The following is a 175,137-nucleotide window of genomic DNA, read 5'->3' on the forward strand; positions in this document are numbered from 1 at the left end:
TCTCCCATTTTAAATCGGAAATGTTGTATTTGAATCATTTTAAAACAGAAGCTGCTTTAATACAAGCAATTGAAGAGTATATCTATTTTTATAACTATAAACGATTCCAAAAACGACTCAACCACCGAGCTCCGATAGAATATCGAATCTTGATGGCTGCTTAGTCTTTTTTATAGCTGTCTACTTGACAGGGCTAACACCACTTACGCATCATCACGCAAGCCGGTCTTTTTTGTCTTATAAAAAATCCCGCCCCATTATAAGTAGGGGATTCATAGAAGAAGATAAAGGAGTCTAAAATGACCATCGACCTCTCTCGCTATCATTGGTTATTGGTAACAAGATTACATTGGAAAAAGAAGGGTAAGTCCAAAACCAACAAGAATGACACCACCAAGCACCTCACCATACATACCAAGCAAACGCTTTGCATGTCTTCCAATTAGTAAACCACCCCATGCTAGTACCATACTAACCAACCCAAATAACAAGATTGTTACAATCATTTGCGCTCCGTAAATCCCTAGGCTGAGCCCAACTGAAAAACTATCAATACTCACACCAAATGCAAATACCAATAAACTTATTCCTACAGGAGCAGATCTTGTCTCTTCCCCTTCTAAAATTGCAGAATACACAATATAAAAACCTAATCCAATTAACAAAATAGCCCCAGCAACAGTCGCAATATGACCAAACTTCTCTGATAAAAAACGACCTAGTATCATACCAAGAAACGGCATAACAATATGAAACAGCCCTATTGTCATACCGATATAAATGATTTGTCGCATTCTTAACGTTACCATCCCCATGCCGAGGCTTACAGAAAATGCATCCATTCCTAAGGCAACTGCCATTATAATTAAAGGTACTAGCTGTTCAACCGTCATTTTGTCCCTCCTCGGACGTGCTACTTCACAATATGCTCATCCGAGGAAAAATAGAATCTATGCAAGTTGTCTATATAAAGTGAAACTTTCATCAGCCCTCACCAATTGGTCTTTTACAGGCCGTTCATCTCTCGCCTAACTTCTTTGCTTTCGCTGAACTTTGAGGTGGGAGTGTTACTGTCCTAAAATAGCGGGATAAAGTGAAAATTCTCCTTCAAATTACAGGCTATGAAAACAAAAAGTAACCCCGCGCTCATTTCCTCATTCTGTTCTTAACTTGGGAGGGGGTAGAAAAACTTCTACGCATGGCTAGATCCTCTCTTCCACGTTAAAAATTGGGTGGGATCTCATTTTTCTATTTGTATTTACATAAACGAAAACTTCCAGCAAAGCTTTTACCGCATACATCCATTTTAATTATCCGGCACTCACATTACGGGCTATGAAAATAAAAGATAGCCCACACTCATTCGCTCCTTCTGGTTTCACTCGACAGGGAGCCAAAAAAGGCACTGACCGCTTCTATCCATGAGCGGATCCCCTCTTCCAACTAAAAAGTCGCTTTTCTCTCGCCTACTCCTCAATAATAATATGATGCCCTGCCGCTTTCGTTAAACGGTTCATAATCGCATTTCCAATTCCTTCATTCGGAAATGACTCACTAAAAATTACATCTACTTTACTTGCATCAAACGTACGCAACACATCATATAATTTCGTCGCAACACTTGCTAAATCACTTCGCACACCACAAGATAGCACAACATCCGCTTTATACACATGTTGATACTCTTCTGTTGTTAATACACCCACCGTATATCCTTCTTCTTTCTTTTTATCCACAAGTTGTTGAATGAACTCACGAGATCCTTCAACGATACTAAGTGGTGCTTTCGGTGCATAATGCGTATATTTCATTCCTGGCGCCTTCGGTTTCTCTTTTTCATCTTTTAGTGCAGGATCTAAAGAAACGGTTCCGATTACTTCTTCTAATTGTTCCTTTGTAATACCGCCTGGACGTAAAATCGTTGGCACTTCACTTGTGCAATCTACTACGGTTGATTCAACACCAACACCAGTTGCACCGCCATCAACAATACCAGCAATTTTCCCATTTAAATCCTCATATACGTGATGCGCAAGTGTCGGACTTGGACGTCCAGAACGATTGGCACTTGGTGCTGCAACTGGCACATTCGCTGCTTCAATAAGGGCAAGCGCTACTGGATGATCAGGCATTCTCACTCCAACCGTATCTAATCCTGCTGTAACCTTCTCTGAAATCCCGTCTTTTTTAGGCAAAATAATCGTTAATGGTCCCGGCCAAAAATGCTTCATTAATACTTCTGCAACTGGCGTAATCTCTCTAACAATTTCCCCTAATTGCGATTTTGCACCAATGTGGACAATAAGTGGATTATCACTCGGTCTACCTTTTGCTTCAAAAATTTTCGCAATCGCTTCATCATTCATCGCATTTGCGCCTAGCCCATACACCGTTTCAGTTGGAAAGGCAATCGCTTCATTTTCTCTTAATAATCTTGCTGCTTCTTGTAATTGTGGATAATCTTTTTTTATTTCCACAACATTATCCACAACCCACATATTTGTATGCATTTTTTTACACGTCCTTTTCTTCCATGAAATACTTGTCTATTGTTAGTTTACTATGACATTTATCCAAAAGACAAACAAGGTTTATCCACAAAATGTGGATAAACCTAATTAATCCGTGGATAACTTTGTTAATAGCTGACAATTTAGTATTATTACGTTCTGCTGTTTTATATTTTCACAAAAATGTTCTAGTTGCTGAATATCATCTGGAACTTGATCTTTTTCCACAGCTGTAAAGTGAAAAAACTGAAATATCGTCACAGATTGTGGATGATTTGTGAGTAAATATACTTGCCAGATACTCTTCTCTTTCATATACTGCAAAAACATTTCAAAAAAATATAAGAAAGTCCCGTTATCCACAGCGGGTGTGAACAAACAAGAACGAATGAGTGCATTCTCTCCTTTTTGTTCATAACCAATCACAGCTTGGATTTCTCCGTTATCTTCCAAAATCATAAATTGTTCATATAACTCATTTATTTTATCATCTTTCTTATTAGCTTGTCCGAAAAAAGAATGCAACCTCTCAACATCACCTTTTGTAGCAAAATAAGTCTTTTTCACAGCAAATCCCTCCTCGTTTCTATATATGAGAAGGGATTAAAAATTAGTACTTATTTAGAAAATAACGAAGAGAAGGCTTCTACAATAAACAATTTAACTTCTGGTTCCTCCTGCTCTTCTTCTTCTACTTCTACTGTTTCAATCTTTTGCTTCTTTTCCACTGGTTGTTCTGTTTTATCCACAAGTTGTTTTTCCTCTTGTTTTACGCTTTTTTCTTGTACAACTTTTTCGTTCGTTTTTTTCACAGTAGTCTCTACTTTTGAAGCGACTTCTTTTTTCGATGACTCTTGTTCTGATTTTTGTTTCTCTACAACTTCTTTATCTTGTTTCTTCGATACCTCTTCTTTTTCTTCCTCTGTTTCTTCTACTAGCTGTTCTTCCTCATCAATCGATTCCGCTTTTACAACATGCTCTTCCTTTTTGACAGCTGATCCGCTAGAGAAATCTAGGAAACACATTGGCGGGAATAGCACGCACCACCAATTTGCACCTTCACCTTTACCAATTGAAATAAGTACTGCTTCATATTCCCCTGCGGGATAAATAAAATTCCCATAGACCTTTGTAGGAAATTTAATGTTTTTTCCAAATGTAACTTGAAACGATTCTTTACTTCCTTCTTGTTTTAATGTTTTCGCAACCGTTTTTTCGATTTCCGGGATGTGGCTTTGAATGACACGACGTGCATCTTCAAACGATTTCAAATCTGCTACCCAGCCATCAATTTGCGCCTTTACTTCATCACGAACTTTACGCTTTAACGCTTGATCTTTATCTGAATCACTATTTGCTAAAATACGTAATCGAACAGCTTCTTTCGGAATAACTGTAGGCCCCTTCGCATCAGCTTTCATATATCCAAACTGCACAAGTAGCTGTGCACCAATTAATAATAAAAGAAAATAGGCAATCGCTTGTTTTTTCATGTCTTTGCACCGTCCCTTCTGGTAAACAGTGTAGACATACTTGTCTCTTTCTAAACTATTAAATTCTAAATCTATAGAAAAAAATATTTAAAGCCTTTCTTTTCGTGTGGGAGAGAGCAGCTAGCCATGCGTAGATGCGGTCAGATTCTTTTTCTACCCCATTCCATGTAAAAACAGGAACGAGCATGCTCTTGTTTTTTTCGTTATTTGTCGGTTGGTCGATATCCTTTGTCGAATCGCTGATATATTTGAATTTGCGCCGATATATTGTGAGAAATGGTCGATATATTCGAATTTGCGCCGATAAAATTTCATTCACTAATTCCCCACTACGCAAATCTCAGCATTTCACCATATTTCTTCTTGTAGTTTTGCAATATCCTCTTTCTCAATAACCTCAAAAAAGGAGTAAGGTTCTACCTTACTCCATTTCTGCAAAGACCATACGATCTTTTCCGTTAATATCAAAAACAACTTCTACATGCGCATGTGGAAATGTTTGCTGCAATAATCCTTTCACATCTTCCCCTTGCCCTATACCTACTTCAAAAGCAACAATCGCTTTTCTTTGCAAGACATTTGGCAATTCTTCCATAAAACGGCGATAAAAATCAAGGCCATCTTCTCCGCCAACAAGGGCACGCTTTGGTTCATGCTCTTTTACAACTGGAGAAAGCCCTCTCCAGTCTTCCTCTGGGATATACGGCGGATTGGAAACAACAACGTCTAACTTTTGTCCCGTTTCATAAAATGGTGACAATAAATCGCCATGATAAAACGTTACATTCGCACCTAGTGCATTCGCATTTTCTTTCGCAACTTCAATCGATTCTTGTGCAATATCTACTGTATACACATGAAGATTTTGATTTTCTAAAGCAAGTGTAATTGAAATAGCCCCACTTCCTGTGCCAATATCAGCTACATAAAGTTCCTGCTTCCCAAACATACGCTGAATTCTATCTAACACACCTACGATAAGCTCTTCTGTTTCTGGCCTTGGTATTAACACTTCTTCATTTACAAAAAAAGAACGACCATAAAACATTTCATATCCCATCATATATTGAACAGGAATTCCATCAACGTGTTTGTGGATAAATTCCGTAAAATTCTTCTCTTGTTCCTCAGATATTTCTTCACGCATATTCATCATTAAACCTGTTCGGTTCGTCTTTAATACATGACAAAGGACGATTTCTCCCGCATTTTCATCTCGTCCATTTTCCTGTAAAAAAGAAGAAGCCCATTTCAGGGCTTCATAGACACGCATTACTCAGCTGCCTCCATCTTTTGGGCTTGATCTTCCATCACTAAGGCGTTGATGAAATCATCTAACTTACCTTGTAAGATTTGATCTAGCTTTTGAATCGTTAAACCGATTCGATGGTCTGTAACACGGTTTTGCGGGAAGTTATACGTACGGATACGCTCTGAACGGTCTCCCGTACCAACAGCTTGCTTACGATTTTGATCGTACTCAGCCTGAGCTTCTTGTTGGAACTTATCATAAACACGCGCACGTAATACTTTCATTGCTTTTTCTTTGTTCTTAATTTGCGACTTTTCATCCTGACATGAAACAACTACACCAGTCGGTAAATGCGTTAAACGTACCGCTGACATCGTTGTATTAACACTTTGTCCACCAGGACCACTAGAAGCAAATGTATCAACACGAACATCTTTTTCATGAATCTCGATTTCTACTTCTTCTGCTTCCGGTAATACAGCTACAGTTGCTGTAGAAGTATGGATACGTCCTCCAGATTCTGTTTCTGGAACACGTTGCACACGGTGTGCACCATTTTCAAATTTCAATTTTGCGAAAGCGCCTTTACCGTTAATCATAAAGATGATTTCTTTATATCCACCTAATTCTGTATAGCTTGCTTCGATAATTTCAGTTTTCCAACCTTGTACCTCAGCATAACGGCTATACATACGGTATAAATCACCAGCAAATAAAGCTGCTTCATCGCCACCAGCAGCACCACGTACCTCCACGATAACGTTTTTATCATCGTTCGGGTCTTTTGGAACAAGTAAAATTTTCAAACGCTCTGATAATTCCTTCTCTTGTCCTTCTAGTTCAGAAACTTCTTCCTTTACCATCTCACGCATGTCAGCATCTAACTTATCTTCTAACATTGCCTTTGCATCTCGTAATTGCTCACGAACATCTTTATACTCACGGTACACCTCTACCGTTTCTTGAATATCAGATTGTTCTTTTGAATATTCACGAAGCTTATTCGAATCACTAATAATCTCTGGATCACTTAACAACTCGTTTAACTTCTCATAACGATCTTCTACAGCTTGCAAACGATCTAACACATCATTCACCTCAACATCCTAGTATCTAATACAAATAGTATATGGTACTTAATCAAAAAAACGCAAATTATATTTAAAAGCGGAGCCGACTGCTTAGGTCCGGTGGCTAAGGTTCTTTCCCACAGAAGGTGTTTTTTACCTTCTCGTGGGGAAGGTTCTTAAATGCGAAGAGCTTGCCACCGGAACTAGATATCATTTAAAAGCGCAGGCGGCTCGCTCAGAATGGGGGGGATGGAGCTTCTGACGTAGAAGCGCCTTTTGCCTCGCAGGAAGAAGCGAAGCCACCAACCATTCTTGCCGCCGGAGCTAGATATACTTAAAAGCGCAAGCGGCTCACCTTCATCTATTTTCGAAAAAAACCCGCTCTATGTAGCGAGTTTTACTTATCTTTGTTTTGTAGGTACAGCATGACAATGACGACAGCGCGGTTCATATGACTCTGAAGCTCCAACTAAAATAATTGGATCATCAAAAGAAGCTGGCTCATCATTAATTAAACGCTGTGTACGACTTGCTGGAGATCCGCATACAGAGCAAACTGCTTGCAGCTTCGTTACATGCTCGGCAATCGCCATCAGCTGAGGAACTTGTCCAAATGGTAGACCACGGAAATCTTGGTCTAAACCGGCTACAATGACACGATAGCCACGATTTGCCAATACTTGCACCACTTCCACAATGTCCCCATCAAAGAATTGCACCTCATCAATTGCAATAACGTCCATTTCCTCTGTTATATGATCAAATATATCTTTTGAAGCTGAAACAGGAACTGCTTTTACCTTTAATCCATTATGTGATACAACATCTTCTTCACTATAACGGTTATCAATACATGGTTTAAATACGATTGCATTTTGCTTTGCAAATTGTGTACGGCGTATGCGGCGGATGAGCTCTTCTGATTTTCCAGAAAACATACTCCCGCAAATCACTTCAATCCAACCGTTTTGATTTATTAAGTACATTGAGCTCTCCTTTCATCTACTTTTTTTATCCAAAGTAGGTAAAGGTTTAATATTTTCGCAAAAAAAACAGACAAGCGAATAGATACACTTGCCTGTTTTATGTTTTTATTACTTAAGACCGTATTTCTTGTTGAAGCGGTCAACACGTCCGTCTGCAGTAGCAAACTTCTGACGTCCAGTGTAGAATGGGTGAGAATCAGAACTGATCTCAACTTTTAGTAATGGATAAGTGTTTCCATCTTCCCACTCAACCGTTTCGCTAGATCCTTTAGTAGATCCGCTTAAGAATTTGAAGCCTGTGTTTGTGTCCATGAATACAACTTTCTTGTAATCCGGATGAATTCCTGCTTTCATTCTTTTCATCTCCTTCCGCCCTGAATCATTTTCGAAACAGAGTTTTTCATCTTTAGCTGCAATCACAACTATATTGATGAAACACATATGATGAAATTATAACAAGGCTAACTTCATTTTGCAACTACCTGTTTTTAGCATTGTTAAAATAAAAGTGGAAGCGGCTCGCTCAGAATGAGAGGGGGATGGAGCTTCTGACGTAGAGGCGCTTTTTGCCTCGCAGGAAGACTCGAAGCCACCGACCATTCTTGCCGCTGGAACTGGATATCTTTAAAAGTGGAGACGGCTCGCTCAGCTCTGACCGGCTAAGATTCTCTCACAAAAAGACATGAAAAAACTCGCTTAGCATAAAAATAAGCGAGTCTCACCGTTTCCCTTTACTTCGTTGTTACATATCTTTTGGAATCTGCAACAATGTTTTGTAAAAATTCTTCATTTGTTTTCGTTTGACGAAGTTTACGTAAGAAACTTTCAACAAAGTCTGGTGTATCACGCATTGTTTTGCGAATACCCCATAGCTTGTCTAAATGTTCTTTTGGAATTAATAAATCTTCTTTACGCGTACCAGAACGGCGAATATCAATCGCTGGGAAGATACGACGCTCAGCTAACGAGCGATCTAAATGAAGCTCCATATTTCCTGTTCCTTTAAATTCTTCGTAAATGACATCGTCCATACGAGATCCTGTATCAACAAGTGCCGTCGCTAAAATTGTTAAGCTACCGCCCTCTTCGATATTACGAGCTGCTCCAAAGAATCGTTTTGGTCTATGGAATGCAGCCGGATCAATACCACCTGACAATGTACGCCCACTTGGTGGAATAACAAGGTTGTAAGCACGCGCTAAACGGGTAATACTATCCATTAAAATGATAACGTCTTTCTTATGTTCTACAAGACGCATCGCACGTTCCAATACAAGTTCAGCTACTTTAATATGATTTTCTGGCACTTCATCGAAAGTAGAACTTACAACATCACCTTTAACAGAACGTTCGATATCCGTTACTTCCTCTGGACGTTCGTCGATTAAAAGTACGATTAATTCTGCTTCTGGATGGTTCGTTGTGACACTATGAGCGATTTCTTTTAATAGTATCGTTTTACCAGCCTTTGGAGGCGCAACAATTAAACCACGTTGTCCAAATCCAACTGGTGCGATTAAATCCATGATGCGTGTTGACAGCTTCTTTGGCTCCGTCTCCAATTTCATTTGACGATCTGGATATAACGGTGTTAATGCAGGGAAATGCACTCGCTCTTTTGCAGATTCTGGGTCATCACCATTTACTGCTTCAACCTGTAGTAACCCAAAATAGCGTTCATTTTCTTTCGGCGGACGCACTTTACCAGAAACCTTATCTCCATTACGCAAATCAAAGCGACGAATTTGCGAAGCTGAAATATAAATATCTTCTGAGCTTGGAGAATAGTTAATTGGACGTAGGAACCCAAAACCTTCTGATTGAATAATTTCGAGTACACCTTCCATAAAGAAGAAACCTTCTTTTTCTGCGCGAGCTTTTAATATAGCAAAAATTAACTCTTTCTTTGTTAATTTGCTGTAATACGAAATCTTAAATTCTTTCGCAAGCTCATATAACTCTTTTAATTTCATGTTTTCTAATGCTGCAATTGACAAATTCATTCAGACACCACACTTTAATATTATTCTCTTTTCAAATGGGTAAAGGGAAAATATACGGAAGGCAAATACATAATAATGAAAGGCAATAAGTTCAAGTAGGGTAATATTCACTATTGTAACCCTTTTGTCTAGTTTTAATCAATACGTTGTAACACAAATACAAGAAGCGAAGACAAGAAAAATTGTCTCCGCTTTTATACCGCTTCCGTTTTTCTCTATTTATAGCATTTGGATAGGGCTAGATCAGCAGCTAGAATAGTCGGTGGCTTCGTCTCTTCGTCAGAAGCTCCATCCCCCTCCCATTCTAAGCGAGCTACTTCCGCTTTTTATTGTAATCCAGTTCCAATGGCTAGCTCTTCGTGTCTAAGAACCTTCCGCACAAAAGGCAAAAAGCGCCTTGTGTACGAAAGAACCTTAGCCAGTCAGAGCTGATCGAGCCATTTCCACTTTTTATTTAATAACCAAATTTGGTTTTTTGTTTAGGCTGTGACGTCCGTCAACGAAACGAACTGTTCCGGATTTCGCACGCATAACAAGGGATTGTGTTGTACCGACGCTTCCTTTAAATTGAACGCCGCGTAGTAACTCTCCATCTGTTACACCTGTTGCTGCAAAGATTGCATCGTCACCTTTTACTAAGTCTTCCATACGAAGAATACGATTAGTATCTTCAATACCCATCTTCTTGCAACGCGCTAATTCTGCTTCATTTTGAGGAAGAAGCTTCCCGTGAATTTCTCCACCTAAACATTTTAATGCAACTGCTGCAAGAACGCCTTCCGGTGCGCCACCAGAACCGAATAAAATATCAACACCTGTACGATCAAATGCTGTATTAATTGCTCCAGCTACATCGCCATCATTAATTAATTTAATACGAGCGCCAGCTTTACGAATTTCTTCAATAATTGCTTGGTGACGTGGACGGTTTAGAACTGTTGCCACAACATCTTCAATATCTTTATTTTTTGCCTTTGCAACAGCACGTAAGTTATCGATAATAGGTGCGTCAATATCAACTGCACCAACCGCTTCTGGTCCAACCGCAATTTTATCCATGTACATGTCAGGAGCATGTAACAAATTACCATGATCCGCAATCGCAATAACAGCAAGTGCATTCCAGCCCCCAGCTGCCACAATATTTGTTCCTTCTAACGGATCAACTGCAACATCGACACGTGGTCCATAACCTGTACCCAATTTTTCCCCGATGTATAGCATTGGCGCTTCATCCATTTCTCCTTCGCCAATTACAACTGTTCCTTTCATCGGAATTGTATCGAACACATCGCGCATTGCTGATGTTGCTGCACCGTCTGCTTCATCTTTTTTCCCGCGTCCCATCCAACGCGCTGATGATAATGCTGCAGCCTCTGTTACACGTACTAACTCCATAGATAAACTTCTTTCCACAATAATCCCTCTCCTTTAAGCCTTATATTTATGCCATATTTTGTGAACTGTTTTCTTTCTATAAAGTGAAACTTCCGTCAGTGATGGTGATTCTTCGTCCCCCATTAACGGAAGCATCACCACTTTATTCGCACGCTTTACCAACTAGTAAAACATACAATATTATGCATTTTTCATTTCTTCAATCTCTTGCTGCGTCATTTGTTCTCGCCAAATATTTGCACCAAGACCTTTAATCTTGTCTACTATATTTTCATAGCCTCGATCAATATGTTCAAGCCCTGTTACTTCTGTAATTCCTTCAGCCATTAATCCTGCAATTACAAGTGCAGCACCTGCTCGTAAGTCACTCGCTTTTACCTTTGCTCCCTGCAATGAAACAGGTCCTGTTACAATCGCAGAACGACCTTCTACTTTAATTTGCGCATTCATCCGGCGCAATTCATCAATATGTTTAAAACGAGCACCGTAAATCGTATCTGTTACAACTCCTGTTCCACATGCCTTTGTTAAAAGGGTCGTAAAAGGTTGCTGCAGGTCTGTCGGGAAACCTGGATACACAAGTGTCTTTATATCAACTGTCTTTAACTTACGATTCCCATTTATTATAATTTGATCATCGTTCGTCTCCACTTGTACACCAGCTTCTCGTAACTTTGCAGTGACTGACTCTAAATGTTGCGGGATTACATTATCAACTGTTACTTCCCCACCAGACGCTGCACCTAAAATCATGTACGTACCCGCTTCAATTCGGTCTGGAATAATAGAGTGGTGACATCCATGCAGGGAGTCCACCCCATCAATACGAATCACATCTGTACCCGCACCTTTAATTCGCGCTCCCATACTTGTTAATAATGTCGCTACATCAATAATTTCTGGTTCTTTCGCAGCATTTTCAATCACTGTTCTACCTTTTGCACGCACAGCTGCTAGCATAATATTAATTGTTGCTCCTACACTAACAACATCTAAATAAATACGAGCTCCTCGTAATTCATCTGCTCTTAAATAGATTGCACCTTGCTCATTTGTGACATGTGCACCTAATGCTTCAAAACCTTTGATGTGCTGATCGATTGGTCTTGGTCCTAAGTGACATCCACCAGGAAGCCCAATTACAGCTTTTTTAAAACGGCCAAGCATAGCGCCCATCAAGTAATAAGAAGCACGTAATTTTTTTACTTTCCCATTTGGCAAGGGCATAGCAACCATTTTGGAAGGATCAACCGTCATCTCTTCCTCCTGACCATACGTTACAACCCCTCCAATTTCCTCTAATAGGTCTCCTAACATCTTCACATCTGAAATATTAGGTACACCACCGATGGTCACTGGAGTATCAGCTAAAATGGTCGCTGGAATTAAAGCAACAGCACTATTCTTCGCACCGCTCACGCGAATTGATCCGTTTAAAGGTCGTCCACCTTCAATCAGCAACTTTTCCATGTTGAGCTCCCTTCTTGTGAATGTATTTACTTTCAGTTTCCCCTTTTCATAAAGAAAACAGAAAACCTTTCCTTAAGAATCTCATTCGTTCAGCAAACTATTAAACAAAATATTGTATTCTCTCTTCCCTGGCCTAAACTTAACAAGCAGTAGGACCCCACCTAAAAATAGCTATACCTTAAGTGAGCAGATGAAGACTAACTGCTTGTCAAGATTTGTTTATCGATTGCTCTAGATACGTTATTACATTTATTAATAGGACTATGCACATTATGTTCCATTTTTATATTGAAAAGGAGAAGAAAACCCCCTTCACACATAGGTAATACGAAGAAATGCAGAAATTTAATTAATCTTAAGACATGTTCACGCTTTCATTATACAACGAAAGGAAACCGTCTAAAAGAGTAGACGGTTTCCAAAACGGAATTTTATTCTTACGCTTTACCGTTAGAACCGAATTCACGAATTTTACCAATAACAGTTGCTTTGATAGCTTCGCGGCCAGGCCCGATAAATTTACGAGGATCGTAAACTTCTTGGTCTTTATTTAATACTTCACGAACAGCTTTTGTAAACTCAATTTGGTTTTCAGTGTTTACGTTGATTTTTGAAGTACCTAAAGAAATAGCTTTTACGATATCAGCAGTTGGGATACCAGTACCACCGTGAAGTACTAAAGGTACACCAGTGAAGTCACGAACTTGTTCCATTTCTTTAAATCCTAAGTTAGGCTCACCTTTGTAAGGACCGTGTACAGAACCTAAAGCTGGAGCTAGGCAATCGATACCTGTTGCTTCAACAAGGTGTTTACACTCTTCAGGATCAGCGTAGATAACGCCTTCAGCGATTACATCGTCTTCTTGTCCGCCAACTGTACCAAGCTCAGCTTCTACAGATACGTTACGAGCGTGTGCGTATTCTACTACCTTTTTAGTAGTTTCTACGTTTTCTTCGAATGGGTGGTGAGAAGCGTCGATCATTACAGATGTGAAACCTGCATCGATTGCTTCTTTACATTTTTCGAAACTTGAACCATGGTCAAGGTGAATCGCTACAGGAACAGTGATGTTCATTTCTTCGATTAAAGCTTTAACCATAGCTACAACTGTTTTGAAACCAGTCATATGACGAGCTGCACCCTCAGATACACCTAAGATTACAGGAGATTTTTCTTCTTCCGCAGCAGCTAAGATAGCTTGAGTCCACTCTAAGTTGTTCATGTTGAATTGACCAACTGCGTATTTTCCTTCTAGTGCTTCGTTTAGCATTTCTTTCATGGAAACTAAAGGCATGGTGAATCCTCCTAAAAAACGTTTTTTGTATCCGATAAGTTCTTATCGCTGGTAGTATGACCAGAATAAGGTAAAACATGTATATTTACATACCGGACTTTTTTCTACACTCAATAGGATAACAACTTGTACTCAAAAACTCAACTGTATTCACCTGCTCATCAGCCCATGTAAACGCTTTTTTCCATATTTTTTATAAAAATTTCATTTTTTAAGCCTCTACAGTAATTTCATTTCGTACCGCTTGACGAATTTCATCAATATCAAACGGCTTCGCAAAATGCATTAAAGCTCCTAAATCCTTTGCTTCTTGAATCATATCAAGCTCCCCATAAGCAGTCATTAAAATAACTTTAATATCTTCATTAATTTCTTTTACATGTTTTAAAATCTCTATACCATCCATACCTGGAATTTTCATATCTAAAATAACTAAATCTGGATTATCCTTTTTCACAATATCTAAAGCTTGAAATCCATTTGCTGCTTGGAACGTTTGATAACCTTCTTTTTGGAACACTTCATGCAGTAACACACGAATGCCGTATTGATCATCAACGATTAAAATTTTCCCTTCCATAATCCCCAACCTTTCTGTAGTAAATACAAGATTAAACGCTTCTTATATCTATATCGATTTTATTTTCGCTATCGATTACCAAATTCCTTCCTATTTCTTTCTTATTTTACCGCCTTCAATTTGGTTATGCCACCCTATTACTTCGCCTTTCTGAAAAAATAGGCTATAATAAAAGCCGCCCTAACACGTTAGAAAGGAGTATCACGATGTTAAAAATTTTTTCTACTCAACTGAGCGGCTATTTTACAAGAATTTCTCAAAAAGAAGAGATGAACATAGAAGATAGTGCCCGTCTACTTGCCCAAGCGTTAGTTGGTGATGGCATCGTCTATTTACACGGTACACAAGAAATGGAAGGCGTGGTTTCAGAAGCATTGCACGGTGCGGAGCCACTAAAACAAGCAAAACGCTTAATAGAAAATGGTAACCAAGCAGAGGTTACATCCGCAGACCGCGTACTTCTTATCAGTCGTTTTTCAACAGATGAAAATATCATTTCATTGGCGAAAGGGCTGCAAGAAGAAGGACACTCCATTGTTGGTATTTCAGCCATCCAAAATGGCGAAGTTTCACTAGAGCAATTCACGGATGTACATATTGATATAAAATTGCTAAAAGGATTAATCCCTGATGATGAAGGTAACCGTTATGGTTTCCCAAGTTCAATCTTAGCTCTGTTTGCTTATCACGGATTAAAATTTACAATTGATGAAATGTTAAACGAATATTAAAAAAAGCGCCCTATTTCAGGCGCTTTTTTTATTACTTGCTCTCTTTATTCGTAATAGAAGCTCTTACGAAATCATGGAACAATGGTTGCGGACGATTTGGACGAGATACAAGTTCTGGGTGGAACTGTGCTGCCACGAACCAAGGATGATCTTGTAATTCAATGATTTCTACTAAACGACCGTCTGGGCTTGTACCAGAGAAGATGAATCCAGCGCCTTCCATGTCTTTACGGAATTCATTGTTGAACTCATAACGATGACGATGACGCTCGTATACAACCGGTTCGTTATATGCATTGTAAGCATTTGTTTCTGGAGTAAGCTTACATGGGTATAGACCAAGACGAAGTGTACCACCTAAGTCTTCTACATCTTTTTGTTCTGGTAATAGATCGATAATTGCGTAAGGCGTGTCAGGATTAATTTCAGAAGAGTTAGCGCCTTCTAATCCTAATACGTTACGTGCAAATTCGATTGATGCAAGCTGCATACCTAGGCAAATTCCTAAGAATGGAACTTTATTTTCACGTGCGTATTGAATTGCAGCGATTTTCCCTTCTACACCGCGATCGCCGAAGCCACCTGGTACAAGGATACCGTCTGTGTCGCCCACTAATTCTTTTACATTTTCTGCTGTTACGTGCTCAGCGTTTACCCATTTCACTTCTACATCTGTATCGAATGAGTAACCTGCATGACGAAGTGCTTCTACAACAGAGATGTATGCATCTTGAAGCTCTACGTATTTACCAACAAGAGCAATTTTTGTTTTCTTAGAAAGATTACGTACTTTTTCAACTAACGCAGTCCACTCTGTCATATCTGCAGCTGGATTGTCTAGTTTTAAGTGATCGCAAACGATTTGGTCCATATTTTGCTCTTGAAGAGATAATGGAACTGCATATAATGTATCTGCATCGCGCGCTTCAATAACTGCTTTTGTATCAATGTCACAGAATAATGCAAGCTTATCTTTCATATCTTGAGAAACAGGCATTTCTGTACGAACAACGATAATATTTGGCTGAATACCTAAGCTACGAAGTTCTTTAACGCTATGTTGCGTTGGTTTTGTTTTCATTTCACCCGCTGCTTTTAAGTATGGGATTAATGTACAGTGAATGTACATTACGTTGTCACGACCAATATCGCTCTTAATTTGGCGAATTGCTTCTAGGAATGGTAGAGACTCAATGTCACCAACAGTTCCCCCGATTTCTGTAATAACAACGTCCGCATTTGTTTCGCGGCCTGAACGATATACACGTTCTTTAATTTCATTTGTAATGTGAGGAATAACCTGAACTGTTCCTCCTAAATATTCACCACGACGCTCTTTTTGAAGAACTGAAGAGTAAATTTTACCTGTTGTTACGTTGCTGTATTTATTTAAGTTAATGTCAATGAAACGCTCATAGTGACCAAGGTCTAAGTCTGTTTCTGCGCCATCATCTGTTACGAATACCTCACCGTGTTGGTATGGGCTCATTGTCCCTGGGTCTACGTTAATGTATGGGTCAAACTTTTGAATTGTTACGTTTAAACCACGATTTTTTAAAAGTCTTCCAAGAGATGCTGCTGTAATCCCTTTCCCTAAAGAAGATACTACACCGCCTGTTACGAAAATATACTTAGTCATGAAAGTACTCCCTTCTACTTTGTTGTTATATAATCACCGTTGCAAAGCGCAACGTATGTAGATAACACCGTATCTATCTTATTGTTAGACTCTTTTTATTTTCTAAACAAAAAACAAAAAAGAAAATTGCTCCCCTCATCACGAAAAGTAATAAGTAGGGAGCAATTTTCTTTTATATTTACACTTTAAAAGTATTATCGTCCTGTTTTAAAGAGCCCAAAAATGATTCTACATGGACGATAATGAAAAGTCAAGAACTACAGTTCTTCCTCTTCTTCTGTTTCATCATACTCGAGTTCTTCGTCAGCGAATTCCTCTTCATCTTCATCATCTAAATCATCGAGATCATCATCTTCATCGAGAACCTCGTCCAAATCTTCTACATCATCATCGTCGCTATCATCGTCAAAGTCTTCTTCGTCTTCTTCAATGTAGTCATCAAAGTCTTCTTCGTCTTCAACTTTACGCTTTTTCTTAGGCTTTGGCTGAGGTAAGATTTCTTCATCAATTTGCTCGTATGGGTACCAACTGCGTATCCCCCAACGATTTTCTCCTAAATTAATGAAACGTCCATCGATATTTAAATCTGTATAAAATTGCGCGATTTTCGCAGCAACTTGCTCTTGAGTTAGTCCCAGCACTTGAGCGATTTCTTGAACTAAATCATTGAATGATGTTGCTTGTCTTTTATCCTCTAAAACACTATGTACAACTTCAATCATGGATAATTCTTTTAGCTCTTCTGGTGAATATGTCTTAAAATCCACTTATGCGGCACTTCCTTTCTTAAAATATAATCCTATATATAACGGCCTGTTTAAAAAAATCCATACTATTCATTATAAACAAAACTCCAACAAATATGCTACAAAAAAAAACGGGAAACTTTTACGAGGAATCAATAAAAGTGATTACAGACTATTATTTACGAGATTAACCTGTAGAGACTATATAAATCACGGCTATGAATACAAAAGCTGCTTTCCTCTCATGTTTCCCTTCTGGTTTCACTCGGCATGGGGCGAAAAAGGGTACTGACCGCTTCTATGGATATAAAAAAGCTACTTTCCTCTCATTTTCTCTTTCTGGTCTCACTCGGCATGGGGACAAAAAAGGCTCTGACCGCTTCTATGCATGGCCGGATGCTCTCTTCCATCTAAAAAAGTTCGTTTTTATATTTTTGGAACCATATGTGCTCCATTCAATACATACCTAATCTGCATCTCTGTATATTCCTCTAAAGTATAAAGCTTTTGCAATGCCCAGCGTCTAAATCCCCACATTTGTCCTTGAATGAAAATGTTATGAGCCAGCAATTGTATTTCCTTTTTCGTTAATGTAAATGTACCATTTTCCGTGCACTGTTCTAAAATGTTTTCAAACATCCCCACCATTTGAAACTCTTTTTCTAGCACATACGGCAGAGACTCTTTCGGTAAAAAGCGCACTTCTTGATACATAATTAACACTTCTTCTTGCAACTCATCCATTACTTTAAAATAATTCGTAATAGCTATTCTTAAACTTTCAATACTTCCCTTTTCTGTGTAGACTACTTCTTCTAATCGCTCTTTTACATGTTCATAAATACTATCACACACTAAATACAACACGTCATCTTTCGTACGAATATACTCGTAAAGTGTCCCAATACTAAATCCGGCTGCTTTTGCAATTTCTCTCGTCGTTGTACGAGGAAATCCCTTTTGCTTAAAAAGCTGCACCGCTCCTTTAATCATCTGCTCGCGTCTTAGTGCAACCAACTTCTCATCCTTTACAGACGCATGCACATTGTGCTTAACCATCCCCTTCACCTCTCTCTACTATTTGGAAGGAAAAAGCGTAGGAAAATCCCTACGCTTTTTCTCTTATTTCGTTAACATGCGAGAAATTACAAGTCTTTGAATCTCTTGTGTTCCCTCATAAATTTGCGTAATCTTTGCATCACGCATGAATCGTTCTACCGGATAATCTTTCGTATAACCGTAACCACCAAATACTTGCACCGCTTCCGTCGTTACTTTCATTGCTGTATCGCCAGCAAATACTTTCGACATCGCTGATTCTTTTCCATATGGAAGTCCTTCTGATTCTAACCAAGCAGCTTGATATGTTAATAGGCGTGCAGCCTCTACATTTGTTGCCATATCCGCTAATTTAAAACCAATTCCTTGCTGCGCGGCAATCGGCTTCCCAAACTGATGGCGTTCTCTCGCATACTCCACGGAAGCATCTAAAGCTCCTTGTGCGATACCAACAGCCTGAGCTGCAATCCCATTACGTCCACCATCCAATGTCTGCATTGCAATTTTGAACCCTTGTCCTTCTTCGCCAAGTAAATTCTCAGCAGGGATGCGGCAATCTTCAAACATAATTTCTGTTGTTGGGGAAGAGCGAATCCCAAGCTTGCTCTCTTTCTTACCAACTGAAAATCCTGGTGCATCACTTTCTACAATGAATGCACTTGTACCACGCTGTTTTGATTCTGGATCAGTCAATGCAAAGACAACATAAATATCCGCTATACCACCGTTTGTAATAAAAATCTTAGAACCATTTAAAATATAATGATCTCCATCACGCTTCGCCGTCGTTTTCATTCCGCCCGCATCAGAGCCAGACCCTGGCTCTGTTAAGCCGTATGCACCAATTTTCTTTCCTTCTGCCATTGGGCGTAAAAACTTTTGTTTTTGCTCTTCTGTTCCAAATTTAAAAATAGGCCAGCCAGCAAGTGAAGTATGAGCAGATAACGTAACACCCGTAGAAGCGCAAACACGGGATAATTCTTCTACAGCAATCACATACGCTAAGTAATCGCTTCCAATTCCGCCGTATTCTTCAGGCCAGGGAATCCCTGTTAAACCAAGGTCTGCCATTTGATCAAATAAAGCGCGGTCAAAGCGTTCTTCTTCATCGCGCTCCGCTGCTGTCGGTGCCACTTCATTTCTCGCAAAGTCCCGAACCATTTTTCTTATCATTTCGTGTTCTTCTGATAATTTTAAATGCATGTTTCTTCCTCCCTGCTCTCGTCCCTTTATAGCGCCCGGCTAATAACAAGTCTTTGTATTTCACTCGTTCCTTCATAAATCTCACAAATTTTTGCATCACGGAAAAATCGCTCAACTGGATAATCTTTCGTATAACCGTAACCGCCAAATACTTGCACCGCTTCAATTGCGACATCTACCGCTGTTTTCGAAGCAAATAACTTTGCAATAGATGCTTCCTTCCCGCATGGAAGTCCTTGTGCTCTAAGCGATGCCGCTCTATATACAAGTAACCTTGCAGCTTCTACGCTCGTAGCCATATCCGCTAATTTAAAGCCTAGACCTTGCTGCGCGGCAATTGGCTTCCCAAATTGCTGACGCTCCTTCGCATAATCCACTGCACACGCTAGCGCCGCCTCAGCGATTCCAAGTGCCTGCGCTCCAATACCTATGCGACCGACATCTAAATTCGCCATCGCGACTTTAAACCCTTGTCCTTCTTCACCAAGCAAGTTTTCTGCCGGTACCTTCATATCTTCAAATGTTAGTTGCACTGTACGAGAGCCAAGCAATCCCATCTTATGTTCATCTTTGCCAACGATTAAACCTGGCGTATCCTTCTCTACAATAAACGCGGAAATCCCGCTTTTCCCTGCATCTGGATTCGTAGATGCAAATACAATATATGTATCCGCCTCACCACCGTTTGTAATAAATACTTTTGATCCGTTAATGACATAATGGTCACCCTGCTTGACGGCCCTTGATTTTAGGCTACCCGCATCTGACCCCGCATTCGGCTCTGTTAAAGCAAACGCTCCTAAATATTCACCCGTTGCTAGTTTGGAAACATATTTTTGCTTTTGTTCTTCTGTTCCAAAATATAAGATAGGGTTTGTTCCAACGGATGTATGCACCGCCAAAATAACACCAATTGTCGCACTCACCTTTGATAATTCTTCAATAGCTAAAATGTAAGAAATAAAATCCATTTCCGCACCGCCATATTTCGCTGGTGCTGGAATACCCATAAGTCCAAGTTCACCCATCTTCGTCAAAATCTCTCTAGGAAACACCCCTTGTTCCATCTCTGGTACAAAGGGAGCAATTTCCTTCTGTGCAAAATCTCGAACCATTTTCCTCATCATCTGCTGCTCTTCTGTAAAATGAAAATTCATGTGCCCCGCCTCCATTTTGCTATATTTCTTCTTTCGAATTCCTGGTAAGACCACTACTTTATACAAAGAGGGAGACCTACCTATCCTTACTTTCTACTCGTACACATAGAAGCCACGGCCTGTTTTTCTTCCGAGCCAGCCAGCATTTACATACTTACGTAGTAATGGACATGGGCGATACTTACTATCCCCTAACCCTTCATGCAGAACTTCCATAATGTATAAACATGTATCTAAACCGATAAAATCTGCTAATGTTAATGGTCCCATTGGATGATTCATCCCAAGTTTCATTACTTCATCGATTGCTTCTTTCGTTGCTACGCCTTCATATAACGTATAAATCGCTTCATTGATCATTGGTAATAAAATACGGTTAGAAACAAATCCAGGGAAATCATTCACTTCAACAGGTACTTTTCCAATTTTCTTTGTAATATCTTCAATGGTTTCGTATACCACATCATCTGTTGCAAGTCCGCGGATGATTTCTACAAGCTTCATAACCGGAACTGGATTCATAAAGTGCATCCCAATTACTTTCTCTGGACGCTTTGTAACCGCTGCAATTTCCGTAATTGGTAAAGAAGATGTATTTGTTGCTAAAATCGCATGTTCTGGTGCAATTTCATCTAAATTCGCGAAAATTTTCTTTTTAATCTCCATTTTTTCAACAGCTGCTTCAATGACAAGATCCGCTTCCTTTACACAATCTAATTCAAGCGTTGCTGTAAGGCGATTTAAAGTCGATTCTTTAACTTCTTCATCCATGCGCCCTTTTTCTACTTGTCTAGCTAAATTTTTTGTAATAATAGCTAATCCTCGATCTAATTGCTCTTGTTTTAAGTCTTGCATATACACGTTATATCCTACCATCGCACACACCTGCGCAATACCCGAACCCATTTGCCCCGCACCAATTACAACTATTTTTTGTACACTCATTTTTTCTCCCCCTTTTTATTAATGAACTTCAATCATAATCGCGTCGCCTTGGCCACCACCGCTACAAATCGATGCGATTCCAATTCCACCGCCGCGCTGCTTCAGTGCATGAATAAGCGTTACAATAATACGCGCCCCGCTTGCTCCAATTGGATGCCCCATCGCAACTGCTCCGCCGTTTACGTTAATTTTTTCTGGATCAATTCCTGCAATATTAGCACTTGCAATCGCAACTGCTGCGAACGCTTCGTTGATTTCGAATAAATCAATCTCATCCACCGTCTTACCTGTTTTCTTCAAAAGCTCATTAATCGCATAACCTGGCGTTCTTGGAAAATCTTTCGATTCCACGGCAATTGCTGTATGCGCTAAAATTGTTGCTAATGGCTTTCTTCCTTCTTGCTGCGCTCTGTCCTCGCTCATTAATACAAGCGCTGCTCCGCCATCGTTTAACCCTGGTGCATTCCCAGCTGTTACTGCCGCCGACGGGTCAAATACAGGTTTTAATTTTGCTAACTTTTCAACCGTTGTATCTTCACGCGGCGCTTCATCTTTTGTCACAACAATCGGATCTCCTTTTCGCTGCGGTACTGAAACAGGAACGATTTCTTCTTCAAGTCTTCCTTCTTTTTGCGCCGCAACTGCGCGCTGATGGCTACGGTATGCCCATTCATCTTGCGCTTCGCGAGAGATTCCGTCCTCCTTCGCCACTTCCCCGCCATACACGCCCATATGTATACCAGAAAATGCACATGTTAAGCCGTCTACTACATTTAAATCAGCAACTTGATTATGTCCCATCCGGTATCCCCAGCGTGCGCCTTGTAAAATATAAGGACTATTGCTCATAGATTCCATTCCGCCTGCTACAATAAGCGTTTGATCTCCAGTGCGAATAATTTGGTCCGCTAACGTCACAGAGCGAAGGCCAGATGCACAAACTTTATTCACCGTTTCCGTACGCGTTTCCCAAGGAATCCCTGCTTCCCTCGCTGCTTGACGAGAAGGAATTTGCCCCTGTCCTCCTTGAATTACCGCTCCAAATATAACCTCTTCAACATCATTTGCAGAAACGTCCGCTCTCTCAAGCGCAGCTTTAATCGCGATTCCTCCAAGTTCCGTTGCTTTTACATCCTTTAAAGATCCTCCAAACTTTCCAACCGGTGTTCTTGCAGCACTTAAAATAACTGTTCTTACCACTTTTATTTCCCCCATTTCTTTTTTTCGGCGCTGAGCGCCCGCTCGGTACTCTTACGCTGAGAAGAGGTGCAAATCTTGCACCTCTTTCTAAAGTTGTATGGATTCTTACGTATTAAATAACTTCTTTCTTAGGCCCAATTACAGAGCGTTCTAAAATCTCTGTTATATCAAGCGTTTGAACTTGTTCCTCTACCTCTTTTGCTTTCGTACCATCACTAATCATCGTTAAACAATACGGACACCCCGTACCAATGATTGATGGTGACGTTGCAAGTGCTTGCTCTGTGCGCGCAACGTTAATGCGTGAGCCTGTCGTTTCTTCCATCCACATAAGCCCGCCACCTGCGCCGCAGCACATGCCTGTTTCACGATTACGCTCCATCTCAACAACATTTACACCTGGAATTGCTTTTAAAATATTGCGCGGTGCTTCATATACTTCGTTATATCTTCCTAAATAACAGGAATCATGATACGTAATCGTTTCTTCAATACGGTGAACTGGCTCTAATCGTCCTTCTTTCACCCACTGTGCTAACAATTCTGTATGGTGATAGACTTCTGCTTGTAAGCCAAAGTCTGGATACTCATTTTTAAATGTGTTATAGGCATGCGGATCAATCGTAACGATTTTCTTCACACCTGCTTTTTCAAACTCCTCAATATTTTTAGTTGCCATCTCCTGGAACACGAATTCATTTCCAAGGCGGCGCGGCGTATCTCCAGAGTTCTTTTCTTTGTTACCAAGAATCGCAAATGATATGCCTGCTTGATTCATCAGCTTCGCAAACGATATCGCAATTTTCTGACTGCGGTTATCATACGATCCCATAGAACCAACCCAGAATAAGTATTCAAACTCTTCGCCAGCTTTTGTTTTCTCTTTCACAGTCGGAACTGTTATTTCATCATCGCCTTGGCGCCATGTTTCACGCTCTTTACGATTCAGCCCCCACGGATTCCCTTGGCGCTCAATATTTGTCATTGCACGCTGCGCTTCCGCATCCATCTTTCCTTCTGTTAAAACAAGATAACGGCGTAAATCAATAATTTTGTCGACATGCTCATTCATAACTGGACACTGATCTTCACAGTTACGGCATGTTGTACATGCCCAAATTTCTTCTTCTGTAATGACGTCCCCAATTAAGCTCGGATCATAGGCAAGTGCCGCTGCTGATTCTTGTTGTCCTTGTCCGGCCGCCATCGCTAACTGATTTCCTTGTGTCTTGTTAAACGCAACTGCCGGAACCCACGGTACCTTTGAGGTCACCGCTGCCCCCTTATCTGTCAGATGGTCTCGAAGTTTTACAATTAAATCCATTGGCGACAATATTTTTCCTGTCCCTGTTGCCGGACACATATTTGTACAGCGCCCACACTCTACGCAAGCGTATAAATCAATGAGCTGATTCTGTCTAAAGTCTTCAATTTTTCCAACACCAAATGTTTCTTGTGTCTCATCTTCAAAATCAATTTTTTCAAGCTTTCCTGGATTAGAAAGACGGCTAAAAAATACATTGGCCGGTCCAGCAATTAAATGTGCGTGTTTCGATTGTGGTACATAAACTAAAAACGTTAACAAAATAAGTAGATGCACCCACCAAGAGAAATAGAACACTGAAATGGCTACGGTTTCATTTATCCCCGAAAAAACGTAAGCGATTCCAGAAGCAATTGGTTCGCTCCATGAAAGTTCCTCTCCGTGCCATATAATGCCCATACCGTTACCAAGTAGTACAGAAAGCATCAAGCCGCCAATAAAGATAAGAACAAGGCCCGATTTAAAATTACGTTTTAGACGAACAAGCTTTTCAACGTATCTTCTATGAAAAGCCCAAAAAACTGCGATTAAAATCATTAGTGTGACAATTTCCTGGAAGAATGTAAATGCAGGGTATAGTGGTCCAAGTGGAAGATGTGATCCTGGTGCGAGTCCTTTCCAAATGAAGTCAATTGCTCCAAACTGGACAAGAATAAATCCGTAAAAAAACATAACGTGCATAATGCCGCTTTTTTTGTCTTTCAGCAATTTTTTTTGGCCAAAAACGTTGACCTTTAGAAGATCCCATCGTTCTTTAAAGCGGCGATCAAATTCTACTTTTTTTCCTAATTGTATGTAGGCCATCCTCGTTCGTATAAGATATACAAACAAATATCCCGCATAAACAATAACAGCAATGGAAGCCAGCCAATTAATAATCAGTAAGCTATTCATTTTTATGCTACCCCTCTCTTTGTAAGCCCTCTCTCTTTTAGAATCTTCGAAAATAAACAATTTTCTGAATTATATCCCCTATCCCCATTATATAATGAGTGAGCATTCAGTCAACAGTTTTTTGTTATACAACACAATATTTTTTCATAAAGCTATTTATTTAGGCAAAACTATAAAGTGAACTTTTAAGTAATAGTGGTCTTATTTCTTGCAAACAGCAAAGTAAAAATGAATGCAAAGGGAGGCGATTGGTAATGATCCTCTTATCTCTCTTACTAGCATGTTTTGCGATATGGGTCACCCTAGACCTTTCATATGGAAGAAAGCTTCATTTAAAAAGAGTAAGACCTCGCTCGTTCCCTTTACGACAGAGCAACTTCAAACTTTATACATATGGGACGGTCTTATACGATGATTTATTTACTGATATTAAAGAAGCTCAGCACCATATCCATGTTTTATTTTTTATTGTTCAAAATGATAAAGTGAGTCACGAATTTTTACAATTACTTATCAACAAAGCAAAACAAGGAATCCAAGTGCGACTCCTTCTTGATCGCCTAGGAAGCCATCAATTACCTAGAGAATCCATCAATTTATTACAAAAACATGGTGTTTCTTTTTCATTTTGTCACAAGTTTAAGTTTCCTTTTCTCTTTTTTTCTGCAAATCAAAGAAACCATCGTAAAATTACGATTATCGACGGGAAAATTGGCTATATCGGCGGGTTCAACATTGGAGAAGAGTATTTAGGACATGACCCTAAATTAGGTTTATGGCGCGATTATCATTTGCGTCTAACCGGAGAAGGGGTACAAGATTTACAAAAACAATTTTTGCACGATTGGCGTGATGATACGAATGAAGATTTACTAGAAGAAACGTCATTTTTTCCTAATCAACCAGCAGGCCCTATTTTACATCGCTTTATTCCAACAGACGGGGCCTATTTGCAAGAAACCTTTGTATCACTTATTGAAAGTGCGAAAGAAGAATTATATATTGGCACACCTTATTTTATTCCTGGCAAAAAAATTATGGATGCCTTATTACAAGCAAAAAAACGAGGCGTTCGTATTACCATTCTCGTTCCAAAAAAAGCAGATCACCCACTCGTTCGAGAAGCTAAATTACCATACTGCCGGAAATTAATGAAAGCAGGTTGCAATATTTACGAATTTCAGCAAGGGTTTTTTCATGCGAAAATTATTATGGTAGACGATCATACCTGTGATATTGGAACAGCTAATGTTGACATGAGAAGTTTATATACCAATCACGAAATAAATTGTCTCTTATATGATTCAGCTTTTATACAAGAAATTAAAGCGAAAATTAATGAAGATATAGAAGGATCTGTGCGACTTTCTTGGAAAGATGTTTCCTCCCTATCTTTTATTGATAAAGGCAAAGAATGGATTGGGACATTGCTGGCATTCTTCTTATAGCATAACTTACCAAGTAACGGGGTGTTTCATATATGATCATACGCTTTGGATATGTCTCACATGCAGTCGCATTGTGGGACTGTTCTCCTGCAAAAACAATGACGTTTACAACGTGGAAAAAGTTAGGGAAACAAGAACGAGAAGAGAAACTATATAATGTTACAAAACAAAACCTTATGCATACATTACGTATCCTGCATTACAATATCGCACATGAAATTCCATTATATCGATTATCTTCTTCTATCGTCCCACTCGCAACCCATCCTGAAGTTGATTTTGATTATATCGATATATTTACACCATTTTGGCATCAGATGGGTGAATTAATTCGAAGTCATAACTTACGGGTTAGCTTTCACCCAAATCAGTTCACATTATTTACAAGTGACAAACCTCACATTACCGAAAATGCTGTTCTAGATATGACATATCACTATAACGTATTAGACGCAATGGGATTAGCCGATTCTTCTTATATTAACATTCATGTAGGGGGTGCATATGGCAATAAAGAAAAAGCAGTTCGGCGCTTTCATGAGAATATAAAAGCGCTCCCTTCCCATATAAAACAACAAATGACACTTGAAAATGATGATAAAACATATACAGCCTCTGAAACATTAGCTATTTGTCAAAAGGAAAAAATTCCCTTCGTCTTTGATTATCATCATCACATGGCAAATTTTTGTGATGAACCGTTAACTGAGCTACTGTCAGCGATTTTCAAAACATGGAATCATACAAGTATAGTTCCTAAAGTTCATATCTCTTCACCAAGATCAGAAAAAGAATTCAGGGCTCATGCTGATTATATTAACACTACATTTATAAAACCTTTTTTATACATCGCAAAAGAAATAAATCAGGATTTTGATATCATGCTTGAAAGCAAACAAAAAGATTTAGCACTTTTTCAATTAGTAGATGAACTCGCTTCTATTAGAGGAATAAAAAGAACAAGTAGTGCAACGTTACAATGGTAATTGTAACGTTTTTTCATGATTCTACTTTCTCTAATGTGATATTATTACGATATAGTATTTTATTGGAGGCATTGAAACGCATAAAAAATTGTTATTTTGGTACCACCAAAACTACTGCCATTGAAATATTAAATTTATTACAAAAACAGCTACCAATTCAGTTTTCTTAACATGACCCTTTACTAAATAAACAAAAAATAAAGAACCCATATCATGAGTTCTTTATCTTCATATTAATATTCAAATGGTAAATCAGAAGCCAACTGTACTTCTTGATCGTTATGAATGACTCCATAACTTTCATCTACTAATTTATCTCCAAGAGAAATACCCCACATCATCGCTAACGTCAACATACTACCGATAAGTAGCTTTTTCATATTCCATCACCCACATGTTTTTCTTTCAATATATCATGAAAATTTATCCATTCTATATGCAATTATGCATATCCATTAATATCCACACCTTAATTCTATCTACTTTTATAAAAACTCGTTTTTATCCTATTAATAAGCTCCTTACCAAGAAAAGCATCACTTTAATTTTTTTAAAAGTGTATCTTTATACTCATGCAGTTCTAATAAATCAAAGAAGAACAACGCTTTTTCATAAGCTTCTTGAATGTCTTCTTTTGCATTTCCTAGCTTTTCAAGACATTCACCTTTTTGATATTGTAATTGTCCAATTAATGACATGCTATTAATACGACAAGAGATTTCAATTGCCTTTATAACTTGATAAAGCGCCTCTTCATATCGATCATCTAAATACAGTGCTTTGGCATGGTTATATCTAACCTTTACAGCAAATTCTTCATTGCTATGGAGAGATTCCAATTGTTTTAAAATATCTTCAAACAACTCAATACTTTTTTTGAAATATCCATTTTCTGCATAAATGTTTGCTATAGCATTTTCTATATATAAATTTTGAAATACATCAATTCCTGCTAATTCTTGGTTGAGTAATTTTTTTAGTTCTAAAATACAATATTCATAACTTATCTTTTTTAACATATACGCTGCCAAATAATACTGCCATTGAAGAAATTGTTGAAATTCTGGATGATACTCATCTTTTTTGAGTTCCTCCCAGACTTTATTATAAATTTCTTTATATTTCTTTTGCTTACAGAGTAATAGAATATGATCTTTAAACTGTTTCTTTCTTTCAATATCAGAATAAATGAGTACCTCATAAAAATGAATGATGGGAACTCTTAGCTTTGCTGCAATTCCTTGGAGTATATCCATACTTGGATATACTGAGCCTGATTCAATTCTGCTCACTTCTGATTGATGACATATATTATCAGATAACTGTTTTTGTGTTAAACCTCTTAACATTCTAATTTTCTTTATTTCCGCTCCCAGCTTTTCTGCGTGCATAATTGTTCACCATCCCATTACAGAAATCTAACTTCCGAAGTTGTCATACCACTACAATACTGGTTTTCGACAATTTTTTACATGAAATATTGCATAACATGTATAAATTTAGCAAACTTTTCTTATAAATCATCTTATACAAATACAATACTCGTAGTGTTAGAAATGAATGATAGAAAAGTCGCTAGTGTATTCCTTACTTTTGGTCTACTCTATCCTTTATCAATGGAAGCCATTCTCGTGCCCCAGAAATTGATAAAAGTGAAGCGAACGTTGAAGTCGCTCAACCTAGTTTCAATAATTCGTACATAAACTGAACCACAAAACATCACAGTAGGAAATATTGCTAAAAATACTTAAAGGGTGAAGTACAAGAGGTTAACGCGTAACAAAAACAAGTTACCACTGAAAAAATGTTGATTTTCAACCTACAAACAAAAAGGCAAAAGAAAATCAAGCCGAAGTTCGTCTTTCCCAAACATATAAAAGTGACAAAATATATGGTCAAGACATCATTGTTAAAGTAGATAAGCATGAGGCAATTAAGACTGTTAGTGGTAAAGTTGCCCAAAACCTAGAACAGCAATCTCATCTTACTATAACAAATATTTTGTCGAAAAATGAAGTAAAATCTAAATTCTATAACTCCTTACAAATTGTAAGAGATGCAAAAAAAGATGTTTACCACTATAAACGGTAAACATCTTTTTTCATATCCATCCTTTTTCTTCTGCAATTGTGATGGCTTCAATTCTATTTTTAGCATCTAACTTTGTTAATACTTCTGAAATGTAATTTCGCACCGTACCCGGAGAAAGATAAAGTGCCTTCGCGATTTCACTTGCTGTTTTTCCTTCTTTCGCTAACAAAAGTACTTCTTTCTCACGGTCTGATAGCGGATTTTGTTCTTGCCACAATCCAAACATTAATTCAGGAGAAATCTCCCGTTTCCCTTTCATCACATTGCGAATCGCTGCCGCTAGATCTTCACTTGGGCTATCCTTTAATAAATATCCATGAACACCAGCCTTCATCGCTCTTTCAAAATAACCCGGACGTGCAAATGTTGTTAACATCATTACCTTGCATGATGATTTCTGTTTCTGCAATGCTTCTGCAACATCCAATCCACTTTGAATTGGCATTTCAATATCCATAATACTTACATCTGGATGCAGTTTTTCAATTAGTTTTAAAGCTTCTTCGCCGTTCTCAGCCTGCCCCACCACTTCAATATCGTCTTCTAAATCAAGAAGGGCTCCTAGTGCTCCTCTAAGCATTCGTTGATCCTCTGCAATAATAATTCGAATCATGCCCTCACCTCACCTTTTCCCGTTCTAATTACAATTGGAACCTTCACAATTAACATCGTCCCTGGATGCAGTTCCTCTAGTTCAAGCACTCCATCAATAAGTGCGAGCCGTTCTTTCATACCTAATATGCCATTCCCATCATGACTTTGCTTTTGCAATCCCACTCCATTATCCTTAACTTGCAAAATGAGTTCTCCTTGTGCTTCAAATAAAGAAACCGTACACGCTGTTGCCTTACTATGCTTTACAACATTTGTTACCGCTTCTCGTAAACACATCCCTAAAATATTTTGCTCAAGTGGTGATAACGCATTAGAACTTGCCCTCTGCTCTATCTCTAGTGAAATATTAGCTGCTTGCAAAATAGCTTTTATTTGTTCCAGTTCTTCTTCTACAGTAATCATCCGCATATCCGAAATTAATTCTCTCAGCTGCTTTAAAGCTGTGCGCGATGTTTGCGTAATTTCCTTCGCTTCTACACTTGCCCGCTCTGGGTTTTTCACAATCAATTTCTCAACGAGCTGACTTTTTAAAGTAATAAGAGATAATGTATGCCCTAACGTATCGTGTAAATCTCTTGCAATCCGCTGACGTTCTTCACGTTTTACTAGGCCTTTAATTTGTTCATTCGCTTCACTTAACTGATGTCTTAATATCTTTTTTTGGTTGAAATTCCGCATAGCAAAAGGCGTAATAAGCATTAAAATAAACATCGGTAAAGATCCGAATATAGATGTTAATGTGAAGTTCTTGCTATACACCAGCACAAAAGTAACAAGCATTGTACCTAAAGAAAGTACTAGTAGACGAAAGGCTTTTTTCGTTGGTGTAAATCCTATTGCATTTGCTGTAAAAAATCCTAAATAGATAAAATACGGATTGTAAAAAACTCCAAATAAAAATACAATCATCATCTGAATACATGCCCATAAAATAAATGTCTTTTCTACAAAATAAAGCTGACGGTATGCAATGACAAAAATCACTAACATACCGCTTCCTAATATTAATTTCCATCCTGATTCATTAGATAAACCGTATATTGGAAATGCCAAGTATACAAACCACATATACGGGAAGAACCCCATATGTTTTGGGAAAAATTCAAACTGCTTCTTTTCTGTCATTTATACCGCTTCCTGTCGCTTTCTTATATATATTGATATTACAACAAATATAAGGAAATAACCTCCTAAAATCGCGATATTTTCCCATCCTATCGATTTTCCAGCGACAATATCCCATGCTCCCCTTCCGAAGTGATATGTCGGTGTCCACTCTCCTATTGCTCTTAATACTTTCGGAAAAACTTCAATTGGCATCCATAAACCGCCTAACACTGCTAAACTCATATTTAAAATGTTAGCAAGCCCCGCAGCTGCATCCGCTTTCTTAATGGAACCAATAACCGTTCCTAATGCTAAAAATGGTGTAACACCTAGTAATAGCCACACCCCTGCACCAATCCATTGTCCAACCGTTAACGATACGTCATTAATTAATATCCCTGCGATAAAGATCACAAGTATTGAAAAAGCATTTACTACCGTTTGCGAAATAATTTTAGCCGTTATATATGCACCCTCTGGAAGTGGGGTGATTTTCAAAAGATGTGTCCATCCTTGCCCTTTTTCTTGTGAAATTCTGACACCAAAACTAAAAAGTGCTGTTCCTACAATACTGAAAGTTGCCATCGAAATTAAATAATGTGCTTGCCATGCCGCACCATTTTGCGGTACTTGAATTACGTTTGTAAAAATGTAATAAAACAAAACTGGCATTAATAATGAGAAAAAGATAAATAACTTATTGCGAAACGTACGTAAAATCTCTATTTTGCATTGCATCCATAATGCTTTCATGCGATAACCTCCTTCTGATTTGCGACAAACTGTTCAAATGCTTCATCCAGACTTCCACGTTCAACCGAAATATCTGTAACAGGCAAGCCCTTTTGATAAATTGCTTGTAACGTAGCATCCGTGTCATCTGTCGTGAGAATAACACGCTGTTCATGAAACTGTACTGTCGTTACATGTGGTAGGCTCTTCAACAAACCTGTAGGAATTTTTTCTTTTGTATAAAATGAAATCGTTTTTCGAGAGATTGTTGCTTTCATTTCTTCTGGAGTCCCATCTGCAATGATTTTCCCATTCGCAAATAATAAAATCCGATCTGCTAGTGCATCAGCTTCTTCTAAATAATGCGTTGTTAAAAGGATTGTTTTCCCTTCGTTTGCTAGCTTTCGAATCGTTTCCCAAAAAGTCTTTCTAGACGTAATATCCATCCCGACAGTCGGTTCATCTAAAAATAATAAATCCGGGTTTCCAGCAAGTGCGAGTGCAAAATTTAAACGTCGTTTCTGACCACCTGATAATTTTTCACATCTCTGCTTTCTTTCAGACTCTAAATTTGATAACTGAAGCAATGTTTCTTTTGCAACCGGATTTGTATAATAACTACGAAACAAATCAATTGCTTCCTCCACTGATATACTATCAATCACACTTACCTCTTGCAGCATTGCACCAAGGCGATTGCGAACATCCCGATGCTTTGGACTCTTCCCAAATATGGACACGCTTCCTTCTGATGGATCCCTTAACCCAAGCATCATTGAAATTGCTGTTGTTTTCCCTGCGCCATTTGGCCCAAGAATTGCAACAATTTGCCCCTTCTCCACATGAAATGAAACGTTATTTACAGCCCTTTTATGTTTAAATGTTTTTGAAACACCATTTACTTCAATAATCTTTTCCATCTCTCCACCTCCGCTGTTCCTTATATTTACATTATATAAATTGGAAGAGATGGAAAACAGTAAGATACGTCATGATATGCATATGACAATTGTCATAAAGTTCCTATGAGATCCGTCATGGCGTTCAAAAAAAGCCCTGGCCTCACGCAAGTAGCAAGACAAAAATAAACATGATACAATCGTATAAGATTTACAATCGAGGAAGGACAGTGGTTTTTTATGATTATTCGTAATGAACAAGACTTGGAAGGTTTACGAAAAATCGGCCGTGTTGTTGCGCTTGCACGTGAAGAAATGAAAAAACAAGCAAAGCCAGGTATGACAACGAAAGAGCTTGATTTAATCGGTAAGAAAATATTAGATGAGCACGGCGCTATTTCTGCACCTGAAAAAGAATATGATTTCCCGGGCTTCACTTGTATTAGTGTAAATGAAGAAGTTGCTCACGGTATTCCAAAAGATCAAGTATTAAAAGAGGGCGACTTAGTAAATGTTGATGTATCTGCAGCACTTGACGGTTATTATGCAGATACAGGTATTTCTTTTGTTCTTGGGCAAGATGAAGAAAAAGAAAAACTTTGCCAAGCTGCAGTAAACGCATTTTGGGCAGCAATGAAAAAAGTAAAAGCTGGTTCAAAACAAAACCAAATCGGTCGCGCGGTTTCTAACTTTGCACATAAAAACGGCTATTCTGTTATTCAAAACTTAACAGGACATGGTATTGGTCTTAGCCTACACGAAGCACCAAACCATATTTTAAGCTACTACGATCCAATGGATAATGCGCTTTTGAAAGACGGACTTGTTATCGCTGTAGAGCCTTTCATTTCTATGAAAGCTGATCACATTATTGAGCGTGGCGATGATGGTTGGACATTTGTAACACCAGATAAGAGTCTTGTTGCACAATGTGAACATACAGTTGTCGTAACACGCGGTGAACCAATTATTTTAACTGAACTATAAAAAGAAAAGGAATGCAGATGGCATTCCTTTTTCCATACAAAAAAAGAAGAGAAATCAGCATTGATTTCTCCTCTTCGCATATGGATGCCTTACATATTTACTGATGGCAATCATGAAATCTGGGAACATGATTACCATAGTTAAAAGGTTCAAGCATGAGAAACAGAAATCCCACCCTGAATTTCTGTTTCTCTACACAATCTAAAGTTTGGGTACACTAGACATGCATTTTAGGGGCTTTCAAACAAGAAAGCGAACCTTCTTTTCAAATAATAGCATATATACCACCTCTAGAAATATGTAAATATGCATATACAAATTATCCTTACTTTTATTTCTCAACTTAAATTGATTGAAAATACAAAAAATAACAGGTAGAATATAGTCGTTATCCGTCTTCTTTTGTCAGTCAGATAGAATAGAAGAATGGGAGAGGAATATATGAAGAAAACATGGAAACAAAAAATAGTAAGCTCTTTGCTTGCTGCAACACTCGCTGTCAGCTTAGCTCCAATCGGACAAGTAAAGGCTGATTCCCCTCAAACAACGATTGAGACTCCACCTATCACAAAGCAAGTTGATGCGAACCGCGCCATTGAACATGTACGTTTTTTATCAGAAACAATCGGACCACGCCCTGGTGGGACACAATCAGAAAAATGGGCTTCCCGCTATGTTGGTATGCAATTAAAATCAATGGGATATGAGGTAGAGTATCAACCATTTGCTGTACCCGATCAATATGTAGGGTTCATTGAATCACCGTTATCCAAATCGCGGAATTGGCAAGCCGGCGCTGCTCCAAATTCCCTTATTTCAGCTGAAGCTGTTACGGCTCCTCTCATTTTTGTACCAAACGGAACAAAATTAGACGAAATTCCAAATGAAGTTAATGGGAAAATTGTCTTATTTGAACGAGGTGAAACAGTAGCAGATTACAACAAACAAGTAGAAAATGCGGTAGCAAAAGGCGCAAAAGGCGTTCTTTTATATAGTTTAATTGGTGGTCGCGGTAACTATGGACAAACATTCAATCCAAGATTAACGAAAAAACAGTCAATCCCTGTATTTGGCCTTGCTTATGCACAAGGAAATGCCTTCAAGGAAGAATTAGCAAAAAAAGGGGACACAATCCTTTCTTTAAAAGCACGACATGAATCAAACTTACAGTCACTAAATGTTATTGCGAAAAAGAAACCGAAAAACAGCACTGGAAATGAAAAAGCTGTTATCGTAAGTTCCCACTATGACAGCGTTGCTGGAGCACCTGGAGCAAATGATAACGCCTCTGGAACGGGGTTAGTATTAGAATTAGCTCGCGCATTTCAAAATGTAGAAACTGACAAAGAAATTCGCTTTATTGCTTTTGGATCAGAAGAAATGGGACTGATTGGCTCTGAGCACTATGTTGATAACTTATCACAAAAAGAACGCGATCGTATTTTAGGTGTGTTCAATGCTGATATGGTTGCGACAAACTATGATAAAGCGAAAAACTTATATGCAATGACACCAGATGGTTCTACGAATCTTGTAACGGATGCTACATTAAATGCGGCTAAACAATTAAATAATGATCTTGTTCTTCATGGTAAATTCGGCTCTAGTGACCATGGTCCATTTGCTTATGCAGGCATTCCTGCAGCTCTGTTCATTTGGATGGGAGTAGATAGCTGGAATCCACTTATCTATCATATTGAAAAGGTATACCATACACCACAAGATAACATTCGAGAAAACATTTCACCAGAACGTATGAAAATGGCATTAGATGTTATTGGTACTGGTGTTTATGATGTTCTTCAAAAACCAGCTGTACAAAGTGGGCAAAAGGCCGCTTAATTATAGCTAAAGCCCCCATTTTTTGAAATGGGGGGCTTTTTCATGATTCCAAACTATTAAAAAAGTGGCTTTCCCTGTTAGGGAAAACCACCGGCTTTGCTTTTCTTTATGTCCAGTTCCAACAGCTAGAATACTCGGTGGCTTCGCGCCTTCCTCCGAGGCAAACTGCACCTCTCTGTCAGGAGCTCCATCCCCTCCTATTTTGAACGAGCTGCTTCTACTTTTCGTTATTACATTTTCTCCGGCGCAGATACACCTACTAATGCTAATGCATTTTGAAGTGTGATGCGTACTGCACGCATTAAGTCGTAACGAGCTTTACTTAACTCTAAGTTATCTTGGTTTAATACTTTTTCTGCATTGTAGAAGCTGTGAAGTGCTGCTGCTAATTCAAATGCATAGCTTGTAATGCGGTGTGGCAAACGTTTTTGCGCTGCGTCTGCAACTACTGCTGGGAATTCACCAAGTTTTTTCAGTAAGTCCACTTCTTTTTCAGAAGCAACCAGTTTGTAGTTTACATCTCCACCTGCAGTTAATCCAAGCTCTTCGCCTTGACGAAGAATACTGCATACGCGCGCATGAGCGTATTGTGCATAGTATACAGGATTTTCGTTCGATTTTGATACCGCTAAGTCCATATCAAAGTCTAAGTGAGAGTCACCGCTACGCATTGCAAAGAAGTAACGCATTGCGTCCACGCCTACTTCTTCCATTAGCTCACGAAGTGTAACAGCTTTCCCTGTACGCTTACTCATTTTTACTTTTTCACCGTTTTGGTATAGTTGTACCATTTGAATGATTTCTACTTCTAACGTCTCTTTATCATAACCAAGCGCTTGAATTGCTGCTTTCATACGAGGAATGTAACCGTGATGGTCAGCGCCCCAAATGTTGATTAATTTATCAAATCCGCGCTCTAGTTTATCACGGTGATATGCGATATCTGGCGTTAAGTACGTGTAAGAACCGTCGTTTTTAATTAATACACGGTTTTTATCATCGCCATAAGTCATTGAACGGAACCAAGTTGCGCCTTCTTCTTCAAAAATTTCGTCGCGCTCCTTTAATACTGCAAGAGCTGCGTCAATTTTACCGTTTTTGTATAATGATGTTTCAGAGAACCAAACATCAAATTTAACACGGAAGCTTTCTAAGTCTTTTTGAAGTTTTGCTAGCTCATATTTTAAACCGTATTCACGGTAGAACTCGTAGCTTTCTTTTTCATCAGCTTTTGCATAACGATCGCCAAACTCTTCTGCTAAGCGTTGGCCAATTCCAATGATATCTGCACCATGGTAGCCGTCTTCTGGCATTTCTTTTTCTAGCCCTAATGCTTGCATGTAACGAGCTTCAACAGAAAGCGCTAAGTTATGAATTTGGTTACCAGCGTCATTAATGTAGTATTCACGAGATACATCATATCCCGCTTTTGCTAATACGTTACATAATGTGTCACCTACTGCTGCACCTCGTGCATGTCCTAAGTGAAGGTCGCCTGTTGGGTTTGCAGATACGAACTCAACTTGTACTTTTTCACCTTTACCAGTGTTTGTTTCACCATAAGCCTCACCAGCTTTAACAATTGCCGGTATTAAATCTGTTAAGTAGCTGTTATCCATATAGAAGTTAATAAAACCAGGACCAGCAATTTCAATTTTTTCTATAGAAGCTTTCGCTTTATCAAAGTTTGCAATTAATTCTTCTGCAATCATACGAGGTGCTTTTTTCGCAACGCGCGCAAGCTGCATCGCCATGTTTGTAGAGAAGTCACCATGTGTTTTATCTTTCGGAGATTCTAATACAACGTTTGGAATTTGTTCTTCTGTTGCTAATTCAGCTTTTACTACCGCAGCTTTAATTTCGTCTTTAATCAATTCTTTTACTTGTTCTAAAGAGTTCATTATTTTGCCTCCTTCAAATTAATCGTAATTGTATATCGGCCAGCCTCTTGTTCACTTAGAAGCAGTGCGTACGTTAAAAAGAGTTGTCCTTTTTTCTTCTCGTCCGACCATTTAAAAAGAACATTATCGGTTTTCGTTTGCAATGCAAACGTACCAAGCTCACTCGTATACGTACCAGTTGTCCATTCACCTTTCACATGCGTCTGACGCATAGAAACAGCACCTGAACGCATAATGAGAACTTGTTCACCTTGAATTTTGATAATTGTCTTCACTTCGCCTTGTTCGTTCGGCTCTTGAAATGTTACATATGTACTTTGACCTTTTACATAGTATTGACCATTTGCTTCAAAAGCAACGGTCTCCTTTCGTGCCCCTTCACGGATTTCTGTTACGAAATGAACGTGCATTGGCAAGCCTGCAAGTTGTTTCTCCACGTCTTGCACACCTTTCAACATGTTATAGATATTAAATAAACTTTATAATAAATCACTTTTCCTATCATATCAAAAAAAGCCTCTGTCTGTCTGCTGAAAAATCAGGAAAACCCTGTTTCGAAAAAACAATTTATAAAGATCTATCTCCAATGATAAAATATCTTTTAAATCTAAATTTTCTTTCATTAAAAGGGGATGTTGCAAATGATACCACCAAAATTAAAAAGGGGAGATGAGATCCGAGTTATTTCACCGTCTTCTAGTTTAAGTATTGTTTCAGATTACAATCGAGATCTTGCTATAAAACGACTAACAGATCTAGGATTTCATGTTACCTTTTCAAAAAATGCGGAAGAAATCGATCGTTTTGCTTCTTCCTCTGTTTCTTCTCGTATTCATGATCTTCATGAAGCTTTCGCTGATCCAAGCGTAAAAGCAATCTTAACAACACTTGGAGGATATAATTCCAATGGGCTACTAAACCATATAAATTATGACTTAATTGGCAGCAATCCAAAAATTTTATGTGGTTATTCTGATATTACAGCTCTAGGCAATGCAATTTATGCAAAGACTGGGCTTATTACATATTCGGGTCCTCACTTTTCTTCTTTTGGAATGGAAAAAGGGCTTGATTATACGATAGATTACTTTTTAAAATGCATGACTTCTGAAGAGCCGATAGAAATACAACCTGCTGAAACGTGGAGCGATGACTCTTGGTATATGGACCAAGAAAATCGAACTTTCTTTCAAAATGAAGGGTATATTTCCTTACATGAAGGTGAAGCAGTTGGCGAAATTGTTGGCGGTAATATGAGTACCTTTAATTTACTACAAGGCACAACATATATGCCGAGCTTACGAGATAAAATATTATTTTTAGAGGAAGATGCTTTAACGGGAAACGCAACTGTACAGACATTCGATCGTTACTTACACTCCCTTATGCAACAACCTGAATTTGAATATGTAAAAGGTATTGTCATTGGAAAACTGCAAAAAGCGTCTGAAGCTGTTATAGAAGATATACAAGAAATGATTTACTCAAAACAAGAGCTTTCCCACATTCCTGTCATTTCAAATGCTAACTTTGGCCATACGACACCAATATTCACTTTCCCTATTGGTGGGCGTGTACAGATTATGTCGAACAAAACAAAAACATCCATCACACTTTTAACGCATTAAAAAAGGAGCGAATCATTTAATTTGCTCCTTTTACTCTTTTTGTAATTGTTGTAATGCCTTTTCAGGAATCGCTTCTTTTGGAATTTCAGCAAAGCTTTTTCCTTGCATACCTTTAGCATAAATCTTAACAAAAACACCTGACGGAAGTTGGCGGTTCACCATTTTTTTGATTACTTGTTTCTTTCCATCTTCTGTGTAGCCCTTTAATGTATATAAATATTCGTCATCTTTTTTCTCACCTTTATTTATAACCGCGTAATAATCTTGTATTTCTTTATTTGAAAAGAAGTTATCGACAAATGCCCCTACACCTTCTGTTTTTGATTGTAAATAATATGCCGTTCCACCTAAAAGAATGGCAAAAACGACTAAAACTCTCATTACCAATTTCATATATGTGCCTCCTGCTTGTATATCTTTCTTACCATTCCTATACTCATATTTGTATTATACGGAAAAGGACATACTATACTCTATCGAAACGCCTTACACTTTCCTTACAATCGTGTAAGAAAAATTGTTTGTAGTATTTTCCGAATAAAAAAATTTTCCGTTTAAGCAATTTTTGTATTATTATTGAATAATACAAATTTTTATAACAAATATCAAAAAGGAGACAGTTATCAAATGGCTATCTTGCAAGGTTTAGCACTACTACTTGTTGTACTTTTTCTTTTCACACTGTTTAGCTACCGTGCTCCTTACGGAATGAAAGCAATGGGTGCTTTGGCCAACGCTGCAATCGCAAGTTTTCTTATTGAAGCATTTCATCGTTATATTGGTGGAGAAATGTTTCATAATGACTTTCTGCAATCGGTTGGGCAAGCCTCTGGTGGCATGAGCGGTGTAGCAGCTGCAATTTTAGTGGCACTCGCAATAGGTGTATCTCCTGTATATGCTGTTTTAATTGGGATTGCCACAAGTGGATTTGGTATTTTACCAGGATTTTTTGCTGGCTATGTTTGCGCATTTGTCGTGAAATTTCTCGAAAAGAAATTACCTGCTGGCGTAGAATTTTTAGCAATCTTGTTCATCGCTGCCCCTCTTTCACGCGGAATGGCTATGCTTATGGATCCAGTTGTAAATGCAACACTTGGAAAAATCGGTTCTATTATTTCAATTGCAACTACAGAAAGCCCGGTTATTATGGGGATTATGCTTGGCGGGCTCATCACAGTTATCTCTACATCACCATTAAGCTCCATGGCTCTAACTGCTATGCTTGGTTTAACGGGCTTACCAATGGCCATTGGTAGTCTCGCAGTAGCAGCCTCTGCTCCAATGAATTTTATTTTCTTTAAGCGTTTAAAGATTTGTTCAAAGAAAGATACAATTGCTGTAGCAATTGAACCATTAACACAAGCTGACATTGTCGCAGCAAATCCAATTCCAATTTATGCGACAAACTTTGTCGGCGGTGCACTTGCCGGCATTATTACATCCTTATTCCAACTTGTGAATAACGCACCTGGTACAGCATCACCAATTCCAGGGATTCTTGTTCTATTCGGATTCAACGATGTAATAAAGGTAACAATTGCAGCTATATTATGTGGAATTGTTACCACAATTATTGGTTATATCGGAACAATTATTTTCCGTAAGTACCCAATTCGTACCGCTGATGAAATTCGCGGAATCACTTCGAAAGAAAAAGTTGCATAAGAAAAGGAGCGAGTTCCATGGATGGAACTCGCTCCTTTTTCTTTTTATCCAGCTGCGATTCTAAACAGTCGGCTTCGCTTTTATTTTACCCAACCAAGAAGCATTTCCCGCACGAATTTGCTTGCTGCGATTGGTGTTTGGTCACTATGATCGTATACTGGGGCTACTTCTACTAAGTCTGCTCCAACTACTTTTATATTTGAATTTGCAATTGCTACGATGGAATCTAATAGTTCTTTAGATGTGATACCACCAGCTTCTAATGTTCCTGTTCCAGGAGCATGTGCTGGATCTAATACGTCGATATCAATTGTGACATAGACTGGGCGTCCTGCAAGCTTTGGCAATACTTCTTTTAACGGTTCTAATACGTCAAATTTGTATAGATTCATGCCCACTTCTTTTGCCCATTCGAATTCTTCTTTCATTCCAGAACGAATTCCGAAAGAATATACGTTTTCCGGACCAATTAAATCGCACACTTTACGAATCGGTGTAGAGTGAGATAACGGCTCCCCTTCATACGACTCACGTAAATCAGTATGAGCATCCATATGAATAATTGCTAAATCCGGATATTTTTTTGCCATTGCCTTAAAAATTGGCCAAGACACTAGGTGCTCACCGCCGAGACCTAATGGAAACTTACCAGCATCTAATAGTTTTGCTACATATTCTTCAATCATGTCTATGCTGCGCTGTGGGTTTCCGAATGGTAACGGAATATCACCAGCATCAAAATATTTCACTTCTTCTAGTTCACGATCTAAATATGGACTATATTCTTCTAGTCCAAGTGATACTTCACGAATACGTGCAGGGCCAAAACGGGAACCTGGACGGTAGCTTACTGTCCAATCCATTGGCATCCCGTAAATAACAGCCTCTGACTCTTCAAAACTTGGATGACTTTTAATAAATACTTTACCTGAATAAGCTTCATCAAAACGCATATTCTTTTCCTCCTTATGTGGAACTTAAGGTATCCCAACCTTTCATTATTTCTCAAATTTGGAGCACTATACTCCTCTTTCTCGATTTACCTCAATCTTCTTTTAACGATAAGAAGATTATTTCATTTATAGTAGCGAAAGCAGCTAGCATGTCCGTTCTATTGCACACCTTGAATGAGCCACTTCCGCTTTTCTTTTGTCTAGCTACAGCCGCTAGAATATTCGGTGGCTTCCCTTCTTCCTGCGAGGCAAAAAGTGCCTCTACGTCTGAAGCTCCATCCCTATTCTAAACGAGCTGCTTCTGCTTTTATTACTTCACTAAATCTCCAACAAACTTTGGTAACACAAATGCTGCTTTATGCAATTCTTTTGTGTAATATTTCGTTTCGATTTCGTGGAAACGCTCTTCGCTTACTTTTAATGGATCGTATTCTTTAGATCCGATTGTGAATGTCCACATTCCACTTGGATATGTTGGGATATTCGCTGTGTATAGACGTGTAATTGGGAAGATTTCTTTTACGTCTTTAAATACAGTTGAAATTAATTCTGGTGTGAACCATGGGTTGTCCGTTTGCGCAACGAAAATACCGTCTGCTTTTAACGCTTTTGAGATTCCAGCGTAGAATCCTTTTGTAAATAAGTTTACTGCTGGACCTACTGGTTCCGTAGAGTCAACCATGATTACATCATATTCATTCTCACTTTCTGCGATGTGTAGGAAACCGTCTCCTACTTTTACTTCAACGCGCTCGTTATCTAATGCACCTGCAATTGATGGTAAGTACTGTTTAGAGTACTCGATTACTTTACCGTCGATTTCAACAAGTGTTGCTTTCTTTACGCTTGGGTGCTTTAATACTTCACGGATTACACCACCGTCACCACCGCCAACAACTAATACGTTCTCAGGGTTTGGATGTGTAAATAAAGGTACGTGTGCTACCATTTCATGATATACGAACTCGTCCTTCTCTGTTGTCATAACCATACCATCTAAAATAAGCATGTTTCCGAATTCTTCAGTTTCAACCATATCAAGCTTTTGAAATTCTGTTTGCTCCGTATGTAATGTGCGGTTAATACGCGCCGTAATTCCAAAATGTTTTGTTTGTTTTTCAGTGAACCATAGTTCCATCGTACAATCACGCCTTTCGCTGCAAATTTATAATAGGGACATCATTAATGTCCCCTAACAAAAATAAAACAAAACATACAAAATGTATAGTTAAAAGTACAAAAATACCGAAAATATATTTTAATTAAAGTATTTTTATTCATATATTACTTAAACACTATATTTAACAATAAAGAAAACCCTTTCTTAAGAAAGGGTTTCTTTTTGTCACTATTTGTTGAATGGCCGATATATGGTGAGAAATGGTCGATATATTTGAAAAATCGCCGATAAAATTTCACTTATCAATGACTGCTTTCAGACCCTAATTTAGAATCTTCTCGAACAGGAATTAAAATCATGATACAACCAACTAATACAACGATTCCCCCAACTAAAAATGGACTTTGTGGTGAAATTGTATGGCCAATAATTCCTGATAAAATTGGTGCAATCGCCCCGCCAAGCCAGCGGACGAAATTGTATACACCAGACGTAATAGATCTTTCATAAGGTGAAATATCCATGACATAGCTTGTATATAAAGCGTTATTTAATCCAGATGCTAATCCAGATAAGACGATAAGAACGATTTGCAACCACATCACTTTAACAAAGAATAACGCAATTAACAGAATCGCGAATACAAATAAACTAAATCTTAACAATGCTTTTGGTTCATATTTCCCTTCTAACTTGTGTGCTAATATTGCAGACCCGTATGCTAGCGCAAGTCCCCAGCCGCAAAATACGAAACCGAGCTGAATTGCAGATAAGTGCATAATAAGTGGTGAATATGCTAATACAACGAAAAATCCGTAATAATATAACATGCCTGAAATAGCACCTTGCATAAATGGTTTATATTTAATTAGGTTAAGTAATTCCCCTACTCCAGCGGCTTTACGCTGCACTTTGCGCTCTGGTTCTTTTACAAAAAAGAAAACAAGAATAAATGCTAATAAAATTAAAAGGCTTGTCGCGAAAAATGGATAACGCCAAGAATATCCGCCAAGTAATCCCCCTAATAATGGACCACCTGCCATCCCTAAACCAATCGCAGCTTCGTATAAGCCAACCGCTTCATGTACTTCTTTACTTAAAGCAATTAATAATGTCATCGCTGTTGCGAAAAACATCGCATTTCCTAGCCCCCAGCCAGCGCGGAAAAGAGACAACTGTGCAATCGTTTGTGATATACCGCATATAAAAGCAAATACAGTTACAATCGATAAACCAATTGTCATCATTCTCTTATCGCCAAATCGTGCTGCAAATAAACCAGCGGGCAACATCATAATTGCCATCGTTAAAATATATGCTGTAAATAACATTTCCACTTGCCAATGTGTGGCACCAATTTTCTCAGCAATAATCGGCAAAATAGGATCGACTACTCCGATGCCTGAAAAGGCAAGGAAAGTAGCCAGTACTGTAATCAATCTCCCCATTTTTTGTTTACTCTCCATATTTATTACTCTCCTTTTGTTTCCTCCAAGAATCTAGTTGCGCGCTCTAAACTAGTCTCTAATTCTGCTTTCACGCGCTCTATTTGTTTCATTTTTGTATCAAGAGTTTGTACTTGGTTCTCAAGCATATCCTTAATTTCTTGAATCACTGCACGATCACGTGGATTTTCGCTATTTCTTCTTTGCTCCATGCGCTCTTTTAATGATAAGAAATGATGCATTTCTTGAAGTGTAATTCCTAATACTTCTTTTGCTTCTACAATCCTCTTAATACGTGTAATATCTTCATCTGTATAAAGACGAATATTTCCTTCACTACGCTCCGGCGGATGAATCAGGCCAATTTCCTCATAATAACGAAGTGTACGCTTTGTTAATCCAACTTGCTTTGTTACTTCATCAATCTTATACATGTATATTCCTCCTTCCATCACACTATTACATTTTACGTTAACGTTAACTTTTATGCAACTGTTATACTTTTGTAAATATTTAGCATATGAATTGTATTTTTTTCCCCGTAGTTTCATAATGAAAGAAATGAACTCATAAGGAGATTTTCAGATGAAAAAACCACTTATTTTTGCCCATCGCGGAGTGAAAGGCACACATCCAGAAAATACAATGATCGCTTTCCAAGAAGCAGAGCGCGTTGGTGCTCACGGCATTGAACTTGACGTTCACCTTGCGAAAGATGGTGAGCTTGTTGTAATTCACGATGAGACTGTTGACCGTACGACAAATGGGATTGGACTTGTTTCTGAGAAAACAGTAGCGGAATTACAAGCGCTTGATGCAGGAAGTCATAAAGACCCCTCTTTTCACCAAGCAAAAATCCTAACCTTACGAGAAGTGCTCATTTGGTTATCTACGACAAATTTAGAGCTTAATATTGAATTAAAAACAGACGTAATCCACTATCCAGGTATCGAAGAGAGAGTTGTTGATCTTGTTCGGGAATATCACCTTTCAAACCAAATTATATTCTCATCGTTTAACCATGATTCTGTTTCTTTGCTTGCAGAACTTGCTCCTGGAATCCCGAGAGCTATCTTATATGATGAACCAATTGCTGATCCAATTGCTGAAGCAAAGAAAAGAGAAGCGACCGGATTACACCCTAATTTTCAGCTATTAACAAAAGAATTTGTCCAAACTGCACAGCAGCAAGGATATGTATTCCGGCCCTATACAATCAATGAATATAAAGATTTACAAACTATGATTGATTACGGCGTAGATGTTATTATTACAGATTGGCCGATGCGTGCTTTTGAGCTCCTTTCTTAAATAAGGGAGCTCTTTTTTGTTTTGTGTTTAAAATACGAAAAAACCCTCAATACTATTAAAGTGAAACTTTAATCAGTGAGGGGTTCCTCATCCCCCACTGATTATTAGCCTTCACCAATCGGGCTTTTACGGGCAGTTTATCCCTCCACCTCACTTCTTTTCCTTTGCTAAGGTTTGAGGTAGGGGATTACTGCCCTCGAATAGCGGGATAAAAGTATATGATGAGGAGATGAAAAAGATGGATCAAACTATAAATCCAAAACTTAAAAAATATAAACGTCTTTTCTTCACCGCACTTTTTTCATGCGTTCTTTTTTTCGTTTTTTCTTTTTTTATTATCATTATTGTTGCAAAGATTATGGGACCACCTCCCATTGCTGTTCCACAAACAAGCACCTTTTATGCGAATGATGATACTGTAATGGGACAAAGTAATGGAATGCAAAAGCGCTATAACGTGTCCCTCGACCAAATTTCTCCTTATGTAAGAGAAGCGACGCTTTCTATTGAAGACCAACGATTTTATAATCATCATGGTTTTGATATGAAACGAATTGCTGGCGCAATCGTTGCAGATATAAAAGCAATGGCAAAGGTTCAAGGTGCTAGCACGATTACGCAGCAGTATGCCCGTAATCTATATTTAGATCATGATAAAACTTGGAAACGAAAAGCGTTAGAAGCACTCTATACGATTCGCCTTGAGGTCAATTACAATAAGAATCATATTTTAGAAGGATATTTAAATACAATTTATTACGGGCACGGCGCTTATGGTATTGAAGCTGCTTCTCGTCTTTACTTTAATAAATCAGCTAGTGACTTAACATTAGCAGAGGCAAGTATGTTAGCTGGCATTCCAAAAGGTCCTAGCGTATACTCTCCCTATGTAAAAGAAGAACGGGCAAAAACAAGGCAGTCTATTATTTTAGATGAAATGGTAGAACAAGGATATATTACAAAAAATCAAGCAAACTCTGCGAAACAAGAAAAGCTTGCGTTTGCTTCGTTAGAAACAAAAAAGGTTACAGAAATTGCACCTTATTTTCAGGATACTGTACAATCATCTCTCCTCCATGACATTGGACTCGATGAGCAAACTTTGCAGCGCGGTGGACTCCGTATCTATACAACACTAGACCCAAAACTACAAACAATAGCTGAGCAAGCTGTAAAAGATACAATTCCAGAAACAACTAGTATACAAACAGCTCTTGTCTCAATGAATCCAAAAACAGGAGAAGTAGCAGCTCTTGTTGGTGGAAAAGATTATAAAGAGAGTCAATTTAACAGAGCGATTCAAGCGGCTCGCCAACCAGGGTCCACCTTTAAGCCGTTTTTATATTACGCGGCACTCGAAAAAGGATTTACACCAGCGACTCGCTTAAAAAGTGAATATACGGTATTTACGTTAGGTGATGGTGTTTCTAAATATAAACCGAAAAATTATAAAGACTATTATGCCGATGATTTTGTAACGATGGCGCAAGCTCTTGCAGTATCAGATAACGTATATGCTGTGAAAACACATTTATTTTTAGGCGAAGATTCTCTTGCGAAAACTGCGAAACAATTCGGTATTACAAGTTCATTAAAAGACGTACCGTCCCTTGCCCTTGGTACTTCTCCTGTCAAACCAATTGAAATGGTGGGCGCATACAGCATGTTTGCAAATGGAGGAAAGCAAGTAAAGCCAACCTTTATCCGTCGCGTTGTCGATAACGAAGGAAACATTTTATATGATGCACATTTAGAAAGTAAACAAATTCTCGATAAAAACAATACGTTTGTAATGGAAGAGATGATGACAGGAATGTTCAATGACAAGCTAAGTGGTTATGCATCTGTTACAGGACATACCCTTCTTCCGAAACTATCGCGTACGTATGCAGGGAAGTCTGGCTCCACAGAAACGGATAGCTGGATGATTGGCTTCACGCCGCAAATTGTAACTGGTGTTTGGGTAGGATACGACAGGCCTAAATCTATTTCCAATCCAGCTGAACAAGGCTACGCCAAAAAGATTTGGGCCATTGCGATGGAAAAGGGACTAGAAGGTCAGCCTAAAAAGGATTTCAAACAACCAAGTGACGTTGTTGCTGTAAATATCAATCCCGAAAATGGGAAAATCGCAACGAAAAGCTGTCCTGTCTCTGTAAAAATGTATTTTACAAAAGGAACAGAACCGACCGAATACTGCATAGATCATGTGGATGACAAGGAAGAATTCGAGAAGGCTAGCAAAGAAAAGAAAAAAGAAGGCTGGTGGAAAAGGTATTTTCCATGGTAATCCCAATATATTGACCTTTTCACATCACATATCAGTACTTGCCACATAATAGCAAAGGCTACCAAGATTTCTCCTGGTAGCCTTAAAATTATTCTCCTAATAATACTTGACGCAATTCTTCACTAGACTCGTTCCAAATTGCTTCATTATGCTCTTTCAAGAATGTGCCAAGCACCTTCTTAGATGACTCATCCATATGGTCAACCATGATGTGACGTTTTAATGATTTATCCATCTTGTTTACGTGCTCTGGAAGTGATTTATAACCACGGCGAATTTCACGGTCAACTGTCATTTCACAAGCTGTTACACCTGCATAATAAGCACCTTTTGCTGTTCTCTCAATCGTTACCCATACGAGCCAATACGGCTTTCCATTTGGAACTTCGTCTTTATTCGTTAAAAATTTAATTCCCTTTTCAACAGTACTACGTGCATGCATCGCCCCGATATCAACGAACGCAGTTTGCTCAATTACGTCTACGAAAACAGGTGAAATATTTTCTAAACTTAGTGCTCCAACACCAAAACCACCATGTCCATCTGTTGAATCGTTTTTCACAATATTAAAACCGATTTTTTTCTTTTTCTCTGTCATATGTAAACTCCTCCTCACTCATGTATTACATTAATCCAAATATAGGTGCAATAACGCTTTGCAAAATACCTAATACATACGGAATAACCACCTGGAAGATTGGTTGAATTGTATAACGATCCAGCGGTGTAATAACAAGAATCAATAAAGCGATCGCTCCATATTTCTCATACTGCGTCATTTTCGCACGAATATTTGCTGGTGCTAAATCTTCAATCACACGATATCCATCAAGTGGTGGAATCGGTAATAGGTTGAACACAAATAAAACAATATTAAGAGTAATAAAAATTTGAAAGAATTGAATTAGCGTATCTGCTACTGCAAATGGAACTGCATTTAATACACCAAGTGTATCTAAACTATATAAAATAATTAACCCAATCGCACTCAAAATGAGGTTACTAATTGGCCCTGCAATCGAAACAAGTACACCAGCAAGGCGTGGCTTTTTAAAATTATACGGGTTAACAGGAACTGGGCGCGCCCAACCAAACCCAATGATTAATATAGCAATCATCCCTATCGGATCCAAATGAGACATTGGTGATAACGTTAAACGCCCTTGTCTTTTCGCTGTGTCATCACCAAACTTATATGCAACATATGCATGTGCAAATTCATGCACAGACAATGCAATAACAATAGCCATTGCGACCAACGGTATTTGGTGCAGTGGATATACAAAAAAGTTCTCCATACTCCATCTCCTCTTCGTTATGTCGAAAAAAAATATTTTTTTTCGATTGTTCTTCTTCATAATCCGTTATAATAAGATTGTAACTTACATAAAAGGAGCGATTGTACATGCCATACGTAACAGTGAAAATGCTAGAAGGACGCACAGAAGAACAAAAGAAAGCCCTTGCTGAGAAAGTAACTGCAGCAGTAAGCGAAACAACTGGTGCTCCAGAAGAAAACATCGTTGTTTTCATCGAAGAAATGTCTAAAAATCATTATGCAGTTGGCGGAAAACGCTTAAGCGACAAATAATTTCAAGTTTCTTTAATAAGAAGCAGTCCATGGGGTTGCTTCTTATTTCTTTCCTTCTAATAACTCAATAATTTTCTCTTTATATTTTCCTTTTCTTCCATCTTCATAAATTAAATCATGCGGATAGAAAAGTTTCTGATCCCTTCTCTTCTTACCAGTAATCGCCTCTACAATATCCGATTCACGCGAAAGCTCCCTGAGGTCTCCGTTTGGCATAAGAAGTAAGATTGGCAATCTCTCTTCTTCTTCTCCAGCACGATAAAAGTCATACGGTAAATCTGATGTTGAATCCACAACTAAATAGTACTCTGGATCGAGCCCAATCTTTTTAAATAAACTACTTAATTCCATCCAATTATCTAAACCATGATTCTCTGTAAATTCTACATATTTAAAGAGATTTCGGTTCATAAAACGACGACTTAAATCACTTAGAATTTGATCATCTTCATCTTGCCATACCTGGAAATAGTAATACATTACATTCTCATCTAGCTTTAAATAATCCTCTACTGTTACTTCCTCTTCAAATAAAGAATAGAAATGAACCGGATGATACTTAAATGTATAATACTGCTCATGTAATGTTTTTGCACGGTGTAAAATCTTTGTTAAAATCACTTCTGCGCTGCGCGTTACTGGATGGAAGTATACTTGCCAGTACATTTGATAGCGGCTCATAATATAATGCTCTACAGCGTGCATACCACTATTTTTAATCACGACTTGATTGCCGTATGGACGCATGACACGAAGTATACGTTCCATATCAAAATTCCCATACTTTACACCAGTAAAATATGCATCTCTTAATAAATAATCCATACGATCTGCATCAATTTGACTAGAGATCATACTAATCGCTAATTTATTATCAGACGTTTTTGCAATCACATCTGCTACTTTTTGTGGAAATTCTCGGTCTACACGGCTAAGTACATCATTGATTTCCGTATCACCGACAATAACTTTTTGCGTGAACTTCTCATGATCTAATGAAAAAACTTTTTCAAAGGAATGGGAGAACGGACCGTGTCCCACATCGTGCAAGAGAGCTGCACATAAACATAACAATCTATCTTCTGCATTCCAATTTGGTCTGCCATCAAACACATCATCAATCATACGACGAATAATCTCATATACACCTAATGAATGAGTAAAGCGACTATGTTCTGCACCATGAAATGTAAAAAACGTCGTTCCTAGCTGCTTAATACGGCGCAAACGTTGAAATTCCTTCGTTCCGATTAAATCCCAAATGACACGATCACGCACGTGTACATATTTATGTACTGGGTCTTTAAACACTTTTGTTTCGCTGAGTTTGTCGTTTAAATATACCATATCGACATCCTCCTTCCTTACTGCATTCTTACTTTATATTATAAACGAAATAGGAAAGAGAAAGAAACGAAAGACTATATATAAATCCAAATTAAAAAACTAACATCAAACCATTCTTTTTAGATGGACGAGAGCACCCGGCCATGCATAGAAGCGGTCAGTACCTTTTTTAGCCCCATGCCACGTAAAAACAAAAGGAGAAAATGAGTAAAAGTCTCTATTTGTTCTCCATAGTCATAATTCATCTATTAGAAACTCAAATTGGATTTATATAGAAATGCAGAAAATCACTTCCGTTATAACGAAAGTGATTTTCTTTGTATATTATTTTCCTAAAACGAACTCAGCAATTTCGTCTAAGATCATTTCTTTACCAAGTGGGAAGTATCCTTTATTTAGGTCTTCGTTCTTGATTGTAAATACGTGGTTGTTCTTAACAGCGTTCATGTTTTTCCAAATTGTTTCTTCTTGGAATTCTTTTAAGCGCTGAGAACCGTCACCCGTTGTAAATACGAATAAGTAATCTGGGTTGTAATCAATTAACGCTTCTTTTTGTACTTGTACTAATGGTTTATCCATTGGTGTACCTGGAACTGCTGGTAATTTTAAGTCTTTGAAGATTACGCTACCGTAACCGTAGTCACCATATACGCGGAATGCATTTGGATATGCAGCCATTTTCATGAATTTCGCATCGCCAGTTTTTGCAACGATTTTATCGTGTAACTTGCTTGCTTTTTCATCATATTTCTTGAACCATGCAGTTGTTTCTTTTTCTTTATCAAAGATTTTACCTAACTCTTCAAACTTTGGACGCCATTGATCTAATGGAGTTTTTAACATAACAGTTGGTGCAATTTTAGATAATTGATCATAGATTTTTTCTTGACGGTTGTTCACAAGAATTAAATCTGGTTTTGCAGCAGCTACTGCTTCGATGTTAATTTTGTCGCCCCAAGCAGAGCCAACTGGTTTTACATCTTTTAATTTATCCGCAATATGAGCATCAATTTTTTCTTGAGACGTATTTGCAGTAATGATTGGTTTCATTCCAAAGATTAATAATTCTTCTGTTGAACCACTAAGGTCAGCAATTTTCTTTGGATTTGCAGGAATTTTAATTTCACCTTTTGCATGTTGTACAGTACGCTCTTCCACTTTTGCGTCTGCTTTCTTTTCTTCTTTCTTGTCAGAAGAACAAGCTGCAAATAGTACAGAAGTAACGACTAGTACCATCGCTAATAATACCGCTTTAAATTTCTTCATATTCCCACTCCTTCTGGATATATTTCTCTTATAAGTTGTATGTAACTATAAGAAACTCCACACTAACATTAATATATATTAATTAAATGTTGTATGTAGCCCGTTCTAACGGGCGTTCAACTTCCCATGTTGAATGAGAAGCTCAACGTCCATTAGAATCCCTCTCCCTATCTAAATACGGATAGGAAGAGGGTTTCTCTTATGCTTGCTTGCGTACTTGTTTATTTATCATTGTTAAATCATAAGTTAAGCAAATCGGTTTACAGTTTACAGGACATGGAACAATTTGCGCTTCAATTTCAAATACATTGCGAAGCGTTTCGCACGTCATAACCTCATCTGGCGTCCCTTGTTTCATTAACTTACCTGCTCTTAACGCAATCATATGATCTGAAAAACGAGAAGCATGGTTTAAATCATGAATAACCATAACGATTGTGCGGCCTTCTTCTTGATTTAACTTTTTCAATAAATTTAATACTTCCAATTGATGGGCCATGTCTAAGTATGTTGTTGGCTCATCTAGCACAAGCAAATCCGTTCCTTGCGCAAGAGCCATTGCAATCCAGACACGTTGGCGTTGACCACCTGATAAAGCTTCTGCTGGACGGTTTGCAAACTCTGTCATCCCTGTTACTTCAAGCGCCCAGTGAATATAACGGTAATCTTCTTCTTTCAGAGTCCCAAATCCCTTTTGGTGGGGGAAACGCCCATATGAAACAAGTTCAAACACAGTAAGACCTGTTGGCACTTCTGCAGTTTGTGGTAAAATCGCCATTTTCTTTGCGATTTCTTTTGTCGGCTGCTTCTCAATCGCTTTCCCATCAAGATATACAGTACCTCGTTTTGCTTTTAAAATACGAGAAGCTGTTTTTAACAATGTGGATTTTCCGCATCCATTTGGTCCAATAATTGTTGTAATTTTCCCTTCTGGAATTTCCACTGATAACCCATCAATAATTAAACCTTCATTATAGCCAACAGATACCGAATCAACCGCTAAAGTTGCCATACAAAAAGCCTCCCTTTATTTTGTCCTCATAAGTAAATAAATGAAATATGGTGCACCGATTACAGAAATAACAAGACCGACCGGTATTTCAGATGTCGTTAGTACACTTCTTGAAATCAAATCTGCAAATAGTAGTAGGAATGTTCCAATTAATGCTGCTGTCGGTAACATAATTTGATGTTTCCCGCCGACAAGTCGCCTCGCCAAATGCGGCGCCATTAAACCAATAAAGCCAATTCCGCCAGCGACTGCAACAGAAGCCCCTGCTAAACAAACAGCAATAAATAATAATTTTCGTCTTTCTTTCTCTACGTTTACACCAAGTCCAACTGCCGCAGCATCTCCTAAATTCATTACATTTAGCACATGTGCTTTACGAATCGCAATTGGTAAAAAGATGAGCATCCATGGAAGTACGCTTAATACGAATTTCCAGTCTGTCCCCCATAAACTTCCCGCTAACCAAATCGTTGCAAAACGGAAGTCATTCGATGTCATTTTCATTGAAAAAATTAAACTAACAGCACCAAATCCTGCTGCGACTGCGATACCAACAAGTATTAAACGAGTTGATGAAACGCCGTCCTTCCATGCCAGTACATAAATAATGACTGCTGCTAGTATTGCACCGACTAATGCAAAGAATGGAAGAATGAATACGGACAGAAGAGTACCAGTCCCTACTTTTCCAAAAAAGAAGTAAACGAAAACAACAACAGTTAATCCTGCACCGGCATTAATACCGATAATTCCAGGATCAGCAAGTGGGTTTCGTGATAATCCTTGCATAATAGCACCGGACATTGCTAATGCTGAACCAACTAATATAGCAATTACCATACGTGGCATACGAAATTCAAATAAAATAACTGACTGATCTTCTGCCCCTAACCCTACCAATGACTTTAATACATCCATTGGGGGGATTTTAAATGTTCCTGTATTTAAACTAATAAGAAATACTGAAACAATTAAACAAGCTAAAATTGTTATGACTGAAATGTTCTTTTTTGTTAAGACGGTTGCCTTCACATTTTCCCTCTCCCTTCATTACGTGCTAAGTAGAGGAAGAATGGAACGCCAATTAGTGCTGTAATGGCCCCAATTGGTGTTTCAAACGGCGGATTAATAATTCGTGATAGCATATCCGCACATTCAATTAACAATCCACCTAATACAGCAGAACATGGAATCACCCATCTATAATCTGAACCGACAAGAAAACGTGTCATATGCGGGATGACAAGCCCAACAAACCCAACGGATCCTGCCATAGATACTGCTGAACCTGTTAACACAAGCACAAGTACAGTTCCGATAAATTTAATTAATGTTGTATTTTGACCAAGACCAATTGCAATTTCTTCACCGAAACTTAAAATGGTAATGTATCTCGACATCATAATCGCTATAACAAGACAAACAAGTCCAATCGGCAAGAGCATGTCAATACTCTGCCATTTCACACCAGCAACGCCACCTGCATTCCACATACTCACCTCTTGTGCAAGATTGAAATAGAGTGCGATACCAGATGAAATAGCCCCTAGTAGAGCGCTAATTGCTGCTCCAGCTAACGCTAATTTAACAGGTGTTAATCCGCCCGGTGAAGATGCCCCAATGCCGTATACAATACTTGCTCCAAATGCTGCTCCAATAAAAGAAGCGATAACAAACATTAAATACGGTGAATTGGGGAAAAACGCATACATAATTGCAATCCCAAATACCGCTCCATCAGTAATCCCCATTAATGATGGAGATGCAAGCGGATTCCGTGTCATCCCTTGCATAATCGCACCGGATACCGCTAAAAAGGCACCAGCAACAACTCCGCCAATTGCCCTAGGCATACGTAGCTCCCAAATTACATTATGATGCGTCAAAGAACCATCAAAATGAAAGACAGCTTGCCATACAGTTTTCAAACTAATATCCGCTGCACCAAATGAGATTGAAGTTGCCATACTTAAAGCTAACAAAATTGTTCCCGCTATTAAAATAATAGAAGCAATAAGCGGTCTACTCTTAATCTCTTTCACATTTACTTCCTGTTGCTCAATATTCCTCGCGCTTGCTTCCATCCCTCAACCATCCTAACCAACAACATATATTTAATAAAATGAGATTTATTCTCAAGAAACAGCAAAAGAAAATCGGGTGTATCCACCTTTTTGATAATGATTCTCAGAATCATAATTCTATTCTACCTACCGGTACAAAAGGCTGTCAACCATTATTTTGCAATATCAAACTAATGTAATTGATATAAAACCAATATCATAATATGTAATTTATCCATTCATACATGTTCGTCGTATATCAGTATTTAAAAATAATTTTTAATTTCCGCAATAAAAAAAGAAGAGTAAAATATTCACTCTTCTTACTTATTTAATTTCGCTTCGATTTTCTTAATCAGTTCATCTTCAGTCGGCGCTGCAACTGGACGATTATTCACAAAAGCGAATGATTTTTTACGACCTGGTCCACAATAAGATTGACAACCAACCTCAATATTTGCACATGAATCTACTTTTTTGAGCTTTGGTATCAAGGTCTTAATGTTCGTCGCCTGACAATCATCACACACACGGAATTCATTTCCCATTCTATATAACACTTCCTCTATTTTTAACTTTTCACAAGTACATTTAACAGTAAACGCTAAATGGTATTTTACCGCTCTTTGAGGCTTGATGCAAGTTTCCCTCTATGGGTCCTACGCAATAGAAAACCTCACTTTCCCCTTCATTTTTCCCTTTATAAACTCCCTTCATTCGTGCAACAATTTCTTACTTCCATCAAAATCTACCATATTTTTAAAAGCTTTGTATAAAAGCCATTTCTTTTGCCCATTATAAAAATAGGAAGTTCATAAAAAGAAAGGGAGTTGAATCTATGAAAGTAAGACAAGATGCTTGGACAGACGAGGACGATTTATTACTTGCGGAAACTGTACTACGTCATGTTCGAGAAGGAAGTACACAATTAAATGCATTTGAAGAAGTTGGTGATCAATTAAATCGCACCTCAGCTGCTTGTGGATTTCGCTGGAATGCTGTTGTGCGTTATAGCTACGAGCAAGCCTTACAGCTAGCAAAAAGACATCGAAAAGATAAAATGCGTGCCGCTAGCGGAGAACAGGCAAAAAAACGCCTACTTTATACGCCACCAGCTTCAGCGGTAATTACGAATGATGAAGAACCTGTTGTAAACACAACTGTCCCTCGTTCAGAACCAGTTGTATCTAGCACTTCTATAACAATGCAAGATGTAATTTACTTTTTACAAACTGTGGGGTCTTCAAACGTAAAAGTAACAGCACTCGAAAACGAGAATACGAGATTGAAACAAGAAATGAAAGCTCAAATACTTCGTAATGAAGAGTTAGAAAAGAAATTAGAAAAGCTAGAACAACAATCTAATACAGTACAAGAAGATTACGAAACGCTCATGAATATTATGAACCGCGCTCGTAAATTAGCATTAATGGATGATGAAGAGCCAACGCAAACCTCTTTCCGTATGGATCGAAACGGTAACTTAGAGAAAATTGCAGAATAAAAAGGATGCAGGTGAATGCATCCTTTTTATCATGTTATAGAGAACAGGAACTCTTATAAGGATCGTTTATGAAATATCACAGAAAAAGTTGTTCGTGCAAAATGGTAAATGAAATTTTATCGGCGATTTTTCAAATATATCGATTGTTTCTCACAATATATCGGCTATTCGACAAAGGATATCAACCATTCAACAAATAGCGACACAAAACCAGCATCTGTTGTCTTTCGTTTCCCGGCATTCTAGTAAAAGGATGCAGGTGTCTGCATCCTTTTTATTATGGTTTTAAATTCAACATATGAGACTCTTCTAACTTAGAATCCTTGCGAATGTTTGGATAGATTTCTTTTTTCGGATTTTCTTTAAATTCCACTACCCCAACTGTTTTTACTGGAGCACTAATCGCTTCATATGCAGAATCACTTACTACCGCGAACATATCTGCATATTTGCGAGCATCTCCAATAATTACGTTACCTTCGTACTTCATTTTTTTATCGCCAATCATGACATCATTTTGCTCATTTTTTGCAAATACAATACCCGCATCATTAGAGACAGATGGTAATGTTGTAATTGGTTTCGTTTCTTCACCATCTACTTTTCTTAACAGCTTTTCTTTTACAAACTTTTCTGCTGTCGTTTTATTCATGATTAATACTTTTTGGTCATTTACCTTATCAAATTTAACAGTATACTTCGCTTCAGATTCTATTTCTTTTTTATGTTGATCAATTGTTTGTTGTACAACTGTTTCATCACCATACATCAATACGCCGTTTGCTTGTGGGGCAATCATGTCCATAATTGAACAACCACTAAATACCGCAGCTGACATAATCGCTACAAGTCCTAATTTTACTTTTTTCATTTATATTCCTCCTAAAACTATAATGACAGTTCTCAGTTTAATGACAAAAACGGCTTTTACCAATTTCCTTTCCTTACAATAACATTACAATCTCGTAAGGTTCTTTTTCACAACTCTCCTCTCTTCTCACTTTTTTGCTATAATAAAGGTTGTCATTTTATAAATAAGGGGTTAGTTATATGAGCAATTCCCGTTCAATCTTATCTCAACCAGAGTGGCGTATTGTAGATCAGTCCAGTTTAGGACAGACCTTCCACGCACTTCAATCATTCGCTATGGATGATACATTGTGCACAACAATCGGAAATGGTACATCTGCTTCGACGATGCGCTCTTGGGTTCATCACAATACAATTGTTCTTGGCATTCAAGATTCTCGTCTTCCTCATTTGCAGGAAGGGATTTCTTTTTTAAAACAGAAGGATTTCAATGTCATTGTTCGTAATTCAGGTGGTCTTGCAGTCGTACTTGATGAAGGGGTTTTAAACGTATCGCTTCTACTTCAAGAAACCGAAAAAGGAATTGATATCGACCTTGGATACGATACGATGTGGCATTTAATTAAAGAAATGTTAAAAGATTACGATGTCGATATCGAGGCAAAAGAAATCGTTGGCTCTTATTGTCCTGGCAGCTATGACTTAAGTATTCGTGATCAGAAATTTGCAGGTATTTCACAGCGCCGCATTCGCGGAGGGGTTGCTGTACAAATTTACTTATGTGCTACAGGTAGCGGCTCCGAACGTGCGGCACTTGTTCGCGATTTTTACAACTTAGCAATTCAAGGTGAAGAAACGAGATTTACTTATCCTGAAATTATACCAAGTACAATGGCTTCTTTATCTGAATTACTTGGTGAAACGATTACCGTTCAAGATTTAATGATGCGTTTATTAAAAACACTGCAGCAGTTTGCGCCGCGATTAACACCATCACAATTAACGGTAGATGAAGTTCCTTTATATGAAATGAACTTGCAGCGTATGATTGACCGTAATAATAAAGCACTTAGTCTTGAGAAATAACAAAGGCCCCGCTATATAGCGAGGCCTTTCGTTTTTATAGTGCTTGAGCTGCTGTAATTAAAGCTAACTTGTACACTTCTTCTTCGTTACAACCGCGAGATAAATCGTTTACTGGCATGTTTAAACCTTGTAAGATTGGTCCCACTGCTTCAAAGTTACCTAAACGTTGTGCAATTTTGTAACCAATATTACCAGCTTCTAAGCTTGGGAATACGAACACGTTAGCATCACCTTTAATAACAGAACCTGGTGCTTTCTTCTCAGCTACAGATGGTACAAATGCAGCGTCAAATTGGAACTCACCGTCTAATGTTAATTCAGGAGCCATTTCTTTTGCGATGCGAGTTGCTTCTACAACTTTTTCTGTTTCTGGAGATTTCGCAGAACCTTTTGTAGAGAAGCTTAACATTGCAACACGTGGATCGATACCGAATAGCTCAGCAGTTTTTGCACTTTCAATACCAATTTCAGCTAAATCTTGGCTGTTTGGTGCAATATTGATTGCGCAATCAGCGAATACATACTTCTCATCTTCACGTACCATGATAAATACACCTGAAGTTTTTGTAACGCCTGGTTTTGTTTTAATGATTTGAAGTGCTGGACGAACTGTGTCAGCTGTAGAGTGAGCTGCACCACTTACTAAACCTTGTGCTTTGCCCATGTATACAAGCATTGTACCAAAGTAGTTTTCGTCTTTTAAAATTTCACGAGCAGCTTCTTCTGTTGCTTTACCTTTACGGCGTTCAACGAAAGATGCCACCATTGCATCCATTTCTTCATATGTAGCTGGATCATAAATATCAACGCCTGCTAATGTTAAGTTCATGCTAGCAGCTTTTGCGCTAATCTCTTCTTTATTACCAACTAAAATTGGTTTTACTAACTCTTCTTTTGCTAAACGCTCTGCAGCGCCTAAGATTCTTTCATCAGTTCCTTCAGGAAGTACGATAGAAATGCCTTTTCCTTGAACCTTTTCTTTTACTGTTGTAAATAAATCGCTCACGAATAAACCCTCCTACAAATGTTAAAAAACTCTATCTTTAAGAATACTTCTTTTCATCTATATTTTAAACTTATAGCTCCTAAAAGATAGGTAAAATGAAAATGATTATATTTTCATAAAATTCAGCATGGTTAATCTATTATGGAAAACATGAAAAAACTTTCTTTTTTAGATGGAAGAGAGCGTCCAGCCATGCATAGATGTGGTCAGGGCCCTTCTTTGCTCCATGCCATGTGAAAACACAAAGAGAACATGGGTGTAGGACTCTTTTTGGTTTCATAGCCGGACTTTTCAAGTGATAACAAAAAGCCTTTATCCGTACTCCTCTATATAGCATTTAAAAATGTGACAATTTTATGCACCCAAGCTTTACATAGGTGACTTTAAACCTATATATGCTATAGTTAACGTGTAAAATATCATTAACTGAGGTGAATAGAATGAGTGAAGCAGCAAAAACGTTAGATGGTTGGTATTGTTTACATGATTTACGTTCTATCGACTGGGCAGCATGGAAAACATTATCTAGTGACGAACGCGGACAAGCGATGTTTGAATTTTTAAACGTCATTGAGAAATGGAATAAAGTAGCAGCCGCAAAACAAGGTAGCCATGCAATGTATACAGTTGTTGGTCAAAAAGCTGATATTATGTTTATGATTTTACGTCCAACAATGGAAGAATTAAATGAAATCGAAACAGAGTTAAATAAAACAACATTAGCTGAATATATGGTTCCTGCATACTCTTACGTATCTGTTGTTGAACTAAGTAACTACTTGCCAGCTGAGGAAGACCCATACCAAAACCCACAAATCCTCGCACGCTTATACCCAGAATTACCAGAAGCAAAACACATTTGTTTCTATCCAATGGACAAGCGTCGTCAAGGGGATGACAACTGGTACATGCTTCCGATGGAAGATCGCAAAAAACTTATGTATAGCCACGGAAAAATCGGTCGTCAATACGCAGGTAAAGTTCGTCAAGTCATTACTGGTTCTGTCGGCTTTGATGATTACGAGTGGGGTGTAACACTATTCGCTGACGACATCCTTCAATTCAAAAAACTTGTATATGAAATGCGTTTTGATGAAGTAAGTGCTCGCTATGGCGAATTTGGTACTTTCTTCGTTGGTAACATTTTACCAAGCGAGAAAGTAGCTAAATTTTTATATGTATAATACAAAAAGGAACGAAATTCGTTCCTTTTTCTTAATATCCTACAAAAAACCTTCAAAAATCCTCTTTTTTCATCAAATTTAAACGATAATAGAAAAAAACTTGTCAAATTTCTCATTAAATTATAACCTTCTTATATTCAAAATTATGCTAAAATGATACGAGCTATATGCTAATAACGATGCGAAGGTGATAATTTATATGAGGAAAATTTTATCTATTTTACTAGCGCTTTTATTGTCTTTTTCTTCCTTAGGAGTAATAATCTCCCATGCAGAAGGAAAAATACACATAGAAGCTGCCGCTGCCATTCTTTTTGATGCAGATACAGGAAAAATACTGCATGAGCAAAATCCAGATGAATTACTAGCTATTGCTAGTATGTCAAAACTTATTGTTATTTACTCCGTTTTAGAAGCTATTAAAGAAGGAAAAATCACATGGGATACAAAAGTAAACATCTCTGATTACGCTTATGAAATTTCCCGTAATAATGAATTCTCCAATGTCCCTTTTGAAAAAGAGCGACAATATACAGTTAAAGAATTATATCATTCTATTGTTATCTTCTCTGCAAACGGATCTAGCATCGCGCTAGCTGAACTTCTTGCAGGAAGTGAAAAAAACTTCTTAAATCTTGCAAATGAACATGCAAAAAAACTAGGGTTAAAGAAATATAAATTTGTAAATGCTACAGGATTAAATAATGCTGATTTAAAAGGGAAACACCCTGAAGGAACTGATCCAAATGGAGAAAACTCCTTATCAGCTCGCGACATGGGTATTCTATCAAAAACAATTATTACAAAGTATCCAGAAATGCTAGAGGATACAAAACAAAGATTTAGAAACTTCCCAGACAACCATCCAAAACCAATTCGTATGGAAAACTGGAACTGGATGTTACCCGGAGCTGCTTTCGCTTATGAAGGAACAGATGGTTTAAAAACGGGAAGTTCCGATACAGCTGGATACGGGTTTACAATTACAGCAAAACGCGGTGACTTACGTCTTATTTCCGTTATTATTAAGACAAAATCAATGGATGAACGCTTCACGGAATCCCGTGAATTAATTGATTACGGTTTTAATAACTTTGAAAAACAGAAATTGAAAGTAGATAAAAATAATACAATTTCTGTCACGAAAGGAAAGGTAGACAACGTAACTGTGACGCCTGAAAAAGAGATAACGGTAATCACGAAAAAAGGTAGCAAACCACCTTACAAAGTTTCCACTGAGGCAGATAAATCACTTACTGAAGATGAAAAATTAGTGGCACCTATTAAGAAAGATACAAAAGTAGGCTCCCTTGTTTTAGAATCAACTGATCAATACGGATTTTTAGATAGAAGCAAGAAAATGAAAGTCACTGCAAAAACAACAGAAGAAGTAGAAAAAGCAAATTGGTTCGTATTAACAATGCGATCCATTGGTGACTTCTTCTCAAATATGTGGTCAAAGGTATTTGGATGATAGAAAGCTAGCAAATTGCTAGCTTTTTATTATGCCTCTCCCTCTATACAAACCCAGATTTTAAAACTGACATAACGCCTTTTCTTTTCGACGAAAGTAAGCATCTAGCTATGCATAGAAACGTTCAAACCTTCTCCCTGTCCCCTGCCCCCAAGTGAAAGCAGCGAGAAAATCTTTCTCCTCCGTAACAATGACTTATGGATATATATAACGCCAAAATCCTACTTCTTAAAACTTTGTTTGGTTGTCATATCTGGCTTTTTTTTCTCATACGTATGAACTAGTAATTGTTCTACACCGTTTTTACCGGCTCCTCTTTCTGTAAAAATGGTGAAAAAGAGGTGAAACAAATGGGTGTAATTTCTTATAACGAAGAACATGTAAAATTATTAGCAAGACTTATGCGAGCTGAAGCTGAAGGAGAAGGGCAACAAGGCATGCTAATGGTTGGGAATGTCGGTGTAAATCGCGTTAAAGGCAATTGTTTAGACTTCAAGAACATACGTAATCTACAACAAATGGTATTTCAAAGACCTGGTGGTTTTGAAGCAACACAAAAAGGATACTTTTATCAGCGTGCACGTGAACAAGATATTGCCCTTGCAAGACGTGTTATTGAAGGACAACGATTTTGGCCTGCTAATTTTGCTTTATGGTTTTTCCGACCAGAAGGTCCTTGTCCACCAACTTGGTATAATCAGCAAAATTCTGGTCGATTTAAAAAACACTGCTTTTTCCAACCATCTGCTGGAGACTGCCCAGCAGTATATTAAGGAATGAAAACGAGGAGGGATTTTTGAATGGCTCAGCAACAAAACCCGTTCTATGGAACTTTTTTTCAACCTTCTGGAACTCAACTACCACCAGGACAACAACAGCAACAAATGACACCTCAGCAACAACAATTGATGCAGCAACAAGCAATGCAACAACAAGCTCAAGCACAACTTGCAGCATCTCAAGGTATGCTTCCTCTAGAGCAATCCTATATCGAAAACATCCTTCGCCTAAACAAAGGAAAACAAGCGACTGTGGTTATGACATATGAGCGTGGTAGTTCGCTTGGCACACAATCCTATACAGGAATTATTGAAGCTGCTGGACGCGATCATATCGTCATAAGTGAGCCACAGTCTGGAAAACGTTACTTATTGCTTATGATTTATTTAGATTATGTAGAATTCCCTGGAGAAATTAACTATTTACCTGTTCAACCAGCAGCATATCCTCCAAGATAATAATAAAAGCTGGCAAATGCCAGCTTTTGTTTTGTCTTTATAATCCTTTTACAACTGCAGTTCCTACTAAAATCCAACCTATAATAAATGCTACTCCACCAAGTGGTGTAATTGGTCCGAAAAATTTAATACCTGTTGTACTTAACGCATAGAGACTTCCAGAGAACATAATAATTCCGGCTACCATAAACCAGCCTGCTGTACTTAGTAATGAAGATTGAATTTTATCCATTAATAAGGCTACGATAAATAGCCCTCCAGCATGAAACATTTGGTATGTAACACCTGTTTTCCAAACTTCTAGCATTTTTGCAGAAATTTTATTTTCTAAACCGTGTGCACCAAAGGCACCTAATGCGACAGATAAGCCAGCTGCAATACAGCCTAACAATAAGAAGATTTTCATTGGAATTCCCCTTTTTTATCTTTATGATAAGAAATTTTTACATATAAGCCAACCTTTTTAACTTTTAAAAATCAAATAAAGAGTTGCCGTTTGCATCATCTTCTTTCATGTATACGGGTTCCCCCAAAACTGGTACCACTTGCTGAGTTGTTGCTGTCATTGTCATCGGATGAGATGGTATAACTTGTGATTGTAATTTCGGCTCTACATATGTATGAGATTCACTCTGTTCATCTAAAAGTAAATCACATAGAGCACGAACAACTGATAAATGTTCTTTCGCCTTCTGTCCATCACTACTTTTTGCCTTCGCAATTTCATTTGCCATTTTATTTAAAATCTTATCGCTAGATACTTGCATTCCTTTTTCACCTCGTACTTTGTAATTCTTTCTCAAATTGCTCCAGCTTCTCTACTGGACCAAATACTATTATCATATCATGTTCTTGCAATTTTTCCTGCCCTGTTGGATTATGGATAATATTTCCATCACGTAAAATCGCTAAAATCGTAACATCGAGCTTATTTCTTACATCGCTTCCCAGCAATGTTTTCTCAGCTAAAACAGACTCTTTTCCAATTTGCACTTCTTCTATTGCAAAGGCTTGTTCTGTTCCATATAGCACTGTATCAATATAATTAACTGTTAATGGATTGGCAATTCCTTTTGCAATATGGATGCCAGCCATACTAGATGGATTGATCACTTTATTTGCACCTGCACGGCGCATTTTCTCTTCTGTTTCTGGCTTTTCGGCTCTAGCTATAATTTTAATCTTATTATTTAATCCTCGTGCTGTTAATGTAATAAACACATTTTCAGCATCGTTTGCAACAATTGCTACTAAACCAGCAGCTCTTGTAATCCCTGCCTTATGTAATACGTGATCCTCAGTAGCATCGCCATGTATGTATAAAAGCTTTTCCTTCTCTAGCACTGATTCTTCCTTATCGACGACTACAAACGGAATCTTTTTCTCTTGTAACTCATGTACGACTTGAAGCCCTACTCTACCACAACCACATACGATAATATGGCCCTGTAACTCTGCTATTTGTTTGTCCATCTTCTTCCTCCGTACTGCATGAAATAAATTCCCCTCAATAATCATTGCTGCTACTACCCCAATTGCATATGTAACAATTCCTACTCCAACAGGAATAATAAGAAGCGCAAAAATCTTCCCTGCCTGTTTTAACGGAACTGCATCTCCATATCCAACTGTTAACACTGTAATCATTGTCATCCAAAAGGCTTGAAACAAACTAATTTCTTCTATTATCATAAATCCAATTGTTCCAAGGATGACAACAAAACACATACATATAACGGCGATGCATAATTGCCTTTTTGCATTCATACTCTTCTTCAACTCTTTTCTCTACCTACAACCTTTGCCATAGTAAATAAAATACGTATATACTAGAAGCGGAATCTATGAAAGAGGTTGATATGATGAAAACATTTCTTTCTGCCTTGCAGTGGGCATTATTTATTTTAGCAGGAAGCCTGATTGTACCAATTAGCGTTGCTGCCAACTACGGGCTTGAAGGTGCCGAAGCTATCGCTTTTGTGCAACGAACATTGTTTGTTCTTGGTTTCGCTGGCCTTTTGCAAGCTATATTTGGTCATAGACTCCCTATTCAAGAAGGTCCCGCTGGCCTTTGGTGGGGAATCTTCTCGCTATATGCAAGCTTAGGTGTCGTATTATTCGGATCAAATAGCGAAACCCTTCGAGTCCTGCAATACGCATTTCTTTTAAGCGGCATTATCTGTATTATTCTTAGTGTTTTGGGACTTATTGATAAGCTTGTTCGTTATTTCACACCAACCGTAATCGGAACATATTTATTCCTTCTCGTTGCCCAACTCAGCGGTTCTTTCCTAAAAGGAATGTTCGGTCTCGATGGACAACATGCTGAAGTACAACCAAACGTATTCATCCTTTCACTCATTGTTATTTTACTATCTTTTTTCATGATGAAGCTACCTGTTATCGGACAATACTCTGTTCTTTTCAGCATTGTCTTCGGGTGGATTTTATTTGCATGCTTCGGTTTATCTAATCCTGTTACACCGGTAACAGATATCATTCGCCTTCCATCTCTATTCATATTTGGATACCCTCGTATTGAATGGAATATGGCAATTACCGTTATCTTTGTCACACTGTTACTTCTAACAAATATGTTAGCGAGCATTCGTGTTGTACAAAAGGTTATTTCTAAATATGAGGAAGGAGCCATACAAAATCGATTTAAACATGCTGGTATTATAACAGGGATTAACCAATTGCTAGGCGGCTTATTCTCAGCAATCGGTCCAGTCGCTATTTCAGGTTCTGCCGGGTTTATTGCTACAACAAATATTTATAAACGACTTCCTTTTATGCTAGGATCAGGTTTTATTATTGTAATTAGCATATTTCCAAAAATCACTTCGTTCTTCGTAGCTATTCCTGTCGCTGTTGGATATGCAGCCATCTATCCTGTATTTGCAAGTATGATTGGTCTTGCTTTTCAAGAATACGATACTGTAGAGGATAGAGAGCGCCTATTCCGCGTTGCTGGTCTTTCACTTTTTACAGGAATTGGGGTTATGTTTGTACCCTCACAAGCATTTTCGACTCTTCCCCCATTTTTAGCATCATTTTTAAGCAACGGCCTTGTACTCGGTTCTGTCATAGCTATTTTACTTGAAATGCTATTTTCCCGTTCAAAGGAAAAACAGCCATCATAAATTGGAAAACTTCCATTGTTTAGAGGTGGGAGTTCTCTCGAAAGATATGATAGAATTATCATAGGCAATACGCCCATGATAATATATACTAACAATACAGTAATTCACTTCACCATATAAATCGATTTTGATTTTTCAACATAGAAATTACGGCTCGGAAATCAAAAAAAGCCCTGCTCTCATTTTCTCCTTGTGTTTTCACATGGCATGGGGCTAAAAAGGGCTCTGTCCGCTTCTATCCATGAGCGGATTCTCTCTTCCACCTAAAAAAAGTGGGTTTCTATATTTTTCAATTTGCATTTATATATCTTCAAAGAGGTTCGATATCTTACTATTTATTTCTCATTATTTTGCTAGAATGAATTTCTAACAATACTAATCATTATTTCAACAAAGAAAGGAAATTTCTATATGTCTTATAAAATGATTGTTTTAGATTTAGATGATACTTTACTACGCGATGACCATACAATTTCAGAGCGTACAAAACAAGCTTTAATGACAGCCCAAGAGCAAGGAGTAAAGGTTGTACTCGCTTCTGGCCGTCCAACATTTGGTATGCGCCATATTGCTAAGGAACTTCGTTTAGAAGAATACGGTAGTTTTATCCTATCATTTAATGGTGCTAAAATTATTAACTGTAAAACAGATGAAGAACTATTCAGTAGTACACTATCTCCTGAAACCGTTCACAGTCTATATGAAATCAGTAAAAATGAAGACGTTTGGATTCATACGTATATCGGTGATGATATCATTACAGAAGAGAATAATCCATATACTGAAATCGAAGGCCAATTGACAGGCATGCCAATTATTCAAGTAGATAGTTTTACTGCAGCCGTGCAAGAACCTGTTGTAAAAGTATTAATGAATAAAGAAGCTGAGCGCCTTATTGAAGTAGAAAAGAAACTACAAAAACAATTAGAAGGTAAACTAAGTGTAATGCGTTCTAAGCCGTTTTTCTTAGAGTTCACAGAGGCTGGTGTTACAAAAGGAACAAGCTTAAACCAATTAATTCAACAGCTTGGTATTAAGCGCGAGGAAGTAATCGCAATGGGTGATAGCTATAATGACCAAGCAATGATTGAGTTCGCTGGTCTTGGCGTTGCGATGGGAAATGCTCCAGATGATATTAAAGAAATTGCAAACTACGTAACAGATACAAATATGAATGACGGCGTTGCTAAAGTTGTAGAGAAATTTGTACTTAAAACTGAAGTTCTAGTTTAATATATAAATTTTTCAACATACACATTGCTACTATGAAATCAAAAGGTAACTTACACTCCCTCTCTCCCCACCTAAAAAGAGAGGGTTTTTGTCTGTACTTCAATTCGCATTTATATAAAATCAAACTTCCAATATGGGTTTGATTTTCACATATATATGACTGCTTTGAAAACAAAAAGTGACTTACGCTCTCTTTCTCCTTTTGTTTTCACTTGGCATGGGGCTAAAAAAGGTACTGTCCGTTTCTATGCATGGGCGGATCCTCTCTCCTCACCTAAAAAGAGAGGATTTTTGTCTGTACTTTAATTTGTACTTATATAAATCCATTCACAAAATCCCTTTGAAGTCAAACACTTCAAAGGGGTTTTTATTTAAATGTAAGTAGCTTTGTGAAGATATTTTGAACTTTACAACATTCCCGTAGTGTAAACTTTGTTTTTGTATATAATGAAACAAAATAGACTATTTTACTTTGAATTAGAATACAAATTTACTATATACAAGCTCATATTATAAGGAGGCTGTTTCATGTTATCTACACCAATCGGAAGATTAAGAGCAATTGGATTAGTCGAGGGGATTTCCTTCCTACTATTATTATTCGTAGCAATGCCGCTAAAATACTTCGCGGATTTTCCAGCAGCCGTTAAAATTACAGGTATGGCTCACGGCGTACTATTTATCCTATTCATCTTTGCAGTGATTCAAGTAACAATCGTACATCGTAAGTCGATCTTATGGGCTTTAGGTGCATTCATTGCTTCCGTTATCCCATTTGGTACGTTCGTACTAGATGCAAAATTAAAAAATGAACCACAATAAGTAAAAAGGTAGCTAACAATTATCCTGTTAGCTACCTTTTTTAAAGGTTTGGAATTTGCCAATCAATTTCTTTCCCATTCATACTAGATAAGATATCATTCACTTTCGAAAATGGTTTACTTCCAAAGAAACCGCGTCTTGCTGATAAAGGACTTGGATGTACAGATTCAATAATATGATGATTTTCATTTGTAATCAGCTTTTTCTTTGCCTGTGCATGGCGTCCCCACAGTATAAAAATCACTGGTTTATCTCGTTCATTTAAAAGCTCAATTACGCGATCAGTGAAATGCTCCCACCCTTTTCCTTTATGAGAATTTGCTTCCCCTTGTCTGACAGTTAACACCGCATTAAGTAATAACACACCTTGCTCTGCCCATTTCACTAAATAACCGTTATTCGGAATTTCACAACCAAGGTCTGCATGCAGTTCTTTGTACATATTTTGCAGTGATGGTGGTGTTTTCACACCAGGTTGTACAGAAAAACTTAGCCCATGCGCTTGATCTGGCCCATGATATGGATCTTGTCCTAAAATTACAACCTTCGTATCCCCATAACTTGTATAATGCAATGCATTAAAAATATCATTGGCATTTGGATATACTACATGCGTGCTATATTCTTCTTTTAAAAACTGCCTTAGTTTCTGATAGTATGGTTTCTCGAATTCTGGTGCAAGTAACGGCTCCCAATCATTCTTTAAAATATGTTCCATCTCTTCACTTCCTCTTCACTTAATTCACCATGTCTTGCTTTGTAAAGACTACAAACGAAACGATAAGAGAAGCTATTGCCCAAACAGTTAAATTCATCAATGAGAAGCTCATCGATAGACCTTGCAATGCTGGTAACTTTCCTGATAAGTAATCTGTTAGTGATAAATTCACACTAAAAATATATTTTGCCCCTTCCCAAGACGTTGCGAAAGAGCTTAAGATACCACCTGCAATTAATGCTGCCAGCATGACTCCCATACCAGCTGGTGTATTGCGAATTAACACCGAAACCATAAAGGATATTGTTCCCACAACAATTGCCACAAACCACGCCAGTCCGTAAGCCATTAAAATGTATTGCCACTGCGGAATAAGATGGACAAAATTCGTATTCAATGTTTCTTTATCAATTCCAAATCCTGTCAATACCGGTAAATTCCACCCAGCATATCCGAAAACAACACCTGATAATGCATAGGAAAAAATCCCGACCAGGAGCAATATAAGTGAAATAAATAATAACATCGTCACATATTTACTGAGAAGGATTTTCCAGCGCCGAATCGGCCGTGTTAGAAGCATCTTCATCGTTCCATCACTTCGTTCTCCCGATACAATGTCAATTGCAACAATCATTACAAGAAGCGGAATAAATAATGTAATCCCCTGTTCAATGAATGCTCGTACAAATGTCGGTGCCCCCGGTGCAGTCGGATTAATATCATGGTCTAAGTAATATTGTTGTTGCTCGACTCGTACTTTCAGCCAATCCCGCCATTCTTCTGGCAACCTTGAATTATTTAAACGATTTTGTGAATCAACAATTTGCTGCTGAAGCGCTACTTTCCAATCGCTCGTACCAAGGCGTTTTTGCGTTGTTTGCACTTCACGATACTGTGCATACACAAACAAAGGAATTAAAATTGCCAATATGAGCATAACGACAAAAATACGTTTCTTTCGATAGATTTTTTCTGATTCATTTAAAACAAGATTTGCAAATTCACGCATGCTGCTCACTCCTTGTGAGTTCAATGAATAAATCTTCTAACGTAAACACAAGTTCCTTCACGCTATGTACATCTATTCCTTTTTCTACAAAACGTTTATTCCAAGTACTAATTGTTGAAATGTCCATCCGGCAAAGTAAACGTTCATTGTCTACACTAATTTCTCTTACTTCTTCTGCCGCTTCTAACATATCCTTTGCCTTTGCAATCGGTGTAACAATCCACTCAACACGATCGCTCGCAGTTTTAATTAACTCTTCAATTGGTGCAACTGTAATCATTTTCCCTTTATGAATAATAGCAACACGATCACATATCATTTGCACTTCACTTAACAAGTGACTTGAAATAAAGACGCTCATATTTTCTTCTTTCACAAGCTTATGTATAAACTCCCTCATCTCTCTTATACCAGCTGGGTCTAGGCCATTTGTCGGTTCATCTAGTATAAGGAGTTTCGGATTTCCAAGAAGAGCCTGAGCAATGCCGAGGCGCTGCTTCATACCAAGAGAATACGTTTTCACTTTATCATGGATACGTTCATCCAAATGAACCATTTTTGCAATTTCTAAAATACGTCCATCTGATATACCGCCAAGCATCCGTGCAAATTGCTTTAAGTTTTCCCATCCTGTTAAATATGTATAAAGTTCTGGGTTTTCCACGATACTCCCAATTTGCCGCATCGCTTCCCGAAAGTTCTCTTTAATATGATAGCCACCGATCGTAATCTCACCTTCAGTTGCTTTAATAAGCCCTACTAGCATCCGAATTGTTGTTGTTTTCCCAGCTCCATTTGGACCTAAGAATCCAAACACTTCTCCTTGTTTCACATCAAATGAAATGTTTTCAACAAGCGTTTTTTTTCCAATTACCTTTTTCACATCCCGCACTGAAAGTATTATCGTCATTTCGCCTCTCCTCCATCTAGCTGCAGCTTACTTACAACATTTTGTAACAAGCGAGTTGCCATGTATGAGTAGCCTGTTTCGTTTGGATGGAAATGATCTGAGTATAATAATTCTTTCCCTCTGTTTTGAAACAGATCAAACGTTGGCGTTATATATACATTTTTATTATCTATTGCTAATTTCTCTAAAGATGCATTCCAATCTACAACGATGGATGAAGAACCTTTTAAATCCTCTACATCCTCAAAAGGATTGTATAAACCAAGCCAAAAAATCGGGCTATCTGAATTTAGCTTTCGGATTTCGGCTAAAATTTGCTTCGCCTGATTTTGAAATGTTTCTGTATTAGGGCGATATGTTTCTAGATCTATCTTTCCAAGTGATTCCCATCCTGGAAATAAATCATTTCCTCCAATTGTTAAAACAATAAGATCCGCTTGCTTAATTGAGTACTGAGCACCACTGCTCTCTATTTGCTTTAACAAATTTGGCATCTTCGCACCACTAACAGCTAAATTCGTTAACGCAACCTTTTGTTTATAATCCTTTTGTAGACTTTCTTTTACTCGACCCACATAGCCGATTCCCTCTTTATCACCAACGCCGCGAGTTAAAGAATCACCTAAGCTGACAACTTGTAATGTTCCTGGGTTTTGTTTCCCTTTCACTTGTTTTTGTTCTGTCTTCGTAGTTAAATTTGAAGCTTTCGGATTTAATGCATCATTAATACCCGCAATAAAGCCATATGCAAATAAACAAAAAGATGCAATTGTAATGAGTAAAAGTCCTTTTACTAATTTTGATCTCATATCAAAACCCCTTTTAGCCTGGTAGATTGCCCATATTATACCAAACGCCCATTTGAAAAGCGATTTTCATCTCTTCTATAATTTAGGTAGTTTCACGAATAGTCAATTGCGGCAAGAGTTCAATGCTCTTCACATCTATTTTTTCATCTTTTATCTTCTCATATAGTATTTCAAATGCTTTTGCACCAACTGCTTTACTAGAATGAGCAATCGTTGTAATTCCTAATACATCTGCTACTTCTTGATCGTCACACCCAATAATAGCTAAATCTTCCGGAACACGAATCCTATGTTTCTTTGCTTCTGTTACCATCCCTGCTGCAATATGGTTACAAGAAATAAGGAATGCTGTCGGCTTTACAGACATCCGCATCCATTCCCTTATTACATTACGCCCGTCATCCACCTTAAAACACCCTTTAAATTTCCAGTTATCTGCAGGTGTAATAGAAATATGTTGCAGTGCATCCTCGTACGCTTGTTTTCTTCTTTGACTATTAATGCTATTGTCTCTTCCAATACAATATCCAATACAAGTATGACCAGCATCTATCAAGCTTTTCATTCCTTGTGAAAACACTTTATAATAATCAATATGTACGCTCGAGATGAAATTCGAATCTATTTCTTCACACACTACAATTGGCCCAAATTTCGTATACTCCTCGAGCTTTTCCTTATCATTTGTCCGGGAACATATAATGACTCCATCAAGCTTTTTCATTTTTAACATCTGCAAAATTTCAAGTTCCCGTTCTTCACTATAATTCGTCTGACAAAGCATCATATGATAATTATTCTTTGCAGTTTCTTTCGATATCCCCTCAATAATCGCACTATAATATTGATCATTTACATGCGGCAATAAAACACCAATTACATTCGTTTTTCCTTTCACTAAATGAATCGCATTCACGTTTTGTGTGTAATTTAATTCCTCAATAATTGCTAAAATTTCTTTTCTCTTTTTATCACTTACATACGGATGATTATTTAATACTCGTGAAACCGTTGAAACTGATACACCAGCAATCTCAGCAATCTTTTTTATATTTGTCATCTTACTTCTTCCCCTTCCCATCATTTAAATAAACCTCATCGAAAAATTCTCTCTTGACCTGGTAAGCTTTCCACAATATATCCTTTCCTAGCAAGTACATTCGGAAAGGATTTGAAACATATGATACGTCTAAAACTAGACTATATATTTTTTATTAGCGGGCTACTCATTCTATCTCTTGGAATTAACATGATGACAACGATTACTTCATTCGGCCTTAGTCCTTATGATTCATTTTTCATTGCATTATATCAAAATTTTGGAGTAAGTATTGGCTTCTGGATTTTTATGATTAACTTAGCTTTTACGCTTATTGTGCTGTTTTTAAATAAAAAGCAGATTACAATAGGAACAATTGTTACTATGGTTCTTATTTCTGTTTTTGTTGATTGGATTGGTTCTATCGATGTCATTATGAATTCTATCCGCTCTCTTCCAAAATATATAACACTTATTTGTGGAAATCTATTTGTTGGTGCTGGAATTGGCATTTATGTATCAACACAGCTCTGTGCTGCACCGCAAGAAGCATTCGTCTTAACCATGGCTGAAAAGAAAAAGTGGACATTTCGCAAGACAGAAATTTCGTTAGCCTTTTTATTTTTAACATGCAGCTTTTTATTAGACGGTCCTATTTATTTTGGTACAATTATCCTTTCATTTACAACAGGATGGATTATTCAAGCATTTATTCAGATTGGCACAAAGGTTCTTAACATAAAAAAGCCTATTGAGCATCACGCTCAATAGACTTCATCTATTTCATTGAAAGACAGCTCCCTGAATATAATCAAAGATAACTTTCTCATCATTTGGTAACACAACTGGCTGAATTTTCTTCGTATCAATGGCGATATTTGGATCTTTCAAACCGTTACCTGTTAATACGGCTACAATTTGGCTCCCTTTTGCAATTTCACCGCTTTGCAGGTGTTTATAAACACCTGCGAGAGAAGCACATGAAGCAGGTTCTGCAAAGATTCCTTCGTACTTGGCTAGCCATTCATATGCCTCAAGAATTTCACGATCTGTTACTTCGTCGATTTTACCTTGAGAGTGTTCTGCAGCGAGGACAGCTTGCTCCCAACTTGCTGGATTCCCAATTCGAATCGCTGTTGCAATTGTTTCTGGTTCTTCAATCTTATGTCCACGTACAATCGCCGCTGCTCCTTCCGCTTCAAAGCCATGCATCTCTGGCAGACCCGTACCAAGTCTTTCATGATACTCTTTGAATCCTTTCCAATACGCTGTAATATTTCCCGCATTACCGACTGGAATTGCTAGAATATCTGGTGCTTTCCCAAGCGCATCACAAATCTCAAATGCAGCTGTTTTTTGCCCTTCAATCCGGTATGGATTAACAGAATTTACAAGTGTAATCGGCGATGAGCTGCTTAGCTTACGTACAACTTGCAAAGCATGATCGAAATTCCCATCAATACTGATAATCTCGGCACCATACATGACAGCTTGCGCTAATTTACCGTATGCAATCTTCCCATTTGGAATAATAACAATACATGACAATCCTGCCCTAGCTGCATATGCTGCTGCAGATGCAGCTGTATTACCCGTAGAAGCGCAGATGATTGCTCCGCTTCCCGCCTCTTTTGCTTTAGCTACCGCCATTACCATGCCGCGATCCTTAAAGGATCCGCTCGGATTCGCTCCTTCTATTTTCCCATAAATTGTTGCGCCCCACTGCTTTGAAAGATTTTCTAGTAAAACAAGTGGTGTATTGCCTTCATGCAATGTTAAGGGCGGTGTTTTTTCCGTAATAGGCAAAAACTCCTTATACTCAGCAAGCAAACCTTTCCACATTACTTAGCATCTCCTTCGATTCGGTAGTTTGCTTTTACACAATCTACTTCTTCGTATGTGCCCAGTGTATGTAAAATATATTCATAGTCTGCAAGTGATGCACGATGCGTTACGATAACAACCTCAGCCTTTCCTTTCTCACTAAGTGGCATTTGAATAATCTTTTCAAAGCTAACACCGCGTTCGGAAAATAAAGATGTGATTTTTGCGAACACACCAATTTCATCTTTTACATGTAATCTTAAAAACTTTTTCACAAAAATTTCATCAGGCTCTTTTAATGCCTTCGCATACTGAGGAGAAACCGCACTATTCCCAGTCACACCAAGGCGTACATTTTGCATTACCGCGACTAAGTCAGAAACAACCGCTGTCGCTGTTGGTAAACTTCCTGCACCAGGCCCGTAAAACATCGTTTCCCCTACCGCTTCACCATACACATATACGGCGTTATATTCATTTTGAACAGCTGCAAGAGGATGTGTATTCGGAAGTAACGTTGGTTCAACTGTTACCTCTAACTTTTCACCATCGCGCTTTGCAAGCCCAATTAATTTAATTGTGTATCCTAAGCTTTTACTATACGCAATATCTTCCTCTGTAATAGAAGTAATCCCTTTCACCTTCACATCTCCAAGTTCTACATTTGTAGAAAAACCAAGAGTAGCCAAAATCGTCATTTTTCTTGCTGCATCTAAACCTTCTACGTCTGATGTTGGATCTGCTTCTGCAAATCCAAGCTGTTGCGCTTCGTTTAACACGTCGTCGTATGCTCTCCCTTCGTCAGACATTTTTGTCAGAATAAAGTTTGTTGTTCCGTTCACGATTCCCATCACTTTCGTAATAAGATCCGAGGAAAGCCCTTCTACAATGCTGCGTAGGATTGGAATCCCTCCAGCTACGCTCGCTTCATAAAATAAATCAGCTTGATTTTCCTTTGCTACTGTCAGTAATTCCGCCCCGTGCAATGCCATTAAATCTTTATTAGCAGTAACAACATGTTTACCATTGTTCAAAGCTTTTAAAATATAGGATTTTGCTTCCTGTATGCCGCCCATCACTTCAATGACAACATCGATATCAGGATTATCTATAATTTCATTTACATTTTTCGTTAATAAAGTAGAGGGGACTTGGACCTCTCTCTCTTTCTCAATATTTTGCACTAATACCTTTGTTACTTTCACTGGGCAACCAACTTGGTGCATCAATCGATCTTGATGATCCGTAATAATACGAACCACACCGCTGCCAACTGTTCCAAGGCCTAATAAGCCCACTTGAATTTCATTCATGATACTGTCCACCCCTCTAAAGAATTGTATTTAGATGCCATTATATAAGGTAAAATTATGAAAAACAATGTATTTTGAACATTTAGAAAAATATAAGATAATCCTTACAAAGAAAGCGTTGCCACGTGTTATATAATGATCATCTTACAAAATATAAGGGGTTTCTTGATACACATAATAATTTAACCAATTTGAAAATAATAAATTTCCATGACTGCGCCATCTTATGAGTGGCTTTTCAGCTGGGTTATTATGTTTAAAATAGTTTTTCGGAACCTTAATATCTAGCCCTTTTTGTTTATCACGTTCATATTCCTCTTTTAATGTATCGCAGCTGTATTCACTATGACCAAGAGCAAAAACATGCTTTCCATCTTGCCCCATAACAAGGTGTACACCCGCTTCTTCTGATGTTACTAGTAATTTCAACTCTTGTACTTTTTCAATATCAGATGCGTGTACTTCCGTATGACGTGAATGTGGTGCAAAAAAGAGCTCATCGAATCCTTGTAATAATTTCACATGTTGCTCACGTACTTCATGTTCAAATACACCAAACATCTTTTCTTCAAGCGGATATTTCGGAATTCCATAGTGATAATACAAACCAGCTTGCGCTCCCCAACAAATATGCAGCGTAGATGTTACATTTGTTTTTGAATATTCCATAATACGCCCAAGTTCTTCCCAATAATCTACCTCTTCAAAAGGAAGTGTTTCAACCGGCGCTCCTGTAATAATGAGACCGTCAAATTTTTCTCCCTCAATATCGCGAAACGTTTTATAAAAACTTGTTAAATGATCTTGCGCTACATTACGGGATACATGAGACTCCATATGGAGCAAATGCACGTCTAATTGAAGTGGAGTATTACCGAGTAATCTGAGCAATTGCGCTTCTGTTTCTTGTTTTGTTGGCATTAAATTCAAAATTGCAATTTTTAAAGCACGTATATCTTGTGTTTCAGCTCGTTCTTTTGTCATGACAAAAATATTCTCTTTTTGCAATACTTTACGAGCTGGTAAATCCTTATCAACAATGATCGGCATGTGCTTTGCCTCCAACTAATGCTTCCTCTAGGTCCGCAATAATATCAGAAACATCTTCTATACCGACTGATAGGCGAATTAAATCAGATGTAACACCTGCTAAACGCTGTTCTTCTTCATTTAACTGTCTATGCGTTGTACTAGCAGGATGAATCACACATGTTCTCGCATCTGCTACATGCGTTACAAGCGTTGCTAACTTCACATTTGCAATAACCTCTTTCGCAGATTCTAATCCGCCTTTAATTCCAAATGTTAAAACACCACTTGCACCTTTTTCTAAATACTTTTGTGCTAGCGGATAATTTTCATTACTTTCTAATCCCGGATAATTCACCCATTCAATACGATCATGATTAGCAAGCCACTTCGCAACTGCAAGAGCATTTTCACTATGACGCTCCATTCGTAAATGCAATGTTTCTAAACCAATATTGCTAATATACGCATTGAATGGGCTCATACAGTTGCCATAGTCTCTTAATAATTGAACGCGGGCTTTCACAATATATGCCGCCTGCCCAAAGTTCTGCACATAACTTACACCGTGATAACTTGGGTCTGGTTCGACAAGCTCTGGATACTTTCCATTTGTCCAATCAAAATTTCCGCCATCGATAACAATCCCGCCTAATGAGCTTGCATGGCCATCAATATATTTCGTTGTAGAATGAACAATAATATTTGCCCCATGTTCAAACGCTTGGCACAAATATGGTGTCGCCAAAGTATTGTCCACGATAAAAGGTACTTTTAGTTCTTTCGCCGCTGCTGAAAACTCTTTAAAATTTAAAACATTCATCGCTGGATTTCCAAGAGACTCTGCATAAATCAGCTTTGTTTTGTCATTTGCAAGTGCCACAATCTCATCAGCAGATGAGTTCGGATTAAAGAACGTAACATCAATCCCCAATTTACGTAAACTTACCCCAAATAAATTAAATGTTCCCCCATAAACGGTTGAAGAACAAAGTAAATGATCACCACTACTACAAATATTTAAAACAGCAAGCATAATGGCCGCTTGACCAGAAGCTGTCGCAACAGCTCCAACGCCGCCTTCTAAATCGGATAACTTTTGTTCAAATGCTGCTAGTGTCGGATTCCCAATACGCGTATAAATATAGCCTTCTGCCTCTAAATTAAAGAGTGCTGCTAAATCATCAGACGTATCGTATTTGTACGTCGTACTTTGATAAAGCGGTAAAACACGCGGTTCACCATTTTTCGGTGAATAGCCACCTTGCACACAAATGGTTCCTTTTCCCCATGATTCTCCCATCTCTCATACTCCTTTCTTTTATAGAAAATAAAAAAACTGCTTCTTTCCTGAATAAGAAAGAAGCAGTTTGAAAACACGCTCTAAAGTCTCTTTCTTATCTCTCAGGATTTATTACCTGCAGGATTTGGCACAATTCCGCTATGCGGCTGTTGCCAAGGTTTCATAGGGCCTGTCCCTCCACCTTTTCTTGATAAGACTATGCAATTACCGTTGATTTTATAGCAATTATTTCCTAATGTCAATTATTTTTCTGAATTTTTACAATAAATTTTATTAACATTTTAATCGTTTATTCTTACAATTCAAACTTAATATATCAGCACGAATCGTTCCCTCTAAAGAAAAAGAATAACTTTTAAAGCCATTGCTAACTATGTAAAATAAAAGAGTTATATGTTTTTATCTACATCCGTTTTTTTATATGCACACAATACATTTATGACTAAGTCATTTTCCTTCCAAAATAATAGACATATCGCATGAACTATCCAATCGTTTTCATATTATAATTTCTAATTTTTTCATCATCACGTACAATAAGGAGGCTTACAAAATGACAATTAGAAGAGACGTGCACTATTTACTTATTGTGTACGGTATGTTTCTAGGTTCTATTGTTGGTACTACAGTATGGTTATTTTTAGTTGTCACCAATGCTGGAATTCATTTCGTATGGGAGTATTTACCGAAAGAATTCGCATTACCATCCTATTACACAGTTTGTATAACAACAATCGGTGGTATTCTTATTGGACTATCACAAAAATACTTTGGTACATACCCGCGTTTAATGCCAGAGGTAATGGTTGAATATAAGAAAACGGGTAGAATTGAATACCGCTTTGTACATAAGGCTACATTAACAGCCATTATTGTTTTAACATTTGGAGCAAGCTTAGGCCCCGAAGCAGCACTTGTTGGGATTATAGGTGGGCTTTGTACATGGGTTGGCGATCGCTTTCACTTTGCTGTAAAAGGAATGCAGGGGCTAACAGAAATTGGGATTGGTGCTACTTTAAGTGTTATTTTTAATGCACCGTTATTCGGCTATTTAGCACCAAACGAAAATGAGAATGAACGACTTGCTGAAGTTTCTAAAGGAAAAAAGGCTATTGTATATGCTGCTACTACTTTTGCTGGTTTTTCTATTTATTTATTGCTTAGTAAGTTTGATAATCGAGGATCTTTTATCGTTAACTTTGAAGAGGGATCTTTTTCACTTCGTGAGTGGGTTTCCTTTTTACCACTTGCTTGTATAGGAGCTAGTGTAGGCTATTTTTATTTCAAGATAGAACATACATTGGAGAAAATAGTACATCCTTTTAAAGAATATAAGGTAACATTAGGGATTATTGGCGGTATTCTTTTAGGGATTGCTGGAACTTATCTCCCATATACAATGTTTTCAGGAGAACATCAATTAAAAGAACTCGTACATGAATGGACAGAATTATCATTTTGGGTGTTACTTCTTTCAGGCGTTTTAAAATTATGTATAACGGCAGTTTGTTTAAATACGGGTTGGCGCGGAGGACACATTTTTCCGATTATATTTGCTGGTGCAAGTATTGGATATGCTATGGCCACAGTCATACCAGTAGACCCAATTGCTGCTGTAGCAACCGTGACAACAGCAATTTCAAGCTATGCACTTCGAAAACCAATTGCTATTACCGTATTATTACTTATGTTTTTCCCAATCAATTTACTATTACCGATGCTTGGAGCTGCAATGATTGGTAATTTATTCCCACTTCCTAACAGTAGTGAGGATAAACAAACAGCTCTTGAAAATACCAAATAATGAAATAAACAAATGAAAAGCAAGTACCGTCACTATAAAAGTAATGGTACTTGCTTTTTGAGTAAAGAGTGTTTATTTTTACAAATAAAAATTCTTTTTAAACTATCCTTTTAAAATTTCATATAGCTCATCAAAGGTTTGTATTTCATAAGTCGGAACTATCCCACTATCATTTAACTTTTTTTCAGCATTAAACCAACAAGTATCTAGTCCAGCTAGCTGTCCTCCTTTAATATCTGCACTTAAGGAATCACCGATAATTAACCCTTTCTCCACAGAAAAATTAGGAATTCGTGCAAAAACATAATCGAAGTATTCCTTCATTGGCTTTTGAGAGCCCGTGTCTTCCGAAACAAAAATATCCTTAAAGAGTGAATGTAATCCTGAATTACGTAAACATTTCTCCTGTGTTTTAGAAACACCATTTGTAACAATATATAAGTCATATTCGCTTTGGAGATTTGTTATGAATTCAAAAGCTCCATCAATGAGCTGATTCCCTTCTTCTAAATATCTTCGATAATTCTGTTCAAACAAAAGGCCATCTACTTCTTGGCCATACTCCTTAAATAAAATTGAAAATCGAGTATTTACTACCTCATCTCGATCTATTTTCCCCTCTTCAAAGGATTTCCACAGTCCTTGATTTATTATTTTATAATGCTTTGTAATTTCATCAGTTAAAGGTATTTTTTGTTCCTCAAAAAGTAAATGTAACGCTGTTCTCTGAGCCGCTTTAAAATCTAGTAATGTATCGTCTACATCAAATAGTAATGTTTGATATTTCTTCATGTTGCTTCTCTCCCTTGCCTCTATAAAAATACGCTTTTTCTTTTGTTCTCAAATAAATCGTATCACTTCCACTTGTAAAAAGAATAGGAGATATCTCATACTAAATGAGAGGTGAAAAAATGAAAATCGAAAAAAAAAGAGATGAAATTTACAATTATGTACAGCACTTCAACTTTCAAACGTTCTTTTCATTTGATATTTTTCCATATATAGAAGTTCATTCTTTTCAAAAGAAAGAACTGATTTGCAACGAAGGAGAAGAATTACCATATCTTTATTACCTAATTTCCGGAAAAGCAAAAATATATATGAATCATCAAAATGGAAAAACTTCCTTAATTAATTTTGTAAAAGCTCCCTCGTTTATTGGAGAATTAGGATTAATTGGAATTGAGTCTGTAACAAAAGGGATTGAAGCTATAGAACCTTGTATCTGTTTAGCTCTCCCTCTTAAAGATTGTCAGCATCTCCTATTACAAGACGCACACTTCTTACAACAGCTATGCAAATTTATTGGAGAAAAAACAATTACTCGAACTGAACAATATGCGAAAAATTATAACTATCCTTTAGAAAATCGATTAGCGGCCTTCATTCTGTTAACGGAACAAAACGATTGTTATCTCGAAAAACATACAGAGGCCTCTGAATACTTAAACGTTAGTTATCGGCACCTCTTGTATGTATTAAAACAGTTTTGTCAGCAAAATTGGTTAAAAAAAGAAGGAAGAATGTATTTCATACAGGATCGAGAGCAATTACAACAGTTGGCAGATGAGCTTAATCGACAATAAAAAAGCAGTACCAACGTCTTAAAAGCGTTGATACTGCAAGGGTACTTGCCATGTTTGAGTGACGATTATATTTTTAATTAAAACGAGCTTGCTACTTTCACAGCTTTTTCAAGACCTTCTGCAATAATCTCTTCTGCTTTATCTGGGAATTGATTATGACCTTCAATGATAACTGTTTCCATATTTGTTACACCGAAGAAGCCCATCATGCTTGCTACATATTTAACAGCCATTTCTACATTAGCTGCTGGTCCTTCAGAATATACGCCACCACGTGCATTTAATAGTGCAACTTTCTTATCACCGATAAGACCTACAGGGCCTTCTGATGTATATTTAAATGTTTTACCAGCACGGTTTAAGTAATCGATATATGTGTGAAGTACCGCTGGAATTGTTAAGTTCCATAATGGGAAACCAAACACTACTTTATCAGCTGCAAGGAATTGATCTAAATATTTATCAGCAACAGCTACTGCTTTTGCTTCTTCTGCTGTTAAGTCAAATCCTTTACTAGCTTTAAATGTACCATTAATCATATCTACGCCTACATACGGTAATTCCTCTTTGTATAAATCAAGTTCTACTACTGTATCATTTGGATGTGATTCTTTATAGCTCGCTAAAAATGTTTCATATAATTTCACGCTAACTGCTTGGTCTGCTGGGCGGTTGTTAGCCTTTACGAATAAAACTGTTGTCATGTTTTATTTTCCTCCTAGTACTCACTCTTACGTTGTTTATTATTTACTCGCTAAAAGGGATAATCCCTTGTAATTGTTGTTGCTTACAAATATATTCTATCCTCTCATTCCAACAATTTCTTCCTCACATAGACGTATCTTTCCATAAAAAAAGTCCGCCTCCTAAAGGCGAACTAAGTCCTACGACTTTTGTCTTATACAATTCCATTTTTCACTGCATATAAAGCAGCTTGTGTACGATCCGATAGATTTAATTTACTTAAAATACTACTTACATGCGCTTTTACTGTTTTTTCGGTAATAACTAAAACAGATGCAATTTCCTTATTACTCATCCCTTTTGCTAAGAGTTGCAACACTTCATTCTCCCTTGCCGTTAGTACATCTACATGAATATTTGATAACTCCTGTTTCTCTTCTTGCGGCAACGGTTGAGAAAGAAGTGTACTTGCAATATCAGGATGAAGCTGAATATTTCCTTTATATGCACTACGGATGGCTTCCACAAGTTGATCCGGCTCGACATCCTTTAAAATGTATCCACTTGCGCCAGCTTTTAAAGCTGGTAAAACATGTGCTTGATCCGAAAAACTAGTTAATACGAGCACTTTTACATTTGGATACTCTTTTTTTATACACGCGGTTGCTTCAATACCATCCATCTCTGGCATATATAAGTCCATTAGTACAACATCTGGCTGCACCTCTTCTACTTTCATTAGCGCTTCTTTTCCGTTATTAGCTTCTCCAACTAGCTCCAAATCTTCTTGCGTGCTTAAGAAGAATGCTAATCCTTTTAAAACAACTGTATGATCATCAACTAATAATACTTTTATCTTCACGAATTCCCCTCATTTTCACATGGCATTATAATGGTACGATAACTTTTATACTCGTTCGTTTTTTCTCACTTACAATCGTAATACATCCGCCAATTAACTCTGCGCGTTCACGCATTGTTGTCATACCGAGCGACTTTTTCTCTTTTATATCTTTTTCTATAAAACCAATCCCATAATCAACTATCTCTAAAGACACTTCCTTCTCCGCTACTTTCAAATAAATTGTCGCCTCTGTTACTCCCGCATGTTTACTCACATTATTTAACGCCTCTTGCCCAATTCGCCATAGCGTTTCTTCCACTACACGTGGTAAATCGCGCACACCTGTAACTTGTTCACGTATTTTCAAACCTAAATTTTCACCATATTGCTTTAAAGCTGGAAACAAACCTTTTTCCAATCCTGCTGGACGAAGTTGCCAAATGAGTGTCCGCATTTCTTTTAAAGCACCTTGTGCTAACTCTCTCATCTCATGCAGAGATTGATCTACCGTTTCATTTTGTCCCTTTAAAACAGCTTCTGCGCCCTTCGTCATGAAGGTTAATGAAAATAGTTTTTGTGAAACTGAGTCGTGCAAGTCCCTTGCCAAACGATTACGTTCTTCCATTCTGACAAGTTCACGGCGCTGTTCATTTAATCGTAAATTCTCAATCATTAATGAAATATGATTCGTTAACGCTTGAAGAATATCTATGGCATTTGTATCAAACTCACCCTTGTTTAAACTCACACATAAAACACCGAACACATGATTTCGAATATGTATTGGAGCTGCAAGAATAGAACCGTTAGGATGAACGCTATTTTCCACTTGTCTTTTCATTAAAATAGGTCGATTCTTTTCTATCGCTTCCTTTGCTGCCCTCTCTAAACCAAAATCCTCTTGTACTGTATGCTTCTTATAGAAAGCTCGCATAGAAAGCTTTTCCTCTTTTATAAAAAATGCAACTTGCTCCCATAGAAATACATCTCCCACTTGTTTCACAACTTCTTCTGGCAATATACTTAATTTATGAATTTTTCTTAGTTCCTGAATAAAACGCTCTAGTTTCACATAATAATGAGCCCTTTTCTTTTCATTTTCATATAGTTTCGTTCTTTTTAAAGCTGTTCCAATTTGCAGAGCAACCGATTGCAACAGCATAAGTTCTTCTTCAGAAAAATGTATTTTCCCTGGACTTGCGACATTTAAAACTCCAAAATCTTCTCCACCAGCTTTTAAAGGAACAGTTGCATGATGAAGGATCCCCTCAGTGTCACCCCAATTATTTTCAACCGCGTTGTTAATTCGTTTACATTCAATAATATTAACAGCTCGCTCTAATTTTCCTTCTACAAACCGACGCAAACACCAACATTCTCCTTCACACATTGGCCTTTTATTTTGAAAAGAAAGGGCTGCTGGTAAATGATAATCAATTAACTTTGTATACCTACCATTTTCATCAGCAAGAAAAATCCACCCTGTTGTTAATCCTGTTACATGCAATAACTTCTCTAATACCGCTTGCAACACATGATATGTATCATTAGATGTATTTAATGTTTCTGCAATTTCTTTTAATATAGCTAGTTCGCTTATACGATTTCCTTGAAACATAAATTTTCTCCTACATATAATATTTTCTTTCTTCATTGTATCAAACTCAATGTATTCTCAAAAAATCTAGTTACTTTTTCACTTTGTACTTATTCGTAACATTGATATAATGGTTAAAAATGTAGTTTTCATTATATCACCTGAGGGGGCTTTCACAATGACATTAAACAAAGCACTTACAATCGCTGGTTCTGACACAAGCGGTGGCGCTGGTATACAAGCGGATTTAAAAACATTCCAAGAACTTGGTGTATACGGAATGACGTCTCTTACAACAATCGTAACGATGGATCCGCATAACGGCTGGGCACACAACGTATTCCCTATTCCAGCTTCTACACTAAAACCACAATTAGAAACAACAATTGAAGGTGTCGGTGTTGATGCTTTAAAAACAGGTATGCTTGGATCAGTTGAAATTATTGAAATGGTTGCTGAAACAATCGAAAAGCATAATCTACAAAATGTAGTAGTAGACCCAGTTATGGTTTGTAAAGGTGCAGATGAAGCATTGCATCCGGAAACAAATGACTGCTTACGCGATGTACTTGTTCCAAAAGCATTAGTTGTTACACCAAACTTATTTGAAGCATACCAATTAAGCGGTGTAAAAATTAATTCCCTTGAAGACATGAAAGAAGCTGCGAAAAAAATCCATGCTCTAGGTGCAAAATACGTACTCATTAAAGGCGGTAGCAAACTCGGTACAGAAACTGCAATCGACGTATTATACGATGGAGAAACATTCGATCTTCTAGAATCAGAGAAAATTGATACAACAAATACACATGGCGCAGGTTGTACATATTCTGCAGCAATTACAGCAGAACTTGCAAAAGGTAAATCTGTAAAAGAAGCTGTAGCAATCGCAAAAGAGTTTATCACAGCTGCGATTCGTCACTCTTTCAAATTAAACGAATACATCGGACCAACACATCACGGCGCATATCGTAAATTTGCTGCTGGAAAAGAACTTGTATAAGAAATAAAAAAACAAGCTATCCATGGATAGCTTGTTTTTTATGATGCTAATTTATCCCGCATTAACGGGCAGTAAGACCCTCACCTCAAGATTCAGAGAGAAACGAGGAAGATAGGTGGGGGATCAACTGCCCGTAAAAGCCCGATTGGTTCAACTAATAATCAGTGGGGGATGAAGAAAACCCCCACTGATTAAAGTTTCACTTTATCTCTATAATCCCGAAATTTTTTACCTTTTTTGTTGTTCCACGTGAAACAACAAAAAAGGTAAAAAAGAGCGACGAATCGCTCTTTCTCTTCAACAACATCTTGATATTTTTCCGCCCTTCGCATTGAATCTAGCTTCTTGTGCTTCTGCAAAAAATTGCTTTCGACATAGAAGCGGTTCTTCTGGATGGTGTTGTTTCATATGAGTAACATACGTTTCATAACTCGGCACTCCAACAAGCAAACTAATAAATTGCTTACGTGCCCTCCACACCTTCCCAAATTTTTTAAGCATAATTTCTCGACTCACTTTCATCTCTTGGAATATATGGTGCTTCATTTAATGGTGTTGCTTTATTTTGCAACACTTTAATCCATATACGAATAGCTGAAATAAGAACTGCTATTACAACTAACATGAAAATTCCACAAAGCGCAGCATCGACATAATCATTGAAAATAATTTGCTTCATTTGTGCCACATTTTTGGCCGGTGCTAGTATTTTCCCTTCATCTAAAGCATTTTGGAATACTTTTGCATGCGATAAAAATCCAATTTTCGGATTCTCATGGAATAATTTTTGATAGCCGGCTGTCATTGTCACAATTAGCAAACCGACAGTCGGAATAAGGGTAACCCAAACATATGCCTTTTTCCCCATTTTGAATAATATTGTTGTTCCAAGTAATAACGCAATTCCCGCTAACATTTGGTTAGCAATTCCAAAGAGTGGCCATAATGTATTAATACCACCGAGCGGATCAACTACACCTTGGTATAAGAAATATCCCCACCCTAACACACATAACGTTGTTGCAATCACATTAGCCAGTGTAGAATCTGTTTTCGCAAACGGTTTATATACGTGTCCTAAAATATCTTGGATCATAAATCGTCCTACACGTGTACCAGCATCAATTGTAGTTAAAATAAATAATGCTTCAAATAAAATAGCAAAGTGATACCAGAACGCCATCATCGCAGTTCCACCGATTACTTGTGAAAAGATGTAGGCCATACCAATTGCTAATGTTGGTGCTCCTCCTGTACGAGATAATATCGTTTGTTCACCAACGTTTACAGCCAGCTCTTTTAATTCATTTGGTGTAATTGTGAATCCCCAAGAAGAAATCACTTGAGCTGCTTGTGATACATCGGTCCCGATAAGAGCTGCTGGACTGTTAATTGCAAAATATGTCCCTGGTGTTAATACACAAGCTGCAATCATAGCCATCGCTGCGACGAACGATTCCATTAACATCGCTCCGTAACCAATTGGCTGAGCATGTCCTTCCCTTTCGATCATCTTTGGCGTCGTACCAGAAGAAACTAAAGCATGGAACCCTGATACAGCCCCGCATGCAATTGTAATAAATAAAAACGGAAATAGATTTCCAGAAAACACCGGTCCTGTTCCGTCAATAAACTTGGACACAGCTGGCATTTGTAGGTCTGGTGCTACAATGAGGATCCCAATTGCTAGCCCAACAATCGTACCCACTTTTAAAAAGGTACTTAAATAATCACGTGGAGCTAAGAGCATCCACACCGGTAATGCAGACGCAATAAAACCGTATACAATAAGCATAATTGCAATTGTTTCACCACTAAAAGTAAACATACTTGCGAGTGTAGGATTCTCAGCTACATACTGTCCTCCTACAAGAGATAAAAGAAGTAAAATAATACCGATAACGGATCCTTCCCCAACTCGTCCAGGACGAATGTAACGCATATAAACACCCATTAAAATAGCGATTGGAATTGTCGCTGCGATTGTAAACATTCCCCAAGGGCTACCAACAAGCGCTTTCACAACTACTAAAGCTAATACCGCTAATAAAATAATCATAATACCTAAAATACCAATCATCGCGATCAATCCTGTTACAGGACCAATCTCATCTTTAATCATTTCACCTAATGATTTTCCATTACGTCTCATTGAAGCAAATAAAATAACAAAATCTTGTACTGCTCCAGCAATTACAACCCCAACAATAATCCAAATTGTTCCCGGTAAATATCCCATCTGCGCTGCTAAAATTGGACCTACTAGTGGGCCCGCTCCAGCAATTGCCGCAAAGTGATGTCCAAATAATACCCATTTATTTGTTGGAACATAATCCTTCCCATCATTTAGCGTCTCAGCAGGTGTTTGTCGATTATTATCTAGTTCAAATACTTTTCGTGCGATAAATCTACTATAGAAACGATACACAATCGCATATACAGAAACTGCTGCGACTAATAACCATACAGCATTAATCGTTTCGCCTTGTGATAAAGCAATTACACCAAATCCAGCTGCTCCTATTGCTGCGATTACACCCCAAAGTAAAATTGACTTAAATGCCTTCACATACAATCCCCCCTATACTACTTCTTAGTGGAGATTGTACTAAATTTTCTGAATATTTTAGTTAAATCCTCCTTATCATGAAGGATTCTTATGTTAACATGTTGAAATTCACCTATGACTTGTCATAGTTCAATTTTATTTCGAAGTCGTTTTACATAATTTCGACTAACAGGAATTGGCTGCTCATCATACCTTTCTAAATAAAGATTATAAGTTCCGTTATAATAAGGCTTTAGTTCTTGAACATACATAACATTTATTAAATAACTTTTATGAACGCGCAAAAAATCATATGCTGTTAATTTATTTTCTAATTCTTGGAGTGTGTATGTTGAAATATACTGATTATTTGTTGTGTATATCGAGACGGTTTTATTCTCTTTATTTTTACTTACATATACAATATCCTCTGGGAAAAGATACGTAATTCCTTCATGACTTTCAATCGGAAGTTTGCGCAAATGATTTTTTATACTCTTTCCTTTTTCTTGTTCTAGTCTATGCAAAAGAAATTGTAAATCTTCTGCATGAAAAGGTCGTAGTAAATAATAAAACGCTTGAAAGCGAAAGGCAGTTATCGCCTCTTCTATATTCTCACCCATAAAAATAAACTTTGTATCGCTACTTAATTGCTTTAATAAGCTAGAGAATTCGAACCCTGTGCCATCCTTTAATTTTGTATCTAAAAAAACAAAATCAGGAATATGCTTTTTGGCTACTTGTAAAGACTCCATTCCTGTTCTTGCTTCAAAGCACTCTATATTTCGCATACTTTCTGTAAATGTCTCTATTAATCGATTTCTATTTTCTGTCTCTTCCATGATAAGTAAAATTTTCATCTGCCCAACCACCTAATTGTTTTGTCCATATGTCTTGTTGTATACATTCGCTTTAGTACGAAATAATCCCTTTTTCTATGCATATTTTCTATTTAATAAGCTACCCTTTTTCTCAAAAAACAAAGGAAGGAAGTCTTTTGGACCTCCTTCCTTTGTTATACTAATTCTTGTTGCTTCGTTTCCTGTCCAAGTACAACCACTGCAAGCATACCTATTAAAATGGAACTGCAAAAGATTGTAAAGATCAAAGAGAGAGAAGCTTGAGAAGCAACAAGGTAACCTACTAACAACGGACCGAGAATACCACCAATACGACCAAATGCCGCAGCCATACCAGCCCCAGTACCGCGAATCACTGTCGGATACTGCTCAGGTGTATATGCATATAGTGCACCCCATGCTCCTAGATTAAAGAAGGACAATAGCATTCCTGCTACTAACAATGTCGTGAGTGATTCAGCTACTCCAAAGACGTAAGCACTACATGCCGTGCCAATTAAATACGTAACTAACACAAATTTACGGCCGAGGCGTTCAATAAACCATGCAGCAGTAAAATACCCTGGAAGCTGTGCTAACGTCATAATTAACACATACTGGAAACTTTTTATTAAACTAAATCCTTTTAAAACCATCACACTTGGCAGCCAAAGGAACATGCCATAATAAGAAAAGACCACACAGAACCATAAAACCCATAGCATAATCGTTGCTTTTCTGTATTCTCCAGACCAAACCGCTTTTATATTCACAATAACAGATTGTTTTTCCTCAACCTTTTCAAACCTTGGTGAATCCGGTAAATTCCATCGTAAATATAGCGCATAAAAAGCTGGGATTGCACTTAATACCATCGCTATTTGCCAACCGTAGTTTGGAATGACAAAATAAGAAATTAAAGCTGCAATTAACCAACCACTAGCCCAAAAACTTTCTAGTAATACAACAATTTTTCCACGTTCATGAGCTTCAACACTTTCAGATACAAGCGTCGAAGCGACTGGTAATTCCCCGCCAAGACCCATACCGATTAAAAAGCGCAATATGAGAAACATAGTCAATGTTGTTGTTAATGCCGTTAAGCCGCTACCGATAGAAAATAATAATAACGTTATAATAAAGACCGATTTCCTTCCCATCTTATCCGCTAGTATCCCAAATATGAGTGCACCGACAGCCATCCCAATAGAATTGACACTTCCTATCCAGCCCATCTCTTCACTACTTAGTCCCCATTCTTTTTGCAGTGCAACGATGACAAATGAAAGCATACCCACATCCATTGCATCAAATAGCCAGCCTAGCCCCGCTATTCCAAGAAGCTTGCGCTTTGAAATTTCTTTTACATTCCCCACAAGAAGTCCTCCTTACACAGGTGTCTTTACACATCATTTTACATGTGTGTATTGTATAAGTAAAATAATTTCATTCCTATTTTTACTTAAAGGTTCCTTTTTAATCTTCCCATAAAGTGGAGCTTCCATTAGTAGGGTTTTACTGATGATTAGCCCTAAAATAGCGGGATAAAGTGAGGTTTAAGAATGCCACATATTCAACTTTCAAAAATAAAAAAAAGCAGCGATATTTCGCTACTTTTTCGAACGCATCACTGCTTTTAGAAATTCAGCTAATACAAGCTGACGACGCCAACGCGTCGGATTACTACATAGACGGTAAAACCATTCTAAATGAATTGCTTGAATCCATTTTGGTGCACGTTTTACTTCTCCTGCCCAAACGTCCAAACTACCACCTACACCAACAGCTACCTTTGCTTGCAAACGATGTTTATTATTTTGTATAAAGTTTTCTTGTCTTGGGAATCCAAGTGCTACAAGCAATAGATCTGGCTTTGCTTCTTGAATACGAGAAATAATATCTTCTTCATCTTCTGGTTTGAAATATCCATCTTGTGTTCCCACAATAGATACAGCTGAATATGTTTTTGTTAAATGATCAGCAGCACCTTTCACAACATGCGGTTTTGCTCCAAGTAAAAAAACAGATACGGATTTATTCTCTTTCGACAACGTCCCAAATAAATCACTCATTAAATCAAAACCTGCTACGCGCTCTTTTAATGGTGTGCCTAGCATGCCGCTTGCTTTTACAACTCCAATACCATCTGGTGTGATTAAATCTGTTTTCAAAAGTGTTTGATGAAAACTTGGATCTTTTTTCGCACACATTACAATTTCCGGATTCGCTGTTACAACTTGAAATGTATGAGTTTGTTCTAATTCTAACTGCTTCATGATATATTGAATTGTCTCTTCCATTGTCATCGTAGAGAAAGGGACACCTAAAATATCAACTGTTTGTACTGCCATAATTATAATCCTCTCTATTTCAATAAAAGTTTTTTATATGCTTTATGAGTATCTTCATATAGATTTCGTAATGAGAAATGAGAAGAAGCATGCTCATATAAACGTTCACCCATCGATGCTAATTCACCATTCATCCATTTCTTATAGCTTTCCTCTAATGCACTTGCTAATGCATGCACATCACCAATTGGTACAATCCATCCATATGTATGATCAACAATCAATTCTTCCATATCACCAACATTTGTTGCAATAGATGTTAAACGTTGATTTGCTGCTTCTAATAATACAAGTGGGAAGCTTTCACTATAAGAAGTTAATAAATTAATATGAGCGGATGCATATAATTCTTTAACATCCGAACGATACCCTAAAAACATTACTTTATCTTCTAAGCCTTTCTGCCTTACTGTCTCTTTCAATTCTGTTTCAATTGGGCCATCTCCAACTAATAATACCTTTATGTTAGGAATTGTTAGTTTTTGCAAAGCATCAAATAAAATATTATGTCCTTTTACAGGATGAAGACGGGCTACTTGAATAGCAATAAATGTCCCTTCTTGTACACCTAATTCATCCTTCATATTATACGACTTTGTTGGAATGTCATCATACTCAATCCCGTTATAAACGGTACAAATTTTATCTTCTGGCACACCAAGTGCTACTGTATTTTTCTTAAAACGTTCCGTAATTGCAAAAAATAAATCAACTTTCTTATAAGACCGCAAATTTAACTTTGTAAAAATCCAACCTTTTAAACCGCGCTTCATAAAATCAAGAGTTGGATCACTATGAACTGTTGTTACCCATTTTGCACGTATCTTCCTTTTTAGAAGAGAAAGATAAAAGTTCGCGCGCGCGCCATGTGTATGTACAATATCAAAGCGTTCTTCGTTAATAAACGTACGTATTTTGGAAAGAATCGATATGTCATAACGAGATGATTGGGAAAAAACGTGCACTTTAATTCCAAGCTCTCTTGCTTCTCTAGCAATTGCACCTTCTTCAAACACAAGTAGTTCAACTTCATCTTTTGGAAATTGCGACAAAAGTGAAATAATGTGAGTTTTCCCGCCACCTTCTTCTGCTCCAGCATTCATATGCAACACTTTCATCTCTTTCTTCCTCCATCTTTATGTTCTCTTATAATTACTATAACAAAAAATAAAAGCTAACGTGACGCTAGCTTTTATTTTTCTATCATTCAATTTCTAAATCAACAATTAAATATGCAAAGATTACAGCAAAATAAATACTTACTCCAGGCGCCGTTAATACATGTCCCGCTATAAATGCGATACCCAGCGCTAAACCTAATGCAGTTGCTAATAATCCGTATTTGACTGTAAATACATCCTTAAACCTAGTTACTAATACGAGAAGAATTTTCACACCGAAGTATAAGAATGGGATTAAAAGTAGAGCGAAACCAACAATTCCAAATGAATAGAACCAATCATGAAAATCTCGTTCAATTAGTTTCGGACCCTGATCCTCTTTAAAGTTACCGGAATACCCCATTCCTAATAGTTTTTGAGATGTTGGAGCTTCTGCATAATAGTCTTTATACATTTTCTCAAATATCTCACGTCCGCTGAAAATCATTGCTTGTGTTTCTTCTTTTTTCTCTATTTCTTTTTCTTTTGCTATTTCTTTTTCTTGTTCCTCTTTTGTAACAGGAGGCTTATGTTGTTTCTTTTCTTCTTTCTTTTCTTCCGCTTTTTTCACTTCTTGTTTTTGCTCAAAAATTTGGAAGTGAAGTCCTATATTTTTTAAGAATGGTGAAAATGGTGTATACGCTAATACTCCAGCAAAAACGACAGTTGCTAGAATACCATTCAATAAATATGGCTTCTTCTTTCTATCTTTACGCTGCAGGAATGCTTGAACATAGCACATGAACACAGCAACAACCATTGTACCAAAAATTGCTCCAAAACCAACCTTTGTACCAACAGCAAATAATGAGAAGATAATTAAAATAGAAGGAATCCAAAAATAACTCTTCGCTATGCTTGTTGTTTTTTCAATTGAGTATAGGACAACAATTGGACATATAACTGCTAAAATGGCTCCTAATTCATTTCCTGCATAGAACCAACCTCGTGAACCGAGCTTCACCCATTCGTAGCTGTTATAATCCGTTCCTGTCGCAATAGAAATAACCATGATACTATTTATAATTAACGTTGCATACACAATATAGTTACGCATTTTGGAATACGTATTTGTTTTTTCTCTTAATGATTTAAATACAAAAATGTAACAAGTAAGCATAATTAATGGGTATAACGATTTTGCTATGAATTTAACTTCTTCTCCCAACATAATAGGGCTTTTGACAAGTTTATTATTTACTAAACCTATAGCAAAAACAATACCTACTACTATTAAATAGATGATATATTTACGATTTTCTTTTTCTTTTGCTTGAAGCAAAATATAGATTCCACCAAGAGCCATTACTAATAAACGCGTAATAACTCCAATTGTTGTATCAATTTTCAAAACCATGATGCAAAATGATGTGAGTAAGTCTAAAACTGGCTGTAACATAATGAAAATCAATAAAAAATTTCCAAATTTATTACCTAAACTATTATTTTCTAACATCTCGAACCCCCATAACTATCATAACCTTATCTCACTTTATACAATTTACAATAAACCTTTAACTCGTCTCAAATATTTATTATAACATAATTTTTCAGTTAACCACTTGCTATTTTCAATTACTATCTATATAGATAATAGATAATAAACCTCTTCCTTATATGTTACATATCCCGTATTTTCAAACGCTTTCTTTCCTCGTTTTTTCTTTTTTTCTACATGTAACGAAAAGTAATTGTTATTTCTAAAACTTTAGTGTATATTTTGCTCTGGAACATCTTTAAGAGGAAGGGATTAGAGCCATGTTATTAATCGAAATATTTACGTTTCTCGGCATTATCGCCGCTGCCATTTCTGGTACATTAGTTGGTTTAAAGAAAGATTTAGATTTATTTGGTGTCCTTTGTTTAGCTGTAGCTACTGCACTTGGTGGCGGAATTATTCGTGATATTATGATTGGTAACCTACCTCCCGTTGCATTTGTACAACCGATTTACTTTTTTGTCAGCGTACTAGCAACCCTCTTTACTTGTATGTTTTTTGAACGTATTAATAAACTTCAAGTTGTCATTATGCTTTCAGATGCTGTCGGTTTAGGCGTGTTTACTGCTATTGGCGCAAATGCTGCCATGTCACATCACGTCGATGCTTCCTTCTTAGTTGTTTCGATGGGTGTTATTACAGGTATTGGCGGAGGGATTTTGCGTGATATTTGCGCTCAAGATATTCCCTATGTATTCCGTAAGGAGATCTATGCGATTGCTTCTATCTTAGGCGCAATTAGTTTCCTAATTACGTATGAAATGGGTGCAAACGTATTAGCCTTTTATATTTGTTTACTAGTAACATTCATCATACGTGTAGTCACTGTTATATATAATGTGCATTTTCCAGTCTTCTTTAAAAGTCATGCAAAGGCAAATGCTAATAAAGTGAAACTTTAATCAGTCGGGGTTTTCTTTATTCCCCACTGATTATTAGCCCTCACCAATCGGGCTTTTACGGGCAGTAAGACTCCCACCTAACTTCTTTGCTTTTGCCGAATTTTGAGGTGAGAGTCTTACTGCTCGTTAATGCGAGGTAAAAGTCATTAAGAGAATTCAAAGCGAATTCTCTTTATTTATGCCTAAATAGAAAACTCACCACTTAAAAAATCGTGAGTCTTCTTTTCTCATATACCTCAGTATATCCCCGAAAGATACAGAATAAAAATATCCTGCTCTAAAAGGGAGTATTCTATTTTTTGAAAAATAGCTTTTGACAATAGAATGACAACATATAGACACCTAAACTTTGTAGAATGAATAAACTTGGTATAGTTAAATTACTATGTACCATATCCTTATTTAAAAGTTTCATGCCAATATATCCAGTTATAAGTAATAGTAGAAACATATAACCTTCGCTCTTTTGTTTCTGAATAAGAAAATGTAAAAGCGCAATTGACATAAATAAAGTTACAGCTATAAAGATGAGTTTTTCAACTTTTAGCAATGCCCCATTCATTCCTCCTGAAGATAGCTGATCTGCACTTGGCTTAACGACAGCTAACCGTTCTGTTTCTAACTCACTTACATTTTGATTTAGGCGTTCTTTCATGCTTTTTGCTTGAACCGTTTCTTGTTTATTACGCCCTTCCCCAATTAAAACCGATTGCATATACGCATCATTAGAAATGGTATACTGTTTTATTCCCATTGCTTGAATCCCATAGTTGATACCAAAATGAGTAGCATAAAATACAGCCAAAACCCCGATTAGTTTTAACAATACATTTTGTTTATCTGCACTTCGGAATACTTCCACTAGTAAGACATACATAATTACTAAAATAAGTATAAATACCCCTACTGGATACATCATATTACTAAGAGCAAATAGTATCGCAGCACATGCCCATGTGTAAGAATGACTCAACCCTTTATGCAGCAATATGTAACTCGCAAAGTAAAATAAAAATATAGAGAGTGATTCCCCTGTTAATAATGAACAAGAAAGAATATTGGGCAAATATAGTGAGTAAAACACCGCCGCAATCCGGCCACACTCTTCTTGAAATAAAATTGCCGCAATTCGATAAATGAAAAATGCTGTTCCTGCGCAATATAAAACATTACATAATTGCAAAACAAATGTAGCATCGCCAAACACACGAATTAATACTGACTCATATATAATGAAAGGTATTTGACTAACAAGAGTTATATTACTGCTTCCCAGTGCAACTTGTTTTGCAGTCTCATACATAGCTCTCATATCTCCTATAACTGGAGCATCAAAAAAGAGAACTGCTCCAAGTCGAATAAGCACCGTCATACTCATTAGAAAAATGAGAAACTGCTTATCCGTAAAGCGATATTGCAAAATAGACGAGAGAAGCAACAGCAGTATAACAAAAATCGAGAGCACAATCGTTAAACTCGTAGCGCTTCCTCCTAAAAACTGCTTACTTCCCTCGAAGGCGTTCCAGCAGGAATAAACAAAAAAGGCAAGCATAGTTCCAATAATCATTTTACTAAAAAAAGATGAAAACCCTGTTTGTATATGATTCATATGTATATTGCACCTCTATTTCCATTCATAACACAACGATTCTATCATGAATGGACACATGACAGTTAAAAAATTTATATGACAAAAATATAGCAGTAACTTTTTCACTTGCAATGTAAGCGAAACCTCTTTTACACTACAACCTATACAAAATAAATTTTCTTTCAGTTATACGAATAGAAATGCAATATTATTCTATTTTAATAAAGTACACTGTTTATCGAATATCAATTGTTTAAATAGCAAATTACATTCAATAGAAGACACGAACCTTTTTTATACAGTAAACAGGTATGCCACTCTGATTGAAAACATAAATAGGAGTCGATTATATGGATAAGAAATTTATGAGAGAATCAAAAGCAATTAAAACAACGCGTGTTTTTCCAAACGATTTAAACAACCATCAAACATTATTTGGCGGAAAATTATTAGCGGAAATTGATAGCATCGCATCTATCGCAGCAGCAAGACATAGCCGGAAACATTGCGTAACAGCTTCCATTGATTCCGTTGACTTTTTAACTCCAATCCACCAAACGGATTCCGTTTGCTATGAGGCATTCGTTTGCTATACCGGGAGATCCTCTATGGAGGTATTTGTGAAAGTCGTTGCAGAGACTTTATTAGAAGGAGAACGCCGCATTGCTGCAACTTGTTTCATTACATTCGTTGCACTAAAAGATGGAAAGCCATCTTCTGTACCACAGGTGCTACCAGAAACAGAAGAAGAACATTGGTTATACAAAACAGGGAAAGAACGTGCACAAAGTAGAAAAGATAACCGTGCAAAAAGTAGAGAAATGGCTGATGTATTAACATTGAATAAACCTTGGAGTGTATAAGTTAAAATTCCAAAAATTGATATCCCTTAGCGAATATAGTCTGACTATATTCGTTATTTTTTTCAAAAGAATGCATAGTCTAACTTTTCTATTTACAAAAATTACATATCTTGTCCTTTATTTTGTTATAATTTTAATGGTATATTAAGTAAAGTGTGCTTAAATTAGCTTGTTTCATTTAATCTCATTAATCATTTTATATTAAGGATGGTGCAAAAATGTCTGTTGAAGTACCAATTTCAATACCGAAAACGCTGATTATTATTCCTGCTTATAATGAAGAAGAAGCAATTGGAGATACATTAACGAGGCTATTAGAACTGAAAGAACATTTCACACAATTAGATATTTGTGTTATTAATGATGGTTCACGCGACCGAACAGCAGAAATTGTAAAAGAATTCCCAGTTAACATTGTAAATTTACCATACAATTTAGGAATCGGTTCTGCTGTACAAACTGGTTATAAATATGCGGATGTGAATGGATACGACATCGCGATTCAATTTGATGCAGATGGTCAACATAATCCTGAGGACTTATACAAAATTATTAAACCTATCGCTGAAGATAAGTGCGATATGGTACTTGGTTCACGTTTTACCGAAAAAACGGCTTATAAAGGTAGCATCTCGCGTAGAATTGGCATTTTTTACTTTACGGCCTTATTAAAATTACTAACAAGACAAACATTTATGGATCCAACATCTGGTTATCGTGCAATTAACCGAAAGGTAATTGAAATCTTTTCTTATAACTATCCAAAGGATTACCCAGAACCAGAAGTTTTAATCCACTTAAAGAAAAAAGGCTTACGCATTAACGAGATTTCTGTAAATATGCAAGAAAGACAGGGCGGACAATCGTCTATTACTCCTTTAAAATCTGCATATTACATGATTAAAGTAAGTCTCGCTATATTAATGCAAAAAATTGTGAAAGGCTGATCATATATGTCAATAGTTACCTTTTCATTTATCTTTATTCTTTTGATGTTTTTGGTTATTATTAACTCCATCCGTAAAGGAGCTTTAGAAACAAAATACTCAATTCTATGGATCTTTGTTTGTATATCCATGGCTATCTTAAGTTCTACTGATAGAATTATAAATTGGATTGGGAACCTACTGAAAGTAGAATATCCACCATCTATTTTATTCTTGTTTGGCTTGCTGTTTTGTTTCATCCTAATTTTTGATTTAACTCGAAAATTATCAAAACAACATCACCAACTTGTAACATTAACGCAAGAGTATGCTTTATTAAAACAAGAATTAATAAAAGAAAAAGAGCAAGCAAAATAAATTTTAAAAGAGTTTATTTTACAAAACCCCCAAAAAAAAGACTTTTAAAAGTTCATTTTTTTGGGGGTTTTTCATATATATTTTCTTTCAATACGTCCTAAAGTAAGTATATATCGTACATTCAGAGAATGAAATAGCCAAGAGGCTCTTTCTTATATGGCAAGTCTACTAATAATTCCTCTTTAATAAAGGATCATATATATTCTAATTTTATATTTCAGTACTACTTAGATAATAGATTTTTACCTAAATTCCTTATAGCCATAAATGATGACGTCACACCCATTCCTATCATAATAAATAGTAACGGCATAAGAGGCAACGCATATCGATTATAAGCAAAATACAAGCAATTAAAATATGTTTGAAGAACAATTAACGCTAGTAAGAATACACATTCTTTCCACTTAGAAGTAACCAATAAAAATGTGATAATCGTACAAATTACGAACATTACCTTAATATAATCATAAATCACTTTCATATCTTTTCCATCAATATCAAAAATATAAATTTGATGGTATGGATAATAGTATGGAATATCCCAAAAGATTTGTGGTTTTAAAATTAAATAGCTTTTTAACATAGATTTTTTATCTGTTTCCCACCAAGTTTTCATACGTTCGGTTGCTATTTTTTGTTCCATCTCCATCCATTTATGCGCTTCGATATCTGGATTTTCACTAAATATTTCTTTTTCAATCTCTTCTATACTTTTTCCTCCTGGATATCCTTCACCTTGATATGTACCTAACAACATTGGATTTCCAGAACCAGCAGTCAACGGAATAAATTTATCAAATTGGATATAGTTTCGCACCCACCAAGGACCAAGCACTAAGAATAACGCTACTATACTAACAAGCAGCTGCTTCATCATAATTTTAAACGGATATCTCTTTATTACTAAATAACCGAATAAGAAAATTGGATAGATTGCAATTTGAACACGGAAAAATAACGCTAAGAAGTAAAACAATAAAAGTATAAGAAAATCTTTCATTGAATGACTATCAGCTAATTTCAAACTCCAATAAAGAAGGCCCAATGATAAAAATAAAAATGGACTCTCCGTCAATGTTAAGTTATCTATCACTATTTCAGGTGGATATATCGCTAATAAAAATGCACCTATTAATCCAACAGCAGGATTAAATATACGCTTTCCAATCAGAAAAGTCATAAAAATACTTAGGATCCCAAATGAAATCATTGTCATTTTGGCTACAAATATACCTAATTTCGCCTTACCAAATATGAAAAAGATTGTGGCAAGTAGAAATGATTGCCCTGGCATGATATGAATAGTTGGTTGATCTGCCTTATGGTATGTAAGCATTCCACTCTCTAATAGACGCATCGCGCTAGCCTGATACCCTACATCATCACTAACAATATTTAAATTTACTCCATATTTAACTAAAACAGTCCACCTTAATAAGAATCCTAAAAAAAGAATACCTAATAATGGTAGAAAATACCTTTTTTCTGTATATTTCTTGAACAAATGAATTCTACTCCTTCAACTTATGATATGCATATAATCAAATTAAACTGTTCAAAATGCTAACAAAGAAAATGTCGCTTTATGTAGTACACGGTATCATCTTCTAGTTCTATTGTTTAAAACTTAAAATACACTGCTTCCTTACATATCCTTTCATCAATATTTTATCCACTTTTTAATTTCATTTATGTGGAATAAAAAACATTTTGAGCAAACCATCCTTACAAATTCCTAAATACCATTGTAAGTGTACAGCGTATTTGTGTCCATATAACTACTACACATAAGTCTATAATTAAACGGATATAAAAACTCTCCCTCGTACTTTAGCATTCTTGAACTTTGGAAAAGCTAGCCATATTTTCAAAAATAATCTATAATTTAACTTTGAGAATCATTTTAAAGGACAGGAAGTGAATCATATTGCGAATGTACTTAAGTAAATTCCCTAAATCATTATATATAATTTTAACATTATCACTAATATTACATATTTTTTGCTTAATAAAGCAACCTGGTGTAGACGCAAAAATAATTGTTAACGAAAATTTTGGTGCAGTCGACGCTTATAATTATACTTTAACGGCTAAGCAACTTTTAGAACATGGTATTTTTGGATTCGTTTATCTCGAACCAAGCGATCCACCAGCAAAAAACGCTTATGTTACACCAGCGCAACCTTTACTGCTTGCCGGGGCTATGATTATATCAAAGATAACACATATCCCATATTATTATGTAGCTACTGGATTTAACTTAATATTTGATTTACTCACTATACTCATTCTTTATTTAATTGGAAAAGAGTTATTTGAAAGAAAATTATACGGCATTATTGCAGCTGGGTTGTATGCTTGTTACTTTAGTATTTACCAATATTTCCGCATGCTTTTAACAGAACCACCTTCAATGTTTCTGTTATGTTTATCTATATATGTTTTCATACTATGTTGGAAATACAATAAAACAAAATACCATGTTTGGTTTGGAATTGTAGTCGCTATTCTATTAATGTTCCGTCCGAATCCAGCTCCTATGCTTCTTATCCCAATCATTGTTGTCATTTACACCTATGGAATTTGGGAATCTATCAAAATCGGTCTACTATGGTGTATTGGTCCCTTCTTCATTATTGGTTCCTGGGTATTAAGAAACTGGATTTCTTTACATGAGTTCATCTTATTTTCAACACAAGGCGGTAACCCATTACTAGCTGGCGCAAATCCATTCTTTAGATCCGCCGATATTGGTCAAGATATGATTGCTGCAGGATATACAGATACAACTGTTTATGCAAAAGAGCTCATTAAGCAAGGTTTTACTACTGACTTTACTTATTGGTTCTCATGGTTTACTGTTGGGAAAACAATTGAATTATTCAAAACACCATCTTGGGTAGATAATTATTCCATCTATCCAATGATCAAAATATATCATCAATTTTTAATCGTTATCGCTGCGCTAAGCTCCTTATTGTTTATGTTAAACTCTTTTAAACATAAACGTTTTATGTTATTGGTCGCTAGCTTGATTATCTATGTAGCAGCTTCCAATATATTCTTACCTATTAACCGATACGGGTATTTCGTAATACCAATCATATGTCTAATCGCTTCCTATGGAATTGTACGTATAATACAATCACTTTCTAATTTAAAATATAGATAACATAAATGCCCCAAGTGGACTTGGGGCATTTATTCATCTATTCCCCTAATTAACCAATAGTTGATTTACAAAGTTTATATGCGGTACACTTATATCCGTAGTTATTGACTACTAATATCAATTTATTTAATGTGGAGGACATCTCTTGAAACTTATACAACGGATTAAAAACAACCCACTTTATAGCAAAATCAAATCAATCCCTGTTATCCAAAACTATTCTCAAAATAAAACACTTCGTATTAGAAGAGCAAATATGGAACAGTATGGATTAAAATCACTGATTCTAATGCAAGAAGCTTTTGAAGCTGCAGGTCATACATTCTGGCTAGATTATGGTACTTTATTAGGCGCTGTACGTGAAAAAGACTTCATCGGTCATGATGATGATATTGATGTTGGAGCTTTTTACGTAGATGAAAATATGAGGCAAGCTATTGAAGACCAAATGAAACAAAGAGGCTTTATAAAAGAACGAGCATTTATGATTGATGGAAAAACTGTAGAGGAAACATATGTTTATCATGGTGTATATGTAGATATTTTCTACTACTTTAAAGAAGCTGATGATAAAGTATGGTATTATTTCTTTGAAGGTAGCAAAAATGTAACGTTTACAAATCATGAAACATATCGTGTTTCAACTGGTTGGAAAACAAAGAGGGCAATCTCTACATTTACAGATATGGGAACAATCCCGTTTAAAGGTGAAACATTTGCTGTTCCTAGTAATTATGAGCAGTATTTAACAGACAATTATGGACCAAATTATATGATTAAAAATGCAGATTGGGATTCTTCTAACTCTGCTTCTAATATTGAATTACTTCCTATAGAACATGCAGAAGGAATCTATTTCAATAATTAATACAATGATCATGAAAGATACGTATTTAACTTTCATTTATGTGGAAAGGTGAAATTATGCAAAAGTCACTTGTCTCAAATATTTTCTATAAAATATTGCTGAATACCTTTAATATTATTCTCCCAATTCTAGTAGGACCTTACGCATACAGGATGCTCGGTGCCGAATCAATGGGAACTGTTAACTTTGCTGAAACGATTTTTAATTATTTTTTCATTTTTGCTGTATTTGGTGTATATCAATATGGATTGCGTGAAATCAGCTTAGTAAAAAATGATAAGAAGAAAGTTGCACAATTGTTCACGAGTTTATATGTAATTAACGTTACAACAAGTATTCTGGCTTTAATAGCATTTTCACTCTTTAGCTATATTGGCTATGGGAACCAAGATTTATTTCCTGTACTTCTCATTTTCGGATTTAATTTCATTGCTAATTTATTCTATGTAGAATGGTTTAATGAAGCGCATGAGAATTATGATTTCATTACGAAAAAAACCGTTATTGTTCGTCTGATTTATGTTGTGCTTCTTTTCACTTTTATTCATGGAGCAGATGACTATAAGCAATTTGCCGGTTTGTTAGTTTTATCAACATTTTTAAACCATTTTATTAGTTTTATATATGTGAAGCGCCAAGTTAAGTTTGATTTTTCCAATTTAACAATTGTTCCACATTTAAAACCTTTATTTTTAGTTGTTATTTTTTCAAATGCTAATATTCTCTACACACAGCTAGATCGCCTTGTTTTAGGGGAATATTCCGGAAAAGCTGCAGTTGCTTTCTACGTAATGGCCTTTCAAATCATGACCATTATTAACACACTTATGTTAAGTGTTGTACAAGTTACAATTCCAAGGCTTTCTTATTTATCAGGCAATGCAACTGAAGGAGAATATGAATCCTTACTAAATAAAATTTCAAAAGTATATTTCATTACGTTATTCCCAGCTGCTATTGGTTTAATGCTTATCGCTCACGGAGCTGTTATTATTTACGGTGGAAAAGAGTATGCTGCTGCTGGTGACACATTAATGGTTTTCGCATTCTATATGATTTCAGTAGGAATTGAATCTATTTTATCCAACCAAATTATTTATGTGAAAAAGAAAGAAAGTATTTTAGTACGCTTTTTATTCATTTGCGGTTTTATCAACCTTGTATTAAATTTCGTACTCGTATTTTTCCGTATCCTTACACCAACAACAGCAATTATTACAACAACGATTGCTAACTGTACATTGACTGTATTGGAATATATTTATATAAAAAAGAAATTGAAAGTAAATTACACATTATTCGATATGCAAAAGCTAAAATATCTGTTCTATTCACTAACGTTTTTACCAATAGCATTCTTAGTGAATACGGTAATTTCAGGACAAATTCTACAAGTTATCGTCACAATGTTAGCATGCGGATTAGCTTATGCACTTATCCTATTCCTAGCAAAAGATGAGATTCTCTTTATGTTGTTAGACAAAATAAAAGCAAGATTCAAACGAGCTTAATGCAATATAACACAAACGTACAAACTCTTTTCTAAATATAAACAAATGAACCCTCTTTAAGGAGCTGTTATAATTGAAATTTTCTTTAATCATGGCCACTTGCGGCAGACGTGATGATATTATTGATCTACTAAAGTCGTTAGAAAAACAAACATATAAAAATTTCGAACTCATTGTAGTTGACCAAAATGATACACCTATTTCTGATCTCTTTGAAGACTACAAGGAGAAATTCGCTATTAATTATATTTATACACCTATTAAAGGATTATCCCGTGCCCGTAATACAGGATTAAAAGTAGCAGATGGCGATATTATTTCTTTCCCAGATGATGATTGTATCTATGAAACAAATGTGTTAGAAAGCATCCTAGAAACATTTAATGACGATAAGGATATTCAGTTCATATCAACGAATACTACAAATGTTGAAGGGACAGGCTCATTAGTACATGCGCCAGAAACAGATATTATTTTAAATAATAAATATGGATTCATGGGGCCATCTTTCACACTATTCTTTACGAAACAATTTGTACAAGATGTTGGTACATTTGATGAAGATTTAGGTGTTGGATCTGGAACAATTTACGGAGCTGGTGAAGAAACTGATTTCGTACTGCGCGGTATGAAAAATGGATATACAGGACTATTTAGAAAAGACCTATTCGTATACCATCCAGTAAAAGAAGAAGTGATTAATGAGCAATCATTAAAAAGGGCTATTTCCTATGCCGGTGGTTTCGGAAGAGTAATTCGTTTACATTATGGCTTCCCTTACTTTTTACGCGCGGTTGCAGCCGCTACATTCCGTATGACACAAAATATTTCGAACGACAAACGTAAATTCCATGCAAATCGTTTAAAAGGAATCGTTCGAGGGTATTTTAAATAGAAGAAAAAGAAGAGCAACCGTTCAATATTAGAACAGTTTGCTCTTCTTTTTTATCCTGCATTAACGGGCAGCTCGATTGGTGAGGGCTGATAATTAGTGGGGAATCGAGTCCCCACTGATTAAAATTCCACTTTATCTAGTTTCTCTCTCTAAAAACGAAATCGTCTCCTTTAGTCCCTCACGGTAAGATGTCTTTGGCACTTTACCGACATACCTCTCATACTTTTCTCCACTTAATACAACCGGTTCTTCTGTCAAATATAACATTTCTACAAACTCTTTCATTTGTTTATCAAATAGGCCAATCATTCCGATCATACGTTTTTTTACAGTCATTATAGGTTTTGTATATCCAGTTAATTCTCTTATATGCCTAATCATTTCTTCCCCTGTAATTACACCTGATCCTGGTATATTCCAATTTTGCCCATATGCATCATCACGTAATGCTAATTCAACAATAGCTTTAGCTCCATCCGGTGTAAAAATATATTCCCTAGCAAGCTTCTTATCCCCAACAAAACTAGATATTTTATTTGCAAGAACACCTTGCAGTGTATGATGAACGAGTGTGCTTTCCGCATTTGGTCCATAAAAGTCTGGAAAATGAGCAATAAGTACCGGCACCTCTGCTTGCTTCGCCATCAATTCAAGCTGTAAACGAATTTTCCCCTTCTTTGTATGTGGATTCTTTACAGCTTCTTCCGTTACCTTCCCTCTTCCTTGTTTTCCATACGCATAAATATTATCTACCATCGCTAATTTAGCACCGTGGCGCTTCGTCGTTTCTAATATATTTGTTAGTAACTCTGGCTGCTTTATCCCCCAATCTGTATACGGAATATTTACAGCATGAAATATAACATCTACACCTTTAGCAGCTTCCATTATATTTTCTTGCTTACATACATCTCCTGCTACTATTTGTATTCTTTCTTCCCCGCAAAACAAGTTTTCTAGCTTTCCCTTATTTCTTGCAAAGGCAATTACATCAATCCCTCTCCCACATAGCTCCTTTGTAATTGCATACCCCATTGCTCCAGATGCTCCCAATACTAACGCCTTTTTCATCATCATATCCCCCTTTAATTAACCACTGTTCAATTAATGTTAAAAAGAAAATCACTTAATTAAGAAGTGACTTTGCAATAAAATTCACATGCACTTTAGCTAAATCTTGTACATCTTCAAACGTTTGACCACTTCCACAATAATGCGCAACAAATCCATGTAATGATAAAAAAACAGACCATACTGTCATTGCATTTATATTTCCTTTACATAAAGAAGATATAACAGAAGCGAACTTCTCATAACTAACATTTGGTCCATCTGCTAAACATTCTTTTAATTCATCATCTTTAATCAAGAACATGATTTCATAATGACTTTGATTTCGTAAACCAAATTCAATAAATCCAAATAAAACTGCTTTTAATTGCTCTTCCTGTTTTAAATTTAGAGCATTAATTTCATCTAGTGTTTCATTTAATAATTGAAAATCTTGTTCAATCATCGCATAAAAAAGCTCTGCTTTATTCTTAAAATGATAATAAATCGAACCATGACTATATCCTAATTCTGCTGCAATTTTACGCATGGAAGTATGCTGATAGCCTAATTTTATAAATAAATCCCTCGCTGCATTCATAATCATTTCTCTTGTTAATTCTTGTTTAACTGCCCTTCTTGGCGACATCTCTCATACCTCACAATTTAATTAACCGCTGTTCAATTACATTATATCCCTTTTCCAGAAAAAAACAATCCTATTTTTGAAAAAATATACATTTTGAAAGGATGGTATTATCTCTAAGAATTTAGTATCATGATTCAAGATACTATTTTGAAATGGACGGAGGACACTATGAGCTTATTAACAGTTGAAAATTTAGGTCATACATTTGGTGACCGCACACTATTTAAGGACGTATCAATGCGTTTATTGGCAGGAGAACATGTTGGATTAGTTGGCGCAAACGGCGTTGGTAAATCAACATTTATGAATATCATTACTGGACAGCTTATCCATGATGAGGGACGCGTAGAATGGACACCTGGTACACACTATGGGTATTTAGACCAACATACAATTTTAACACCAGGCAGAACGATTCGTGACGTATTAACAGATGCATTCTTACCTTTATTTGAAAAAGAAAAAGCACTCAATATTATTACAGAAAAAATGGGAACGGCTACACCAGAAGAATTGGAAGAACTTCTAGACCAAATGGCAGAAATACAAGATGCACTTGAAGCAGGTGGCTTCTACTTACTAGATATTAAAATTGAAGAGGCTGCACGTGGTCTTGGAATTGATGCAATTGGATTAGACCGTGATGTTTCTGCATTAAGTGGTGGGCAGCGTACAAAAGTATTACTTGCCAAATTATTACTTGAACAACCAGAAGTACTATTACTGGATGAGCCTACCAACTATTTAGATGTTGAACATATTCAATGGTTAACAAATTACCTGAAAGAATATCCACATGCGTTCCTTTTAATTTCCCATGATACGGAATTTATGAACAAATGTGTCGATGTTATTTTCCATCTAGAATTCTCAAAAATGACGCGTTACACAGCGACATATGAAAAATTCCTAGAGCTAGCTGAAATCAATAAAAATCAACATTTAAACGCTTATCAAAAACAACAAGAATTCATTAAAAAACAAGAAGATTTTATCGCCAAAAACAAAGCCCGTTATTCTACAACAGGTCGTGCAAAGAGTCGTCAAAAGCAACTCGATCGCATGGAGCGTATCGATCGCCCAGAAACAGCAATTAAACCCGAATTTTCTTTCAAAGAATGTCGCGCAAGCAGTCGCTTTGTCTTTGAAGGTGAAGATGTAGAAATTGGATACACACATGCATTATTACCAAAACTAACGATGACAATTGAGCGTGGAGAAAAGATCGCTATTGTTGGATGTAATGGTGTTGGTAAATCAACATTATTAAAAACAATCCTAGGTAAAATTAAACCATTAAGCGGGAAAACAAGCCTTGGTGATTTCTTAGAACCAGCATACTTCGAACAAGAAGTAAAAGCTGAGAATTTAACGCCAATCGATGATGTCTGGAATACATTCCCAAGTCTAGATCAGCACCAAGTTCGTGCAATGTTAGCACGATGTGGTTTGAAAAACGAGCATATTTCTCGTCCATTAAGCCAATTAAGCGGTGGAGAGCAAGCAAAAGTTCGTTTATGTAAGCTAATGGGTGAAGAGAGTAACTGGCTACTATTCGATGAGCCAACAAATCATCTTGATGTTACAGCAAAAGAAGAACTGAAAAAGGCAATGAAGGCATACAAAGGGACCATTATTCTTGTATGTCACGAACCAGACTTCTACCAAGATTGGATAACAAAAGTTTGGAACGTAGAAGAATGGGCACAATCTAACAGCTAATAAAAAGGGGATCTACTAAGATCCCTTTTTTATTATGAATATATTCTTCTCTCTTACATAACTTTTATATGATAGTACCCAGCTAGTCTCAACCGAAAATCCCTCAAGTCATCATAAGATTTTAAATTAGCCAGCATTCCTTGAATAACTGGGATTCTTGGATTTGGCACTCTCATTTCAGCTTCCAAAACATCTAATGTAACTAGCAATTCGTCATTTTCTAATTGATCTGCTAGGGTGCGTTTGAATGTAACAATCTCCTGTAAAAACTGCTCTTTCACCTGCTCTTTAATAAGCTCTGAACTACAAAAGAATTGCCCCAGCTTTTCTTCATGTAAAACAGGTATATCCTTAGATTGTACAAGGCCCTCCACAAGATCATCCATTCTCTTTAAAATAAATGATGAAACATGGAATAAATCTATTTCAGCTGCGTTTAAAATAATTAGCTCTAAATAACCTCTACATATCCCTTCTACCATAATAACCAGATCTAAAAGATATGGAGTAACCTGTTCGCCATAAATTGATAATAAACTATTTCGATAAAATGCATGTGACTCTAGTTTCATTCTCATCATAAATGCTTCTACTTCTTTATTAAAAGGAATTGCGCTTTCCCTTGCATGCATAATAATAAATTCCTTATGCTGTTGTACATCACTAAACTGACAATATAATTGTTTTTCAAATTTTTCACGTGGTAATAACGATTCGTTGTCAAGATCCATCATCTTCTTATGGATTTTGTCATAATAATACCTGAGTGTCGCTAAAAGCAACTCATCCTTTGATTTAAAATATAAATAAAATGCTCCCTTCGATATCCCGCACGCTGTTACAATCTCTTGCACCGATGTTGCGTTTACACCTTTCGTTGCAAATAACTTCATTGCCATTTCTATAATTAAACGTTCTTTTTCTTTCATAGTTTCTCTCCTAATTTAATCTCGCATCATAAATTTTCAACTTAACTTTATTATACCATCCCTTTTCATTGACGACTGACCACCCAGTCAGTTATATTATGTATTAGACTGACCAGTTGGTCAATATACGTTAAAAGGGAGCGCAAACATGAACAAAATCATTAACTTTTCGTTAAAAAACAAGTTCGCAGTTTGGCTATTAACCATCCTCGTTACCGTGGCAGGAATTTATTCTGGGCTTAATATGAAGCTCGAAACAATCCCTGACATTACAACACCTGTTGTAACAGTAACAACGGTTTATCCTGGTGCTACACCAGCGGAAGTAGCTGATAAGGTATCAAAACCGATGGAACAGCAACTGCAAAATTTGAGCGGAGTCAATGTTGTCAGTTCTTCCTCTTATCAAAATGCCTCTTCTATTCAAGTAGAGTATGACTTTGATAAGAATATGGAGAAAGCTGAAACCGAGATTAAAGAAGCACTTGCAAATGTAAAATTACCAGAGGGCGTAAAAGACCCAAAAGTTTCTCGAGTAAACTTTAATGCCTTTCCTGTTATTTCATTAAGTGTAGCGAGTAAAGATGAATCTTTAGCTACCTTAACTGAAAAAGTTGAAAAAAATATTGTCCCAGGATTAAAAGGCCTTGATGGCGTTGCATCTGTTCAAATTTCAGGACAACAAGTAGATGAAGTACAACTTGTCTTTAAAAAAGATAAGATGAAAGAATTAGGTTTAAGTGAAGATACAGTTAAAAATATGATTAAAGGCTCTGATGTATCTTTACCACTTGGCCTATATACATTCAAAGATACTGAGAAATCAGTTGTTGTAGATGGAAACATTACAACAATCAAAGCTTTAAAAGAAATGAAGATCCCTGCTGTTCCTTCAGGAGCAAATAGTCAAGGTAATCCAGGTGCAGAAGCTCAAGCACCTCAAATGAATCCAGCGATATCTGATGGTATCCCAACTGTTACATTAGAAGAAATTGCTGATATTAAAGAAGTTGGGAAGGCAGAATCTATTTCCCGTACAAATGGAAAAGAAGCAATTGGTATTCAAATTGTTAAATCTGCTGATGCAAACACTGTTGATGTCGTAAACGCAGTCAAAGACCAAGTTAAGGAATTTGAGAAGAAATATAAAGACTTAGAAATCATCTCAACATTTGACCAAGGTGCACCAATTGAAAAATCAGTTGATACTATGCTTAGCAAAGCAATCTTCGGTGCTATCTTTGCTATTGTCATTATTATGTTGTTCTTACGCAATATCCGAACAACATTGATTTCTGTCGTTTCTATACCACTCTCCTTACTAATCGCTGTTTTATTACTAAAACAGATGGATATTACACTTAATATGATGACACTTGGAGCAATGACCGTCGCAATCGGGCGTGTTGTCGACGATTCAATCGTTGTTATTGAAAATATTTATAGGCGCATGTCCTTATCCGGCGAAAAATTAAAAGGCATGGACTTAATCCGTGAAGCAACAAAAGAGATGTTTGTTCCAATTATGTCTTCTACAATCGTAACAATTGCCGTCTTCTTACCCCTTGGACTTGTAAAAGGTATGATCGGTGAAATGTTCTTACCATTTGCTTTAACGATTGTATTCGCACTATTGGCTTCACTACTTGTAGCAATTACAATTGTACCAATGTTAGCTCATTCTTTATTTAAAAAAGAAAGTATGAGAGAAAAACAAATTCATCATGAAGAAAAACCAAGTAAATTAGCAAATATCTATAAGCGTATACTTGGTTGGGCATTAAACCATAAAATCATTACATCTAGCATCGCTGTTCTTCTATTAGTAGGTAGCCTTGCACTTGTACCGATTATCGGTGTTAGCTTCTTACCATCTGAAGAAGAAAAAATGATTATTGCAACGTATAATCCTGAACCTGGGCAAACTTTAGAGGATGTTGAAAAAATAGCAACAAAAGCTGAAAAGCACTTACAGGATAAGAAGGATGTAAAAACAATTCAGTTCTCATTGGGCGGAGAAAACCCAATGAGCCCAGGTAACACAAATCAAGCTATGTTCTTTGTTCAATATAATAATGACACAAAAAACTTTGATAAAGAAAAAGAACAAGTTATTAAAGATTTACAAAAGATGACAGGAAAAGGTGAATGGAAAAACCAAGACTTTGGAGCTAGTGGCGGTAGCAATGAAATTAAGCTGTATGTATATGGAGATAGCTCAGAAGATATCAAACCTGTCGTAAAAGATATTCAAAATATCATGAAGAAAGAAAAAGACTTGAAAAATATCGACTCTAGTCTTGCAAAAACATATGTAGAATACACATTAGTCGCAGATCAAGAAAAACTAAGTAAAATGGGTCTAACTGCTGCTCAGATTGGAATGGGTCTTTCTAATCCACATGATCGCCCTGTTCTTACTACAATCAAAAAAGACGGTAAAGATGTTAACGTATATGTAGAAGCTGAAAAACATGATTATCAAACAATTGATGATTTAACAAATCGTAAAATTACAACACCACTTGGAAATGAGGTGGCTGTAAAAGATGTTATGACTGTAAAAGAAGGTGAAACATCTAATACAGTAACTCATCGTGATGGTCGTGTTTATGCAGAAGTAACTGCTAAATTAACATCCGATGATGTTTCGAAAGCATCCGCTGCTATTCAGAAAGAAGTCGATAAAATGGATCTTCCTTCTGGTGTAGATGTTTCTATGGGCGGTGTAACAAAAGATATCCAAGAATCATTCCAGCAACTTGGATTAGCAATGTTAGCTGCAATTGCCATTGTATACTTCGTTCTTGTTGTTACATTTGGCGGTGCTCTTGCGCCATTCGCAATTTTATTCTCACTACCATTTACAATTATCGGCGCCCTTGTTGCCTTACTAATTTCAGGTGAGACATTAAGTGTATCAGCAATGATTGGGGCTCTTATGTTGATTGGTATCGTTGTAACGAACGCGATTGTTCTTATCGACCGTGTAATTCATAAAGAAAATGAAGGTCTATCGACACGCGAAGCTTTATTAGAAGCTGGTGCAACTCGCTTACGTCCAATTCTAATGACTGCAATCGCAACAATTGGCGCTCTTATCCCACTTGCACTAGGATTTGAAGGCAGTGGATTAATTTCTAAAGGCCTTGGAGTAACCGTAATTGGTGGATTAACAAGTTCAACATTATTAACACTACTTATCGTTCCAATTGTGTATGAAGTACTCAGCAAGTTTAAAAAGAAAAAGAAAATCGTAGAATAAAGAAATAACCTCGCTGCATGCGAGGTTATTTTTTATTATTAAACAAAATTAGAAAATCTCCATAGCCTTCTTTCTCTAATTCCTCTTTCGAAATAAAGCGAAGTGCCGCTGAATTAATACAATAGCGAAGGCCATTTGGGCCTGGTCCATCGGGGAATACGTGACCAAGATGAGAATCTCCTTCCTTACTTCTTACTTCCGTACGCGTCATATTGTGACTAACATCCATTTTCTCTTTTACACTAGCTGACATAACCGGCTTCGTAAAACTTGGCCAACCACATCCACTATCAAATTTATCTAAAGAAGTAAAGAGTGGTTCTCCAGATACAATATCCACGTAGATACCTTCCTCTTTATGATTCCAATATTCATTTTGAAAAGGCGGCTCTGTACCATTTTCTTGTGTTACATAAAATTGCATATCTGTTAATCGTTCTTTTAAGTGTGCGTTATCTTTCGGCCAATGTTTTTTAATAAAGGCATCCCGTCCTGATCCTTGACGATATAGTTCATAGCGAAAAGAATTTTTCTTATGATATCCCTGGTGATACTCTTCAGCAGGAAAGAAAATAGCAGCAGGAAGAATTTTTGTTGCAATTGGTTTTGAAAAACGCCCGCTCTCAGCAAGTGCTGTTTTTGAAGCTTCCGCTTGTTCACGTTGCTTCTCATTATGATAAAAAATTACCGTTTCATAAGACTGTCCACGATCATGAAATTGACCACCAATATCTGTCGGGTCAATCTGTCTCCAATAAATATCTAACAACTTTCCATAAGGCATTTTATTCGCATCAAATGTAATTTGTACTGCTTCATAATGCCCTGTCGTTTCTGAGCATACTTCCTTATATGTTGGGTTCTCTTTATGCCCACCTGTATAACCTGAAACAACCTTAATGATACCTTCCATCTCTTCGAATGGTGAAACCATACACCAAAAACATCCTCCAGCAAACGTAGCAAGTTCTATATTTTCATTTACAGCCATTTATTTACTTCACCCCTATTCTTTCATTCTTCTTACAGTATTGCATATATATATGGAAGTTATAAAAGAAAAAGCATCGGCGCCCGATGCTTTTTCTTTCTCTCTATTTTTCGGCAAGCTCTTTTTCATCACTCGTCACATCTAACACATCTAAAAGGAACATGAAGACCGGAATACCAATAATTAGTCCCCATACACCTAAAAAGTGTTCTGAGAAAATTAATACCATAAATGTATAGAAAATCGGTAAATTTGTTTTTTGTGACATAAATTTAGGATTTAAAACATAACTTTCAAGTGCATGAATAACAGTAACAATTATTAAAATATAAACTACATACGTAATACTACCAATATTATAAGCAATCATACAAAGTGGAACGAGCGAAATGATTACACCAGCTACTGGAATCAAACCGAGTAAGAAAATCATTAACGCTAAACCAAGTAATTGTGGAAATCCTAAAATCCATAGTGCAATTACTGATAAAATACAATTAACAATTGCAATTAAAAACTGCGCTTCAATTACCTTTCCAAACGAACGAGCGAATTTCTTCCCAAAGTATTCAATTTCATTATAAAAAATAGCCAGTCTACTCTCTTTAAATTTAGCGGTAAAGGCCACAATACGAGCTTTCTCCAACAAGAAGAATAAACTCAAAATAAGAGAGAGTAAAAATTGCAAACCAAATTTTCCAACATTGGCAATAGATTTATAAAGAATATCTACACCTTGCCCTACATATTTTGAAAGCTCCATATGGTTAATTGCATTAATTGAAGCCTTTATAATCTCATTATCTGGTGGATTTTTAAGAAACACATTGAACTGGTAGATCAATTGTGAGATTTGCACCGTCAATACTGGTAAATATTTAAATAACGTGATGGAAATTCCACCAACTAACATTACATATAAGAATGCTATAATAATCTTTCGATTAATTGGCATGAAATGATTCAATTTTCGAGAAATAAACTTTTGGAATCGATCCATTAAATACGTAAGAATAAACGTAATTAAAATTAAATTGAACATGCTTTTTAGCCCATATAACATAAGAGCTAGCAAGAGTAATACAAGTAACCTCTGAAATCCTTTGCTTTGAAACAGGTTTTTCATTTGCATAATTGACGAGTGATCTCTCCTGTCCTATAAAGTGAAACTTTACAAAGTGGGTTTTCTTTATCTCCCACACAAATTTGACGTTTATGAATATCCTCTACCTATTTCTTTGCTTTCGCTAGATTTAAGCTCGGGATACATGATGTTACCTTTCTATTTTACAATACAATGTTCCTTTTCAGAACGTATTCTATAAAGTATTAATGAAGATTTAAGGAAAATCTCCTTTCTTCCCATATTAAAATAGGTCTTACCATTACTGTAACACAAAAAGCAAGCTATCAGTAGAAATCTGTCCTACGAATAGCTTGCTTTTATATTTTTTACCAAACATATTCTGTTAACTGATAAATGGCATAAACATCGGAATAACAACTACTGTTACAACCCCAACGACTGTTACTGCAATACTTGCCATCGCTGCTTCTACTTCACCCATTTCAATTCCAACTGCAACGCCCAGTGCATGTCCTGCAGTACCAAGTGCTAATCCTTTAGCAATTGGATTTTTCACTCTAAATGTTTTTAAGAATAAAGCGCCAAGCGCATATACAATAACTGCGTTAAAGATAACTGCAAAAGATGTAATTGCTGGAATACCACCAATACTTCCGGATATTGGTAAAGCAATTGCCGTTGTTGCTGCTTGTGGTAACATAGAATTCATTACAGATGTATCTAATCCAATTGCTTTAGCAACAATGAACACGACAATTACTGAACAAACAGATCCAACAACGATAGCAGATAAAATTTGCCACCAATATTTTTTTAACTTATCAACTTGTTTGTATAACGGAATTGCAAAAGCAATTGTTGCTGGCTCTAAGAAGAAACTAATCATTTTACCGCCAGTATTATATTCTTCAAATGTAAAGTTACCAACCTTTAAAAAGACAATCCCAAGTACCATTGCTACAAACAATGGTGTGAATAAGAAGAATCCTTTTGAATGTTTAAATAAGAATGTTCCGATTCCGTATGCGATTAATGAAACGACAATTCCGAAATATGGAGTCATTGTGCTTGCCATGTTCATTACCTCCTAACCTTGTTTGGTCTAATCGTTACGCAACTTTTCCATGTTTGCGTCCTTTATGTGCAACATCTAATTGTTTTGTATCTGTTGTTTCTTTTTCTTCTTTACCTAGAATAAATTGTGCAAATAAACCAGTTACTGCTAGTAAAATAATTGTTGCCACAACGATTACAGTTATGATTTGTACAAAATATTGTCCCATTACACCAAGAGAGTTAATAACGGAAATACCAGATGGTACGAAAAGAAATCCGATAATACCTGTTAACGCTGTTCCAAGTGATTCAACCTGCTCCAATTTAATGACCTTTAAGCATAATAGGCTAAACAAAATAACTAATCCGATTACTGATGAAGGCATTGGAATTGGTAAGTGCGTTGCAATAATATGAGAAACCAACATAATAGCTGAGAAAACAAATGCTTGTGATAAGAAACTATATACTTTTTTTGTACTCATTTTGGCCACCTCTTTCGATTTGGTACCTTTATTGTATATGATGCAAACGATTAAGTAAGCGCTTGCATATCAGGGCGTCAAATATACAGAATTAGTTACAAAAATAACAGGATGAAATACAAAAGCTGCTTCTTAAATACGAAGCAGCTTTTTAAGTTCCTTGGCATACGTGCGACTTACTGGCACTTTCGAACTATCTTTCATAATTAAGTTATACGTGGAATTAAACCATGGCTGTACTTCTGAAATATGATTGATATTCACAATAAAACTGCGATGAACACGCATAAACATCGTTTGTGGTAACTTCTTTTCTAAAATAACAAGTGTATCATGGGTTGCATATGTTTCTCGAATCGTCTTTACAGTCACCTTTCCGTCCACAAGCCCTACATAAACAATATCCTCAATATTCACAAGTACAATGGACTCTTCTATTGGCAGGGCAAGCTTATACATCCCCGTCGTAACATCTGGAGCTTTTACATCCTGTTTTTTCTCCGTTTCACCCTGCTTGCGCTTCTTATATTTTTTCAGTGTCTGTGCAATCCGCTCTTCATCAAACGGCTTTAAAATATAATCTAATGCATCCACTTCAAATGCTTGCAGCGCATATTGATCGTACGCTGTTGCAAAAACAATGGCCGGTGGATTCTTCATTTTCTTTAATATATTCGCAATCTCAAATCCGTTATCATCTGAAAGCTGAATATCTAAAAAGACAAGGTCTGGCTTGTTCCCCATTAACTTTTCTAATGCATCTTCCACGCAATCGGCTTCATCAATTACGTCAACTTCTTTCGTACGCTGTAATAAATATTTCAATTCATCCCGCGCTAACATTTCATCGTCAACCACTAATACCTTTAACACTGCCTTCTTCCTCCCCTATGTTTTGAATCGGTATTGTAAATGAAATCTCTGTCCCTGTTCCTACTTCACTCTTAATATGAAGAATTGTTTCTTTCCCAAACAGTCCCATTAACCGTTGATTAATATTATATAAAGCTGTGCCAGTCCCTTTTTTTGATGACACAACCGCTTTTCCCAATTGTTCTAGACGCTCCTCTTCAATTCCCTTACCATTATCCTTCACTTGAAAATGAATCATATCTCCCTTAGCATGTGCATGAACCTCTACTTGGCAAATCGGTTGTTTCTTTGGAAAAGCATGGCGCAGTGCATTTTCTACTAACAATTGCAATACAAATGGTGGAAGTAAAATTGTCTGTAACCCTTCTCCGATGTACGTTTTTACCTCATATTTATTTGGAAATCTCGCTTGCTCTAATGATAAATATGCATGTACATGATTTAGTTCTTGCTCTAATGGAATAAGCAACTGACGTGCCCCCTGTAAATTGCAACGAAAATAAACGCTAAGTTGTAATAAGAGCTTTCTTGCTTTTTCTACATCTGTACGGCATAAGGCTGACACCGTATTAATTGCATTAAATAGAAAATGCGGATTAATTTGTGCCTGTAATGCCTTTATTTCTGCGTCTTGAAGCAGTTTACCTTGCAATTCTGCTTCTCCTAATTCAAGCTGTGTCGAAAAAATTTTCGCTAATCCTTCTGCTAATTCTTCTTCCACACGACTTAACTGATTTGGATTTTTAAAATAAAGCTTTAATGTTCCAATTGTATTCCCATGTGATGTTAATGGGATTACTACCGCTGCTTGCAATGGACATCCCTCATGTTGACAATTAATAACCTCTCGTGATTTCGCTTTCATTATTTTCCCTGTTTTTAATACTTCTTTCGATAATCCCGTAATTAAACTATGAGAGGGAATGTGGTGATCTGCTGCTAACCCAACATGTGCTAATATTTTTTCTGTATCTGTTAAGGATACCGCATCTGTCCCTGTAAAACGATGGATAATTTGTGCCACATGCTTACAAGATTCTTCTGTTAAGCCTTGACGGAAGTACGGTAGTGTCTTATCTGCAATCCGCAGTACTTTATGAGTTTGTAAAGCCTTTGCATTTTCTTCTTGGCGCAAAATGGCTTGCACCATAGAAAGTAAAATAAAACTACCGAAACTATTCACGAGAATCATCGGGATTGCAATCGTTTTCACAATATTAAGTCCATCTTCTACAATAAACAGAATCATTACCATTTCTAAAGATACAATAAGAACACTTAAAATAGCCGAAAATTTAGGTGTAACGGTACGATTATGCTTTTGAAAAATACGACCAATATAACCAGTAATAAAACCTGCTAAGATAGACGAAACCGCACAACTAATTGCCGTTGTCCCACCAAGCATATAGCGGTGAATGCCAGCAATGAATCCAACGCCAATCCCAATAATAGGTCCACCTAATAAACCACTAATTCCAACTCCCATAATACGCGTATTGGCAATCGTACTCGATGAAGAGACACCTTGTAGCCAATTTTCATTCATAATTGTATTACCTGCAATTTCAATCCCTGTATAATTGCTTACAATTGTAAATGATGAAAAAATACAAATAAGCATGAGCTTGTCTGTATACCCGTCTTGTTTATGAAGAAGACGTCGAAATGTTTTAATATGCGAAAGTAAAAAACCTAATATAACAATTAGTCCAACACGTTCGATCATCATAAGTACTAAATCTAGCATCTGTGATTCATCCTTTATTTGTTTAGTTAGTTTTATTATCGGAAAATAATGGAGTAAGAGTCAAGGATGAATAAACCAACGAAACTAAAATTATATAAAAATAGGATGTTTTCTTTACTTTGAAAACATCCCTTCATCAATCCTCAGGCTCTATTGTTTCTCCAATCGCACCAAGTACCGCTCCAGTTGCCTGTACCCAGCTCCCAATTAGCCCTATTAATTGTTCATCAACTTTGTTCTCTTTCTTTTCCTCTTCATTCTTCTGATTATTACTACTTTCCTTATCATTTTCATTCTTTTTTTCCATCTCTTCTTCTTCCAATACATTATATAAAGCTTGAAATGCTTGTAATCCTGCTCCTACTGTTTGTAATGAGTTACCGATAACCCCTAACCATTGAATATTCTGAGTATCCCTAAGTTCATCAACGACTGCTAAAAAAGCACCGAAAGACTGCAAACTATTCCCAGCTATAATTAAATAATCATTTTCCTTCTCTTCATTCTCTAGATTAAGGGCCGTTCCAATTACATCGGAAGTATTCCCTAATGCTTGTACGAAAGCACTTGTTCTTCCCAATGAACAACCTAATTTCTCGCTCAGCTGCATTTCAGTCCCTGTTTCCTCTATGGAATCGTTGGATTTTTCAATGCTTTCATCTTCATTTTCCGTTTTCTTGAATGATCCATTTGGTTGTTTGGTGTCTTCTTTATTCTCAGTTTTCCCTTCTGTATCTTCCGTTTGTTCCAGCCCTTGCAAGACACCCCCAATTGCTTGCACCGATTCCCCAACAATCGTTAATGCATCCTCTACATCTTCCTCCCCAATAAATGCTCTTGTACCTCCAATGGCTGATATAATATTTCCACCAGCTTGAAACCATGCTCCCGTAACTGTTAAACTTCTCCAACCCATAATTTTCCATCCACCCTAAACAAATCACCTTATAATTTATTATCATATTCGAGGGCCTTGCCCATTGTTTATATACAAGTTCAGGTGAATCGTATTCAACCTTTTCATTCATATAAATTTGACCATAAAATAGAAGCATACTAAAACTAAGATCATATCATTACAGTCCTTTAACACAGCCCTGTAAGGTTGAGAAGGAAATTAGAAATTCACTCGGGGTATTACATTATCTATCCAATTAGACTTATCACCATGCTAGTGTGCGTTCCAGAAACAAACGGAAAAGTACTAGACTAGACTCAATCAAATAAAAAAGCATTGAAATCTCTTATTTCAATGCTTTTTTATTATTTATGAAAGAAATTTGGAGTAAGAATATCGTTTGGATAAGGTTTATGATAAATATGAGTTGTCGCCGGTGACAACGGTGGAATAAGCCAGACCCAATTCCCCGTCACAACGCGGCCGCAAGCAGCTTCTTGCTTTTCAAATTGTGCAAATTGCTGTGCTGCTGTATGATGATCGACAATACTTACCCCTTGCTTTTTGAAGGAGTGTAAAACAGCTATATTTAACTCGACTAATGCTTTATCTTTCCATAGCGTACTATTTCTAGATATATCCAAGTTCATAATTTCTGCAACAGCAGGAAGGAAATTATAACGATCATGATCCGCCAAATTACGAGCCCCAATCTCAGTTCCCATATACCAACCATTGAAAGGAGCCGCCGTATAAGAAATTCCACCAATTTCTAAGCACATATCTGAAATCATCGGTACCCCATACCACTTCGCTCCAAGAGATGAAAATGGGTATTCTGGATGTTCAATATTCACTTCTTTTACTTCTTCTTTAGGAATTTCGTTATATACGGGTTCTTTTCCATCAACAGAAAATACAAGTGGTAATACATCAAAATTCGTACCTTCACCCTTCCAACCAAGCTCCTGACAGAACGCTGTAAATGAAGAAGAATGCGAGTCTCCGATTACTCCTACTTCTGTTTCATATCCCGCATAACGAATCAATTGATGATTATAAATACGAATATTATCATATTCATTTCTATACTGCTTAAAAATTGTAATTGTCGGTTTAATTTTCCCGTTATTTGTTGCATAGCGAATATGATGAATAAGTGCCTGATATACACCCTCCTCATCATTCACTTCGCGAGCATCTAGTATGTGCATTTTATTCCAAAACAATCTTCCGATACATCGATTACTGTTTCTCCAGGCCATGCGTGCACCATGAACAAGCTCATCAAAGGTGTGCTCATACGTCCCCGTTTGTTCTATTTCCGATACAATTTGGTTGAGACGCCCGTCTATTCGCTCTTCTCTACCAAGCTCTTGATAGCAAGTTATAATAAATTCTCTTGCTTCATCTATTAATGCTTTCCTTTTGTTCATAAGCGATCTCCTTTTATTTCAACAAGACACTACTACTTTACAGTATAAGCAAAAAAAATGTAGTAACAAACGAAATCAAGAAAGTTCCTGTTCTTTACTAGAACTCTTATTTTCAGAAAATTAATAGAATTATATGTTTTTTATTGACTTCTTAAAAAAACGAGTGTATTTTTGAGTTAGGTAAATTATTTTTACCTAATGCAACTTTCGGTTGAAAGGAGGTGAACTATATGTCTTCATTTCATTTGCCTAAGCTCTCATATGACTATGACGAGCTAGAGCCCTATATTGATAGTGATACTTTGGCACTTCATCATGAGAAGCATCACGCCACGTATGTAAAAAATTTAAATACAGCTTTGGAAGGTTATAAAGAATTGCAGAACAAATCTTTAGAAAAATTATTATGTAATTTAAACACCCTTCCATCAGATATTGTTACTGCTGTAAGAAATAATGGTGGTGGGCACTACTGTCATAGTCTTTTTTGGGAAGTGATGAGTCCGAAAGGTGGAGGCGAACCTAATGGAGACGTTGCAAAAGTAATTGATTATTATTTCAATACCTTTGACAACTTAAAAGACCAGCTTTCCAAAGCAGCAATTAGCCGTTTTGGAAGTGGATATGGATGGCTTGTACTTGATGGTGAGGAGCTTTCTGTCATGAGCACACCAAATCAAGATACACCCTTGCAAGAAGGAAAAATCCCATTGCTCGTAATTGATGTATGGGAACACGCCTATTACTTAAAGTATCAAAACCGTCGTCCAGAGTTTGTTACAAATTGGTGGAACACGGTCAACTGGGATCGAGTAAATGAAAAGTATTTACAAGCAATTCAATCGCAAAAACATTAATTATACGTATAAGGTAAATTTGGTAATGTAAAAGTAGTATCGTCGAAATCCTCCAAAATCCCCCAGATTGCCACTGGGGGATTTATAAATAACCATCAAATTACTTCAATATAATTTCTCAATATATTATGTATATCTACCTTTAATTCTCTAAACTGAAACCCTAGCTCTCTCGCTCTCGTATTATCTATCGTACAATTTGTCATTCCATTATACGGGGCTATGTTTTCTCCTTTAGCTTCAATATAAGCATCCATCCCTGTATTTCCTTCTACAAAATCAATAACTTCTCTCATGGAAATAACACCATTACTACATGCGTTAATTGGGCCACTTACCTCTATCGTACTAAGCCAAGCTAGAAACTCTCCTGCCTCTTTTTCATGGATAAAAGACATTTCTCCTTCTATATCCTCTACTACAAAAGGCGTTTTCTTTACGATATTTTCAACATAAAATTGCAGTCTCTTTGTATAATCATTTTCACCAATGACAACCGGAAAACGTACTGCAATTACAGGAAATGTTGCATATTTAAATAAAACAGCCTCTGCTAATCTTTTTCCTTCACTGTAAGAAAAATCTTTCCTATCTCCGTAAACAATCGGATACTGATACGGATTGAAATCCTCTTCTTTTAAAGATTGCGCCGGTTCATATACAGCCATTGAGGATATAACGATATACTTCTTTACTTTATTATGCAGTACATTTCCTATAATTCTTGCTGTATTAGGGCTATAGCATAGGTTATCATATACAACTTCATAACTTTCCCCTACTAACACTTCTTGAAGTGCCCCTTCATCTTCTCGATCTACAACAATCCTTTTAACAGCAATACCAAACGAATCTTTCATCATTCCTCGCGTTGCAATTGTCACATTATTTCCGGCTTCCAGAAGACTTTCAACTAATCGCTTTCCAAAAAATCTAGTTCCACCTAGTACTAATACCTTTTTCATATTCACCATTCCCTAATTATTTTAATTTCTTATGATGACTGAATTACTAAGTGATACCCTTATTATACTTGTTCACATATATAAAAAAGCAGAGAATCTCCATACAGATTCTCTGCTTCTCCAACTACAGCAATTATCGTACTCGATATTTAAAAATACAATAACAAAAATATAAAATAGAAAGTACTGACACATAAACACATGCCTGATATACCACCGGTGTTCCCCATATTCCCATAAAATAAAGAAGCGAAGGAAGCGTAAGTGTTACCCATGATTGTACAAATGCTATCCTTCCAAGATATTGGTTTATATTCTTTTTTTGTACATTTAATACAAAGAATAAATACCAAAGAAGTGCCCACATAAACCAAGTCAGTGCATTAACGATATCGTTAAATTGAACAAACGATACAACCATATAGAATAATGCAACAATGGCTACCCATAAACAAAACCATCCTAGTCCGTTACCACTCATTCCTGTAATAAATGTGATACCTACATACAGATAAGTTAAGCCAAATAAGAAAGTGGCTGCATATGAATACACAGTCCAATTGCTTTGATCGGAAATCATAATGAGATAAAACGGAATTACAATTTGTAGCACCCCTACAAACAAGTTGAAAACACCCGCACTTTTTTCTTCTGCTTTTCCTAATATAACAAGGCTATTTAAAAATAGCGCTGCACCTGAAAGTAATAACCCAACATAACCCATATATTTTGATGTGAAAAGTCATTCCTTTTCACAAACTGTCCTCCTCATATCATAAAATTATATTAGTAGTATTCTTCTTCTCATTTAGAACGGAATACATAAAATCAAAATAATATATCAATAACTTGTTCCTCTATATTTCGCGAAAAATAAGTCAGACTTCCCACCTCTAAAGTTGAAGTAATACAAAATATAAGCAAAATCCAGCAACATTTAAAACGTTTTCAATAAAATGTATCTCTTTCGATGAAACAAATAGATTCCCCTATCCTACTATATACTTATCTTGAAAACGATAACATCCTCATAACAGTATTACTTCAAAAAATAAACGAGGAAAATTCTAGAATTACAGTCAAAACCTATTTCTGTTAAAAAGAAAGAGAATAAATCATATGCATTGTACAAGGCATACCACCTCTATCATAAAGCATTTTAAATTTATTTTTTACGGAAGGTGAAATAACGTTCCTAAACAAATTGTTCATTCAACAAGTGTATTAGCACGTGAATGAACAACTCATTTGGCTTTATGAAAGCAACCCTTTATTCCGTCCATAAATGATTACACACAATTAGAAACATCCTAATTTTAGGTTGTTTCTAATTGTATCGCTTCCCGCTCCCATAAAGTGAAACTTTAATCAGTGGGGGTTTTACGGGCAGTAATACTCCCACCTAACTTCTGTGCTCCCGCCGAATTTTGAGGTGGGAGTATTACTGCCCGTTAATGCGGGATAAAAAAAGACCACATACCGCATGATATGTAGCCACTATATAAATAGAATATATTCATTTGTTTCTTAAATTACATAACAGTATACACATACAAAGTGAGCAAGACTACCTAATAACACAAAAATATGAAAAATCTCATGATGCCCCATATATTTAAATTCTAACCATTTTGGTTTAGCTCCATAAATAAATCCACCAATCGTGTAAAATACACCACCAAGTACTAAAAACAAAATACCCTCTATACTTAGATTTTCTGATAATGGTGGGAAAAATAAAACAATTAACCATCCCATCATAAGATAAATTGCCGTTGATAACCATCTTGGACAGTTGAACCAAAACATTTTAAAAATAATACCACACAAAGCGGTTGCATACACTAGCCCAAATAATAATAAACCATTTGCATATTCTAATGTAATTAAACAAAAAGGTGCATATGTGCCTGCAATTAAGATGAAAATCATCGAATGATCCAGTTTTCTAAAGAAATAAATAACACGTTCGCTTGCTACAACACTGTGGTACACGGTCGAAGCCGCATAAAGTACCATCATTCCTACTCCAAATAGAATAACTGCTGAAATTGTAGAAACAGATGGCATTTTTACAGAGACCTTAACAAGCATAGCTAGCAAAGCAATAAATGATAAAATAGCGCCTCCTAGATGGGTAAACGCATTAACCGGTTCTCTTACATAAGCATTCACATTAACAACCCCTTATATAATTGCATGTAGTTTTGATAACTACGTGTAATTATATACACAATTCACCTAGAGGTCAACATTTACATTTTATTTGTTTCGTAATACCATATTTAAAGATAAATTGTACATTATTCTTATAAAGGTGAGGGTTTATATGGAAAACATACAGAACTTACTCGAAACACTACATTTAGAAAAAAATATTACACTTGAAGATATCCCTAATATAGATTTATACGTAGATCAAGTGGTTCAATTATTTGAAAATAACTACGGTGATACAACACGAACAGAAGATGAAAAAGTACTTACAAAAACGATGATTAATAACTACGCAAAGGGAAAATTATTCATCCCTATAAAAAATAAGAAATACTCAAGAGAACATATGATTTTAATTAGTTTAATTTATCAATTAAAAGGAGCTCTCTCAATTAATGATATTAAAAGTTCTTTGGCGAACCTAAATGAGAGACTAATGAACGAGGATGCTTTCGAGCTAGATACCCTCTATACGGATTACCTTGAACTTACAGAAACAAATGTCGAAAATTTTAAAAGGGATGTAGATAACCGAGTAGCTGAAGTGAAAACTGCTGCTTCATGTGAAGATAAAGAGTTAGAAAAATTTTTACTACTAACTTCATTTGTAACAATGAGCAATATGTACAGACGTTTGGCAGAGAAATTAGTTGATGATTTGAAAGAATCTTAACCATAAAAAACTACCCACCTGTTCGGATGGGTAGTTCTTTTACTTAATTGCCTCATGAACCTTTAACTGCTTACCTTTTATCGTTGTGTTTTTCATTACTTTTAAAACAAGTGGACCTTTACCATTTAGTATATCAACATAAGAAACATTATCTTGTATCGTAATAATTCCTATATCATCCGCTGTGATACCTGGAATTTTAGCAATCGTACCGACAAAATCTACCGCACGAATCTTCTTTTTCTTTCCACCATTAAAGTACAACTTCATAATATCTTTATTTAAGCCTGCACTTTTCTCTTTTTTCATAATTGGTTTCGTGTTTATTTTCCCTTCAAAGGCTGCCTTTTTCTTTGTAACACTCTCTTTTGACGGAGCTTCTATTTTTTGAATTTCAAAACCAATATATTCTTCAATTTCTGCTAGAAATCTCTCTTCATGTGGCGTTACAAATGTAATTGCTTTCCCACTATTACCAGCACGTCCCGTCCTTCCTGTCCGGTGTACATAATTTTCTTTTTCTAATGGAATATCATAGTTCATGACGTGGGTAATATTTTCAATATCAATTCCTCGCGCTGCCACATCTGTCGCTACTAGGTAACGGAATTTCCCTCTTTTAAAATCATTCATTACTGCAAAGCGATCTTCTTGTATCATACCGCCGTGAAGTTTATCACAAGGGTAGCCAGAACGTTTTAACTGTCTAAATACATGATCTACATTTTCTTGTGTACGGCAGAAAATAATACAGCTATCTGGATTTTCAACAGTTGTGATATCCTTCAGAAGCGAAAACTTCTCGTCTTCTCTCACCTCTAAAAGCCTATGTTCAATTCTATCTGTCGTAATGCCAGATGCCTTTATCTCAATATTGATTGGCGATTTCATATATGTGTGTGATAAATTCTCAACGTCCTCTGGTAATGTCGCAGAAAATAACATTGTCATCCGATTTGTAGGTAATTCATCAATAATTGCTTCTACTTGATCGATAAAGCCCATATTTAACATTTCATCTGCTTCATCAATCACTAAATACTTTAGTTTCTCTAAGCGTAGGGTACCTTTCTCAATATGATCTAACATGCGCCCAGGAGTTCCGACAACAATATGTGTTTTTTGCTTTAATTCTAATTTTTGTCGTGCAAACGGGGATTTTCCGTAAACAGCTGTTGCCTTAATTCGTTTAAACCTTCCTATATTCGTAATATCCTCTTTCACTTGCACAGCAAGCTCCCTCGTTGGTGTAAGTATTAATGCTTGCGGCTTATTTTCTTCCCATTTGACCATTTCACAAAGCGGAATCCCAAAAGAAGCCGTCTTCCCACTTCCAGTTTGCGATTTCACGACAAGATCTTTCTTTTCTAATGCAACTGGAATTACTTTTCCTTGCACTTCTGTTGGCTTCTCATATTTCAAACTAGTAAGTGCTCTTATAATTTCTTTACTTAATGCATACTCTTTAAAACTTTTTCCGCTCATGTACTAACCTCATTTTGTTATGTATTTTCATTTATTTATTATTTAACCATAATCTAAATATTATATTTGTCATTACCTATATTTCATTATACTGCAATTATTTCCCTAATCGAAATCTCTGCTTATCATTTGATAAAAATAAAAAGCAGACTTAATTTTAAGCCTGCTAATTTAACGACAATACTCATATAAAATCTAAAGAAAAGGATATCATTATGGTACCAGTTTTTTTACAACTGGAATTCGTTGCAATACTAATGTTATTAACATACTAAGACCAATTGTAATAATTACATTAATAGGTATTGCTAATATTGTATGTGCATGTTCATTTACTTTAGGAAAAACTTTATATAAATAATTGTTTAATAGGAAAAAGTGAAGAATATAAATCCCAAGACTTGCTTGGTTTATACCACGTAATAGAAATGGTAACTTTCTTTCTGAGCTTTGAAAAGCATATCGGAAAAATACAAATAATCCAATTGCCATAAGTAAAACGTTTGGCGCAAAATATCCATACCAGAACTGGTCCAACTGCCCACTTGCTTGTACTGTATAGTAATACGTAATGAAGAATGTACCAATAAAGCCTAGACAGCCCCCAAGATAAGAGATATTTCTCCATTTCTTCGTAATTTCGTAATGAGATAAATAGTAACCAAGTAGGAAATAACCTACATAATTTGTTACAAAATATAACTCTATATTGAAATTAATAGGATAATAATACTTCATCAAGTTTAAAATAACTGATGTATACAACCATAAAATTAAAAAGTATTGTATGTCTCTCTTTTTAGCATTTTTAACTAATATCTTTAATAACGGTGTAATTAAATAAATCCCTACAATCATATACAGGAACCATAAATGCCCACCAATTTGATTTGTTAAGAAATACTTTATTCCCTGTTTTAAAGAAGCAGGGAAATATCCAGCATAGGCACCATACAAATAAAATAAAGCACTCCAACCTACAAAAGGAATAATTACCTTACTTGCACGTTTTTGTAAGAATTCTAAAATTGAAATTTCCTTGTTCCCTCTCAATAGTAGGGCACCACTAATCATAACAAAAATAGGAACACTAGCACGTGATAACGATTCATAAAAATTACCAGCCATCCAACCGGAAAGCTTATTTTGATCCAATGTAGATACGGAACCAGCAGCAACGTGAATTGTAACAACTGCAATTGTTGCTAATACACGTAACCAATCCATATAAACTAAACGACTCACATCTATAACCTCCATTACATTATGATGATTCAAACTCAAAATGAAGGTTAGCCTGAAAAGTCACAACCTTCTTCCTCACCTGTTCAACCCTAACATTATTTACCTAATAAAATAAATATTAATTCTCTTGTAATCCTAAAAAAGTCCTACTAAATTATAACATATTCTATTATTTCCTAATAAAAATAATCTGTGGAAAAGCGATTCTCCACAAAATGAAAAAGCAGACTCAAAATAAAGTCTGCTTTTATGTTCTATATGGATTTATACAGCTTCCTTTGTCTCTTTTAACACTTTCATATTGGAAACTGCCTCTGCATGCTTCGTTTCATCAAATTCATTTTCACTCTTTGCAACAACGATTGTAGCAATTCCATTGCCAATTAAGTTCACAATGGCTCTTCCCTCACTCATAAAACGATCGACACCAAGAAGCAATGCTAATCCTTCTAAAGGAATAACCTTTAGTGCCGCTAACGTAGATGCTAACACAATAAATCCGCTTCCTGTTACGCCAGCAGCGCCTTTAGACGTTAACATAAGTACTAAAATAATCGTAATTTGCTGCCCGACTGTTAAATCGACACCAAATACTTGTGCTAAAAAGACAACTGCCATGGATAAATAAATAGATGTACCATCAAGGTTAAAAGAGTAACCCGTCGGAATAACAAGACCAACAACAGATTTTGAACAGCCATATCTCTCCATCTTGTTCATCATTCTCGGAAGTACGGATTCCGAAGAGCTTGTTCCTAGTACAATTAATATTTCATCTCGAATAAACTTCAAATAATTCCATAAGCTAAATCCGTATATCTTGCAAATAATATTTAAAACAACAAACACGAATAAGAACATCGTAATATATACTGACATCATCAATTTTCCAAGTGGTACGAGTGAAGCCAGTCCAAAATGACCAATTGTATAAGCCATTGCTCCAAATGCACCAAGTGGAGCGGCTTTCATTACATAGCCAATAATTTTAAAGAATACGTGTGAAAGTTTGTCTAAGAAATCAATCACCGAATTTCCTTTTTCGCCAAGCGCAGCTAAACCTACCCCAAAGAGAATTGAAAAGAATAACACTTGTAAAATATCACCCTTAGCAAACGCATCAACCATATTAGAAGGGACGATGTGAGTAACAAAGTCAATCCAATTAATACCCTGTCCTCCGCCTTGTGTATATTTAGATACGTCTCCTTTGGCAAGTTCATTAAAGTTAAGACCTGAACCTGGTTTCATAACATTTACAACGATTAATCCAACAACAAGTGCGAATGTTGTCACAACCTCAAAGTAAATAAAAGCTTTTCCACCGACCTTACCAACCTTCTTCATATCCCCCATTTTGGCAATACCAAGTACAATTGTTAAAAAAATAATTGGTGCAATTACCATTTTTACAGCATTAATAAATGTATCACCTATCGGCTTCATTTCCTTTCCAACACTTGGCCACATGAGCCCGACTAATACACCTAGCACAATAGCTGTTAATACTTGAAAGGTTAAATTTTTAAATAGTCGTTTCACCTTCATTTCTCCTCCCTTTTTTTGAAAACTTTCCCATCCTTATGTTTTACATAATGATAGCGTTTTCAATGTAAGGTGAGAAGTTTATGGTCATAACGAATATTTTGGTCATTTTGGTCTCACTTTTTCACTTCACGATACACATAACGATTAATTGGTCTTCCAACCCCTCCATATTGTACTGCCAAACGAATGAATCCCTCTTTTTCCAAATAATCTAAGTAACGCCGAGCCGTAACCCTAGCTATCCCGATCGCACTGGCTACTTCTTCTGCAGAACGAGGTTCATCTTGTTTTTTTACATAAGCCTCAATTTCATTTAATGTAAATTCATTTAATCCCTTTGGCAAATTGCTTGCTGTTTTCTTAGAACTTCCAGCATATAATAATAAATCAAGCTGCTCCTGTGAAATCACCCCAGATTCCTTCAGGCTCATTCTATATTGCCGATACTTTTCTAAAGCTTGCTGAATTCTGTATAACTTAAAAGGCTTAATAATATAATCCATCGCCCCATTTTGAAGCATGAGTTTAATTGTTTCCCTATCTTTTGCAGCTGAAACAACAATTACATCTGTTTCTAACTCTTGTTTTCGAAATTCCTGTAATACTTTTATACCATCCCTTTTCGGCATAAAAATATCTAAAATAACGAGATCTGGATTCATTTTTTGGACGAGATGGATGCCCTCCTCACCATTGTTAGCAACAGCTACTACGTGAAATCCCTTTACGCTTCTAATAAATTCTTTATTTACTTCCTGAACCATCGGATCGTCTTCCACCAATAGTACTTTAATTTCCTCTTTACATTTCATACAATTCCGCTCCCATCTCCATTGGAAAAGTAATGATAAAAGAAGTTCCTTCACCTTGAAAAGATGAAATGCTAATTTCTCCTCTTCCCTTTTCAACGATTTGTTTTACTAGAAAAAGTCCATAACCTGTCCCGCTAATTTTATTTACAGTAAATCCTTTCTCATACACTTTTGGTAAATGCTCCCCTTTTATTCCGCATCCATTATCCTCAATCAATATCGCACATACATCTTCAGACTGTTCAATACTAATATCAATTCTTTTATTCTCTACATCCGTTTGTTCAAATGATCCAAACGCATTTTCAATTAAGTTACCTAGTAATACAACCAAATCATGTTGATCTAATTGATAAGGAAATGCTTCTAAATAACTATTTTGATCAATTACAACTTGTATCCCTAATTCCTTGCCACGGCTTATCTTGCTCAAAAGGAGACCTGCGATCGCATCATTTTTTATCGTTTCATTTAAAAAATTTGTTACACTTCCTTGTTCTTCTGAAGTGTGGAAAGCAAGTTGTAATGCCTTATCTGCTTTACCAAGTTGTATTAAACCTGCTATTGTATGAAGTTTATTCATATGCTCATGGCTTTGTACTCGAAGTGCCTCAACAAAGGTTTTCACTCCTGTTAATTCCTCTGCAAGTTTTGTAACTTCAGTACGATCTTGAAAGATTGCCACAGCTCCAATTAATTCATCATCTTTCTTGATTGGTATGCGATTACTTAAAATTACCTTTCCACTTACTTTTATCTCTTCATTATATACTGCCCGATTCCTCTCCACGATTTCTGGCAGTCTCGTATCCTTTAAAACTGCACGAATAGGCTTCCCTACAACATTCCCATTTACCTGAAAAACTTGCTTTGCTTTTTCATTAAAAATAGTAATAATTTCTTGATTATCAATTGCAATCACACCCTCATTAATTGAATGAAAGGTTGCTGTTCGTTCTTCTAACATTCGTTTAATTTCATAAGGTTCTAACTGAAACATCTGTTTTTTAATATGATTAGCAAGCATCAATGAACCAATCAAACCAAATATTAAAGTTAATATAACAATAAAAATAATCTCTTCTACTAATCCAAGCATAATTTCCCAAAAGTTTGGTATTTTGTTCCCTACAACAACAACACCAATTTGATTTAAATTCTGATCCTTAATAGGCATAAAAGCACGAATTACAGTACCTATCTCTCCTTTTGCCTTTGAAAAGTAAATATGCTCCGCAAATGCTGGTTCTTCATCCGTTCCTTTTGATGGCCTCCCAATCATTTCTTTTACAGGATGAGAATATCGAATTCGCCCCATATTCATTACTACGATGTAGTCTGTTTCATTAATCACTCGAATATTTTCAATAGCTGGATTCAATGTAAACCACCCTTTTGTTTCCTGAAGTGATTTCTTTACATCTGACAGCTCTGCTACCGTCCGCGCCGTATTCATAGATCTAATTCTTAATTCTTTTTCTTCCTTTTGTTGAATATTTGCAATGATAATAATTCCACCTATAAGTAATGAAAAAATAACTACTGCATAGGATAAAATCGTAATTTTCCAGCGTATAGGCAATTGTTTCACTGTCCGTCCCCCTTTCCCCTAAAAGCATCTTTACGAATAAAAATCTTCTCGGTATGCTTACAATAACGACCTACGAGGAGGTTTAAAATGAAAAAAATTGCTACCTTTATACTCCTTTTTATTGTTTTAATTACTAGCGCTTTATTTGTAGGATTTCACAGTCTTTTTTCCAAAGATAAACTTGCTTATGACGATGATCAAGAAGGACTAAACAAACAAATTGTTTTCAAATTTAGTCATGTTGTAGCAGAAAACACACCTAAAGGACTTGCGGCTAGTAAATTTGCTGAGCTTGTTAACGAGAAATCAAACGGAAATATAAAAATAGAAATTTTCCCAAACGGGAGCCTCTATTCTGATATAGAAGAAATACGTGCTTTAAAAGCTGGACAAGTTCATTTTATCGCCCCTTCTACCTCAAAACTTGGAATACTGTCTCACGAATGGGGCGTACTAGATCTGCCATTTGCTTTTCCAAGTTATGAAGCCATTCAAGAAGGCTTAAACGGAAAAATTGGGGATCAGTTACTTCACTCCTTACAGAAAGATAAAATTAAAGGGCTTGCCCATTGGTCAAATGGCTTTAAGCAAATTACTTCAAATAAAGGGCCTATTCATACACCTAAAGATATACAGGGACAATCCTTTCGCATTATGCAAAGTGATGTGATCCAATCCCAATTTGATTTATTAAAAGTTGATGCACATCAAGATTCATTTAATTCTACATATAAATTAATAGAAACCGGAAAAGTTGATGGCGAAGAAAATACAATATCAAATATCTACTCTAAAAAATTTTATAACGTTCAAAACTATTTGACAATTAGTAATCATGGGTATTTAGGCTATGTTGTCATGATGGATCAAAAAACATGGAATCAACAAACAGAAAAAACGAAGCAAATATTACTTGAAGCAATAAAAGAAACCACCGAATGGAACAATCATCAATCCATTCAAATGAATGAAAAGCAACTTGAACTTATTAAACAAAATTCATCCATCCAAATTCACAGACTAACTGATGTAGAAAGGAAAGAATGGGAAAAAACACTATCTCCTATATACGAAGACCTCGCTCCTATAATTGGGGATCAATTGGTAAATGATTTAAAAGAATTAAAAAAGAAATATCAATCTCTTGAAGATAATAAATAACAAAAAAGAAGGTTATTTTTCATACCCTTCTTTTTTGTTATTCCGTTATTATATTTTGAAATATTTTTTCGGTATTACCAATTGTTTTTTATAATATAGTTTTTTAAAAAACGAACAATATAAAAACAATATAGTAATTTAATTCGGTATTACTTACGATATTTCTAAATTTCACCCCTATATTTAATAAATAAATATTAAAACCTTTGACTTAATAAAAAAAATAATGTACATTATCCTTTGGACGAACATTTTTTGATATTCAAAATAAAATATTCGTATTTAGGGGTGTAATTCGTGGAAAAAGTATTCGACTATGAAGATATTCAATTAATTCCTGCAAAATGTATAGTAAATAGCCGTTCAGAGTGTGATACAAGTGTCACTTTAGGAAAACATACATTTAAATTACCTGTCGTACCTGCAAATATGCAAACAATTATAGATGAAAAGATCGCTGTATATTTAGCTGAAAATAAATATTTCTATATCATGCATCGTTTTGAGCCAGAAAAACGTATCTCTTTCATTAGAGATATGCACTCACGTGGATTAATCGCATCCATTAGTGTTGGCGTTAAAGAAGAAGAATATGAATTTGTACAACAATTAGCTGCTGAGCAGCTTTGTCCTGAATATATTACGATAGATATCGCACATGGTCATTCCAATGCGGTAATAAAAATGATTCAACATATTAAACAACATTTACCTGAAAGCTTTGTTATTGCAGGAAATGTTGGAACTCCAGAAGCAGTAAGAGAATTAGAAAATGCTGGTGCTGATGCAACAAAAGTAGGAATCGGGCCTGGTAAAGTATGCATTACGAAAATTAAAACAGGCTTCGGAACTGGCGGCTGGCAATTAGCTGCCCTTCGCTGGTGTGCAAAAGCTGCAAGCAAACCAATTATTGCTGACGGTGGTATTCGTACTCATGGTGATGTAGCGAAATCCATTAAATTTGGTGCGACTATGGTTATGATCGGTTCATTATTTGCTGGTCATGAAGAATCTCCAGGCGAAACAATTGAAAAAGATGGAAAGCTTTACAAAGAATACTTTGGTTCAGCTTCAGAATTCCAAAAAGGCGAAAAGAAAAACGTAGAAGGCAAAAAAATGTTTGTCGAACATAAAGGATCTTTAGAAGACACATTGATTGAAATGGAGCAAGATCTTCAATCTTCTATTTCTTATGCTGGTGGAACGAAATTAGATGCAATTCGTACTGTGGATTATGTTGTCGTGAAAAACTCAATCTTTAATGGTGATAAAGTATATTAAAAATGTAATAAATATTGATTATTATATAAAAAATGAGCAAAGTACTTTATTTTGTACTTGCTCATTTTTTTCTTATTCGATCTATTTTCCAAATCTCTTACGGTATCCACACTTTCTACATAGTTCCTCCACTGCTACTCTACGTGAGAATCCATCTACAATATTTTGTGCTCTATCTCTTTCAATAATCTCAGAGAATGAGGCCTCATTAATATTTCCAAGGTTAATAATTCCCTCACCATCTAAACAACAAGGAATAACAGTTCCGTTTGCTAAAATTCCTGCTTGATTTCGAAGACCATGACAGAAGCCCCTTCTATCGTCCTCTTCTTCATGCAAGGCCGGCCATTGGAATTCGTAATCTTGGTTAATGAAGATGCGATCCGCAAGCTTCACACCACTTCCTGGTGAAATCTTCTCTTCAATTTTATATGGTAAATCAAATTCTTTCTCAATAATTTCTAATAACTGTCTGTTTCTTTGTATTTCCAGATTCGTCTTATTGTCTTGTGTAAGATTCCATAGCCTCAGCGAAACAATTAATTCTGATTGACTTGTTGCTTCTCTAATAAAGGAAAGGATGCTTCTTACATACCCTTCTTTATCTTCAGATCCTGGATGACCGTCAAAACTATGAAGCGAGAAATTCATCTGTCTTAGTGCAGGTTTATTTAATAATTTATGCCTCTTTTTATTAATTAACGTTCCATTGGTTGTAATATTAACTTTAAACCCTTTTTCATGACTTAAGTCTAGCAATTGGTCTATTTTAGGATGGAGCAACGGCTCACCTTTTACATGTAAATAAATGTAGTCTGTATGAGGTTTAATTTGGTCTAATCTCTTAGAAAAATCCTCCACAGAAAGAAATTGCTTCTGTCGTTCTGTTGGCGGACAAAAGCTACATGCAAGATTACATACACTCGTAATCTCTAAATAAAATTTTTTGAATTTTTTCAACCTCAATTCCCCACTTCTTTAACTGCTTAGAACAAGATGAAAAATTGTTCTATCAATATTACAGCACAATTTTTTATAAATAGAAACATACTTATTCTAGGAAACTAATTTTACCATTTCCTCTGTTTAAAAGAACATAATTGTATTGTACTTATTCCACTACAACCTAAACAATGATTTGTTCAGTTATTACGAAGCATTAAAAAGACCATCGGGGATTTTTTCCAATGGCCTGCGTAATAGTAATGATCTAATGGATAACCACAATGTTGTAAAAACTTTAATGCAAAATATTTTTCCATATATCAAATTATCCTCATCGTTACACCATACCTAACAGGTAGTTCCTTTTATTTGTGATACGGTTCACCACGATTAATCCGAAACGCCCGATATACTTGTTCTAAAAGCACCAATCTCATCAGCTGATGCGGTAATGTCATTTTTGAGAATGAAAGTGATTCGTTAGAGCGCTTCATCACTTCCGAACTAAGCCCTAGTGATCCCCCAATAACAAATGCTATTTTACTTTTTCCATATGTAGCAAGACGATCTAATCCCTCTGCAAATTCTTCTGATGATTTTTGTTTTCCTTCAATTGCTAATGCAATCACATGCGTATCATCTGAAATTTTATCTAGTATGCGTATACCTTCCTTTTCTTTTACAATTAACATTTCTGCTTCACTTAAATTTTCCGGCGCCTTTTCATCCGGTAATTCAATCACTTCTACTTTTGCGTACGCAGAAAGTCGTTTTAAGTATTCTGCAATACCTTGTTTTAAATATTTTTCTTTTAATTTTCCAATCGAAATAATCGAGATATTCACACGTATTCCCCACCTTACAAACACGTTATCCACAAAACTTATCCACATATCCACAATAACTACCCACATATTGTGTGGGAATCTGCGTTCGATACAACATATGTCGCCTTGTTTTGACAAAATTCACATGTTTCTTCTTCTTTCTTTGAATTATCCACATTGTTGATAACTGGCGCCACTTCACACTCATCCACAATGATATCTAATGCTAATTCTACATGTTCTAAACAACAAGGTAACTTCATATTTTTTCACCTCACTATTCCACAATAGAAAACAGGAGGACTATCCTCCTGTTTTCTTAATAATTTTGACTACTTAATTTCACCGTTGTTGTTGCTCGTTTTGTACCACGATAAAATGTCAGAGTCATTTTATCGTCAATTTTTTTATTATATAATACCGTTCGGAATCCGATAATATCGTTTATTTGCTTTCCGTCAACAGCCACAATTACATCATGTTCCCGAAGTCCTGCATTTGCACCAGGCGATGGGCTTTTCACATCTAAAATACAAACACCCGCTGCTACACTACCTGGTAAATGCAACGTTTCAGACCAATAATAATTCGGAATTTCATTTAAAGATCTAAGTTCAACCCCAACATACGGTCGTCTTACTTTTCCATGCTTTTCAAGCTCATTCATAACAGGAACTGCTCTTGTAACTGGAATAGCAAGTCCAATTCCCTCTACTTCTTTCGCTGCAATTTTCATCGAATTGATTCCAATTAATTGTCCTGCCGCATTTACCAGTGCACCGCCACTATTCCCTGGGTTAATAGCTGCATCTGTTTGCAATACTTCAACTTGCCAGTCATAGTGCCCATCCTGATCTAAGTCTACAGGAACAATTCTCTCATTTGCAGAAATAATCCCTTGCGTAACAGTTCCTGAGAATTGTAATCCAAGTGGGTTTCCAATTGCAATTACCGCTTCCCCACGACGGACTGTGTTTGAATCTCCTATCTCAATGACTTTCTTTACATGTTTCGCATCTATTTCTAAAACCGCTAAATCTGTAACTACATCACTACCTAATACTTTACCAGGTACTTTTTTACCGTCGCTTAGGCTCACCTCAATACGATTTGCCCCTGCGACAACATGATGATTTGTTACAATATGAGCATGACCATTTGTTTTCTTATAAATCACACCTGATCCTGTCCCTGCTTCCGCATCTGCTTCTGAAAAATTATCACGTTGTATGTTAATAATTCCAACAACGGCCTCAGAGGCACGATCAACAGCATCTACAAATCCCGAATGCCCTACTCGCATTGTATTTGTTTGCGATGGTGTACCTTCGCTTGCTTCCGCTTGCTCCATTGTTTGTGAACCAGAATCAGAAAATAAAGGGGCTCCAAATGCAAACAATGAAGCCCCAACAATTGTTCCTGCTATACTAGAAATAACGATACCTTTGTGCTTCTTTTTACCAGTTCGTTTCATACGAAATTCTTCTTCATCAATAAAGGACATACTTGTTCACCAATCCTCCCGAAAACAACTATATTCTCCTTTATTGTTTACTAAAACCAAGAATTATACGTATTGAATTTTCGTTGGTGCCTTTGGATCCGTATCATGTATATCAAATGCTTCCCCAACCGCAAAACCTTTCTCTTCTAGCACCTGCGCAACAGACATACGTGCTAGTTCTTTCATATTATTATCTAAACTCAAATGCGCTAAATAAATATGTTTCGTCTCATCTGTGATAACATCAGTCATTGCAAGTGCAGCATCTTCATTAGAAACGTGACCTACATCACTTAAAATACGTCGTTTTATACTCCATGGATAGCGTCCCATACGAAGCATTTCAACATCATGATTACTTTCAAATACAAAGGCATTTGCGCCTTTAATGATACCTTTCATGCGGTCGCTCACATACCCTGTATCTGTAATAAGAGCTAATTTCCTACCATTATGATGAAATGCATAAAACATCGGCTCTGCCGCATCATGAGAAACGCCAAATGATTCCACTTCAATATCTCCAAATGTTTTCACATCGCCAATGGAGAAAACAAATTTTTGGTCCGTTGGAATATTACCAATTAAATGTTCCATAGCATTCCACGTTTTTTCATTTGCATACACAGGTAACTGATATTTACGTGCTAACACACCAAGACCTTTAATATGATCACTATGCTCATGAGTTACAAGAATGCCTGATATATCTTGAATATCCAATTCAGCTTGCCGAAATAAAGCTTCTGTCGCTTTCCCGCTCAAGCCTGCATCAACGAGCAATTTCTGTTTATCAGTTCCTACATATAGCGCATTTCCTGTACTGCCACTTGCAAGTACACTAAAATGCAAACTCATTTCTGCTCACTCCATTATTTTTTCTTTTTCATTTTCCTTTTCTTTCCCTAACTCAATAACTTGTCCCTCAATAGCATTTACAAAATAATCTACTTTCCGATCTGTTTTTAAATTCCATGTTGGAGCAAGCACTTGTATATTAGAAGCAGTAGATGTAACAAGAGTTGCATATCCAATCTGTGCTTCTTTAAAATGCGTATTTTGTTTTATTTCAATCTTAAAGAATAAATTTTCTAAAGCTGTTTGAGCTGTAATAATCTCTTGTTCTTTTGCTTTCTCATTCTCGCCCATCTCTTTTAAATCAGTTAACATTGTTTGTGTATATGAAACAAATTCACCTTTCTCATTTACATCCACAACAATCATCCCATGATCATTATAAAAGATAGGTTTATCTTTATACTTTTGAAAAAAATATACTTTTGTTGCTTCTGCCTTACCAAACTCATATTTCTGACCATCTAGCACATAATTTTTCAAGAAATCACTATATTTATCTTTAGACAGTGTCTTTGCATTTAGTAATGGTTCCTTTAATTTACTTACAATTGTGTTTCCATCTTGTAAACTAACTGTTTGGTTTTTTAAGGCACGGATATCCTCTTCTTGAAATTCCTTATTTTTTGCTGTAATAAAGGAATCTTTCTTTGGTTCTTTTGGTAAATCACCAACTGTAATTTTATCATCTTTTAACTGTTGATCTACCTTTGTTTCTGCCATTAACTCTAATTGGTTACTATCTTGCTTTTGAATGAATTGAAACACGAGGAAGAGGTCTAAAATAAAAAAGGTAACAATAAATATTGTCTTAATCCGATTCCAGTCCAATTAGCTCTCCCTCCTTCTCTTCACTCCACTCAAGTACTTGATGATCTTCACCGTAAACCACATACCAAATCGGCTTTACAGTTGCAACCTGCCCATTTGGTCCATTTGGTCCATTTTCTGGCACTAATTTATAACCAATTCCTATATCTTGAATTAACTTTTTATCTAGATTCGACTTTTTTTGTAATGATTCTATAACAGTCCATCCAGCCGGAAGTATGGTCTTTTTATCCTCATATTTATTAATCTCCAAATTAAATAATGGACGCTTATAGCTAATTAATTCTTCTGCTCCCCATACTTGTGTTAATGCGGTCATGCCTTCGCTATTAAATACTGGTAAATCTTCTTCATATAAACGGAACTTTGTTTTCCCTTTGGAATTTAGATAATCAAATCTATATGCATCTGTTAAGCCGCTATGACTATTAACAAATTCGAAACTTCTTTGCATAAGGATGTTTCCATACATACGTGCACCGCTAACCACGGATGAATTTGTATACTTTAACATTCGGTTCTGCTTATTGATTTGCATAAGACGAATACCATCCGTATAAGTTTCTTCTGATTCATTAGAAATAGGAGTCACATAACGTGGGTCACTAAATAGGACATTTTTAAATGATTCTACAGGCAAATCCCGTGTAAAATATAAAAAATCCTGCATTTCTGTTGAACCATCCGGTAAAAATATTCTTTTTGTATCATTTATGTCATAAGCAAAATAAGGTCTTGCTAAAGCTAAAAATTGATTTTGTGCATTTACAATGTCACTTAGATTCACACCTGTTAATGTCATTCTATACACTTTACGATGGTTATAAGAAACAAAATTTACATCAATATTTTGATCCCGACTTTTAGAAGGGTCAATAACAATACGATCAAAATTATACATATCTAACTTCTTATCTTTAATTGTTAATACGCCCCTAATCGCATCAAACGGAACCTCGGTCGGAAAGACAATCTCAATCTTCCCTTCTCCATGTACATAAGAGAGGAAATCACTTTTAGAGATAGAGCTCGTGATATCCTTAAAATCATGAAACTCACCTTTCTCAAGAACTCTATATAACAAGTTAATATTGTCTCTCTTTTCATTTGCAAAATGCTTCTTATCCTTATGAACAATCATAGAAGATGGGACAATTACATTTGAAACATCTTTTTTTAATGCTTCTGCATTCCCTTGGACAAATTTTGTGTTTTGCATTGAATTAGAATCTGGTACGTACGTCCATAAATTAAAAGTAAGGAACAGACTAATGACAACTAGATTAATCAGAACAATGGTTTTAAAGTTCTCCATATTCATTCCCAATCGTCCTCTTCTTCCTTCGCCATTGGAAGAGTGAAATAAATCGTTGTTCCTTTCCCTTCCTCACTTTTTGCCCAAATCGATCCACCATGTGCCACAATCATTTCTTTAGCAATAGCTAAACCTAATCCCGTTCCACCCATCTGCCTTGAACGCGCTTTATCTACACGATAAAAACGTTCAAAAATCTTCTCTACATTTTCTTTTGGGATACCCATTCCCTGATCACTCACACTAATTTCTAACATATCTTCTCGATCACGCAAGCGATATGTTACTGTTCCACCTTCAGGAGAATATTTTAAAGCATTCGAAATAATGTTATATAAAACTTGTGTAATTTTATCAGCATCCATATCAATGAATCGAGACTTCTTAGAGAATGAACGTTTAAAGATTACATTTTGTTCTTTTGACATTTCAAAACGATCGATAACATTATTAAAGAAATCTGTAAAGTCTACCCATTCCTTCATTAAACGATGTTCTGTACTATCTAATTTAGATAATTGTAACAATGCATTTACAAGTCGAATCATTCTTTCCGTTTCTTCTTGTGTAACTGTTAAAAATTGCGGTGCAATATTTGGGTCTTGCCATGCACCATCACTAAGTGCCTCTAAATAGCTACGCATCGTTGTTAACGGTGTCCGTAGTTCATGTGACACGTTCGCCACAAACTCACGGCGCTCACGATCAATACGCTCTTGTTCTGTCACATCATATAATACAGCGATTAAACCATTTGCTTTACCTGTTTCCTTTTGAATAACGGAAAAACTAGCTCGCAGAATATACGGTTCATTTCGCGTACTAAAATCTAATAACACAGAATCTGGTTCTTCATAGAGATGATCAAGTGTAAACTCCTCTTGAATGCCCAACACTTCTAAAACAGACTGATCTAATGCCGTTTCACGTGAAACGTTTAACATCTTTTCTGCAGGGTCATTTAATAAAATAATATCTCCTTTTCGATCAGTAGCGATTACTCCATCTGTCATATGAGATAAAACAGACGAAAGCTTACGTCTTTCACTTTCAGTCGAAGAACGTGCTTGTTGTAATTTTTTTGATAAATTATTAAACGCTAATGCCAATTGACCGATCTCATCGTGACTATGGACTTTTACTTTACGAGAGTAATTTCCCTTTGCCATTTCAATTGCTTGTCTTCGCATATCTGAAATTGGTCTTGTAATTGTTTGAGCTAATAAAATTCCTAAAACTGCCGTTACTAATAAAGCAATCACTGTCCCGGTTGCAAAAATTTGATTGATATCCTTCATCTGCTTATAAACATCTTCCATAGAAGCAACGATGTGAATGACACCTATTATGTTCCCCTTATCATTTTCAATTGGGGTTGCCATAACTTGAACGCGATGCCCAGTAGTTCCATCCTTCTCAATTTTTCCTTCAGGCTTTTTTTGGACAAGGGCCCTTTGGACTGATATGTCTGTTACTGTTTTCCCTACCATGCCTTGTTTAGATGGAGATGGATTAGATATGGCTAATAGACGCCTATCCTTGTCAATAACACGTACTTCTTGAATATCCTTTTTCCGGTCTAAAGCAAAATCAGTAATTGATGTTTTAAGTGCCTCATCTAAAGGTACATCATTTTTTTCACGCTCTTTTGCAAACTCTTGTTTCAAGTTATAAGACAGTAAATTTGTTTGTTGCGTTAATGAATCTTTAAAACTTTGTACGAGACTTTTTTCAAGTTCACGAACAAAATATACGCCAATAACCTGCATTGCTATCAAAATTAATAGCATGTATATGAGCACAAACTTCAAATGAATCGATTGAAAAAAACCAACTTTCTTCATATACTATTCCTGCTCTGGATCACGCAAGTAATACCCTACTCCACGTCTTGTTACAATTAAAGTTGGATGACTTGGGTTATCTTCAATTTTTTCACGTAAACGACGTACTGTCACATCTACTGTACGTACATCCCCAAAATAGTCGTAACCCCAAACCGTCTGTAATAAATGCTCACGTGTCATAACTTGTCCTAAATGTTTCGCCAAGTAGTGAAGCAATTCAAATTCACGATGAGTAAGTTCAATGCTTTCTTCTCTTTTCGTTACACTGTACGCATTTGGATTAATAACGATTGGTCCAATAACCATTTCTGTGTTTTCTTCTTTTTCAGCTGCTCCGCCTTGTTGATGGCGGCGTAAGTTTGCTTTCACACGTGCCAATAATTCACGTGTACTAAACGGTTTTGTTACATAATCGTCTGCACCAAGCTCAAGCCCCAATACTTTATCGATTTCAGAGTCTTTTGCAGTTAGCATAATAATCGGCATTTCAGAACTTTTTCGTATTTCACGACAAACTTCTAATCCATCTTTTCCTGGTAACATAATATCTAATAAAACCATATCTGGTTGTTCTTCATTTGCCTTTTCAATGGCTTCATCTCCATCATGTGCCATTACAATTTCAAAGCCTTCTTTTTCTAAATTAAATTTTAAAATATCTGCAATCGGTTTTTCATCATCAACGACTAAGATTTTCTTTCCCATCATTGTTTGTTTCCTCCTAATAAAAATATGGTCAATCATTCTCAAACATTCACAACTATTTGTATGGCATATAACCAAACAATCGTATCCTTTGTTTGAGTATTTTCTCCTCTATTCTCATAGAATCACGTATGATCCACATATAAATGGAACATGTACCATCTACAGAAAAACCCCTAGCTTCAACTGCTAGAGGCTCCTCATTCTATTGTAAAATAACTACTCTCATTTGTAAAATTGAACAAATAAAAAGGATATTAAGTGGGCCCACTTAATATCCTGAGAGTGGCTCGGGACGGAATCGAACCGCCGACACGAGGATTTTCAGTCCTCTGCTCTACCGACTGAGCTACCGAGCCAAAACATATATATAAAACCACTAATGGTGGTATAAACAAAAGTGGCGGTCCCGACCGGGGTCGAACCGGCGATCTCCTGCGTGACAGGCAGGCATGTTAACCACTACACCACGGGACCACAAAACATATATATAAACATGACCCGTACGGGATTCGAACCCGTGTTACCGCCGTGAAAGGGCGGTGTCTTAACCACTTGACCAACGGGCCACGAAAAATAAAATGGTGAGCCATGAAGGACTCGAACCTTCGACCCTCTGATTAAAAGTCAGATGCTCTACCAACTGAGCTAATGGCTCATACTCACCAACGTCATATTTTCGTGACGACAAGAGTTATCATAACATAATAAGTTTTATTTTTGCAATACCTTTTTTATATTTCTTTATAAAAGATAAGAAAAAACTCATGTGAACATGAGTTTTTTCTTAAATAAACCAATTTTATATCAATTAACCACCGTATACGTTACGAACGATGTTTGTTTGATTACGATCTGGACCAACAGAGAACATAGATAATTGGATACCTGTTAATTGAGACACGCGCTCTACATAATGTCTTGCATTTTCAGGAAGCTCATCTAATGATTTTACACCAGTAATATCTTCTGTCCAACCTGGAAGCTCTTCATATACAGGCTCACATTTCGCTAAAATGTTTAAGTTTGCTGGCACTTCATCCAGAACTTCTCCATTATATTTATAAGCGATACAGATTTTCACAGTTGGAATACCTGTTAATACGTCGATAGAGTTTAAAGATAGATCTGTTAAACCACTTACGCGACGTGCGTGTCTAACAACAACGCTGTCAAACCAACCTACGCGGCGTGGACGACCAGTTGTTGTACCATATTCACGACCGACTTCACGAATTTGATGACCAATTTCATCATGAAGTTCAGTAGGGAATGGACCGTCACCAACACGGCTTGTATATGCTTTACATACACCTACTACACGATTAACTTTTGAAGGACCAACACCAGAACCGATTGTTACGCCACCAGCAACTGGATTAGAAGACGTAACAAATGGATACGTACCTTGGTCGATATCTAGCATAACACCTTGTGCACCTTCAAATAATACACGACGACCTTCATCTAATGCATCATTTAATACGACAGATGTATCGCATACATATTGTGCGATTTGTTGTCCATACTCAAAGTACTCTTCGAAAATTTCTTCTACACTGAAACCTTCTGTATCGTACATTTTTTCAAATAAACGATTCTTTTCTGCTAAACTGCGCTCAAGCTTTTCTTTAAATGCTTCACGATCTAATAAATCAGCCATACGAATACCAATACGAGCAGCTTTGTCCATATATGCAGGACCGATACCTTTTTTCGTTGTACCGATTTTATTATCACCTTTACTCTCTTCTTCTAACGCATCTTGTTTTAAATGATAAGGTAAAATAACGTGAGCACGGTTACTAATACGTAAGTTATCAGTGCTTACACCACGATCATGTAAGTATTTTAACTCTACAAGTAATGCTTTTGGATCTACTACCATACCGTTTCCGATAACACAAATTTTTTCTTTATAGAAAATACCAGATGGAATTAAGTGTAATTTATACTTAACACCGTCGAAAACAATTGTATGTCCTGCGTTGTTTCCACCTTGATATCTTGCAACTACTTCCGCATGCTCAGAAAGAAAGTCAGTAATTTTACCTTTTCCTTCGTCGCCCCATTGTGTTCCTACAACTACTACTGAAGACATTATTCAAGCACCTCCGCAATTTTCAAACGAACTTTTCAAACAATATAATTGTACCAAAATGAAAAGAGAAGTCAATTTAAAAACGAACATTTTTTTATGTTTTATCTGTTTCGTTCGTAAGAATTCTTTATTCACACCATGAAAGCCCTATCTTTTATTTATAAAAAAAGAAACACATCTTATTATAAGAAATGTGTTTCTTTTTTATACTCCTACTATGCCGGCGGTGCATGTCCATCTTCAAAACGTCGCTCTAAGTTTACGAATTTGTTAAATTCCTTCACGAATGCGAGTTCTACAGAACCTACCGGACCATTACGTTGCTTTGCAATAATAATTTCAATCGTGTTTTTATTTTCTGTTTCACGATCATAGTAATCTTCACGATACAAGAACGCCACAATATCGGCGTCCTGCTCAATACTTCCCGACTCACGAATATCAGACATCATCGGACGTTTATCTTGACGAGATTCAACACCACGAGAGAGCTGAGATAAGGCAATAACAGGCACCTGCAGCTCACGCGCAATTCCTTTTAATGTACGGGAAATTTCAGACACTTCCTGCTGACGGTTTTCACCAGATTTCCCACTACCTTGAATAAGTTGTAAGTAATCGATTAAAATCATGCCAAGTCCCTGTTCTTGCTTTAATCTACGGCATTTCGCACGAATTTCACTAACACGAATTCCCGGCGTATCGTCAATATATATTCCGGCATTTGAAAGACTTCCCATTGCCATTGTCAACTTTGCCCAATCATCTGAAGTTAATGAGCCCGTACGAAGCCTTTGCGCATCAATATTTCCTTCCGCACAAAGCATACGCATAACAAGCTGATCAGCACCCATCTCTAAACTAAAAATCGCGACATTTTCATCTGTTTTAGTCGCTACATTCTGCGCGATATTCAGCGAAAATGCCGTTTTTCCCACCGAAGGACGGGCTGCCACAATGATTAAATCGTTACGCTGAAATCCCGCTGTCATCTTATCTAATTCAGTAAATCCAGTCGGTATCCCTGTAACTTCACCTTTTTGATTATGCAAAAGTTCAATTTTATCATAAGCATCTACAAGAACATCCTTAATATTCTGGAATGCTTTTGCATTTGTTTGATGTGATACTTCTAATATTTTTTTCTCCGCTTCATTTAGCAAGCCTTCTACATCATCTTCGCGTTCATAACCATCTGATACAATGTGAGTTGCCGTTCGAATCAAACGACGCAAAAGTGCTTTTTCCGCAATAATACGTGCATAATACTCTACGTTAGCAGCTGTTGGAACAGCCTCCGCTAATTCAGCTAAATAGGAAACACCACCAACTTCTTCTAACAAACCTTGGTCAGCAAGTGCTGCTGTTGCGGTAACTAAATCAATTGGTTCTCCTTTATCAGATAGTTCAAGCATAACCCCAAAAATCTTTTGGTGTGCTGTCCGATAAAAAGATTCAGATAGCAGCAGTTCTGAAGCCGAAGTTAGCGCATCTTGATCAAGGAAAATCGCCCCTAGAACTGCTTGTTCGGCCTCTATATTATGCGGAGGTGTACGATCAGCAAATACATCACTCATACGCAATCCTCCTTGCCTAACTTATTTTTATTGCTCACTAACATGAACTTTTACTGTTGCTGTTACTTGAGGATGTAATTTTACAATTACGTTTGTATATCCTAATGCACGAATTGCATCGTCCATTTCAAATTTACGTTTATCAAGCTTAATATTATGAGCTTTTTGCATTGCATCTACAATTTGTTTGCTTGTAATAGAGCCGAATAAACGACCGCCTTCACCAGATTTTGCTTTTAGCTCTACTGTTAATTTTTCTAATGTTTCTTTTAGTTTTTTGGCATTTTCAAGTTCAGCTGCTGCGTCTTTTTCTTCTTTGCGCTTTTGTGCTTCTAACGTCTTCATACTACTGTTATTTGCTTCAGCAGCTAATCCTTGTTTTAATAAGAAGTTATTTGCGTAACCGTCCGGTACATTTTTTACTTCTCCTTTTTTCCCTTTACCTTTTACGTCTTTTAGAAAGATTACTTTCATGATTGTGTGCCTCCCTGTAAATAGTCATCAATAACAAATTGAAGTTTATCTTCCGCTTCATCAACCGTTATATTTTTCATCTGTGTAGCGGCATTTGTTAAATGTCCACCGCCACCTAGGTTTTCCATAATTAGCTGTACGTTCACTTCTCCTAAAGAACGCCCACTAATTCCGATAAAGTTTTCCCCACGTTTTGCGATAACAAAAGATGCAATTACACCTGTCATCGTCAACAACGTATCAGCTGATTGCGCAATTAATACTTGATCATAATACTCATCACCAGCTACTTTGGCAATCGCAATTCCATTTTTATAAATGTAAGCATTTTGAATCGTTTTTGCAACTCGTAAATACTGCGCCATATCTTCTTTCAGTAATTCTTGTACAAGAACTGTATCCGCTCCATGTGAACGTAAGTAAGAAGCTGCATCAAATGTACGAGCACCTGTCCGAAAAGTAAAGCTTTTTGTATCTACTATAATACCAGCCAGTAATGCTGTCGCTTCTAACATTGTCATTTTTAAACGTTTCGGCTGATATTCAAGGAGCTCTGTTACAAGCTCAGCTGTCGAAGATGCATACGGCTCCATGTATACAAGAAGAGGATCCTCAATAAATTCTTCACCACGTCGATGATGGTCAATTACAACCACATTTTCTATCTTATGCAAAAGTTTTTCCTCCATCACCATGGAAGGTTTATGAGTATCAACAACAACAAGCAATGAATCATCAGTTGCAAATTCCATGGCCTGATGCGGCGTAATAAAATGAGACCATAATTCCTCATTTTGTTTCACTTTATCCATCAAACGTTTAATACCCTTATCAGAATCATTCTCGTCTAATACAATGTACCCTTCACGTTCGTTTAACTGTGCTACTTTTAAAATACCAATTGCTGCTCCAATTGCATCCATATCAGGAGCCCTATGGCCCATGATAATTACATTACTGCTCTCCAATACTAAATCTTTTAATGCATGTGAGATAACCCTTGCACGTACACGCGTACGTTTTTCAACCGGATTTGTTTTACCGCCATAAAACTTCACTTTTCCTGTTGCTTGTTTAATCGCAACTTGGTCTCCACCTCGTCCTAAAGCAAGATCTAAACCCGATTGAGCCATTGCACCAAGCTCTGATAAAGATAAGTCTCCCGATCCTACACCAACGCTTAGTGTAAGTGGAATATTTCGTTTTGATGTTTCTTCACGTACTTGATCTAAAATATCAAACTTTCCCTTCTCCATTTGCGCCAAAATACTTTCGTTTAACACAATGAAAAAACGCTCTGATGAAGCTCGTTTTAAATATGCACCATATTTGAGGGCCCACTCATTTAAACGCGATGTCACCAAGCTCGTGATGTTCGTACGTAATTGATCATCCAATCCTTGTGTAACTTCATCATAATTGTCCAAATAAATAATCGCGAGAACTGTACGCTGATCCTCATACATTTTTTCAATTTCTGTTTGCTCTGTTACATCAAAAAAGTAAATTAACTTTTCCTCTTTCCTTACAAACACACGAAACTTACGATTATTTAAAGATACAATATCATCAGCTGTTTCTCCTTTAATAAAAAGGAGTAAGGTTTCTGATACGTCATACAAATGCCAACCCGCTAAGGAATGTTGCCCCAAACAAGAAGAAAAGTAAGGATTTGCCCAATCAATTCCATAGTCCTTATTGTATAACAAAATACCAATTGGCATTTGATTAAATGCCTCATTACTGACTTTTTTTACCCTTGTAATCATATCCGTTGTATACTTTTCAAAATTCCTCTGAAAAGCTAGCTCAGACCGAATTACCAAAAAGAGTACAATGCAAAAAATAAAAAAAGCGACCATTCCCGTTATCCAGTAAAAGTAACCAAGAATGGCAATAAGCACAAATATGAAAAAAGCTAATACATAAACAGGATATAAAAACCTCTGTCTCTTATAAAATTCAGGCATGCATCCAACTCCTATAAAATAAAACTAACATAAATAGGAAATAATTCCATTCCTATTTATGTTTAGTTGAACAGATTAAACACCCCAAAGTTAAACTTCCACTAAAAAGCTTGCGTCACATAATAAACTTTATATAAATACAAATCGAAAAGCCTTATTTTTCAGATAGGAGAGAGAATCCAACCATGAATAGAAGCGGTCAGACCCTATTCCTGCCCCATGCCAAGTTAAAACAAACAGAGAAACGAGTGTAAATTACCTTTTGTTTTCATAGCATTAACTTATATGCGCAAAACCTAAAGTACGATTGATAATGGGAGTTTCACTGATTTCATCCCTCGTTCTCACTTATTTTGATTGTATTTTAGAACGTAATGAAAAGCTTAAATCAATTATACCTAAGATTGTCACTAGAGGAAACAACATCGGGATCACCATACATACGACAAAACTGAGAATAGGAATCGCCTTTGCATAACCCTTTGCATATGCAAAAAAAGCTATAAATGCAAAGCCTTGGAATAAAAGAAGCAATGAAAAGATGGCATATAAATTAGAAAATGCCATATATACATATGAATCTGATTCGACTTTCATAAATGTTGAAAGCAAAATAAATACAACATAATACCAAACAATACTTTTTGGTAATCGGATATTTCTAAACTTAGGCCATGGTGCTATAGTATACTTCAATCTCTTTAAAACATTACCTGCTATTAATACTGTAATCCAAGAATATATTAAAGAAACCATTACAAGCAAACTTGGCAAAAGAATTCGAAGCATATCGCTGAATTGCCCTAACAAATCTTTTTGCTCTTGACTAATTGGCGCACCCGCTGCCTTCATTATTTTTTCACTTTGCTCCATTCCTTGTTTGAACATATCTTGCATTTGCTTAAGAAAATCCATATTAAAAAATTGTATACTCACAACATAAACAAGTACAAAATTAAGCAGATATGCAAGCATTCCTACCAATAACATTTCTATTGGCCCTTTCTTTTTCTTATACATATACCCTAGAGAAATGCCTATTACGCCTGACATGAATGTATTCACAAGACTAAGTGGCGAACTAATAATAATAGTAACAAGAATTGATGATCCAAAAAACATACATGTACTAGAAAACGGGTATCTTACTATAAACAATAAAAAGGGTAATGGTAGTGCGAATATTGCAACCATACTTATAACAGGTACATACAAGAATGTTAAAAGTAAAACCGCATATACCGCTAACAAAACTGCCCCTTTTGTAATAAGCCTTGTACGCTTCATTTTTTACCTCTCTTTCCGAAAAGAAAAGCATAGCAAAATGCACAGTAGAGTCTCACTCTACTGTGCATTTCATACGCTATTATTCACCAACATATGGTAAAAGTGCCATTTGACGAGCACGTTTAATTGCAACTGTAAGTTTGCGTTGGTATTTTGCGCTTGTTCCCGTTACACGACGAGGTAAAATTTTACCACGCTCAGAAACGAAACGTTTTAATAAATCAACATCTTTATAGTCGATGCGAGTGATGCCGTTAGAAGTGAAGAAACACACCTTACGACGTTTCGCACGTCCACCTTTGCGTCCTGCCATGTCTATTTCCCTCCATTCTTTGTTAGAAATAACCGATCTATACCATTAGAATGGTAAATCGTCGTCCGAAATATCAATCGGTTGGCCTACATTTGAAAATGGGTCGTCATTCTTTGTAAATCCAGAGTTACCTGAGTTACCTGAATTACCAGATTGACCAAATGGGTTAGAGCCTTGGTTACCGTAACCAGCTCCTGATGGTTGCTGATTGAATGAACCGCGTTGCTCCCCACCGCCGTTACGCGGCTCTAAAAATTGTACGCTCTCCGCAAGAACTTCTGTTACATATACACGTTTACCATCTTGTCCCTCATAATTACGAGTTTGAAGACGTCCATCTACGCCTGCTAAGCTACCTTTTTTCAAATAATTTGCCACGTTTTCTGCTTGTTTACGCCATATTACACAATTAATAAAGTCAGCTTCACGCTCACCTTGTTGATTCGCAAATGCACGATTCACAGCTAACGTGAAAGTAGCTACCGCAACACCATTGGGCGTGTAACGTAAGTCAGGGTCCTTAGTTAAACGACCAACGAGGATAACACGATTCATCAATCGAACCACTCTCCCTATATATCTTAATTATTTTTCTTCTTCTTTAACAACGATGTGACGAAGGATATCTTCGTTGATCTTAGCTAAACGGTCGAATTCGTTAATCGCTTCTGCGTTAGCATTCACGTTTAAGATCATGTAGAAACCTTCACGTAAGTCGTTGATTTCGTAAGCTAAACGACGCTTACCCCACTCTTTCGTGTTAATGATTTCTGCACCATTGTTTGTTAAAACACCTGCGAAACGTTCAACTAAAGCCTTTTGAGCTTCTTCTTCAACGCCAGGACGAATGATGTACATAATTTCGTATTTTTTCATTACACTTTCACCTCCTTTTGGTCTAAACGGCCCATAATGGGCAAGGAGCAATTAATTATATAGTAATTACTCACGAGTTTAGATTATATCATAGTAAGTTAGATGAATCAACTAACCAATAAATAAAAAACTTGGCAAACATATGATAGGTTCACCAAGTTGATATCTCTATTTTTTCCTAGGAAATATTGATTTACACGTTAAAACGGAAGTGCATAACATCTCCATCTTTTACGATATACTCTTTTCCTTCTAGACGTACTTTTCCTGCTTCTTTAGCAGCTGTCATAGAACCGTTCTCCATTAAGTCATCGTATGAAACTGTTTCAGCACGAATAAATCCACGTTCGAAGTCTGTATGAATAACACCAGCACATTGAGGTGCCTTCATGCCTTGTTTGAATGTCCATGCACGTACTTCTTGTACACCAGCTGTGAAATAAGTAGCTAGTCCTAATAAGTCGTATGCAGCACGAATTAATTGATCTAAACCAGATTCTTCAATCCCTAATTCTTCAAGGAATACTTTTTTCTCTTCCTCATCTAGCTCAGCAATTTCCGATTCAATTTTTGCACAAACAACAATTACTTGTGAATTTTCATTTGCTGCAAATTCTTTTACCATCTTTACATATTCGTTTTCAGATGGATCCATAATATCATCTTCACTTACGTTAGCTACATAAAGCATTTCTTTTGTTGTCAATAGGTGAAGTCCTTTAACAATCTTCATTTGTTCGTCTGTAAATTCAACAGTACGAGCTGGTTTCCCCTCTTCGAATGCCTCTTTTAAACGAACTAAAATTTCGTGCTCATATACTGCTTCTTTATCTTTTTGTCTCGCTAATTTTGCCACACGTTCAATACGTTTATCTACAGATTCTAAATCCGCTAAAATCAATTCTAAATTGATCGTTTCAATATCATCGATTGGATCTACTTTTCCTGAAACGTGTGTAATATTTTCATCTTCAAAACAACGAACAACTTGGCAAATCGCATCTACTTGGCGAATATGAGATAAGAATTTGTTTCCTAGTCCTTCACCTTTACTTGCACCCTTTACGATACCTGCAATATCAGTAAACTCGAATACAGTTGGAACAGTTTTTTTCGGTTCAACTAGTTCTGTTAGTTTATTTAAGCGTTCATCTGGTACCTCTACAATCCCTACGTTCGGATCAATTGTACAGAATGGATAGTTTGCAGATTCTGCTCCCGCTTGTGTAATTGCATTAAATAATGTTGATTTCCCTACGTTTGGTAAACCAACAATCCCAGCCGTTAATCCCATATTTTTCACTCCTATGTCTCAATCTTCCATCATTATAGATAGTAACGAATAAAATGACAAGTTCCCTAAAAGTTCAAAAAAGTAACAGCCACCTGAAGCGACTGTTACTTTTTCTCTATTCTTCGTGCCTTACAAGAACTTTTTTCACTTTGCGATCAAACTCTCTTCGAGGAATCATTACCGAATGGCCACATCCTTCGCACTTAATGCGGATATCCATTCCCATACGAATAATTTTCCAACGATTTGCACCACACGGATGGGCCTTCTTCATCTCCACAACATCGTACAAGTTATATTGCTTTTGTTCCACTCTCCAAACTCCCCTCGTTATTAATTTGCTTGTTGATTAACCATCTCTTTACGATTATATAAAACCATATGTGGATATGGAATCTCAATGCCGTTTAAATCAAGGCAATTTTTAATTTCTTTACGAAGCGCTCTAGCAATAGGTGCATGCTGCATCGGTTCCACTTCAGCAATTACACGGAGCACAACTTCAGATGCACCAAGTGTTTGAACACCTAATAATTGTGGTGTTGCTACCATTTGCTCATATTTTCCTGGTAATTCTTCTAATAACTCTTCAATTATTCGTTCTGCTCTTGCTATATCACTTTCATAAGAAATTGATACATCGACAAATGCTACGCTATTACTAATAGAAAAGTTTGTTACTTGTGTAATACTACCATTTGGCAAAATATGAACTTCTCCCGTCCAACTTTTTAATTTTGTTGTACGTAATCCAATTTCTAAAACTACACCTTCAAATTGGCCGATACGAACATAATCACCAACAGAAAATTGATCTTCTAATAAAATAAATAACCCTGTAATGACATCTTTTACTAAACTTTGAGCACCAAAACCGACTGCTAAACCGATTACCCCAGCCCCAGCTAATAAACCTGATGCATTAATATTAAATACGCCTAAAATCGCGATTAACATAATGAACATAACAACGTATGCTACAATATTTTCAAGTAGCTTAGCTACCGTAACCGTACGTCGCTCTGAAATTTGAATTGGCGAGCGGCTTCCCATACGAAACGCATTTCTAACAATTGCTCTTGCAATACGTACTACTATCATACCTGCTACTAAAATAATTAAAATCTTTAACGTTACAACCCCTATATACTCCCAGCGATTTGAGTCCATTAAATATTTCAGTATGGTATCAAACCATTTATCTAATACATCCATACCATTCTACCTCTCCAAAGAAATTTTCTTTTCATCCATTCATTCTTTATTGTATCAGAAGTTTTCTCTATTTCTGAAAAAAATTTATTACCTTATTTGCGTTTGTTTGCTTTGATCTAGGTATAAAATGTCATGAATATATATATACTAGTACTATTATTTCTGGTTTTATAAATGGCTTGCAAAAATAGAGAACTTATAATTTTTCCATATTACGAAATAAAATCTATACCTAAAAAACTTTACAGTGAATCGTAAAAATTTATCAAAAGGATGGATGATTCATGAATATAGGAAATTTCCGCTTGCCTTTTTTTGAAAAAAAATCGCAGAATGTTATGCACCACGATTTAGAAGCTTGTACAACAATTAGTGATTTTCTCTTCTCACACATACCTATTCATGAAACGAAAACCCTCAGCATAATTTGTATTGGAACAGATCGTTCAACCGGTGATGCACTTGGTCCATTAGTTGGATCTAAACTAGAACAAATGAACATTCAAAATTTCCACGTATTTGGCACACTTGATGAACCAATTCATGCACTAAACTTAGAAGATAGTATTCAGAATATTCAAACCTCAATCCCTGATTCTTTTATTATTGCAATTGATGCTTGCCTTGGGAAATCTCAAAACATCGGTTCCATAACTGTTGGTGAAGGACCTAGTAAGCCTGGAGCAGCAATGAATAAAAAGTTACCTACAATTGGTGATCTACATATACATGGCATCGTAAACTTAAATGGTTTCATGGAATTTTTTGTGTTGCAAAATACAAGATTAAGTCTCGTTATGAAAATGGCCGATATTATTGCCCAAAGTATAAAGGAAACAGATCAAAAATTATCCGTATTAAAAAAAGCAAACCATCTATAAATAAAAAGATGGTTTGCTTTTTAGTTTTCCCCAGATAATAATTCTAAAATACGATTTAAATCTTCTTTATTGAAAAATTCTATTTCAATTTTTCCTTTTTCTTTCTTTGTTTCTTTGATTTTTACACCTGTTCCAAATTTTTCCATCAACAATGTTTCACGCTCTTCAAAAAATATATTTCGTTCTTGTTTTACTTTCTTTGTTTCACGTGAAACTCGCTGATGCATCTGTTGAACAATTTGCTCTAACTGCCTAACATTTAATCCTTCCTTTTCAATACGCTTCAATAAAGACTTTAGCTGTTCTTCGTCTTTGATTGTAAGTAATGTCCGTCCATGTGCCATAGATAGATTTCCATCTGCAATCATTTCTTGAACAAATGAAGGAAGGGTAAGCAAACGAACATAATTAGCAATGTATGGCCTACTTTTTCCAAGACGCTTTGCTAATTGTTCTTGCGTTACATTCAGCTCATCCATTAGCATTTGATACGCCAAAGCTTCTTCCATTGGATTTAAATCTTCACGTTGTAGATTTTCCAACAAGGCAAATTCCATCATTTGCTGTTCATTTAATTCTCGAACAACAGTTGGAACTGTTTCAAGGTGTGCCTCTTTTGCAGCACGGTATCTTCTTTCGCCAGCAACAATTTCATATCCTTTAATACTTTTCCTTACAATTAAAGGTTGTAAGATACCATGTTCTTTAATAGATGCTGCCAATTCTTGAATTGCTTCTTTTTGAAAGCTTTTACGCGGTTGATAGGGGTTTGGCCTTAATTCAGTTAGTGCAATTTCTTGAATTTTTTCTTCTTCTTTCACATCTAAATCTGGAAAGAACGCATTAATCCCTCTTCCTAATCCCTTAGCCACCAGCAATCACTTCCTCTGCTAAATCTATATATACTTCTGCACCCCTTGATTTAGCATCATACTGCATAATTGGTTTCCCATGACTTGGCGCTTCACTCAAGCGAACATTGCGCGGGATAATCGAGCGATATACTTTATCTCGGAAATACTTCTTCACTTCATCTATAACCTGAATTCCTAAGTTTGTACGTGCATCTAACATCGTTAATAGTACACCTTGAATTGCTAAATTTTTATTTAAATGCTTTTGTACAAGTCGAACTGTATTCAGTAATTGACTCAATCCTTCCAGTGCGTAGTATTCACACTGAACGGGAATAATAACGGAATCCGCTGCTGTTAGTGCATTAATTGTTAATAAGCCTAAAGATGGGGGACAATCAATAATAATATAATCATATTCATTACGAATTGGTTGCAAAGCCCTCTGTAAACGAACTTCCCGGGAAATGGTTGGTACCAGTTCAATCTCAGCACCTGCCAATTGAATTGTAGCAGGTAGAACATCTAAGTTTTGAGTTGCAGTTTTCCGGATAACTCCTTGAACTTCTGCATCTTCCACAAGAACATTATAAATACATTGATCTAACTCCGACTTTTCAATTCCTACACCTGTTGTTGCGTTTCCCTGAGCATCAATGTCAATAAGCAGTACTTTTTTCCCTACCTGTGCCAATCCAGCTCCTAGGTTAACAGACGTTGTTGTTTTTCCTACACCGCCTTTTTGATTAGCAATAGCAATGATTTTTCCCATGATGTCACCTACTTTCAACCTTTCTGTCTTATTCTAAAAATAATTATTTTTATTGTAACACGAAATAAAATTTTTTCTTTTGCATCCTTATTAAACTTCAAAATTTATTCTAAAACTCCTTCTTCATTTAAAAAGAAAAATATAGGAAAAAAAAGACCTCCCCAAAATGGTGAGATCTATATCACATACAAATTATTTTTTTTTAGGAATTTTAATTGTGATCTGATAATACTCATCAAACTCTTCTTCTTCAGAATTGACATTCAGTCCACTATTTGCAACCATTTGTAATGATTGTCTAATTGTATTCATCGCAATTCTCATATCACGACTTACTGCTTTTTGTTTTGCCTTACGCTTTGGTTTTACTTCCTCCAATAGCTTAGCAATACGTTCCTCAGCCTGTTTTACATTTAATTGCTTTTCTATAATTTCTTGTAAAACCTTCAACTGCAATTCCTCATTTTTCAAGGGAATCAGAGCACGAGCGTGACGTTCTGTAATACTCTTTTCTAACAATGCTTGTTTGATTTCCTCAGGCAACTTTAATAGTCGCAACTTATTTGCAATTGTTGATTGCCCTTTTCCGAGCCTCTGCGCTAACGCCTCTTGTGTTAAATTATGTAACTCAATTAGCTTTTGATAAGCAACAGCTTCTTCAATTGCTGTTAACTCTTCACGTTGTAAGTTCTCAATTAGAGCAACAGAAGCCGTTTCCGTATCATTTAAGTTTTTAATAATTGCCGGAACCTTTTCCCATCCTAATTTCGTTGCAGCACGAAAACGTCTTTCCCCGGCAATAATTTCATACTTATCTTCTTCATATTGCCTTATAACAATTGGTTGAATAAGTCCATGTGTACGAATGGTCAATGCAAGTTCATCGATTCGTGCATCATCAAAAACTGTACGCGGTTGGTAACGATTCGGAATAATATTAGCTATTGGGATTTCTTGTATTTCTTCATATATCTTTTTATCTATTTCTTCATGGCTTTCGTCTTGTAATTCGAATTCGCTCTCTTTATCTCCAAAGCCAAATAAACGAGAAAACGTATTTTTCATACATATTCCACCACCTTTGGGCCTATTGAATGTCCTACACAAAAATGTTTCCTATGAAACATTTACGTTTTCATTTATATAATTTAATCTTACGTCTAATAAGATTTACTTTTCAATAGGTAATTTATTGGGTGTCCCTGGCTTACGCGGATATTTCTTTGGTGTTTTGCGCTTTTTCATGATTGATAAAATGTTACGTTCACTTTCTTCAAATGGTAATTGGAAAGTAGAAATTTCTTTCAGCTCACCGCCAAGCACTTCTAAAGCATACTTACCATTTTCGATTTCTTCATTGGCAGCTGCACCTTTCATTGCGATAAATGTCCCACCTACTTTTACAAGTGGTAAGCATAGCTCGCTTAGTACAGAAAGACGTGCTACCGCACGCGCCATCACAATGTCAAACGATTCACGTACACCCTCTTTTTTCCCGAATGTTTCAGCACGATCATGGCAGAACGCAACATCACTTAACTCTAATTTTTGTGCTAAATGATTTAAAAAATTAATACGTTTTTGCAATGAATCTACAATTGTTATTTTTAAATGAGGGAAACAAATTTTCAATGGAATACTTGGGAATCCAGCACCTGCACCAACATCACAAATGGAAAATGGTTTTGAAAAGTCACAATAAAAGGCAGCTGTAATCGAGTCAAAAAAGTGTTTTAAATACACTTCCTCTTTCTCTGTAATAGCTGTTAAATTCATTTTCTCATTCCACTCCACTAATGTTTCAAAGTAGATTTCAAATTGCTCTAATTGCCTAGGAGAAAGGGTAATTCCTCTTTCTCCTAGCATAGATTGAAATTGTTCTATGTTCATCTTGCCATATCTCCTTACTTAATTATTGGTTCGATACTCGCGCAATTTTTCCTTGTTCGATATACACAAGTAAAATGGAAATATCAGCTGGATTTACTCCAGAAATCCGGGACGCTTGCCCCATAGACAGAGGACGAACATCTTTTAATTTTTGTCTCGCTTCAGAAGCGATTCCAGAAATCGCATCATAATCAATGTCAATAGGAATTTTTTTACTTTCCATTTTCTTCATACGTTCTACTTGTTGTAAGGATTTTTCAATATATCCTTCATACTTAATTTGAATTTCTACCTGCTCGGCGATTTCATCGTGTATTTCAGCTTCACTTGGCGCAAGCGTGCGAATATGTTCATACGTCATTTCCGGACGACGTAGTAAGTCGCTTGCACGTATTCCATCCTTTAATTCGCTTCCACCAACACTGCGAATTAATTCTTGCACCTCGGGGCGTGGTTTAATAATAATGCTTTCTAAACGCAATTTTTCTTGATTAATCTGTTCCTTTTTCGCGCTAAAACGCTCATAGCGCTCTTCTTGAATTAAGCCAATTTCATGGCCAATTTCCGTTAGACGAAGATCCGCATTATCATGACGTAGTAATAAACGATATTCAGCTCGGGATGTTAAAAGGCGATATGGTTCATTCGTCCCTTTTGTTACAAGATCATCAATTAAAACACCAATATAAGCATCTGAACGACCTAAAATAACCTCTTTCTTCCCTAAAGAGCGGCACGCTGCGTTAATTCCAGCCATAATTCCTTGCCCTGCTGCTTCTTCATAACCAGATGTACCGTTAATTTGACCCGCTGTATATAAATTTTTAATTTTTTTCGTTTCAAGTGTCGGCCATAGCTGCGTTGGTACAATTGCATCATATTCAATTGCATAACCTGTACGCATCATTTCAACATTCTCTAAACCAGGAATTGTCTTAAGCATTTCACGCTGTACATCTTCCGGCAAACTTGTTGATAAACCTTGTACATATACTTCCTGTGTATTACGTCCTTCTGGTTCTAAGAAAATTTGATGGCGTGGTTTATCATTAAACCTAACCACTTTATCTTCAATCGAAGGACAGTAACGAGGACCTGTTCCTTTAATCATACCAGAATACATAGCGGAACGATGTAAATTCCGATCAATTAAACGATGTGTTTCTTCACTCGTATATGTTAGCCAGCATGGAATTTGATCCATAATAAATTTTGTTGTTTCAAAAGAGAAAGCACGAGGTTTATCATCACCTGGTTGAATTTCTGTTTTGCTATAATCAATCGTACTACTATTTACTCGAGGTGGTGTACCTGTTTTAAAACGAACAAGTTCCAAGCCAAGTTCTTCTAAATGCTCTGATAATGTGATAGACGGTTGCTGATTATTTGGACCACTTGAGTATTTTAAATCGCCCATGATAATCTCACCACGTAAGAATGTACCAGTTGTAATTACAACTGTTTTCGCTGTATATTCAGCTCCAGATTGTGTAATTACACCTTTACATACATCATCCTCAACAATTAGACGTTCTACCATTCCTTGACATAATGTTAAGTTTGGTGTTTCTTCAATCGTTTTCTTTAATTCATGTTGATATGAAAATTTATCCGCTTGTGCACGAAGAGCACGTACAGCTGGACCTTTCCCTGTATTCAACATACGCATTTGGATGTGTGTTTTATCAATATTACGTCCCATTTCGCCGCCTAATGCATCGATTTCACGTACAACAATCCCTTTCGCTGGTCCACCAACAGAAGGGTTACATGGCATAAAAGCAACCATATCTAAATTAATTGTCAACATTAATGTTTTGGAGCCCATTCGTGCTGCTGCAAGACCAGCTTCACATCCTGCATGACCTGCACCGATTACTATGACATCGTAAGAACCGGCATTGTATCCCATTATTTATTCCTCCTAATATCATCTATCCTTCTAAATACCTATTTGTTATTTTCCTAAACAAAATTGAGAAAACAATTGATCAATTAGGCTTTCATGGACAGTATCACCCGTAATTTCACCAAGTATTTCCCACGTTCTTGTTAGATCAATTTGAACCATATCAATCGGAACACCGTTCTCTATTGCATCAATAGCATCTCCAATTGTCTTTTCTGCTTGTGTTAATAAACCGATATGTCTTGCATTAGAAACATACGTCATATCTGCCGACTCAATTGCTCCTTCAAAGAATAAATCTGCTATAGATTTTTCTAGCTCATCTACACCTTTTTCTTCAATTAGCGACGTTGTAATGATACGATTTTTACCCGCTAATTCTGTAACACGGTCCATATCAATTTGCTTTGGTAAATCTGTTTTATTTACAATAACAATAAAGTCTTTTCCTTGCACCGCACGGAATAATTCTTCATCTTCAGTTGTTAACGCTTCACTATAGTTTACTACAATTAGAACTAAATCGGCTTGCCCCATCATCTCTTTTGAGCGCTCTACGCCAATTCGTTCAACAACATCTTCAGTTTCACGGATTCCGGCAGTATCAATGAGTTTAAGTGGTACACCACGTACATTGACATACTCTTCAATGACATCACGCGTTGTTCCTGCTATATCCGTTACAATAGCCTTTTTCTCTTGAACCAGGCTATTTAATAACGAAGATTTCCCAACGTTAGGTCTTCCGATAATTGCGGTAGCAATTCCTTCTCGTAAGATTTTTCCTTGCTTAGATGTCTCCAATATTTTTTGTATTTCTCCGCGAACATGTGTCGCTTTTTCAATTAAAATATTGTGTGTCATTTCTTCGACATCATCGTATTCTGGATAATCTATATTCACTTCTACATGAGCTAATGTTTCTAAAATTTCTTGACGAAGTCGACCAATTAATTTGGATAATCGTCCTTCCATCTGATTAATTGCTACACTCATCGCTCGATCCGTTTTCGCACGAATCAAATCCATTACAGCTTCTGCTTGCGATAAGTCAATACGCCCATTTAAAAACGCTCGCTTTGTAAATTCACCAGGCTCTGCCAAACGTACTCCTTGAGCCAAAATAAGTTGTAATACTTTATTTACAGAGACAAGACCACCGTGACAGTTGATTTCTACGATATTTTCACGCGTAAAAGTCTTTGGTGCCCGCATAATTGACACCATTACTTCTTCAATAACTTGATCTTTATCTAAATCAACAATATGACCGTAGTGAATCGTATGAGAAGAAACTGTCGTTAAATCTTTCCCTTTAAAAATGCGATTGACCTTTTCAATCGCATCCTCTCCACTTACTCGAACAATGGCAATTGCCCCTTCCCCAAGTGCCGTGGAAATTGCAGCAATTGTATCAAAATCCATGTCCTTTCACCTCACTTGCTTATTTCTCTCTATTTCAACATGATTTTTTACCTTCACTAAACTAATAGGATACCATAACGAACCTATCTACAAAAGAATAATAACTCATTTTATTATGTCCTCATGTGAAAAACACTAAACTTATTCACAGTGGATAAGTTTAGTGTCTTTAGTTATCCACAATTTATTTTTTTATAGCGTCACAAAAAAACCGGCACTCCTATGAGCAACCGGTTATTTGGAAGATATTACAACATGTCGATGCGGTTCTTTACCTTCAGAAGTTGTAATTATATTTGGATGATTAGATAGTGCTTGATGGATAATTTTTCTCTCAAAAGAGGGCATTGGTTCTAACACAACATTTTTTTTAGTTGCCACTACTTGTTTTGCTAATCGATAAGAAAGCGATTCTAACGTATCTTTTCTCTTACTACGATAATTTTCAGCATCAATTGTGATACCGATATATTGTTTTGTACTACGATTTGCAACAAGCTTTGTTAAATATTGTAAAGAGTTCAATGTATGTCCTCTTTTTCCGATCAAAATCCCTACATCTTTCCCAGAAAGTGTAAATTCGATTTCTCGACCTTTTACATTTTTCGTAATCATCACATCCACACCCATTTCCTGAACAACACTTTGGAGGTATTGCTCCGCTTCTTGGATAGGATCTTTCTTCACTACAACTTCTACGATAGCTGGACGATTCCCTATAAAACCTAGGAACCCTCTCTTACCCTCATCAATCACATTCACATCTACTTGGTCCCTTGAAACTTTTAATTGCCTTAAAGCATCTTGTACTGCCAGCTCGACTGTTTGTCCTTTAGCAGTAATTATACTCACTTGCTTGATCCTCCTGCCTTACTAGCCTTAATTTCTGGCCCTTTGATCATATACATTTGAGCGATACCAAAGATGTTACCAACTACCCAGTATAGGGATAATGCAGCTGGGAAGTTAATTGCAAAGATTAAAATCATAATCGGCATAAGCCATAGCATCATTGCCATTTGTGGATTTTGTCCAGCAGTTCCTGCCATAGCAACCTTTTGCTGAATAAACGTTGTGATTGCCGCAAGAACCGGAAGGATATAGAACGGATCTGCCTGTCCTAAATCAAACCATAAGAATGTATGTTTACTAATCTCTTCTGTTCTCATAATTGCATGATAAAATGCAAATAAAATCGGCATTTGAACAAAGATTGGTAAACAACCAGCTAACGGGTTTACACCATTCTTTTGATACAACTGCATCATCTCTTGTTGCAGTTTTTGTTGCGTTGCTTGATCTTTAGAGCTATATTTCTCTTTTAATTTCACCATTTCTGGTTGTAGTGCTTGCATTGCCTTCGTACTCTTCGTTTGTTTAATCATTAATGGTAATAATGCAAAACGAATAATAAGAGTTGTAACAACAATCGCTAAACCATAATTACTACCAAATAAGTTTGCAAAATATGTGATTAACTGAGAAAGCGGGTATACGAAATATTCATTCCAAATCCCTGTGCTTTTCGGTGTAATCGGCTGATTCACTTCACTACAGCCCGCAGTGATCGCCATTAAAGCAATAACCATGGCTAGTAAGCCTATCTTCTTTTTCACAGCCTGCTCCTCCTTGTTTCGGTATGTATATAGTGTAATTCATTTCCCTTTTCCTACGCTACTTGTTTGTAATTTTAATACCAGAGCGCTTGAAGGCATGAATTAAGCTTTTCTTTAATTGTTCATATGTCATATCTGCACAAGGCTTCCTTGCTATTATAACAAAATCTTTTCCAGAATCTATCTCATCTTTCAATTCTGCAATCGATTGGCGAATCAAGCGCTTAATTCGATTACGCACTACTGCATTTCCTAACTTCTTGCTAACAGAAAGACCAATGCGAAAGTATGGTTGCTCTGCTTTCTCAAGCTGATATACCACAAACTGACGATTTGCATTTGATTTTCCATTTTGAAAAACAGCCTGAAATTCATCATTTTTCTTTATACGATTCTTTTTCTTCATATCAATTGACACTCCTGTATTTCATCAGCGGAAATTCATTATTACTAGAAAAAAAGACCACTGAACGATCAGTGGTCTACGCAGATAATACTTTTCTTCCTTTACGACGACGAGCTGCTAGCACTTTACGTCCGTTCGCTGTGCTCATACGGCTGCGGAAACCATGTACTTTGCTGCGCTTACGTTTATTTGGTTGGTAAGTTCTTTTCATTATATGACACCTCCCTGAGGAATATCTGTTAAAGACAGTCTTATAAATTATAGTTAATCAAATAGGAAAATGTCAATGGTTCTCCAAATTTTCATCAAATATTCATTTTGAACCTATTCACAATTTTTTTCACAGCTGTTTTATTTATTTGTGGATAACGGATTTTTCTTTTTTTTATATCCACAAATTATTTTTTCACTTTTACACAGTATATCGTATTGTGGACAAGTTTATTCCACAAGGTATTGATTTTGTGGATAACTTTTTGAAATTCATTGCTATCGCTATCTTTTTTTGATATTATAGTTGTGTTTTCACCTTGAGCAAGTTTTCCACATTTGTATTTTATCCACAAATTGTGCATAACATGTGGACAGTTATACTCACATGTGGGTAAATGGTTGTCCACATGTGTATTTTTTGTCGAAAACTCTATCTCGTATACAAACGACGTTTTTAGGTTTTAAAATACGTTTCGTATAAATATACATTATCTATTTTTAAGGTTGTACAATCGTTGCACAACCTTATTCTTTTACCATCTTTGTAAAGGAGGGACACCCTTGGAAAATATCTCTGATTTATGGAATAGTGCTTTGAAAGAGCTAGAAAAAAAGGTGAGTAAACCAAGTTATGAGACATGGTTGAAATCAACCAAGGCACATGCTTTGAAAAAAGATGTATTAACGATTACAGCTCCAAATGAATTTGCTCGTGACTGGCTAGAATCCCATTATTCGGAGCTCATTTCAGAAACACTTTATGATCTAACAGGAGCAAAATTAGAAATTCGCTTTATTATTCCCCAAAGTCAAACTGAAGAGGAGATTGACTTTCCTCCTGCTAAAAAGAAAAGAATAAATGATGAGTCTAATCACTTACCACAGAGCATGTTAAATCCAAAATATACATTTGATACATTTGTTATTGGCTCTGGGAACCGTTTTGCTCATGCAGCTTCATTAGCAGTTGCTGAAGCACCAGCAAAAGCATATAACCCACTATTTATTTATGGGGGAGTTGGGCTTGGAAAAACGCACTTAATGCATGCAATTGGACATTATGTCATTGAGCATAATCCGAATGCTAAAGTCGTTTATTTATCATCAGAAAAATTTACAAATGAGTTTATTAATTCCATTCGTGATAATAAAGCAGTCGATTTCCGTAATAAATATCGTAATGTCGATGTCTTACTTATAGATGATATTCAATTTCTTGCTGGAAAAGAACAAACACAAGAAGAGTTCTTCCATACATTTAATGCATTACATGAGGAAAGCAAGCAAATTGTAATCTCAAGTGATAGGCCGCCAAAAGAGATTCCGACATTAGAAGATCGCCTTCGTTCCCGTTTTGAGTGGGGGCTTATTACAGATATTACGCCGCCAGATTTAGAAACAAGAATTGCAATTTTACGAAAAAAGGCGAAAGCGGAAGGTCTTGATATTCCGAATGAAGTCATGCTTTATATCGCTAATCAAATTGACTCGAACATTCGTGAACTAGAAGGTGCACTTATTCGAGTTGTTGCTTATTCATCTCTAATAAATAAAGATATCAATGCCGATTTAGCTGCTGAAGCACTTAAAGATATTATTCCAAATTCTAAACCAAAGATTATTTCTATTTATGATATTCAAAAAGCAGTTGGCGATGTTTTTCAAGTTAAATTAGAGGATTTTAAAGCAAAAAAACGCACAAAATCAGTCGCATTTCCTCGTCAAATCGCAATGTATCTATCACGTGAGCTAACAGATTCATCTTTACCTAAAATTGGCGAAGAATTTGGCGGACGTGATCATACAACCGTCATCCATGCGCACGAAAAAATTTCAAAGCTATTAAAAACTGATACACAACTTCAAAAACAAGTTGAAGAAATTAATGATATTTTAAAGTAGTAGCTGAATAGTGTGAATAACTTTACTGGTTTTACACACAGTCTATCCACATGTAGATAGACTGTTTTTCCGTCTTTAAATAGAGTTATCCACATATCCACAAGCCCTATTACTATTACTACTATTTTTTTATCTTTATTTAATAAATAAAATTCTATACTTGCCGGAGGTTTTCGCTATGCGTTTTACAATTCAAAAAGACTACCTTGTAAGAAGTGTGCAAGATGTAATGAAGGCCGTTTCCTCTCGTACAACAATTCCAATTCTTACAGGAATTAAAGTTGTAGCAACTGAAGAAGGTGTTACATTAACAGGAAGTGACGCTGATATTTCAATTGAATCTTTTATCCCAGTTGAAGAAAACGGAAAAGAAATTGTTGAAATTGCACAATCAGGGAGTATTGTTTTACAAGCAAAATATTTTAGTGAGATCGTAAAAAAATTACCAAAAGACACAGTAGAAATTTCTGTGGAAAATCATTTTATGACAAAAATAAAATCTGGAAAATCAGAGTTTAATTTAAATGGTTTAGATTCTGCTGAATATCCATTATTACCGCAAATTGAAGAACATCATGTATTTAAGATTCCGACAGATTTACTAAAACACATGATTCGTCAAACTGTATTTGCTGTTTCAACTTCAGAAACTCGTCCGATCTTGACAGGTGTAAACTGGAAGGTATATAACAGCGAACTGACTTGTATTGCAACAGATAGTCACAGACTAGCACTTCGCAAAGCGAAGATTGAAGGTCATACAATTTCTGATGAGTTTCAAGCAAATGTTGTTATCCCTGGTAAGAGTTTGAATGAACTGAGCAAAATTCTAGATGAGTCTGAAGAAATGGTAGATATCGTTATTACGGAGTATCAAGTATTATTCCGAACTAAACATTTATTATTCTTCTCAAGATTGTTAGAAGGGAATTACCCGGATACAACACGTCTAATCCCGGCAGAAAGCAAAACGGACATTTTTGTAAATACAAAAGAATTTTTACAAGCAATTGATCGTGCTTCTTTACTAGCAAGGGATGGTCGCAATAATGTTGTGAAATTATCGACATTAGAAGAACAAATGCTAGAACTTTCTTCAAATTCACCAGAAATCGGGAAAGTAGTAGAGGAAGTTCAATGTGAGAAAGTAGAAGGGGAAGAATTAAAAATCTCCTTTAGTGCAAAATATATGATGGACGCATTAAAAGCATTAGATAGTACAGAAATTAAAATTAGTTTTACTGGAGCGATGAGACCGTTCTTAATTCGTACAGTAAATGATGATTCCATCATCCAATTAATTTTACCAGTTCGTACTTACTAAGTAAGAGGTGAGGGTTGCTAGTTTTAATATGCTAGTGACCCTTATTTGATTTTAGAGGATGTGCAAAAAATTCAGTATTCATGTAGTTTCATCTACAATCTATACTTTCCTGGCTTCTAAGCTTTGAACTGTTCGGCCCTCTGTATCGTCTTTTTTGCACATGTACTTTTACGGGTATTACTTTCCTAATGTTAGTTTATTTAGTACAATGAAAGAATGAACACTTTCAGAAAGTGAGCGATTTTATGAAACGTATTAAAATTTCAACTGAGTACATTACGCTAGGACAATTTTTAAAGTTAGCTGATGTAATTGATACAGGCGGTGCTGTTAAATGGTTCTTACAAGAATACGAAGTGTATGTTAATCAAGAACTGGAAAATAGAAGAGGCCGAAAGTTGTATGCAAATGATATTATTGAAATTCCGGGAAACGGAACATTTCAAGTTCAAGCATAAAGGGGGAGCCCTTTGTATATTAAAGAATTACAATTAAAAAATTATCGCAATTATGAATATCTAGATCTTTCCTTTGAGGATAAAGTGAATGTAATTATTGGTGAAAATGCCCAAGGGAAAACGAATTTGATGGAAGCTATTTATGTATTAGCGATGGCCAAGTCTCATCGAACTTCGAATGATCGTGAACTTATCCGGTGGGATGAGGATTATGGTAAAATAAAAGGTAGATTACAAAAGCGAAACAGTTCCTTGTCTTTAGAATTAAATATTTCTAAAAAAGGGAAGAAGGCAAAGTTAAATCAACTAGAACAACAAAAATTAAGCCAATATATTGGTGAAATGAATGTTGTTATGTTTGCCCCAGAAGATTTAAATCTTGTAAAAGGAAGCCCTCAAATACGAAGACGCTTTTTAGATATGGAACTCGGACAAATAGCTCCTGTCTATTTGTATGAATTAAGTCAATATCAAAAAGTGCTCACGCAGCGAAATCACTTGCTTAAGAAAATGCAAGGGAATAGTAAAAATGAGGAGACGATGTTGGATGTATTTACACTTCAACTCATTGAACATGGTACAAAAATTTTGCAAAAACGTTTTGAGTTTCTGCATTTGCTACAAGAATGGGCTGCTCCAATCCATCGTGGCATTAGTAGGGGATTAGAGGAACTAGAAATAGTTTATAAACCAAGCGTAGATGTATCAGAATCAATGGATTTGTCGAAAATAAAAGAAGTATACTATGAAAGTTTTCAATCTGTGAAACAACGTGAAATTTTCCGTGGTACAACTTTAATTGGTCCTCATCGTGACGATTTGCAATTCTTCGTTAATGGTAAAAATGTTCAAGTCTTTGGTTCTCAAGGACAACAACGAACAACCGCACTTTCCCTAAAGTTAGCTGAAATTGAATTGATTTATTCAGAGGTTAAGGAATATCCAATCCTCTTATTAGACGATGTATTGTCAGAATTAGATGATTATCGTCAATCACATCTGTTAAATACAATTCAAGGAAAAGTGCAAACATTTGTGACAACGACGAGTGTCGACGGAATTGAACACGAAACATTAAAGCAAGCGAAAACAATTCATGTAAAAAGCGGCACGGTAGATTGTGAAATAGACAGAACGTAGTTTCTGTTTAAATGGAAAAGTAGGTGATCTTTGTGTCAATGGAACAAAAGCAAATGCAAGAGAATTCATATGATGAAAGTCAAATACAGGTACTTGAGGGACTAGAAGCAGTTCGAAAACGTCCGGGTATGTATATTGGATCTACAAGTGGAAAAGGTCTTCATCACCTTGTATGGGAAATTGTAGATAATAGTATTGACGAAGCATTAGCAGGATACTGTGATGAAATTAATGTTAGTATTGAGGAAGATAATAGCATTCGTGTAACAGATAATGGCCGTGGTATTCCGGTTGGTATACAGGAAAAAATGGGACGTCCTGCTGTAGAGGTTATTATGACTGTACTCCACGCCGGTGGTAAATTTGGCGGTGGAGGTTATAAAGTCTCTGGTGGCTTGCATGGTGTAGGTGCATCTGTTGTAAATGCCCTGTCAACAGAGTTAGAAGTATTTGTGCATCGTGAAGGTAAAATTCATTATCAAAAGTACGAACGAGGTATCCCAGTTGCAGATTTAAAAGTAATCGGTGAAACAGACCATACAGGAACAATAACTCGTTTTAAGCCAGATCCGGAAATTTTTAAAGAAACTACAGAATACGACTTTGATACATTAGCAACTCGTATGCGTGAGTTAGCATTTTTAAATCGTAATATTAAATTAACAATTGAAGATAAACGTGAAAATAAACAAAAGAAAGAATTCCATTATGAAGGTGGAATTAAATCTTATGTTGAGCATTTAAACCGCTCGAAACAACCAATTCATGAAGAACCTGTATATGTAGAAGGTTCAAAAGATGGAATTCAAGTTGAAGTTTCTCTTCAATATAACGAAGGTTATACAAACAATATTTATTCATTTACGAATAATATTCATACGTATGAAGGCGGTACACATGAAGTTGGTTTCAAGACTGCTTTAACACGTGTAATAAATGATTATGGACGAAAAAATAACATCTTAAAAGATGCGGATAGTAACCTAACAGGTGAAGATGTACGTGAAGGATTAACAGCGATTGTCTCTATTAAACATCCCAATCCACAATTTGAAGGACAAACGAAGACGAAACTTGGAAATAGTGAAGCGAGAACGATTACAGAGTCTGTTTTCTCAGAAGCGTTCGAAAAGTTCTTACTTGAGAATCCAAATGTTGCCCGTAAAATTGTAGAAAAAGGAACAATGGCAGCACGCGCACGTGTAGCAGCGAAAAAAGCGCGTGAATTAACACGCCGAAAGAGTGCGCTGGAAGTATCTAGTTTACCAGGGAAATTGGCGGATTGTTCTTCTAAAGATCCTTCGATTAGTGAAATTTACATCGTAGAGGGTGACTCTGCGGGAGGTTCCGCAAAACAAGGACGTGATCGCCACTTCCAGGCGATTTTACCACTTAAGGGTAAAATTATTAATGTTGAAAAGGCACGATTAGATAAAATCTTATCTAATGATGAGGTGCGTACGATTATCACGGCGATTGGTACAAATATCGGCGGGGATTTTGACATTGCAAAGGCTCGTTATCACAAAGTTATTATTATGACCGATGCCGATGTCGATGGTGCGCATATTCGTACTCTATTATTAACGTTCTTCTATCGTTATATGCGTCAAATTATTGAGCACGGCTATATCTATATCGCGCAGCCGCCGTTGTTTAAAGTCCAACAAGGGAAAAAAATTCAATATGCTTACAATGATAAAGAGCTTGAAAATATATTAGCCGAGTTACCAGCTCAGCCCAAACCTGGAATTCAGCGTTATAAAGGTCTTGGAGAAATGAATCCAACTCAGTTATGGGAAACGACAATGGATCCAGAAGTACGTTCGTTACTTCAAGTTTCTCTTCAAGATGCAATTGAAGCAGATGAAACATTTGAAATTTTAATGGGTGATAAAGTAGAACCGCGTCGTAATTTTATCCAAGAAAATGCAAAATACGTGAAAAACCTTGATATTTAAGTAAGTAATGACAGGAATCTGAGCATTCCTGTCTTCTACATATAAATCAATGTATTTGTAACGGAAATGTAAGAGGAGGTGCTCGTTGATGTCAGACAATCAACAACAAGCACGAATTCGAGAAATTAATATCAGTCATGAAATGCGTACCTCATTTTTAGATTATGCAATGAGTGTTATTGTATCTCGTGCACTACCAGATGTTCGTGATGGATTAAAGCCTGTGCATCGTAGGGTTTTATACGCAATGAATGATTTAGGAATTACTGCTGATAAAGCATATAAGAAATCAGCGCGTATTGTTGGCGAAGTAATTGGTAAGTATCACCCGCATGGTGATTCAGCTGTTTATGAGACAATGGTACGTATGGCACAAGATTTTAGTCAACGTTATATGCTTGTTGATGGACACGGTAACTTTGGTTCTGTTGATGGGGATTCGGCGGCAGCGATGCGTTATACAGAAGCAAGAATGTCTAAAATCTCCATGGAATTAATACGTGATATTACAAAGAATACAATTGACTATCAAGATAACTATGACGGTTCTGAAAGAGAACCAATTGTATTACCAGCACGTTTCCCTAACTTATTAGTAAACGGTACAACAGGTATCGCAGTTGGTATGGCAACGAATATTCCACCCCATCAACTTGGGGAAGTAATTGACGGTGTATTGGCACTGAGTCATAATCCTGACATTACTATTGCAGAATTAATGGAGTGTATCCCAGGACCTGATTTTCCTACAGCGGGTTTGATTCTAGGGAGAAGCGGAATCAGAAGAGCGTATGAAACTGGTCGCGGCTCTATTATTCTTCGTGCTAGAGTTGAAATCGAAGAAAAGTCAAATGGTAAACAATCTGTTATTGTAACTGAATTACCTTATCAAGTTAATAAAGCACGATTAATTGAAAAGATTGCAGAATTAGTTCGCGATAAGAAAATTGAAGGTATTACAGATTTACGTGATGAATCAGATCGGAATGGTATGCGCATTGTTATGGAAGTACGCCGAGATGCAAATGCGAACGTACTATTAAATAACTTATATAAACATACAGCACTTCAAACAAGCTTCGGTATTAATATGCTTTCGCTTGTAAATGGGGAGCCACAAGTATTAAATCTGAAACAAAATTTATATCATTATTTGGAACATCAAAAGGTAGTAATTCGTAGACGTACTGCTTATGAATTAGAGAAAGCGGAAGCGCGCGCTCATATTTTAGAAGGATTACGAATTGCATTAGATCATCTTGATGAAGTTATTACGTTAATTCGCAGTTCAAAAACCGCTGATATTGCAAGACAAGGTTTAATGGAGCGTTTTGGTTTAAGTGAGAAACAAGCGCAAGCAATTTTAGATATGCGCCTGCAGCGCTTAACTGGATTAGAACGTGAAAAGATTGAACAAGAATATCAAGATTTAATGAAGCTAATTGCGGAATTAAAAGCAATTTTAGCAGATGAAGAAAAAGTTCTTGAAATTATTCGTGAAGAATTAACCGAGGTAAAAGAACGCTTTAATGATAAAAGACGAACAGAGATTACAATTGGCGGTATGGAATCTATCGAGGATGAAGATTTAATCCCAGAGCAGAATATCGCAATCACACTTACTCATAATGGTTACATTAAAAGGTTACCGGCCTCTACGTACAAAACACAGAACCGTGGGGGACGTGGTGTACAAGGAATGGGTACGAATGATGATGACTTTGTTGAACAGTTATTGACAACGTCTACTCATGATCATATTTTATTCTTTACAAACAAGGGTAAAGTATACCGTACGAAAGGATATGAAATTCCAGAGTATAGTCGTACAGCGAAAGGTATACCAATTATTAATTTACTAGGAGTAGATAAAGGTGAGTGGGTCAATGCTATTATTCCAATTCGTGAATTTGGTGATGATCAATACTTATTCTTTACAACGAAATATGGAATTTCTAAGAGAACACCTCTTTCTTCGTTTGCAAATATTCGTACAAATGGTTTAATTGCAATTTCTCTTCGTGAAGAAGATGAAGTAATTTCTGTACGCTTAACATCTGGCGATAAGGATATTATCGTTGGAACAAGTAACGGTATGCTAATCCGTTTCAATGAGCAAGATGTGCGTTCTATGGGACGTAATGCGGCAGGTGTAAAAGCTATTACACTAGGTGATGAGGACCAAGTTGTAGGTATGGAAATTGTTGAAGAAAATATGAACGTGTTAATTGTAACAAAGAATGGTTACGGAAAACGTACACCAATTGAGGAATACCGTCTGCAAAGCCGCGGTGGTAAAGGTCTAAAAACATGCAACATTACAGATAAGAATGGTAAGTTAGTAGCGGTTAAGTCTGTAACGGGTGAAGAAGATATTATGTTAATCACAGCTGCGGGTATTATTATCCGTATGCCAGTTGACCAAATATCCCAAATGGGACGTAATACTCAAGGTGTACGCTTGATTCGTTTAGAAAATGAACAAGAAGTAGCAACGGTAGCAAAAGCACAAAAAGATGAAGATGGGAATGAAGAAGTTTCCGAGGAATAAGAGAGGGGATTTCCCCTCTCTTATTTTTTTTAGAATAATACTTGCATAGATATATAAAAGTCTATATAATAGGCAGAGTCAGCAAATGAGAGATACAAGTTATCGAAAAAAAACTTGTTGACGAAAATGATATATT

163 protein-coding genes, 4 tRNA genes, 3 pseudogenes and 1 riboswitch are annotated in these 175,137 nt (G+C 36.4%); of the genes and pseudogenes, 48 read left to right on the top strand and 122 right to left on the bottom strand.

Translation table 11 applies throughout. From position 1 onward, the window contains the following. Positions 1 to 164, top strand: a 164-nt coding sequence (locus LOK41_RS29285) for an IS3 family transposase (protein ID WP_481748803.1), incomplete at its 5' end; no start/stop codon positions are given. 180 nt (positions 165 to 344) lie between these two features. Here LOK41_RS29285 and LOK41_RS10560 read toward each other — a convergent pair. The 13 genes from LOK41_RS10560 to spo0F all read right to left on the bottom strand — a co-directional run bounded on the left by LOK41_RS10560 (position 345) and on the right by spo0F (position 14,057). After that, positions 345 to 893, bottom strand: a complete 549-nt coding sequence (locus LOK41_RS10560) for a manganese efflux pump MntP (RefSeq protein WP_241816423.1) — start codon at positions 891 to 893, stop codon at positions 345 to 347. A 573-nt stretch (positions 894 to 1,466) separates the two neighbouring features. Continuing rightward, positions 1,467 to 2,510 carry an L-threonylcarbamoyladenylate synthase gene (locus LOK41_RS10565; protein ID WP_241816424.1) on the bottom strand — a complete coding sequence of 348 codons (1,044 nt, stop codon included), beginning with the start codon at positions 2,508 to 2,510 and terminating at the stop codon, positions 1,467 to 1,469. 108 nt (positions 2,511 to 2,618) lie between these two features. After that, on the bottom strand, positions 2,619 to 3,077 hold the full coding sequence (locus tag LOK41_RS10570; protein WP_241816425.1) for a mechanosensitive ion channel protein: 459 nt from the start codon (positions 3,075 to 3,077) through the stop codon (positions 2,619 to 2,621). Positions 3,078 to 3,127: 50 nt separating this feature from the next. Beyond that, the gene (gene spoIIR, locus LOK41_RS10575; protein WP_241816426.1) at positions 3,128 to 4,003 is read right to left on the bottom strand and encodes a stage II sporulation protein R; all 876 of its coding nucleotides are present in this window, start codon (positions 4,001 to 4,003) and stop codon (positions 3,128 to 3,130) included. Between the two features lie 421 nt (positions 4,004 to 4,424). After that, positions 4,425 to 5,276 (bottom strand): peptide chain release factor N(5)-glutamine methyltransferase, encoded by an 852-nt coding sequence (gene prmC / locus LOK41_RS10580; RefSeq protein WP_241816427.1) that lies wholly within the window; start codon positions 5,274 to 5,276, stop codon positions 4,425 to 4,427. Then, entirely contained in the window at positions 5,276 to 6,343 is a 1,068-nt protein-coding gene (gene prfA / locus LOK41_RS10585) for a peptide chain release factor 1 (protein ID WP_241816551.1), read from the bottom strand. Before prfA ends, prmC begins: the two co-directional genes overlap by 1 nt. A gap of 383 nt (positions 6,344 to 6,726) precedes the next feature. Continuing rightward, entirely contained in the window at positions 6,727 to 7,311 is a 585-nt protein-coding gene (locus tag LOK41_RS10590; protein ID WP_241816428.1) for a thymidine kinase, read from the bottom strand. A gap of 108 nt (positions 7,312 to 7,419) precedes the next feature. Next, positions 7,420 to 7,665 (bottom strand): type B 50S ribosomal protein L31, encoded by a 246-nt coding sequence (locus LOK41_RS10595; protein ID WP_000643436.1) that lies wholly within the window; start codon positions 7,663 to 7,665, stop codon positions 7,420 to 7,422. Positions 7,666 to 8,042: 377 nt separating this feature from the next. Then, positions 8,043 to 9,314: a transcription termination factor Rho gene (gene rho, locus LOK41_RS10600; RefSeq protein ID WP_001053901.1), complete on the bottom strand. Its 1,272-nt coding sequence runs from the start codon at positions 9,312 to 9,314 to the stop codon at positions 8,043 to 8,045. 450 nt (positions 9,315 to 9,764) lie between these two features. Beyond that, positions 9,765 to 10,730 (bottom strand): class II fructose-bisphosphatase, encoded by a 966-nt coding sequence (gene glpX / locus LOK41_RS10605; RefSeq protein WP_000442337.1) that lies wholly within the window; start codon positions 10,728 to 10,730, stop codon positions 9,765 to 9,767. A 162-nt stretch (positions 10,731 to 10,892) separates the two neighbouring features. Beyond that, the gene (murA, locus tag LOK41_RS10610) at positions 10,893 to 12,182 is read right to left on the bottom strand and encodes a UDP-N-acetylglucosamine 1-carboxyvinyltransferase (protein WP_241816429.1); all 1,290 of its coding nucleotides are present in this window, start codon (positions 12,180 to 12,182) and stop codon (positions 10,893 to 10,895) included. A gap of 437 nt (positions 12,183 to 12,619) precedes the next feature. Then, entirely contained in the window at positions 12,620 to 13,477 is an 858-nt protein-coding gene (locus LOK41_RS10615) for a class II fructose-bisphosphate aldolase (RefSeq protein ID WP_174100487.1), read from the bottom strand. 211 nt (positions 13,478 to 13,688) lie between these two features. Beyond that, positions 13,689 to 14,057 (bottom strand): sporulation initiation phosphotransferase Spo0F, encoded by a 369-nt coding sequence (gene spo0F, locus LOK41_RS10620; RefSeq protein ID WP_016112701.1) that lies wholly within the window; start codon positions 14,055 to 14,057, stop codon positions 13,689 to 13,691. 206 nt (positions 14,058 to 14,263) lie between these two features. On the opposite strand from spo0F, the gene LOK41_RS10625 reads away from it, so the two are divergent. After that, positions 14,264 to 14,788, top strand: coding sequence for a DUF2529 domain-containing protein (locus LOK41_RS10625; protein ID WP_241816430.1), 525 nt, complete (start codon positions 14,264 to 14,266; stop codon positions 14,786 to 14,788). Positions 14,789 to 14,819: 31 nt separating this feature from the next. On the opposite strand, the gene pyrG is transcribed toward LOK41_RS10625, so the two are convergent. From pyrG to LOK41_RS10665, 8 genes and pseudogenes are all read right to left on the bottom strand, one after another. After that, on the bottom strand, positions 14,820 to 16,427 hold the full coding sequence (gene pyrG, locus LOK41_RS10630; protein WP_174100490.1) for a CTP synthase: 1,608 nt from the start codon (positions 16,425 to 16,427) through the stop codon (positions 14,820 to 14,822). A gap of 257 nt (positions 16,428 to 16,684) precedes the next feature. Further along, a complete protein-coding gene (rpoE, locus tag LOK41_RS10635) occupies positions 16,685 to 17,194 on the bottom strand; it encodes a DNA-directed RNA polymerase subunit delta (RefSeq protein WP_241816431.1) in 510 nt (169 codons plus the stop codon). Positions 17,195 to 17,599: 405 nt separating this feature from the next. Beyond that, the gene (locus tag LOK41_RS10640; protein WP_241816432.1) at positions 17,600 to 18,232 is read right to left on the bottom strand and encodes a TetR/AcrR family transcriptional regulator; all 633 of its coding nucleotides are present in this window, start codon (positions 18,230 to 18,232) and stop codon (positions 17,600 to 17,602) included. 63 nt (positions 18,233 to 18,295) lie between these two features. Further along, positions 18,296 to 19,435 carry an acyl-CoA dehydrogenase AcdA gene (gene acdA / locus LOK41_RS10645; RefSeq protein ID WP_241816433.1) on the bottom strand — a complete coding sequence of 380 codons (1,140 nt, stop codon included), beginning with the start codon at positions 19,433 to 19,435 and terminating at the stop codon, positions 18,296 to 18,298. Between the two features lie 26 nt (positions 19,436 to 19,461). After that, on the bottom strand, positions 19,462 to 20,592 hold the full coding sequence (locus LOK41_RS10650) for an acyl-CoA dehydrogenase (RefSeq protein WP_241816434.1): 1,131 nt from the start codon (positions 20,590 to 20,592) through the stop codon (positions 19,462 to 19,464). A 93-nt stretch (positions 20,593 to 20,685) separates the two neighbouring features. Further along, positions 20,686 to 21,537: a 3-hydroxybutyryl-CoA dehydrogenase gene (locus tag LOK41_RS10655; protein ID WP_241816435.1), complete on the bottom strand. Its 852-nt coding sequence runs from the start codon at positions 21,535 to 21,537 to the stop codon at positions 20,686 to 20,688. A gap of 18 nt (positions 21,538 to 21,555) precedes the next feature. Continuing rightward, positions 21,556 to 22,840, bottom strand: a pseudogene (locus LOK41_RS10660) (acetyl-CoA C-acetyltransferase). A 9-nt stretch (positions 22,841 to 22,849) separates the two neighbouring features. Next, the gene (locus LOK41_RS10665) at positions 22,850 to 24,955 is read right to left on the bottom strand and encodes a (Fe-S)-binding protein (RefSeq protein WP_241816436.1); all 2,106 of its coding nucleotides are present in this window, start codon (positions 24,953 to 24,955) and stop codon (positions 22,850 to 22,852) included. Positions 24,956 to 25,209: 254 nt separating this feature from the next. On the opposite strand from LOK41_RS10665, the gene cls reads away from it, so the two are divergent. Together cls and uvsE are read left to right on the top strand one after the other, a co-directional pair. Beyond that, positions 25,210 to 26,403 (top strand): cardiolipin synthase, encoded by a 1,194-nt coding sequence (gene cls, locus LOK41_RS10670; protein WP_241816437.1) that lies wholly within the window; start codon positions 25,210 to 25,212, stop codon positions 26,401 to 26,403. Between the two features lie 32 nt (positions 26,404 to 26,435). Continuing rightward, positions 26,436 to 27,389 (top strand): UV DNA damage repair endonuclease UvsE, encoded by a 954-nt coding sequence (gene uvsE, locus LOK41_RS10675; RefSeq protein ID WP_241816438.1) that lies wholly within the window; start codon positions 26,436 to 26,438, stop codon positions 27,387 to 27,389. A 233-nt stretch (positions 27,390 to 27,622) separates the two neighbouring features. Here the strand turns inward: uvsE and LOK41_RS10680 are convergent, their stop codons facing one another. Both LOK41_RS10680 and LOK41_RS10685 read right to left on the bottom strand, forming a co-directional pair. Then, positions 27,623 to 27,769 carry a quorum-sensing peptide PapR gene (locus LOK41_RS10680; protein ID WP_241816439.1) on the bottom strand — a complete coding sequence of 49 codons (147 nt, stop codon included), beginning with the start codon at positions 27,767 to 27,769 and terminating at the stop codon, positions 27,623 to 27,625. Positions 27,770 to 27,925: 156 nt separating this feature from the next. After that, positions 27,926 to 28,780 (bottom strand): helix-turn-helix domain-containing protein, encoded by an 855-nt coding sequence (locus LOK41_RS10685; protein WP_241816440.1) that lies wholly within the window; start codon positions 28,778 to 28,780, stop codon positions 27,926 to 27,928. 165 nt (positions 28,781 to 28,945) lie between these two features. Here LOK41_RS10685 and LOK41_RS10690 point away from each other — a divergent pair. Then, positions 28,946 to 29,450, top strand: a pseudogene (locus LOK41_RS10690) (M4 family metallopeptidase); the annotation flags it as partial. Positions 29,451 to 29,490: 40 nt separating this feature from the next. Here the strand turns inward: LOK41_RS10690 and LOK41_RS10695 are convergent. From LOK41_RS10695 to LOK41_RS10710, 4 genes are read right to left on the bottom strand one after another with little or no spacing between them, the layout of a single operon-like run. Next, positions 29,491 to 30,093, bottom strand: coding sequence for a response regulator transcription factor (locus LOK41_RS10695; protein ID WP_241816441.1), 603 nt, complete (start codon positions 30,091 to 30,093; stop codon positions 29,491 to 29,493). After that, positions 30,090 to 31,220, bottom strand: a complete 1,131-nt coding sequence (locus LOK41_RS10700) for a sensor histidine kinase (RefSeq protein WP_241816442.1) — start codon at positions 31,218 to 31,220, stop codon at positions 30,090 to 30,092. The genes LOK41_RS10695 and LOK41_RS10700 overlap by 4 nt, the downstream gene beginning before the upstream one ends. Then, entirely contained in the window at positions 31,221 to 31,955 is a 735-nt protein-coding gene (locus LOK41_RS10705) for an ABC transporter permease (RefSeq protein ID WP_241816443.1), read from the bottom strand. After that, entirely contained in the window at positions 31,952 to 32,854 is a 903-nt protein-coding gene (locus tag LOK41_RS10710) for an ABC transporter ATP-binding protein (RefSeq protein ID WP_241816444.1), read from the bottom strand. Before LOK41_RS10710 ends, LOK41_RS10705 begins: the two co-directional genes overlap by 4 nt. Before the next feature lie 219 nt (positions 32,855 to 33,073). Between LOK41_RS10710 and map the strand changes: the two genes are divergently transcribed. Together map and LOK41_RS10720 are read left to right on the top strand one after the other, a co-directional pair. Continuing rightward, positions 33,074 to 33,820, top strand: a complete 747-nt coding sequence (map, locus tag LOK41_RS10715; RefSeq protein ID WP_241816445.1) for a type I methionyl aminopeptidase — start codon at positions 33,074 to 33,076, stop codon at positions 33,818 to 33,820. Between the two features lie 441 nt (positions 33,821 to 34,261). Then, positions 34,262 to 35,662 carry a M28 family metallopeptidase gene (locus tag LOK41_RS10720; RefSeq protein WP_241816446.1) on the top strand — a complete coding sequence of 467 codons (1,401 nt, stop codon included), beginning with the start codon at positions 34,262 to 34,264 and terminating at the stop codon, positions 35,660 to 35,662. Between the two features lie 230 nt (positions 35,663 to 35,892). Here LOK41_RS10720 and argS read toward each other — a convergent pair whose 3' ends face one another. After that, positions 35,893 to 37,563 carry an arginine--tRNA ligase gene (gene argS, locus LOK41_RS10725; protein WP_241816447.1) on the bottom strand — a complete coding sequence of 557 codons (1,671 nt, stop codon included), beginning with the start codon at positions 37,561 to 37,563 and terminating at the stop codon, positions 35,893 to 35,895. Further along, a complete protein-coding gene (locus LOK41_RS10730; RefSeq protein ID WP_174100827.1) occupies positions 37,563 to 38,000 on the bottom strand; it encodes a YwiB family protein in 438 nt (145 codons plus the stop codon). The genes argS and LOK41_RS10730 overlap by 1 nt, the downstream gene beginning before the upstream one ends. A 204-nt stretch (positions 38,001 to 38,204) precedes the next feature. On the opposite strand from LOK41_RS10730, the gene LOK41_RS10735 reads away from it, so the two are divergent. Further along, a complete protein-coding gene (locus tag LOK41_RS10735) occupies positions 38,205 to 39,191 on the top strand; it encodes a S66 family peptidase (protein WP_241816448.1) in 987 nt (328 codons plus the stop codon). A gap of 30 nt (positions 39,192 to 39,221) precedes the next feature. Here the strand turns inward: LOK41_RS10735 and LOK41_RS10740 are convergent, their stop codons facing one another. Then, a complete protein-coding gene (locus tag LOK41_RS10740; RefSeq protein WP_241816449.1) occupies positions 39,222 to 39,584 on the bottom strand; it encodes a YxeA family protein in 363 nt (120 codons plus the stop codon). A 234-nt stretch (positions 39,585 to 39,818) separates the two neighbouring features. On the opposite strand from LOK41_RS10740, the gene LOK41_RS10745 reads away from it, so the two are divergent. After that, entirely contained in the window at positions 39,819 to 40,856 is a 1,038-nt protein-coding gene (locus tag LOK41_RS10745; protein WP_174100830.1) for a PTS sugar transporter subunit IIC, read from the top strand. Positions 40,857 to 40,936: 80 nt separating this feature from the next. Here LOK41_RS10745 and speB read toward each other — a convergent pair whose 3' ends face one another. The 4 genes from speB to LOK41_RS10765 all read right to left on the bottom strand — a co-directional run bounded on the left by speB (position 40,937) and on the right by LOK41_RS10765 (position 44,808). Beyond that, a complete protein-coding gene (gene speB, locus LOK41_RS10750) occupies positions 40,937 to 41,809 on the bottom strand; it encodes an agmatinase (RefSeq protein WP_241816450.1) in 873 nt (290 codons plus the stop codon). Between the two features lie 310 nt (positions 41,810 to 42,119). Next, on the bottom strand, positions 42,120 to 42,947 hold the full coding sequence (gene speE / locus LOK41_RS10755) for a spermidine synthase (RefSeq protein ID WP_241816451.1): 828 nt from the start codon (positions 42,945 to 42,947) through the stop codon (positions 42,120 to 42,122). A gap of 284 nt (positions 42,948 to 43,231) precedes the next feature. Continuing rightward, complete coding sequence (locus LOK41_RS10760; protein WP_241816452.1) at positions 43,232 to 44,395, bottom strand: MFS transporter; 1,164 nt, start codon at positions 44,393 to 44,395, stop codon at positions 43,232 to 43,234. A gap of 5 nt (positions 44,396 to 44,400) precedes the next feature. After that, positions 44,401 to 44,808, bottom strand: a complete 408-nt coding sequence (locus LOK41_RS10765; RefSeq protein ID WP_241816453.1) for a MerR family transcriptional regulator — start codon at positions 44,806 to 44,808, stop codon at positions 44,401 to 44,403. A 151-nt stretch (positions 44,809 to 44,959) separates the two neighbouring features. Between LOK41_RS10765 and LOK41_RS10770 the strand changes: the two genes are divergently transcribed. Together LOK41_RS10770 and LOK41_RS10775 are read left to right on the top strand one after the other, a co-directional pair. Continuing rightward, a complete protein-coding gene (locus tag LOK41_RS10770) occupies positions 44,960 to 45,685 on the top strand; it encodes a glycerophosphodiester phosphodiesterase (protein ID WP_241816454.1) in 726 nt (241 codons plus the stop codon). A gap of 238 nt (positions 45,686 to 45,923) precedes the next feature. Beyond that, positions 45,924 to 47,975, top strand: coding sequence for a transglycosylase domain-containing protein (locus LOK41_RS10775; protein ID WP_241816455.1), 2,052 nt, complete (start codon positions 45,924 to 45,926; stop codon positions 47,973 to 47,975). An 88-nt stretch (positions 47,976 to 48,063) separates the two neighbouring features. On the opposite strand, the gene LOK41_RS10780 is transcribed toward LOK41_RS10775, so the two are convergent. Both LOK41_RS10780 and LOK41_RS10785 read right to left on the bottom strand, forming a co-directional pair. Then, complete coding sequence (locus LOK41_RS10780) at positions 48,064 to 48,573, bottom strand: YwhD family protein (RefSeq protein WP_241816456.1); 510 nt, start codon at positions 48,571 to 48,573, stop codon at positions 48,064 to 48,066. Between the two features lie 25 nt (positions 48,574 to 48,598). Then, complete coding sequence (locus tag LOK41_RS10785; RefSeq protein ID WP_241816457.1) at positions 48,599 to 49,273, bottom strand: site-2 protease family protein; 675 nt, start codon at positions 49,271 to 49,273, stop codon at positions 48,599 to 48,601. A 107-nt stretch (positions 49,274 to 49,380) separates the two neighbouring features. Between LOK41_RS10785 and LOK41_RS10790 the strand changes: the two genes are divergently transcribed. Then, positions 49,381 to 49,566, top strand: coding sequence for a 2-hydroxymuconate tautomerase (locus tag LOK41_RS10790; protein ID WP_001147171.1), 186 nt, complete (start codon positions 49,381 to 49,383; stop codon positions 49,564 to 49,566). A gap of 42 nt (positions 49,567 to 49,608) precedes the next feature. Here LOK41_RS10790 and LOK41_RS10795 read toward each other — a convergent pair whose 3' ends face one another. The 6 genes from LOK41_RS10795 to LOK41_RS10820 all read right to left on the bottom strand — a co-directional run bounded on the left by LOK41_RS10795 (position 49,609) and on the right by LOK41_RS10820 (position 55,802). Then, positions 49,609 to 50,913 (bottom strand): HD domain-containing protein, encoded by a 1,305-nt coding sequence (locus LOK41_RS10795; RefSeq protein WP_241816458.1) that lies wholly within the window; start codon positions 50,911 to 50,913, stop codon positions 49,609 to 49,611. A 324-nt stretch (positions 50,914 to 51,237) separates the two neighbouring features. Beyond that, entirely contained in the window at positions 51,238 to 52,179 is a 942-nt protein-coding gene (locus LOK41_RS10800) for an ABC transporter substrate-binding protein (protein ID WP_174100840.1), read from the bottom strand. A gap of 199 nt (positions 52,180 to 52,378) precedes the next feature. Then, positions 52,379 to 53,191 (bottom strand): ABC transporter ATP-binding protein, encoded by an 813-nt coding sequence (locus LOK41_RS10805; RefSeq protein WP_174100841.1) that lies wholly within the window; start codon positions 53,189 to 53,191, stop codon positions 52,379 to 52,381. A 15-nt stretch (positions 53,192 to 53,206) separates the two neighbouring features. Beyond that, complete coding sequence (locus tag LOK41_RS10810; RefSeq protein WP_241816459.1) at positions 53,207 to 54,223, bottom strand: FecCD family ABC transporter permease; 1,017 nt, start codon at positions 54,221 to 54,223, stop codon at positions 53,207 to 53,209. Further along, positions 54,220 to 55,275 carry a FecCD family ABC transporter permease gene (locus LOK41_RS10815; RefSeq protein WP_241816460.1) on the bottom strand — a complete coding sequence of 352 codons (1,056 nt, stop codon included), beginning with the start codon at positions 55,273 to 55,275 and terminating at the stop codon, positions 54,220 to 54,222. The genes LOK41_RS10810 and LOK41_RS10815 overlap by 4 nt, the downstream gene beginning before the upstream one ends. Before the next feature lie 302 nt (positions 55,276 to 55,577). Next, a complete protein-coding gene (locus LOK41_RS10820; protein WP_241816461.1) occupies positions 55,578 to 55,802 on the bottom strand; it encodes a YuzB family protein in 225 nt (74 codons plus the stop codon). A 290-nt stretch (positions 55,803 to 56,092) separates the two neighbouring features. On the opposite strand from LOK41_RS10820, the gene LOK41_RS10825 reads away from it, so the two are divergent. Further along, positions 56,093 to 56,758: an RsfA family transcriptional regulator gene (locus LOK41_RS10825; RefSeq protein WP_241816462.1), complete on the top strand. Its 666-nt coding sequence runs from the start codon at positions 56,093 to 56,095 to the stop codon at positions 56,756 to 56,758. Between the two features lie 277 nt (positions 56,759 to 57,035). On the opposite strand, the gene LOK41_RS10830 is transcribed toward LOK41_RS10825, so the two are convergent. After that, a complete protein-coding gene (locus LOK41_RS10830) occupies positions 57,036 to 57,629 on the bottom strand; it encodes a lipoprotein BA_5634 family protein (protein WP_241816463.1) in 594 nt (197 codons plus the stop codon). Positions 57,630 to 57,808: 179 nt separating this feature from the next. Here LOK41_RS10830 and lipL point away from each other — a divergent pair, with 179 nt between their 5' ends. Continuing rightward, entirely contained in the window at positions 57,809 to 58,654 is an 846-nt protein-coding gene (gene lipL, locus LOK41_RS10835; RefSeq protein WP_241816464.1) for an octanoyl-[GcvH]:protein N-octanoyltransferase, read from the top strand. A 34-nt stretch (positions 58,655 to 58,688) separates the two neighbouring features. Here lipL and pta read toward each other — a convergent pair whose 3' ends face one another. After that, positions 58,689 to 59,660, bottom strand: coding sequence for a phosphate acetyltransferase (pta, locus tag LOK41_RS10840; RefSeq protein ID WP_174100847.1), 972 nt, complete (start codon positions 59,658 to 59,660; stop codon positions 58,689 to 58,691). A gap of 440 nt (positions 59,661 to 60,100) precedes the next feature. Here pta and hemQ point away from each other — a divergent pair, with 440 nt between their 5' ends. The 4 genes from hemQ (at position 60,101) to gerQ (ending at position 63,556) form a co-directional block, all read left to right on the top strand. Further along, entirely contained in the window at positions 60,101 to 60,844 is a 744-nt protein-coding gene (gene hemQ / locus LOK41_RS10845; protein ID WP_241816465.1) for a hydrogen peroxide-dependent heme synthase, read from the top strand. Positions 60,845 to 61,037: 193 nt separating this feature from the next. Further along, complete coding sequence (locus LOK41_RS10850; protein ID WP_241816552.1) at positions 61,038 to 62,318, top strand: serine hydrolase; 1,281 nt, start codon at positions 61,038 to 61,040, stop codon at positions 62,316 to 62,318. A 350-nt stretch (positions 62,319 to 62,668) separates the two neighbouring features. Continuing rightward, a complete protein-coding gene (locus LOK41_RS10855) occupies positions 62,669 to 63,091 on the top strand; it encodes a cell wall hydrolase (protein WP_241816466.1) in 423 nt (140 codons plus the stop codon). 27 nt (positions 63,092 to 63,118) lie between these two features. Then, positions 63,119 to 63,556 (top strand): spore coat protein GerQ, encoded by a 438-nt coding sequence (gene gerQ, locus LOK41_RS10860; protein ID WP_241816467.1) that lies wholly within the window; start codon positions 63,119 to 63,121, stop codon positions 63,554 to 63,556. 37 nt (positions 63,557 to 63,593) lie between these two features. Here gerQ and LOK41_RS10865 read toward each other — a convergent pair whose 3' ends face one another. The 3 genes from LOK41_RS10865 to LOK41_RS10875 form a co-directional block, all read right to left on the bottom strand. Then, a complete protein-coding gene (locus LOK41_RS10865) occupies positions 63,594 to 63,962 on the bottom strand; it encodes a DUF423 domain-containing protein (protein ID WP_241816468.1) in 369 nt (122 codons plus the stop codon). 64 nt (positions 63,963 to 64,026) lie between these two features. Then, positions 64,027 to 64,323, bottom strand: coding sequence for a YwdI family protein (locus LOK41_RS10870; RefSeq protein WP_241816469.1), 297 nt, complete (start codon positions 64,321 to 64,323; stop codon positions 64,027 to 64,029). Positions 64,324 to 64,330: 7 nt separating this feature from the next. Further along, positions 64,331 to 65,323 (bottom strand): potassium channel family protein, encoded by a 993-nt coding sequence (locus LOK41_RS10875; RefSeq protein WP_241816553.1) that lies wholly within the window; start codon positions 65,321 to 65,323, stop codon positions 64,331 to 64,333. A 95-nt stretch (positions 65,324 to 65,418) separates the two neighbouring features. Between LOK41_RS10875 and LOK41_RS10880 the strand changes: the two genes are divergently transcribed. The 4 genes from LOK41_RS10880 to LOK41_RS10895 all read left to right on the top strand — a co-directional run bounded on the left by LOK41_RS10880 (position 65,419) and on the right by LOK41_RS10895 (position 68,757). Continuing rightward, entirely contained in the window at positions 65,419 to 66,702 is a 1,284-nt protein-coding gene (locus tag LOK41_RS10880) for a purine/pyrimidine permease (protein ID WP_241816470.1), read from the top strand. A gap of 411 nt (positions 66,703 to 67,113) precedes the next feature. Further along, positions 67,114 to 67,935 carry a Cof-type HAD-IIB family hydrolase gene (locus LOK41_RS10885; protein ID WP_241816471.1) on the top strand — a complete coding sequence of 274 codons (822 nt, stop codon included), beginning with the start codon at positions 67,114 to 67,116 and terminating at the stop codon, positions 67,933 to 67,935. A 156-nt stretch (positions 67,936 to 68,091) separates the two neighbouring features. Continuing rightward, positions 68,092 to 68,241, top strand: coding sequence for a hypothetical protein (locus tag LOK41_RS10890; RefSeq protein ID WP_241816472.1), 150 nt, complete (start codon positions 68,092 to 68,094; stop codon positions 68,239 to 68,241). Between the two features lie 222 nt (positions 68,242 to 68,463). After that, positions 68,464 to 68,757 carry a DUF3817 domain-containing protein gene (locus LOK41_RS10895; RefSeq protein ID WP_241816473.1) on the top strand — a complete coding sequence of 98 codons (294 nt, stop codon included), beginning with the start codon at positions 68,464 to 68,466 and terminating at the stop codon, positions 68,755 to 68,757. 40 nt (positions 68,758 to 68,797) lie between these two features. On the opposite strand, the gene LOK41_RS10900 is transcribed toward LOK41_RS10895, so the two are convergent. From LOK41_RS10900 to LOK41_RS10920, 5 genes are all read right to left on the bottom strand, one after another. Then, a complete protein-coding gene (locus LOK41_RS10900; RefSeq protein ID WP_241816474.1) occupies positions 68,798 to 69,475 on the bottom strand; it encodes a uracil-DNA glycosylase in 678 nt (225 codons plus the stop codon). Between the two features lie 19 nt (positions 69,476 to 69,494). Next, a complete protein-coding gene (locus LOK41_RS10905) occupies positions 69,495 to 70,487 on the bottom strand; it encodes an ABC transporter permease subunit (RefSeq protein WP_241816475.1) in 993 nt (330 codons plus the stop codon). After that, complete coding sequence (locus LOK41_RS10910) at positions 70,480 to 71,397, bottom strand: ABC transporter ATP-binding protein (protein ID WP_241816476.1); 918 nt, start codon at positions 71,395 to 71,397, stop codon at positions 70,480 to 70,482. The genes LOK41_RS10905 and LOK41_RS10910 overlap by 8 nt, the downstream gene beginning before the upstream one ends. Next, positions 71,394 to 72,206, bottom strand: coding sequence for an SGNH/GDSL hydrolase family protein (locus tag LOK41_RS10915; RefSeq protein WP_241816477.1), 813 nt, complete (start codon positions 72,204 to 72,206; stop codon positions 71,394 to 71,396). The genes LOK41_RS10910 and LOK41_RS10915 overlap by 4 nt, the downstream gene beginning before the upstream one ends. 82 nt (positions 72,207 to 72,288) lie before the next feature. Next, positions 72,289 to 73,266 (bottom strand): LacI family DNA-binding transcriptional regulator, encoded by a 978-nt coding sequence (locus LOK41_RS10920; protein WP_241816478.1) that lies wholly within the window; start codon positions 73,264 to 73,266, stop codon positions 72,289 to 72,291. Between the two features lie 120 nt (positions 73,267 to 73,386). Here LOK41_RS10920 and LOK41_RS10925 point away from each other — a divergent pair, with 120 nt between their 5' ends. Beyond that, positions 73,387 to 74,016, top strand: coding sequence for a YczE/YyaS/YitT family protein (locus tag LOK41_RS10925; RefSeq protein ID WP_241816479.1), 630 nt, complete (start codon positions 73,387 to 73,389; stop codon positions 74,014 to 74,016). A 12-nt stretch (positions 74,017 to 74,028) separates the two neighbouring features. Here LOK41_RS10925 and thrC read toward each other — a convergent pair whose 3' ends face one another. From thrC to LOK41_RS10945, 4 genes are all read right to left on the bottom strand, one after another. Next, positions 74,029 to 75,087, bottom strand: a complete 1,059-nt coding sequence (gene thrC / locus LOK41_RS10930) for a threonine synthase (RefSeq protein WP_241816480.1) — start codon at positions 75,085 to 75,087, stop codon at positions 74,029 to 74,031. Next, positions 75,087 to 76,382 carry a homoserine dehydrogenase gene (locus tag LOK41_RS10935; RefSeq protein WP_241816481.1) on the bottom strand — a complete coding sequence of 432 codons (1,296 nt, stop codon included), beginning with the start codon at positions 76,380 to 76,382 and terminating at the stop codon, positions 75,087 to 75,089. Before LOK41_RS10935 ends, thrC begins: the two co-directional genes overlap by 1 nt. A gap of 144 nt (positions 76,383 to 76,526) precedes the next feature. Then, positions 76,527 to 77,432: a homoserine O-acetyltransferase MetA gene (gene metA, locus LOK41_RS10940; RefSeq protein WP_241816482.1), complete on the bottom strand. Its 906-nt coding sequence runs from the start codon at positions 77,430 to 77,432 to the stop codon at positions 76,527 to 76,529. Then, entirely contained in the window at positions 77,416 to 78,714 is a 1,299-nt protein-coding gene (locus tag LOK41_RS10945) for a bifunctional O-acetylhomoserine aminocarboxypropyltransferase/cysteine synthase (RefSeq protein ID WP_241816483.1), read from the bottom strand. Before LOK41_RS10945 ends, metA begins: the two co-directional genes overlap by 17 nt. A 91-nt stretch (positions 78,715 to 78,805) precedes the next feature. Further along, a riboswitch (SAM riboswitch) is annotated at positions 78,806 to 78,911 on the bottom strand. A 356-nt stretch (positions 78,912 to 79,267) separates the two neighbouring features. On the opposite strand from LOK41_RS10945, the gene LOK41_RS10950 reads away from it, so the two are divergent. Beyond that, a complete protein-coding gene (locus LOK41_RS10950) occupies positions 79,268 to 80,518 on the top strand; it encodes a chloride channel protein (protein WP_241816484.1) in 1,251 nt (416 codons plus the stop codon). Between the two features lie 102 nt (positions 80,519 to 80,620). On the opposite strand, the gene LOK41_RS10955 is transcribed toward LOK41_RS10950, so the two are convergent. Then, complete coding sequence (locus LOK41_RS10955) at positions 80,621 to 81,310, bottom strand: YjjG family noncanonical pyrimidine nucleotidase (protein WP_241816485.1); 690 nt, start codon at positions 81,308 to 81,310, stop codon at positions 80,621 to 80,623. Between the two features lie 119 nt (positions 81,311 to 81,429). Here LOK41_RS10955 and yeiL point away from each other — a divergent pair, with 119 nt between their 5' ends. Beyond that, entirely contained in the window at positions 81,430 to 82,104 is a 675-nt protein-coding gene (gene yeiL, locus LOK41_RS10960) for a transcriptional regulator YeiL (RefSeq protein WP_241816486.1), read from the top strand. A gap of 77 nt (positions 82,105 to 82,181) precedes the next feature. On the opposite strand, the gene LOK41_RS10965 is transcribed toward yeiL, so the two are convergent. The 3 genes from LOK41_RS10965 to LOK41_RS10975 all read right to left on the bottom strand — a co-directional run bounded on the left by LOK41_RS10965 (position 82,182) and on the right by LOK41_RS10975 (position 85,250). Beyond that, positions 82,182 to 82,808, bottom strand: coding sequence for an FMN-dependent NADH-azoreductase (locus LOK41_RS10965; RefSeq protein ID WP_241816487.1), 627 nt, complete (start codon positions 82,806 to 82,808; stop codon positions 82,182 to 82,184). A gap of 194 nt (positions 82,809 to 83,002) precedes the next feature. Further along, entirely contained in the window at positions 83,003 to 83,650 is a 648-nt protein-coding gene (locus LOK41_RS10970) for a response regulator (protein ID WP_241816488.1), read from the bottom strand. A 25-nt stretch (positions 83,651 to 83,675) separates the two neighbouring features. Beyond that, positions 83,676 to 85,250 carry a GAF domain-containing sensor histidine kinase gene (locus tag LOK41_RS10975; protein WP_241816489.1) on the bottom strand — a complete coding sequence of 525 codons (1,575 nt, stop codon included), beginning with the start codon at positions 85,248 to 85,250 and terminating at the stop codon, positions 83,676 to 83,678. 157 nt (positions 85,251 to 85,407) lie between these two features. Between LOK41_RS10975 and pdxK the strand changes: the two genes are divergently transcribed. Further along, positions 85,408 to 86,232 (top strand): pyridoxine/pyridoxal/pyridoxamine kinase, encoded by an 825-nt coding sequence (pdxK, locus tag LOK41_RS10980; RefSeq protein ID WP_241816490.1) that lies wholly within the window; start codon positions 85,408 to 85,410, stop codon positions 86,230 to 86,232. 297 nt (positions 86,233 to 86,529) lie between these two features. Here the strand turns inward: pdxK and LOK41_RS10985 are convergent, their stop codons facing one another. From LOK41_RS10985 to LOK41_RS11015, 7 genes are all read right to left on the bottom strand, one after another. Continuing rightward, positions 86,530 to 86,733: a YbdD/YjiX family protein gene (locus LOK41_RS10985; RefSeq protein WP_241816554.1), complete on the bottom strand. Its 204-nt coding sequence runs from the start codon at positions 86,731 to 86,733 to the stop codon at positions 86,530 to 86,532. After that, positions 86,726 to 88,801 (bottom strand): carbon starvation CstA family protein, encoded by a 2,076-nt coding sequence (cstA, locus tag LOK41_RS10990; protein WP_241816491.1) that lies wholly within the window; start codon positions 88,799 to 88,801, stop codon positions 86,726 to 86,728. Before cstA ends, LOK41_RS10985 begins: the two co-directional genes overlap by 8 nt. A 122-nt stretch (positions 88,802 to 88,923) precedes the next feature. Beyond that, complete coding sequence (locus LOK41_RS10995) at positions 88,924 to 89,640, bottom strand: LytR/AlgR family response regulator transcription factor (RefSeq protein ID WP_241816492.1); 717 nt, start codon at positions 89,638 to 89,640, stop codon at positions 88,924 to 88,926. A 155-nt stretch (positions 89,641 to 89,795) separates the two neighbouring features. Further along, positions 89,796 to 90,995, bottom strand: a complete 1,200-nt coding sequence (locus LOK41_RS11000; protein WP_241816493.1) for an MFS transporter — start codon at positions 90,993 to 90,995, stop codon at positions 89,796 to 89,798. Between the two features lie 234 nt (positions 90,996 to 91,229). Next, positions 91,230 to 91,970 carry a WecB/TagA/CpsF family glycosyltransferase gene (locus LOK41_RS11005; RefSeq protein ID WP_241816494.1) on the bottom strand — a complete coding sequence of 247 codons (741 nt, stop codon included), beginning with the start codon at positions 91,968 to 91,970 and terminating at the stop codon, positions 91,230 to 91,232. Between the two features lie 14 nt (positions 91,971 to 91,984). Further along, the gene (locus LOK41_RS11010) at positions 91,985 to 93,088 is read right to left on the bottom strand and encodes a glycosyltransferase family 4 protein (protein WP_241816495.1); all 1,104 of its coding nucleotides are present in this window, start codon (positions 93,086 to 93,088) and stop codon (positions 91,985 to 91,987) included. 85 nt (positions 93,089 to 93,173) lie between these two features. After that, complete coding sequence (locus LOK41_RS11015; protein WP_241816496.1) at positions 93,174 to 94,586, bottom strand: O-antigen ligase family protein; 1,413 nt, start codon at positions 94,584 to 94,586, stop codon at positions 93,174 to 93,176. Positions 94,587 to 94,888: 302 nt separating this feature from the next. Between LOK41_RS11015 and LOK41_RS11020 the strand changes: the two genes are divergently transcribed. Continuing rightward, on the top strand, positions 94,889 to 95,530 hold the full coding sequence (locus tag LOK41_RS11020) for a trimeric intracellular cation channel family protein (protein WP_241816497.1): 642 nt from the start codon (positions 94,889 to 94,891) through the stop codon (positions 95,528 to 95,530). Between the two features lie 292 nt (positions 95,531 to 95,822). Here the strand turns inward: LOK41_RS11020 and LOK41_RS11025 are convergent, their stop codons facing one another. Then, positions 95,823 to 97,139: a glycosyltransferase family 39 protein gene (locus tag LOK41_RS11025; protein WP_241816498.1), complete on the bottom strand. Its 1,317-nt coding sequence runs from the start codon at positions 97,137 to 97,139 to the stop codon at positions 95,823 to 95,825. Between the two features lie 332 nt (positions 97,140 to 97,471). On the opposite strand from LOK41_RS11025, the gene LOK41_RS11030 reads away from it, so the two are divergent. From LOK41_RS11030 to LOK41_RS11040, 3 genes are all read left to right on the top strand, one after another. Beyond that, the gene (locus tag LOK41_RS11030) at positions 97,472 to 97,984 is read left to right on the top strand and encodes an acyl-CoA thioesterase (RefSeq protein ID WP_241816499.1); all 513 of its coding nucleotides are present in this window, start codon (positions 97,472 to 97,474) and stop codon (positions 97,982 to 97,984) included. A 218-nt stretch (positions 97,985 to 98,202) separates the two neighbouring features. Continuing rightward, entirely contained in the window at positions 98,203 to 98,931 is a 729-nt protein-coding gene (locus LOK41_RS11035) for a glycosyltransferase family 2 protein (protein WP_241816500.1), read from the top strand. A gap of 6 nt (positions 98,932 to 98,937) precedes the next feature. Further along, positions 98,938 to 99,288, top strand: coding sequence for a DUF2304 domain-containing protein (locus LOK41_RS11040; protein ID WP_241816501.1), 351 nt, complete (start codon positions 98,938 to 98,940; stop codon positions 99,286 to 99,288). A gap of 223 nt (positions 99,289 to 99,511) precedes the next feature. Here the strand turns inward: LOK41_RS11040 and LOK41_RS11045 are convergent, their stop codons facing one another. Next, positions 99,512 to 100,795 carry a glycosyltransferase family 39 protein gene (locus tag LOK41_RS11045; protein WP_241816502.1) on the bottom strand — a complete coding sequence of 428 codons (1,284 nt, stop codon included), beginning with the start codon at positions 100,793 to 100,795 and terminating at the stop codon, positions 99,512 to 99,514. 429 nt (positions 100,796 to 101,224) lie between these two features. On the opposite strand from LOK41_RS11045, the gene LOK41_RS11050 reads away from it, so the two are divergent. The 4 genes from LOK41_RS11050 (at position 101,225) to LOK41_RS11065 (ending at position 105,737) form a co-directional block, all read left to right on the top strand. Next, positions 101,225 to 102,463, top strand: a complete 1,239-nt coding sequence (locus LOK41_RS11050) for a glycosyltransferase family 39 protein (RefSeq protein WP_241816503.1) — start codon at positions 101,225 to 101,227, stop codon at positions 102,461 to 102,463. A 145-nt stretch (positions 102,464 to 102,608) separates the two neighbouring features. Beyond that, positions 102,609 to 103,331: a LicD family protein gene (locus LOK41_RS11055; RefSeq protein ID WP_241816504.1), complete on the top strand. Its 723-nt coding sequence runs from the start codon at positions 102,609 to 102,611 to the stop codon at positions 103,329 to 103,331. A gap of 56 nt (positions 103,332 to 103,387) precedes the next feature. Then, entirely contained in the window at positions 103,388 to 104,842 is a 1,455-nt protein-coding gene (locus LOK41_RS11060; RefSeq protein WP_241816555.1) for an oligosaccharide flippase family protein, read from the top strand. Positions 104,843 to 104,915: 73 nt separating this feature from the next. After that, positions 104,916 to 105,737 carry a glycosyltransferase family 2 protein gene (locus LOK41_RS11065; protein WP_241816505.1) on the top strand — a complete coding sequence of 274 codons (822 nt, stop codon included), beginning with the start codon at positions 104,916 to 104,918 and terminating at the stop codon, positions 105,735 to 105,737. Positions 105,738 to 105,869: 132 nt separating this feature from the next. Here the strand turns inward: LOK41_RS11065 and LOK41_RS11070 are convergent, their stop codons facing one another. Together LOK41_RS11070 and LOK41_RS11075 are read right to left on the bottom strand one after the other, a co-directional pair. Continuing rightward, positions 105,870 to 106,808, bottom strand: a complete 939-nt coding sequence (locus LOK41_RS11070; RefSeq protein WP_241816506.1) for an SDR family NAD(P)-dependent oxidoreductase — start codon at positions 106,806 to 106,808, stop codon at positions 105,870 to 105,872. 55 nt (positions 106,809 to 106,863) lie between these two features. Next, positions 106,864 to 107,436 carry a TetR/AcrR family transcriptional regulator gene (locus LOK41_RS11075; RefSeq protein WP_241816507.1) on the bottom strand — a complete coding sequence of 191 codons (573 nt, stop codon included), beginning with the start codon at positions 107,434 to 107,436 and terminating at the stop codon, positions 106,864 to 106,866. 129 nt (positions 107,437 to 107,565) lie between these two features. Here LOK41_RS11075 and LOK41_RS11080 point away from each other — a divergent pair, with 129 nt between their 5' ends. Further along, positions 107,566 to 109,158 (top strand): ABC-F family ATP-binding cassette domain-containing protein, encoded by a 1,593-nt coding sequence (locus LOK41_RS11080; protein WP_241816508.1) that lies wholly within the window; start codon positions 107,566 to 107,568, stop codon positions 109,156 to 109,158. A gap of 53 nt (positions 109,159 to 109,211) precedes the next feature. On the opposite strand, the gene LOK41_RS11085 is transcribed toward LOK41_RS11080, so the two are convergent. Beyond that, on the bottom strand, positions 109,212 to 110,087 hold the full coding sequence (locus LOK41_RS11085; RefSeq protein WP_241816509.1) for a TetR/AcrR family transcriptional regulator: 876 nt from the start codon (positions 110,085 to 110,087) through the stop codon (positions 109,212 to 109,214). Positions 110,088 to 110,235: 148 nt separating this feature from the next. Between LOK41_RS11085 and LOK41_RS11090 the strand changes: the two genes are divergently transcribed. After that, a complete protein-coding gene (locus tag LOK41_RS11090; protein WP_241816510.1) occupies positions 110,236 to 113,352 on the top strand; it encodes an efflux RND transporter permease subunit in 3,117 nt (1,038 codons plus the stop codon). Positions 113,353 to 113,377: 25 nt separating this feature from the next. Here the strand turns inward: LOK41_RS11090 and msrB are convergent, their stop codons facing one another. The 7 genes from msrB to LOK41_RS11125 all read right to left on the bottom strand — a co-directional run bounded on the left by msrB (position 113,378) and on the right by LOK41_RS11125 (position 120,510). Next, positions 113,378 to 114,343 carry a peptide-methionine (R)-S-oxide reductase MsrB gene (gene msrB / locus LOK41_RS11095; protein ID WP_241816511.1) on the bottom strand — a complete coding sequence of 322 codons (966 nt, stop codon included), beginning with the start codon at positions 114,341 to 114,343 and terminating at the stop codon, positions 113,378 to 113,380. Between the two features lie 103 nt (positions 114,344 to 114,446). Continuing rightward, complete coding sequence (locus tag LOK41_RS11100) at positions 114,447 to 115,475, bottom strand: AI-2E family transporter (RefSeq protein ID WP_241816512.1); 1,029 nt, start codon at positions 115,473 to 115,475, stop codon at positions 114,447 to 114,449. 337 nt (positions 115,476 to 115,812) lie between these two features. Next, positions 115,813 to 116,505 (bottom strand): antiholin-like protein LrgB, encoded by a 693-nt coding sequence (gene lrgB / locus LOK41_RS11105; RefSeq protein WP_241816513.1) that lies wholly within the window; start codon positions 116,503 to 116,505, stop codon positions 115,813 to 115,815. Between the two features lie 34 nt (positions 116,506 to 116,539). Then, positions 116,540 to 116,971 (bottom strand): antiholin-like murein hydrolase modulator LrgA, encoded by a 432-nt coding sequence (gene lrgA / locus LOK41_RS11110; RefSeq protein ID WP_241816514.1) that lies wholly within the window; start codon positions 116,969 to 116,971, stop codon positions 116,540 to 116,542. A 132-nt stretch (positions 116,972 to 117,103) separates the two neighbouring features. Next, positions 117,104 to 117,844, bottom strand: a complete 741-nt coding sequence (locus LOK41_RS11115) for a LytR/AlgR family response regulator transcription factor (RefSeq protein ID WP_241816515.1) — start codon at positions 117,842 to 117,844, stop codon at positions 117,104 to 117,106. Continuing rightward, entirely contained in the window at positions 117,822 to 119,594 is a 1,773-nt protein-coding gene (locus LOK41_RS11120; protein WP_241816516.1) for a sensor histidine kinase, read from the bottom strand. The genes LOK41_RS11115 and LOK41_RS11120 overlap by 23 nt, the downstream gene beginning before the upstream one ends. A gap of 136 nt (positions 119,595 to 119,730) precedes the next feature. Continuing rightward, positions 119,731 to 120,510: a DUF6944 family repetitive protein gene (locus LOK41_RS11125; RefSeq protein WP_241816517.1), complete on the bottom strand. Its 780-nt coding sequence runs from the start codon at positions 120,508 to 120,510 to the stop codon at positions 119,731 to 119,733. Between the two features lie 222 nt (positions 120,511 to 120,732). Here LOK41_RS11125 and LOK41_RS11130 point away from each other — a divergent pair. Further along, a pseudogene (locus LOK41_RS11130) lies at positions 120,733 to 120,807 on the top strand (MFS transporter); the annotation flags it as partial. Positions 120,808 to 120,857: 50 nt separating this feature from the next. Here the strand turns inward: LOK41_RS11130 and LOK41_RS11135 are convergent. Beyond that, on the bottom strand, positions 120,858 to 121,928 hold the full coding sequence (locus LOK41_RS11135; RefSeq protein ID WP_241816518.1) for a nitric oxide synthase oxygenase: 1,071 nt from the start codon (positions 121,926 to 121,928) through the stop codon (positions 120,858 to 120,860). A gap of 230 nt (positions 121,929 to 122,158) precedes the next feature. On the opposite strand from LOK41_RS11135, the gene sodA reads away from it, so the two are divergent. Then, a complete protein-coding gene (gene sodA / locus LOK41_RS11140) occupies positions 122,159 to 122,785 on the top strand; it encodes a superoxide dismutase (RefSeq protein WP_241816519.1) in 627 nt (208 codons plus the stop codon). A gap of 95 nt (positions 122,786 to 122,880) precedes the next feature. Here the strand turns inward: sodA and LOK41_RS11145 are convergent, their stop codons facing one another. The 3 genes from LOK41_RS11145 to trhA form a co-directional block, all read right to left on the bottom strand. Further along, the gene (locus LOK41_RS11145) at positions 122,881 to 123,750 is read right to left on the bottom strand and encodes an NAD-dependent epimerase/dehydratase family protein (RefSeq protein ID WP_241816520.1); all 870 of its coding nucleotides are present in this window, start codon (positions 123,748 to 123,750) and stop codon (positions 122,881 to 122,883) included. A gap of 133 nt (positions 123,751 to 123,883) precedes the next feature. After that, positions 123,884 to 124,474: an AmiS/UreI family transporter gene (locus LOK41_RS11150; RefSeq protein WP_174100901.1), complete on the bottom strand. Its 591-nt coding sequence runs from the start codon at positions 124,472 to 124,474 to the stop codon at positions 123,884 to 123,886. 803 nt (positions 124,475 to 125,277) lie between these two features. Further along, positions 125,278 to 125,925 (bottom strand): PAQR family membrane homeostasis protein TrhA, encoded by a 648-nt coding sequence (trhA, locus tag LOK41_RS11155; RefSeq protein WP_241816521.1) that lies wholly within the window; start codon positions 125,923 to 125,925, stop codon positions 125,278 to 125,280. Between the two features lie 154 nt (positions 125,926 to 126,079). Between trhA and LOK41_RS11160 the strand changes: the two genes are divergently transcribed. Then, positions 126,080 to 126,640, top strand: coding sequence for a DUF1836 domain-containing protein (locus LOK41_RS11160; RefSeq protein ID WP_241816522.1), 561 nt, complete (start codon positions 126,080 to 126,082; stop codon positions 126,638 to 126,640). A 39-nt stretch (positions 126,641 to 126,679) separates the two neighbouring features. Here the strand turns inward: LOK41_RS11160 and LOK41_RS11165 are convergent, their stop codons facing one another. From LOK41_RS11165 to LOK41_RS11185, 5 genes are all read right to left on the bottom strand, one after another. Beyond that, positions 126,680 to 128,125 carry a DEAD/DEAH box helicase gene (locus LOK41_RS11165; protein ID WP_241816523.1) on the bottom strand — a complete coding sequence of 482 codons (1,446 nt, stop codon included), beginning with the start codon at positions 128,123 to 128,125 and terminating at the stop codon, positions 126,680 to 126,682. A gap of 213 nt (positions 128,126 to 128,338) precedes the next feature. Further along, positions 128,339 to 129,370: an acyltransferase gene (locus LOK41_RS11170; RefSeq protein WP_241816524.1), complete on the bottom strand. Its 1,032-nt coding sequence runs from the start codon at positions 129,368 to 129,370 to the stop codon at positions 128,339 to 128,341. Between the two features lie 264 nt (positions 129,371 to 129,634). Then, positions 129,635 to 130,918, bottom strand: a complete 1,284-nt coding sequence (dctP, locus tag LOK41_RS11175; protein WP_174100905.1) for a C4-dicarboxylate transporter DctP — start codon at positions 130,916 to 130,918, stop codon at positions 129,635 to 129,637. Positions 130,919 to 131,031: 113 nt separating this feature from the next. Continuing rightward, positions 131,032 to 131,730 (bottom strand): response regulator, encoded by a 699-nt coding sequence (locus tag LOK41_RS11180; protein WP_241816525.1) that lies wholly within the window; start codon positions 131,728 to 131,730, stop codon positions 131,032 to 131,034. After that, entirely contained in the window at positions 131,720 to 133,321 is a 1,602-nt protein-coding gene (locus LOK41_RS11185; protein ID WP_241816526.1) for an ATP-binding protein, read from the bottom strand. Before LOK41_RS11185 ends, LOK41_RS11180 begins: the two co-directional genes overlap by 11 nt. Before the next feature lie 87 nt (positions 133,322 to 133,408). On the opposite strand from LOK41_RS11185, the gene LOK41_RS11190 reads away from it, so the two are divergent. Beyond that, entirely contained in the window at positions 133,409 to 134,482 is a 1,074-nt protein-coding gene (locus tag LOK41_RS11190; protein WP_241816527.1) for a DctP family TRAP transporter solute-binding subunit, read from the top strand. 297 nt (positions 134,483 to 134,779) lie between these two features. After that, positions 134,780 to 135,763 (top strand): GMP reductase, encoded by a 984-nt coding sequence (guaC, locus tag LOK41_RS11195; RefSeq protein ID WP_241816528.1) that lies wholly within the window; start codon positions 134,780 to 134,782, stop codon positions 135,761 to 135,763. Positions 135,764 to 135,844: 81 nt separating this feature from the next. Here the strand turns inward: guaC and LOK41_RS11200 are convergent, their stop codons facing one another. From LOK41_RS11200 to LOK41_RS11315, 24 genes are all read right to left on the bottom strand, one after another. After that, positions 135,845 to 136,723 carry a radical SAM/SPASM domain-containing protein gene (locus LOK41_RS11200; protein WP_241816529.1) on the bottom strand — a complete coding sequence of 293 codons (879 nt, stop codon included), beginning with the start codon at positions 136,721 to 136,723 and terminating at the stop codon, positions 135,845 to 135,847. 350 nt (positions 136,724 to 137,073) lie between these two features. Continuing rightward, positions 137,074 to 137,553: a 23S rRNA (pseudouridine(1915)-N(3))-methyltransferase RlmH gene (gene rlmH / locus LOK41_RS11205; RefSeq protein ID WP_241816530.1), complete on the bottom strand. Its 480-nt coding sequence runs from the start codon at positions 137,551 to 137,553 to the stop codon at positions 137,074 to 137,076. A 59-nt stretch (positions 137,554 to 137,612) separates the two neighbouring features. Next, positions 137,613 to 137,798 carry a CxxH/CxxC protein gene (locus LOK41_RS11210; protein WP_241816531.1) on the bottom strand — a complete coding sequence of 62 codons (186 nt, stop codon included), beginning with the start codon at positions 137,796 to 137,798 and terminating at the stop codon, positions 137,613 to 137,615. Positions 137,799 to 137,854: 56 nt separating this feature from the next. Continuing rightward, a complete protein-coding gene (locus LOK41_RS11215) occupies positions 137,855 to 139,039 on the bottom strand; it encodes a S1C family serine protease (RefSeq protein ID WP_241816532.1) in 1,185 nt (394 codons plus the stop codon). A gap of 63 nt (positions 139,040 to 139,102) precedes the next feature. Beyond that, positions 139,103 to 139,897: an MBL fold metallo-hydrolase gene (locus tag LOK41_RS11220; RefSeq protein ID WP_241816533.1), complete on the bottom strand. Its 795-nt coding sequence runs from the start codon at positions 139,895 to 139,897 to the stop codon at positions 139,103 to 139,105. A gap of 6 nt (positions 139,898 to 139,903) precedes the next feature. Then, entirely contained in the window at positions 139,904 to 140,725 is an 822-nt protein-coding gene (locus tag LOK41_RS11225) for a two-component system regulatory protein YycI (protein ID WP_481748802.1), read from the bottom strand. Beyond that, the gene (locus LOK41_RS11230; RefSeq protein WP_241816534.1) at positions 140,706 to 142,046 is read right to left on the bottom strand and encodes a YycH family regulatory protein; all 1,341 of its coding nucleotides are present in this window, start codon (positions 142,044 to 142,046) and stop codon (positions 140,706 to 140,708) included. The genes LOK41_RS11225 and LOK41_RS11230 overlap by 20 nt, the downstream gene beginning before the upstream one ends. Continuing rightward, the gene (walK, locus tag LOK41_RS11235; RefSeq protein WP_241816535.1) at positions 142,043 to 143,884 is read right to left on the bottom strand and encodes a cell wall metabolism sensor histidine kinase WalK; all 1,842 of its coding nucleotides are present in this window, start codon (positions 143,882 to 143,884) and stop codon (positions 142,043 to 142,045) included. The genes LOK41_RS11230 and walK overlap by 4 nt, the downstream gene beginning before the upstream one ends. 3 nt (positions 143,885 to 143,887) lie before the next feature. Then, positions 143,888 to 144,595: a cell wall metabolism DNA-binding response regulator WalR gene (gene walR / locus LOK41_RS11240; RefSeq protein ID WP_002174499.1), complete on the bottom strand. Its 708-nt coding sequence runs from the start codon at positions 144,593 to 144,595 to the stop codon at positions 143,888 to 143,890. Positions 144,596 to 144,878: 283 nt separating this feature from the next. Continuing rightward, positions 144,879 to 144,951 (bottom strand) — tRNA-Phe (locus LOK41_RS11245). 42 nt (positions 144,952 to 144,993) lie between these two features. After that, positions 144,994 to 145,069, bottom strand: a tRNA-Asp gene (locus tag LOK41_RS11250). A gap of 20 nt (positions 145,070 to 145,089) precedes the next feature. Then, a tRNA-Glu gene (locus tag LOK41_RS11255) sits at positions 145,090 to 145,161 on the bottom strand. Positions 145,162 to 145,174: 13 nt separating this feature from the next. Beyond that, positions 145,175 to 145,250: transfer RNA gene (locus LOK41_RS11260), tRNA-Lys, on the bottom strand. Positions 145,251 to 145,403: 153 nt separating this feature from the next. Beyond that, positions 145,404 to 146,693, bottom strand: coding sequence for an adenylosuccinate synthase (locus tag LOK41_RS11265; protein ID WP_241816536.1), 1,290 nt, complete (start codon positions 146,691 to 146,693; stop codon positions 145,404 to 145,406). 215 nt (positions 146,694 to 146,908) lie between these two features. Then, entirely contained in the window at positions 146,909 to 148,270 is a 1,362-nt protein-coding gene (dnaB, locus tag LOK41_RS11270; protein ID WP_241816537.1) for a replicative DNA helicase, read from the bottom strand. 27 nt (positions 148,271 to 148,297) lie between these two features. Next, positions 148,298 to 148,744, bottom strand: coding sequence for a 50S ribosomal protein L9 (gene rplI, locus LOK41_RS11275; protein ID WP_174100920.1), 447 nt, complete (start codon positions 148,742 to 148,744; stop codon positions 148,298 to 148,300). Then, positions 148,741 to 150,714: a DHH family phosphoesterase gene (locus LOK41_RS11280; protein ID WP_241816538.1), complete on the bottom strand. Its 1,974-nt coding sequence runs from the start codon at positions 150,712 to 150,714 to the stop codon at positions 148,741 to 148,743. Before LOK41_RS11280 ends, rplI begins: the two co-directional genes overlap by 4 nt. Positions 150,715 to 151,062: 348 nt before the next feature. After that, positions 151,063 to 152,001, bottom strand: a complete 939-nt coding sequence (locus tag LOK41_RS11285; protein WP_241816539.1) for a YybS family protein — start codon at positions 151,999 to 152,001, stop codon at positions 151,063 to 151,065. A 79-nt stretch (positions 152,002 to 152,080) separates the two neighbouring features. Then, positions 152,081 to 152,314, bottom strand: coding sequence for a 30S ribosomal protein S18 (gene rpsR, locus LOK41_RS11290; RefSeq protein ID WP_000918874.1), 234 nt, complete (start codon positions 152,312 to 152,314; stop codon positions 152,081 to 152,083). 45 nt (positions 152,315 to 152,359) lie between these two features. Beyond that, positions 152,360 to 152,872 carry a single-stranded DNA-binding protein gene (gene ssb / locus LOK41_RS11295; RefSeq protein WP_016112819.1) on the bottom strand — a complete coding sequence of 171 codons (513 nt, stop codon included), beginning with the start codon at positions 152,870 to 152,872 and terminating at the stop codon, positions 152,360 to 152,362. A 27-nt stretch (positions 152,873 to 152,899) separates the two neighbouring features. Continuing rightward, positions 152,900 to 153,190, bottom strand: a complete 291-nt coding sequence (gene rpsF, locus LOK41_RS11300) for a 30S ribosomal protein S6 (protein ID WP_174100923.1) — start codon at positions 153,188 to 153,190, stop codon at positions 152,900 to 152,902. A 193-nt stretch (positions 153,191 to 153,383) separates the two neighbouring features. Next, positions 153,384 to 154,484: a redox-regulated ATPase YchF gene (gene ychF, locus LOK41_RS11305; RefSeq protein ID WP_174100924.1), complete on the bottom strand. Its 1,101-nt coding sequence runs from the start codon at positions 154,482 to 154,484 to the stop codon at positions 153,384 to 153,386. A 115-nt stretch (positions 154,485 to 154,599) separates the two neighbouring features. Beyond that, positions 154,600 to 154,797: a DUF951 domain-containing protein gene (locus LOK41_RS11310; RefSeq protein ID WP_000436049.1), complete on the bottom strand. Its 198-nt coding sequence runs from the start codon at positions 154,795 to 154,797 to the stop codon at positions 154,600 to 154,602. 20 nt (positions 154,798 to 154,817) lie between these two features. Beyond that, entirely contained in the window at positions 154,818 to 155,699 is an 882-nt protein-coding gene (locus tag LOK41_RS11315; protein WP_241816540.1) for a mechanosensitive ion channel family protein, read from the bottom strand. A 284-nt stretch (positions 155,700 to 155,983) separates the two neighbouring features. On the opposite strand from LOK41_RS11315, the gene yyaC reads away from it, so the two are divergent. Next, positions 155,984 to 156,580 (top strand): spore protease YyaC, encoded by a 597-nt coding sequence (gene yyaC / locus LOK41_RS11320; protein ID WP_241816541.1) that lies wholly within the window; start codon positions 155,984 to 155,986, stop codon positions 156,578 to 156,580. Positions 156,581 to 156,600: 20 nt separating this feature from the next. On the opposite strand, the gene LOK41_RS11325 is transcribed toward yyaC, so the two are convergent. From LOK41_RS11325 to rpmH, 10 genes are all read right to left on the bottom strand, one after another. Next, on the bottom strand, positions 156,601 to 157,452 hold the full coding sequence (locus LOK41_RS11325; RefSeq protein WP_241816542.1) for a ParB/RepB/Spo0J family partition protein: 852 nt from the start codon (positions 157,450 to 157,452) through the stop codon (positions 156,601 to 156,603). Then, positions 157,445 to 158,206, bottom strand: coding sequence for a sporulation initiation inhibitor protein Soj (gene soj, locus LOK41_RS11330; RefSeq protein WP_174100928.1), 762 nt, complete (start codon positions 158,204 to 158,206; stop codon positions 157,445 to 157,447). The genes LOK41_RS11325 and soj overlap by 8 nt, the downstream gene beginning before the upstream one ends. A 192-nt stretch (positions 158,207 to 158,398) precedes the next feature. Continuing rightward, positions 158,399 to 159,271: a nucleoid occlusion protein gene (gene noc, locus LOK41_RS11335; RefSeq protein WP_174100929.1), complete on the bottom strand. Its 873-nt coding sequence runs from the start codon at positions 159,269 to 159,271 to the stop codon at positions 158,399 to 158,401. 105 nt (positions 159,272 to 159,376) lie between these two features. Then, positions 159,377 to 160,096, bottom strand: coding sequence for a 16S rRNA (guanine(527)-N(7))-methyltransferase RsmG (gene rsmG / locus LOK41_RS11340; protein ID WP_174100930.1), 720 nt, complete (start codon positions 160,094 to 160,096; stop codon positions 159,377 to 159,379). Positions 160,097 to 160,118: 22 nt separating this feature from the next. After that, positions 160,119 to 162,008 (bottom strand): tRNA uridine-5-carboxymethylaminomethyl(34) synthesis enzyme MnmG, encoded by a 1,890-nt coding sequence (gene mnmG, locus LOK41_RS11345; RefSeq protein WP_241816543.1) that lies wholly within the window; start codon positions 162,006 to 162,008, stop codon positions 160,119 to 160,121. A 45-nt stretch (positions 162,009 to 162,053) separates the two neighbouring features. Continuing rightward, positions 162,054 to 163,430, bottom strand: a complete 1,377-nt coding sequence (gene mnmE / locus LOK41_RS11350) for a tRNA uridine-5-carboxymethylaminomethyl(34) synthesis GTPase MnmE (RefSeq protein ID WP_241816544.1) — start codon at positions 163,428 to 163,430, stop codon at positions 162,054 to 162,056. Between the two features lie 234 nt (positions 163,431 to 163,664). Beyond that, on the bottom strand, positions 163,665 to 164,282 hold the full coding sequence (jag, locus tag LOK41_RS11355) for an RNA-binding cell elongation regulator Jag/EloR (RefSeq protein WP_241816545.1): 618 nt from the start codon (positions 164,280 to 164,282) through the stop codon (positions 163,665 to 163,667). Then, positions 164,279 to 165,046, bottom strand: coding sequence for a YidC family membrane integrase SpoIIIJ (spoIIIJ, locus tag LOK41_RS11360; protein ID WP_174100934.1), 768 nt, complete (start codon positions 165,044 to 165,046; stop codon positions 164,279 to 164,281). Before spoIIIJ ends, jag begins: the two co-directional genes overlap by 4 nt. A 58-nt stretch (positions 165,047 to 165,104) precedes the next feature. Further along, positions 165,105 to 165,452, bottom strand: a complete 348-nt coding sequence (rnpA, locus tag LOK41_RS11365; RefSeq protein ID WP_241816546.1) for a ribonuclease P protein component — start codon at positions 165,450 to 165,452, stop codon at positions 165,105 to 165,107. A 76-nt stretch (positions 165,453 to 165,528) separates the two neighbouring features. Next, complete coding sequence (gene rpmH / locus LOK41_RS11370; RefSeq protein WP_000831901.1) at positions 165,529 to 165,663, bottom strand: 50S ribosomal protein L34; 135 nt, start codon at positions 165,661 to 165,663, stop codon at positions 165,529 to 165,531. A 563-nt stretch (positions 165,664 to 166,226) separates the two neighbouring features. Between rpmH and dnaA the strand changes: the two genes are divergently transcribed. The 6 genes from dnaA to gyrA all read left to right on the top strand — a co-directional run bounded on the left by dnaA (position 166,227) and on the right by gyrA (position 175,001). Further along, the gene (gene dnaA / locus LOK41_RS11375) at positions 166,227 to 167,567 is read left to right on the top strand and encodes a chromosomal replication initiator protein DnaA (protein WP_174100935.1); all 1,341 of its coding nucleotides are present in this window, start codon (positions 166,227 to 166,229) and stop codon (positions 167,565 to 167,567) included. A gap of 178 nt (positions 167,568 to 167,745) precedes the next feature. Further along, on the top strand, positions 167,746 to 168,891 hold the full coding sequence (gene dnaN / locus LOK41_RS11380) for a DNA polymerase III subunit beta (RefSeq protein ID WP_017150099.1): 1,146 nt from the start codon (positions 167,746 to 167,748) through the stop codon (positions 168,889 to 168,891). 245 nt (positions 168,892 to 169,136) lie between these two features. Beyond that, positions 169,137 to 169,349 carry a S4 domain-containing protein YaaA gene (yaaA, locus tag LOK41_RS11385; RefSeq protein WP_241816547.1) on the top strand — a complete coding sequence of 71 codons (213 nt, stop codon included), beginning with the start codon at positions 169,137 to 169,139 and terminating at the stop codon, positions 169,347 to 169,349. A 12-nt stretch (positions 169,350 to 169,361) separates the two neighbouring features. Further along, a complete protein-coding gene (gene recF / locus LOK41_RS11390; RefSeq protein WP_241816548.1) occupies positions 169,362 to 170,489 on the top strand; it encodes a DNA replication/repair protein RecF in 1,128 nt (375 codons plus the stop codon). Between the two features lie 38 nt (positions 170,490 to 170,527). Beyond that, a complete protein-coding gene (gyrB, locus tag LOK41_RS11395; protein WP_241816549.1) occupies positions 170,528 to 172,450 on the top strand; it encodes a DNA topoisomerase (ATP-hydrolyzing) subunit B in 1,923 nt (640 codons plus the stop codon). Positions 172,451 to 172,538: 88 nt separating this feature from the next. Further along, a complete protein-coding gene (gene gyrA / locus LOK41_RS11400) occupies positions 172,539 to 175,001 on the top strand; it encodes a DNA gyrase subunit A (RefSeq protein WP_241816550.1) in 2,463 nt (820 codons plus the stop codon). The last annotated feature ends 136 nt before the right edge of the window (positions 175,002 to 175,137 follow it).

The sequence above is a fragment of the Bacillus sp. TL12 genome (assembly GCF_022625245.1).
GTDB lineage: Bacteria > Bacillota > Bacilli > Bacillales > Bacillaceae_G > Bacillus_A.

Excerpts from the sequence above, each read along its gene's own strand:
- LOK41_RS10720 (WP_241816446.1), top strand. The coding sequence starts at position 34,262 with ATGAAGAAAACATGGAAACAAAAAATAGTAAGCTCTTTGCTTGCTGCA.
- LOK41_RS10815 (WP_241816460.1), bottom strand. The coding sequence starts at position 55,275 with ATGGAAGCAAGCGCGAGGAATATTGAGCAACAGGAAGTAAATGTGAAA.
- LOK41_RS11025 (WP_241816498.1), bottom strand. The coding sequence starts at position 97,139 with ATGAATCATATACAAACAGGGTTTTCATCTTTTTTTAGTAAAATGATT.
- LOK41_RS10790 (WP_001147171.1), top strand. The coding sequence starts at position 49,381 with ATGCCATACGTAACAGTGAAAATGCTAGAAGGACGCACAGAAGAACAA.
- LOK41_RS10885 (WP_241816471.1), top strand. The coding sequence starts at position 67,114 with ATGTCTTATAAAATGATTGTTTTAGATTTAGATGATACTTTACTACGC.
- LOK41_RS11035 (WP_241816500.1), top strand. The coding sequence starts at position 98,203 with ATGTCTGTTGAAGTACCAATTTCAATACCGAAAACGCTGATTATTATT.
- LOK41_RS10900 (WP_241816474.1), bottom strand. The coding sequence starts at position 69,475 with ATGGAACATATTTTAAAGAATGATTGGGAGCCGTTACTTGCACCAGAA.
- LOK41_RS10590 (WP_241816428.1), bottom strand. The coding sequence starts at position 7,311 with ATGTACTTAATAAATCAAAACGGTTGGATTGAAGTGATTTGCGGGAGT.
- LOK41_RS11010 (WP_241816495.1), bottom strand. The coding sequence starts at position 93,088 with ATGAAAGTGTTGCATATGAATGCTGGAGCAGAAGAAGGTGGCGGGAAA.
- LOK41_RS10565 (WP_241816424.1), bottom strand. The coding sequence starts at position 2,510 with ATGCATACAAATATGTGGGTTGTGGATAATGTTGTGGAAATAAAAAAA.
- LOK41_RS11080 (WP_241816508.1), top strand. The coding sequence starts at position 107,566 with ATGATTCAAGATACTATTTTGAAATGGACGGAGGACACTATGAGCTTA.
- LOK41_RS11005 (WP_241816494.1), bottom strand. The coding sequence starts at position 91,970 with ATGGCAGTACAAACAGTTGATATTTTAGGTGTCCCTTTCTCTACGATG.
- spo0F (WP_016112701.1), bottom strand. The coding sequence starts at position 14,057 with ATGGAAGGGAAAATTTTAATCGTTGATGATCAATACGGCATTCGTGTG.
- LOK41_RS10710 (WP_241816444.1), bottom strand. The coding sequence starts at position 32,854 with ATGGAAAAGATTATTGAAGTAAATGGTGTTTCAAAAACATTTAAACAT.
- rsmG (WP_174100930.1), bottom strand. The coding sequence starts at position 160,096 with ATGAACATAGAACAATTTCAATCTATGCTAGGAGAAAGAGGAATTACC.
- LOK41_RS10975 (WP_241816489.1), bottom strand. The coding sequence starts at position 85,250 with ATGTTTCAAGGAAATCGTATAAGCGAACTAGCTATATTAAAAGAAATT.
- LOK41_RS10800 (WP_174100840.1), bottom strand. The coding sequence starts at position 52,179 with ATGAAGAAATTTAAAGCGGTATTATTAGCGATGGTACTAGTCGTTACT.
- LOK41_RS10920 (WP_241816478.1), bottom strand. The coding sequence starts at position 73,266 with ATGACAAATATAAAAAAGATTGCTGAGATTGCTGGTGTATCAGTTTCA.
- LOK41_RS10905 (WP_241816475.1), bottom strand. The coding sequence starts at position 70,487 with ATGCGTGAATTTGCAAATCTTGTTTTAAATGAATCAGAAAAAATCTAT.
- rnpA (WP_241816546.1), bottom strand. The coding sequence starts at position 165,452 with ATGAAGAAAAAGAATCGTATAAAGAAAAATGATGAATTTCAGGCTGTT.
- LOK41_RS10765 (WP_241816453.1), bottom strand. The coding sequence starts at position 44,808 with ATGTATAAGATTGATGAAGTAACAAAGCAAGTTGGATTAACAAAGCGT.
- LOK41_RS10955 (WP_241816485.1), bottom strand. The coding sequence starts at position 81,310 with ATGAAGAAATATCAAACATTACTATTTGATGTAGACGATACATTACTA.
- LOK41_RS10935 (WP_241816481.1), bottom strand. The coding sequence starts at position 76,382 with ATGAATGAAATTCAAGTGGGCTTATTAGGCCTTGGAACAGTTGGCAGC.
- LOK41_RS10560 (WP_241816423.1), bottom strand. The coding sequence starts at position 893 with ATGACGGTTGAACAGCTAGTACCTTTAATTATAATGGCAGTTGCCTTA.
- LOK41_RS10735 (WP_241816448.1), top strand. The coding sequence starts at position 38,205 with ATGATACCACCAAAATTAAAAAGGGGAGATGAGATCCGAGTTATTTCA.
- spoIIR (WP_241816426.1), bottom strand. The coding sequence starts at position 4,003 with ATGAAAAAACAAGCGATTGCCTATTTTCTTTTATTATTAATTGGTGCA.
- LOK41_RS10740 (WP_241816449.1), bottom strand. The coding sequence starts at position 39,584 with ATGAAATTGGTAATGAGAGTTTTAGTCGTTTTTGCCATTCTTTTAGGT.
- LOK41_RS11120 (WP_241816516.1), bottom strand. The coding sequence starts at position 119,594 with ATGCTAGATTTAGTACTTATGATGATCGAACGTGTTGGACTAATTGTT.
- LOK41_RS11285 (WP_241816539.1), bottom strand. The coding sequence starts at position 152,001 with ATGAAGCGTACAAGGCTTATTACAAAAGGGGCAGTTTTGTTAGCGGTA.
- LOK41_RS11230 (WP_241816534.1), bottom strand. The coding sequence starts at position 142,046 with ATGAATATGGAGAACTTTAAAACCATTGTTCTGATTAATCTAGTTGTC.
- dnaN (WP_017150099.1), top strand. The coding sequence starts at position 167,746 with ATGCGTTTTACAATTCAAAAAGACTACCTTGTAAGAAGTGTGCAAGAT.
- lipL (WP_241816464.1), top strand. The coding sequence starts at position 57,809 with ATGAGCAATTCCCGTTCAATCTTATCTCAACCAGAGTGGCGTATTGTA.
- LOK41_RS11125 (WP_241816517.1), bottom strand. The coding sequence starts at position 120,510 with ATGGGTTGGAGAAGTTTAACAGTTACGGGAGCATGGTTTCAAGCTGGT.
- dnaB (WP_241816537.1), bottom strand. The coding sequence starts at position 148,270 with ATGAGTGATGTATTTGCTGATCGTACACCTCCGCATAATATAGAGGCC.
- LOK41_RS10785 (WP_241816457.1), bottom strand. The coding sequence starts at position 49,273 with ATGGAGAACTTTTTTGTATATCCACTGCACCAAATACCGTTGGTCGCA.
- LOK41_RS10685 (WP_241816440.1), bottom strand. The coding sequence starts at position 28,780 with ATGCACGCAGAAAAGCTGGGAGCGGAAATAAAGAAAATTAGAATGTTA.
- LOK41_RS10705 (WP_241816443.1), bottom strand. The coding sequence starts at position 31,955 with ATGAAAGCATTATGGATGCAATGCAAAATAGAGATTTTACGTACGTTT.
- LOK41_RS11315 (WP_241816540.1), bottom strand. The coding sequence starts at position 155,699 with ATGGATGTATTAGATAAATGGTTTGATACCATACTGAAATATTTAATG.
- LOK41_RS11190 (WP_241816527.1), top strand. The coding sequence starts at position 133,409 with ATGAAAAAAATTGCTACCTTTATACTCCTTTTTATTGTTTTAATTACT.
- LOK41_RS11220 (WP_241816533.1), bottom strand. The coding sequence starts at position 139,897 with ATGAGTTTGCATTTTAGTGTACTTGCAAGTGGCAGTACAGGAAATGCG.
- LOK41_RS11090 (WP_241816510.1), top strand. The coding sequence starts at position 110,236 with ATGAACAAAATCATTAACTTTTCGTTAAAAAACAAGTTCGCAGTTTGG.
- LOK41_RS10770 (WP_241816454.1), top strand. The coding sequence starts at position 44,960 with ATGAAAAAACCACTTATTTTTGCCCATCGCGGAGTGAAAGGCACACAT.
- acdA (WP_241816433.1), bottom strand. The coding sequence starts at position 19,435 with ATGCATTTAAAATTATCAGAAGAACACGAAATGATAAGAAAAATGGTT.
- LOK41_RS11210 (WP_241816531.1), bottom strand. The coding sequence starts at position 137,798 with ATGAAGTTACCTTGTTGTTTAGAACATGTAGAATTAGCATTAGATATC.
- gyrB (WP_241816549.1), top strand. The coding sequence starts at position 170,528 with ATGGAACAAAAGCAAATGCAAGAGAATTCATATGATGAAAGTCAAATA.
- gerQ (WP_241816467.1), top strand. The coding sequence starts at position 63,119 with ATGGCTCAGCAACAAAACCCGTTCTATGGAACTTTTTTTCAACCTTCT.
- LOK41_RS10950 (WP_241816484.1), top strand. The coding sequence starts at position 79,268 with ATGACAATTAGAAGAGACGTGCACTATTTACTTATTGTGTACGGTATG.
- LOK41_RS11165 (WP_241816523.1), bottom strand. The coding sequence starts at position 128,125 with ATGAGCGGAAAAAGTTTTAAAGAGTATGCATTAAGTAAAGAAATTATA.
- LOK41_RS10925 (WP_241816479.1), top strand. The coding sequence starts at position 73,387 with ATGATACGTCTAAAACTAGACTATATATTTTTTATTAGCGGGCTACTC.
- LOK41_RS10915 (WP_241816477.1), bottom strand. The coding sequence starts at position 72,206 with ATGAGATCAAAATTAGTAAAAGGACTTTTACTCATTACAATTGCATCT.
- LOK41_RS11050 (WP_241816503.1), top strand. The coding sequence starts at position 101,225 with ATGTACTTAAGTAAATTCCCTAAATCATTATATATAATTTTAACATTA.
- LOK41_RS10680 (WP_241816439.1), bottom strand. The coding sequence starts at position 27,769 with ATGAAAAAGCTACTTATCGGTAGTATGTTGACGTTAGCGATGATGTGG.
- LOK41_RS10780 (WP_241816456.1), bottom strand. The coding sequence starts at position 48,573 with ATGACAGAGAAAAAGAAAAAAATCGGTTTTAATATTGTGAAAAACGAT.
- LOK41_RS10820 (WP_241816461.1), bottom strand. The coding sequence starts at position 55,802 with ATGGGAAATGAATTCCGTGTGTGTGATGATTGTCAGGCGACGAACATT.
- rpmH (WP_000831901.1), bottom strand. The coding sequence starts at position 165,663 with ATGAAAAGAACTTACCAACCAAATAAACGTAAGCGCAGCAAAGTACAT.
- LOK41_RS11135 (WP_241816518.1), bottom strand. The coding sequence starts at position 121,928 with ATGAACAAAAGGAAAGCATTAATAGATGAAGCAAGAGAATTTATTATA.
- LOK41_RS11145 (WP_241816520.1), bottom strand. The coding sequence starts at position 123,750 with ATGAAAAAGGTATTAGTACTAGGTGGAACTAGATTTTTTGGAAAGCGA.
- LOK41_RS10855 (WP_241816466.1), top strand. The coding sequence starts at position 62,669 with ATGGGTGTAATTTCTTATAACGAAGAACATGTAAAATTATTAGCAAGA.
- rpsR (WP_000918874.1), bottom strand. The coding sequence starts at position 152,314 with ATGGCAGGACGCAAAGGTGGACGTGCGAAACGTCGTAAGGTGTGTTTC.
- lrgB (WP_241816513.1), bottom strand. The coding sequence starts at position 116,505 with ATGGCAAGCACAATGACTCCATATTTCGGAATTGTCGTTTCATTAATC.
- murA (WP_241816429.1), bottom strand. The coding sequence starts at position 12,182 with ATGGAAAAGTTGCTGATTGAAGGTGGACGACCTTTAAACGGATCAATT.
- sodA (WP_241816519.1), top strand. The coding sequence starts at position 122,159 with ATGTCTTCATTTCATTTGCCTAAGCTCTCATATGACTATGACGAGCTA.
- speE (WP_241816451.1), bottom strand. The coding sequence starts at position 42,947 with ATGGAACTATGGTTCACTGAAAAACAAACAAAACATTTTGGAATTACG.
- LOK41_RS11265 (WP_241816536.1), bottom strand. The coding sequence starts at position 146,693 with ATGTCTTCAGTAGTAGTTGTAGGAACACAATGGGGCGACGAAGGAAAA.
- pdxK (WP_241816490.1), top strand. The coding sequence starts at position 85,408 with ATGACATTAAACAAAGCACTTACAATCGCTGGTTCTGACACAAGCGGT.
- LOK41_RS10870 (WP_241816469.1), bottom strand. The coding sequence starts at position 64,323 with ATGCAAGTATCTAGCGATAAGATTTTAAATAAAATGGCAAATGAAATT.
- LOK41_RS11100 (WP_241816512.1), bottom strand. The coding sequence starts at position 115,475 with ATGCAAATGAAAAACCTGTTTCAAAGCAAAGGATTTCAGAGGTTACTT.
- LOK41_RS11180 (WP_241816525.1), bottom strand. The coding sequence starts at position 131,730 with ATGAAATGTAAAGAGGAAATTAAAGTACTATTGGTGGAAGACGATCCG.
- metA (WP_241816482.1), bottom strand. The coding sequence starts at position 77,432 with ATGCCGATCATTGTTGATAAGGATTTACCAGCTCGTAAAGTATTGCAA.
- LOK41_RS10650 (WP_241816434.1), bottom strand. The coding sequence starts at position 20,592 with ATGAATTTTCATTTTACAGAAGAGCAGCAGATGATGAGGAAAATGGTT.
- LOK41_RS11060 (WP_241816555.1), top strand. The coding sequence starts at position 103,388 with ATGCAAAAGTCACTTGTCTCAAATATTTTCTATAAAATATTGCTGAAT.
- LOK41_RS11280 (WP_241816538.1), bottom strand. The coding sequence starts at position 150,714 with ATGCCTGAATTTTATAAGAGACAGAGGTTTTTATATCCTGTTTATGTA.
- LOK41_RS10805 (WP_174100841.1), bottom strand. The coding sequence starts at position 53,191 with ATGGCAACTTTAGCGGTTGATTCGGTATCTGTTGGCTATAATGAAGGT.
- LOK41_RS10880 (WP_241816470.1), top strand. The coding sequence starts at position 65,419 with ATGAAAACATTTCTTTCTGCCTTGCAGTGGGCATTATTTATTTTAGCA.
- LOK41_RS11215 (WP_241816532.1), bottom strand. The coding sequence starts at position 139,039 with ATGTCCTTTATTGATGAAGAAGAATTTCGTATGAAACGAACTGGTAAA.
- LOK41_RS10615 (WP_174100487.1), bottom strand. The coding sequence starts at position 13,477 with ATGCCTTTAGTTTCCATGAAAGAAATGCTAAACGAAGCACTAGAAGGA.
- LOK41_RS10795 (WP_241816458.1), bottom strand. The coding sequence starts at position 50,913 with ATGGTATATTTAAACGACAAACTCAGCGAAACAAAAGTGTTTAAAGAC.
- LOK41_RS10640 (WP_241816432.1), bottom strand. The coding sequence starts at position 18,232 with ATGGTTAAGCACAATGTGCATGCGTCTGTAAAGGATGAGAAGTTGGTT.
- soj (WP_174100928.1), bottom strand. The coding sequence starts at position 158,206 with ATGGGAAAAATCATTGCTATTGCTAATCAAAAAGGCGGTGTAGGAAAA.
- LOK41_RS10700 (WP_241816442.1), bottom strand. The coding sequence starts at position 31,220 with ATGACAGAAAAGAAGCAGTTTGAATTTTTCCCAAAACATATGGGGTTC.
- LOK41_RS11070 (WP_241816506.1), bottom strand. The coding sequence starts at position 106,808 with ATGAAAAAGGCGTTAGTATTGGGAGCATCTGGAGCAATGGGGTATGCA.
- map (WP_241816445.1), top strand. The coding sequence starts at position 33,074 with ATGATTATTCGTAATGAACAAGACTTGGAAGGTTTACGAAAAATCGGC.
- msrB (WP_241816511.1), bottom strand. The coding sequence starts at position 114,343 with ATGGCTGTAAATGAAAATATAGAACTTGCTACGTTTGCTGGAGGATGT.
- uvsE (WP_241816438.1), top strand. The coding sequence starts at position 26,436 with ATGATCATACGCTTTGGATATGTCTCACATGCAGTCGCATTGTGGGAC.
- LOK41_RS10995 (WP_241816492.1), bottom strand. The coding sequence starts at position 89,640 with ATGAAAATTTTACTTATCATGGAAGAGACAGAAAATAGAAATCGATTA.
- LOK41_RS10625 (WP_241816430.1), top strand. The coding sequence starts at position 14,264 with ATGTTAAAAATTTTTTCTACTCAACTGAGCGGCTATTTTACAAGAATT.
- LOK41_RS10760 (WP_241816452.1), bottom strand. The coding sequence starts at position 44,395 with ATGGAGAGTAAACAAAAAATGGGGAGATTGATTACAGTACTGGCTACT.
- speB (WP_241816450.1), bottom strand. The coding sequence starts at position 41,809 with ATGCGTTTTGATGAAGCTTATTCAGGTAAAGTATTTATTAAAAGTCAT.
- mnmE (WP_241816544.1), bottom strand. The coding sequence starts at position 163,430 with ATGGATTTTGATACAATTGCTGCAATTTCCACGGCACTTGGGGAAGGG.
- pyrG (WP_174100490.1), bottom strand. The coding sequence starts at position 16,427 with ATGACTAAGTATATTTTCGTAACAGGCGGTGTAGTATCTTCTTTAGGG.
- hemQ (WP_241816465.1), top strand. The coding sequence starts at position 60,101 with ATGAGTGAAGCAGCAAAAACGTTAGATGGTTGGTATTGTTTACATGAT.
- LOK41_RS10890 (WP_241816472.1), top strand. The coding sequence starts at position 68,092 with ATGACTGCTTTGAAAACAAAAAGTGACTTACGCTCTCTTTCTCCTTTT.
- noc (WP_174100929.1), bottom strand. The coding sequence starts at position 159,271 with ATGAAAAATACGTTTTCTCGTTTATTTGGCTTTGGAGATAAAGAGAGC.
- LOK41_RS10695 (WP_241816441.1), bottom strand. The coding sequence starts at position 30,093 with ATGATTCGAATTATTATTGCAGAGGATCAACGAATGCTTAGAGGAGCA.
- LOK41_RS10745 (WP_174100830.1), top strand. The coding sequence starts at position 39,819 with ATGGCTATCTTGCAAGGTTTAGCACTACTACTTGTTGTACTTTTTCTT.
- LOK41_RS11085 (WP_241816509.1), bottom strand. The coding sequence starts at position 110,087 with ATGAAAGAAAAAGAACGTTTAATTATAGAAATGGCAATGAAGTTATTT.
- LOK41_RS10985 (WP_241816554.1), bottom strand. The coding sequence starts at position 86,733 with ATGCTTAAAAAATTTGGGAAGGTGTGGAGGGCACGTAAGCAATTTATT.
- LOK41_RS10895 (WP_241816473.1), top strand. The coding sequence starts at position 68,464 with ATGTTATCTACACCAATCGGAAGATTAAGAGCAATTGGATTAGTCGAG.
- yaaA (WP_241816547.1), top strand. The coding sequence starts at position 169,137 with ATGAAACGTATTAAAATTTCAACTGAGTACATTACGCTAGGACAATTT.
- LOK41_RS10945 (WP_241816483.1), bottom strand. The coding sequence starts at position 78,714 with ATGGGAGAATCATGGGGAAAAGGAACCATTTGTGTGCAAGGTGGCTAT.
- dctP (WP_174100905.1), bottom strand. The coding sequence starts at position 130,918 with ATGAAGGTGAAACGACTATTTAAAAATTTAACCTTTCAAGTATTAACA.
- cls (WP_241816437.1), top strand. The coding sequence starts at position 25,210 with ATGATCCTCTTATCTCTCTTACTAGCATGTTTTGCGATATGGGTCACC.
- LOK41_RS11160 (WP_241816522.1), top strand. The coding sequence starts at position 126,080 with ATGGAAAACATACAGAACTTACTCGAAACACTACATTTAGAAAAAAAT.
- LOK41_RS11020 (WP_241816497.1), top strand. The coding sequence starts at position 94,889 with ATGTTATTAATCGAAATATTTACGTTTCTCGGCATTATCGCCGCTGCC.
- mnmG (WP_241816543.1), bottom strand. The coding sequence starts at position 162,008 with ATGGGATACAATGCCGGTTCTTACGATGTCATAGTAATCGGTGCAGGT.
- LOK41_RS10830 (WP_241816463.1), bottom strand. The coding sequence starts at position 57,629 with ATGAAAAAAGTAAAATTAGGACTTGTAGCGATTATGTCAGCTGCGGTA.
- LOK41_RS11150 (WP_174100901.1), bottom strand. The coding sequence starts at position 124,474 with ATGGGTTATGTTGGGTTATTACTTTCAGGTGCAGCGCTATTTTTAAAT.
- thrC (WP_241816480.1), bottom strand. The coding sequence starts at position 75,087 with ATGTGGAAAGGTTTGCTTGCTGAGTATAAGGAGTTTTTGCCTATTACG.
- LOK41_RS10665 (WP_241816436.1), bottom strand. The coding sequence starts at position 24,955 with ATGAATAGCTTACTGATTATTAATTGGCTGGCTTCCATTGCTGTTATT.
- rplI (WP_174100920.1), bottom strand. The coding sequence starts at position 148,744 with ATGAAAGTAATCTTTCTAAAAGACGTAAAAGGTAAAGGGAAAAAAGGA.
- gyrA (WP_241816550.1), top strand. The coding sequence starts at position 172,539 with ATGTCAGACAATCAACAACAAGCACGAATTCGAGAAATTAATATCAGT.
- rho (WP_001053901.1), bottom strand. The coding sequence starts at position 9,314 with ATGAATTTGTCAATTGCAGCATTAGAAAACATGAAATTAAAAGAGTTA.
- LOK41_RS10825 (WP_241816462.1), top strand. The coding sequence starts at position 56,093 with ATGAAAGTAAGACAAGATGCTTGGACAGACGAGGACGATTTATTACTT.
- prmC (WP_241816427.1), bottom strand. The coding sequence starts at position 5,276 with ATGCGTGTCTATGAAGCCCTGAAATGGGCTTCTTCTTTTTTACAGGAA.
- LOK41_RS10865 (WP_241816468.1), bottom strand. The coding sequence starts at position 63,962 with ATGAAAATCTTCTTATTGTTAGGCTGTATTGCAGCTGGCTTATCTGTC.
- LOK41_RS10775 (WP_241816455.1), top strand. The coding sequence starts at position 45,924 with ATGGATCAAACTATAAATCCAAAACTTAAAAAATATAAACGTCTTTTC.
- LOK41_RS10910 (WP_241816476.1), bottom strand. The coding sequence starts at position 71,397 with ATGACGATAATACTTTCAGTGCGGGATGTGAAAAAGGTAATTGGAAAA.
- LOK41_RS11075 (WP_241816507.1), bottom strand. The coding sequence starts at position 107,436 with ATGTCGCCAAGAAGGGCAGTTAAACAAGAATTAACAAGAGAAATGATT.
- walR (WP_002174499.1), bottom strand. The coding sequence starts at position 144,595 with ATGATGGGAAAGAAAATCTTAGTCGTTGATGATGAAAAACCGATTGCA.
- LOK41_RS11015 (WP_241816496.1), bottom strand. The coding sequence starts at position 94,586 with ATGTTAGAAAATAATAGTTTAGGTAATAAATTTGGAAATTTTTTATTG.
- ychF (WP_174100924.1), bottom strand. The coding sequence starts at position 154,484 with ATGGGATTAACGGCTGGGATTGTTGGTTTACCAAACGTAGGGAAATCA.
- yeiL (WP_241816486.1), top strand. The coding sequence starts at position 81,430 with ATGAAAATCGAAAAAAAAAGAGATGAAATTTACAATTATGTACAGCAC.
- lrgA (WP_241816514.1), bottom strand. The coding sequence starts at position 116,971 with ATGAGTACAAAAAAAGTATATAGTTTCTTATCACAAGCATTTGTTTTC.
- walK (WP_241816535.1), bottom strand. The coding sequence starts at position 143,884 with ATGAAGAAAGTTGGTTTTTTTCAATCGATTCATTTGAAGTTTGTGCTC.
- LOK41_RS10875 (WP_241816553.1), bottom strand. The coding sequence starts at position 65,323 with ATGAATGCAAAAAGGCAATTATGCATCGCCGTTATATGTATGTGTTTT.
- yyaC (WP_241816541.1), top strand. The coding sequence starts at position 155,984 with ATGAATATAGGAAATTTCCGCTTGCCTTTTTTTGAAAAAAAATCGCAG.
- argS (WP_241816447.1), bottom strand. The coding sequence starts at position 37,563 with ATGAACTCTTTAGAACAAGTAAAAGAATTGATTAAAGACGAAATTAAA.
- LOK41_RS11030 (WP_241816499.1), top strand. The coding sequence starts at position 97,472 with ATGGATAAGAAATTTATGAGAGAATCAAAAGCAATTAAAACAACGCGT.
- LOK41_RS11040 (WP_241816501.1), top strand. The coding sequence starts at position 98,938 with ATGTCAATAGTTACCTTTTCATTTATCTTTATTCTTTTGATGTTTTTG.
- LOK41_RS10655 (WP_241816435.1), bottom strand. The coding sequence starts at position 21,537 with ATGAGTGTACAAAAAATAGTTGTAATTGGTGCGGGGCAAATGGGTTCG.
- LOK41_RS10965 (WP_241816487.1), bottom strand. The coding sequence starts at position 82,808 with ATGACAACAGTTTTATTCGTAAAGGCTAACAACCGCCCAGCAGACCAA.
- LOK41_RS10595 (WP_000643436.1), bottom strand. The coding sequence starts at position 7,665 with ATGAAAGCAGGAATTCATCCGGATTACAAGAAAGTTGTATTCATGGAC.
- rpsF (WP_174100923.1), bottom strand. The coding sequence starts at position 153,190 with ATGAAAAAATACGAAATTATGTACATCATTCGTCCTGGCGTTGAAGAA.